This is a genomic window from Duganella sp. CT11-25, from assembly GCF_047302815.1.
GTDB lineage: Bacteria > Pseudomonadota > Gammaproteobacteria > Burkholderiales > Burkholderiaceae_D > Rugamonas.
The window spans coordinates 2,115,505-2,343,393 of the sequence record NZ_JBKBFD010000001.1 but is presented as its reverse complement, the minus strand read 5'-3'; the positions used below and the strand labels follow the sequence as shown (position 1 = coordinate 2,343,393).

Sequence of the window (227,889 nt, the reverse complement as noted above, 5' to 3'; positions counted from 1 at the left end):
CGGCACGGGCACGCAGCAGGGCGACATCGCCGAATCGCAGGCGACGCTGGCGGTGTTCGGCGGCGGCACGCCGATCAGCTCCTTGAAGAGCTACATGGGCCACACGCTGGGCGCATGCGGCGCGCTGGAAGCCTGGATCAGCATCGAGATGATGCGCGAAGGCTGGTTTGCACCGACCATTAATCTGGAACAAGTGGATTCCGAGTGCGCTCCGCTAGACTACATCGCTGGCGAAGGCCGGCAGCTGCAATGCGAGTATGTGATGTCGAATAACTTCGCCTTCGGCGGCATCAACACTTCACTGATTTTCAAACGGTACGTTAAATAAGGAAGACTAAAAATGAAGAAAATGATTTCTGTCGCTGCATTGCTGGCTGTTTCGCTGACTTCGTTCTCCGCATCGGCGGCCGATAAAATGATAAAGTTCCCGATCGCCGGCGCCATGGCCGCCAACGATGCGCAGGCGCGCCTGGGCGATTCCGTCAGCTTCTATTTCGCCGACCAGCCTACGCCTAAAGTGCTGAGCAAGATCACCAGCGACAAGACCAGCCAGCGCACCAACGGCTTCGGCAAATCGGCAGAGAAGGCATGCAACTACGTGTTCCTGTCCGCCATGCTGGCGCTGCAAAAGCGCGCGACCGATGTCGGCGCCAACGCGGTGATCAACATCGTCAGCAATTTCAAGGACATCGAGATGGCGAGCCAGACCGAGTTCGAATGTGCGGACGGCGCCATCATGGCCGGCGTCGCGCTCAAAGGCGACTTCGTCAAGATCGCCAAGTGATATGAGCGCCGCCGCTTCGCTGTGGATGGTGGACGCGGATGCCGTGACAGACGCGGATCTGGTGCGCTATCGCGGCTGGTTGTCTGCGGGCGAGACGGCGCGCTACCAGCGCTTTGTGCGGGCGCAGCGCCAGCGCCAGTTCGTGGTCGGTCGCGTGCTGCTGCGCATGGCGCTGGGCCGCTTGCTGAACGTGGCGCCGCAGGATGTGCGCCTGGAAGAGCAGGTCGGCAAGGCCCCACGCCTTCTGGCACCGGTGCTGAAAGGCTCCACGCCCGGCTTCAGCATCGCGCACAGCGGGCGCTGGGTGGCCTGCGCCACCAGTGCGCAGACCGCGCTGGGACTGGATATCGAGATGCGCGACCCGGGCCGCGACCTGGCGGCGTTGGCGGCGCAAGCCTTCGATGTCGACGAGATGGCGCAATGGGCGCGCATCCAGAAGCTGCCCGACGACGAGCGCGTCGACGGCTTCTATCGCTTGTGGAGCGAGAAGGAGGCGCGTTTCAAACTGAGCGAGACGGCCAGCGGCCATTGCATCGCCTTGCCGCACCCGGAGTTGTCGGTGGTGGTGTGCAGCGAGCTGCCGCTGGTGCGGGCGCCGCAGATCGAGATCGTGACGCTGCCGTGATTACTGCCACAGCCAGTTCCACAGGCCGGGCAGTTGCGGCTTGGCGTCCGGGCTGCTGACGGTGCTGGCCAGCGCGGCGCGCTCCAGCTCATCGCGGTCGTCGTAGAAAGGCTTGGCGGCGAGCGGCACGTTCAGTTCGCGCGCGACGTCGAGCAGGATGCCCATGTATTCCTCGATGTGGCGCGAGGTGTAGGTGTTCACGTCGTGAAAGGTGACGACGATCGGCGTGCTGCCGTCGACCACCGGCATGCTGCCGGCGGCCCAGCGCTTGCGCGTCTCGGCCAGGTGGGTCAGCATGTTGGAGCGCTTGTGCCAGCTGAAGTTGATGCCGTAGATTTTGCCGTCGTTGGCATTCAGGTCGGTCAGCAGCATCTGCATGCCGTGCTGGTGATACGACGCCAGCGTGTCGGCGTCGTAGGCCCAGAAGGGCGGCCGCACCAGTTTGGGCGCGACGCCGGTTTCGGCGATCAGGTCGTCGACGCCGCGCTGCATGGTTTCATCCAGCTTCGCGCGGCTCATGAAGCGGTGGTTGGAGTGGAACCAGGTGGCCGAGTGCAGCGCGACCACGTGGCCCTCCGCATGCTCGCGCCGGATCAGCGCGCGGCCGGTGTCGGTGCCGCCGCCGTGCCAGGCGCGGGTCTGGGTGAAGAAGACGGCCTTGATGTTGTCCTGATACGGATTATGGGCCAGCGTCTCGAGTATGTGCACGGTCGGGTTGTTGCTGTCGGCGGTGGCCGGGCCGTCGTCGAAGGTCAGCAGGAAGCGCACCGGCGCCGGCGTTGGCGCGGACTCGGTCTGGCCTGCGGCGCTCGCGCTCAACAGCAGTGACAAGGTGACAAGTAGCAGGCGGGAACGTAGGACTGACACGGGCTGAAACGGGTAGGGAAGGTCCGATATTGTACGTGATTTGGCCGAATCGCCGCGCGCCAGTCATATTTATTCAACTTGAACAGACGAAGGGCTTATGAGCGCCAATTTAGATTTAATGCAGCCTTCCACCGATCCCCATGTGCCGGAGACGGCGTTCGGAAAATGGTTTTTGCGGACCGAGACCTGGACCGTGCATGTGCTGGAACGCGCGCTGGCCGATTTGCAGCGCCTGATGCCGGCCGGCCAGCCGCAGAGTTTCGGCGTGGTGGCGGACGTGGGCTGCGGCTTTGGCCGTTCGCTGGGCAAGCTGCACCAGCGCTTCGCACCGCAGCGCTTGATCGGCATGGACATCGATCCGGAGATGCTGCAGGAATCGGCGAAAGAGGTCGCGGCGCTGAACATCAAGGCGGAATTCATCTGCTGCTCCAGTTCCAACATCAAGCTGGAGGATAACTCGGTGGACCTGCTGTTCTGCCACCAGACCTTCCACCACCTGATCGACCAGGAGCGCGCGATCGCGGAGTTCTACCGCGTGCTGAAGCCGGGCGGCGTGCTGCTGTTCGCCGAATCGACCAAGCGCTACATCCACTCTTGGATCATCCGCCTGCTGTTCCGCCATCCGATGGATGTGCAGAAGACCGCGCCGGAATACCTGGCCATGGTGCGCGACGCCGGCTTCTCGGTGCCGGACAGCGCGGTCTCCTATCCCTTCCTGTGGTGGAGCCGCGAGGACCTGGGCCTGATGGAAACCGCGCTGCGCATCAAGCCGCGCGCCGTGCGCGAAGAGACGCTGATCAACCTGGTCGCCGTCAAGCCAGTGCCGCGCTAGTCGTCCAGGCTCCATACATACTGCATCTTGGTCCAGGACTGGTAGGGCGCGCCGTCCAGCGTGCCCGGCCTGAATTTGCATAAGCCCAGTCCGACCTGCGCGGCGCGATCCAACTCGCGAAATCCGCTCGACTTCTCTACCTTCGAATCGGCCACCCGGCCATCGGTCCCGATCAGCAGGGCCAGTGTCACCACGCCTGTATCACCGTTGCGCAGGGCTGTCTTCGGATATTCCGGCTTGACGCAGGCCTTGGCATCCACCACCGCCGCGACATGCACCGGCGCCGCCTTTACCTGGGTTTTCGCGCCATTGTCTACTGTGCCATCCGCGCCCGTGCCTGTCCTGGCCGTCGGCGTTTCGTCCGTCACCGTGTGCCCGGTCGGCTTGGGATCGTCGTTCGCAGCGATGGGGATGGGGGGCATAGGCACCTCTATGACTGGGTCTTTCGGCACCGGCGCCGGCGGCTCAGGCTCGCGGGTCTTGGGTTTGGGCGGTTCTACATAGGGTATCAGGTCGACTTCCGTTTCCGTCTTTTTGAACACCGTCAGTTTTGAACCGTTCAGGAAGGCGGCCAGCAACGCCACGTGCAGTACCGCGACTACGGTAACGCCGGTGAGATTCTTGTTTTTACCTTGTTGGAAGTTCATGAGTTCCCCTTGGTGGTGGTGAGTGTTGCTACTAACTGGAATTATATTATTCCATTTGATGGCAAAATAAAAGGAGATCGGTGGAATATTTTTCCATTCAATGGTGTGATATGCTTCCAGCATCTGGTAGTTAATATTCTTAGAGGTGGTAAATGAAAATTCGCGTCATGCTGGCTGACGACCATCCGATCGTCATGACCGGGTTTGCTATGTCGCTGCAAGGGCAGGGGCTGGACGTGGTGGCGCAGGCGCGCACGCCTGAGGAGGCGTTGGCGGAGTTCTTGCGGCTGCAGCCGGACGTGATCGTGCTCGATATCCGCTTTGGCGACCAGCTGACCGGCCTTGATGTGGCCAAGCAGATCCTGGCGCAGACGCCGTCGGCCGCCATCGTCTTCCTTAGCCAGTTCGACCAGGATAGCCTGATCAAGGAAACTTACCGGCTGGGCGGCCGCGCCTTCATGACCAAGGATTGCGACCCTGCCGACCTGGCGGCGGCAGTGCGGCGCGCACACGAAGGGGAACTGTACTTCCTGCCGCATATCGCCGAGCGCCTGGCCAACCTGTCGGTGCGCGGCGACGCCTCACCGCAGTCGCAGCTGGATGAACGCGCGCTGGAGATCTTCACGCTGATGGCCGAAGGGCTGACCAACGCGGAGATCGCGGAGAAGCTGGACGTCTCGACCAAGACCATCAGCAATATCAGCCAGGCCGTGAAGGAAAAACTCGGCGTGCACAGGCCGGCCTACATCACGCGCCTAGCCGTCAAGCATGGCCTGATAGAACCCTGATGCAGCTCGATTTTTGGCGGCAGTGGAGTGTGCGTTCGCGCCTGATGGCGATGACGGCCATCCCGCTCGCCTATATGTTCTGCACTTTCGTCTGGTACGCCTATCAATCGCGCCTGTCCGAAGTGCGCGAGGAGATGGCCGAGCGCGGCCCGCTGGTGGCCAAGGTGCTGGCCGACAGCAGTGAATTCAGCCTGTTGTCGCATCGTTATGACGACTTGAAGTTGACCATCAATGGCATGTTGCGGTCCGATGCCAGCATCTACCGCATCGAAGTGCTGGATGCGCATCGGCGTGAGCTGGTGCACGCGGCCGCGCGCACCTCGGGCGAGCCGGAGCCGCGCTCCTACGAAGCGCCCATCCTCAAGCGCCTGATGTGGGTGACCATGCTGGGCGCCGACGGCAGGCCATATGTGAAAGACCGGCCGGTCGGCGCCAGCAGCGGCGTCACGGTGGAGACCATGGGCTATGTGCGGGTGACGATGTCGCCGTCGGCCATGCTGCTCAAGCAGACCAGGCGTTTTTACGTGGAGTTGATGGTCGGCAGTATCGGTTTGCTGGCCTGCGCGCTACTGGCGTGGCAGCTGGCCAAGGGCCTGAATGCCTCGCTGCAGTCGTCGATGCGGGCGCTGCGCGAGGCAGATGCGGAAAAGCGCCGCCTGATCCGCAAGGTCAACTCCGTGGTGGAGGATGAGCGCAAGAGCATCGCACTGGAGATCCATGATGAGCTGAACGCGACGCTGATCGCCGCGCGGCTGGAGGCGCAACGCATCACCGAGTTGGCCGGCGAGGGTGAGATCCGCGACAAGGCGCAAGCCATCATCAAGCTCACGCTGGGCTTGTACAACAGCGGCCGCGCGCTGGTGCGGCGCCTGCGTCCGGAGGTGCTGGACATGCTGGGACTAGACGGCGCGGTGGAGGAGATCGTGCGCCACTACGACAGCGCGCGCTCCGGCTGCCGCTTCACGCTGCAGGCCAGCGGCGACTTCTCGCGGCTGGAAAGCGCCGTCGGCATCTCCGCCTACCGCATCGTGCAGGAGGCTCTATCCAACATCGTCAAGCACGCGCGCGCCACGCACGCCTCAGTGAGCCTGACGCTGGACGAAGCGGGGCTGCACATGCATATCGCCGACAACGGCAGCGGCTTCGATCCGGCGCTGGCGTCGTCCGGCATCGGCATCGTTGGCATGCGCGAGCGTGTGTACGCCTTCAACGGCGACATCGAGATCGATACCGGCATCGCCGCCGGCACCCGCATCGCCATCTTGATGCCTCCTGCTGACGAAAAAAAAGCCGGCGCGTAGCCGGCTTTTCCATTCTCGCGACAGCGAAGAAGCTTAGAACTTGTAGCGCACGCCGACGGACAGCAGGTCCGCCTTGACGTTGGCGTCGCCGTCTTTGGCGATCTTGCCGAAGTATTCGTATTCAGCGACGAAGGCGATGTTCTTGTTCAGCGCGAACGATGCGCCCACGCCGACGAACGGCGAGGTCTGGTTGTCCGACGCGTTGGCGTAGTAGCCAGGCGCCGATGCGGTGAACTTGACGTGGGTGGCGGCGATGCCGGCCTTGCCGAACAGCGCGAACTGCTCGTTCAGCGGCAGGGTGCCGGTGGCGGCGAAGTAGGTCGACACAGGCTTGGAGGCGATGCGCGCGCGGTTTTCGCTGACTTCCGCTAGGGGCGGGGGAGCAGACCGCGTAAACCGGTGTATAGTAAAACCACCACGTCATCGGAGAACTTCTCCATGGAAACCGCTGTCACAACAACGCGAGATCTGGACCAGTTGCTGGCCGCTTATTCAGAAGGAAGGACGAGCCGCCGCGAACCGGAGCAAGCCACCGGATTGTGGTTTGGCGAGATACTGTCCGAGCTGGCCCGCTGTGCGCTTTGAAGTGACGCGGCGTGCGGACAAGCCCGGCGCCCGGGAGTTTATTGCCTGGCTGGATTGATCTGCGCCAGGCTTGCTGCTTTTCTGCATGTCATTGCATGCGGTTATAATCCGCTCAATCTTTCCGGAAATTCCACATGCAAGGGATCCGCACGACATGAGCAAGCCCAATCAGTTTTCCCTGTTGACGCAGCGCCGCTTCGCGCCTTTCTTCTGGACCCAGTTTCTCGGCGCCTTCAACGACAACCTGTTCAAGACCGCGCTGATCGTCATCCTGACCTTCGATGCGCTCAGCTGGACCACGCTGTCGCCGTCGCTGGTCACCAACCTGATCCCCGGCCTGTTCATCCTGCCTTACGTGGTGTTCTCCGCCACCGCCGGCCAGCTGGCCGACAAGTTCGAGAAGGCCGGCCTGACGCGCTTCATCAAGTGGCTGGAAGTGGCCATCATGCTGGTGGCCGGCCTCGGCTGGATGACGCACACCTTGTGGCTGCTGGTGCTGGGCGTGGTCGGCATGGGCGTGCACTCGACGCTGTTCGGCCCCGTCAAATACGCCTACCTGCCGCAGCAGCTCAAGCCGGAGGAACTCATCGGCGGCAACGGCGTGACCGAGATGGGCACTTTTGTCGGCATCCTGCTGGGCGAGATCCTCGGCGCCATCCTGGTGGTGCAGCGTCCCAACGGCATCATGCTGGAAGCGGCGGCCACCATCTTCGTGGCGGTGCTGGGGCTGCTCGCGGCCTACCGCATTCCGCATTCGCCGGCGCCGGCGCCGGACCTGAAGATCAGCTGGAACTTCGTCGGCGAATCGATCCGCAATATCAGCTACTCGGCCAAGAACCGCACCGTGTTCCTGTCGATGCTGGGCAACTCGTGGTTCTGGTTCTACGGCGCGCTGGTGCTGTCGCAATTCCCGGTCTACGCCAAGGATTACCTGCACGGTGACCACAGCGCCTTCGTGCTGCTGCTGACCGTGTTCTCGCTGGGCGTGGGCAGCGGCTCGCTGCTGTGCGAGCGCCTGTCCGGGCGCAAGGTGGAAATCGGCCTGGTGCCGTTCGGCTCGATCGGCCTGACCGTCTTCGGCATTGATTTGTATTTCGCCAGCCTCGGCTACGGCCACGGCGTGGCGGCGCTGACCGCCGGCCCGCACCTGGACGCGCTGGCGCTGCTGGCGCAGCACGGCATGTGGCGCATCCTGTTCGACGTGCTGATGATCGGCATGTTCGGCGGCTTCTTCATCGTGCCGTTGTTCGCGCTGATCCAGATCCGCTGCGACCCGGCGCACATCTCGCGCACCATCGCCGGCATGAACATCCTCAACGCGCTGTTCATGGTGGCGGCGGCCGGCCTGGCCATCGTGCTGCTGGGGCAGGGCTTCACCATCCCGCAGCTGTTCCTGGTGACGGCGCTGCTGAACGCGGTGGTGGCGATCTACATCTTCTCGCTGGTGCCGGAGTTCCTGATGCGCTTCCTGGCGTGGCTGCTGATCCACACCGTGCACCGGGTGCATACGGTCGACGCCGAACGCATTCCGGACGAGGGCCCGGCGGTGCTGGTATGTAACCACGTCAGCTATGTCGACGCCATCGTCATCGGCGCGGCCAGCCCGCGGCCGATCCGCTTCGTGATGGACCACCGCATCTTCAAGCTGCCGCTGCTGGGCTGGATCTTCCGCACCGCGCGCGCGATTCCGATCGCGCCGGCCAAGGAAGACCCGTGGCTGATGGAGAAGGCCTACGTCGATATCGCGCAGGCGCTGCACGAGGGCGACCTGGTGTGCATCTTCCCCGAAGGGCGATTGACCAGCACCGGCGAGATCAACGAATTCAAGGGCGGCATCGCCAAGATCATCGCCCGCAGCCAGGTGCCGGTGATCCCGATGGCGCTGCGCGGCCTGTGGGGGCATCTGCTGAGCCGCAGCGGCGACAACCTGTTCGAGCGCGCCTTCCGCACCGGCCTGCGTTCGCGGCTGGCGCTGGCGGTCGGCGTGCCGGTGGCGCCGCAGGACGTGACGCCGGAGGCCTTGCAGCAGCAGGTGGCGGCGCTGCGCGGGGATTGGAAGTAGGGCGGGAAACAGTGCCGCTTTTACCAGAAGTCGAGCCACCGAAAAGTTATAAATTGTAACTTACAAGTGGTTGCAAATTACTTATTCTTCTTTACAAGTTTTCTTTAGACTGCACTGCGGCGCTCCACAAGGGCGCCGCAACCACAACTAGGGAAAACAAATGCAAAAACACACACTCATTTTTTCCGCGCTCGCCCTGGCGGGCCTGCTGGCCGCCTGCGGCGGTTCCGACAGCCCGGCCGCGCAGACGCCGCCGCCGGCAAGCGCGCCGGTAGCGCCGCCGGTGCCGGTCGCATCCACCATCACGGTTGACTTCACCAAGGGCGTCGAAGGCTGGACCGCCGGCGTCGCCGATTACCACGACGGTTCGGAGCCGAGCGAGGCGGCGTCGGGCTGGTCCAAGCTGCCGCCGCCGGTCAGCGGCATGGGTTATTACATCGTCTCGCATAACAACAGCGACGACGTGTTCACCTTCACCAAGCGCCAGTTCGGCGGCTTCGTGGCGGGCGCGAAATACAAGCTGACCTTCGAGATGAGCTACGCCACCAGCGCGGCGACCGGCTGCTTCGGCGTCGGCGGCGCGCGCGGCGACAGCATCTATATGGTCGGCGCGGCCAACACCGATGAACCGAAGGTGGTCAAGCAGAGCGACGGCCGTTACCGCCTGAACTTCGATCACGGCGACCAGGCCAATTCGGGCGCGCAGGGCAAGGTGCTGGGCACGCTGGGCATCGAAGGCCTGAGCTGCGACGGCAACGATTTCGCCCAGGCCTCGCGCAAGTCGGACGAGGCGGTGACCGTGCAGGCGGACAAGGACGGCAAGTTCTGGATCGTGCTGGGCACCGATTCGGCGTTTGAGGGCACCAACGCGCTGTACCTGCTGGGCGCCAAGGTCGACGTCAAGCCGCTGTAATTCAGCGCGCCGCCTGGACCTGTTCGCGGTTATGCCGCGCGCCGGCCAGGCGGATGATCTGCTCCAGCTCCACCGGCTTGACCAGGTGATGGTCGAAGCCCGCTTCCAGCGTGCGCCGGCGCGCGTCGCTCTGGCCCCAGCCGGTCAGGGCCAGCATCAGGATGCGCTCGGCGCCGGGGCGCTGGCGGATCGCGCGCGCGGTCTCGTAGCCGTCCATGCCGGGCATGCCCAGGTCCATCACGATCATGTCCGGCTGCGACTGCGCCACCGCCGCGATGGCCGCCGAGCCGTCGTACACGGCGCGCACGTCGAAGCCGTCGATCTCGAGCAGCGCCGCCAGCGAATCGGCGGCGTCCTGGTTGTCGTCCACCACCAGCACCTTCATCTTGCGGCCGTCGGCGCCGGCCGCCGGCGACAGCGGCACGGCGTTGCGCACGCCGTCGCGGTTGACCACCGGCAGCCGTATCAGGAATTCGCAGCCCAGGCCCGGACCGTCGCTGCGCGCCTCCACCGTGCCGCCGTGCATTTCGGCGAACTGGCGCGACAGGCTCAGGCCGATCCCCAGGCCGCTGGAGAACTGGCCGCTGACGGTCTTGCTTTGCTCGAACATGCGGAAGATGCGCGGGATGGTGTCGGCGTCCAGGCCGATGCCGCTGTCGCGCACGCTCACCAGCAGCGTGCGGGCGTCGTCGTCGACGCCGGCGCGCACCACCACGTTGCCGCCCTGCGGCGTGAACTTGACGGCGTTGGAGAGGATGTTGGCGTAGATCTGCACCGCGCGCGCATAGTCGATGTCGAGCATCAGCTCGCTGGGCGGCAGCTGCCAGGCGATGTGGATGCGCTTGGCGTCGGCGGCGCTCTGGCATAGTTCGCTGACGTGGCTCATCACGGCGGCCAGCGTCACCAGCTGGCGCTGCAGCGTGATCTTGCCGCTGGTGATGCGGGCGACGTCGAGCAGGTCGTCGACCAGCCGCGTCAGCAGCCGCACCTGGCGCTCGACCATGTCGCGGATGCGCGCCACCGGCGCCGCGTCCGGATACAGATGGGTCAGCAGCGACACCGAGGTGCGGATCGGCGCCAGCGGGTTGCGCAGCTCGTGCCCCAGGCTGGCGAGGAATTCATCCTTGCGCCGGGCCGCCTCGCGCACCTGGTATTGCTTGTTGCGGGCCCGCAGCGTCGAATGCAGGGCGGTGATCAAGGTCAGCGTGCGCACCGGCCGCTCGATCAGGCTCAGGTTGCCCAGCCCGGCCACCGCGTGGCGCACCGTCGGCGAATCGGCGCCGTGGTGGGTCAGCAGGATGATGGGCAGGTCCGACCAGTCGGGCTGGCGCGCCACGCAGTCCTGCAGCAGCTGGTAGCCGCCCGGCGCCAGCGCTTCCTCCACCGTCAGCACGGCGCCGGCGCCCAGCTCCAGCTGCCGCGCCAGCTCGGCCAGCGTGGCGCAGACGTGGCTGTCGATCTGCGCCATCGCCAGCACCTTGGCCGCCAGCGGCGCGTCCTGGCCGGTGGGGGCGTAGATCAGGATGCGTGTTTCCATCTGCCTTATAGATCCGCGTTGGTATCGAAGGTCGGCACGCCGGTCAGGATGCCGTGGAAGTCCTTCAGCACCGGGCCGACGCGGATGCCGTCGCTGCTCAGGTAGAAGCGGCGGATGGTGCGTTCGTGCGCGCTGCCGCGCTTCTTGAACACGGAGATCGCCTGCCGCACCTCGCCCAGCGCCTCGAAGTAGCGCAGCATGATGACGTTGTCGGCCAGGTAGCTGGCGTCGACCGCGCTGGTCATCGCGCCCAGCACGCCGGACTGCACGCCGACCAGGATGCTGACCACGCCGCGCTGGCCCAGGTAGGTCAGCAGTTCGTGCAGGTAGATGGTCAGGAAGCGCTCGTCCGGCACCGCGTTCAGGTAGCCGTTCAGGCTGTCGATCACGACCACCCGCACGCCACGGTCGACGGCCTGCATCACTGCGTGCGTGAATTCGCCCGGCGACAGCTCGGCCGGGTCGATCTGCTGTATCGTCAGCAGGCCGCCATCGATGGCGCTGTTCAGGTCCATGCCCAGGCTGGTGCAGCGGTTGAGCAGGTTGTGGCGCGCCTCCTCGAACAGGAACATGGCGCTGGCCTCGCCGCGCTGCGCCGCCGCGTGGATGAACTGCGCCGCCAGCGACGACTTGCCGGTGCCCGACGGCCCGGAGATCAGCGTGCTGCTGCCTTCCTCCAGGCCGCCGCCCATCAGCGAGTCCAGCTCGGCCAGGCCGCTGGAGAGCTGGCGCCGCCGGTTGGCCTGGCGCGAGTCGGCCGCCACCAGGCGCGGATAGACGCGCAAGCCGCCGTTCAGGATCTTGTAGTCGTGGGCGCCGCCGCGGAAGGCGATGCCGCGGTACTTGACCACGCGCAGCCGGCGCCGCTCGGCGCCGTAGGCCTGGTCGGCCAGTTCCAGCGTCAGCACCGCGTGCGCCACGCTGCGCACCTGCAGGTCGGTGCTGAGCGCGGTGCGGTCGTCGAGCAGGATGGTGGTGCAGGAGCGGCTGGTCAGGTACTGTTTCAGCGCCAGCACCTGGCGCCGGTAGCGCAGCGGGCTTTCGGCCAGCAGCTGCAGCTCGGACAGCGAATCGAGCACCACGCGGCGCGGCTTGTGGCGGTCGATCGCCGCCACGATGCGCTGGGTGGTGTTGCCCAGCTCGATCTCCGACGGGTGGAAGATGGTGTACTGCTGGTCCGGATCGAGCGCCGTTTCGTCGGGGACGATTTCCTCGATATGGATGCCCTCCATGCTCCAGCCGTGCGACTGGGCCACGCTGCGCAGCTCGACCGCGCTTTCGGCCAGCGTGATGTACAGCGTGGATTCGCCGCGGCGCCGGCCCTCGGCCAGGAACTGCAGCGCCAGCGTGGTCTTGCCGGTGCCGGGCTCGCCCTCGACCAGGTACAGGCGGTCGCTGGTCAGGCCGCCGTTGAGCACGTCGTCCAGCCCGGGCACGCCGGTGGACAGGAAATCGGTGGTGATGCTGTTCTGGGCTTCCATGGGCAAAGGTCCGAAACGAAGGTTCGAATGATATTACCCGAAACAATAAAAATTGGATTTTCGATATGAATCGTGTCAGCGGCGGGCGCGCTGCTGCATGCCTTGCTGCTTGTTGAGGTACATGGCGCGGTCGGCGCGGCCCAGCAGCATCTCGATGTCCTGCGGGTCGTCCGGGTGGTGGACGGCGATGCCGATGCTGGCGCTGAGCGTCACGGTGGCGGTCTTCAGCACGAAGGGCTGCTGCAGCACCGGATACAGTTTGTCGGCGGTTTCCTGGGCGTCCTCGTCGCTGTGCTGCATCTCCAGGATGACGATGAATTCGTCGCCGGCCAGGCGGCCGACGGTGTCGGTCTTGCGCACCGTCTGCTGCACGCGGGCGGCGAACTGGCGCAGCAGCTCGTCGCCTTCCTCGTGGCCGTAGCGGTCGTTGACCTGCTTGAAGCGGTCGAGGTCGAGGAAGAACACGGCGCAGCTCTGGCGCGTGCGGTTGGCGCGCTGCAGCGCCTCGGCCAGCGTCTGCATCAGCGCGCGGCGGTTGGGCAGGCCGGTCAGGGTGTCGCGCAGCGCCATCGCCTCCATCGAGGCGAACAGCGACCGGCGCTCGCTGATGTCGTGCAGGAAGGCGATGAACAGGTGGCCGCTGCTGCGCGGCACGTAGGCCAGCGAGATTTCCACCGGCAGCTCCTGGCCGTCGCGGTTGTGCAGGGTCAGTTCGATGCGCCGGTTCAGCACGGGGGCGGGACCGGCGCCGGCGCAGCTCTCCGCCAGCTGGCGCATGTCGCGCTCGTAGGCGCGGCGCAGCAGCGGCGGCAGCACCATCGCCCCCAGCGGCTGGCCGATCACTTCGGCGCGCGTCCAGCCCAGCAGTTTTTCAGCCTGCAGGTTCCAGTCCAGCACCACGCCGCCGGGATCGAGCGCGATGAAGGCGTCGTGCGCGTTGTCGAGAATGGCGCGCAGCTCGGCCGCGCGCTCCTGCAGCAGCAGCTGGGTGCTTTGCTCCTGGCCCAGCGCGCGCTCCAGCTGCAGCGCCTTGCGGGCGATCTCGCGGGTGCGCTCGGCCACCGCCGATTCCAGTTTTTCATTCAGGCTGCGCAAGGTGCCCAGGTGGTCCTGTTCATTGCGCACCAGCTCGGCCAGCGCGCGCGACAGCACCTGTACCTCGTGGTAGCTGTCGACCGGCGCGATGCCTTGCAGGGCGGGGGCGCCGGACGGCGCCGCCAGGCGCTGCTCGATGGTCTTGCTGAGCGCATTCAGCGGCCGGGTCAGGCGGCGCGCCGCCACCGCCGCGGCCAGCGCCAGCGCCACGCCCAGCACCGCGCCCAGCAGCAGGATCTGGCGTTCCAGCGCGCGCGCGCCGGCCAGCGCCACGTCTTCCGGCTGGCGCACCAGGATCGACCAGGACAAGGTGGCCGGATCGCCCGGCTGGCCGCTGCGCGAATAGCCGGTCAGGTAGCGGCGGCCGTCGCTCCAGGTTTCCTTGAGCGCGCCGGAGGCGCCCGATTGCGATTGCGCCAGGCTGGCGGTAATGATCTTTTGTTCCTCCGTGCCTTTCGGACCCAGCATCACGGTGCCGTCGCCGCGCACCACGAAGATGTCGGCCGAATACTGGCGGTCGGCCGGCGCCAGGATGGTCTGCGCCAGCCGCCGCGCCCAGCCCCAGCTCATGTGCACGCACAGCACGCCGCGGTAGCTGCCGTCGGCGCGCAGCACCGGGCCGGCGGCGTCGACGAAGCGCCACGGGTCGGCCGAGTAGGGCAGCTTCTTGCCGAGCAGGACGGCGGGATGGAAGTCGCCGGCGTACAGCTTGTCCTGGCCGCCCTTGAACCATTCGCGGGCGCTGACGTCGGCGCCTTCCAGCAAGCCCTGGGTGGCGGCGTAGACGGTGCCGTCCGGATTGGCCATGCCGATCCAGGCGTAGTCGGGGAAGGTGTTTTGCAGGCTTTCCAGCACCTGGCGGACCTCGGCCGGAGAACTGCCGTCGCGGATCTGCGGCAGCGCGGTCAGCAGGGCGACGTCGCCGGTGGCCTTTTGTATCACGCGGTTGAGGGCGTCGCGCATCTGCCAGGACAGCTGCTGCAGGCGCTGCTCGGCCTCGCGCTCGGCATAGTTAATGGCAAAGTGATCGACCAGCACCAGCAGCGACAGCACGGTCAGCAGCACGATGGCGCTGACGCCGGCCGTCATCAGAGTGGCGAGCCGGGGGCGGGCGGTGCGGGCGGCGGTCGGCATGGGCGGGCCAGAATGATGTCAGAAAGAAAGTAATTAATTGTAGCACCGGCCGCACCCCATACTCCGCTGTCATAGACAAAATCGGGGTTGGGCGCCACGGTTTTGCTCACTTAAGCGACGCTTAAGCGCATTGCAGTGCAACAGGAAGTTGCTTGACTTAATTAGAATGATCGTTCATTCTATAGTTTGTGCTCATTATTTCTACAGAAAGTTTCATATATGGAAGCCTTTTTCTGCAAGCCGTCCCTGCGGACGGCCGGGGCCGCAGCCCTGATCACTGCAACCGCCCTGGTGGCCGGTTGTTCCAAATCCACGACCGGAGCACCTCAAGCGCAGGTGGCGGAAGTGGGCGTTTTTAAGGTGGCGCCGGAAGCGCTGCAGATCACCACCGAACTGCCGGGCCGCACCGCTGCTTATCAAGTAGCCGAAGTGCGCCCGCAGGTCAGCGGCCTGATCCAGAAACGCCTGTTTGTCGAAGGCGCCGACGTCAAGGCCGGCGTCGCGCTGTACCAGATCGATGCGGCCACCTACCAGGCCACCTACAACTCGGCCAAGGCGGCGCTGGCCAAGGCCAAGGCCAACCTGATGACCAGCGGCCCGAAAGTGGCGCGCTACAAGGACCTGGTGGCGATCGAAGGCGTGAGCCGCCAGGACTACGACGACGCCGTCGCCGCCAACGAGCAGGCCAAGGCCGATGTCGAATCGGCCGCCGCCGCGCTGGAGCAGGCCGCGATCAACCTGAAATACACCCATGTCGACGCGCCGATCAGCGGCCGCATCAGCCGTTCGTCGGTGACGCCGGGCGCGCTGGTGACGGCCAACCAGACCACCGCGCTGACCACCGTGCAGCAGCTCGACCCGATCTATGTCGACGTCACCCAGTCCAGCGAAGACATGTTGCGCCTGAAGCGCGAAGTCGAAAGCGGCGGCCTGAAAAAATCCGGCGCCCAGGCCAAGGTGACGCTGCTGCTGTCGGACGGCAGCAAGTACGCCGAAGCGGGCAAGCTGCAGTTCTCCGATGTGACGGTCGATCCGGGCACCGGCAACGTGACGCTGCGCGCGCTGTTCCCGAATCCCAAGCATGATCTGCTGCCGGGCATGTTCGTACGCGCCGTGGTGGAGTCGGGCACCGACGAAGCGGCCATCGCCGTGCCGCAGCAGGGCGTGACCCGCAATGCCAAGGGCCAGGCCACCGCGCTGGTGCTGAACAAGGAAGGCAAAGTCGAGCAGCGCACGCTGGTCACCGGCGGCACGCTGGGCGACAAGTGGCTGGTCAAGTCTGGCCTGAACGCGGGCGACCTGCTGATCGTCGAAGGCGTGCAGAAAGTTAAACCGGGCGCGCCGGCCAACGCCGCCAAGCCTGCGGCCGCCGTTGCCGGCACCGGCGCCGCGCCCGCCGGCGGCGCGATGTCTCCGAACGCCAAGAGCGCTCACTAATCCAGGAGATATCTTATGTCCCGTTTCTTTATTGACCGCCCGATTTTTGCATGGGTGGTCGCGATAGTGATCATGCTCGCGGGCGTGATCGCGATTCTCGGCTTGCCGATATCGCAGTATCCAAGCATTGCGCCGCCCTCGATCTCGATCAGCGGCTCGTATCCGGGCGCCTCCGCCAAGACGGTGGAAGACTCCGTCACCCAGGTCATCGAGCAAAAGATGAAGGGGATCGACGGCCTGCGCTACATGTCGTCGTCGAGCGATTCGACCGGCGGCATCAACATCACGCTGACCTTCAAGAGCGGCACCAATCCCGACATCGCCCAGGTGCAGGTGCAGAACAAGCTGCAACTGGCGACGCCGCTGCTGCCGACCGCCGTGACCCAGCAAGGCCTGGTCGTCGCCAAGGCCACCAAGAACTTCCTGATGGTGCTGGGCTTCGTGTCCGAAGACGGCAGCATGAAGCAGGCCGACATCGGCGACTACGTCACCGCCAGCGTGATCGATCCGATCAGCCGCGTCGAAGGCGTGGGCGATGTCACCAACTTCGGCTCGCAGTACGCGATGCGGATCTGGCTGGACGCCGCCAAGCTGCAAAGCTACCAGTTGACGCCGGCCGACGTGACCACCGCCATCACCGCGCAGAACACCGAGGTATCGGCCGGTGAACTGGGCGGCCTGCCGGCCATTCCGGGCCAGCAGCTGAACGCGACCGTGACCGCGCAAAGCCGTCTGCAAACCGTCGAACAATTCGGCGCCATCCTGCTGAAGACGTCCACCAGCGGCGCCACCGTGCACCTGCGCGACGTCGCCCGCATGGAGCTGGGCAGCGAAAGCTACAGCATCCTGGCGCGCTACAACGGCAAGGCCGCCAGCGGCCTGGCGATCAAGCTGGCCACCGGCGCCAATGCGCTGGAGACGGCCAACGCCGTCAAGGCCAAGGTCGCGCTGATGGAAAAGCAGTTCCCGGCCGGACTGAAGGCCGTGGTGGCGTTCGACACCACGCCGTTCGTCAAGCTGTCGATCGAGGAAGTCGTCAAGACCCTGGTTGAAGCGGTGATCCTGGTGTTCCTGGTGATGTACCTGTTCCTGCAAAACTTCCGCGCCACGCTGATCCCGACGATGGCGGTGCCGGTGGTGCTGCTGGGGACCTTCGCGATCCTGTCGGCGCTGGGCTACTCGATCAACACGCTGACCATGTTCGCCGTGGTGCTGGCGATCGGCCTGCTGGTCGACGATGCGATCGTGGTGGTGGAAAACGTCGAGCGCGTGATGACCGAGGAAGGCCTGTCGCCGCTGGAAGCGACCCGCAAGTCGATGAGCCAGATCAGCGGCGCGCTGGTGGGTATCGCCATGGTGCTGTCGGCGGTGTTCGTGCCGATGGCCTTCTTCAGCGGTTCGACCGGCGTGATCTACCGTCAGTTCTCGATCACGATCGTCTCGGCGATGGTGCTGTCGGTGCTGGTGGCGATGGTCTTCACCCCGGCGCTGTGCGCGACCATCCTGAAACCGGTGGCCAAGGGCCATCACATGACCAACACCGGCTTCTTCGGCTGGTTCAACCGCACCTTCGATCGCGGCACCAATAAGTACCAGGGCATCGTCGGCAGCCTGCTGAACCGCAGCGGCCGCGCGCTGGTGATGTACGCCGTCCTGCTGGCGGTGCTGGCCTTCGTCTTCATGCGCCTGCCGACTTCCTTCCTGCCGGAAGAAGACCAGGGCGTGCTGTTCTCGCAGATCCAACTGCCGACCGGCGCCACCCAGCAGCGCACGCTGAAAGTGATTGAAAAAGTCGAGGACCACTTCCTCACCGCCGAGAAGGATTCCGTGGCATCCGTGTTCGCGGTGGCCGGCTTCAGCTTCAGCGGCAATGGCCAGAACAGCGGCATCGCCTTCGTCCGCATGAAGGACTGGTCCGAGCGCAAGGGCGCCGAACATCGCGTCAACGCGATCGTCGGCCGCGCCATGGGCAAGTTCTCTCAGATCAAGGATGCGATGGTGTTCGCCTTCGCCCCGCCTGCGGTGCTGGAGCTGGGTAACGCCAGCGGCTTCGACCTGCAACTGCAGGATATCGGCGGCGTCGGCCACGAAGCGCTGATGGCCGCGCGCAACCAGATGCTGGGCATGGCTTCCAAGAGCCCGATCCTGGTCGGCGTGCGTCCCAACGGCCAGGAAGATACGCCGCAGTACAAGATCACCGTCGACCAGCAGAAAGCCACCGCGCTGGGCCTGGCCGTGGCCGATGTGAACAAGGTGCTGAGCACCGCCTGGGGTAGCGCCTACGTCAACGACTTCGTCGACCGCGGCCGCGTCAAGAAGGTGTACATGCAGGGCGCAGCCGAATCGCGCATGACGCCGGAAGACCTGGGCAAGTGGTTCGTGCGCAACGCCGACGGCCAGATGGTGCCTTTCTCGGCCTTCTCGACCGGCCAGTGGATCTACGCTTCGCCGCGCCTGGAACGCTACAACGGCCTGCCGTCGACCGAGATCCTGGGCGCACCGGCGCCGGGCCAAAGCTCGGGCGCCGCCATGGCGGAAATCGAGAAGCTGGCGGCGCAACTGCCGCCGGGGATCGGTTTCGAATGGACCGGCCTGTCGACCGAAGAGCGCGACTCCGGCTCGCAGACCACGCAGCTGTATGCGATCTCGATCCTGATCGTGTTCCTGTGCCTGGCCGCGCTGTATGAAAGCTGGTCGATTCCGTTCTCGGTGCTGCTGGTCGTGCCGCTGGGCGTGATCGGCACCGTGCTGGCGACGTTTGTGTTCAAATTGTCGAACGACGTCTACTTCCAGGTCGGCCTGCTGACCGTGATCGGCCTGGCGGCGAAGAATGCGATCCTGATCGTCGAATTCGCCAAAGAGTTGCAGGAGCAGGGCGTCGAGCTGAAACAGGCGACGCTGCAGGCGGTCAAGCTGCGCCTGCGTCCGATCCTGATGACGTCGATCGCCTTCGGCCTCGGCGTGCTGCCGCTGGCGATCAGCAGCGGCGCCGGCTCCGGCAGCCAGAACGCGATCGGCGTCGGTGTGCTGGGCGGGATGCTGTCGGCGACCTTCCTGGGCATCTTCTTCGTGCCGGTATTCTTTGTGCTGGTGCGCGGCTACTTCGCGCCCAAGCCCGGCCCGGCCGCCGCCAAGACTGTAGAGGTACATTAATCATGATAGTCATGAAAAAATCTTTCATCACGATGGCGGCGCTGGCGATGTTGGCCGGCTGCAGCCTGGCACCGGTCTATGAACGGCCGGATCAACCAGTATCCCAGGCCTGGCCTGCGGGCGACGCCTACAAAGGCGTGCCTGCGGCCGCGGCCGACGCCAAGCCGGTGTCGCAGATCCAGTGGCGTGATTACTTTGCCGACGACAAGCTGCGCAAGGTGATCGAGCTGGCGCTGGTCAACAACCGCGACCTGCGCGTCTCGGTGCTCAACATCGAGAAGGCCAAGGCGCAGTACAACATCGACACGGCGGCGCTGCTGCCGAAGCTGTCGGCCAACGTCGGCCAGACCGCGTCGCGCACGCCGTCCACCATGACCGGCACCGGCGAATCGGCCATCAGCCGCCAGTACACCGGCGGTCTGGCGATGGCCTCGTATGAGCTGGACTTCTTCGGCAAGGTGCGCAACCTGTCGGAAGCCGGCCTGCAGACCTACCTCGGCACCGAGGAAGCGCGCCGCGCGCAGCAGATCACGCTGGTGTCGGAAGTGGCCAACGCCTACCTGACGCTGATCGCCGACCAGCAGCGCCTGAAACTGGCGGCGGAAACGCTGCAAAGCCAGCAGACCACGTATGACCTGAGCAAAAAGCGTTTCGATTCCGGCGTGACGTCGGGTGTCGATATGTACGATGCGCAGACCAGCGTGGAAGCTGCGCGCAACGATATGGCCGTCTACACCGCGCAAGTGGCGCTGGACCAGAACGCGCTGACCTTGCTGGTCGGCGGCGACGTGCCGGCCGAGCTGCTGCCGAGCGGCGACCTGGAAACCGTCACGCAACTGGCGGCGATTCCGGCCGGCCTGCCGTCGGACCTGCTGCAATCGCGTCCCGACGTGCAGCAGGCCGAACGCGCGCTGCGCGCCGCCAACGCCAACATCGGCGTGGCGCGCGCCGCCTTCTTCCCGAGCATCTCGCTGACGGCGTCGGGCGGCAGCGCCAGCAACACCTTGTCCGGCTTGTTCAAGGCCGGCTCGTCGACCTGGAGCTTCATTCCGCAGCTCAGCCTGCCGATCTTCGACGGTGGCGTCAACCGCGCCAACCTGAACATCGCCAAGGCCGACCGCGACATCTCGGTGGCGCAGTATGAGAAGGCGATCCAGGTCGCGTTCCGCGAAGTAGCCGATGCGCTGGCCACGCGCGGCACGCTGGACCAGCGCGTAGCCTCGCAGCAGGCGCTGGTGCAAGCTGCCGAGAAGAGCTTCACGATCAACGAAGCGCGCTACCGCAAGGGCGCCGATACGTACCTGAACGCGCTGGTATCGCAGCGCGCGCTGTACGCGGCCCAGCAAGGGCTGATCACCACGCGCCTCGCCAAGACCAGCAACGCCGTCACCCTGTACAAGGTGCTCGGCGGCGGCTGGCAGCCGGAGCTCGCGCAGCCGCGCGGCTAAGGCCTCCCACGGCGGACGCCTTTGCGCGTCCGCCGCTTTGTTATACTCCTGTATCGCCCCAGGCAAAGACCTACCCAAGGAAGAGCGCATGACCACCACCACCGCAAAACGACGAACTGACCCGGAGCGGGCGCAGAACCGGCGCAACCAGGTGCTGCAGGCGGCTGCCGTGTGCTTTGCCCGCAGCGGCTTTCATGGCGCCAGCATGTCGGAGATCTCGAAAGAGGCTGGCATGAGCGCGGGCCACATCTACAATTATTTCGACGGCAAGGACGCCATCATCATGGCCTTCGTCGACCTGCAGTCCGAGCACGTGATGACGCAGTTGCGCGAACTGGACAGCCACGCGGACCCCTTGCAATCGATGATCGACGACGCACCGCGCCATATCGACGAGAACCTGGATCCGCACTTCTTCGAGCTGCCGATGGAGATGTGCGCCGAAGCCGCGCGCAATCCAAAGATCGCCGAGGCGCTGCGCGCCGCCGACGTGGCGGCGATGGAGAAATTCCGGCCCATCATCAAGCGCGAGCGTGAGCGGCGCAACCTGTCGGTGGACGACGAACTGCTCGACGGCCGTATCGACACCATGGTGTCCTTGTTCCACGGCCTGCCGATCCGCGCCCTGCATCGGCCGCAACTGGACCGCGCCAGCCTCGTGGAAGGCTACCGCGTCGCCCTCAAGGCCCTGCTGCTGACCTGATTTGTCTCGTAATGTTTCCGGCCGCTGCAAGCCGGAAGCGCCTGTTGTACCATGTCTGATCTCCCATTCCTGCCCTCGGAGCATCATGACTTCCTACGTTATCCCCGCCCATGACATCGTCGGCCTGCCGGTTGCCGGCACCAACGACCTGTTCCCGGTACGCCGCGTCTACTGCGTCGGCCGCAACTACGCCGCCCATGCGCGCGAAATGGGCTACGACCCGGATCGCGAACCGCCATTCTTCTTCTGCAAGCCGAACGACGCCCAGGCCGTGATCGCCGTCGCGCCGGGCCAGGTGCTGGAGCTGCCGTATCCGCAGGTGACCAACAACCTGCACTACGAGTGCGAACTGGTGGTCGCCATCGGCAAGGGCGGCAGCAATATCGCCGTGGAAGACGCCGCGCAGCACATCTTCGGCTATGCGGTGGGTCTGGACATGACGCGCCGCGACCTGCAATTCAAGATGCGCGACGCCGGCCGCCCGTGGGAAATCGGCAAGGCCTTCGACTACTCGGCGCCGGTCGGCGTGATCCATCGCGCGGCCGAAGCGGGCGAGATCAACAAGGCCGCGATCCAGCTGGACGTGGACGGCGTGACCAAGCAGTCGGCCACCATCGACCATTTGATCTGGTCGATCAGCGAAACCATCGCCAACCTGTCGACATTGTTCGCGCTGGCGCCGGGCGACCTGATTTTCAGCGGCACTCCGGAAGGCGTCGGCGCGGTGGTGCGCGGCCAGACGCTGACCGGCAAGGTCGAGGGGCTGTCCGGAATCGCCGTCAAATTGGTATAAACGATTTATAGCCGGGCATCAATGGCCGCCAGCGCGGCCAGGGAGCCCATCGCCAGGCCGATATCGCGCGGGCTGGCGACCTGCGGCTCGCGCGGATTGATCCGGATCATGCGGCCGTTGTGATGCTGGATCACCTGCTGGCCGAAGTGGCGCACCGACGGTATCGCGGTGCCCGCGCCCAACTCGATCACCAAAGGCCGGCGGGTCTTATGCAGCAGCGCGTGCAGACGTGACTCCTGCATCTGCGCGCGCCGCTCGTTCCAGCCCCAATCGCCGAACATCAGGATATTCGGCCGCGCCATCGCGCCGCAGTGCGGGCAGCTTGGCGCCGCGTTGAGCAGGCGGAAGGCATCGGCGTCCACTAGCGGCATGTAGCCGTCGGCGCTCCAGATGTCCGGGCCGCAGGGTTCCAGGCATTGCAGGTGGTGGATCGAGCCGTGGCATTCGTAGATGCGCTGCGGGTCGAAGCCGGCGCGCTGGAACTGGCCGTCGACATTGCTGGTGAAGACGCCATAGCCATGGTCCATGCGCTCGCCCCAGTTCTTGAGCAGGCCGAAGCCGGCATGCGGCTGTGTGTCGCGGTAGAGTTGCAGGCGGTGGCCGTAGAAACCCCAGGCCAGCGCCGGATCGGCGCGGAAGGTGGCGGGCGAGGCGACGCTGGTGAACGCCATCTTCGCGCGGCCGAGGGCAGGGTAGGCTTTCCAGAAACCATCGTCGCCGCGAAAGTCGGGAAAGCCGGAATCGACGCCCATGCCGGCGCCGGCGGCGACGATCAGAAAGTCAGCCTGGGCGACCAGATCGGCCGCTTGGGTTATCAGTGCGGTGGAGTCGGACATAAGGTTTTCATCTTACGGCTATCAAGACGAAAAGCAAACATGACAAATACTTAAAGCCGCTGCTATAATTCCAAATTCGTCGGGGCGTAGCGCAGCCTGGTAGCGTACTTGCATGGGGTGCAAGGGGTCGGAAGTTCGAATCTTCTCGCCCCGACCAATAGAATCAACAGCTTAGGCCAGTCTTCGGACTGGCCTTTGTTGTTTTTGCAAGTCTGTACCCCAACAAATACCCCAACAAACTTCATTTAGCGGTCAAACCCAGTCTCACGATTTTCTGCGGGTGTTGGGGGACAACGGCGACTGGCGTGGATACGGCTTTCTACCCAGGCCAGCACCTCTTCCCGAACCCATGCCGAAGCGTGCCTGGTTATCTTAACCCGTGCAGGGAATTCGCCGCGCTTGGTGTAGGCGTACACGGTGCTGCGTGATAGCCCGCAGATCGCCACTACTTCCTGCTGGGAGTAAGCGCGGTGCGGGACTGAAAAATAGCGTTGCGAACTGTCTATGCAAGGTGAACGAACTAATTTTCTTCGTTCTAAATTGGATCTCCAGCGAGCTTGGAATTCCTTACCTGTGCCGCGAGGCCGTACCGCTTCACAGCTTTCTTCACTAAGGTATCGAACCAAGCTGGAGCTTCTGGTGCGACTACGACGCTGCGCAGGAGGGTAACAACCAAGCGCTATCTGGGCTCCGCCACGGGTTTCTCAGTGACGCAGGCCAGTGACCGCGAACCTACCGCTATCAGCGCAGCAGAATGCTGCTTGCCAACCTTGCCCCTCGTGGGCCGACAACGTGTGCGAGGCACATCCCATGGACCTTGGGTAATTGGTCCCACCGCGATCAGGCTTCTACAAGGAGCGGATCGCGGCGCCATACGCGCATGCGGCGCGGGCAAGCAGTGAACATACCGCATACACGGGCGTGGTGTCCCGGGGCCTTTACAAACCGTCCTTGCTGCGGCAAGCACGGCGGCCAGAAATACTTACCTGACTCGATCACACCAAGTTTGATTTTAGGAGCATGCAATGCGCGATTTGAACTAGCAACTCAAGCAGCTGTGCGACCGCAATCGCGATGGCAGCTATGCAACCGCGATGGGGCTAGCGCCCCAGCACTCATCGGCCTGATTCGGACCAAAGAGCCAGAGCTGGCGCAGCTACTGCTCCAGCCCGGCCTTCTTGCCGTCTGTCTGGAACAAGCTGCCGCTGCCGGCGGTGTCCCAGTTGGTAATCACCAGTTTCTTGCTGACCTGCTGCGGGCCGTCGGTGTTGGCCACCCAGTATTTGATGTCCAGTCCGTCCATGTGCAGCCCGTTAAACGCTTCACGGATGGCGGGGTGGTCATTGATCGACACCATAACCTTGCCCTTACAGGAGCGCATGAAGTCGGCCATCTGCACGTATTCGTCGAACGCGAAGTCCACGTCGTAGAGGACGAGACCGCAGGGCTGTGATATGCTCCATTTCCGGCCATCCAAGCCAATTGGGTAACTATTTTTGCAGATTTACCCATAATCGCTTTCGGTCTTCGATGTAATCCAAAGTCAGCTGGATCTCGTGCGTCAACCGATTGTGTATGGCCGATGATGGCAGAGTCCAAGTGGCTTTGAGGGCGGTGAGAATCCGAAACGAAATCGGAAAATACGGCCTGAATTTTCGTAGCTCGAAAATCGCGGCAATTTGGCGATCAACTTTCGGGACGCCATTAGTACCGCCATTGTCCACAATATCGTTGATCAGCCTGTGATAGGTCTCGAACTGCCTCGCCGCGTTCTCCTGCTTCTTGATCGAAATCCAGCCAAATGTTGCCCAAGCTAGCGGTATGAGGGCTAATACCACGCTTGCTAGGCCAGAGTAGGTATTGGCTGCGTCAAAAATATCTTTAAAAGTCATCTGCGCGTCCTTAGTTAAGCGGATGCGTATTGTAACAAGGCAGCGGTGCCCATAGAGCTCCAGCGGGCGGGCTTGTGAAAGCGGGCGCAGTGGCCGACGCAACATGCCCGAGTGGGGCCGGCGCAGGTCATCGCGGTTCCAGCTCGGAACGGGCGGCCACACCAAGGAATCACATGAACAAGCACCAGCATCCATCCAACAGCGACTTGCTGGGCGCGCCAAAGGGCTGGGGCCAGGGCGCGCTGCCATGCTCCGCGCTGCCGATCACCCGTGTGACCTACGATGGCGTCGCCGCCGTGGTGTTGTACTGGAAACCGACCGCCGACGAGCTGGCCCTACTCAACGCAGGCGGATTCATCGAGCTGAGCGTGTTGGGCGAGACGATGCCGCCGGTCATGCTGGCAGTAGTCAGTTTTACTACTAGCGCTTGGCGTTGCTGCGCAAGTTCGCAAGATCTTCCGCGACAACATTGGCGTCGATTTGCTGAATTCCTTTGTTAATCGCCTTGGCAAGAAGTTGGCTCGCTTTTGGAGTGGATGGCTCCGTATTGGTGAATGTGTTGTATTGTCGAGTATCCAATCGCTTGTTGCTATCTTTATCAACTAGTCCAACAACAGCCCAGCCGATCGAAATACCGTTTAGCACCTGTGAGTCTCCAAGAACTTCAATCGACAGTCGATTTTTGTTCAGGAAGGCGCAAAGCTGATCCGATACCATCCACCCTCCATTGTTATTTAGCGCTTCATTCACGCCATTGTTCGCGAGGTGGTTAAAGGTGCACGCGTTCGCGGATGCCGAGAAAGCCGAAAGCACCAAGGCTGCAGTTATAAAATATTTTCTCACTGGTGTCCTTCTTAAATAGTGGTGGAATGGCAATGATGTACTATGTATTGCATTATGGCAAGTTATTGGGGCTATAGCGATGTCCCAGGAAAAAAGGGGGGCGTGGTAGGCAAGGGAAAGCTGGGCCGTCGAACGCGCCCGACGCCACCGGTATCCTTCGCTGACCCGCTGACCGCCCGCTACGCTCCCGCATCCGAAGTGCTCAAGTGGATGCGCGCCGAGATACTCCTCCATTGTCTGTAGCTGAGTAGATTGGCATGAGAGGATTTAGATGGCGCGGCTTCAGACGCTCAAAACCCGCATCGGGTCGGTAGCGGTAGTAGAAGGGGATAGAGAGCGTATTGTCGCCTCCGTCTACAATATCGTCACCTTGACGATGTCCAGGAAATTTTCCTCCACCGATTGCCATCTCATGCTTCCTTGTTAATATTGTTTTGCAATGTCGTCGCAGGGGCGTTGTCGAAAAACTCGGTGTATCCTCACCAATACTAGATGGAACATGCAGCCTTGGCGGCTACTTCCACTCGTGTTTGACGCAAATCAAGCGGCAATGACTTTCATTTGGATATCATTTCCAAATGGAAAAGCCACCCGCAAATATCGATCACACCTGGTGCCGGCGTCGCGACCGCCTGACGGCGCAGCGTATCGATGTCAGCCTTGTATTCCTGGAGATGCTGGGCGCGGCAGATGCTTCCGAATATCTGGCGCGCTGTGAGGTTCCCGCCGGGATCTCCAGCCGCGTCCTGGTCGACGGGCGAGGACGGCGCCGCGATGGCGATTGCTGGCTGCAAAACGGCTAAGTCCATCGCGTTGTAGCGTGGGCTGACCTGTGGTCAGCTTGGGAGAAAGAGTTTCAGTATCGCCGGTAGTAGTTGGGCGAAGAAGATCGCCGACACGACCCACAAGATGATCGTGGACTTGGCCTCGGCGACATCAGCCTTCGTGGCGCTGTTTGCTTTCAAGATCGCCACATCGAACTTGATGGCCGCGACGTCGGTCTCCAGTTTTTCGATCCGTTTTTCCATGTTCCCATCATACTCGCTCAAGGACATGGCGCACTCCCCGGCGCGAAGCCGAGCGACTCCGCTTTGGCGATGGTGGTCGAGGCCGGGAGTGCGTAGCCCAGCGTGACCAGCGGCAGCATCGGCTGGTAGGGCACCGGGTCGCAGTCGCCGCCGCCCGGCGCGCACACACGGGCGCGCACGAAGCGGATGCAGTTGGCTCCGTTCGGATTGGCCGCGCAGTTGATGCGCGCGCGCGCCGGACAGGCGGGCAGGTCGGCCGTCGCGATCGGCACCAGCGTCATGCTGCCGTTGGCTGCGCGCGACAGCGAGAGGTAGTCGATGCGGATGTGGGCGTCGGTCACCGGTTCGCCCAGCAGCAGCGTGCCCGGCGAGTCGCGCAGCACCGCGTCCTGCCGCACGGCGTTCATGACGGCGGCGTCGCTAAAGTCGCTCACGGCGGCGGCGTAGGCGGCGCGGCGCGTGGCTTCCTGCAGCGTGTTCGACAGGTACAGCGCGCGCGCCAGTTCGATCACGAAGAACAGTACGCCGAAAAAGACCACCACGCTGAGCGCGAATTCGGCCGTGGTCGCGCCGCGCCGCGCGGACCCCGACCGGCATGATGGCGGCCTAGTTGCCCACATAGCGCATGGTGCTGCCGGCCTGCAGCAAGCTGCTGCCCAGGTACGGCACGTAGTAGCCGAAGATGTCGTTCTGGACCACGATCTGGATGTCGACCCTGACCAGGTTCGGCAGCGCCAAACCCAGGCACGGCAGGCCGTCGCACCGGATGAAGACGAACGGTCCGTTGCCCGGTCCCGGATTCAATCCCGCCAGCTCGGCGTTCGCGATGGCCTGCGCGACGGCGACTTCGTTGGCGGCCTGCGCGGTGCTGCGCATGTTGACGGCGGCCGCGCTGGACAGGTAGCGGACGGCGTCGCGCGCGGCTTTTTGCGCCACTTCGTAGTTGTACAGTACGCGTCCGTAAAACATGATGTAGGCCAGCAGCATCAACAGCACCGGCAGCGTCAGCGCCAGCTCGACGGCGGCGGCGCCGCGCTGCCGGCGGCCTTGTGCCTGCGGCCTCATCGCAGCAACTCCACCGCGCCGCCCAGCGCCGCCGGCGCTGCCGTGCCGGCGAATTCGGCGCTGATGCTGCTGTTGGTGGCCGCCACCGTCATGAAGAATCTGCCGACCGCGAGCACCGTGGCGCTGGCCATGCCGCCGGCCGCGACCGGACACGACAGCAGTGCGACGTTGAGTACGCGGCGGCCCGCCAGCCCGGGCTGGCGGGCCGCCGCCGGCGCCTGGAAATGAATGCCGTTCAGCGCCAGATATGGGGTCGAGGTCGGCAGCGCCGACGGGTAGTTGTTGGCGGTCGGCGGCCCCGGCGTGTACAGGCTGGACCAGGCGGTGGCGGCGAACGGTGCGTAGCCGGCCGCCGGTTCCACCGGCGCCGCCGCGTATGCGGCAAACGGCACGGCGCGCGCATAGGCCCACAGCGGGCCGTACAGCGTCGCCGTGTTGCCGGCGTCGCCGGGTAGCGGGTCGGCGCGCGTCCATAGCCTGGTGTTGCCGCTGGTCCATGGGGCGGCCGTCTGCGCGCCGGGCGTGGCCAGCATCCAGGCGATCGCCGTGTGGACATAGGGCTTGACGTTGCTGTCCGGCGGCGCGCCTTCCGGCGTGCAGGCGTTGCCGTCGTAGAGGTCCAGGCGCGAATTGAGGTGCTTGTACAGCGCGCCGATCGGAAAGCCGCGCTGCACCGTGATCTGGCCGCCCAGCACGCTGGCCATCGGCATGTTGCCGCTGCAGACGAACGGGCCGGTGACGGCGATGCTCATGTTGGCCGCCGAGCCGGCCACGCCGGGCGGCGACAGCGGGTCGATGAGGAAGTTTTCCGGCGTCGTGCCGCCGGGATTGAGCTGCATCAGGTCGTAGGCCACGCCGCGCCGGAAGCCGTACTCGACCAGTTCGTTGAAGGCGGCGTTGCCGCTGACGTTGGCGCGCGACGCAGCCGGCGTGGCCGACTGCGCGCAGATCGCCAGCGGCAGCACATTGGTCGAGGCGCGTCCGGCCACCGCGCGCGCCGCCGTGCCGACGCTGGCCAGCGTGCTCGATACCACGCGGATGAACGCGGTACCGACGTTGCCGATGTCGCCCAGCGCCCTGGTGTCGACCTTGGCGAACAGCACGCCGGCCGGCGCCGCCTGCGCCGCCGCCGCGTCCAGCCAGGCGGCGTCGGGCGCGCCGGCCGTGGTGCTGAAGCGCAGCGCGCTATTGGACCAGGCGACCGGCAGGTTGTTGTACTGGTAGGCGTGGTTGTTGGCCGTGAGGTTGGCCTGGGTCAGCGCGCTGGCGACGCCGGCGGCGGTGCCGTTGAGCGTGCGCGCGGCGGCCAGCGCGGTGGCGTCCGCCAAAGCCTGCAACTCGGCCTTGCGGTTGTACACCAGCGTCAGGTCGAGCGCGAACCCGATCAAGCCCATGATGCCCAGCACCATCAGCCCGAACATGATGGCGATGGCGCCGCGCTGCCGGCGGCAGGGTAGGGCGGTGTTGCGCATGGCGCCTCCTGAATGTGACTAGGGCAGATTTTATCCAGCAGGAAATATTGACGGTTGATGCGGCACAAGAAGCAGGCTACTGACAGAAACTGTCGCAGCCCGGCGTTAGCATTACTGCATTGCCAACCTTTACGGAGAAACACGATGAATCCGAACTATGTGCTGCTGTACGTCGACAACCCCGCGCTCAGCGCCGCCTTCTATGCCGACCTGCTGGCATTGCAGCCGGTCGAGTCCTCCGCCACGTTCGCGCTGTTCGTGCTGCCGTCGGGACTGAAGCTGGGGCTGTGGTCGCGCCACACGGTGGAACCCAAGGCGCTGGCCTCCGGCGGCGGCAGCGAGCTGGCCTTCAGCGTCGGCGACCGCAGCGTGGTCAACGATATGTATGCCGACTGGTCGGCGCGCGGCCTGGCCATCGCCCAGCGCCCGGTGGCGATGGACTTCGGCTACACCTTTGTCGCGTTCGACCGCGACGGCCACCGGCTGCGGGTGTTTGTGCCGGAATAGGGAGGCTTGCCCTGCCGGTCATTTGACGGCATACTCGGCGGATATTGTTCAATGAATAACATTGCAAGTAACTAGTCACTCCTCTTTCATAGGTGAACTCAATGTCCGCAACCGCCCTCCGTTTCAAGCAAGTGGTCGAATATCCCTTGCCCGCCTCCAGCCAGACGCACGAGGTGGCGCAGATCGCGCCGGATCTGCTGCTGGTGTCGCAGCAGCCGTCCGGCGCGCTGGTGAAGGTCAGGCTGGACCTGCTGTCGGGGCGGCCGCTGCAGTCCACCGCCCATGTCATCGACAGCCCCTTTTCCGGCCTGCACGGCTTGACCGTGTCGCAACGCCATCCTGGTTGCCTGTGGGTCACGCAGCAGTTCTCGTCCGAACTGCTGTTGATCGATCCGGTGGCCGAGGACTTGGCCGCCGCGCCGGTGGTGCTCAAGCGCATCGCCTTGCCGCAGCCGGCGCGCGGTCCGCATGTGGTGGTGGAGGATGGCGATACCTTGTGGGCGTCGTGCAAGGACAGCCACCATGTGATCCAGATCAGCGTCGAGGCGCCGGCCAACTACCGGCTGATCCCGTGCCCGCCGCGGCCGATCTTTGTGCAGGTCCATCCGCAAAGCAAGGCGGTGTACGCGACGCTGGACCAGTCCAGCGCGATCTTCTGCATTCCCGCCGACACGGCGGCTCAGCCGCACCCGATCGCGATTCCGGCGCAATACGGCTCGACGCCGGTGGGCATGGTGCCGGGACCGGACGGCAACCTGTGGTTCGCGCTGCTGGGCAACAGCACCGGCGGCGCCGGCAGCTTCGGGCGCATCCTGGCCAGCGGCGACATCGAATGGTTCCAGCTGAGCGGCGCGCCGGCCCAGGGCGCGGGCTTCATCCACCTCGGATTCGCCCCGGCGGACCAGGGGCAGCTCATCTATCTGCTGGCCTCGTCGATGGCCTCGATGTCGGCGCTGAACGCCGTGGTCGAGCTCAGGATGAGCCAGGATTACGGCAGGGTCGAGTCGCAGCAGACCATCGCCTTCCCGTCCCCGCACAGCATGACGCACCGGGTGCTGTGGACGCCGCAAGGCATCTATGCGACGGAGCTGGGCACGTGCAGCCTGGTGCATCTGCGGCCGGCGCGTTCGCCGTACGGCGAGGGCATCAACGAGCTGGCCGATCCGTATTCGCTGTGGGGCTGCGGCGTGCCCGCGACGACGGTCCGCTATGCCGCGCCGGACGACGAACGGTAACTAGCAAAACAGCGGCCATCGGCCGCTGTTCCGATCGCCGGCGAATTCCCGTTGACACTGAAAATCATTGGATGCTATATTCGCTGGCAAGGATTGGTAACGTTTCCAATCCGGCTGTCGCTCACCCTCGTCTCTTCGCCCCGCGAAGTTGCCGGCGCCTTGGGCGGCGCCGGTTTTTTTACCGGCAAGTTTGCTACAAGGCGGAGCAAGACGGTAGTATCGAGCATCGAATTCAAGTACTGAACCATACGCACGCGCCGGGGATACATCGGCGGGCAAGGAGACTGGATGTACAAGCAAAGTACGGGCGCTTCGCGCATCGCATGGACCTTGCTGGCGATGGCCGCGTTCACCGTGGCGGGCAAGAGCGAGGCGGCGGCAGCGGCGGCGCCCAAGGCGGAAGTGATGCACTGGTGGACCTCCAGCAGCGAATCGGCCGCCGTGCGCAAGTTTGCCGACGCCTACCGCGCGGCCGGCGGCACCTGGGGCGATACCGCGATCGCCGGCGCCGACCAGGCCAAGGCGGTGGCGATCAACCGCATCGTCGGCGGCAATCCGCCGACCGCCGCCCAGTTCAACACCACCAAGCAATTCCGCGACCTGATCGACCAGGGCGTACTGAACAACGTCGACGACATCGCCGTGCGCGACCGCTGGGAGCAGCTGATGCCGGCCCCGGTGCTGGACGTGATCAAGGTCAAGGGCCACTTCTACGCGGTGCCGGTCGACATCCATATGTCGACCTGGATCTGGTATTCCAAGGCCGCGTTCAAGAAGGCTGGCATCGTCAAGGAGCCGGTCACGCCGGACGAACTGTTCGCCGCGCTGGACAAGCTGAAGGCCGCCGGCCTGGTCGGCCTGGCGCACGGCGGCCAGCCGTGGCAGGAAAACATCCTGTTCCAGGCCATGCTGGCCAATGTCGGCGGCAAGGAGCTGTACCTGCAGATTTTGCGCGACCGCTCGCCCAAGGCCATCAATTCGGAAGCGTTCAAGAAAGTGCTGCTGGCCTTCAAGCGGCTGCAGGCCTATGTCGACGCCGGCTCGCCCAACCGCAACTGGAACGACGCCACCGCCATGCTGATCAGCGGCAAGGCCGGGGTGCAGATCATGGGCGACTGGGCCAAGGGCGAGTTCGCCGCCGCCAGGCAGTCGGCCGGCAAGGACTTCGGCTGCATCGCCGGCCTCGGCCCGAACGTGCCCTACCTGATCCAGGGCGACGCCTTCGTGTTCCCGAAGACCAGCAACCCGGACGCGGTGCGCGCGCAGAAACTGCTGGCCACCACCATGCTGGCGCCGGCCGCGCAGCTGGAATTCAACAAGCTCAAGGGCTCGCTGCCGATCCTGAGCAACGTCGACGCCTCGAGCATGGACGTGTGCGCGCAGGCGGGCATGGCGATCATGAAGGACAAGACGCGCGCGGTCGGCATGATCGAAGTGTTCCTGACGCCCGACCAGAACGGCGCGCTGCAGGACGTGCTGACCACCTATTGGAATACGCGCATGCCGGTGGAGAAAGTGCAGAAGGGGATCGTGTCGGCCTTGCAGGATTGAACGGCGCGCGCAGCCGGCTTGTCATGTTCAGGCGCGATGGGGTATGCTTGCCGCCGCACAGGATGAACGGATAAAGGAACTCGTGGCAACTATCAAAGACGTAGCCCGGCTGGCGGGCGTAGGCCTGGGGACCGCGTCGCGCGTGATCAGCGGCAAGGGTTCGGTGTCGCAGGCGACGATAGACAAGGTCAGGAAGGCGATCGAGGAACTGGAGTTCCGCCCGTCGCACGCGGCGCGTTCCCTGTTGTCCGGCAGTTCGCAGATGATCGGTGTCTACATCCCTTATCTGAGCGGCACGTTCTACACCCCGATTTTGCAGTCGATTTACACGGCGCTGCGGGCCTCCGGCCTGAACATGGTGGTGGCCTTCGGCATCGGCGACGGCGATGCGCGCAACCAGGCGATCGAAGGCGTGAACTTTTTGATCGAGCGCGGCAGCGACGGCCTGATCGTCATGAGCAACGCGCTGGAGGACGAGGATTTTGTGACGCTGGGACCGTTCCAGTCCAAGGTGGTGGTGATCAACCATGCATTCCCCAGCATTGCCGAGCAGTGCTTCACGGTCGATCACGATGCCGGCGGGCGGTTGGCGGCGCGTACCTTGCTGGAGCAGGGGCACCGCAAGATCGCCGTGATCGCCGGCCGCGCCGCCGCGCAGGATAACCTGGACCGTATCGCCGGCTTCATGGCGGAACTGGAAGCGGCGGGCGTCGAGAGCGCTAAAGTGTGGATGGAGGACGGCGAGTTCACGCCGGAAGGCGGCCGGGCCTGCGCCGAGCGCTTGCTGAAGTCGGGCTACGAATTTACGGCGCTGTTTTGCGCCAACGATGAAATGGCGGTAGGCGCCTTGTCGTGCTTCCAGCAGGCCAGGGTGGCGGTGCCGGAGCAGGTCTCGGTGCTGGGGTATGACGACACGCACAGCGCGGAATTCACCGCGCCATGCCTGACCAGCGTGCATATCCCGTGGAGCGAGATGACCTTGAACGGCCTGAATTTCCTGCTCAACCAGTGCTATGAGCTGGGCCGGCCGGTGGAGCGCGAGTACAAATTGCACGTGACGGAACGGGCTTCGCTGGCGCCCGCGCCGGCAGGTAAAGCGGCGTAAAAATCAGGGTATGCGCTGGTCGCATGCTCTTTTTTTGTAGTATATTGGAAACGATTCCATTGAACGGAGGCAGGATGCTCACAACTCGATTGCTCGGAATAGCCAGCCTCGCCGCAGCCATGCTGTCCGGCGCCGCCCCGGCGCAGGCGCAAGCGGCTTTGCCGATGCTGCATACCGAAGGCACCAAATGGCTGGCGGCGGACGGTTCGCAGCCGGCGCTGCGCGGCGTCAACCTGGGCAACTACCTGATCCAGGAATTCTGGATGATGGGGCAGGGCGGCGCCGGCATCGACGACCAGTGCAAGCTGGAGGTGGTGCTGGACCGGCGCTTCGGCTACGCCGAGCGCGAGCGCCTGTACGCGCTGTACCGCGACAACTGGATCAAGCCGCGCGACTGGGACATGCTGACCAGGCTGAACCTGAACCTGGTGCGCCTGCCCTTCATCTACAGCGTGGTGGAAGACGAAAAGCATCCGCGCCACCTGCGCGCCGACGCCTGGAAGTACCTGGACAACGCCATCGCCGAAGCCGAGAAGCGCGGCATCTACGTGATCCTCGACCTGCACGGCGCCGTCGGCAGCCAGGGCTGGGAGCACCACAGCGGCTGCGCCGGCAAGAACAAATACTGGGACACGCCGGAATACCAGGAGCGCACCATCTGGCTGTGGCGGCAGATCGCCGCGCGCTACAAGGACCGCGGCGCCGTCGCCGGCTACAGCATCCTCAATGAACCGTGGGGCACCACGCCGGAAAACCTGGCCGTGGTGATGGCGACGCTGTACCAGGAAATCCGCGCCGTCGATCCGAATCACGTCATCATCCTGCCCGGCCATAGCAAGGGCATCGACGCCTACGGCAAGCCGTCCGAACAGGGCATGCGGAACGTCGCCTTCGAGATGCACCCATACCCCGGTCACTTCGGCTGGGGCAAGCCGGGCGTCGATGTGCACCGCGACTGGCTGACCTGCTCGGGCAGCGGTGACAACGTTTGCAAGTGGAAGACCAAGCTGGAAGGACTGGACACCGCCTTCTTCGTCGGCGAGTTCCAGCCGTGGGCCTTCATGGGCCCGGAGCTGGGCGGCCAGGTCACGCGCGTCACCTACGACACCTATGTCGCCAACGGTTGGGCCACCACCGCGTGGGCCTATAAGCTGGTCAGCAACAAGGGCGGCCAGGGCAAGGGCACCTGGGGCCTGGTGACCAACGCCCCCGGCGCAAAGATTCCCAAGCTCGATTTCAACACGGCCTCGCTGGCCGACATCGAGAAACTGTTCCGCCTGTTCGGCAGCGTGCCGTATCAACCGCAGCAAACCGCCATCAAGTGGATGAACGCCCCCGTACCGCCTACTCCCTTCGCTAAATAACTATGACAATGATTCTTACCGACCTGCCTACGGCGATCAAGCGCTCCGATTTTTCCAGCGACTTCCTGTGGGGCGTTTCCACCTCGGCCTACCAGATCGAAGGCGCGGCCGCCGTTGACGGCCGCGTGCCGTCGATCTGGGACACCTTCAGCGAAACCCCGGGCAAGATCCGCGACGGCGCCACCGGCGCGGTCGCCTGCGATCACTATCATCGCTGGGAGGAGGACCTGGACCTGGCGCAGTCGATGGGCATGAACTCCTACCGCTTCTCGATCGCGTGGACGCGCATCTTCAACGGCGTGGACAACGAGCCGAACGCCAAGGGCCTGGCGTTCTATTCGAAGCTGGTGGACGGCATGCTGGCGCGCGGCCTGCAGCCGTGGTGCACGCTGTACCACTGGGACCTGCCGCAGTACCTGGAAGACCAGGGTGGCTGGGCCAACCGCGCCACCATCGACGCCTACCTGCACTACGTCGACGTGATGACCAAGCACCTGGGCGACCGCATCAAGCACTGGATCACGCACAACGAACCGTGGTGCACGGCGATGCACGGCAACTGGGACGGCATGCACGCCCCGGGCAACAAGAGCCTGCCGCTGGCGCTGCAGGTCTGCCACAACGTGCTGGTGTCGCACGGCCGCGCCGTGCCGCGTATCCGCGCCAATGTGCCGGGCGCGAAGGTCGGCATCGCATTGAGCCTGCATCCGGTCAAGGCGGCCAGCGACAGCGCCGCCGACAAGGAAGCGGTGGTGCGCCACGACGTGCTGCGCAACCGCTGGTTCCTCGATACGCTGTATGGCCGAGGCTATCCTGAACTCGCGCTGCAACTGGTCGGCAAGGACGCGCCGACGGTGGAGGCGGGCGACATGGCGGCGATCGCCGTGCCGTGCGATTTCCTCGGCGTGAACTACTACTTCCCGGAAGAGGTCATCGATGCGCCGGATGAGTACCCGCTGCGCACCCGCATCGTCTATCCGCAGGACCGCCAGCGCACCGACTTCGGTTGGGAGGTGTCGCCGGAAGGACTGATCGAGCTGCTGGAGCGCGTGGCGCGCGACTACCCGACCGGCGACCTGTACGTGACCGAGAACGGTTCCTCCTACGACGACCACCTCGACGCCGACGGCGCCGTCAACGATACCGCGCGCCGCGACTACCTGATCCGCCACCTGGCGGCGATGCGCGACGCCATCGCGGCCGGCGGCAAGATCAAGGGCTACTTCGCCTGGAGCCTGCTGGACAATTTCGAATGGGCGGAGGGCTATCTGCGCCGCTTCGGCCTGACCTACATCGACTACCCGACGCAGCGCCGCATCCTCAAGCAAAGCGGCCAGTGGTACAGCGCCTTCGCGCGCGGATTATAAGCTGTCGCTCCCGCTTGCGCGGGAATGACGAGTTCACATTAAAGACGGAGACAAGTACCTGATGAAAAACACGCACAACCACATCCTGCGCCGCGCCGTGCTGGCCGCCACGCTGGCCATCGGCGCCAGCGCCATCGCCGCCGCACCGGCAAGCAAGCCGCTGGCCGACTGGCCGCACATCACCAGCGCCGTCAAGCAGGACAAGGCCATGGAAGCGCGCATCGCGCAGATCGTGGCGGGTATGTCGCTGGCGCAGAAGGTCGGCCAGATGACGCAGCCGGAGATCAAATTCATCACGCCGGAGCAGGTCCGCGAGTACAACATCGGCTCCGTGCTGAACGGCGGCGGCAGCTGGCCGCAAGGGAACAAGTACGCCACGGCGGCGGACTGGGTCAAGCTGGCCGACGCTTACTACGACGCGTCGATGAGCACCGACATGAAGATCAAGGTCCCCGTCATCTGGGGTATCGACGCCATGCACGGCAACAGCAATATGTACGGCGCCACGCTGTTCCCGCACAACATCGGCCTGGGCGCCGCGCGCGATCCGAAGCTGATCGGCGAGATGGCTAAATCGGTCGCCAAGGCGGTGCGCGCCACCGGCATCGACTGGGTGTTCGCGCCGACGCTGGCCGTGGTGCGCGATGACCGCTGGGGCCGCACCTATGAGAGCTTCTCGGAAGATCCTGCGATCGTCAAGGACTACGCCGGCGTCTACGTCAAGGGCCTGCAGGGCAATCTGAAGGGCGACAACACGGTGGTCGCCACCGCCAAGCACTTCGTCGGCGATGGCGGCACGGCCGAAGGCAAGGACCGCGGCGAGAACCAGTCCACCATGTCGGAGATGATCAACATCCACGCGCAGGGCTACTATCCGGCGCTGAAGGAAGGCGTGCAGACGGTGATGGCGTCCTTCAACAGCTGGAACGACGTCAAGGGCGGCTCCGACCACGGCAAGATGCACGGCAGTAAAGAGCTGCTGACCGACGCCCTGAAAACCAAGATGGGCTTCGACGGCCTGGTGGTCAGCGACTGGAACGCGATCGCCGAAGTGCCGGGCTGCTCCAACGACAGCTGCGCCGCCTCGATCAACGCCGGCGTCGACATGGTGATGGTGCCGGAACACTGGAAGACCTTCATCGCCAACACCATCGCGCAGGTGGAGAAGGGCGAGATCCCGATGTCGCGCATCGACGACGCCGTGACCCGCATCCTGCGCGTCAAGCTGCGCGCCGGCCTGTTCGACGGCAAGAAGCCGTCGCAGAACGCCTACGCCGGCAAGCAGGAAGCGCTGCAGTACCGCGACCTGGCGCGCCAGGCGGTACGCGAATCGCTGGTGCTGCTGAAGAATAACGGCGGCGTGCTGCCGCTGGCGCGCGGCAAGAAGATCCTCGTGGTCGGCAAGAGCGCGGACAACATGGCCAACCAGTCGGGCGGCTGGTCGCTGACCTGGCAGGGCACCGACAACAAGAATAGCGACTATCCGGTCAGCGACACCATCCTGGCCGGTATCCAGGACGCCGCCGGCAAGGATAACGTGACCTTCAGCGAAAACGCCGAAGGCATCGACATCGGCAAGTTCGACGCGGTGATCGCCGTCATCGGCGAGACGCCTTACGCGGAAGGCGACGGCGACATCGGCCCATCGGGCACGCTGCGCCTGTCGGGCCGCCATCCGGAAGACCTGGCCGTGCTGAAGGCCGTGGCGGGCAAGGGCAAGCCGGTGGTGACGGTGCTGGTCGCCGGCCGTCCGCTGTACGCCAACGATATCCTCAACCTGTCGGACAGCTTCGTCTCGGCATGGCTGCCGGGCACCGAGGGCAAGGGCGTGTCCGATGTCCTGTTCCGCAAGGCGAACGGCAAGGTCAACGTGGACTTCCACGGCAAGCTGTCGTTCTCGTGGCCGAAGTCCGCGTGCCAGTCGCCTTTGAACGTCGGCGACGCCGGCTACGATCCGCTGTTCAAATACGGCTACGGTCTGACCTATGCCAGCAAGGCCAGCGTGCCGGTGCTGGACGCCGGCTTCCCGGCCGGCGGCTGCGGCAAGACCACCTCGATGCCGGTGTATAACCCGTCCGACCGTTCGACCTACGCGTTGTCCGTCAACAGCGGCGGCAAGGACGTGGCGCTGGGCGCGGACCTGAACGCCGTGTTCAACCTGCCGACCGTCAAAGTGGAAACCGCGCAGATCAACACCCAGCAGGACGCCAAGCGCCTGACCTGGAGCGGCGCGGCAAAACTGTCGGCGACGTCGGCCCAGGCGCTGCGCCTGCCGGCCTTCGCCGGCACTGACGGCGCGCTGCAATTTGATGTTATTGTGTCGGCTGCGCCGCAGGGCAAGGCCAGCGTCGGCATGGAAACCGTGGAACTCGACGCCAGCGCTGTATTCCAGCGTTTGGCGGGCAAAGGCAAGCAGACGGTCAAGATCCCTCTGTCGTGCTTTAGCGCGAAGGGCCTGCCGCTGGCCGCCCTCAGCACGCCGTTCAGCGTCTCGGCCGATGCGCCGTTCGCAGCCACGTTCGCCAACATCCAGATCGTTGGCGGCGCCGCCAAGGACAAGGACGCGCTGGCATGCGGCGACTTTAAATAAAACCAGGAGAAAATAAAAGCATGGAACACTATTCGCAAGCTGCCCCGATCTCGGGCAGCCCGGCGCAGACCGGCAACAACACCGGTCCGCTGATCATCGTCACCATCCTGTTCTTCATGTGGGGCCTGCTGACGTCCCTGAACGACGTCCTGATCCCGCACCTGAAGGCGGTCTACACGCTGACCTATGTACAGGCCATGCTGGTGCAGTTCTGCTTCTTCGGCGCGTACTTCATCGTCTCGCTGCCGGCCGGTATGCTGATCAAGAAGATCGGCTACCAGAACGGCGCCGTCGCCGGCCTGACCATCGCGGCCGGCGGTTGCGCGCTGTTCTACCCGGCGGCCACCAGCGGCTACGCGCTGTTCCTGATCGCCTTCTTCGTGCTGGCGGGCGGCATCACCATCCTGCAGGTGGCGGCCAATCCCTACGTGACGGTGCTGGGCGATCCGCAGACGGCATCGAGCCGCCTGACGCTGACCCAGGCCTTCAACTCGCTGGGCACCACGGTGGCGCCCACGCTGGGCGGCATGCTGATCCTGTCCGGCGTCGTTCTGAGTTCGGCCGACCTGGCCAAGCTGCCGGCGGTCGAGCAGGCGGCGTACCACGCCCAGGAAGCGGCCAGCGTGCAAGGTCCTTACCTGGTGCTGGCCGGCGCCTTGCTGGCGCTGGCGGTCCTGTTCGCGATCGCGCGCCTGCCGAAGATCGTCGACGCCGAGCAGCCCGGCGGCGAAAGCGCCGGCTGGTCGGCGGTGCTCAAGCACCGTCACCTGGTGCTGGGCGCGGTGGCGATCTTCCTCTACGTGGGCGGTGAAGTCAGCATCGGCAGCTTCCTGATCAACTTCCTGGGCGAAGGCCACGTGGCCGGCCTGTCGGCGGCCGATGCCGCGCCTTACGTCAGCTACTACTGGGGCGGCGCGATGGTGGGCCGCTTCATCGGCTTCGCCGTGATGCGCAAGGTCAGCCCGGGCAAGGCGCTGGCGTTCAATTCGGCGGCGGTGATCGCGCTGGTGCTGCTGGCGATCTTCGGCAGCGGCCACCTGGCGATGTGGTCCATCCTGGCGGTGGGCCTGTTCAACTCGATCATGTTCCCGACCATCTTCTCGATGGCGCTGAACAAGCTGGGTCCTTTGACCGGCCAGGGTTCGGGCGTGTTGTGCATGGCGATTGTCGGCGGCGCGCTGGTGCCGTTCGCGCAGGGCCTGCTGGCCGATACCATCAGCCTGCAGATGTCCTTCCTGGTGCCGGCCGCGTGCTACACCTTCATCCTGTACTTCGGCCTGAAATACGCCGGCATGTATTCGGAAAAATAAGCGGCGCCGCCGCCACGAAAAAGCTCCCTGCGGGGAGCTTTTTTTATGCCAGCGCCCCCATCAGCTTTTGCATCGGCGTCAGTTTGATGAGCGCATCCGGTTCGTCGATTTCAAGCACGACGTCGTTGTACGCGACCGCGCGCAAGGGCTCGATTTCAGCGGCATCGGATTGCTGCGCTTCGTGAAACTGTTGCTGTAAAGTCTTTGCATCCAACATCGGAACCTTGGCAAGCACGGCGCCATATTTTCGGATGTCGGCTTCGTTGGCGGCGATCTTGTCGGCTGGCCGTATTGCCAGGTTGATGCAGCCGGAAACCGCGAACGCCCCCAGTAGCCAAGCCGATGGTATCGGCATCTGCGCAGCGAGCGTCGCCACCGCGCCGCTGCCTGCTAGTAAGCTGATAAACGTAAATATGGTCTGTATGCGTCGGTAAAAGCGAGCGGTTCGCTGGCACAGGCGTTGTGCATAGCGCAGATTGAACTGCACTTCTTCGAGATCTTCATCCATTGCTGGGCTCCTTCTTTTCCGGTGGCGGAGCCGGCGGCTTGGCGGGCGCTGGCCGCTTACGTTTGCGCTTGCGTTTCGGCGCCGGACGAACTGGGAAGTGTGATTTCGGCTCTGTCATTTTCATTGTAGGCCTTTCCGCTGCTGCGTGATCGCGTGCGGATTCAATCATGCTGGCCTTTTTTAGGGCGCACACTGCGGTAAGCCAACGGGGAGAGGGCGTGTTGCCATGGGACCGTATCCGAAGAACGGCCCCTGGCGCTGGCCGGCTGGTTGCGCCGCCGGCCGCACTAGATCACAGGAAGCGGTCGAGGATTTTCTTGCTGTGCTTGTCCAGTTCGCGGACGTCGCGGATCAGGTAGTGGATGCCGTGGATGTCGGAGATCAGCAGCGTGTCCACCGTCAGGCGGCGGATGTCTTCTTCGCCGCGCAGCACGAACTCGGTGTCGCCGCGATCCGTCGCCACCGACCAGGTGCACGGCGTGGCGAAGCTGGTCACGCTGTTGATGCGCGAGATCTCCGGCATGAACTCGCGCCCGCCCAGCTCTTCCCGCACCAGCGCGCCGATGGCCGCCGGCAGGTCTTCGATGCGGTCGATCCAGCCGACTTCCTTGCCGTCGGTGCTGACCAGCGCGATGCCGTCGTCCGGCGCCTGCACCGGGAAGGCGCGCACCGGCGCCACGCCCTCGTGGACTTCGCCTTCGGCGCTGGTCAGCACCAGCCGGCCGAAGGGATTGCGTACCAATTCAAATTTACTCGTCGTCATGTGCGTTTCTCTTCTTATTCCTTGCTGCCGCTGTCATCGAGGTCGGTATCGACGTTGCGGGCCTGCGCCTGGTACAGGCGGTAGTAGGCGCCTTCGCGCGACATCAGCTCGTCGTGGCCGCCTTCTTCCACCACCACGCCGCGATCCAGCACCACCAGGCGGTCGGCCTTCTGCAGAGTCGACAGGCGGTGGGCGATGGCGATCGTGGTGCGGCCCTTGACCAGGTTTTCCAGCGCGCGCTGGATTTCCTTCTCGGTCTCGGAGTCGACCGAGGACGTGGCTTCGTCGAGGATCAGGATCTTCGGATCGATCAGCAGCGCGCGCGCGATCGAGATGCGCTGGCGCTCGCCGCCGGACAGGCCCTGTCCGCGCTCGCCCACCATCGAGTCGTAGCCCTGCGGCAGGCGCAGGATGAATTCGTGCGCGTGCGCGGCGCGGGCTGCGGCGATGATTTCCTCGCGCGTCGCCTCCGGTTTGCCGTAGGCCAGGTTCTCGGCGATGGTGCCGAAGAACAGGAACGGCTCCTGCAGCACCAGGCCGATGTTGCGGCGGTAGTCGGATACGGCGAACGCGCGGATGTCGACGCCGTCCAGCATGATCGCGCCTTCCGATACATCGTAGAAGCGGCAGATCAGGTTGACCAGCGTCGATTTGCCGGAACCGGAGTGGCCCACCAGGCCGATCATCTCGCCGGCCTTGATATCCAGGCTGATGCCGCGGTTGACCGCGCGGTTGCCGTAGCGGAAGCCCACTTCGCGCAAGGTGATGTTGCCTTCGACCTTGGCCAGCTTGACCGGATTCGAGGGCTCGGGCACCGACGATACGTGGTCGAGGATGTCGAAGATGCGCTTGGCGGCCGAGGCCGATTTCTGCGTCACCGAGACGATGCGGCTCATCGAATCCAGGCGGCCGTAGAAGCGGCTCGAATATGCGATGAAGGCCGACAGCACGCCGACCGTGATGTGGCCCTTGGAGACCTGGTAGATGCCGAACACCCAGATCACCAGCAGGCCCAGCTCCGTCAGGAAGGACACGGTCGGCGAGAACAGCGACCATACTTTATTCAGCTTGTCGTTGACGGCCAGGTTATGCTTGTTGGCGGTGCGGAAGCGCGACGCTTCGCGCGACTCCTGTGCGAAGGCTTTCACCACGCGGATGCCGGGGATGGTATCGGCCAGCACGTTGGTCACTTCGCCCCATACGCGGTCGATCTTCTCGAAGCCGGTGCGCAGGCGGTCGCGCACGATGTGGATCAGCCAGGCGATGAACGGCAGCGGCAGCAGCGTGAACAGCGCCAGCCACGGATCGATGGAAAACAGGATCACGCCGGTCATGATGATCATCAGGCAGTCCGACGCGAAGTCGAGCAGGTGCAGCGACAGGAACACGCAGATGCGGTCGCTCTCGGAGCCGATGCGCGACATCAGGTCGCCGGTGCGCTTGCCGCCGAAATATTCCAGCGACAGGCGCAGCAAATGGTCGTAGGTTTCGGTGCGCAGGTCGGCGCCGATGCGTTCCGACACCAGCGCCAGTACATAGGTCTTGCCCCAGCCGAGCACCCACGCCAGCACCGCCGACGCCACCAGGCCGGACATATACAGCGTCACCAGCGACGAATCGACCGGCTTGCCGCTTTGGTAAGGGATCAGCACATTGTCCATCAGCGGGATGGTCAGGTAGGGCGGGATCATGTGGGCGCCGGTGCTGAGCAGCATCAGCGCGAAGCCGAAGCCCAGTTGCAGCTTGTACGGGCCGGCGAAGCGCCACAGGCGGAACAGCGTCCAGGTCGACGGCGGCGTGTAGACCACCTTGGTGCAGATCGGACACTCTTCCTGGTCCGGCTCCAGCGGCGCCTTGCAGCTCGGGCAGACGTTTTTATCGTCGCGCACCACCGGCTGGCCGGTGGCGTGGCTGTCGAGGTGGGCGTCGAACTGTTCGACCAGGCGGATCGCCGCCAGATTCTGGCCCAGCGTGAAGCGCCATGCACCCAGGCGGCCGTTGGCGCCGACCAGTTCCAGATGGCCGACGCCGGCGTGATCGTGGTGTTTTAACGTCAAATCCTTGGCGAAAGGCCAGGCGTGCCAGTGCGATTCGCCCGGCGCGCGCGCCAGCAAACGGCCTTCGGTGACTAAAATTATGCCCTTCGAGAAACGAAGTTGCTGATCCAGGTCAACCTCCAGGGCACTTACAACGTTTTCCCCTTGGGAAAGTTGTGCCTGTATCTCGGAACGCCAGCGTTCAGGTAGCTCGCCAAGGTTGGATACGGTGGAAAGTTGTTCGGTTGTCATCGTGCGGCATACTCCGGAGGGAAAAAAGGGCAGAACTAACACCAGGACTCTAAAATAAACGCTTTGCCAGTATGGTGTTGCGGCTGATATAAGTGCTTATTTACGGTATTCTGTCAGTTATTAAACATTTGACAGAAATCAAGAAAAAACAGGTGTTTTGTGCTGGCGGCAAGTATAACGCACAGCAGCATGCAGTAGTACAGGGTTTAAAATACGGCGCGGGATGGCTAAGGCCGATAACAAAGTTATAAGAATAGATACATGATCAAGAAGAAAGACATTGAAGTTCTCCGCGTAACCCATTTGCGTGGACCCAACATCTGGACGTATCGCCCGGTGATCGAGGCGTGGCTGGATATCGGCGAACTGGAGAGCTTCCCCTCGAATTTGTTGCCTGGTTTGTATGAGCGCCTGACGGCGATCCTGCCGGGCTTGATCGTGCACCGCTGCGGTGTGGGCGAACACGGCGGCTTCCTTGAGCGCCTGCGCGACGGCACCTATGCCGGCCACATCCTGGAACACGTGGTCCTCGAACTGCAAAACCTGGCCGGCATGAAAACCGGTTTCGGCAAGACCCGCCAGATCGGCGAAAACACCGGCTTGTACAAGATGGCGTTCCGCACCCGCCAGGAGCAGGTCGGCCGCGCCGCGCTGGCCCATGGCCGCGACCTGCTGATGGCGACCATCGAGGATCGTCCCTACGACCTGGCCGCCGCCGTGGCCGAGCTGACCGACATGGTCGAGTCGCTGTGCCTGGGGCCGAGCACCGCCAACATCGTCGATGCCGCCGGCGTGCGCCAGATCCCGTTCATCCGCCTGACCGAGGGCAACCTGGTGCAGCTGGGCCACGGCGCCGCCCAGCGCCGCATCTGGACCGCGGAAACCGAAGAGACCAGCGCCATCGCCGAAGGCATCGCCAGCGACAAGGACCTGACCAAGAGCCTGCTGTCCTCGTGCGGCGTGCCGGTGCCGGAAGGCGAACTGGTCACCAGCGCCGCAGCGGCGTGGGAAGCGGCGCAGGACATCGGCGTGCCGGTGGTGGTCAAGCCGTACGACGGCAACCACGGCCGCGGCGTGTCGCTGAACCTGATGACCGAAGCCGACGTGACGGCGGCCTATGTGCTGGCCGCGCGCAAGGGCGAGAGCCAGAGCGTGATCGTCGAGCGCTTCATTCCGGGCGACGAGCACCGCCTGCTGGTGGTCGGCAAGCGCCTGATCGCGGCGGCGGCCGGCGAATCGCTGTGGGTGACCGGCGACGGCAAAACCAACATCATCGAGCTGTGCAACATTCAGATCAACATCGACCCGCGCCGCGGCGACACCGAGGACTTCCCGCTGGGCCGGGTCAAGCCGCACGAGTCGGCCGAGATCATCCTGGAACTGCAGCGCCAGAACATGAGCGCCGAATCGGTCCCGCTGGACGGCCAGAAAGTGCTGATCCAGCCGAATGGCAATGTCGCCATCGACGTCACCGACAAGGTGCACCCGCAAGTGGCCGCGATGGCGACGCTGGCGGCGCGCGTGGTCGGCCTGGACATCGCCGGCATCGACCTGGTGACCTCCGACATCAGCCGTCCGCTGGAAGCGCAGGGCGGCGCCATCATCGAAGTCAACGCCAGCCCCGGCTTGCTGGCGCACCTGAAACCGGCCAGCGGCGAGCCGCGCAACGTCGGCGAGGCGATCGTCGACCACCTGTTCGCGGAAGACAAGAGCGGCCGCATGCCGATCGTCGGCATCACCGGCAAGCACGGCACCACGATGGCGTCGCGCCTGATCGCCTGGCTGCTGCAAATCAGCGGCAGGAAGGTCGGCCTGACCTGCGCCGACGGCCTGTTCGTCAACGGCCGCCTGCTGCCCAAGGATGGCTTCAGCGACTGGGAAACCGGCGAGCGCCTGCTGCTCAACAAGAACGTCGAAGCCGGCGTGTTCGAAGCCAGCGCCCGCATGATCCTGACCGAAGGCCTGGCCTACGACAAGTGCGCGGTCGGCGTGGTCACCGACGTCAGCGACTTTGAAGAATTGGGCGAGTTCTATATCGACAGCGCCGACAAGCTGTATGGCGTGCTGCGCACCCAGGTCGACGTCATCCTGCCGAGCGGCGTGGCGGTGCTCAATGCAGCCGACCCGCAAGTGGTGGACATGGCCGACCTGTGCGACGGCGAAGTTATTTTCTATGGCGTCGACGAGCACCTGGCCGCCGTCGCCCAGCACCGCCAGGATGGCAAGCGCGTGGTGTTCCAGCGCACCGACGGGCAGTCCAGCCGCATCGTGCTGGCGATCGGCCACGACCAGGTGGCCAACCTGCCGCTGTCGCCGCTGGTGCCGCCGGAAGCCGTGCTGGCCGCGATCGCCGCCGGCTGGGCGCTGGGCCTGACGCCGGACCTGATCGGCGCCGGCCTGCGCACGTTCGATGCGAACCCGAAGAAAACACATCACTGAAAGAACAAGCAGATTTATGGAAGTTATCCGCACCCGCGCCCTTCGCGGCCCGAATCTTTGGAGCCACCACACAGCGGTGGAGGTCATCGTATCGTGCCCGCCCGAGGAACAGTCGATCGCGACGCTGCCCGGCTTCGAGCAGCGCCTGCATGCGCGCTTCCCCGCCATCGGCGCCCTGCACCCGACCGGCACCGACGACGCCGTGCCGCTGGCGCGCGTACTGGAAGTGGCCACCCTGAGCCTGCAGGCGCAAGCCGGCTGCCCGGTCACCTTCAGCCGCACCACGGCCACGCTGGAAGACGGCATCTATCAAACCGTCGTCGAATACAGCGAAGAAGCGGTCGGCCGGCTGGCCGTGACGCTGGCGGAAAACCTGATCAACGCCGCGCTGGCCGACACCCCGTTCGACCTGAACGCCGCGCTGGACCAGCTGCGCGACCTGGATGAGGACGTGCGCCTGGGCCCGAGCACCGGCGCCATCGTCAGCGCCGCCATCGCGCGCGACATCCCGATCCGCCGCCTGACCGAAGGCAGCATGGTGATGTTCGGCTGGGGCTCGCGCCAGCGCCGCATCCAGGCCGCCGAAATGGACACCACCAGCGCCATCGGCGAAGCGGTGGCGCAGGACAAGGAACTGACCAAGAAACTGCTGCACGCGGCCGGCGTGCCGGTGCCTATCGGGCGCACGGCCGAAGACGCGGACGACGCCTGGGCGGCGGCGCTGGAAATCGGCTTGCCGGTGGTGGTCAAGCCGAAGGACGGCAACCAGGGCAAGGGCGTCACCGTCAACGTGACGTCCAAGGAGCACATGGCGAAGGCCTTCCACGCGGCCAAGGAATTCCGCGACAACATCATGGTCGAGCGCTACCTGCCGGGCCACGATTTCCGCCTGCTCGTCATCGGCAACAAGCTGGTGGCGGCCGCACGCCGCGATCCGCCGCAAGTGGTGGGCGACGGCGTGCACACGGTGCGTGAGCTGGTCAACATCGTCAACGCCGATCCGCGCCGCGGCAGCGGCCATTCGACCTCGCTGACCAAGATCCGTTTCGACGACATCGCGATCGCGCGCCTGGCGCTGCAGGACCTGGAGGCGGACTCCGTGCCCGGCAAGGGCCAGCGCGTCATCCTGCGCAACAACGCCAACCTGTCGACCGGCGGCACCGCCACCGACGTCACCGACGACGTGCACCCTGAAGTGGCGGCGCGCGCGGTGGAAGCGGCGCAGATGATCGGCCTCGATATCTGCGGCGTCGACGTGGTCTGCGACAACGTGCTGACGCCGATCGAGAACCAGCGCGGCGGCGTGGTCGAAGTCAACGCGGCTCCGGGCCTGCGCATGCACCTGGCGCCGTCGTACGGCAAGGGCCGCGCGGTGGGTGAAGCGATCGTCAACACCATGTTCGCGCCTGGCGACGACGGCCGCATTCCGGTGGTCGCGGTCACCGGCACCAACGGCAAGACCACCACCGTGCGCCTGATCGCGCACCTGCTGACCGCCAGCGGCCTGCGCACCGGCATGACCAACACCGACGGCGTCTACATCGAAGGCCGCCAGACCGACAGCGGCGACTGCAGCGGCCCGCGCAGCGCGCGCAACGTGCTGCTGCATCCGGACGTCGACGCGGCCGTGTTCGAAACCGCGCGCGGCGGCGTGCTGCGCGAAGGCCTGGCCTTCGACCGCTGCAAGGTCGCCGTGGTGACCAATATCGGCAGCGGCGACCACCTGGGCCTGAACTACATCACCACGGTGGAAGACCTGGCCGTGCTGAAGCGCGTCATCGTGCAGAACGTGTCCGAGAGCGGCTTCGCCGTGCTGAACGCGATCGATCCTATCGTCGCCGGCATGGCGGCCAACTGCCGCGGCAAGGTGATCTTCTTCGGCGCCGAGCGCGGCCACCCGGTGATCGCCACGCACCTGGCGCAGGGCTGCCGCACCGTGTACGTGGAGGACGGCCATGTGGTCGCCGCCGAAGGGCGCGAATTGAACAAGATCGCGCTGTCGCAAGTGCCGATCACCCGCAACGGCGCCATCGGCTTCCAGGTCGATAACGTCATGGCGGCGGTGGCTGCGGCATGGGGCGTGGGCATCAACTGGGATGCGATCCGTCTCGGCCTGAAGACCTTCGCCAACGATTCGGACAATGCGCCGGGCCGTTTCAACGTGTTCGACTACAAGGGCGCGACGCTGATCGCCGACTACGGCCACAATCCGGACGCCATCCTGGCGCTGGTGCAGGCGGTGGAAACCATGCCGGCCAAGCGCCGCGTGGTGGTGATCTCGGGCGCCGGCGACCGCCGCGACCAGGACATCACGCAGCAGACCGAGATCCTCGGCCGCGCGTTCGACGACGTGCTGCTGTACGAGGACGCCTGCCAGCGCGGCCGCGTCGACGGCGAAGTGGTCGGGCTGCTGCGTTCGGGCCTGAACGGCGCGCCGCGCACCACGCACATCCAGGAAATCTACGGCGAGTTCCTCGCCATCGACACGGCCCTGGCGCGCCTGCAGGAAGGGGACTTGTGCCTGATCCTGATCGACCAGGTCGAAGACGCCTTGGCCCACATCGCCAAGCGCATCAAGGAAGTTTAAAACCGGTAAAACCGGGGTCTAAAACCCCGGTTTTATTTTAGTTTTTGGCTATTGAATCTATAGAAATATATAGATTTTATTTATGGCGTTGTCTCGGTAGAATAGTTTCACCCTATCGAACAACACGGAGTTATAGCCATGAGCCAGCCACCGATTACCACCGCCTCCGGCATCCCAGTCGCCGACAACCAGAATTCCGCCAGCGCCGGCCCGCGCGGTCCCTTGCTGCTGCAGGACTTTCACCTGATCGAGAAACTCCAGCATTTCAACCGCGAGCGCATTCCCGAGCGCGTCGTTCACGCCAAGGGTTCCGGCGCCTACGGTACCTTCACCGTCACCCACGACATCACCCAATACACCAAGGCCAGGCTGTTCTCCGAGATCGGCAAGAAGACCGAGACCTTCGTGCGCTTCTCCACCGTCGGCGGCGAAAAAGGCAGCGCCGATACCGAACGCGATCCGCGCGGCTTCGCCATGCGCTTCTATACGGAAGAGGGCAACTGGGACCTGGTCGGCAATAACACGCCGATGTTCTTCATCAAGGACGGCATCAAGTTCCCTGACTTCATCCACACCCAGAAACGCGATCCGCAAACCAACCTGAAGTCGCCGACCATGATGTTCGACTTCTGGAGCAAGACCCCGGAAAGCCTGCACCAGGTGACGATGCTGTTCTCGGACCGCGGCACGCCGGACGGCTATCGCCACATGGACGGTTTCGGCAGCCACACCTTCAGCCTGATTAACGCGGCCGGCGAGCGTGTCTACGTCAAGTGGCACCTGAAGACCAAACAGGGCATCAGGAACCTGCCCGCCGCCGAGGCGACCCGCATCGCCGGCGAAGATCCCGACTACGCGCAGCGCGACCTGTTCGGCGCCATCGCGTCGGGCGACTTCCCGCAGTGGGACGTCAAGCTGCAGATCGCGACCGAGGCCGAACTGGCCGCATGGGAAGCGCGCACCGGCTGGAATCCGTTCGACCTGACCAAGGTCTGGCCGCACAAGGATTTCCCGCTGATCCCGGTCGGCGTGTTTGAGCTGAACCGCAATCCGCTGAACTACCACGCGGAAGTCGAGCAGGCCGCGCTGTCGCCGTCGAACATCGTACCGGGCCTGGGCTACTCGCCGGACAAGATGCTGCAGGCGCGCCTGTTCGCCTATCACGACGCCCAGCTGTACCGCGTCGGCACCAACCACCAGCATCTGCCGGTGAACGCGCCGCGCTGCCCGGTGCACAACCAGCAGCGCGACGGCGCGATGGCCATCGCCAACGGCGGCCCGGCGCAGAACTACCAGCCGGTCGATGCCGGCGGCAGTCATCCGCAAGGCCTGGGCAATGGCGAACCGGCGCTGGCGCTGCAAGGCGGCGCGGCCCGTTACGACGGTCGCGGCCAGGAAGACGATTACACGCAGGCCGGTAATCTGTTCCGCCTGATGCCGGCGCAGGAACAGCAAAACCTGTTCAACAATATCGCCGGTCCGTTGAGCCAGGTGAGCGCCGAGATCATCGCGCGCCAGCTGGGCCACTTCGACCAGGCCGATCCAGCCTACGGCGCCGGCGTGCGCGCCGCGCTGAGCGCACGCGGCGTGAACGTGGGCTAAGGAGAGGCAGCGGGCGGCCGGGAACTGCACTACAATCTCCATGTTGCAGTGCATCGTGGAGACCTTAGTGAACAGCACACCGGCTTGTCCCCCATCGCCGTCCCTGCCTGGCCAGGTGGTCCTGGTCCTGCAGGGCGGCGGCGCCTTGGGCGCCTACCAGTTGGGCGTCTACCAGGCCATGCACGAAGCCGGCGTCGAGCCGGACTGGGTGATCGGTACCTCGATCGGCGCCATCAACGGCGCCATCATCGCCGGCAACGAGCCGCGCTACCGGCTGGAGCGGCTGCGCCAGTTCTGGCACCGCATGGAGCAGAACGCGCTGGGTTTCTCGGCCATGCCGCGCGCGATCGCCAACGCGGTCACGGTGGGGCAGGGCATCCCCGCTTTCTTCGAGCCGAATCCGGCGTCGTGGTGGAATCCCGATGCGCGCGTCGGCGTCGAGCACGCGTCCTTCTATCAAACCACGCCTTTGCGCGGCACGCTCGATGCGCTGGTCGACTTCGACTACATCAACCGACAGCACACGCGGCTGACGGTTGGCGCGGTCAGCGCGCGCAGCGGCGCCATGCGCTATTTCGACAGCAGCAAGGAGCCGCTGGCGGCCGATCATGTGATGGCCTCCGGCGCGTTGCCGCCGGCGTTTCCCGCCGTGCGCATCGACGGCGAGCCATACTGGGACGGCGGCATCTATTCCAACACGCCGATCGAGGCGGTGCTGGACGATGAGCCGCGCCGCAGCTCGGTGATCTTCTCGGTGCAGGTATGGAATCCCGATGGCAGCGAGCCGCAAAGCATGCTGGGTGTGCTGGACAAGCACAAGGAGATCCAGTACGCCAGCCGCGCCAGCAATATCGAGCAGCAGCGCAGGCTGCACCGGCTGCGCCACGTGATCCGCCAGCTGACTTTGCACTTGCCCGAGGAGACCGCGATGTCGCCGGAGGTGCGCGAGCTGACCGCCTGGGGTTGCGGCACCAATATGCATGTGGTCTCGCTCAAGGCGCCGCGCATCGGCAACGAGGACCACACCAAGGATATCGACTTCAGCGCGGCCGGCATCCGCGCGCGCTGGCAGGCCGGCTACGAGGACGCCAGGCGCATCATCGCCTTGCGCCCGTGGGACAAGGAGATCGACCCTATCGAGGGGATCGCGATCCACGAACTGCCGGAGCGCTAGGCCCCAGCATTTCCTCGCACACTTCCAGCCACGCGCGCGCCGCGTGCGACAGGTAGCTGCCGCGCCACACGTGCGCGGCCTGCCATTGCAGGTTCGGCTCCACCAGCCGCACCGCGTCCAGCTGGCCGATCGCCAGCCGGTGGACGAAGGGCTCGGGCAGCAGCGCCACGCCCATGCCGGCCGAGGCCATCGCCACCAGCCAGTCCCATTGGCCGCTTTGCGCGGCGATCCGCGGCTCGAAGCCGGCTTCGCCGAAGGCCTGGCGCAGGCTGCGCGTCATGGCGAAATCGTCCTTCAGCAGCACCAGCGGCATCTCGGCCAGCGCCTTGAGCTTGAGCGTGCTGCGGTTCTTCTGGAAGGTGCCGTGCGCCGCCAGCGCCCAGATCGGGTAGCTGGCGATGGGCGCCGTGCGCAGTCCCAGTAGCGGATCGGCCGGCAGCACCGTCATGCCGATTTCCAGCTCGCCCATCGCCACCTGGCGTTCGATGGCCTGGCCCGCGTCTTCCCGCAAGGTCAGCGCGATGTTGGGATGGCGCTGGCGGAACGCCTTCAGCACCGGCGTGAACAGCAGGTTGATCATCGGCGGGATGCCGACCGTGAGCCGGCCGCGCTCCACGGTCTGCGTGTCGCGCACTTCCACCGTCAGCTGGCGCATGGTCGCCAGCATTTCCACGCCGCGCGCGTAGACCACGCTGCCGGTGTCGGTCAGCGTCAGCTTGCGGCCCTCGCGCAGCAGCAGCTGGGCGCCGACTTCGTGTTCCAGCTGGCGCACCATCTTGCTGATGGTCGATTGCGTGACGTGCAGCGATTCCGCCGCCTGGGTAAAACTGTTCAGGCGGACGGTCTCGACAAAGTAGCGGAGCGAGCGCAGGTCCATGAATAAAACGACTGGAAGGTGAGAATTTAAGTCATACAGCGACTGTTTTTCCAATTCTATACTGAATCAAAGAATGAGGAGATCGCCATGTATGAAGACCGTATCCGCCGCCCGGCGCTGATGGACAAGGTAATGAGCGCGGAGCAGGCCGCGAAGCTGTTCAAGGACGGCATGACCGTCGGCATGAGCGGTTTCACCCGCGCCGGCGACGCCAAGGCGCTGCCGCTGGCGCTGGTCGAACGCGCGCGCAAGGCGCCGCTGAACCTGACCCTGCTGACCGGCGCCTCGCTCGGCAACGACAGCGACGGCCTGATGGCCAACGCCGGCGTGGTCGCGCGCCGCATGCCGTTCCAGGCCGACGCCGCGCTGCGCCGCAAGATCAATGCCGGCGAGGTGATGTTCATCGACCAGCACCTGTCCGAGACCGCCGAGCAGCTGCGCTCCGGCGATCTGAAGCCGGTCGATATCGCCGTCATCGAGGCGGTGGCGATCACGCCGGACGGCGGCATCATTCCCACCATGTCGGTCGGGAACACCGCCAACTTCGTGCAGCAGGCGCGGCACGTGATCGTCGAGATCAACCTGAGCGCGCCGCTGGCGCTGGAGGGCTTCCACGATATCTACATTCCCGCCGCGCGCCCGCACCGCGGGGCGATTCCCCTGCTGGCGCCGTGGCAGCGCATGGGCTGGACCGCGATCCCCGTGCATCCGGACCGCATCGCCGCCGTCGTCATCACCGACAGTCCGGACAGCCCGTCCAACGCGCTGCCGCCGGACGCGGAGACGGACGCCATCGCGCGCCACGTGGTGGCCTTCCTGGAGGGCGAGGTGAAAGCCGGGCGCATGGGGCCGGAGCTGCGGCCGCTGCAGGCTGGCATCGGCACCATCGCCAACGCGGTGCTGCATGGCCTGATCGATTCGCCGTTCCGCAACATGACCATGTATTCGGAAGTGCTGCAGGATAGCGCGATCGAGCTGCTGGACTCCGGCCAGCTGTCGATGGCGTCGGCGTCGTCGATCACGCTGTCGGCGCGGATGCATGAGAAGTTCGTCCGCGACATCGAGAAGTACCGCGAGCGCATCGTGCTGCGGCCGCAGGAGATCAGCAACCATCCGGAGGTGGTGCGCCGGCTCGGCATCATCGCGCTGAACACGGCGCTGGAATTCGACATCTACGGCAACGTCAATTCCACCCATGTCGGCGGCACCCATATGATGAACGGCATCGGCGGCTCGGGCGACTTCGCGCGCAACGGCCAGATCTCGATGTTCGTCAGTAAGTCGGTGGCCAAGGACGGCGCGATCTCCAGCGTGGTGCCGTTCGCCGCCCACGTCGACCACACCGAGCACGATGTCGATGTGCTGGTGACCGAGTGGGGCCTGGCCGACCTGCGCGGCCTGGCGCCGCGCGAGCGGGCGCCGCTGATCATCGGGAACTGCGCCCACCCCGACTACCGCCCGCAGTTGCGCGCCTATCTGGAGGAGGCGCTGCGGGGCGGGGGGCAGACGCCGCACGTGCTGGAGCAGGCCCTGTCCTGGCACGCACGCTACAAACGCGAAGGAAGCATGCTGGTAAAATGACGGTCATCGGCATTCACTTATTATTGGATCAACATGACCATCAAAATCAGCCAGAACTTCGACTCGGGCGCCATTGAAGTGCTGCGCGCCGACAGCGCAGCCACGATTGAACTGAACCTGCGCAAGGATTCGCACGCCGACATCCATCAGTGGTTCCACTTCCGCCTGCAGGGCGCGCGCGGCGAGCAGGTCAAGATGCGTTTCCTGAACGCCGGCCAGGCGACCTACGCCAAGGGCTACGAGGACTACCAGGCCGTGGCGAGCTACGATGGCGAGAACTGGTTCCGCGTGCCGACCGTGTTCGATGGCCAGGTCATGACGATCAAGCACACGCCGGATACCGATAGCGTGTACTACGCTTACTTCGAGCCGTATTCGTTCGAGCGCCACCTGCGCCTGCTGGGGGAAGTCGGCGAGCATCCGCTGGCGCGCGTGCACGACCTGGGTAGCACGGTCGATGGCCGCGACATGAACCTGGTGGTGATCGGCAAGCCGGAAGCGGAAAAGAAAATCTGGTTCATCGCGCGCCAGCATCCGGGCGAGTCGATGGCCGAGTGGTTCATCGAAGGCCTGATCGATTCGCTGCTGGACGACGCAAATCCGATCGCCCGCAAGCTGCTGCAGCGCTGCGTGTTCTACATCGTGCCGAACATGAACCCGGACGGCTCGGTGCGCGGCAACCTGCGCACCAACGCGGCCGGCGCGAACCTGAACCGCGAGTGGATGACGCCGACCGTCGAGCGCAGCCCGGAAGTGCTGTACGTGAAGCAGAAGATGCACGAAACCGGCATCGACATGTTCTTCGATATCCACGGCGACGAGGCGTTGCCGTACAACTTCGTGGCCGGTAACGAGATGCTGGAGAACTTCAGCGACGAGCGCCGCGTCAAGCAGCAGGCCTTCATCGACCGCTACAAGAACGCCACGCCTGACTTCCAGGACAAGGTCGGCTACGCGGCCAGCAAGTATAAGGAAGACATGCTGACGCTGGCGTCCAAGTACGTCGGCCATCACTTCGGTTGCCTGGCGCTGACGCTGGAGATGCCGTTCAAGGACAACGCCGACCTGCCGGATCCGCACGTGGGCTGGAACGGCGCGCGCAGCGCGGCGCTGGGCGCGTCCATCCTGCAGCCTATCCTGCTGTCGCTGGACGACTACTGATCGTGGGCGTCGAGATCGAGCGCAAGTTCCTGGTGCGCGGCGACGATTGGATGCGCCTTGGCGAGCCGGTGTTTTTTCGCCAGGGCTATCTGTCCTCGCACAAGGACCGCGTGGTGCGCGTGCGCATCGAGGGCGATCGCGCGGTGATGACCATCAAGGGCCGCAATGTCGGCGCGGTGCGGGGGGAGTGGGAGTACCCGATTCCGATGGACGACGCGGCCGAGCTGCTGGACCGCTTGTGCGAGCAGCCGCTGATCGAGAAGTACCGCCGCCGCATCGCGTTCGCAGGCAATGTGTGGGAAGTGGACGAGTTCCTCGGCGCCAACGCAGGGCTGGTCGTGGCCGAGATCGAATTGCAGTCGGAAGAGCAGCAGTTCGACAAGCCTGACTGGATAGCCGAGGAAGTCACCGACGACCTGCGCTACCTCAACTCCAGCCTGATCAAGCACCCGTTTTCCGCTTGGTAAAGACGTGGTTCTGTCCTAAGCTATAGGGATGGACATGGAACGACTCGCTGCGCTGGAAGCCAACTACGCCGCCATGGCGGCGACCTTTGCCACCAAGGCGGATGTGGAGTCCTTGCGCGCCGACATGCACAAGATGTCGGCCGACACCCATAAGTGGATGGTGGCCAGCCTCATTGGTCTGTTTATCGGCTTTGGCGGACTGGGTATCACCCTCGGCCAGATTTTGAAGCCGCAGCAGATGCCGGCGCCGATTGCGGTGGCCACGCCGGCGCAGCCGACTCAGCCGACTCAGCCGATCGTCATCTATCTGTCTCCGCCGCCACAAAAATAAAAGCCCCGTCAGGGGCTTTGGTCTTAGTGGAAGTGCTCGGTGCCGGTGGGCGCGTCCTCGGGCATTTCCGCGTGCGCCAGCTCGCCGACCGGGTCGGCAAACAGCGGCGCGCCGCAATCGTCGCAGAACTCGGCGACATAGCGCTCGGCATGCTTCTTGATCTGCGTGATGCCGGCCTCGTTCAGGTGGGTGACGATCTCTTCCACCGGCGTCACCGGCTTCTGCTGCACGCCGCCCGGGCCGCCTTGCAGCGGGCCTTCCGGCGGCGTGCCTTCCTCGTCTTCCTGCCCGTACAGCGGCCACACCACGCCGTAGATCACGTCGGTCGACGAGCGCTGCGTGAAGGCCACGCGGTATTCGTCGATTTGGCCGTCGGCGTTTTCCTCGCCGAAGCCGGCGATCACCGCGCGCAGTTCCGACGGCTCGATCGCCAGCGTATGCGTCAGGTAATGCACGGCGGCGCGGATCGACACCGGACGGATCAGCTTGTCCGCCTCGCGGCAAGCCATGTAATAGGCTTCAGGCAGCAGCAGTTCGACGCCGCAGCCCGGCAACAGGCGGTTGACGGTCGGCGTCACCTGGGCGCGCCATTGCTCCAGCGCTGTGGCGCGCTCGTTGGCGAACTGCGACTGGTTGGCCGGCATCTGCCAGCGGAACAGCGGGGCGCCGGTCGGCGCCACCACGGCCACCAGCAGATAGCGCGTGTCGGCCAGGAACGGCGCCGTCTCCGGCACCTTGGTGTCGGCCTTCAGCACCGTGCCCTTGACCGCTGCCAGCGCCAGCTTGTGCACCTTGCCGTAGGTCTCGACGTGGCTGCGCGGCAGCTGGTCGATCGAGAACAGCGTCGGCGACATCGCCATGTGCGTGCCGTCGGCCAGCAGGTGCGCGGCGAAATGCGCCGACAGCGTCTGCAGGATGTCGGCCGGGATCGCGCCGGAGGCGATCGCGAAGCGGGTCCACGCCAGGATCGGCGCGGCCACCAGCAGCACGTCGTAGGTCTTGGCCTCGCCGTCGGTCTCGATGGTGACGCTGCTCGATTCGCTGGCCGCTTCCACGCCGTCCATCAGGACGTCGTAGGCGTTCAAGTCTTCCTTGAACAGCGCGTTGAGGGTGGCGTCGATGGTGTCCTGGTGACCGGTCTTGAGGAGTTTCTGGAGCTGCGCATCGAGGCTGTGTTCCCAGGCCCGCTCTTCGATACGGCTGGCCGCCTGCCCGACTGCCTGGGCGTAGGTGACGAGGCGCTGGCTCTCGGCAGACAATTTATGGGATGAATCTTTAGATGGACGACGCATAGCTAAATAAGAGTCTCATAAAAGTGAAAAAAATGGATCAGTCATGCAGATCATAACCCTTATGAGCCGTATTGTAGTTGATTCAGCCAAGGGATCGCGAACTTCAGCCTTTGCGGCGCCGCGCATGGGGGCGGACCTGCTGTCCGGCATCATCCTGCCGGGCAACTAACCGCGAAAAAAAACTCCCCGTGGCCGTCGCGGCACACGGGGAGTTTTTGGAGACGCTTAAGTAATTAAGCGGCCAGCAGTTGACGCAGCACGAACGGCAGGATACCGCCGTGCTTGTAGTAGTCGACTTCGATCGGGGTGTCGATACGCAGCAGGACCTTGACGTCCTGGCTGGTGCCGTCGGCGCGGTGGATCACCAGGGTCGCCAGTTGCTGCGGCTTGATCTCGCCTTCCAGGCCCTTCAGGTCGTAGGTTTCCTTGCCGGTGATGCCCAGGGTCTCGACGCTGTCGTTGCCGATGAATTGCAGCGGCAGCACGCCCATGCCGACCAGGTTCGAGCGGTGGATGCGTTCGAACGAACGCACGATCACGGCCTTCACGCCCAGCAGCTGGGTGCCCTTGGCTGCCCAGTCGCGCGACGAGCCGGTGCCGTACTCTTCACCGCCGAACACCATGGTCGGGGTGCCGGCCGCGACGTACTTCATGGCCGCGTCGTAGATCGACAGCTGTTCGCCCGACGGCTGGTGGAGCGTGATGCCGCCTTCGACCGCGGAACCGTCGGCCTTGGGTGGGATCATGCGGTTCTTGATGCGCACGTTGGCGAAGGTGCCGCGCATCATGATCTCGTGGTTGCCGCGGCGCGAGCCGTAGGAGTTGAAGTCGGCCTTCATCACGCCGTTGGCCAGCAGCCATTTGCCCGCCGGACCGTCTTCCTTGATCGAACCGGCAGGGGAGATGTGGTCGGTGGTGATCGAATCGCCGAACACGCCCAGCGCGCGCGCGCCGCTGATGTTGGCTTCCGAAACCGCCGGGGTCATCTCGAAGCCGTCGAAGAACGGTGGTTCGGCGATGTAGGTCGAGGCCGGCCAGTTGTACACCTGGCCTTCGGTGGTCGACACGTGTTCCCACAGCTTGCCCGGGTTGCCCTTGACGTCGGCGTAGTTCGATTTGAACACTTTCGAGTTCATCGCGAACTTCATCAGCTTGCCGATTTCCTTCGAGGTCGGCCAGATGTCGCCCAGGTACACGTCCTTGCCGTTCTTGCCCTTGCCGACCGGCTGGGTCATCAGGTCGACGGTCATGTTGCCGGCGATGGCGTAGGCCACGACCAGCGGTGGCGATGCCAGGAAGTTCGAGCGGATGTTCGGGTGAATACGCGCTTCGAAGTTACGGTTACCCGACAGCACGGCCGAAGCGACGATGTCGTTGGTCGAGATGGCGGCGTTCAGTTCCGGGGTCAGGTCGCCGGCGTTGCCGATGCAGGTGGTGCAGCCGTAGGCGGTGACGCCGAAGCCCAGCTGTTCCAGGTAGCCCAGCAGGCCGGCCGCTTCCAGGTACTCGGTCACGACGCGCGAGCCGGGGGCCAGCGAGGTCTTGATGTGCGGCGCGACGGTCAGGCCGGCTTCGACAGCCTTCTTGGCCAGCAGGCCGGCGGCCAGCAGCACGCTCGGGTTCGAGGTGTTGGTGCAGGAGGTGATCGCGGCGATCAGCACGTCGCCGTTCTTCACGTTCACGCCGTTGGTGGTGGTGTAGGTCTTCTGCAGGTCGTCGGCTTTTTTGTTGAAGCCGTTTTCGGTGGTCGGTTTCGAGAACAGCTCGGTGAAGTTGTTCTTGACGTTGCCGATTTCGATACGGTCCTGTGGACGCTTGGGGCCGGCCAGCGATGGCGTGACCGAGGTCAGGTTCAGTTCCACCACGCGGGTGTAGTCGATGTCGCCGGCCTTCGGCACGCCGTACAGGCCCTGGGCCTTGAAGTAGGCGGCGAACGCGGCGATTTCGTCCTTGGTGCGGCCGGTGCCTTCGAAGTATTCGATAGTGGCGTCGTCGACCGGGAAGAAGCCCATGGTCGCGCCGTATTCAGGCGCCATGTTGGCGATGGTGGCGCGGTCGGTCAGCGACAGCGTCTCGGTGCCTTCGCCGAAGAATTCGACGAACTTGCCGACGACTTTTTCCTTGCGCAGCAGCTCGGTGATGGTCAGCACCAGGTCGGTCGCGGTGCAGCCTTCGCGCAGGATGCCGGTCAGGTTGACGCCGATCACGTCCGGGGTCAGGAAGTAGACCGGCTGGCCCAGCATGCCGGCTTCCGCCTCGATGCCGCCCACGCCCCAGCCGACCACGCCGATGCCGTTGATCATGGTGGTGTGCGAGTCGGTGCCGACCAGGGTGTCCGGGTAGTAGACGCCGTCAGTGGTCTTGTGCACGCCGCGCGCCAGGTATTCCAGGTTGACCTGGTGGACGATGCCGAAGCCCGGCGGCACGACGCCGAAGGTGTCGAAGGCTTGCATGCCCCATTTCATGAACTGGTAGCGCTCGTTGTTGCGCGAGAATTCCAGCTTCATGTTCAGGTCCAGCGCGCCTTTTTCGCGGAAGTGATCGATGGTGACCGAGTGGTCGACCACCAGGTCCACCGGCACCAGCGGCTCGATTTTCTTGGCGTTGACGCCCATCTTGTAGGCGACGTTGCGCATCGCGGCCAGGTCGGCCAGCAGCGGCACGCCGGTGAAGTCTTGCAGCACGACGCGGGCGACGACGAAAGGAATCTCGTCGGTGCGCTCGGCGGTCGCGCCCCAGTTGGCCAGCTGCTTGATGTGCTCTTCGGTGACTTTCTTGCCGTCGCAGTTACGCAGCACGGATTCCAGCACAAGACGGATCGATACCGGCAGGCGGGAGATTTTGGCGCCCAGGCTCTTTTCCAGTGCAGGCAGCGAGTAGAACTTGCCCTTCTTGCCCGAAATGTTGAAATCCTTAAGCGTGTTCAGAGTGTTGCGGGACATGACCTCTCCTTCAGTGGGTATCGTCTATTATTGAAGTAAAACCGTAATGTTCAGGCGCCCTTGGAGGCGCGCCGTCTTGGAACCGTGAAAACTGTTACTGGATGCTGATCTTGGTGCTGGACGGCTCCGCCGCGCCGGCCGCGATCGGCTTGAGCTGCTCGGCGTTGCGGCATTCGTTGGCCAGTTGGCGGTTCTGCTTGGAATCGAGCAGCATGCCCTTGGCGGGGATGCCGATCCAGATCAGGCCGTACAACTTGTTCTCGAAGCGGTTGGCGCCGGTGGTGGTGCCGACGCGGGTCAGGCGGTGCAGGCGCTTCTTCCAGCGCAACGCGATGTGCGCTTCGTCGGCGTCGTTCTTGTAGATGGTGATCTTGTTGCCCAGTTCACAGTCGAACTCGATCACGTTGGTATCGGTGATCGCCGGCTCGTCGGCTTCCTCGTCCGGCGCTTTCGGCTCGACCGCTTTGGCGGCGGTCTTGGCCTTCGGCTTGGCGGCGGCTTTCTTGACGGTTTTTTTGGCTGGCGCGTCGGTTTGGGCCTGGGCGCCGGCGGCCAGGGTCAGCGAGGCGAACGCCAGGCTGCAGGCCATGAATAATTTGGAGATGGACATCAGTGTGCTTCCAGTGGGTGATCGGTGGGGCTGCCGTTGAACAGCGCGGCCACCGACTCGGGCAAGCTCAGCCCGGCCAGTTTGGCGCGCTGTAAAACGGTCCAATAATATCGGTAGCTGGCGCGGTCGTGCAAGCGGCCGTTCTGGGCGATCGGCCCCCATTGAACGGCGGCCGCCTCCTGCAGGATGGCGGCGGCTTCGCTGACCTCGGACAGGCGCGGCGTAAACGTCTTGACGATCGGCTTGATCTGGTTCGGGTGGATGCTCCACATGCGCGTGTAGCCGAATTCGGCGGCGGCGCGCTGGGCATCGTTGGCGGCGACCGCCGTGTCCTTGATCTCGGTGGTCACGTTGTGCGACGGCACCTTGCCGTGCGCGTGGCAGGCGGCGGCGATTTCCAGCTTGGCGCGCACCACCAGCGGGTGCGTGAACTGGCCCGGCGTGCGCATGGCGGCGCCCGGAATCGCGCCGTAGTGGGCCGAGACGAAGTCCATGATGCCGAACGACAGGCACTGGACCTGGGGCAGGGCGGCGATGTCGTGCACTTCGCGCAGGGCGCCGTGGGTTTCGATCAGCACGTGCACCGGCAAGTCCTTGCGGCCGGCCTTGGCGGCGTGGGTTTCGATCAGCTTGACGGCGCGCTTGACTTCGGCGGCGCCGTGCGCCTTCGGCACCACGATGTAGGCCAGGCGCCGGGCGGCAACGCAGATGATCTCGACGTCGCGCGCGAAGTGCGGGCTGTCGACATCGTGCACGCGGGCGCCGATGCGGTTGAATTTGTTGTCGTCGGAATCGACCAGCGACGCCACCAGGCGGGCGTGCGCTTCCTCGTTGCCGGCGCTGGCGCCGTCTTCGCAATCGAGGGTGATGTCGAACAAGGGGCCAAGTTCTTGTTGCAGGGCGATCGATTTACGCATCAGCTTTTCGGAGCCGGCGTAGTGATCGCAAGCTGGCAGGAGCAGCGGCTGGCGATTGCCCTGGAATAAAACCTCGGATGGATGCATGCGTGAGTGGTCGGGGGGAGTAACGGCCGCCGCGCTGCTCTCGGCAGCGCGGCGGGTGCGGCGGATCGGTGCTTTAACCGGTTCCACGTGCGGACATCAAGCTTACGGCAGCAGGTGCTTGACGCCTTCGCGCTCTTCGGTCAGTTCCTTCAGGGTCAGGTTGATGCGCTCTTGCGAGAATGCATCGATTTCCAGGCCCTGGACGATTTTGTATTCGCCGTTTTCGGTGGTGACAGGGAAGCCGAACACGGTGCCTTCAGGGATGCCGTACGAACCATCCGAAGGAACGCCCATGGTGGTCCACTTGCCGGCCGTGCCCAGCATCCAGTCGTGGACGTGGTCGATGGCGGCGTTGGCCGCCGACGCCGCCGACGACAGGCCGCGCGCTTCGATGATGGCCGCGCCGCGCTTGCCGACGGTTGGCAGGAACACGTTGGCGTTCCATTCCTGGTCGTTGATCAGGTCCTTGACGTTCTTGCCGCCGACGGTAGCGAAACGGTAGTCGGCGTACATGGTTGGCGAGTGGTTGCCCCACACGGTCAGCTTCTCGATGTCCTTCACGGCGGTGCCGGTCTTGGCGGCCACTTGCGACAGCGCGCGGTTGTGGTCCAGGCGCAGCATGGCGGTGAAGTTCTTGGCCGGCAGCGACGGCGCCGATTTCATGGCGATGTAGGCGTTGGTGTTGGCCGGGTTGCCGACCACCAGTACCTTGACGTTGCGCGATGCGACGGCATCCAGCGCCTTGCCTTGCACGGTGAAGATCTGGGCATTGGCTTCCAGCAGGTCCTTGCGCTCCATGCCCGGGCCGCGTGGACGGGCGCCGACCAGCACGGCGACGTCGACATCCTTGAAGGCGGTCAGCGGGTCGGAGTGGGCGGTCATCTCGGCCAGCAGCGGGAAGGCGCAGTCGTCGATTTCCATCATCACGCCCTTCAGGGCTTTCTGTGCTTTTTCGTCAGCGATTTCCAGCAGTTGCAGAATGACTGGTTGGTCTTTGCCGAGCATGTCGCCGTTGGCGATGCGGAACAGCAGAGCGTAACCGATTTGACCGGCGGCGCCGGTGACAGCAACACGCATTGGGGTTTTAGCCATGATGAATCTCCAAAGTGGGAAGTAAAACGTTCTTGAAGCTGGACCGGTGCCGGTCCGGGAAACCGTAATCATACTGCAAAATGGACGCTTATAATCGTCTGGTAAAGCGTCTCGCCGGGGAGTGTAGGCGCGTCGCAGGCATCTGTCAATCCTATCTTATGTCTTATATAAGACAGATAAGTTATTGCTTGTTTTTGCTGGACGGCAGGGTGCTTTTGTGGTGAAATCTTGGCCTATGAATCCCGTGCCGCCTAATTCGAACAGCAACGCCACCGCCGCCAATGCCGGCGGTGCGGCCGGAGCGTCGACCGCTTCGCCCGCTGGGAGCGCGGCGGGAACGTCGCCGACCTTCTCCCCACTGTACCAGCAAATCAAGGCCCTGATCACGCAAAGCCTGCAGTCCGGCGAGTGGAAACCGGGCGAATTGATCCCCAGCGAGGTCGAGCTGGCCAACCGCTTCAAGGTCAGCCAGGGCACCGTGCGCAAGGCGATCGACGAGCTGGCCGCCGAGAACCTGGTGATGCGCAAGCAGGGCAAGGGCACCTTCGTGTCGACCCACCATGAGGCGCGCGCCCACTTCCGCTTCCTGCGCCTGATGCCCGACGAGGGCGTGCCGCACTACCCCGAAAGCAAGTTCATCGAAGTCAAGCGCATGCGCGCGCCCGCCGACGTGGCGCGCCTGCTCGACCTCAAGTCCGGCGACGCCGTCATCTTCATCAAGCGCGTGCAGTCGTTCGACGGCGTGCCGACCATCGTCGAGGAACTCTGGCTGCCGGGCGTGACCTTCAAGGGCTTGACCGCCGAGCGGCTGGAGGAATACAAGGGGCCGATGTACGGCCTGTTCGAATCCGAATTCGGCACCCGCATGATACGCGCGACCGAGAAGATCCGCGCCGTCTGCGCCGCCGATGGCGACGCCGCGCTGCTGCGCATCGCCGCCAACACGCCGCTGCTGGCGTCGGAGCGGGTGTCGTTCACGTACGGCGACAAGCCGGTCGAGCTGCGCCGCGGCCTGTATTCGACCGAGCGCCATCACTACCACAACGAATTGAATTGAGAGCCGGATTGCAGGAGACCCTGGAGCACCAAAAACCGCTTCAGGCCGCGTAAACAGGCGCTGTCACACGCCGGTAGCATTGTTGCGCTGATAATACGTTGAGCTACAGAAAGTAGCCGAACCCTGGTGTTGTCAAACACTATTTTAGTTATATGTAACAATAGATATTGGTCGTGAGTGCGAAAATCGGCGAAAATCGCAGTCTTTACCAAATTTTTGTTTAGCCTGAGGAGGTCTTGTTATGTCAGAAGCCGTAAGGGAAGTCCCTAAAAAAGAACGGCCGGAGTTCCGTAACATTCATGTTACCGAATTGTCCAACTACCGCTTGCCATTGGCCGGTATCGTCTCCATCCTGCACCGCATCAGCGGCTTCCTGATGTTTGCGCTGCTGCCTTTCGTGCTCTATCTGCTGGAGCAGAGCCTGCGCTCCGAGATCTCCTTCGCGTACTACCAAGGATTTGTCACCTACCCGCTGGTCAAGCTGATCATCCTGGCGCTGGTATGGGGTTATATGCAGCACTTCTGCGCCGGCGTGCGCCACCTGGTGATGGATACCCACATCGGCCTGGACAAGGATTCGGCCCGCAAGTCGGCCGCCGCCGTGCTGGTCGTCAGCCTGACCCTGACTTTCATCGTCGCCCTCAAACTGTTCGGAGTCTTCTGAGATGGCTAAAAATAACATCGGACCTAAGCGCCTGGTCGTCGGCGCCCACTACGGCCTGCGCGACTGGCTGGCCCAGCGCGTCACCGCCGTCATGATGGTGCTGTACACCGCGATCCTGCTGATCGCTTTCCTGACCGGCAAGAACTTCACCTACGAAGGCTGGGCTGGCCTGTTCGCCCAGCAGTGGTTCAAGCTGATTTCCGCCGTCACCCTGTTCGGCCTGTTCTATCACGCCTGGGTCGGCATGCGCGACATCTGGATGGACTACGTTAAAGCCGTCGGCCTGCGCCTGACCCTGCAAATCGCCACCATGCTGTGGCTGATCGCTTGTGCCGTATGGTCGGTACAGATACTCTGGAGTGTGTAATCGTGGCAGCTATTAAAACTGGAATTCCAACCCGCCGCTTCGACGCGGTAATCGTCGGCGCCGGCGGCTCCGGCATGCGCGCATCCCTGCAGCTGGCTGAAGCCGGCCTGAACGTGGCGGTGCTGTCGAAAGTGTTCCCGACCCGCTCGCACACCGTGGCGGCGCAGGGCGGCATCGGCGCGTCCCTCGGCAACATGGCCGAAGACAACTGGTTCTGGCATATGTTCGACACCGTCAAGGGCGGCGACTACCTGGGCGACCAGGATGCGATCGAATTCATGTGCCGCGAAGCACCGAAGGTGGTCTACGAGCTGGAACACTTCGGCATGCCGTTCGACCGCAATCCCGACGGCACCATCTACCAGCGTCCGTTCGGCGGCCACACCGCCAACTTCGGTGAGAAAGCCGTGCAGCGCGCCTGCGCCGCGGCCGACCGCACCGGCCACGCGCTGCTGCACACGCTGTACCAGCGCAACGTCCGCGCCCGCACCCACTTCTTCGTCGAATGGATGGCGCTGGACGTGATCCGCGACGCCGAAGGCGACGTGGTCGGCGTGGTGGCACTGGAAATGGAAACCGGCGAAACGATGATCCTGGAAGCGAAGACCACCATCTTCGCCACCGGCGGCGCCGGCCGCATCTTCGCCGCTTCGACCAACGCCTTCATCAACACCGGCGACGGCATGGGCATGGCGGCACGCGCCGGCCTGCCGCTGCAGGACATGGAGTTCTGGCAGTTCCACCCGACCGGCGTGGCCGGCGCGGGCGTGCTGATCACCGAAGGCGTGCGCGGCGAGGGCGGTATCCTGATCAACTCCGAAGGCGAACGCTTCATGGAGCGCTACGCGCCGACGCTGAAGGATCTGGCGCCGCGCGACTTCGTGTCGCGCTCGATGGACCAGGAGATCAAGGAAGGCCGCGGCTGCGGTCCGAACAAGGACCACGTGATGCTGGACCTGCGCCACATCGGCGCCGAGACCATCGCCAAGCGTCTGCCGTCGATCCTGGAAATCGGCCACAAGTTCGCCAACGTCGACGCCACCAAGGAACCGATCCCGGTCGTGCCGACCATCCACTACCAGATGGGCGGCATCCCGACCAACATCCACGGCCAGGTCGTCACGCCGAACGGCGACGGCACGCAGAAGATCGTCAACGGCCTGTACGCGATCGGCGAATGCGCCTGCGTCTCGGTGCACGGCGCCAACCGCCTGGGCACCAACTCGCTGCTGGACCTGGTGGTGTTCGGCCGCGCGGCCGGCAACCACGTGGTGGCGTCGAACCTGAAGCAGAAGGAAAACAAGCCGCTGCCGAAGGACGCCTCCGATTTCGCGATGGACCGCCTGAACAAGCTGGAAACCTCGACCGGCTCGGAAAAAGTGCAGGGCGTCGCCAACGACATCCGCGCCACGATGCAGAAGTACTGCGGCGTGTTCCGTACCGAAGAGATGATGGCCCAGGGCGCCAAGGAAATCATGGTGCTGGACGAGCGCCGCAAGCACGTCTCGTTCAAGGACAAGTCCAAGGTGTTCAACACCGCGCGCGTCGAAGCGCTGGAGCTGGACAACCTGATCGAAACCGCGAAAGCGACGATCACGTCGGCCGTGGCCCGCAAGGAATCGCGCGGCGCCCACGCCCACAACGATTTCCCGCAGCGCGACGACGACAACTGGATGAAGCACACCCTGTGGTACTCGGAAGGCAACCGACTGGAATACAAAGCGGTCGTTACCAAGCCATTGACGGTCGACACCTTCAAACCGAAACCACGTACTTTCTAAGGCTAGAACATGGCACGCACTCTCAAACTGAAAATTTATCGTTACGATCCGGACCAGGACGCCAAGCCGTACATGCAGGACGTGACGGTCGAGCTGAAAGACACCGACAAGATGCTGCTGGACGCGCTGCAGCGCATCAAGTCCGACGTCGATGACTCGCTGGCCCTGCGCCGCTCGTGCCGCGAAGGCGTCTGCGGTTCGGACGCGATGAACATCAACGGCAAGAACGGCCTGGCCTGCACCACCAACCTGAACGAGCTGACCGAGCCTATCGTGCTGCGTCCGCTGCCAGGCCTGCCGGTGATCCGCGACCTGATCGTCGACATGACCCAGTTCTTCAAGCAGTACGATTCGATCAAGCCTTACCTGATCAACGATTCGATCCGTCCTGAAAAAGAACGCCTGCAAACCCCGACCGAGCGCGAAGAGCTCGACGGCCTGTACGAGTGCATCCTGTGCGCGTGCTGCTCGACGTCGTGCCCGTCGTTCTGGTGGAATCCGGACAAGTTCGTCGGTCCCGCAGGCCTGCTGCAAGCCTACCGCTTCATCGCCGACTCGCGCGACGAAGCCACCGGCGCGCGCCTGGACAACCTGGAAGACCCATATCGTCTGTTCCGCTGCCACTCGATCATGAATTGCGTCGATGTTTGCCCCAAGGGTTTGAACCCGAACAAGGCGATCGGCAAGATCAAGGAACTGATGGTACGTCGCGCTATCTAAGGCGCCATTCGCGGGCGGCGCCAGCGTCGCCCGCGTTTTCGTATATTTGGTATAAAGTAGCAATCCATGACTGAACAGAACAGCTCTGCGCATCAGTCCGACCCAGCCAACAGAGCGCGCCTGCGCTGGCGCTCCCGCCGGGGTCTGCTGGAAAACGACATCATCCTGACGCGTTTTCTCGATGCGCATGAAACCGAATTGACCGACGAAGAAGTGGACGCATTTACGCGGCTCCTCGATTTGTCGGACAATGCCCTGATGGATCTGGTACTGGCTCGTAAAGAGCCGGAGGGCGAGGTTGACCTGCCGCACGTGCACGCACTGTTGCAGCGACTGCGCCTTGCATAAAGACACACCCAGAAAAGTTTCGTTTTTTTACTTTTGTCGCATCTCTCCAAGAAGGAAGAGTCCATGAACACCTCTGATAACAAAGCCACACTGTCGTTCTCCGATGGCAGCCCATCGGTCGAATTCCCGATCTACAAAGGCACCGTCGGTCCAGACGTCATCGACATCCGCAAGCTGTACGCCGGCACCGGCAAGTTCACCTACGATCCAGGCTTCATGTCGACCGCGGCATGCAACTCGTCGATCACCTACATCGACGGCGACAAGGGCGAGCTGCTGTATCGCGGCTACCCGATCGAGCAGCTGGCCGTGAACGCCGACTTCATGGAATCGTGCTACCTGCTGCTGAACGGCGAACTGCCGAACGGCGTGCAGAAGGCCGAATTCGTCGAGACCGTGACCAAGCACACCATGGTGCACGAGCAGATGCAATTCTTCTTCCGCGGCTTCCGCCGCGACGCGCACCCGATGTCGGTGCTGGTCGGCACCGTCGGCGCGCTGGCGTCGTTCTACCACGACTCGCTGGACATCAACGATGCCAAGCACCGTGAAGTGTCGGCCATCCGCCTGATCGCCAAGATGCCTACGCTGGTGGCGATGGCCTACAAATACTCGATCGGCCAGCCGTTCGTGTACCCACGCAACGACCTGTCGTACAGCGCCAACTTCATGCGCATGATGTTCGGCAATCCGTGCGAAGAATACAAAGTCAACGACGTGCTGGTGCGCGCGCTGGACCGCATCCTGATCCTGCACGCGGACCACGAGCAAAACGCATCGACCTCGACCGTCCGTCTGGCCGGTTCGTCGGGCGCCAACCCGTTCGCCTGTATCGCTGCCGGTATCGCCTGCCTGTGGGGCCCTGCCCACGGCGGCGCCAACGAAGCGGCACTGAACATGCTGAAGGAAATCGGCACCGTCGACAAGATCCCCGAGTTCATCGCGCAAGTGAAGGACAAGAACTCCGGCGTCAAGCTGATGGGCTTCGGTCACCGCGTGTACAAGAACTTCGACCCGCGCGCCAAACTGATGCGCGAAACCTGCTACGAAGTGCTGAACGAACTGGGCCTGCAAGACGACCCATTGTTCAAGCTGGCGATGGAACTGGAAAAGATCGCGCTGAACGACGAATACTTCGTGTCGCGCAAACTGTACCCGAACGTCGACTTCTACTCGGGCATCGTGCAATCGGCGCTGGGCATCCCAGTGTCGCTGTTCACCGGTATCTTCGCCATGGCCCGCACCATCGGCTGGATCGCCCAGTGGAACGAAATGATCGCCGATCCGGAACAGAAAATCGGCCGTCCGCGCCAGCTGTTCGTCGGTTCGACCACCCGCGAAGTCAAGCCGCTGGCACAGCGTTAATCCAGGGCTTTACTGCTGCACAAAAAAACGGGCTTCGGCCCGTTTTTTTTATGTGTTTTGCTCTTGCAGCAGTTGGTTGAAGACGGCCACGCTGTCATTGTCGATGCGGAGAAACTGCACGCCGGTCTTGTAGCCCAGTTCGGCGTCGGGATCGCTGTAGACCACCTGTCCCATCGCCAGCACGTTGTGGCTGGTGTCGCCCAGCTGCACCTGGAACGAGACGGCGCAGTATTGCGCCAGCCTGATCTGGCTGCCGGTCTGCAGGCTGATGCCGCCATGCGACAGGTCCAGCGTGTGGACCGCGTGACGGCTTTCGTCGGTCATGGTCAGCGTGGCGGGGTGGCGGACCGCATGACGGCGGGTGGTGCGGGCTTTCTGAGTCATGGCGCTACCCAAATAGTGAGATTGCGAAAAGGTTATCACAATCGCGCCCCGGCCACTACGGCCGGTTGCGGCGGTCGGGGCGCAGCACCAGCAGCCACCAGCCCAGCACGCCCAGCGTCATCTGCGGCAGGTTGAACAGGAATTTGGCGACGGTGGCGTCGCGCCGCTGCGGCCAGGCGCTGTCGGCGGTTTCGGCGATGATGTTGGTGTGGTAGAAGCACATCGCCAGCAGGGCCAGCGCGGCGATCGCCCAGATCGACGGCAGGCTGGTGACGCGGTGGCGCAGCACGGCGGCGCAGGGATACAGCAGCACGCAGCAGAAGACGTAGGCGAACAGGTTGGCCGGCAGGTTGGCCAGGCTGGCGTGCGGCAGCAGGATGGGCACGGCGCAGATCGCCACCGCGAGCATGACGGCGATGACGGGGTGGGAATGTTCAGGCCAGGAGTCGAAGCGCATAAGAAGGTGGCAGTTGGAATGGGGCTCCATTGTAGTGCCTGCCGGAAGATTGTTTACTTCTCCTGATCCAGCAAGGCCTGGATTTCTTCGCGTTCTTTTTTGCTGACGTGGCCGCCACGCAGCGCGGCCAGCACCAGGGCCTTGCCGGAGCCGGAGAAGGCTTTCTGGATCAGCTCTTTCAGCAGGTTGGTCTGCAGCGAGTCCTGCTCCTGCGCCGGGGCGTAGATGTGGGCGCGCTGGCTTTCGTCGCGCTTGAGCAGGCCCTTGGTGTGCATTACTTGCAGCAGGCGCAGCACGGTGGCGTAGTTCATGTCCGGCCGGGTTTCCAGCGCGGCGGCGTGCACTTGCTTGGCCGTCGACGGGCCCAGCGCGAACAGCAGGCGCAGCATCTCCAGTTCGGAGGCGGTCGGCTTGGGTGGGGTGATAGTGCTCATGGATGTAGAATAAAATATCTAGAATGAATTGTCTAGCGCTTCGTGAGCTGTTGCGCGATGGCGGCGAACAGCGGGCGCGCGGCGCTGTCCGCATGCACGCAGGCGGCTTGCAGTTGCACCAGGTGCGCCGGCGCGGCGTCGCAGCGCCCGATCAGCTCTTCCAGCAGGAAGCCGAAGGCGCGGACTTCGAGCCGTTGCAGCGGCAGCGCTTGCGGCCCGGCCGGATCGTAGAACGAGGCCGCGCCGAAGTCGCCCAATAGCGTGCGGCCTTGCTCGCAGTGCAGGATGTTGTGGCCATAGAGGTCGCCGTGCATGATGCCGCGCTGGTGCAGCCGGCCGGCGGCCGAGGCGATGCCGTGGGCGATCGCCAGCATGGCGTCGAGCTCGAAACGCTTGCCGTCGGCATAGATGTCGCGCGTGCAGCTGGCCAGGCTGGGCGGACCGGCCAGGTTGCCGAATTCCGGATCGATCAAGGACATCACGAGTCCGTGCGCGCCTTCGGGATGATGCGCCACCTGGCCCAGCACCGGTATCAGGTTCGGATGCGCGCCGGCGCCGATGCAGGCCGCCATCTCGCACAGCGGCGAGCCGTCGCTGGTCATCGCGCCCTTGAACAGTTTGACGGCGACATGCCGGCCGCGATAAGCGGCGCGGTAGATCACGCCGGAGGCGCCTTCGCCCAGCTTTTGTTCCAGCGCCAAATCGCTCCAGGCGATGGCGGCGGTGGGCGTGCCTTCCATGGCCAGCTCGCGCCCGGCGCAGAAAGGATTGCCGGCGTAGGCCAGCCACGTCAGGCGCGGCAATGCCGTCAGCCATTCCGGCAGCGAGGTCAGCTGGTTGGCGGCGATGCGCAGCAGTTCCAGCCGGTGCAGGTTGGCCATCCCGGCGGGCAGGGCGCGCAGGCGGTTCCCGGCCAGCATCAGCTTTTGCAGCAGCGGACGGCGGCCCAGTTCGTCCGGCAGTTCTTCGATGTCGTTATCGGTCAGCACCAGCCAGCGCAGCTGCGCCGGCAGCGACGCGGGCGGCACCGTGCGGATGCGGTTGGCCTTGAAGCCGACCATCGTCAGCGCCGGGCAGGCGCCCAGCGCCGCCGGCAGTTCGGTGAACTGGTTGTCCGAGCAGAAGATGATGCGCAGCTTGGCCAGGCGCGCCAGATCGTCCGGCAGCGACGACAGCGCGTTGCCGGACAGGTCGAGGATTTCCAGGGAATCGGCCAGCGCGAATATCTCGCGCGGGAATTCGGTCAGGCCGCAGGCCAGTTGCAGGCGCTGGACGCCTTTCAGGGCGCCAGCGCGCAGTTGCTCCAGGGTGTGCATGTGTGGGACGGTCGAGGATAACCGCCGCAGTGTATCACCCCATCGCCGAGTTGATTACCACTTCATCTCGCCCTTGGCGACTTTGGCGCTGGTGTCCAGCGCGGCGTTCAGGCCGGCGCCTGGATACAGCGCCTTCATGCGGGCGATCAGCGCCGCCGAATCGGCTGCCTTGGCCGTCTCGTCTTCAAATGTCACCAGGTAGTCGCGGGTGAAGGCGATGCTGTCCGGCGTCAGCGCGGCACCCGGCGCGAAGTGGCCCGGCACCACGGTGACCGGCTTCAGCGCCGCGACGCCCTTGAGCGTGGCCAGCCATTGCCGGCGCGATTCGGCGGTTTGCGTGTCGGCGGTCCAGACGTGCAGCTGATTGAATACGATGACGCCGCCGGCCACCGCCTTGATCGACGGGATCCAGACATAGCTGCGCTCCGGCGTCGCGCCTTTCAGGCCTTCGATCTTCAGGGCCTGGCCCTCCAGCGTGATGGTGTCGCCCTTGAGCGGCTGCGGCACGATGATGCCTTGCGGCGCGTTGTCCTTCAGGATGGGGCCCCAGAACGCCACCTTGGCGTCCTTTTTCTTTTCGATGCCGGCGATGGTTTGCGGCGTGGCGAGGATCTTCGCGTCCGGGAAGGCGACGTGGATCACATCCAGGCCGAAGTAGAAATCCGGATCGCTGTGGCTGACGTAGACCGTGGTCAGGCGCTTGCCGCTGGCGCGGATCCGCTCGACCAGCTTGAGCGCTTCGCCGCGCGAGAACTGGGCGTCGATCAGCACCGCGTCCCTGGCGCCGCTGACGATCACCGAGGCGACCGGGAAGATCGCGGCTTCGCCCGGATTGAATACGTCCAGCGTGAGCGGCGCGGCGCTGGCGGCGGCGGAAGCGGCGAGGGCGGCGGACAGCAGGGTTTGCTTGATCATGATCGTCTTTCAAGTGAGGTTGGAATGACGCCATCTTAAATTGACCGAATCGATAGAAAAATAGGGTAATCTGCACCTGTCAATTGCATAAATCGGACGAATCACATGGACCGCATCACCGCAGCACAGGTTTTCGTCAGCATCGCCGAGCGCGGCAGCATGATCGCCGCCGCCGATGCGCTGGATATGTCGCGCGCGATGGTGACGCGCTACCTGGCCGAGATGGAGCAGTGGGCCGGCGCCCGCCTGCTGCACCGGAGCACGCGCCGCCTCAGCCTGACCGACGCCGGCGACGTCACGCTGGCGCGCTGCCGCGCCATGCTGGCGCTGGCCGGGACGATGGAAGTGGCGGCCGACGACCCCGGCACGCCGCAAGGCCTGCTGCGCATCACCAGTTCGCAGTCGCTGGCGCAGGCGCATCTGGCCGGCGCGGTGACGGCCTACCTGGCGCGCTATCCGCGCATCTCGGTCGACCTGCAGATGAACAACCGCGCCGTCAACCTGATCGAAGAGCGCATCGACCTGGCGCTGCGCATCACCAACGCCTTGGAGCCGAACCTGATCGCCCGCCAGCTGGGCCTGTGCGACTCGGTGGTCTGCGCCGCGCCGTCCTACCTGGCGGCGCGCGGCACGCCGCAGCGGCCGGAGGACCTGGCGTCCCACAACTGCCTGACCTACACCTATTTCGGCAAGAGCCTGTGGCAGTTCACGCGCGCCGGCGGCGAGGCGGTGTCGGTGCCGGTCGGCGGCAACCTGTCCGCCAACGAAGACCTGGTCCTGCTGAAGGCGGCGGAGCAGGGCGCCGGCATTGCATTGCAGCCACTATACAGCGCCGCGCCGCTGATCGCCGAGGGCCGGCTGGTGGCGCTGCTGCCCGATTGCGCGCCGCAGCGCATGGGCATTTATGGTATTTATACCTCTCGTCAGCATATGTCACCCGGGTTGCGGACGATGTTGGATTTTTTGGTGGACTGGTTCGGTAATACCAGTCTCAAGGCATTGAAAATATGAAAACATTATGTGTAGACCAAGCAACCATGCGGCTTAAGTGAAAATTAATGGCAAAAGATTTACCGTGATTTTGTCGCACAAATGGTTGTTGCGATACAATACCGGTGCTATGCTGAATGACCGTTTTTTTTGTACCTGAAGAAATATAGCCCTTCCCCACAACTTGATGTGCAATCCGCTAACCGGTCAGGCCGTGTCGCGGAAGGTTAGATTAACCCGCTAATTCCTCGCGAAGCGCGAAGAAAGGTGAGCAATATGATGCAACAATACACGTCCAACTCCTACCTGTTTGGTGGGAACGCGCCGTACGTCGAAGAACTGTACGAAGCGTATCTCAACAATCCAGGCTCCGTGCCAGATAACTGGCGCGCCTACTTCGACGCCATGCAGCACGTGCCTGCAGTCGATGGCTCCAACAAACCAGACGTCGCCCACGCTTCGGTCATCGCCTCCTTCGCCGAACGCGCGAAAGCCGGCCCGATCCGCACCGTAGTCGCCTCCGCCGACGCTGAAATGGGCCGCAAGCGCGTCGCCGCGACCCAGCTGATCGCCGCTTACCGCTACCTGGGTTCCCGCTGGGCCAACCTGGACCCGCTGCAGCGCCAGGAACGTCCGTCGATCAATGAGCTGGAGCCGAGCTTCTACGGCTTCACCGATGCGGACATGGACACCGTGTTCAACATCAGCAATACCTACTTCGGCCCAGAGACCGCGACCCTTCGCGACCTGCTGAACTTCCTGCGCGATACCTACACCCGCTCGATCGGCGCGGAGTATATGTACATCTCCGATCCGGCCGAAAAACGCTGGCTGCAAGAGCGCCTGGAGTCGATCCGCTCGACCCCGAACTTCACCGCCGAGAAGAAAAAACACATCCTGGAGCGTCTGACCGCTGCCGAAGGCCTGGAGCGCTACCTCCACACCAAATACGTCGGCCAGAAGCGCTTCTCGCTGGAAGGCGGCGAAACCTTCATCGCCTCGATCGACGAGATCATCCAGCGCGCCGGTGAAAAGGGCGTGCAGGAAATCGTTATCGGCATGGCCCACCGCGGCCGCCTGAACGTGCTGGTCAACACCCTGGGCAAGGCGCCCAAGGAACTGTTCGAGGAATTCGAAGGCAAGCACGGCGACGACCTGCCGGCCGGCGACGTCAAATACCACCAGGGCTTCTCGTCGGACATCTCGACCCAGGGCGGTCCGGTTCACCTGTCGCTGGCGTTCAACCCGTCGCACCTGGAAATCGTCAACCCGGTGGTTGAAGGTTCGGTCAAGGCGCGTATGGACCGCCGCGGCGACCACCTGGGCAAGCAAGTGCTGCCTATCCTGGTGCACGGCGACGCCGCATTCGCGGGCCAGGGCGTTGTGATGGAAACCCTGAACCTGGCGCAGACCCGTGGCTACGGCACGGGCGGCACGGTGCACATCGTCATCAACAACCAGATCGGTTTCACCACCTCCGACCCGCGCGACGCGCGTTCGACCATCTACTGCTCCGACGTCGTCAAGATGATCGAAGCACCGGTGCTGCACGTGAACGCCGACGATCCTGAAGCCGTGGTACTGGCTTCGCAGATCGCCATGGATTACCGTCTGCAGTTCCAGAAGGATATCGTTGTCGACATCATCTGCTACCGCAAACTGGGCCACAACGAGCAGGACACCCCGGCGCTGACCCAGCCGCTGATGTACAAGAAAATCGGCCAGCACCCAGGCACCCGCAAGCTGTACGCGGACAAGCTGGTGGCGCAGACCGTGATCCCGGCCGACGGCGGCGAGCAGATGGTTGCCGCCTACCGCGACGCCATGGACGCCGGCAAGCACACCGTCGATCCAGTGATCTCCAACTTCAAGAACAAGTACGCGGTCGACTGGCTGCCGTTCCTGAACCGCAAGTGGACCGACTCGGCCGACACCGCCGTGCCGATGACCGAGCTGAAACGCCTGGCCACCCGCATCACCACCGTGCCGGAAGGCTTCAAGGTCCACTCGCTGGTCGAGAAGGTCCTGGGCGACCGCGCCACCATGGGCCGCGGCGAACTGAACCTGGACTGGGGCATGGGCGAACACCTGGCCTACGCCTCGCTGGTCGCTTCGGGCTACGCGGTGCGCCTGACCGGCCAGGACGCCGGCCGCGGCACCTTCGTGCACCGCCACGCCGTGCTGCACGACCAGAACCGCGAACGCTGGGATGCGGGCACCTATGTGCCGCTGGAAAACATCGCCGAAGGCCAGGCGCCGTTCACCGTGATCGACTCCGTGCTGTCCGAAGAGGCGGTACTGGGCTTCGAATACGGCTACTCGACCGCCGAGCCGAACACGCTGACGATCTGGGAAGCCCAGTTCGGCGACTTCGTCAACGGCGCGCAAGTGGTGATCGACCAGTTCATCAGCTCCGGCGAAGTGAAGTGGGGCCGCGCTTCGGGCCTGGTCATGATGCTGCCGCACGGTTACGAAGGCCAGGGTCCTGAGCACTCGTCCGCGCGTCCGGAACGTTTCCTGCAGCTGTGCGCGGACAACAATATGCAAGTGGTGCAGCCGACCACCGCGTCGCAGATCTTCCACGTGCTGCGCCGCCAGATGGTGCGCCAGTTCCGCAAGCCGCTGGTGATCCTGACCCCGAAATCGCTGCTGCGCAACAAGGAAGCCGGTTCCTCGCTGAACGACCTGGCCAAGGGCGCGTTCCAGACCGTGATCGGCGAAGTCGACGAGAAAATCGACGCCAAGAAGGTCAAGCGCGTGGTCGCCTGCTCGGGCAAGGTTTACTACGACCTGGTCAACGCACGCAAGACCCGCGGCCAGACCGACACCGCCATCATCCGTGTCGAACAGCTGTATCCGTTCCCGCACAAGTCCTTCGCTGCCGAACTGAAGAAGTTCCCAGCGCTGACCGAAGTGGTGTGGGCGCAGGACGAGCCGCAGAATCAGGGCCCATGGTTCCAGATTCAGCACAACATCTTCGAGAGCATGGACGCTGGCCAACGCCTGGCATACGCCGGCCGCCCAGCATCGGCATCGCCGGCTGTCGGTTACTACGACAAGCACTACGCCCAGCAAAAAGACCTGCTGGAAACGGCGTTCTCGAAGCTCAAAGGTTTCATCCTGACCAAATAAATCATCACGCTACTTACTGAACGGAGCGCCCTGCTGCTACGCGGCGGGGCGCCGCAATAACAAAATATACGGAGTTTTACATGGCACAAATCGAAGTCAAAGTTCCCCAGCTGTCGGAATCGGTAGCAGAAGCAACCATGCTGACCTGGCATAAAAAAGTCGGCGAGGCAGTCGCCCGCGACGAAAACCTGATTGACATCGAGACTGATAAAGTTGTTCTGGAACTGCCGGCACCAGCCGCCGGCGTCCTGGTAAAAATCATCAAGGGCGACGGCACCACCGTGGTTGCCGACGAACTGATCGCGATCATCGACACCGACGGCGTCGCCGCAGCAGCCGCTCCAGCCGCCGCCGCCGCCGCACCAGCCGCCGCCGCACCTGCTGCAGCGCCAGCCGCCGCTACCGGTGGTTCGAAGGGCGACGTGGCCATGCCTGCCGCCGCCAAGATCCTGTCGGAAAAAGGCCTGAGCGCTGGCGATGTCGCCGGTTCGGGCAAAGACGGCCGCGTGACCAAGGGCGACGCCCTGGCCGCCGGCGCCAAAGCACCTGCGGTCGCGCCGCTGGCGCCAGCCGCCGCCAAGCCGGCACTGCAGCAAGTGGCCGCGCCGGCAGCGGGCAACCTGGGCGACCGTCCGGAAGAGCGCGTGCCGATGAGCCGCCTGCGCGCACGTATCGCCGAGCGCCTGGTGCAATCGCAATCGACCAACGCCATCCTGACCACGTTCAACGAAGTGAACATGGCTCCGGTCATGGACCTGCGCAACAAGTACAAAGACAAGTTCGAAAAAGAGCACGGCGTCAAGCTGGGCTTCATGTCCTTCTTCGTCAAAGCCGCCGTTGCAGCGCTGAAGAAATACCCGATCATCAACGCCTCGGTCGACGGCAACGACATCGTCTACCACGGCTACTTCGACATCGGTATCGCGGTCGGTTCGCCGCGCGGCCTGGTGGTGCCTATCCTGCGCAACGCCGACCAGATGTCGATCGCCGACATCGAGAAGAAAATCGGTGAATTCGGCCAGAAAGCCAAGGAAGGCAAGCTGACCCTGGACGACCTGACCGGCGGCACCTTCTCGATCTCGAACGGCGGCACCTTCGGCTCCATGCTGTCGACCCCGATCATCAACCCGCCACAATCGGCCATCCTGGGCGTGCACGCGACCAAGGACCGCGCCGTGGTTGAAAACGGCCAGATCGTTGTCCGTCCAATGAACTACCTGGCAATGTCCTACGACCACCGCATCATCGACGGCCGCGAAGCCGTGCTGGGCCTGGTCGCGATGAAAGAAGCGCTGGAAGATCCTGCACGCCTGCTGCTGGACCTGTAATTCCTGCTTTGCCCCGGGCTCGTCCGAGCCCGGGGATTTCTCTGAGGGTCATGAATGAGCGTCGCAGAAGAAATCAAGCGTTTACACGAATTGCACCAGGCGGGAGCCTTGTCGGACGAGGAATTCGCCCAAGCCAAGGCCCGTTTGCTGAACCAGGAAGCCTACGTCCCAGGGGAGAACGTCTCCAACGACATCAGCCGCTTGCGCCGCTCCCAGAGCGACCGCTGGCTCGGTGGCGTGTGCGGCGGGCTGGGCAAGGTCACCGGGATCGAATCCTGGATCTGGCGCCTGTTGTTCGTATTGTTCGTGCTGACCTTCGGTTTCGGCCTCGCGATCTACATTCTGTTATGGATTTTCGTTCCAGACGAAGAACTGATTGGAAAATAAAAAATGAGTAAGCAATTTGACGTAGTAGTCATCGGCGCCGGTCCTGGCGGTTACATCGCTGCCATCCGCGCGGCACAACTGGGTTTCTCGGTCGCTTGCGTCGACGCGTGGGAAAATGAAAAGGGCGGCCCCGCACCGGGCGGCACCTGCACCAACGTCGGCTGCATTCCATCGAAAGCGCTGCTGCAATCGTCGGAGCACTACGAGCACGCCGGCCATGCGTTCAAGGACCACGGCATCGATGTCACGGGCCTGTCGCTGAACCTGCCGCAAATGCTGAAGCGCAAGGAAACCGTCGTCAAGCAAAACAACGACGGCATCCTGTTCCTGTTCAAGAAAAACAAGGTCACCTTCTTCCACGGTCGCGCCGCGTTCGCCGGCGCCGCCACCGCCGAAGGCTACCCGCTGACCATCACCGGTCCAGGCGCGGACACCATCACCGGCAAGCACGTCATCGTCGCCACCGGTTCCAACGCGCGCGCGCTGCCGGGTGCTCCGTTCGACGAGAAACTGATCCTGTCGAACACCGGCGCACTGGCCACCGACGCCGTGCCTAAGAAACTGGGCGTGATCGGCGCCGGCGTGATCGGCCTGGAAATGGGTTCCGTATGGCGCCGCCTGGGTTCGGAAGTGACCGTGCTGGAAGGCCTGCCGGTGTTCCTGGGCGCGGTCGACGAGCAAGTCGCCAAGGAAGCGCTGAAGCAGTTCACCAAGCAAGGCCTGTCGATCAACCTCGGCTGCAAGATCGGCAAGATCACCCCGGGCAAGAACGACGTCACCGTCGAGTACGAGAACGCCAAGGGCGAAGCCACCACCACCGTGTTCGACCGCCTGATCGTCTCGATCGGCCGCACCCCGAACACCGACGGCCTGGCCGCCGACAAAGCGGGCCTGGCGCTGGACGAGCGCGGCTTCATCGCCGTCGACGACCACTGCAAGACCAACCTGCCGAACGTCTGGGCGATCGGCGACGTGGTACGCGGCCCGATGCTGGCGCACAAGGCTGAAGAAGAAGGCGTGGCGGTTGCCGAGACCATCGCCGGCCAGCACGGCCACACCAACTTCAACACGATTCCCTGGGTGATCTACACCTCGCCGGAAATCGCCTGGGTCGGCCGCACCGAGCAGCAGCTGAAAGCCGACGGCGTCGCCTACAAGGCGGGCAGCTTCCCGTTCCTGGCCAACGGCCGCGCGCGCGCGCTGGGCGACACCACCGGTTTCGTCAAGTTCCTGGCGGATGCCGCCACCGACGAAATCCTGGGCGTGCACATCATCGGACCGATGGCTTCCGAGCTGATCTCCGAAGCGGTGGTGGCGATGGAGTTCAAGGCTTCGGCCGAAGACATCGCGCGCATCTGCCATGCGCACCCATCGCTGTCGGAAGCGACCAAGGAAGCCGCGCTGGCCATCGACAAGCGCACCTTGAACTTCTAAGCAGCACACTACGGTAGCAAGAACGTAGGGCGGGCCGCTTGGCCCGCCATTTTTATTTGCGCCCGCCACACAGAATCGAACACATGAACGTCGAAGAGTTTTATCAGCACGCGCTGGAAGAGCGCAATTTCAAGGCCGACGCCGCCCAGCGCCGCGCCGTCGACCGCCTGCAGCAGTGCTATGAGGAATGGGTGGCCTACAAGGGCCAGCGTTCCAGCACCTTCAAGCGCCTGATCAACCGTCCGGACGTGCCGAAGGGCGTGTACATGTGGGGCGGGGTGGGGCGCGGCAAGTCGTTCCTGATGGACAGCTTCTATTCGGTGGTGCCGCTGGTGCGCAAGACCCGCCTGCACTTCCACGAATTCATGCGCGGCGTGCACCGCCAGCTCGACGAGCTGACCGGCGTCGCCAATCCGCTCGATGAGGTGGCCAAGCGCATCGCCAAGAAATACCGCCTGATCTGCTTCGATGAATTCCACATCTCCGATGTGGCCGACGCGATGATCATGTACAACCTGATGAAGGCGCTGTTCGACAACGGCGTGTCCTTCATCATGACCTCGAACTACGATCCGAAACTGCTGTACCCGGACGGCCTGCACCGCGACCGCATCCTGCCGACCATCGCCCTGCTGTACGACAAGCTGGACGTGATGAACATCGACGCCGGCGTCGACTACCGCAGCCGCGCGCTGGAGCAGGTCGATTCCTACTATACGCCGCTGAACGCAACCACCGACCAGGCGCTGCGCGACGCCTACACCCGCATCGCCGAGACCGCCGACGAGGATCCGGTGGTGCGCATCGAGGCGCGCGAAATCCGCGCGCTGCGCCGCGCCGGCACCATCATCTGGTTCGATTTCAACACCCTGTGCGGCGGCCCGCGCTCACAGAACGATTACCTGGAAATCGCCAGCCGCTTCCATACCGTGATATTGTCCGGGATTCCCATGATGTCGGCGGCGATGTCGTCGGAGGCGCGCCGCTTTACGTGGCTGATCGACGTCTTCTACGACCAGGGCGTTAAACTGTTGATGTCGGCGGAAGTCGAGCCGGAAGAGCTGTACACCAACGGCACGCTGGCCAACGAATTTCACCGCACGGTATCGCGCATCGTCGAGATGCAATCGCGCGAGTACATGGATAAGGAACAGCGCGTCGCAGCGGCAGCGCTGGCGTGACGTTACACAGGAAAATACATATGAGAGCAGGTTTGAAACCGCTGGGCGAGATGATCGCCGCCGCCGCGCTGGCCGCCCTGGCGGCGCTGGCCGCGCCGGCGCAGGCCCAGACCACGTCGGTCGAGCAGGCCAACGCCACGCTGGCGCAGGTCGCCAAGGACCGCGCCGCCGTCAACGACGAATTCTCCGCCAGCGAGCGCGTCTGCACCACCAGGTTCTTCGTCAACAATTGCCTGGACAAGGCCAAGGAAAAACGCCGCGCCGCGCTGGCCGGGCTGCGCGCGCTTGAAGTCGAGGCGCAGCACTTCAAGCGCGCCGATTCGGTCGCGAAGCGCGACGCCGACCTGGCCGAGCGCGCCCGCAAGGATGCGGAAGACCAGGCGCAGCGCGCCGCGCACGTCCCCAAGGAGCCCAAGGTGGCGGACGACAAGCCGCCGCCGGCGCCGCCATCCGGCCGCCGGGTCGCGGACCGCGAAGCCGAGCATGCGGCCAAGCTGAAACGCGAACAGGCGCAGGACGCGGCCGACGCCGGCAAGCGCGCCGCCAATGTCGAAGCCTTCGAGCGGAAGAAACTGGAGTCCCAGCACCGCCAGGCGGAAGTGGCGAAGAAGAAGGCGGAAAACGCTGCCAAGGCGGCCGCCAAGGAAGCTGCCGATAAAAAGCGGGCCGAGGCCGAAGCGGCCGCAGCCGCCGCGGCGGCCGCCAAGGCGGCGTCGAAGTAAGACCGCGCCGCGCCTCAGACCGCGCGGCGCATCTTTTGCACGGTATAGCCGGGCGCTTCCTTGGGCGGCGCCACCAGCTTGATGATCGCCATCGAGCAGTTGTCGCCCTTGCCCTGGGCCCGCTCGGCGGCCTTGGAGATCAGGCGCTCGGCCGCCTGGCGCGGCGTGTTGCGCGCCACGGCCGCCGCCAGTTCGGCGTCCTTGAACAGCATCCACAGCCCGTCCGAACACAGCATGAAGGCGTCGCCGGCCCGCGCGCCTTCGTGCCAGCCCAGCGTCACGAACGGCGCCTTGAAGCTGTTGCCCAGCACATTGCTGAGCAGGCGGGAACTGCGGTGCTTCTTTGCCGCCTCCGGCGGCAGCTTGTCCTCGGTCACCAGGTGCTGGACATAGGCGTCGTCGTTGCTGCGCGCCGCGCAGGTCTCGCCGGCAAAACGGTATACCCTGGCATCGCCCACATGGGCCCACACGGCCTGACCCTGCGGCGTCAGGATCAGCAGGGCCAGCGCGCTTTGCGGCTCGGCGGTGGCGGCGATCGGGTTCATCTTGATGACCTCGTGCGCCTCCAGCGCGATGGCGCGCAGCAGTTCCTGCAGGCGGGGCAGGCTGGCGGCGTCGCCGGCGCGGAATTCGTCGAACAAGTGTTTGCTGGTCAATAACACCTGGTCGGCGCCGATGGCACCGGTGTTGCCGTCGGCCAGCACGGCCAGCACGTAGCCAGGCGCCTGGGCAGCGGTGAACAGGGCCACCCGGTCATTTTGCTGGGGCCGGTTACCGATGTGCTGGGCGGTCCCCGCTTCTATTTTGTATGCGCTCATATGTGACACTGTATCCTAGACTGCTGGTGAGCGATCAATCTGTTGGCGGCAAGCGCGCCGTAGATTAAACTATGCACCGTGTCGCAGTTTGTTTGCAATGTGTTTGCTGTACCCTTGTTGTTCCGGTGAAACTATTTGGCTGAGAAATATGACTGATGTACAAGATATCCAGCGTCGATTGATAGAACTCGACGTCGAACACCGCGATCTGGACGCGGTCATCGATATGCTGACGCTGGACGGCCACCACGATCAGCTGCAGTTGCGCCGCCTCAAAAAGCGCAAGCTGCAGCTGAAAGACCATATCACTCTGCTGAAAATGCAACTGGTTCCCGATGTTCCGGCCTGAGTCCGTCTCGGCGCCACTACTAAGTTTATTTTGACCGAACACCTTCCATCGCCCGCCGACGCCATCCCCGCCGTAGTCGGCGCCACGCCAGACCAGCCCCCCGGGAAGCACGATGCCGAGGTTGAGCGCCTGTTCGGCGCCGGTGGACCGCTGGGGCCGGCTGTGGGCGAGTACCGCCCGCGCAAGTCGCAGACCGAGATGGCCAAGGCCGTCGCCGACGCCATCGCCAACCAGACCACGCTGATCGCCGAGGCCGGCACCGGCACGGGCAAGACCTTCGCCTACCTGGTGCCGGCGCTGTTATGGGGCGGCAAGACCATCGTCTCCACCGGCACCAAGAACTTGCAGGACCAGCTGTTCCTGCGCGACATCCCGACCGTGCGCGCCGCCCTGCAGGCGCCGGTCTCGGTGGCGCTGCTGAAGGGACGCTCGAACTACGTCTGCCACTACCATCTGGAGCGCACGCTGCAGAACGGCCGCATGACCTCGCGCGACGATGTCGGCCATTTGCGCGAGATCTCGCGCTTCCTGAAAATGACCAGTTCCGGCGACAAGGCCGAGCTGGCCCGCGTGCCGGAAAACGCGCTGATCTGGAATTTGGTGACGTCGACCCGCGACAACTGCATGGGCGCGGAATGCCAGTATTACCAGGATTGCTTCGTGATGAAGGCGCGCAAGGAGGCGCAGCAGGCGGACGTGGTGGTGGTCAACCACCATTTGTTCTTTGCCGACGTGGCGCTGAAGGATTCCGGCGTCGCCGAGCTGTTGCCGTCCGCCAATACCATCATCTTCGATGAGGCGCACCAGCTGCCCGACACCGCCACCCTGTTCTTCGGCGATACGTTCTCGACCTCGCAAGTGCTGGAGCTGTGCCGCGACGTGCTGGCCGAGGGCTTGTCGAACGCCCGCGACGGCGCCGACTGGGGCAAGGTGGTCACCGTGGTGGAGAAGGCCGCGCGCGACCTGCGCCTGACGTTCCCGCAGGACATCGTGCGGCTGTCGCTGCCGCAGATCGCGCCGTCGAGCGACTTCTTCCCGGCGCTGCAGACGCTGAAAGACGCGCTGGACGGCATGCTGGCCGTGCTGGAAACCCAGGCCATGCGCGCGGAAACGCTGGAACAGTGCCGCCAGCGCGGCATCGAGCTGGGGCAAAAGTTGGCTTCCTGGAAATTCGATCCGAAGGCGCGGGTGGAGAAGGGCGAGGAAGCGGTGTTCTGGGTCGAGGCGTATGCGTCGTCGCTGCAGCTGCACAAGACGCCGCTGTCGATCGCGCCCATCTTCAACGGCCAGCGCGAAGGTGTGCCGCGCAGCTGGATCTTCACCTCGGCGACCCTGGCGGTGAAGAACGATTTCAGCCATTTCTCCGAGCAGATGGGCCTGGGCGACGAGCCGTCGAAGACCTGGCCGAGCCCGTTTAATTACGAGCAGCAGGGCATTTTGTACGTGCCGCAGGGCTTGCCGGACCCGAATTCGATGGGCTACACGGACGCCGTGCTGGACCATGCCTTGCCGATCATCGAGGCGGCGGGCGGAAAAACTTTCCTTTTATGCACGACTTTGCGCGCCGTGAAGCGCGCGGCCGAGCGTTTGCGCGACGAATTCGAGAAGCGCGGCCTGCCTTATCCGCTGTTTGTGCAGGGCGACAAGGGCCGCACCGAGTTGCTGGACCAGTTCCGCAAGGCGGGAAATGGCGTACTGATCGGTTCGCAGAGCTTCTGGGAAGGCGTCGACGTGCGCGGCGATGCGCTGTCTTTGGTGATCATCGACAAGTTGCCGTTCGCTCCGCCGGACGATCCGGTGCTGGCGGCGCGCATCGAGGTGATGGAAAAGCAGGGCAAAAACGGCTTCATGCACCACACTTTGCCGGAAGCGATCATCAATCTGAAGCAGGGCGCCGGACGCCTGATCCGCGACGAGGGCGATCGCGGCGTGCTGATGTTGTGCGATCCGCGGGTGATTTCCAAGCCTTACGGCAAGCGGATCTGGCAGAGTTTGCCGTCCTTCAAGCGCACCCGCGAGCAGGCTGAAGTGATCGAATTCTTCAAGAACAAGAATTCGGATCAGTAACTTTTGGTAGCGATGGCGTCACTCCCGCGCAGGCGGGAGTCCATGCCGGGCATGCTTTCCGTCCGCGCGGGAATGATGCCTAAATAGAAATCATGGCAATATCACCACCTTGCCCGTGACCTTGCGCGCCGCCATATCGTTGAGCGCCTGCGCCGTCTCCTCCAGCTTGTACCGTCCCGAAATATGCGGCCGGATCTTGCCCTCTTGCAACCATCCGATCAACTGCCGCATGCCGGCCAGGTTGGCTTTCGGCTCGCGTTTTGCAAACTCGCCCCAGAACACGCCGATCAATGAAGCACCTTTGAGCAAGGTTAAATTGAGCGGCAATTTCGGAATTTCGCCGTTGGCGAATCCGACCACCAGATACCGCCCGCGCCACGCGATCGAGCGGAACGCCGGCTCTGCATATTCGCCGCCGACCGGGTCGTAAATCACGTCCGGACCCTTGCCGCCGGTCGCCGCCTTGATCGCCTCGCGCAAATCCTGGCTGCTGTAGTTGATCAGCACGTCCGCGCCATGCTGTTTGCACACCTCCAGCTTCTCATCGGTCGAAGCGCAAGCAATAATGCGGGCGCCAAGGGCTTTGCCTATCTCGATCGCGGCCAGCCCCACACCCCCGGCCGCGCCAAGTATTAGCATGGTCTCGCCAGCTTTTAGCGCGGCCCGGTCCACCACCGCATGGTGCGAGGTGCCGTAGGTGAGGGTGATGGCCGCCGCCGTGTCGAAATCCATGCCGGGCGGCATGGGCATCAGGGCTTGCACGGGCGCCACTAATTGTTGCCCGAAACCACCGGTTGAAGTGAAGGCGATGACCTTGTCGCCGGCCTTGAAAGTTGTCACATCGTCGGCGACCGAGCGGATCACGCCGGCCACTTCGCTGCCTGGAATAAAGGGCAATTCCGGCTTGAATTGATACTTGCCTTGCACAATCAGTACGTCCGGAAAATTGACGCCGGCGGCCTTGACGTCGATCACCACCTGGCCTGAGGCGGCTTGCGGATCCGGCAATTCCTGGACGGTCAGGGTATCCGGCAAACCCCAGGCCTGGCATACGACAGCTTTCATTTCGGTCTCCTTGGTTTTTAAAATAGAACGGTCGTTATATTTTTATGATACCTGAAAGCGCCACCCGTTTGCGCAAAGTTCGGTCTGCCGCACGTTTGTGCTGGCGCAAAGTGGCTGCTGAGATGATTGTTAGAGTTGGTTAAGGGCCGCCCCGCTTGGGCGCGGCAGGGAGGACGCCATGACTATCCGCCACGGCTGCTTTTTTAGTTATGCACATGGCCAGCATGCGTACATGAGCAAGTTCAAGGACGATCTGGTCGACGCACTCAAATGCTACCTGGAGCCTCACTTCGACAACGAGGACGAGTTGTTTGTCGATAGCGAGCAGCTCGGCGGCGGCGACGACCTGGATCAGAAGATCGCGAGGGCGCTGTGCGAGAGCGTCTGCATGATTGTCATTTATACACCCAAATACGAAGCACACGCCTACACCCGCCGCGAGTTTGCAGCAATGCAACTTATCGAAAGCGAACGCAAGCAATGGTATCCGCTGCCCAGCCACCTGATCATTCCCGTGATCATGACCCGCCATCCGATCGGCCTGCCGCCGCAGATCGCCGGGCCGGGCATGTATGTGGACTTTTCCCGCTACACGCTGGCCAGCGGCGACCTGAAGACCAATCCCGATTTCATCCCGGACATTGAAAAAATCGTCCTGCGCATTGCCGAGCACTATCACTTCCTAAAACGATGCACGCCGCCGGGGCATGACTGTGGCCGTTTTGTCATGCCGGACATCCCGCCCGAATGGCGCGCCATTCCTCCTCCAAACTTCCCACGCTAAAGGTCTGTCATGGAACCCACTTCCCTGTCCCTGCCGCCGCTGAACGCCAGCGGCGAAGTCGTCACCTTCTATTCTTACAAGGGTGGGACGGGGCGCACGATGGCCCTGTCGAATATCGCCGTGCTGCTGGCCCGCCAGCAAAACGCCACCACGCCGGTATTGATGATCGATTGGGACCTGGAGGCGCCGGGCCTGCACCATTATTTCGACCACCACGAGGAGCGGCCGGGCGTGCTGGAGCTGTTCGAGGCGTGCCGCGAGCAGCTGCTGCGCCGGCGCAAGGGGGCGGCCGCGCTGGACGATGAAGAGCTGGCGCGCGACGTGCTGGCCGCCGTCGGCTGGGAACACTATGTCAGCCGGGTCGACCAGAGCAGCCAGCTGTACCTGATGCGCGCCGGCCGCTTCGACGACAGCTATGGCGAGCGGCTGGCCGCCATGCACTGGGACGACCTGTTCGACAGCTGCCCGGCGCTGTTCCGTTGCTTCGCTGATAATCTTGCGCGCCATTTCCGGCACGTGCTGGTCGATTCCCGCACCGGCCGCACGGACAGCGCCGGCATCTGCACGACCTTGCTGCCACGCAAGCTGGTGGTGGTGTTCACGCCCAACCGGCAAAGCCTGGAGGGCGTGCAGGCGCTGGTCACCCGCGCCACCGCCTACCGCCGCAGCCACGAGGACGAGCAGCGGCCGCTGCTGGTCTATCCCTTGCCGTCGCGCATAGAAATGGGCGACAGCACCCAGCGCGCGCAATGGCGGCGCGGCGACCTGACGCTGCATATCCTCGGCTACCAGCCCATCTTCGAGCGGCTGATGCGCGAGTGCTACGGCATGCAGCAAATCTCGCTGGACAGCTATTTCGACGAAGTCCAGCTGCAGCAGACCCGCACCTTCGCCTACGGCGAGCAGCTGGCGGTGCGCATGGATCAGGGCGGCGACCGCTTTTCGCTGACGCGCACCTTCGAGGCCCTGCTGGACTGGCTGGGCCCCGGCTATTTCCCATGGCAATCGAGCCGCGAAATCCACCTGCTGGCGGCGATCGGCGAGGCGCGCCATGCGCTGGACGAGGGCGGGGGCAGGGCGCTGTCGCAGCCGCTGGCGCGCGACCTCAACCTGCTGGGCGAGATGTACCGGCGCGAGAACAAGCTGCGGCAGGCGCTGGCCTGTTTCGAGGAAAGCATGGTGTTGCGCCAGCGCGCCATGGGCGAGGACCATGCCGACACCTTGATCAGCAAGAGCAATCTGGCCGCCGTGCTGCGCCAGCAGGGGCAGGTGGACGAGGCGCAGTTCCTCGAGGAGTGCATCGTCGAGTCGCGCGAGCGGCTGCTGGGGGCGGAACACCTCGATACGCTGGCGGCGCGCGCCAACCTGGCGGCCACGCTGGCGCGGCAGGGCCGCACCGCCGAGGCGCTGGGCATGCAGGACAATGTGCTGGACGCCTACCTGCGCATGCTGGGCTCCGAGCATCAGCTGACCTTGTCCTGCAAGGCGGCCCGCGCCGACCTGCTGTTCCAGCGCGGCGACACCGAACACGCCCGCATCGCGCAGGAGCAGGTGCTGGCGGCCCGCAAGCGGCTGCTGGGCGCCGAGCACGTCGACACCCTGCGCAGCAAGACCGCGCTGGCCAGCACGCTGGTCCGGCTGCAGGAGCTGGACGCCGCCCGCAGCCTGCTGGACGCCGTGCTGCAGGCGCAAATCCGCCGGCTCGGCCCGGACCACCCCGATACCCGCTTGGCCCGCGAGCATCTGGCCGATGTCCAGGTGCAACTCGGCGGCCAGCTGGGCGAAGGTCCGCTGGTGCCGGAACTGCATCAGGACGCGGCGATGGACGACTACGGCGACGCCTTGCTGCGGGCCGCGGGGCCGCGCGGCGTGTCCGGCGCGGGCAGCCTGTGGTCGCGCACCAGCGATGAATTGCTGGCGCTCGACACCCGGCTGGCCGGTGCGCGGCCGGCGCAACGTTAGCGCGGCACGACACCGGCAAATTTATCTGGGTTGGAGGCCGCCGCCGCGCGCAGCCGGGCCGTTGCTTCAGGTAAAATCTCCGTATGAGAATCCTGATCAGTAATGACGACGGCTACCTGGCGCCAGGCATCAACGCGCTGGCCCAGGCGCTTGCGCCCATCGCCGATATCGTGGTGGTGGCGCCCGACAGCAACCGCTCCGGCGCGTCCAATTCCCTATCGCTGGACCGGCCGCTGTCGGTGCAGCAGGCCGCCAATGGTTTCTATTTTGTTAACGGAACGCCGACCGACTGCGTGCACGTGGCGCTGACCGGCATGCTCGACTACCGGCCCGACCTGGTCGTCTCCGGCATCAACAACGGCCCCAACATGGGCGACGACACGCTGTACTCCGGCACCGTCGCCGCCGCCACCGAGGGCTATCTGTTCGGCATCCCGGCCATCGCCTTCTCGCAGGGCGCCTACGGCTGGGAGCACATCGACGACGCCGCCCGCCACGCGCGCGACATCGTCCAGCGCTATTATGAAACGCTGCCGCGCCCGTATCTGCTGAACGTCAACATCCCCAACCGGCCCTACGAGCAGCTGACCAGCGTGGTGGCCACCCGGCTCGGCCGCCGCCACCAGGCCGAGCCGGTGATCAAGGCCAAGGACCCGCGCGGCAAGGATATTTTCTGGATCGGCCCGCCGGGGGCGACCAAGGACGCGGGCGAGGGCACCGATTTCTATGCCTGTGCCCAGGGCTGGACGTCGATGACCCCGCTGCAGATCGACCTGACCCACAAAACCCAACTCGATGCACTGGCAAAGGCCCTGGCATGAACGATAAAAACCGTACCTTTCCCTTGCCGCTGTCCTCGGTAGTCGACAACCAGGGCGCCAGGAAGGCGACGGTGTTCGCGCCGGTGGCGACGCCGCAAACGGCGACCCAGAACGCGGCGCGCCATGCGCCGCCGCCTTTCCCCGGCGCGCGGCCGGTGGCCACGCCGTCCAAGTCGCACAGCTACGCGATGGAACGGGCGCAGCCGGTGCCGGTGCAGTCCCCGCGCCAGAATCCGCTGGTATCGGACGCGGTGCGGCGCGCCATGGTGCAGCGAGTCGCCAGGCAGGGCGTCAAGGATACGGTGGTGCTGGGCGCGCTGGAGAGCGTGCCGCGCCATATGTTCATGGAGGAGGCGCTGGCCTCGCAGGCGTATATCGACGCCTCGCTGCCGATCGGCCACCACCAGACCATTTCCCAGCCCTACATCGTGGCGCGCATGATCGAGGTGATGCGCAACGGCGGCCAGTTGAAGAAAGTGCTGGAGATCGGCACCGGCTGCGGCTACCAGGCGGCGGTGCTGGCCTGCGTGGCGCAGGAGGTGTATTCGATCGAGCGCATCAAGCCGCTGCACGAGCTGGCCAAGGCCAATCTGCGGCCGCTGCGCGTGCCGAACCTGCGCTTGCATTACGGAGATGGTATGCTTGGCCTGCCGCAAGCGGCGCCGTTCGACGGCATCATCCTGGCCGCGGCCGGGCTGGAAGTGCCGCAAGCCCTGCTGGAACAGCTGGCCATCGGCGGCCGGCTGGTGGCGCCGGTAGGCGCCCGCTCGCAGCATCTGGAATTGATTACGCGCATAGGCAAGGCGGAATGGACCAGCGAAACGCTGGAGGACTGCCATTTCGTGCCCTTGCGTCCGGGCACGGTGTAGTTACCTTAACCTTGCCCGCACCACACAGACATTAAGATGAGAATGACAAATAAAAGCAATCTGCTCGCACTGAGCTTCACGCTGGTTTTCCTGAGCGCCTGTAATACCACTCCGAATCAAGCACCGGTTGTCGACCGCACGATCCCGCCTGCCGTCAAACCGGCCACGCCGAGCGAAACGGCGCAGATCGCCCGCGACGAGCGCGGCCTGTACACCGTCAAGAAGGGCGACACCCTGATCCGCATCGCGCTGGAATACGGCCAGAACTACCGCGACCTGGTGACCTGGAACAACCTGGCCAACCCGAACGACATCAAGGTCGACCAGGTGCTGCGCGTGCTGCCGCCGGACAGCGCCAATTCCGGCGTGGAAACCGCCGCCGTCATCATGCCGCCGTCCGACAAGACGCCGCCGCCGGCGCCGGTGGTCAAGCTGAGCGGGCCCAAGGGCGAGAAGAAGCCGTATTCCGACGCCACGCTGGCCGAACTGCAGCGCGGCGACAACGGCAAGGCCATCGCCGCCGCCCCGGCCGCTGCCCCGGCGACGACGCCGGTGGTCGCCCGTCCCTCGGTGACGCCGCCGATCGCCGCGCCGAGCGTGCCGGCGCCGGCCGCCGACGAGGAAAAGCTGAGCTGGATCTGGCCTTCCGAGGGCAAGGTGATCGCCACTTTCGACGAGGGCAAGAACAAGGGCGTGGACATCGCCGGCAAGGCGGGCCAGCAAGTCGTGGCTGCCGGAGCAGGAAAAGTCATGTATGCAGGCAGCGGCATCCGCGGATATGGTAATCTCGTTATTGTGAAGCACAGTAATAGCTTGTTGTCGGCCTACGCGCACAATCGCACGATTGTGGTCAAGGAAGGCCAGAGCGTGACCAAGGGACAAATGATTGCGGAAATGGGTGATTCCGATACCGATTCCGTCAAGCTGCACTTTGAAATCAGGCAGCAGGGCAAACCGGTGGACCCGTCCAGATTCCTGCCTAACCGCTAGCTGAGCCATGACACATATGCCGCACGACCAGATGGATGACGACTCGGCCCCGGAAGATTTCCAGGACGAGGCGGGCGATGATGTAGTCATCGATTCCATCGACGGTGCGGACGGCGCGGGCGATCCCGACGGCGCGCCCGCCACCGGCGCGGTGCTGGAAAGTGTCGACGAACTGAAGAAGGTGCTGGCGGCCGAGCTGTCGACCGACACCACCCAGCACTACCTGAACCAGATCGGCACCCGGCCGCTGCTGACCGCGCAGCAGGAGGTGCACTACGCCACCTTGGCCAAGAGCGGCGACTTCAGCGCCCGCCAGACCATGATCGAGCACAACCTGCGGCTGGTGGTCTCGATCGCTAAGCACTACATCAACCGCGGCGTGGTGCTGCTCGACATGATCGAAGAGGGCAACATCGGCCTGATGCGCGCCATCGACAAGTTCGAACCCGAGCGCGGCTTCCGCTTTTCCACCTACGCGACCTGGTGGATACGCCAGAGCATAGAACGCGCCATCATGAACCAGGCCCGCACGGTGCGCCTGCCGGTGCACATGGTGCGCGAGCTGAACCAGATCCTGCGCGGCAAATACCACCTCGAAGCCCAGCACCACAACGGCAAGGACGCCACCGCCGAGGACATCGCCGAGCTGGTCGGGCGGCCGGTGGAGGAGGTGCAGGACATCCTGGCGCTGTCCGAGCACGCCACCTCGCTGGACGCGCCGCTGGACAACGATCCGCAATCGTCGCTGATGGACATGCTGCCCGGCGACAGCGACGACAGCCCCGACGCCCGCGCCGAACACCATGAAATGACGGTGCTGGTGCGCGACTGGCTGACCAAGCTGCCGGACAAGCAGCGCATCGTCATCATGCGCCGCTTCGGCCTGGACAACGACGACCCGGCCACGCTGGAAACCCTGGCCGAGGAAATGGGCGTGACCCGCGAGCGGGTGCGCCAGATCCAGCAGGAAGCGCTGGTCAAGCTGAAACGGGCGATGGCCGCGCGCGGCGTGGTCCGCGATTCCCTGCTTTAACACTTCCCATTCTGCTATCATGTCGGCCCCGGCGCCTGCGCGCCGGCGCCGGCCATTCCCCATTCAATATTGAACGTTATGCAAGAAAATACAATCTTCATCAAGTCGCTCGACATGGACGCCCGCGGCGTCGGCCATCTGGAAAATGAAGACGGCTCCCAAGGAAAAGTGGTGTTTGTCGAAGGCGCACTGCCTGGCGAGACGGTCAGCTTCACCACGTTCAAGAAGAAGAAAAACTGGGAAATGGCGCGCATGGACGCGCTGCACCACGAGTCGCACATGCGCGTCAAGCCGAAGTGCGTGCACTTCGAGATGTGCGGCGGCTGCTCGATGCAGCACCTGGAGCCGACCGCGCAGGTGGCGATCAAGCAGCGCGTGCTGGAGGACAACCTGCAGCACATCGGCAAGGTCCGCCCGCTGACGGTGATGCGGCCGATGTACGGCCCGACCTGGGGCTACCGCTACCGCGCGCGCCTGTCGGTGCGCCACGTGGCCAAGAAGGACACGGTGCTGGTCGGCTTCCATGAAAAGAAATCGGTCTTCGTGGCCGATATCAAGAGCTGCGAAATCCTGCCCAGGCATGTGTCGGACCTGCTGCTGCCGCTGCGCGGGCTGATCGGCTCGCTGACCCTGTTCGCGCAGATTCCGCAGATCGAAGTGGCGATCGGCGAGGGCGTCACCGCGCTGGTGCTGCGCATCATGGGGCCGCTGACGCCGGCCGACGAGGTCAAGCTGAAGGCCTTCGCCGACCAGCACCAGATCCAGTTCTGGCTGCAGACCAAGGGCCCGGAAACCGCCGCGCCCTACTATCCGCTGGACCAGGACCTGCATTACCTGCTGCCGGAATTCGGCATCAAGATGCCGTTCAAGCCGGTCGACTTCACGCAGGTCAACCACTACATCAACCGCGTGCTGGTCGGCAAGGCGCTGCGCCTGCTGGACGTGCAGCCGGAAGACCGCGTGGCCGACCTGTTCTGCGGCCTGGGCAACTTCACGCTGCCGCTGGCGACGCAGGGCCGCGAAGTGGTCGGCATCGAGGGCAGCACCACGCTGTCCGAGCGCGCGCTGGACAACGCCAAGGCCAACGGCCTGTCGGACAAGACCACCTTCTACACCCGCAACCTGTTCGAGGTCACGGCCGACGACCTGGTCGCGCTGGGCAAATTCGACCGCATGCTGATCGACCCGCCGCGCGACGGCGCGATGGCGCTGAGCGAAGCGCTGGTGGCCTTGAGCCAGAGCCGCGCCGACCTGCTGCCGAAGCGCATCGTCTACGTCTCGTGCAGCCCGTCGACGCTGGCGCGCGACGCCGGCATCCTGGTCAACGCCGGCTATGTGCTGGATAAGGCCGGCGTGGTCAATATGTTCCCGCACACCTCGCACGTGGAATCGATGGCAGTGTTCAATCTGGCTTGATGTTTTTCTTGTAAGTTTGTTGACTTTGCCGGAGGCGTTTGCAACACTGGCTTGATTCCTAATCAGCGCCCGGAGTTGGCATGCGCCTCCTGTCCCGTCTCATCGTCATGGCCGCATTTTGCGGCCTGCCGCTCGCCGTCCTGGCCCAAACCACCGTCACCTCGTTTTCGCCGGAAGGCGCCGTCAAGGCGGTGCGCCAGGTCACCGCGCGCTTCAGCGGTCAGATGGTCCCGCTGGGCGACATGCGCCTCGCCGATCCGTTCACCGTCGATTGCCCGGAGGAGGGCAAGGGCCGCTGGATAGACGGCAAGAACTGGAGCTACGATTTCGTGCGCGACCTGCCGGGCGGCGTGGCGTGCAGCTTCACGCTCAAGGCCGACGCCAGGGACCTGGACGGCAAGCCGCTGGCCGGCGAGCGCAAGTTCGCCTTCAACACCGGCGGCCCGGCGGTGGTGGAGATGGTGCCGCGCGAAGGTTCCAGCTACATCGACGAGCAGCAGATCTTCATCCTCGGCCTCGATGCGCCGGCCAGCGAGCGGACGGTGGCCGCGCATGCATGGTGCCGCGCCGACGGCGTCAATGAAAAGATCGGCGTGCGCATCCTCGGCGGCGCCGAGCGCCAGCAGATACTGGACCAGCGCAAGGCCTTCACCGACCGCTACCTGTCGTTGTACTTCAAGGCGCGCGGCGTGATATGGCGCGCCGGCGCGGCCGTGCGCAGCGACCGTATCGAGAAGCTGCCCATCGTGGTGCTGCAATGCCAGCGCCGCCTGCCTGCCGGCGCCGATGTGTCGCTGGTGTGGGGCGCGGGCATCGCGGCCGGCAGCGGCATCGCCACCGTCCAGGACCAGGCGCTGGCTTTCCGCACGCGGCCGGACTTCACCGCGAAGTTCAGCTGCGACAGGCTGTCCGCCAAGGGCGGCTGCATCCCCTTCCTGCCCGTGCGGGTGGAGTTCTCGGCGCCGGTGCGCATGGCCGATGCACTGGCCGTCAAGCTGGCGGGGCCTGGCGGCAAGGTCTTCAAGGCCGGCGTCGACAAGGAGGAGGCCAGGGCGGAATACGTCAGCTGGGTGACCATCAAGGGACCGTTTCCGGAAAAATCGAAACTGATGCTGACCTTGCCGGCCAACCTGAAGGACGATGCCGGCCGCACCTTGCTGAATCAGGCGCGCTTCCCGATGGCGGTGCAGACCGATGTGCAGCCGGCGCTGGTCAAGTTCCCGGCGCGCTTCGGCATCATCGAGGCCAGGGGCGACAAGCTGCTGCCGGTCACGGTGCGCAATATCGAGTCCACGCTGAGCGGCGGCAAGGCCAAGGTCGACGGCGCATCGCTGCGCGTGAACGACGCCGCCGCCACGCCGGAACAGCAGGACCAGCAAATCATCCATTGGATGAAGCGCATGAGTTACGGCGGCGGCTGGGAACCTTCGGAGTTGTATGGCGAGAACCTGCTGAAGCCTGTTCTGGCGGACGTCAAGGGAGGCTCGATCGAACGCTTCGCCATGCCCAAGCCGGGCGGTGCGCGGGCGTTCGAGGTGGTCGGCATCCCGCTGCGCAAGCCGGGATTCTACGTGGTCGAACTGGCCAGCCCCAAGCTGGGCCAGGCGCTGACCGACAAGCGCAATACTGCCTATGTCAGCACGGCGGCGCTGGTCACCAATATGGTGGCGCACTTCAAGCACGGCGCGCAGTCATCGCTGGTGTGGATCACCTCGCTGGACAAGGGCAAGCCGGTGGCACAGGCGCAGGTGGCGGTACGCGATTGCGCCGGCGCCTTGCTGTGGCAGGGCGCGACCGACAGCACCGGCGTGGCACGCATCGGCAAGGAACTGCCGGTACCGGCCTGTCGGCCGGAGGGTAGTTACTTCATCAGCGCCCGCAGCGGCGGCGACATGACCTTCACGCTGTCCAACTGGGACCGGGGCATCGAGAGCTGGCGCTTCAACCTGCCGACCGACGACTACAGCGCCGACAACGTGATCGCCGCCACCGTGTTCGACCGCACCTTGCTGCGCGCCGGCGAGACGGTGCACATGAAGCACTTCCTGCGCCGCCATGTGGAGCAGGGCATCGCGCTGGTCAGCGACGCCGATGCGCCGCGCAAGGACACGCGCAACTGGCGCGCCAGGCAGCTGACGGCCGAGGAGCGCAAGGCGCAGCCGGGCAAGATCATCATCCTGCACGAGGGCAGCGAGCAGCAGTACGAACTGCCGGTCGGCTGGAGCGCGAACGGCAGCGCCGCCAACGACTGGGCGATACCGGCCGACGCCAGGCAGGGCTGGTACCAGGTGATGCTGGGAGGACGCGAGTCGGGCCGCTTCCGCGTCGAGCAATTCCGCGTGCCGACCATGAAGGCGATTTTGCAGGGGCCGAAGACGCCGGCGATCCAGGCCGCGTCGGTCGAGCTGGATGTGCAGCTCAGCTACCTCTCCGGCGGCGGCGCCGGCGACGCGCCGGTGCAGCTGCGCACCGTGGTCCAGGATAAATCCGTCAGCTTCGACGACTATGCCGACTTCACGTTCAGCACCGGCGACGTCAAGGTCGGCGCCGAGCGCAGCGCCGGCGCTTTCGATGAGGACGAGGGCATGTTCGACGACGGCGGCGCCGATGCGCCGGCGGCGCTGTCGGGCCTCAAGACGCGCAGCCTGGCGCTGGACAAGGCCGGAGGCGCGCGCGTGACCATCGACCAGCTGTCCACCGCGCCTGTCCCGCGCGAGCTGACGGCGGAGATGACCTACCAGGACGCCAACGGCGAGACGCTGTCCGCCGCCACCCGCATTCCACTGTGGCCGTCGAGCTATGTGATCGGCATCCAGCCCGACGGCTGGGTACTGAGCAAGGATGCGCTCAAGTTCACGGTCGCGGTGCTGGATCTGCGCGGCCAGCCTGTGGCCGAGGCGCCGGTGACGGTGGACTTCTTCCAGCGCCAGTCCTACTCGCACCGGCGGCGCCTGATCGGCGGCTTCTACGCCTATGAGAACAGCAGCGAGATCAAGGCGCTGGGCGCGGCCTGCGAGGGCCGGACCGACAACAAGGGCCTGCTGATCTGCCAAGTCACGGCGCCGGCGTCGGGCAACCTGATCCTGCGCGCCAAGACCCAGGACGGCGAACAGCGCGTGGCGATGACGAATCGCGAAACCTGGGTGGCCGACGGCGCCGACTGGTGGTTCAGCGCCACCGACAACGACCGCATCGACCTGCTGCCGGAGAAGAAGCGCTACGAGCCGGGCGACAGCGCCAGCTTCCAGGTGCGCATGCCGTTCCGCGAGGCCACCGCTTTGGTGACGGTCGAGCGCGAAGGCATCATCGATACCTATGTGCGCCCGCTCAGCGGCAGCGCGCCGGTGTTCACGATACCGGTCAAGCAGCAGTACGCGCCCAACGTCTACGTGTCGGTGCTGGTGGTGCGCGGCCGCGTGGCCAGCGTGGCGCCGACCGCGCTGGTCGACCTGGGCAAGCCCGCCTACAAGCTGGGCATCGCGCCGTTGAAGGTGGGCTGGTCGGCCAATGAACTCAAGGTGCAGGTCACGACGGACAAGCCGGTGTACAAGGTGCGCGACAACGCCGCCGTCAAGGTCAAGGTCACGCGCGCCGACGGCTCGCCTGTTCCGGCCGGGGCGGAAGTGGCGCTGGCGGCGGTCGATGCCGGCCTGCTGGAGCTGATGCCGAATACCAGCTGGGAGCTGCTGGAAGCCATGATGCAGCAGCGCAGCCTGCAGGTGCAGACCGCGACCGCGCAGATGCAGGTGGTCGGCAAGCGCCACTTCGGCCGCAAGGCGGTGCCGGCCGGTGGTGGCGGCGGCAAGGGCGCCGGCCGCGAACTGTTCGACACGCTGCTGTTCTGGAAGGCGCGCGTGAGCTTGGATGCCAACGGCGAGGCTTCGGTGCAGGTGCCGATCAACGATTCGCTGACGGCGTTCCGCATCGTCGCCATCGCCAGCGCGGAGGCGGATTTGTTCGGCACCGGCCGCACCGAGGTGCGCAGCTCGCAGGATTTGATCCTGCTGTCAGGCTTGCCCGCGCTGGTGCGCGAGGGCGACCGCTTCCGCGCCGGCTTCACGCTGCGCAATACCACCGATGCCGCCGTCAAGGTGGCGCTGACCGCCAGCGCGGGCGGCAAGGCGCTGGCGCCGCAGCAGGTATCGCTGGCTGCCGGCCAGGCGCAGGAAATCGGCTGGGATTACCAGGTGCCGCCGTCGGTGACGTCGCTGGCCTGGGATGTCGGTGCCAGCGTGGCCGGCGCCGGCGATGCGCCCGCCTCGCGCGACCGCCTGAAGGTCAGGCAGAAAGTGGTGGCGGCCGTGCCGGTGCGCGTCACGCAGGCGACCTTGCTGCAGCTGGACCGCAAGCTGAACATGCAAGTCAAGCTGCCCGACGATGCGCTGCCGGGGCGCGGCGGTGTGCAGGCGCAGTTCAGCACCCGCCTGGGCGGCGATCTGCCGGGCGTGCGCGACTACATGCAAGCCTATCCTTACCGCTGCTTCGAACAGGTCAGCTCGCGCGCCATCGCGCTGCACGACAAGGCGCTGTGGCAGTCGGCGATCGACACGCTGCCCGCGCACCTGGACGGCGACGGCCTGGTCAAGTACTTCGCCTTGATGACGCAGGGCAGCGACACGCTGACCGCCTACGTGCTGTCGGCCTCCCGGGAAGCGGGTTACGAGATCCCGCCGGAACTGAAGGCGCGCATGGAGTCCGGCCTGCTGGCCTTCGTGCAGGGCCGCGTCACGCGCTACTCGTCGCTGCCGACGGCCGACCTGGCGGTGCGCAAGGTGGCGGCGCTGGAGGCGCTGTCGCGTTCCAATGAGGTCGCGGCCGCACAGCTGGAATCGTTCGCGGTCGAGCCCAATCTGTGGCCGACGTCCGCCGTCATCGACTGGTATCTGATCCTCAAGCGCTCGCCCAAGCTGCCGCAGCACGCGCAGCGGCTGGCGCAGGCGGGGCAGATACTGCATTCGCGCCTGAACCTGCAGGGCACGACGATGGGCTTCTCGACCGAGCGCACCGACGACTGGTGGTGGCTGATGTCGTCCGCCGACGTCAACGCCAACCGCCTGCTGCTGGCGATGCTGGACAACCCGGCGTGGCAGGACGACATGGGCCGGCTGGCACGCGGTACGCTGGGCCGCCAGCGCCACGGCCGCTGGGATACCACCGTGGCCAACGCCTGGGGCGTGCTGGCGATCGACAAGTTCTCGCAGAAGTTCGAGCGCGACAAGGTGACTGGCACCGCCATCGCCACGCTGGCGCAGGCCAGCAAGAGCATCGCCTTCGGCGGCGACGCCACCGGCGGCGCGGTGTCGCTGCCATGGCCGCGCCGAGGCGGCAAACTGCAGCTGGAGCATGCCGGCGCCGGCAAGCCGTGGGTGACGGTGCAGACCACGGCGGCCCTGCCGTTGAAGGCGCCGCTGTCCAGCGGCTACAAGATCGCCAAGACCGTCACGCCAATCGAGCAGAAGGTCAAGGGCGAGTGGTCGCGTGGCGATGTCTATCGCGTGCATCTGGACCTGGAGGCGCAGTCGGACATGACCTGGGTGGTGGTCGACGACCCGATCCCGGCCAGCGCCACCGTGCTCGGTTCGGGGCTGGGCCGCGATTCGCAGTTGCTCGACAGCGGCAAGCAGCGCAGCGGCTGGACCTGGCCGACCTTCGAGGAACGCACTTTCGAGGGCTTCCACGCTTTCTACCAGTTCGTCCCGAAAGGGAAATGGAGCCTGGAATACACGGTGCGCCTGAATAATCCGGGCCAGTTCAACCTGCCACCGACACGGGTCGAGGCGATGTATAGTCCGGAGATGTTTGGCGAGGCGCCGAATGCGCCGTTGGGTGTGAAATGAAACTGATCGCTTTCAGCTTGCTGGCGCTGGCGGGTGCCGCCAGCGCCGCCGTGCCGACCCACGAGGAGGTCAAGGCGGCGTATCGCTCGTCCGAGGCGCAGCTGCTGGACCGGCACGGCGAGCCGGTGCAATCGCTGCGCATCGACATGCAAGTGCGCCGCCTGCCATGGGTGGCGCTGGCCGACATCTCGCCCAGCCTGCCGGCCGCCGTGCTGCAGGCGGAAGACCAGCGCTTCTACCAGCATGGCGGCGTTGACTGGAGCGCGGCCACCAAGGCCGCGTGGGACAACCTGTTCCGCAGCCGCCCGCGCGGCGCCTCGACCATCACCATGCAACTGGCGGCGCAGCTCGACCCGCAACTGCTGCCGTCGGCCAAGGGCCGCAACTGGAGCCAGAAGTGGGACCAGGTCAAGGCCGCGCGCGAGATCGACGCCTCGTGGACCAAGCCCCAGATCATGGAAGCGTACCTGAACCTGGTGTCGTTCCGCGGCGAGCTGCAGGGCGTGGGCGCGGCGGCGCGAGGCTTGTTCGGCAAGGCGCCGTCCGGGCTGGACTTGAGCGAATCGGCGATCCTGGCCAGCCTGCTGCGCGGACCGTCGGCCGCGCCCAAGCTGGTGTCGCAGCGGGCCTGCGCACTGGCGCAGGAGTTGCGGATGCCGTCCACCTGCAGCGAGATCCAGCTGCGCGTGGTGGTGGCGATGGGCCGCCCGCAACTGGCGGTTGAGCTGCCGCCGGCGCCGCAGGTGGCGCAGCAGTTGCTGGTCAGCGGCGGCCAGGCGGTGCGCAGCACGCTGGACGGCGGCCTGCAGCGCTTTGCGCAGACCGCTCTGCGCCAGCAGTTGATGGCGCTGCGGGCGCGCAATGTCAACGATGGCGCGGTGGTGGTGCTGGATAACGCCAGCGGCGAGATCCTGGCCTATGTCGGCAATGCGGGCGGCGGCGAGGTCGATGGCGTGGCGGCGCTGCGCCAGGCCGGATCGACGTTGAAGCCTTTCCTATACGAGCTGGCGCTGGAGCGCAAACAGCTGACGGCGGCCTCGCTGATGGACGATACGGCGATCGATATCTCGACGCCCTCCGGCCTGTATATCCCGCAGAACTACGACCGCGATTTCAAGGGCTACGTCAGCGTGCGCAACAGCCTGGCCAGCTCGCTGAACGTGCCGGCGGTGCGCACGCTGGTGATGACGGGGCTGGACCGGTTTCACCAGCACCTGCGAGACGTGGGCCTGGGCAGCCTGACCGAATCGCCGGACTACTACGGCTATTCGCTGGCGCTGGGATCGGCGGAAGTGTCGCTGCTGGAACTGAGCAATGCCTACCGCACGCTGGCCAACGGCGGCGTGTACGGCGCCGTCACGCTGCGGCCCGGGCCGGCAACGCCCACGCGCCGCGTGCTGGACGCCGGCGCCGCTTTCATCATCGGCGACATCCTGGCCGACCGCGCCGCGCGCAGCATCACCTTCGGCCTGAAGAACGAACTGGCGACCACCTTCTGGGCGGCCGTCAAGACCGGTACGAGCAAGGACATGCGCGACAACTGGTGCCTCGGCTATACGGGACGCTACACGGTCGGCGTCTGGGTCGGCAATTTCGACGGCCAGCCGATGTGGGACGTGTCCGGCGTCAGCGGCGCGGCGCCGGTGTGGCGCGATGTGATGGATTACCTGCATCGGGGTCAGCCCAGCCGCGCGCCGGCGGCGCCGGCCGGCGTGGTGCGCCAGCAGATCGCCTACCAGCCGGCGCTGGAGGCGGCGCGCGGCGAGTGGTTCCTCGCCGGCACGCAAAGCCCGGTGATCGCGCTGGTGCAGGATGGCCATCGCGCGCCCAAGATCTTGTATCCGGGCGAAGCCAGCATCATCGCCATCGACCCGGACATTCCGGACGCGATCCAGCGCGTATTTTTCCAGGCGCAAGGCGGGCAGGGGCTGCGCTGGCGGCTGGACGGCGCCGACCTCGGCCGCGCCGAAGACTATGCCTGGCGGCCGACCCCCGGCGCCCACCAGCTGGCGCTGGTCGACGCCGAAGCGCGCACCGTCGCCGCCACCCGCTTCCAGGTGCGCGGCGGCACGCAATAAAAAAAGCCGGCGCGAGGCCAGCTTTTTGGGGCGTGCTGAATGCTCTTAGTCGCGGTCGCCGCCGAAGATGCCCAGCAGCGACAGCAGGTTGGTGAAGATGTTGTACACGTCCAGGTACAGGCTCAGCGTGGCGCTGATGTAGTTGGTCTCGCCGCCGTTGATGATCTGCTGCACGTCATACAGGATGTACGCCGAGAAGATACCGATCGCGACCACCGAAATCACAATCGCCAGCGCCGGAATGTGCAGGAAGATGTTGGCGATCGAGGCCAGGATCAGGATCACGAGACCGGCGAACAGCCAGGTGCCCATGCCCGAGAAGTCACGCTTGGACACCGTCGCGACCGACGCCAGCACCGCGAACACCGATGCCGTACCGCCGAACGCGGCCATGATCAGGAAACCGCCGTTGGCGAAGCCCAGGATGCGCGACAGCAGCGGCGTCAGCATCAGACCCATGAAGAAGGTAAAGCCCAGCAGCAGGGCCACGCCCAGGCCGGAATCCTTGTTCTTCTGGATTCCCCAGATGAAGCCGAAGGCCACCGCCAGGAATACCAGCATCATCAGGCCGCCGCCCAGCGGCAGGTGCAGGGACACGCCCAGCGCCGCGCCAAACACGGTCGGCACCATCGACAGCGCCAGCAGCCAGTAGGTGTTGCGCAGCACGTTGTGCTGCACCGACCGGCGGCTTTCCGCCAGGTCGTAGGTTTTTTGCATGTTGATCATAGTGCCTCCATTACATAGGATTCGGTTTCCCGCTTGCCAAAAGCATAGCACGTCGGGGTAAAAAAACGCAAAATCATGCTCAAAATGCACTTAGAGCTGGCTTAAACCGGCAGTATGGCCATTTTCGATGCCGCGTTGCAAGCTTATCTATTGCCGTTTTTCTGTATATGGGGTGTTCTATGGTAAAATCAAAGGTTGATTGAGTTATCAATTTTGTTTTAAACCTTTCTTTTTATTGGAGTTTTTCAAATGGCAATCGAACGCACCCTGTCGATCATCAAACCAGACGCAGTTGCAAAAAACGTTATCGGCCAAATCTACAGCCGTTTCGAAGGCGCTGGCCTGAAGATCGTTGCTGCGCAAATGAAGCAGCTGTCGCGTGAAGAGGCTGAAGGTTTCTACGCTGCGCACAAAGAGCGCGGTTTCTTCAAGGATCTGGTTGACTTCATGGTCTCCGGTCCAGTCATGATCCAAGCTCTGGAAGGCGAGAACGCCGTCCTGAAAAACCGCGAACTGATGGGCGCTACCGATCCTAAGAAGGCCGACAAAGGCACCATCCGTGCTGACTTCGCCGATTCGATCGACGCTAACGCTGTTCACGGTTCCGACGCTGTCGAAGCCGCCGCAGTTGAAATCGCTTACTTCTTCGGTAAGTAATACGCAGTAGTCCTGTTTTTGTAATGCCCCGTTTCCGCCTCGCCCCCGCGGACGGAAACGGAGTTCTTTAGAATTGTTTTGAAACTGAATATGAACGCACCTCTGACCAACTTGCTGGACTTCGATCCCGCGCAGCTCATCGCTTATTGCGCCGAGTTGGGGGAGAAACCGTTCCGCGCCAAGCAACTGCAGCGCTGGATCCACCAATTCGGCGCGTCGGACTTCGACAGCATGACGGATCTGGCCAAGTCGCTGCGCGATAAACTGAAAACCCGCGCCCACGTCACGGCGCCGGCCATCATCAGCGACCACACGTCCACCGACGGCACCCGCAAATGGCTGGTCGACGTCGGCAACGGCAACGCGGTCGAAACCGTGTTCATCCCGGAAGAGAACCGCGGCACGCTATGCATCTCGACCCAGGCCGGCTGCGCCGTCAACTGCCGCTTCTGCTCGACCGGCAAGCAAGGCTTCTCGCGCAACCTCAGCGTCGGCGAAATCATCGGCCAGCTGTGGATGGCGGAATTCGAACTGCGCCGCACCAAGGGCATCGAGCCCGGCCCGAAGGGCGAGCGCCAGATCACCAACGTGGTGATGATGGGCATGGGCGAGCCGCTGCTGAACTTCGAGCCGACCGCCACCGCGCTGAAGCTGATGCTGGACGATAACGCCTACGGCCTGTCGCGCCGCCGCGTGACCCTGTCCACCTCCGGCGTGGTGCCGATGATGGACAAGCTGTCGCAGGAAGTGCCGGTGGCGCTGGCCGTCTCGCTGCACGCCTCGAACGACCAGCTGCGCGACAGCCTGATCCCGCTGAACAAGAAATACCCGCTCAAGGAGCTGATGGCCGCCTGCAAGCGCTACCTGGAATTTGCGCCGCGCGACTTCATCACCTTCGAGTACTGCATGCTCGACGGCGTCAACGACTCCGACGAGAACGCGCGCGAATTGCTGGCCCTGGTGCAGGACCGCGAATTCGGCGTCAACTGCAAATTCAACCTGATTCCGTTCAATCCGTTCCCGGAATCGGGCCTGCTGCGCTCCAAGAATCCCCGCATCAAGGCCTTCGCGCAGATCCTGGTCGACGGCGGCATCGTCACCACCATCCGCAAGACGCGCGGCGACGACATCGACGCCGCCTGCGGCCAGTTGGCCGGCGAAGTCCAGGACCGCACCAAGGTCGCCCAGCGCATGGAGAAAATGGCCGAGTACCAGCAAAAGTTCGGCGCTAATTTCGGCAAGATCGTGGAGATCCGTTCCTGATGATCTTCCTGGCGCAGCGTAGCCGGCTCAGTCTCGTCGCGGTGCTCGCGGCCGGGGCGCTGGCCGGCTGTGCCTCGCGGGCGCCTGAACGGGGCAATAGCGGCCAGGCCGAACTGGTGACCGAATCGGACCAGACCTCGGCCCAGCGCAAGGTCGAGATCCGCATGCAGCTGGCGGTCGGCTATTTCGAGCAGCGCCAGTATGCGTTCGCGCTGGACCAGGTCAAGCTGGCGCTGGTGGCCGATCCGGACCACGCCGACGCCTACGGCATGCGCGGCCTGATCTACCAGCAGATGGGCGAGGCGGGCCTGGCCGAGGACAATTTCGTGCGCGCCCGCAAGCTGGCGCCGGGCAACCCGGACTTGGCCAACAACTACGGCTCTTTCCTGTGCCAGGCCGGCCGCATCGCCGAAGCGTTGCCGCTGTTCGATGCGGCCCTGGCCAACCGCGCCTACCGTTCGCCGGCCAACGCCGCCAACAACGCCGGTTCCTGCGCATTGAAGATCAAGGATTACGCCAGCGCGGAGCGTTATCTGCTGCAAGCCTTGCAGTTGACGCCCGACCTGCCGGCCACCAACGCCAATCTGGCGCGGGTATATTTTGAAAAGCGCGATTATGTGCGCGCCAATTTCTTTATTACCCGCCTGAACAAGGTGGCAAAGATGGAGAGCCTGACGGCCGACGTGCTGTGGCTCGCGATTAAGGTGCAGCATAAGCTGGGCGATACGGGAGCGGAATCCGGTTGGGCGACGCAATTGCGCCGCCACCACCCCGGCTCGACCGAGTATGCTGCTTATCAACGTGGGGCGTTTGATGAGTGAAACAGGGATACCAATGAATTCAGAGTGGGCAGAACCGCCAAAAGACCAGGGCAGCAGCAGCCTGGCCACGCCCGGAGCACAACTGGCAGCCCAGCGCGAGGCGATGGGCTGGACGGTGGAACAGATCGCCGATCAACTGAAGCTGGCGCCGCGCCAGGTCAAGGCACTGGAAGCGGGCGACTACGCCGCGCTGCCCAACATGGCCGTGGTGCGCGGTTTCGTGCGCGCCTACGCCAAGGTCGTCAAGATCGATGCCACCCCGCTGGTGGCGATGATTGAAGTCGTGTCGCCGACCAGCCATGAGGCTGCGCCGCCGCGCAAGGAGATCGCCGCCTCGTTTTCCGAGTCGCGCTTCCCGTCGATGACGGGACGTTCCTCCGGTCCGGCCGGCTGGCTGGTCGGCGTCGCCGCCGTGGTGGCGGTGGCCGCCGCCGGCGCGTACGCCTGGCAGACCGGCTTGATTCCGGCCACGCTGTTCCAGCGCTCGGACAAGGATGCCTCGGCCAGCGCCGTGGCGGAAGCGGCCAAGCCGGCGGAAACCGCGGCGCCGATCGAAACCACGCTGCTCAAGCCGGGCGAGGACGCCGCGCCGGTGCCGTCGACCAACGTGCCGCTGATTTCGGTGCCGCCGCAAAACGCGCCGGCCGCCGCCGATACGGCGCCTGCCGCGCCAGCGCCGGTGGCGACGCCGCCGGTGGCCGCCGCGCCGGCGCCTGTCGTGGCCGCGCCTGTCGCCGCGGTCGCTGCGCCAGCCGCCACCGGCCACCAGCTGGTGCTGAAGGTGACGGAAGATTCGTGGGTGGAAATCCGCCGCCCCGGCACGACGCCGCTGATTTCGCGGCTGGTGAAAGCCGGCAGCACCGAGACCTTCGATATCAAGGATCCGGCGCTGTTGATCGTCGGCAAGCCGGGCGGCGTGGAAGCCACGCTGGGCGGTGCGCCGCTGGCGTTGCCGCCGGTGACCGGCGGCACGATTTCGCGCGTCAATATCAAGTAAAAAATTAAGTCAATTCGAGCAGAACCATCATGTCTTCAACGCAAACAGCCATTCCTTCGGGACCATCGAACCGCCGCGCCAGCCGCAGCGTGCTGGTCGCGCACGGCCAGCGCAAGATCTGGGTCGGCGGCGACGCGCCCGTGGTCGTGCAGTCGATGACCAATACCGATACCGCCAACGCCATCGAGACCGCGATCCAGATCCGCGACCTGGCGCGCGCCGGTTCGGAGCTGGTGCGCCTGACGGTGGACCGGCCGGAAGCCGCCGAAGCGGTGCCGTACATCCGCGAGCAGCTGGACAAGATGGAGGTCGACGTGCCGCTGGTCGGCGACTTCCACTACAACGGCCATACGCTGCTGAACGATTATCCCGAGTGCGCGAAAGCGTTGTCGAAGTACCGCATCAATCCGGGCAACGTCGGCAAGGGCGCCAAGCGCGACACGCAGTTCGCGCAGATGATCGAAGTGGCCGCGCGCTACGACAAGCCGGTGCGCATCGGCGTCAACTGGGGCAGCCTGGACCAGGCGCTGCTGGCGCGCATCATGGACGAAAACGCCGGCCGCGCCGAGCCGTGGTCGGCGCAGGCCGTCATGTACGAGGCGCTGATCACCTCGGCCATCGAGAACGCCGTGCGGGCCGAGGAACTGGGCCTGGGCCGCGACAAGATCATCCTGTCGTGCAAGGTCTCGGGCGTGCAGGACCTGATCGCCGTGTACCGCGAGCTGGCCAGGCGCTGCGACTATCCGCTGCACCTGGGCCTGACCGAGGCCGGCATGGGCAGCAAGGGCATCGTCGCCTCGACGGCGGCGCTGTCGGTGCTGCTGCAGGAGGGCATCGGCGACACCATCCGCATCTCGCTGACGCCGGAGCCGGGCGGCGACCGCACCAAGGAAGTGATCGTCGGCCAGGAAATCCTGCAGACCATGGGCCTGCGCAAGTTCACGCCGATGGTGATCGCCTGCCCGGGTTGCGGCCGCACCACCTCGACCACCTTCCAGGAACTGGCCGACAACATCCAGACCTATCTGCGCGAGCAGATGCCGGAGTGGAAAAAGACCTACCCGGGCGTGGAGGCGATGAACGTGGCCGTGATGGGCTGCATCGTCAACGGCCCCGGCGAATCGAAGCACGCCAACATCGGCATCAGCCTGCCGGGCACCGGCGAATCGCCGGCCGCGCCGGTGTTTGTCGACGGCGCCAAGTTTGCCACGCTGCGCGGCGAGCGCATCGTCGAAGAATTCCAGGACATCGTCCTGAACTACGTGAAAACGAACTACAGCAAACAAGCTGCATAAGAACATGTCCAAAACTGAAAAAATCGTCGCCGTCAAAGGCATGAACGACATCCTGCCGACCGATGCGCATCTGTGGCAGCTGTTCGAGAACACCGCGCAGTCCGTGGTGCAGAGCTACGGCTTCCAGCAGATCCGCACGCCGATCGTGGAAAACACCTCGCTGTTCGCGCGCGCCATCGGCGCCGTGACCGACATCGTGGAAAAGGAGATGTACTCGTTCGAGGATGCGATGAACGGCGACAAGCTGACCCTGCGCCCTGAAGGCACGGCCGGCGCGGTGCGCGCGGTCATCGAGCACAACCTGGTCTACGAAGGTCCGAAGCGCCTGTGGTACACCGGCCCGATGTTCCGTCACGAGCGTCCGCAGCGCGGCCGCTATCGCCAGTTCTACCAGTTCGGCTGCGAGGCCGTCGGCTTCAGCGGCCCGGACGTGGACGCGGAAATGATCATGCTGTGCCGCCGCCTGTGGGACGACCTGGGCCTGGAAAACATCCGCCTGGAACTGAACTCGATCGGCGACGCCGAAGAGCGCGCGCGCCACCGCGTCGACCTGATCGCTTACCTGGAAAAACACGAGGAGATCCTCGACGCCGAAGCCAAGCGCCGCCTGCACAGCAACCCGCTGCGCATCCTGGACACCAAGAACCCGGCGATGCAGGAGATGGTCAACGGCGCGCCGAAGCTGCTGGACTACCTGGGCGAGGAATCGCTGGGGCACTTCAACGGCGTGCGCAAGATCCTCGACCACAACAACATTCCGTACGTGATCAACCCGCGCCTGGTGCGCGGCCTGGACTACTACAACCGCACCGTGTTCGAGTGGGTGACGGACGCGCTGGGTTCGCAGGGCACCGTGTGCGCCGGCGGCCGCTACGATCCGCTGATCGCTTCCTTCGGCGGCAAGCCGACGCCCGCCGTCGGTTTCGCCATGGGCATCGAGCGCCTGCTGGAACTGATGAAGGAAGCCGGCGAGCCGGAAGCGCCCAACCAGTGCGACGTCTACCTGGTGCACCAGGGCGAGGCGGCGCAGCTGCAAGCCTTCGTGCTGGGCGAGCGCTTGCGCGACGCCGGCCTGGACGTCATCATGCACGGCTCGACCGCGGCGGGTGCCGGCAGCTTCAAGACGCAGATGAAAAAAGCCGATGGCAGCGGCGCCTCGTTCGCCGTCATCATCGGCGAAGACGAAGTCGCCAACCACACCGCCAGCGTCAAGGCGATGCGCGCGGTGGAGGGCGAACAGCAGCAATCGACGGTGCCGTTCGACGACGTCGTCGATTTCGTGGTCGACCAGATCACCGACAGCGGCGATCACCATCACCACGTGCATGACGAGCATTGCAATCACTAAGCATTCCATTTAACTATAACGGCAGACGAATACCATGGCATACGATCTCGAAGAACAAGAGCAACTCGCGTCCCTCAAAGCTTGGTGGGAAAAGTACGGCAACCTGACCTCGTGGGTGCTGATCGCCGTCCTCGCCGGCTACTCCGGCTGGCAGGGCTGGAACTACTACCAGCGCAGCCAGGCCAGCCAGGCCTCGGCCCTGTATGACGAACTGCAAAGCGCGGTCGAAGCCAAGGACAACGTCAAGGTGCTGCGCGCCGCCGGCGACATGGAATCCAAGTTCGGCAGCACGGCCTATGCGTCGATGGCCGCGCTGACCGCCGCCAAGACTTCGTTCGAAGCCAACGACCTGAAATCGGCCAAGGCCCAGCTGCAATGGGCGGCGGACCACGGCGGCGAGGAATTCAAGGCGCTCGCCAAGATCCGCCTGGCCGGCGTGCTGCTGGATGAAAAAGCCTACGACGAGGCGCTGAAAGCGCTGGGCGGCGATGTGCCCGCGCAGTTTGCCGGCGCCGTGGCCGACCGCAAGGGCGACATCCTGGTCGCCCAGAACAAGCTGGCCGAAGCCCGCGCCGCCTACCAGGCCGCGCTGGACGCCACCGACAAGAAGAACCCGGGCCGCCAGCTGATCCAGCTGAAGTTTGAGGCGATCGGCGGCTCCGTGCCGGCCGAAAAAGCCGCCGCTTAACCGACGTCGTTCCCGCGCAGGCGGGAATCCATGCTGAGTATGGGCCCACGCGTGCGCGAGGGCGACGCGCCACGTAACGAACAAGGTTGAAAATTTATGCGTATTACCGAAAAAGTTATTGCTGCAAGCGTGTTTGCGATGTTGGCCGGTTGTTCCTTGTTCGGCTCTAAGGATGCCAAGAACCAGCCGGCGCCGCTGGTCGAGCTGAAGGGCGCGATGACGCCCAAGACGGTGTGGAAGTATTCGCTGGGCAAGGCCGGCACCGCGGTGTTCACGCCTGCGCTGTCGGGCGAGAACCTGTACGTGGCCGACGCCGACGGCGCGCTGGCGCGCATCAGCGCCGCCACCGGCAAGGAGCAATGGCGCGTCAAGACCGGCTCCGACCTGACGGCCGGCGTCGGCACCGACGGCGACGTGGTGGTGGTCGGCGGCGTCAAGGGCGCGATCCTGGCGTTCGACGCCAACGGCAAGCAGCTGTGGAAAGGCCAGGCGTCGAGCGAAGTGCTGTCGTCGCCGGTGGTCGGCGGCGGCGTGGTCGTGGTGCGCAGCGTCGACAACATCATCACCGCGTATGACGCCAAGACCGGCGAGAAACGCTGGAACGTCACCCGCGCCACGCCGGCGCTGACCCTGCGCAATGCGCCGGGCATGGTGATCAGCGGCCTCAACGTGTATATCGCCCAGCCGGGCGGCAAGCTGCTGGCGCTGGTCCTGGCGACCGGCCTGCAGCGCTTTGAAGTGGTGGTCGGCGAGCCGCGCGGCGCCACCGAGCTGGAACGTGTGACCGACATCGCCGGCACCCCGGTGATCTTCGAAAAAGATGTCTGCGCCGTGTCCTACCAGGGCCGCGTGGCCTGCTTCGACGCCATCACCGGCGCGCCGCACTGGAGCAAGCCGACCTCGTCCGACAAGGGCGTGGCGGTGGACCAGCGTTTTGTATTCGTCTCCGACGATAAAGGTGAAGTTGCAGCCTACAGCCGTGAAAACGGCAGCAACGCCTGGAAGAACGACAAACTGTCCTATCGCAACCTGTCGACCCCCGTGTCGTATGGCCGCGCCGTGGCAGTCGGCGACTACCAGGGTTACGTCCACTTCCTGTCGCGGGAAGATGGCGCATTTATAGGTCGCGCCGCGACCGACGGCAGTGCTATCCAAGCGGATCCTGTCATCTCCGGCTCGAATTTGATTTTCCAAACCCAATCAGGGACAGTGACCGCTCTCGCGGTCGAGTAATAAAATGAAGCCGGTAATCGCACTAGTGGGTCGACCCAATGTAGGGAAATCGACCTTGTTCAATCGTCTGACCCGCTCGCGCGATGCGCTGGTGGCGGACTTGCCTGGGTTGACGCGAGATCGTCACTATGGCGAGGGCCGTGTCGGCGAACGTCCCTTCCTCGTCATCGACACGGGCGGCTTCGAGCCGGTCGCCAAGGAAGGCATCATGCATGAGATGGCCAAGCAGACCAAGCAGGCCGTCGCCGAGGCCGACATCGTCGTGTTCCTGGTCGACGGCCGCCAGGGCCTGACGCCGCATGATAAAACCATTACCGACTTCCTGCGTAAAAGCGGCCGTCCGGTCATGCTGGTCGTCAACAAGTCGGAAGGCATGCGCTACACCGCCGTGGTCGCCGACTTCTACGAACTGGGGATGGGCGAGCCTTACTCGATCTCGTCGGCGCACGGCGACGGCGTCGCCGACCTGGTGGAGGAGGCGCTCGACCTGGCCTTCGCCCAGCGTCCGGAAGATGCCGAGGAACTGGACAAGACCGACCACGGCATCAAGATCGCGCTGGTCGGCCGTCCGAACGTCGGCAAGTCCACCCTGATCAACACCCTGGTCGGCGAAGAGCGCGTGATCGCCTTCGACATGCCGGGCACCACCCGCGACTCGATCGAGATTCCGTTCGAGCGCGAAGGCAAGCAATACACGCTGATCGACACGGCCGGCATCCGCCGCCGCGGCAAGGTGTTCGAGGCGATCGAGAAGTTCTCGGTGGTCAAGACGCTGCAATCGATCTCGGAAGCCAACGTCGTCGTGCTGATGCTCGACGCCCAGCAGGACATCTCGGAGCAGGACGCCCACATCGCCGGCTTCGTGCTGGAGACGGGCCGCGCGCTGGTGATCGCCGTCAACAAGTGGGACGGCCTGCGCAGCGACGAGCGCGACGAGATCAAGATCGACATCGACCGCAAGCTCGATTTCCTGTCCTTCGCCAAGATGCACTTCATCTCGGCGCTGAAGTCGCAGGGCATCGGCCCACTGATGAAGTCGCTTGACGCGGCCTACGCCGCCGCCATGTGCAACCTGTCGACGCCGAAGCTGACCCGCGCGCTGATCGAGGCGGTGGAGAAGCAGGAGCCGCGCCGCAAGGGCTCGATCCGGCCGAAGCTGCGCTATGCGCACCAGGGCGGCATGAACCCGCCGGTGATCGTGATCCACGGCAATGCCCTGGACGCGGTCGGCGAGCCGTACAAACGTTACCTGGAAAAACATTTCCGCGACACGTTCCAACTGGTCGGCACGCCGCTGCGCATCGAACTGCGCACCGGTAAAAATCCGTTCGCCAAAGGTTCGGCGAAATAAGGCTGTTTTTTTGCAGGAACGCCCTGCAAAAAAAGCCAAAACAGGTTACAGTGGCTTAGAAGCACCATTCCCGACGTGGCGAGCGGTGTTTCAGCGAAAATCGTTTGACTTTTTGCTGAGCCACGTACTTGAAATTAAGCGTTTCGCCTCCAAATCCAACACAACAACATAAAATGGAGCTGTTATGAGCAACAAAGGGCAACTGTTACAAGACCCATTCCTCAATGCCTTGCGCAAAGAGCATGTTCCTGTCTCGATCTATCTGGTCAACGGCATCAAGCTGCAGGGCCATATCGAATCGTTCGACCAATACGTCGTACTGCTGCGTAACACCGTGACCCAGATGGTCTACAAGCACGCCATCTCCACCGTGGTACCGGCACGCGCCGTCAACCTCAACATCGAATCCGAAGCGGAATAAGCGCTTGCATCATCGCTTCTTCCCAACTCGCTTGATCGCCGTATGCGCGCAGCCTTAGTCGGTATCGATTTCGGTCAAGGCGACTTTGCCGCCAGCGTCGAAGAACTGCAACTGCTGGCCCGTTCAGCAGGTGCGGAACCGGTGACGACGATCACGGCCAAGCGTTCGGCGCCGGACGCGGCTTATTTCGTCGGCAGCGGCAAGGCCGACGAGATCGGCCTTGCCGTGCTCGATCACAAGATCGAGATCGTCATCTTCAACCACGCGCTGTCGCCCGCCCAGCAACGCAACCTGGAAAAGCGCCTGCAGATCCGGGTGCTGGACCGTACCAGCCTGATCCTTGATATCTTCGCCCAGCGCGCCGCCTCCCACGAGGGCAAGCTGCAGGTGGAACTTGCTCAGTTGCAGCATCTGGCCACGCGCCTGATCCGCGGCTGGACCCACCTGGAACGGCAAAAGGGCGGTATCGGCCTGCGCGGTCCCGGCGAAACGCAGCTGGAAACCGACCGCCGCCTGATCGGCGAGCGGGTCAAGGCCCTGCGCGCGCGTCTCGACAAGCTGCGCAAGCAGCACGAGACGCAGCGCCGTTCGCGCGGACGCAGCCAGACCTTCTCGGTGTCGCTGGTCGGCTATACCAATGCCGGCAAGTCGACCCTGTTCAACGCCGTCACCAAGGCCGGCGTGTATGTCGCCGACCAGTTGTTCGCCACCCTGGATACGACCTCGCGCCGCGTCTACATGGGACAGGAAGTGGGCAATGTGGTGATCTCGGATACGGTCGGTTTCGTGCGGGAACTACCGCACCAGCTGGTGGCGGCGTTCCGCGCCACGCTGGAGGAGACCATCCATGCCGACCTGCTGCTGCACGTCGTCGACGCCTCGTCGCCGGTGCGCATGGAGCAGATCGAACAGGTCAACCTGGTGCTCAAGGAAATCGGCGCCGATCACATTCCGCAGATACTGGTGTGGAACAAGATCGACGCCGCCGGGCTGGAGCCGTCGGTGGAGCGAGATGAATATGATAAGATTTCCCGCGTCTTCCTCAGCGCGCGCACCGGCCAGGGACTGGACCTGCTGCGCGGCGCCATGGTCGAGTGGGCCAAGGCCGCACCGGGCGCCCGCCTGAACCAGGCGTACGACACCGGGGAAGCACTAGAAGAAGAACCAGAAGCAATAGAGAGCAGTCCCACCCTCACTGACGTTGGATCACACTAATGCGTGTCTCCTCACTTATGAAACGACTCGGCTTGAAGCTGTCGCTGAACGATCCCCGCTGGGGCTCGGACAAGAAAGACGACAGCAAGCCGCAAGCCAATGAAGGCAAGAAGCCCGGCGAGGGCCCGCCCGACATGGAACAGCTGTGGCGCGATTTCAATCAGCGCCTGAACAGCTTCTTCGGCCAGAAAAACCGTCCCGGCAACAATGGCGGCGACAACAACGGTGGCGGCGGCGGTGGCCGTCCCGACCTGGCCGGCGTGCGCGCCACGGCCGGCGCCATCGGCGTGGTGGTGGCGCTGATCTGGCTCGCCAGCGGCTCCTTCATCGTGCAAGAGGGCCAGACCGGCGTGGTCTACACGTTCGGCAAGGTCAGCCATACGACCGGTTCCGGTTTCAACTGGCGCTGGCCGTATCCGTTCCAGACCGACGAAACGGTCAAGGTTTCGCAGATGCGGGTGGTCGAGATCGGCTATCGCGGCAATATCAAGAACAAGCAGGCGCGCGAATCGCTGATGCTGACCGATGACGAAAACATCATCGACATCCAGTTCGCCGTGCAGTTCAAGCTGAAGGATCCGGTCGCCTGGCTGATGAACAACCGCGACGAGGAGGACACCGTGCGCCAGGTGGCCGAGACCTCGATCCGCGAAATCGTCGGCAAGAACAAGATGGACTTCGTGCTGTACGAGGGCCGCGACAAGGTCGCCTTCGAAACCCAGCAGCTGATGCAGCAGATCCTCGACCGCTACGCCTCGGGCGTGCTGATCTCGAACGTCACGCTGCAGGCCGTGCAGCCGCCGGAGCAGGTGCAGGTCGCCTTCGACGATGCGGTGAAAGCAGGGCAGGACCGCGAGCGCCAGAAAAACGAAGGCCAGGCCTACGCCAACGACGTGATTCCCAAGGCGCACGGCTATGCCTCGCGCCTGATGCAGGAAGCCGAAGCCTACCGTTCGATGGTCACCGAGAACGCCACCGGTAACGCCTCGCGCTTCAAGCAGGTGCTGGCCGAGTACCAGAAGGCCCCGGGCGTGACCCGCGACCGCATGTACCTGGAAACCATGCAGCAGATCTTCTCCAGTTCCAGCAAGGTGATGATGGATGCCAAGACCGGCAGCAACCTGCTGTACCTGCCGCTGGACAAGCTGATCGCCCAGGCGGCGGCGACCGACGCGCAAGCGGCGGCCAACCGCGCCGCGGCGCAAGCGGCCGCGGCATCGCCGCCATCGTCCGCCTCGCTGCCTGCGGATGTCATTCCGTCGGTGGAAGTAAGCCGCCAGCGCGATTCGCGCGTGCGCGACGCCCAACGTGAACGGGAGAGCCGTTAATGAATCGCATAGCTAGTTCCCTTATTGCGGCTTTCGTCGTGCTGTTGCTGCTGTCGTCGACCGTGTTCGTGGTCGACCAGCGCAAGTACGCGATCGTCTTCGCGCTGGGCCAGATCAAGGAAGTGATACGCGAGCCGGGCCTGCATTTCAAGCTGCCGCCGCCGTTCCAGAACGTGGTCTACCTGGATAACCGCATGCTGACCATCGAGTCGGCGGACGCCGAGCGCTTCATCACGGCCGAGAAGATGAACATCCTGGTCGACAGCTTCGTCAAGTGGCGCATCGGCCGCAGCGAGAGCGCGCCCAAGCTGTACTACGTCACCTTCGGCGGCGACGAGGGCCGCGCGCGCGACCGCATGTCGCAGATCGTCAAGGCGGCGCTGAACGAGGAAATCACCAAGCGCACCGTGGGCGAAGTGATCTCCGGCCAGCGCGGCAAGGTCATGGAAGGCATCCGTACCAAGGTGGTGCGTGAAGCGGCCCAGATCGGCGTCGAGATCATCGACGTGCGCCTCAAGCGCGTGGAATACGTGGAGCAGATCAACAACTCGGTGTATGACCGCATGAAGGCCGAGCGCCTGCGCGTGGCCAACGAGCTGCGCTCGACCGGTTCGGCCGATTCGGAAAAGATCCGCGCCGACGCCGACCGCCAGCGTTCCGTGATCCTGGCCGAGGCCTATCGCGACGCCGAGCAGATCCGCGGCGAGGGCGACGCCAAGGCGTCGGCGATCTACGCCGAAGCGTTTGGCCGCAATCCCGAGTTCTACAAGTTCTACCGCAGCCTGGAAGCCTACCGCGCGACCTTCAAGAATCACGGCGACGTGATGGTGCTGGATTCGAGCTCGGACTTCTTCAAGTACTTCAAGAGCTCCGGCGCGGCCGGTTCCGCAGCGCCCGCTCCAGCTAAAAAGTAAGTTGTATAGTCATTCCCGCCCTTGGCGGGAATGACTTCTCCAGCATCTTTTTCCCCTCCCGAAACGCATTTTCGCGTAAAATATCAGGTTCGGCCTTCCGCTTGACGGCCACGGTGCGTGCGCCGCCTTGTTCACCGCATTGTTTATTTATAACTGCCTTCCCATGCCGAATTGGCTTTTGCCCGAGAATATCGCCGACGTTTTGCCGTCGGAAGCACGCAAGATCGAAGAACTGCGTCGTTTGATGCTGGATAATTTCCGTCTCTACGGATATGAACTGGTGATGCCGCCGCTGCTGGAGTACCTGGAGTCGCTGCTGACCGGCGCCGGCGAGGATACCGACCTGCGCACCTTCAAGCTGGTGGACCAGCTGTCGGGCCGCATGCTGGGCCTGCGCGCCGACATGACGACCCAGGTGGCGCGCATCGACGCCCACTTGCTGAACCGCACGTCGGTGACGCGCCTGTGCTACGCCGGCAGCGTGCTGCATACCCGTCCGTCGGGCCTGCACGCCACCCGCGAGCCGCTGCAGATCGGCGCCGAGATGTACGGCCATGCCGGCCTCGAAGCCGACGCCGAGATCCAGGAACTGGCGCTGGCCTCGCTGGCCCTGGCCGGCTTCACCGAGGTGCGCCTGGATTTGACGCATGTCGGCGTGCTGCGCGCTATCATTGAGGGCGACGCGGCGGCCGCGAAAGACGAGGCGAAACTGTACCTGCTGCTGCGCGCCAAAGACGTGCCCGGCCTGCAGGAACTGACGCAAGATTACACGCCGCTGGTGCGCGACGCGCTGCTGGCGCTGCCGAACCTGTACGGCGACATCGAAGTGCTGAAACGGGCGCGCGAGGTGCTGCCTGACCTGCCGGGCATCGGCAAGGCGCTGGCCGAGCTGGCCGCGTTGGCGGCCTCGGCCATTGGCCGCGCCGAAGTGGCGATCGACCTGGCCGACCTGCGCGGCTATCAGTATGAAAGCGGCGCGATGTTTGCGCTGTATGTGCCGGGCCTGCCGAACGCGGTGGTGCGCGGCGGCCGTTACGATCACGTAGGCGAGGCTTTTGGCCGGGCGCGTCCCGCCACCGGCTTCTCGCTCGACCTGCGCGAACTGGCGCGCCTGCTGCCGACCGCGGAGCGCAAGCATTCGATCCGCGCGCCGTGGGGCAATGCGCCGGAATTGAAGGAAAAAATCGCCGAGCTGCGCAAGTCCGGCGAAGTGGTGATCCAGAGTATGCCGGGTCACGACAGCGAGCTGGACGAGTTCGAGTGCGATCGCGCGCTGGTCCTCGACGATAATGGTAGCAACTGGATTCTTAAAAACTTAGGTTAGTGTGATGTCAAAGAAAAACGCAAAGAACGTCGTCGTCATCGGTACCCAATGGGGCGATGAAGGTAAAGGCAAGATCGTCGACTGGTTGACCGATCATGCACAAGGTGTGGTCCGCTTCCAGGGCGGCCACAACGCCGGCCATACGCTGGTCATCGGCGGCGTCAAGACCGCGCTGCAGCTGATCCCGTCGGGCATCATGCGTCCGGGCGTGGCCTGCTACATCGGTAACGGTGTGGTGGTGTCGGTGCCGGACGTGCTGCGCGAAATCGACAAGCTGGAAGCGGTCGGCGTCGAAGTCGCTTCGCGCCTGAAAGTGTCGGACGCGGCCCCTGTGATCCTGCCTTACCACTCGGCGCTGGATCTGGCCCGTGAAGCCGCCCGCGGCGAAGCCAAGATCGGCACCACCGGCAAGGGCATCGGCCCGGCCTACGAAGACAAAGTGGCGCGCCGCGCGATCCGTATCGCCGACCTGCTGAACGAGAAGCGCTTCGCCGAGAAACTGGCCGAGAACCTCGATTACCACAACTTCGTGCTGGAACATTACCTGAAGGCGCCGAAGATCGAATACCAGAAGACCCTGGACGACGCGCTGGCCTATGTGCCGCGCCTGCGCCCGATGGTCACCGACGTCTCGAGCGCGCTGTACGCCGCGCACAAGGCCGGCGCCAACCTGCTGTTCGAAGGCGCGCAAGGCTCGCTGCTGGACGTCGACCACGGCACCTATCCGTTCGTCACCTCGTCGAACTGCGTGGCCGGTAACGCCGCCGCCGGCGCCGGCGTCGGTCCGAACATGCTGCACTACATCATGGGCATCACCAAGGCCTACACCACCCGCGTCGGCTCCGGCCCGTTCCCTTCGGAACTGCCTACCGATGCAGGCGTCGGCCACCACCTGGCGCAAGTCGGTCACGAGTTCGGCACCGTCACGGGCCGCGCCCGCCGCTGCGGCTGGTTCGATGCCGCGCTGCTGCGCCGCTCGGTCCAGATCAACGGCGTCACCGGCATGTGCCTGACCAAGCTGGACGTGCTGGACGGCCTGGAAACGCTGAAGCTGTGCACCGGCTACACCATCGACGGCGTGGCCGTGGACATCTTCCCGTCCGGCGCTGAAGAAGCCGCCCGCTGCGTGCCGGTGTACGAAGAAATGCCGGGTTGGACCGACAGCACCGTCGGCGCCAAGTCGCTGGCGGCGCTGCCGGCCACCGCCCGCGCCTACATCAAACGTATCGAAGAGTTGGTCGGCGTGCCGGTTGACATGGTATCGACCGGTCCGGATCGCGAAGAAACGATCGTGCTGCGTCATCCGTTCGAGTAATCAAGGAATTTTTATGACGACCCCACAATCCAACGAAAAACATCTCTGGGTATCCTGGGACGAGTACCATCGCCTGATCGAGCGCCTGGCGCTCAAGGTGCATGAATCGGGCTGGAAGTTCGACATGGTGCTGTGCCTGGCGCGCGGCGGCGTGCGTCCGGGCGACGTGTTCTCGCGCATCTTCGACGTGCCGCTGGCGATCCTGTCGACCAGCTCGTACCGCGAAGACAAGGGCACCACGCAGGGCGACCTGGACATCGCCAAATACATGACGATGACCAAGGGCCCGCTGAGCGGCAAGATCCTGCTGGTCGACGACCTGGCCGACTCCGGCGTCACCCTGATCAAGGTGATGCAGCACTTGAAGGACAACTTCGAAGGCGTGACCGAAGTCAAATCGGCGGTGATCTGGACCAAGGGCAGCTCGGCCTTCAAGCCGGACTACCAGATGGAAGAACTGCCGCACAACCCATGGATCCACCAGCCGTTCGAAGACTACGACGGCCTGCGCCCGCACCAGCTGGCGGCGTGGATCAAAAAAGGCGAGACGGCGCAGTAAGCTGTTCGACCAAAGGGAGCTTCGGCTCCCTTTTTTTTCGATAATAAAAAGAGCGCGTCCATGACCCAAGACTTCTTCCAGACCTTCATCCTGCTGCTGTTGGTCACCGACCCGTTCGGCAACGTGCCGCTGTTCGCCAGCGTCCTGAATCCGGTGCCGCCGGCGCGCCGTTCGCGCATCGTGGTGCGCGAGTGCGCGATCGCCTTCGTGCTGCTGCTGATCTTCATGTTCTTCGGCCGTCACTTCCTGTCGGCGCTGCACCTGTCGGAAGTGGCGCTGCGCATCGGCGGCGCGGTGATCCTGCTGTTGATCTCGATCCGCATGATCTTCCCGCATCCCGATGGCGTGCTGGGCCGCACCGACGGCGGCGAGCCCTTCATCGTGCCGCTGGCGATACCGGCGCTGGCCGGACCGTCCGCGCTGGCGACGGTGCTGCTGTTCTCGCGCGAGAGCACGGGCGAAGTGCTGGTGCACGTGGCCGCGCTGGCGGCGGTCGGTGTGGTGTGGCTGGCGGTATTCCTCAGCGCCGAGAAGCTGCAGAAGGTCCTGGGCCCGCAAGTGATGACCGCCTTCGAGCGCCTGATGGGCCTGATCCTGACCGCGATGTCGGTCGAAATGCTGCTCGGCGGCATACGCGAGTTCGTCAAAACCCTGTAGACGAAAGGGCGGTTCAGCGCCGCCGAGATTGATGCAAACGTAGTTGCTGAAACAGCGTCGCCGTACACTGGCTCCTTCAGTTTAGACCGCTGGGCGCGCAATTGACTGAAGCGGAACTCACTCACTACGCATCGTGGGCATCAATAGCGTCGCTATTCATGTCCATCATTTCCTTGCTCTACGTGCGTAGCATCAAGAGCAATATTATTAAATTCCGGCGCAAGCAGCGCATCCGGCAGTTATTGGAAAGCACGCTTTTCATTTCTAAATACCATCTCTCAGCCAGCAGAGAATTGGCCGAGAAATTCGTAGCGCTGCAACGCAACTTGCCAATCCGCGCTTGGTCGCGCTTCACTCTGCGTGGCCGCATTACCATTGAACTGCATAGGCACATTGAGGATGGCGACATTGCCGCTGTCAGAGAGGTAATCTACGACTGGCTTTCCTATTCGGAGGACATATGAATAGATACGACGTTTTGTTCAATGAAATCTTTGCGAAGACAAAGTCCGGTCAGCTGCAGTGGAAGCATATAGGCAGGGAGGAGAATGCAGCCCTCATACTCAATGCACATCTTGTATTCCGTCAGTTTTCGGCGGAGCTACCGCGCGGCAGGGATGTTTTTACGCTGTTGCTGGTTGAGAAGCGGCATCTCTACAACGACGAAGATTTTTTCATTGAGCGCTTTGAAACCTATCGCGCCGAGTTGTTGGTTGTTCAGGACGGAGAGTTGGTTGCGACGCTCGGTGACGCGGTGAAATTATCGGCCATGATGGAACTGGCCCGCATGGTTGAAACCGATAGTGACCGGATTCGAAAGCTCTTCGATACCCAGATCTGAAAAGTGTTTGACCTGCGCCTTGATGCGGCCTATAGTTAGATAACTATCTAATTAGATGCTTGCCGAATGAACGCCACCAACAACGCCTTCAAAGCCATCGCCGACCCGGGGCGCAGGGAGATCCTGCGGCTGCTGCGGCAGGGCGAGATGACGGCCGGCGATCTGGCGGGGCATTTCGATATGAGCAAGCCGACCATGTCGCATCACTTCGCGGTGCTGGTCGAGGCCGACCTGATCACCCGCCGCCGCGACGGCCAGACCATCTGGTACGGCTTGAATACCACCGTGCTTCAGGACGTGCTGGCCTGGATGATGGACCTGACCGATACCGACACCAAGGGGAAGAAGAAATGAGAACACGCTATCTCGCTGTTTGTTTCTTGCTGATCGCCGCCATGTGCGCGGCAACGCTGTATTGCTGGCCGTCGCTGCCCGAGCGGGTGCCCGTGCACTGGAATGTCGAAGGCGTGGCGGACGGCTACGGTCCCCGCGCGGTCTTGTGGCTGCTGGGCCCCGGCTTGATGGCGCTGGCCGCGTTGAGCGGTGCACTGCTGCCGCGCATCGCGCCGCGCCGCTTCGATGTCGGCACCTTCGAATCGACCTACTACTACGTATGCGGCGTCACCGTCGGCATGCTCGCTTATGTCAACGCGCTGGTGCTGCTCGCCGTGCTGCAGGGCGGCGTGACGATGCAGCACGCCATCCCGGCGGGCATCTTTATCTTGCTGGTCCTGGTCGGCAACCAGCTGGGCAAGGTGCGCCGCAACTTCTTCATGGGTATCCGCACGCCGTGGACGCTGGCCAGCGAATCCGTCTGGTACGCCACGCACCGGCTGGCGGCGCGCTTGATGGTGGCCAGTGGCTTGCTGGGCCTGTTCTCCTTGTGGCTGGGGGCTTCGCATTGGGTCCTGCTGCCGCTGATGCTGGCCTGGGCGCCACTGGCCGCCGGCTATTCGCTGCTGCTCTACAAACGTCTTCCTCACTGAATCGGAGAAAAGTATGCGCTTCAAGTTAATGCTGTCGTTGTTGATGCTGTCGCTGTCGGCCGCCGCTGCCCAGCGCCCGGTGTCGCTGGAAGTGGGTGGCGGCGCCGTGTACGGAACCGAGCTGACGCCCGATGGCGTCACCGGCAAGGTGCCGGTCGTGCTGCTGCACTCCGGCTCCGGCCCGACCGATCGCGACGGCAACAACCCGCTGCTGCCGGGACCTAACGATTCGCTGCGCATGGTCGCCGAAGCGCTGGCCAGGCGCGGCATCGCGTCGGTACGCTACGACAAGCGCGGCATCGGCTCCAGCGCCCTGCCGGTGTGGAAGGAGAAAGACATCCGCCTGGACGACTACATCGACGACGCCAGCGCATGGCTGCGCAAGCTGCGCGCCGATCCGCGCTTCTCGCGCGTGGTGATGGCGGGGCATAGCGAAGGCGCGCAGATCGCGGCCGAGGCGTGCAAGCAGGGCGGGGCGGATGCCTGCGTGCTGATCGCCGGCGCAGGCCATCCGCTCGACGATATCCTGCGCGACCAGCTGAAGTCCAAGATGCCGCCGGCGCTGTTCGATCAAAGCGAGCGCATACTGGCCGAGCTGAAGCAGGGCAAGCCGGTCGCGAATGTGCCGCCCGACCTGATGATGCTGTACCACCCGTCGGTGCAGCCGTATCTGATCTCGTCGCTGCGGCACGATCCGCGCACCGCGATCGCGGCGCTGGCCGTGCCGGTGCTGATCCTGCAAGGCACGTCCGATATCCAGGTGCAGGAATCGGAGGCGCAGGCATTGGCCGCCGCCGCGCCGCGTGCGAAGCTGGTCGTCGTGGACGGCATGAACCATCTGCTGAAAATGGTCGGCAAGGATGAGGCCTTGCAGCGGAAATCCTACGGCAGCCCCGAGCTGCCGGTATCGCCGCAATTGATCGACGCGTTGAGCGGTTTCGTCAACGCGCCGTAATCGATCAAGCGATATTGTCCGCGCCGGGCGCGCCGAACAGCTGCTGCTTGAGGTGATGCAGCTGGTCGCGCACCTGCGCGGCTTTTTCGAACTCCAGGTTCTTGGCGTGATCGAGCATGGCCTTCTCCAGGCGCTTGATCTCCTTGCTGATCTGCTTCTCGCTCATCGATTCGTACTTGGCCGTCTCCTGCGCCACCTGCAGCTCCTGGCGCGCATCCTGCGGGCTGTAGACGCCATCGATCATGTCCTTGATGATCTTGTGCACGCCGCGCGGAATGATGCCGTTGGCTTCATTGAAGGCGATCTGCTTGGCGCGGCGGCGCTCGGTCTCGCCGATCGCCCGTTCCATCGAATCGGTCATGCGGTCCGCGTACAGCAGCGCCACGCCGTTCAGGTTCCGCGCGGCGCGGCCGATGGTCTGGATCAGCGAGCGCTCGGAGCGCAGGAAGCCTTCCTTGTCGGCGTCCAGGATCGCCACCAGCGACACCTCGGGCAAGTCCAGGCCCTCGCGCAGCAGGTTGATCCCGACCAGCACGTCGAAGGTGCCGATGCGCAGGTCGCGCAGCAGCTCGACGCGCTCCACGGTTTCGATATCGCTGTGCAGGTAGCGCACCTTGATGCCGTGGTCGCTCAGGTATTCGGTCAGCTGCTCGGACATGCGCTTGGTCAGCGTGGTCACCAGCACGCGCTCGTTCTTGGCCACGCGCAGCGTGATCTCCGACATCAGGTCGTCCACCTGCGAGCTGGCCGGGCGCACGATGATCAGCGGATCGACCAGGCCGGTCGGGCGCACCACTTGCTCGACCACCTGGTCGGCGTGGGTCCGTTCGTATTCGGCCGGCGTGGCCGAGACGAATACCGTCTGCCGCATCTTCTGCTCGAATTCCTCGAACTTCAGCGGACGGTTGTCCAGCGCCGACGGCAGTCGGAAACCGTAATCCACCAGATTGGTCTTGCGCGAACGGTCGCCGTTGTACATGGCGCTCAACTGGCCGACCAGCACGTGCGACTCGTCGAGGAACATCAGCGCATCCTTGGGCAGGTAGTCGACCAGCGTCGGCGGCGGTTCGCCGGCCTGGGCGCCGCTCAGGTGGCGCGAGTAGTTCTCGATGCCCTTGGTGAAGCCGATCTCGGTCATCATCTCCAGGTCGAAGCGGGTACGCTGCTCCAGGCGCTGCTCTTCGATCAGCTTGTTCTCCTTGCGGAAGAACTCCAGCCGCTCGCGCAGTTCCAGCTTGATGGTCTCGATCGCGCGCAGCACGGTCGAACGCGGCGTCACGTAGTGCGAGCCCGGATAGACGGTGAAGCGCGGGATCTTCTGCTTGACGCGGCCGGTCAGCGGATCGAACAGCTGGATCGATTCCAGCTCGTCGTCGAACAGGTCGAGGCGCACCGCCAGCTCCGCATTCTCGGCCGGGAAGATGTCGAGCGTATCGCCGCGCACGCGGAAGGTGCCGCGGCCGAAGTCCACCTCATTGCGGGTGTACTGCATCTGGATCAAGCGGGCGATGATGTCGCGCTGCGACACGCGGTCCTTGGCGCGCAGCGTCAAAATCATCTGGTGGTATTCGCTGGGGTTACCGATACCGTAGATCGCCGACACGGTGGCGACGATGATGACGTCGCGCCGCTCCATCAGCGACTTGGTGCACGACAGGCGCATCTGCTCGATGTGCTCATTGATGGACGAATCCTTTTCAATGAACAGGTCGCGCTGCGGCACGTAGGCTTCCGGCTGGTAGTAATCGTAGTAGGAGACGAAGTACTCGACCGCGTTCTCCGGGAAGAATTCGCGGAACTCCGAATACAACTGCGCGGCCAGCGTCTTGTTGGGCGCGAAGACGATGGCGGGACGGCCCTTGCGGGCGATCACGTTGGCCATCGTGTAGGTCTTGCCCGAACCGGTCACGCCCAGCAGGGTCTGGAAGAACAGGCCGTCGTCGATGCCTTCGCACAGCTGGTCGATCGCGGTCGGCTGGTCGCCGGCGGGCGGGAAGGGCTGGTGCAGCTTGAACGGCGAGTCCGGAAAGGTAACCACGGTTGCCGTTGAGGTGTCTACTACTGGTAAATCCGCCATCTTGTTCAGACCTTTGTTAGAATAATGGCCTGCCAGCGGCCTGAAGTGAGTTATCGAGGGGCGCTGTCTGACATCATCCGCTGCGAACCGCTTCCAATCGAATCCAATCTTATCATGACGAATCCTAGCTTGTTCAGCGCCATCGAGATGGCACCACGCGACCCTATCCTGGGCATCACCGAAGCATTTAACGCCGACCAGAACCCGGCCAAAATCAACCTGGGCGTCGGCGTTTATTATGACGACAACGGCAAGGTGCCGCTGTTAGCGTGCGTACAGAAAGCGGAAGAGATCCTGATCGCCGCGCCTGCCCCGCGCACCTACCTGCCGATCGAAGGCCTGGCTGCCTACGACAAGGCGGTGCAAGAGCTGGTATTTGGCGCCGACAGCGCCGTCATTCAAGAGAAGCGCGCGATCACCGTGCAAGCCATCGGCGGCACCGGCGCCCTGAAGATCGGCGCCGACTTCCTGAAGCGCTTCGCGCCGGATGCGCAGGTCTATATCAGCGACCCAAGCTGGGAAAACCACCGCGCGCTGTTCGAAAGCGCCGGTTTCGTTGTCAACAACTACGCTTACTACGATGCCGCTACCCACGGCGTGAACTTCGCCGGCATGCTGGCCGGGCTGAAGGCCATGCCGCGCGGTTCGATCGTGCTGCTGCACGCCTGCTGCCACAACCCGACCGGCGCCGACCTGACCTCGGCCCAGTGGGATGACGTCATCGCCGCTGTTACCTCGGGCGGCCTGGTGCCGTTCCTGGACATGGCATACCAGGGCTTCGGCGCCGGTATCGCCGAAGACGGCGCCGTGGTGCGCCGCTTCGCTGCCGCCGGCGGTCCGCTGCTGGTATCGAACTCGTTCTCCAAGTCGTTCTCGCTGTACGGTGAGCGCGTCGGCGCGCTGAGCGTGGTCGCCGCCACCGGCGAAGAGGCGAGCCGTCTGATGTCGCAGCTGAAGCGCGTGGTGCGCACCAACTACTCGAACCCACCGGTCCACGGCGGCAAAGTGGTCGCCACCGTGCTGACAACCCCGGAACTGCGCCAGGTGTGGGAAGACGAACTGGCCGGCATGCGCGTGCGCATCAAGGAAATGCGCGAAGCCTTCGTGGCCAAGCTCAAAGCCAAGGCGCCAGGCCACGATTTCGCCTTCGTGCGCGACCAGGTCGGCATGTTCTCGTACTCGGGCCTGACCAAGGCACAAGTCGAGCAACTGCGCGAACAGTCGATCTACGCGGTGGACACCGGCCGCATCTGCGTCGCCGCGTTGAATTCGCGCAATATCGACATCGTCATTGACGCCATCGCCAAAGTGCTCTAAAATCTTGTTTCTTCGGGTTGAGCTGCTAAGCTTGATTCGATAGGGCAGCATGAAATACCGAAGAAACTTGCATCTTGCTGGTGCGAAAGAAACAGTATAAAATGTTGCCTCTAATCCCTGATAGCTCAGTTGGTAGAGCGACGGACTGTTAATCCGCAGGTCCCTGGTTCGAGTCCAGGTCGGGGAGCCAGAATTTTGAAGGGCTTGCGAGAAATCGCAAGCCCTTTTTGTTTTGTTCCGCAATATCTCGCTCCCGCTTTTCATCCCCGTGCGCAGCCTGATTCATTGACTATGTCATTGCGATAACGTATAACTTTTGATCAGACAACACTCAGCAAGGTCTTCACATGAAGCTGCATGCACCTTCACAAGAAAATCTGGCGCGGCCATTCCGGCAAGCGGCGGTCGCGCCGAGTTCGGTGGCGGGCGGAGCGTCGTTGCGCTCGATCCAGGCCATGGCGGACGGCAGTCCGCGTTGCGCATCTTTGCACTCCATCCAGGCGATGATGGGCGGCAGCGCGCGCGTCGCGCAAATGCGGGCATTGCTCGGCGGCGGCGCGGTCATGCAGCTGCGGCGGGTATTCCGCGGTCCGGGCGAGGTGAATGATGATGTCGTTGCGGACGGCATCGGTCCCAACGGCGATTGGTACGCCTATCAAGTTGACGAGGGGCTGATTTATGTTCATGTTGATAACATAGTTCCGTTCATGACGGCTTATCCCGATGCGGAGATAGCCAGTCCAGCTGATTTGGAGGAGGCGGTCGCGGCCGAGGAGCCGGCGGAGCAGGGCGAGCACGTTGGCGGCGAGGGTGGTTTGGAGGATGCCGACGCGGTCGAGGATGTTTCCAAAGTCTTGCACTTCACTGATATGCGCGATCCCGACAACGTCATCAAGCGTCATGCCGATCCTGAGCAGATCGGGCGTGATGATCTGGTGGAGGCGCTGACGCCGCACCCGTTAGCGGGGATGATCACGGAAGTGCGCTTCATGCAGCCGCAAAATCCCGCCGACCATTTTGAAGTAATGTGCCTGGTTGCGCCGGCACAGCAGGGCGGCGACCCGGTTGGCTTGAAATTCGATTTCAACAGGAACGGATACCGGATGATTTATGGCGCCGATCCGGATCAGAACGGAAATCGTTTTGTTGTTGGGGAAACCCAGCCTGCGCAACCGATAGCGGTTGCTGAAGCCACCGGCACCTTCGCGGCGACCTCGTTCGATGGCGGCGAATACCGCGAAGGCGCCAACGAATGCGGCACCTTCGCGCGCAACTTCTATCAGGCCCTGATGCATCATGCGCCGGACGATGTCGCCGGCGAGGATGATGTCGTTGCGGAGGTGCATCCGGATGTTCCCGTCTCAAATCCGTTCGGCGTACTCGCATCCTTGGGCGACGAGGACTTTTAGCGCTTAGGTACTGCAAAATATAATTTCAATGTTTGATTGTTATTGTTGATGGCTGACCTGCCTCTAGCGGGCCGGAGAAAATAGTTGCTTTTTGGGCTGGGCAAATCAAAACTGAGCAGCTATAATTCTGGCCTCAATTCCCTGATAGCTCAGTTGGTAGAGCGACGGACTGTTAATCCGCAGGTCCCTGGTTCGAGTCCAGGTCGGGGAGCCAGAATTCGGTAGTATGCCAAGAACCCAGCCCTAACCCGGTTGGGTTTTTGCGTTTTAGGGTCCGTTTATTTGCGCATAGTGGTCCACGGTGAGGCCGTTTGCGTGCGCGGAACAGCTACCCCTTTGGGTTAGCCTCGTGCTGCACAGGCAAGCACTCTGCGGGGCGGTTGATGGTGGACTGGGATGCCAGTGCAGGGCGACCGAACTCACAAAGCTTTTCGTTTTCTGGCAAATAGCTGAATTTTCTGGCCTGCCTCTAGCTTTATTTGCAATATTTCTTTCCATGTGCCATTATTGTGGAATGGATAATTGCAAATCGTGTTCTGCTGCATTTGGGATTAAATTCGATTCTTTAAAATGCATCTCTTGCCAAGAGGTCTTCTGTAAGGCTCATTTGATTCCAAGCCAAGATATGACCATTCATCAAAGTCTTATGCAGTCATGGACTGGTGGTCACGGCCTCTGTTTCAAGTGTATTTTTAAGGTTTGGCAATGCGATAGTGATGCGCTTGAGCCGCCACGGGGCATCCTGGGACGGGTTAAGAAGATTGCTACCGGAACTATTGGTGCGGCGGCTAAGCTGACAAAACTTCAGAGGGACCCTAAGTCTCTTGTAACGATTAATTCTGACAAGTTTTCCGATTTCAGTCGATCCCGTGCGTTTGTAGTACTGCGGCATCAGCGGGTTCCGACTAACGAAGAAATTATGCGGGACCTGGCGGAGTGGGCTCGCCTCTTTGCGGTCACACAGGGACGATCTACGGAGCGGGAACTCTGTCTTAATGACTTGTTCCACGTGGTTGACTGGTTGCGTGAGAGGCCACCGTTCCCCAAAATCTTGCTGGGGTTGAATTGGTCAACGCTGGAGCGTAGCCCGCAATATATGGCGCTTGCAACGGACGTGTTTCATGTTACCCGAGGGGCGATCGCTATCATGTCTGGGGGCGCTGCGGAGGTGACTTATCGCGTGACAGATCGCGCCATAGAGCATCTCACAGGGAAAAGCTCTACCGAATTTGCCTACGATAAGCTCAAGCATAAATTTGGCGTGAATGTAAATATTCGCGCGTTCATTTTGTATTGGTTGGCTGGGCAGATCATCCTGCAGTTGCTGGCACGGCGCGACAATTAGGATATCAGGTCGGTCTTTGAAGTGCACGGCGGCAGGTGCTGGAAAACTCGTTGTATTTCTTCGACTTGGTGCCCATCAGCTCGATTGCGCTAGAACTGTTGAATATACAGAGCTCTGTATATTCCCCATTTTTGAGTGCACAGAAGGAACTTTTAATTCTCTCTGCGAATTTCCGCTGCCGAGAATAATTTTTCGCTGCTGACACTACCATTAATGATGTCTCGAACGACCAGCTGATCACCGGTAACTTGATATTCCAATTTGCTGTCCCTGAGATCGGATCCATACCACCGGGCGCCAGCAATAGAATCGTCCCACGTAAGAATTAGGCCCTGATGGAGTTTGCAGCGGTAGCTCATGGCCTTGCCGTCGGTCTGGCGGGTGTATTTCACTTGCACTTGGTCGCCGTTCACTGTCGCGGACATGATGCCAGTATCCCGGCTATAAACCAAGGATAGGCCTGCTTTACAAATCTGGCTGAGGCTGAATTGGCCCGTTTCAGGTAATGCGGAATTGGATGATGTTGGCGGGGATTTCGGCTGAGTGGCGACGCACATGGCTAGGGAATGCTTCTCACCAGCTGCTGAATCAATAAGCTGTGCCGATGCAATGGCAATCCCAGTTTCTCGTAGCCGTGCTTGGAGTGCATCCGTGCAATACATCTGCTGCCACTTTTCCGTGATCGCGAGGTTCTTTTCATAGAGAGACTTGTCGCCATCGTTGCTGGTGGCCGTTAACATCGCGGGGGTGTTCGTGAAGAACTGTGTCACATACGACAGCGGAGTCTCCAGTGTTTGAATTGGCGCGGAATGGCCCTGAATTTCGGACTTATGCTGTTTTACCAACTCGGTAGCGAAGCGTTCAAGCACAGCCGAAGGTGTGATCTTCTTGGCCGGAGCAGCCTCTTCTCCGCATGCAGTCAGGGCGGTAACGAGGCAGAGAAGCGTAATCAGATTGTGGTAATTTCTCATCGGTGCGTAGTCCGTAGTCCTTAATTTGCAAACTTAGTAAGAGTGGAAATGAGTTCTAAGGCCGCTGATTTTTAGAAAGTGAATAAATCAGTACTTCCCTAGCTCGTATGGGAAATCCGGACAATATCAGGTACCAATTTATTTTCGGTGGGAATTTGTGAGATTTGGTCAAGTTCCGTTCGGCTATGATAATGCTATCTGTCCACACTCAGTTGTAGGTTTTCCGCGAAGGACGCGCTTATGAAATTTCTTGCACAGCTGGCGCTATTTGGCATAGGTGCGTATTTCCTTATTTCTGCAATAGGTTTTGGATGGCTGCTTTTTGGGCTGTTGATTCTTGTGCTGGTCGGTTTGGCGAAGTAACCATAATGTTGAGGAAAGCAATATCCTGTGCGCGACGCGTCGCTTGGCGTAGTAGTCATGGTATGGCTAGTCATCTCCGCACTAGCCGATTGCCCTTAGCATAAACAAGAAAATTACTTTATGTTCTCTGCGGTAAAACTACGACCTGCTCATTAAAACTGCGAGGGGAATCTTAAAGAAATCGGAAACAGCTTCGCCGAACGATTTAGACGGGAAATCGACAATTTCCTTCCCTCGTTTTTGTCGAATTTTGTTGGCTAACTCATGAATATCACTAACTTCTTTTCCATGCAGTAGCTTGCCATTCATTCCACCCATCATTCCGGCAGAATCAATCGCGTCCAAGTCAATGAAGTAAGCCTTTTTTTGATCAAAATTCATGTAAAGTATCTGTTTTTGTATTGAAGCTTTCACAGTGTACTCATTTTCGGCATTCCAATCGAAGTCGATGAAAGCCATAAAAGAGCAAAAAATAAAATAAATAAAGAAGGCTGTGAATATTTTTTTCATAATTTATTTTAAAAAAATTTAGGCGTCATCTGAAAATAAAGAATGGCTCGACACTTTATGATCAGATACCGCTCTCTTAGCGACATTTATCAACGATAGCAAATTTTCCCATGAGGAAAAATCACACATTGTCACATGGCATCTCATTGGCTCCTGCACCGTCATCGGTAACTATTGTTTGCGTTGTTGGCAGAATAGCAGGTTGCTCAAATGGAATATGCGTAAATTGTCACCGCCCGATGCTCACGGTCCCTGTTAGGATACTGCCGCGAGGCTGACGTTCGGCGGCAATACTTCCCGGAGTTCCAAAAACAAGGCCTGAGCTGCGCACTCTGAAGCATCCACGGCGGTGGCATCACCGGCTGCGGTGGGTGAGGGGCTGTTTATTTGCGCATAGTGGCCCGAGGTGAGGCTGCTGGGCGGTGGGGATGCCGAGGGGTAGGGGCTGGGGCTTCGGTGGCACCCGGAGGCACTGAGGAGGCTGGGCGACCCTCCTAGGCGACCCATTCAATCTCACGCAGCACGAAGGCAAGCGTATGCACGGCGAACGTTGCATCGTTCTCGTCCACTGTCCTCAGTGCCATCTTGTTTCGCTCGTTGTCTTTGCCTCTGGGATGAAGCTTATTGATGATCTCTAGGGCAGATCGTAGCGCTAGCATCTGGTTGTCACCGAAATGGTTTTTGATCGCCTTGAGCCAATTGCCAAGATCCTGCTGGATAGGGGCGTCGGAACTGGTCACGCTTTGCATCCACACAGAGACAAAGACAACTGCGGCATTTCTGCATTGGTCAACAACAGATGTCGGTAACTCCCGGTAAGCCGCGTTCAAGACTCGGTCATAGGCGGATTTCACACTTCCCAAGCTAGCAGGGCTGATCCGGCTAGTATCAAGCTCGGGGAGTATTCCTAGGGCTGATTCTGAACGCAGAGTAATCACAATGTCTGATCCGATTGAGCGTTCCACTTGCACAATTCTCCAGGTGGATGCCGCGTCGGCCTGTCCCAGCATCATTCGTAGTCCTTCGCCGCTATTCGGACGGCTGAGCAATTGACTACATTCGATATAAACGGTTAAGTTCTTTGAGACCCGCCATGTGCCGTTTGCAGCTTTAATCAGATCAGAGTGAATAGCGGGGTGGGCCTCGACCTGAACTATCTCACGGCTCACGCTCCCGAAGTTTTGATATAGCCTACCACGGCGGATCCGGGCGCTGAAATCGAAGGAAGTCTCAACGAAGATCCAGCTGAACGGATTACTGGTAAAGCTTTGGGGAATCTTCTGTACATCGCTTGGTACTTCAATCAGAGTCGCGTTGCAGACCGGTGGTGTTGGCCAGACTGGGTGCGTAGGTCCTTCGCGTCCTTCGTAGGCCATTCCTGTTTCGATATCTATACCTAAACGTGACATGCCGCTCCTTACCGATTAAGGGTTTCTTATTTTGCTAGAATAGCATGCTGTGAAAGAGCGATCATCAAGGAGATGAAATGCTGAACGTCCGGAATATTGATGACCTGTACGCCAGCCTACCAAGCATTAATGTGATAGCGCCAGCCCGTTCGAATGGTCGTACAAAGGACCAGGTAGAGATCTATTCGATTGTTCGTCTTCTCGGAACTTTGCCCATAGGCCCCGGCGACTTCCCATTGCAGTTGGATAAGTCAGAGAGGCCGGATTTTATTCTCCAATGCGGCGAGCGTCAGGTCGGTGTAGAACATACCGAAGCGATCCCCCCAAATGCTGCTAAAGAAGCAGCAATCCGATCCCAAGGAGCTGGCGAAGAGTTGCATTTTTTGCGGCGAGCGTCAGTGGATGAACCTCGGAAATCTAGCAAACTGTTAGCTGCCGAGATTGACGCGAATTCCTATGGGTCTAGCTGGGGTGGCGACTCTGTCGAGCGAGAGTGGTCCGGTGCAATGGCGTACTTTATCAAAAAGAAGCTTTCCGTCGCCGAGAAGCAGGGCTTCAAACTGCTCGATGCGACCTGGCTTTTGATTTATGACAATTGGCCTGCCCCGGCACTGGATCCTAAAAAAGGAATCGAATTCTTGCGTGCACATTTGTCGGAAATAGCTCCTTGGACGACTTTTGAGCACGTCTTCATACTTGACGAAAAAGTTCTCCTCGATCTCTCGGAGGTGGGCGCTGTGTCTTACCAGGTGAATCATTGCCTGCCTACGTAGGCTTGCTTTGGTTAGCGTCAATTCAGGTCAATAACTCGCGTACGGCCTGCGTGACTCGTTCGCGGTCGCTAGCTGACATTCGATGGAATACTACCTGCAACCATGCTGCCTCATCGTCCTTGGCGTAGAAATAAGACTCCGGCACATTCAGGACTTTGGCGATCCGTTCGACCATCGTGAAGTCTGGTTCATGCTTACCGCGTTCATATTGATTCATCCTAGCACTAGACGACATTTCATCGATCCCCGCCAGCACACCTAGTCGCTCTTGGGATAGGCCGGCATGCGTGCGTGCCTCTTTCATCCGTTTTCCGAGTACTCGCATTCTTAGCCCCCCAAAGGCTAAGATATTCTTAGTATTCTGTTGACCTTACACTAAGGATTCCTTAGTATTTGGCTCGATCAATTTAATGCCTTTAACTACTAAAGGAGGCTGAACAGCTAGGAATCTTCAACCCAAGTGGCGCAACTTCACCAATAACCTAGCCCTGTTAACCGGGACACTAACTCGAAGGACCCTATGAAAAGATTGGCAAGCATACTGATGGTGGTGGGAGCATTGATCGCAGTCATTGCATTTAACCTTGATGTGACGGCGGGAGAGACGGGTATCGTCAACATGAACATGATGGCCCAGCGTCAGAATTTGCTCATCATTGGTTGCGTAGCATTCCTGGCTGGCATCGTGTTGCTCGTTGGCATACAGCGGCAAGGCGAGCCTAAAGACGGTCTGAGGCCCAAGCCGCAGGACGCAATGCACATTCGGCCAGCGCCGAATTCCAAGGAGAAAATAGTCGCAATTAGGGAGCGTTGGGATGCACTACTGAAGCATTTACTGAAAGATACTACCTTTACTGAATTCGTCGTTCGATTAATCTGTGCGACCGCTTCCGCCGTCATAGGGGCGCATCTCATTGCTGCGTTTTGGGACGTAGATATTTGGATGTATTCGCTTCTAGTAATACTGTTCTGGTTTGCTATGAAGAAGGGGCATCCCATCTTAACCCTCATCTTCGGCGTGGAAATAGTGGCCTGCTTAGCCATCCCGATCATCTATATAGCATTCTATGAGGGTTCGTGGTCTTCGTTCGGCTACCTGGCTCCAGAGCTTTTCTGTTGTATCGTTGGAGTGGTGGTGGCAACTAAATTCAAGCGAAAAGCAGCTCCCTCTATTCAATAATTAGCTTTTGCATTTTCACAAGTTGGCCTTCTCATCGTTTGGTGGGAGGGCCATTTTTTTTGGGTCCCCTGAAAGGAGCGGTATGAGCATACCCAACACCACGCACACCAATTTCACGATCATCGTCAACTGGAAGGAGAGGGGATTCGGATGTGCCAAGGCCTGTACATACTGCAACTGGCGCGGTTCCCCGATGCTGCCACAAGGAGCTCAGTCCGCAGCAGAGGTTACGGCATTCATACGGCAGTGCAGGAAGTCGTTTATCACGATCAGTGGTGGCGGCGATCCCCTGTACCGATTCGATGAAAACTTCCCGGCATTGCTGTCGATGTCGGACACCATTAAGGCCGAGGGTTATAAGGTCCGTGTCATCACCAGGGAAGTGCAGCATGTGGTGAAGCTGAAGGGCATTGTCGACCATGTATCGATCTCTCTCGATGACGATGTGCTGCAGCTGCTCGACGACCACCGGCATCTTTGGGATAGCGCCGGCCAGCCACTTGATATTGAGTTTTCCTTGGTGCTGCCGCCCTTGCCGATGGCTGACCTGCTGGAGTTGAAGCCTCAGTACGCGGCATTGCACAAGCGGCTCAAGCGTCGGCTAGTATTGCGCGAGAACTTCAACAGCATCTTCCCGGTTGATGCTGCAAGTATGTCCTTCGGTCACAGCGGGATCGTATTTGTGCCTAAGTCGTTGTGCCTCAGCAGCCGGTATCTTTCGACCATCGATTGCACAGGGCATGAGATCATGCAGGACAATGCTGCGCTTGCTGGCGTCCTTCTTGCACATCCTGACGCTTATCTGTTCGGCGGCTTCGTCAAGCATCTGATAGACCCTGCTGTGCACCTTGAGTACAACGATATCGACGTGATCGCGCTCAACGCTGGCGTGATGGAAGCCTTGGCCGAGCAGTTCGGCTTTGCGTTCAAGGAGGTATCGCCGGAAGGTGTATATCCTCGATACTTCGTCGGCAAGTCAGTCAGGGCCGGGAAGTCGATCCAGCTAATACTGATGCACTCGTCGGCCGATGCCAAGAGGTTCATCTTCAATGCGCAGTACGGCGTCGATCGCGTCGGGTTCAACAAGGGTTTCTTCTTCGATCCCCTGATCGGTGAGGATGCGATACACGAAGCGATTCACCGCAAGGTCGCCCAGGCAATCCCCGGCACGCGCAGCATGGAGCTATTCCAGCCGGATCGCTTGCAGGTCGAGCAGCGGCACAAGTCCAAGTTAATCAAGAAAGGATTCCTAATCGCCAGCCAGCAGTAGCAGTAAGCAGCGCTAGCAGCACATCACCAATCCTCGCCTCATCCCCTCCTAGTTTCAACTTTCCACACCACCAGCAGTTCAGCAGTTCAGGATTTCAGAGTTCCCACAGCACCCGTCGCACCTGTCGTACCCGACGCCGATACAGGCAGGGCTCGTCGCGTCGTCGCGTGCGTCGCTTCCATCCACCCAAAATTTTCCCAGAAGGAGTACCCATGCCAGCAACCATTTACGTCACCGCCGAAGCCTATCAGACGGCACAGGCCATCAAGGATTTAGACTACTACGATCGACTCAACCTGAGCGACGACATACCTGGCTTCGACAAGCAGCCTGGCTACCACTTGAAGAACGCCAACGCACTCAAGCTGGCGGTACTGCCTGTTGGTGCCGTAGTCATTGATCCTAGTGCTATCGGCCGTCCGCTCTCGATATCGGCTCCGCCCAACCTTCGGGGCTGCATCTTCGATGGCGCTCCCAATCTCCCCGAGAAGTATGCAGACATCATCGCGTACTGGTCCGGCGCGAGCATCAATCTCAGTTCGTCAGGAGCTGCATATTTTCAGTGCCCACTCAACGAGTACATGGTGGATCTTGGAACAGATCCTGTTAGTGATCCTGTCGTCAATGATCGGCTGCTTTCGGAGGGTATTGTCATTTTTATCTCGGACGTATCGAAGCTGGTCGAAGGGCTGTCTGCCGATTCCTATGTCGAGATCAAGTTCCCGGTTGATCCTGCAATGCTCGGCGTGGAGCTTGATGATTTCCGCTCAATCAAGGACTACTCAACAGAGAACGCCAAAGGTCATGACTACGACAAGGTGTTCTTGAAGGTTTGAATCGCCACGACCATTGTAGACACTCCTGAGCCAGAATCTAACAAGATCAAAAAGCTTTGCCTTCACCGGTTGGTTTTTTTGCCTCTCAGAGGATATCCGGTGGCTCTAAGCCGTTGACCTGATTCATTTTTGGGCCGTCGTAGAACAGGCCGATGCTATACTGCTTTGATAATTTTTTCCCGTTCTATTAATCCCCAGGTCCCTGGTTCTAGTCGAGGCCGGAGAGCCAAAAACTTAAAGTGGCTGGATTGTCCAAGAGCTCCATTCTCAACGTCACCGACGTCATCTTGCCGTTCGAACCACGTATAGTGGATCTCGGCCGTCAGACTGCGCTCAGCGAGCGCTACCTGCTACCTGCGTTGCCCGAGCTTGAAGCTTTTTTTCTGGCAATCCGAGCGCATGTGGATCTGGCGCTGGAACCCGCGCAGCCGGTCAAGCTGGGGAAACCTTACCCGCTCGGCCAATGTCTTGAAATTTCGCTGGCGGTGATGCGGCTGCTGGAGCAGCCCGCCGTCCAGCTTTCGGGCGCCGCCGTTGCCGGCCATGCCGCATTTACCGCCTTTCGCAAGGCGGGCGGCGCACTCCGCCTGGTGTGGGGTGATCTGCGCGGCGAATTTTTCCAGAACGCTTTTCAGCTGGGCACCTTGTATCTAGACGTTTCCAACGATACGGTGACCCCTACCAAGCCCAAGGTGGAGATCCTGCCGTTCGAGCAGGCGCGCCTGATACCGGTCGCCGATTACCGTCATTTCGCGCGGATTTCGTCGCGTTACTGGAAGCATCGCGTCTACCCGAACCATGTGTTGCCCGAGTTGGCGCCGTATTGTCCGCTGATCCATCTCACGCCGGATGGCGTGTTGTCGATCAAGGATTGCACGGAATATATGGTGGGCATGACGCGGGCAGGGCGCTTCGCGCCCAGCGAGGACGTGCTGTCCGACGAGCCGATGCCGGCCGCCTTGTTTCAGTACATTGTGCAGGCATTGGGCGACGTCAAATTGAAATTGCCGCGCACGGCGGAAGAAGGCCGCGTCATGGCGCTGCGCGCTTGCCGCGAATATCGCAGCAAGCGCTGGTACGCCGCGCAGCATCACGGTATAAAACTCGTCAATGCGACCCATGAACTCGACCTCAGGCTGCAGCGGGCGAGCACGGCCCAGCCTTACATCGCCCCATCCGAACTACCCCCTACACCAGTAAAAAGCGAACCTGCCATGAACGCACCCGGGAAAATTACGATTAACGGCACGGAGTTCAGTAGTGCCAACATGTCCGAAGAAGCGCGTCGCAATTTCGAGATGGTGCGCGCCATCGATAACAAGCTGGCGGACTTGCAGCGCGACATGGAGATCCATCAGGCTGCCCGCAACGCGTATATCGATGCCTTGGTGAAGTCGCTGTCTGCGGCGCCGGGGCACCAATGATCCCAAGGCCGCGTCCATACGCGGCCCTTTTTGCATTTTGGCACCAAAAATTCACACAAATACACGATTCCGGTGGACGAGCATCTTGCACCTCGGTATTCTGAATATTATTTCCTGCCCGAAGGGGGAGCGATGGGCAGCAGCGTTGAGCCGTTAGAGAGCGTGCAGCGGGTGCGCGACCTGGAGCGTGAGGTCGCGGTTTTGCGTGCGACCTTGACCAGCATGCCGGCGGGTTCGCTCGACGAGCAGGAATGGAAGGATGAGGTTGTCCGCTTATTGAGCGAGGTGGTCTTGTTTCGTCTCGCACTGGATCAAGAAACAGTGCTTTCAAAAAATAAGTAGAGGTTGATCATGAGCGCTGAAAAGAAAACGGCTGTGGTGTACGGCACGGAAGACCTGTTGATGAGTCTGTGTAACTCGGTGACCCGGGTCCTGAACGTCGCCACCCAAAGCAAGGTGAATTACTCCGGCATGGTGCAGCGTATCACCAAGATCGGGTTGAAGCCGGACATCGGCTGCTTCGTGCTGTTCGACGGCGGCTTTACCGGCCTGGTGGTGCTGAACTTCGCCGCCGATACGGCGATGGAAATCTATGAGCGCTACATGCTGCACATGGGCATGCCGAAGTCGGAGCTGGCCGGTTCGCATACGTCCGACGAAGTGTCCAACATCATGGGTGAGCTGATGAACCAGATCGTCGGCGATTTCACCGGCAAGGTGCGGCGCGAGCTGCAAACCAATATCACGCAGAACCAGCCGAAGATGCTGGTGCTGAACAAGCAGGTGATGCTCAGCGTCGATACGCCGCTGGACCGCCCGGAAATGCGCCGCGTCACCTTCTACACGGAAAAGAGCAACATCTTCTACCTGGAGCTGGCGATCGACCGTACCGAGTTCATCCAGCTGCATGAGTTCGATTCCAGCGAGGTCGCCGATCCGGATGCGCTGATGGACCAGGAGCGCGACAATCAGAATCAGGGCGCGGCTTCCTCGGCCGCCAGCGCCGAGGACGAAGCCAACGACGAGCTGCTCAAGTCGCTGGGCATGTAAGCGGGCGCCGGCATCGTCAGGTAGGCCAGGCGTTTGATTTCGCGCCGGCCGTGCGTGACGGTGTCGAGTATCAGCCCGCAGGTCAGGCTGAGGAAGGCCAGCAGCATGATGGTGGACGCCAGCACCGCGGTCGGCAGGCGCGGCACCAGGCCGGTGGCGAGGTAGGTCTCGATCACCGGCGCGGCGGTCAGCAGCGAGGCCAGCGCCAGCAGCGCGCCGATCAGGCTGAAGAACTGCAGCGGCCGCTCGTCCTTGAACAGCCGCAGTATCATCATCAGGATTTTATACCCGTCGCCGAAGGTCGACAGCTTGCTCTGCGACCCGGCCGCGCGCGCGCCATACGGCGTATTCACCTCGGCGATCGGCATGCGCAGTTCCAGCGCGTGCACCGTCAATTCCGTTTCGATCTCGAAGCCCTTGGCCAGCGCAGGGAAGGACTTGACATAGCGCCGCGAAAACACCCGGTAGCCCGACAGGATGTCCGTGAAGCGGTTGCCGAACAGGCGCGCGACGAAACCGGTGAACAGGGCGTTGCCGAAGCGGTGGCCGGCGCGGTAGGCGGCCTCCTGCGTGTCGACGCGGCAGCCGACCACCATGTCCAGCTGCTCGGTCACTAGTTTGGCGATCATCGCCGGCGCGCTGGCGACGTCGTAGGTGACGTCCCCATCGCACAGCACGTAGACATCGGCCTCGACGTCGGAGAACATGCGCCGCACCACATTCCCCTTGCCCTGCAGCGATTCGCGCCGCACCACCGCCCCGGCGGCGCGGGCGTGCGCGATGGTGTGGTCGCTGGAGTTGTTGTCGTAGACGTAGACCGTGGCTTGCGGCAGCGTGGCGCGGAAATCGTGGACCACCCGGGCGATGGCGGCCTCTTCGTTGTAGCACGGCAGGATCACGGCGATGGTGGCTGGGGACATGGCGGCTCACTGGCGGGTTGACTGGGACAGGGCTGCGCCTTTGGCGGGGATGCCCAACTGGCGGACAGCGCTGATGTTGGCCTCGGCAGCGCCAGAAAATGCATAGACCTCGGTGACGCCCGCCCGGTAGCGGTGCGGCAGCGTCATCACGCGGCGGAACGGCGAGGCCGGCAGTTGCAGCGCGGCGGACAGTTGCGTGCTGTGCGGGAACGGCGCGGCATGGTCCAGCCGCACCAGCACGACGTAGCGCGCACCCAGCCGCAGCAGCTCGTCCAGCACCTGTTGCGGATCGTGGTATTTGAGCGCGTAGCGCGTGCCCATGAAGTCGGACGCGGCCAGCAGCTTGGAGGCGCGCACCGCGTAATGCCGCAGCGCCGGATCGCGCACCGCCAGCTCGGCGATCAGCGCGCCTTCCGCGCCGCTGCTGCCGTCGATGATCCAGACGGATGGCGCCTGGTCCGGCGGCAGCGCCGGCAGGTCGGCGGTGCGCATGTCGACCTTGGGGCCGCGCAGCGCCAGATGCGCGACGCCCGGCGCCAGCAGGGTCATCATCAGCAGGACGCCCGCCGTCCGCGCCGTCAGGCCGCGCATCGTGGCGCCGATGTGGAAGACGCCCAGTGCCGCCAGCGCAACGTAGGCCGGCAGCGCCGGCGCCAGGTAGCGGTCGTCGATGGCGGCCGGCACCAGCGATTGCAGTGTCAGCGTCGCCAGGATCAGGCTGATGGCGATGCTGACCACCGACCAGCGCAAGGGCGCTGTCCGGCGCTGCCGGTACTCGGCGACGACCGCGATCAGTGCCAGCGGCGCGCCGGCATAGCCGAGATTACGCAGCAGCGTGTGCAGGTTGGACTTGAGCGCCAGCCAGGCGTAGGGCAGGCCGGCCTGGTGGTTGAAGCCGTCCGCCGCAATCGAGGAGGTCAGCCAGTACCACGGCACGATGACCAGCCCGGCCGCCAGCGCCGCCACATACAGGTGCGGCAACGCCAGCAGCCGCCAGCCGCGCGTGAGCAGCATGTGGAACAGCGGCAGCAGTACGATCAGCCAGCCATTGCCCTTGATGAGCACGGCTCCCGCGCACAGCGCGGCGAACACGCCCGCGCGCGTCCAGCCGGGGCGCTGCGTGTAGGCCAGCCAGGCGACGGCGGCGGCGGTGCAACAGGCGGTCAGCGCCTGGTCGAGCATGAAGAACGCCTGACCTTCCACCGCCAGCGGTGTCAACACATAGACGGCGCAGCCGGCCAGGGCGACGCGGCGGCCCGCCAGCCAGGCCAGCGCAGCCCCCAGCGCGGCGGCGGGCAGGGCGCTGACCAGCAGGTTGATGAGGAAGGCCGCTTGCGGCGTCGCCGGCAGCGCCAGCAGCAGCACGCCGAGCAAGCCGTAGTAGGCGGGCGGCCAGTGTCCGATCGAGATCTTGGGATAGTGCAGGTAATACTCGACCGCATACGCCATCGGGTTGGCGCCCGCGTGGCCGTGCAGGTAGCTGCTGACGAAGACGCCGTTGAGGAAGTGGGCAGGCTCGTCCGCGCCGGAAAAGCCCGCTTGGTAGGCGTGCAGCAAGGCCAGCACCAGCGCGCCCGCCAGCAGGGCGAGCGCGTAGCCGCCCAGCGCCGACCACGCCATGCTGCGATGCTGGGGCTGGATCATCATTGCCGTCCGTTTGCGAACAAGCCTCCGTTATAGCATCGCGGGCAAACCGGGCAATGAGGCGGCGCAAGGAAAACCGGAGCACGTGAAATGTGGATTTTTTCATACACTTGCCAGGAAAAATAACCATGCCCGGCCGCCTGCGATAGCCGAACAGCAAGATTGCCGTTCTGATCAAAGGGCGGCCCTATGCGGGGCGTCCAGCCTTCTATTATTCAGTTCGCGCATATCCTTAGCCGAATTTCTAACAGTTAATGCCGTTTCAGATATATTCAGCTTGCAATACATGGTATGCATGAAAGAAAATACCGCCTTTCTTAAAGACGGTGCATTCTAGACATCCTTCAGGGTGCGGATAGCTAGCCCGCTTGCCGCCACGGTCACGTCAGATGACCGGGCGCGCTACAAAAAAGAGAGAACAGGAGACACTGTTTTTAACTCTTTGCATTACATTTAAATCGGGAAATTGAATGATCAAACTGTCGAAGATGCACAAGCGCCTGCTGGCGCTGAGCGCCGTCATGCCTATCGGTTCCGCCTTTGCGCAAACCGCCGCTACTGAACCGCAACTGGAAACCGTCGTCGTGACCGCCCAGCGCCGCGCCGAGAACATCAAGGACGTGCCGGTTTCGGTCTCCCTGCTGAAAGATGAAAAACTGGACGTGCTGCTGTCCGGCGGCCAGGACATCCGCGTGCTGGCCGGCAAAGTGCCGTCGCTGAACGTGGAATCGTCGAACGGCCGTACCTTCCCGCGCTTCTACATCCGCGGCTACGGCAACACCGACTTCAGCACCTTCGCTTCGCAGCCGGTCTCGCTGGTGTATGACGACGTGGTGCAGGAAAACGGCATCCTGAAAGGTTTCCCGATCTTTGACGTGGCAGGCGTGGAAGTGCTGCGCGGCCCGCAGGGCACGCTGTTCGGCCGCAACACCCCGGCCGGCGTGGTCAAGTTTGAATCGGCCAAGCCGAACACCGACAAGATCGAGGGTTATTACAACCTGTCGTGGGCCACCCACAACACCATCAATGCCGAAGGCGCCGCCAACATTCCGCTGTCGAGCGAATGGGCGATGCGCGTGTCGACCCTGCGTCAGCACCGCGACAACTTCGTCGACAACACCTTCACCAAGCAGAACGACGTGCTGGAAGGTTACAACGAGCACGCCGAGCGCGTGCAGTTCCTGTACAAGCCGAGCACCACCTTCAACGCCTTGTTCAATGTGCACTCGCGCACCACCGACGGCAGCGCACGCCTGTTCCGCGCCAACCTGATCAAGCGCGGCACCAATGACTTCGCCGACGGCTACGACTTCACCAAGATCAACACCAACGGCCAGAACGACCAGAACCTGAGCACCAACGGCGCCAACGCCCGCCTGACCTGGGACCTGGGTTCGGTCAAGCTGTTCTCGATCACCGGCTACGAAGCCGTGGACAACTACTACAGCCGTGGCGACATCGACGGCGGCGCGCCGGGCCAGGTGCCATTCCAGGTTGAGACCGGTGGCGGCCTCGACGGCTTGAAGCAGTACAGCCAGGAATTCCGCGTCGAATCGAAAAACGCAGGTCCGTTGAACTGGCAGACCGGCGTCTACTACTTCAAGGAAAGCGCCGACGGCTACAGCAACAACTACAACAGCGACACCGGCGCGCAGACCTCGCACCTGGCCAGCCATCAGAACAACACCGCGTACGCGGCGTTCGGCTCGGTCACCTACGACCTGAGCAGCGACCTGATCCTGCGTGGCGGCCTGCGTTACACGCACGACCAGAAAGACTTCCGCACCACCGAGGCCGTCAACGTCACGCAGATCGGCCCGAAATCGGTTGAAGAGAGCAAGAACAAAGCCAACTGGGACCTGAGCGCGACCTACAAGATCAACAAGGACGTCAACGCCTACGCCCGCGTAGCGACGGGCTTCCGCGCGCCGAGTATCGCCGCCGCATCGGCATCGGTGCCGATCACCGTGGCCGACGCCGAGACCATCACCTCGTACGAAGCCGGCATCAAGGCCGACCTGTTCAACCGCCGCGCCCGCGCGACGGTCAGCGTCTACAACTACGATGTGAAGAACCAGCAGCTGACCGTGGTCGGCGGCACCTCGAACGTCACCAAGCTGATCAACGCCGCCAAGACTGTCGGCCGCGGCGTGGAAGCCGATTTCGAAGCCTTCATCACGCCGGAGTTCAAAGTGACCGCAGGCGGTTCGTACAACTTCACCGAGATCAAGGATCCTAACCTGTACGTCAACCAGTGCGCCACGTCGAAGTGCACGATCACCGATCCGATCGCGTCCAACGGCCTGGTGTCGATCAACGGCAACCCGCTGCCACAGGCGCCGAAGTACATCCTGAACGCCACCGCGCGCTACAACTGGGCGCTGGCCAACGGCAACCTGTTCGTGCTGACCGACTGGGCGTATCGCAGCAAGATCAACTTCTTCCTGTACGAAGCCAAGGAATTCACCGGCAAGCCGATGGTTGAAGGCGGCCTGCGCGTGGGTTACAACTGGGATGGCGGCAAGTATGAGGTTGCCGGTTTCGCCCGCAACATCACCAACACCCAGCGCATCATCGGCGCGATCGACTTCAACAACCTGACCGGCTTCGTCAACGAGCCGCGCCAGTTTGGCGTGCAGTTCAAGGGCGGCTTTTAATTAGTCGTCCTCCAGCCTAGACAGCTGGAAATTGGCCGTATATAATGCGGCCTCTTTTCCCTGATAGCTCAGTTGGTAGAGCGACGGACTGTTAATCCGCAGGTCCCTGGTTCGAGTCCAGGTCGGGGAGCCAGAATACAGTAGCATGCCAAGAACCCAGCCCTAACCCGGTTGGGTTTTTGCGTTTCAGGGGCAGTTTATTTGCGCGTAGTGGCCCGAGGTGAGGCCGTTGGGCGGCGGGGATGAGTTGCCCCTTGGGGCTGCATCGCGTTGCACAGGAGGGCACTCTGGCTGGCCGGGACGAGAGGGTAGGGCGACCGAACCGATGCGGCGGGCGGTTGGTGTCGTCGTCACAGCGGTGAGTGCGGTTATATGCGCATAGTAGGGCTTGTTATCAAGTAATTGCGAGATCAAGGACGTATCAGCTTGCTGCGAGAAAACGCCGATTACCTGAAAATAGACCGCCGGAGTCACTAAGCTATACTTTTAGAGCACTGCCCCGAATAGGTTATCGGGTTCATGTCGATGTCGAAAAAATGGTTGTGAGAGATGTCACCACTCTCATCCCTCAAGCGATACGTTGCCGTCACGCGGACACCGCTTCGATCATTCGTCGGGTACGCGCCGTCGATGCTTTCAACGTTCGGGTGAGCGCTGAGCTCTTTGCACTTTCGCTCAAGGGCCTCGTAGTTCTTGCCAAGGATAGCACGCAGTTCATGTTCGGAGTTTAATGCTTTGCTAGGGTCAAAGTTCCCCGCTCCGGTTCGTTCGCACTTGTGCCAAGGTGTACTCTCCTTTATACAGCAAAACTCAACTTCGTATCCGCGCACGGATCCTTCGTATATCTCCACAGGACGATGCCTCATCGCATCAACGATTGCCACCTTTTCTTCCGATTTAATACGAGGCCCAAGATAGATGCGTTTCAGCGCAGGATCTGTGTATAGCTTGCGCCCTTCCCTTCCGGCTAAATATCTCCACTCCTTTTCGTGCTTCCATTCAGCCCGTTTCTGGATTAATCGACTAGTAACTATCTCCATCGGATCAGAGAGAGCTAGCCGTTCGAAGGTTATAGGAGTAGGAGCACTGGAGTCGTATATTACCGGTACCGGTAAAAAAGAGTCTCTGGGCAGATCGGAGATCACTTGTTCGTTTGCTGGCAGGATTGACCCGGTCAGATTGACCCGCCCTCCATACCCTCGCGAACGCCGCGACCCTATCGTAAGACCCCTCGAACCCCAGTTCCTTTAGGTCCTCATGAATCTGTTTTAGCGTGCGCCGTTGCTTGCGTGTCCGCGCTGCTTCAGTCTTGAGTAGCGCGGAAAGCTGAAACGCGTATTTGTCGATGGCGCGGGTGGAACGCCGTTCGGCGTAGGCCGGCTCTATGGTTTCTGAGCGCAGATAGCGTCGGACGGTGTTTCTGGAGATGCCCAAACGCCTGGCGATCTCTCTCAATGGGACCTGGTCACGAATGTGCCAGCGTCGAATAATGCCTAGTAGTGCCACGTCGATCACTCCAATTCCCCACTCAATGTCGTGAGTAGGATTGTGTCTTATACGTGGGTCAGTTCGGTTTGCAAATTATGCGGTGAAATGGGTCAGATTTCGCTGCAAATCAACACGATGAGTACCAAGATACCAAGCAGATACAGTACGCGATCCTTGCGGAGATACTGCGTGCCGGTGCGGGCGAGGTTCGCTCATTTATTGTGGGTGACCCTAATCAAGCGATCTATGGGTCTCTTGGCGGGTACTCGATTGCACCTCAAGATTTTTCCCAGTTAACTGGACTACAGCTAGACCTAAGAGCGTTGTCCGGAAACTATAGAAGTTCAGAGCGTATCGTAGGCTATTTTGAAAACTATAACTTGCATCAAACTGTCATTTCTGCTGTTGGCGTGGATCGCAACTTCCCGAGCATCATTACCTATGATTCGCAGACCACAAAGGCAGATCTATTGGAGGAGGTTACGCGGCTAGTGACGCACAGTGTCGAAGTCGCTGGCATTGCAACAAGGGAGATTTGTATTCTCGCACCGCAATGGATGCCTTTGGCTTCGCTCACACGCCGTCTCATCGCTGCCATGCCACAGTATGAGTTCGACGGGCCTGGAATGGTACCTTTCGCATGGGATATGGAAAACTTCTGGTACAAACTTTCACGCATTGGCTTAACTCAGGCGTCGCCGAGAATGTATATTAAGCGGGTGCGTTGGGCGAATGAAGTAATCCGCGACCTTGAAATTGCAGGTGCGCCGGTATCTGGAATTACCGGCAAGGCGTTGTTACGGGCATCGAATGCTTTTAGGTCGGCAGAAAACGACGGATTGACGTACTTGTCAGATTATTTTGACACGATGTTCGCGTGGTTGGATATCGATTACCGTCAATTTCAGACGCTTTCCGAGCATCATCTAGCATTCTTTGAGAGCTCTTCGGCGCGAATAGAAAAGATTGCACAGCAAGGCGCGGAGTCGATCAGAGATATAGGCACCTTCAGGAAAGTGTTTGCCGAGCGGAGCGGGATTACAATTTCAACTATTCACGGCGTCAAAGGTGGTGAATTTGATGTAGTGATCGCCTATGGCCTGTTGCAAGGTATGGTTCCCCATTTTAGCGATCCTCAACCGCATGAGAGCGCTGCTAAACTGTTGTATGTCACATGCTCCCGCGCACGCAAGCATCTGCATCTCATCTCGGAAAGTGAACGGCCACGTGGGCGCTACAATTCATATTCCCCAACGGAGCTATTGGCCGCAACGCAGTTTAACTACGATCACATTTAGAGAAGTGCTGTAGCCGTTGAATTTGCGCGAGGCCGGGCCTCTCGGTCCCGGTTCGGCGTTCGGCAGCGCTAAGCCCTTGTCTTGCATCAACTTTTCGGCAGTGATGCCACGGTGGCAGCCATACGGTCTCGGTATTAGGTCGGTTCTTGAGGGCCACGGCGGCAGAGGCTGAAAAACCCGTCGCGTTTCTTCGACTTGGTGCTCATAGGCTTCCGGGAGCCTCGTTCTGTTAATCCGCAGGTCCCTGGTTCGAGTCCAGGTCGGGGAGCCAGAATTTAGCAAGATTAAAAAGCCCAGCCTTCACAGGTTGGGCTTTTTGCGTTTCAGAAGTGGCTTATTCGCGCATAGTGGGCAGTGGTATGCGGCTATATTGTTTCCTAGCGTCCTGCGTCAGGCTACACTCAGCAAATTTCGGCGCGGCCATCGTGCGCCGCGAGACACTAGCTCAACCGTAACCTGAGGGAAATAACCAATGCCGAATGACGATCGCGTCAAGACAATCCGCAGCAGGACGCCGGAATCAGCGGCCATGGTGGCGAATACAAAACGAGCGATGGCGCTCACCGCCACACTGAACCGCTTAACGTTCAATGATGCGGACGAAGTCAGGGCCTTGTTCAGCGAACTGATAGGCAAAAAGGTGGACGAGAGTTTTTTGCTGATTCCTCCCTTTTACACTGCCGGCGGTAGCGAAATCCGCGTTGGACAGAATGTCTTCGTCAATCAGAACTGCACTTTCTATGACATGGGCGGTCTCGACATCGGGGACAATGTGATGATCGGGCCGAACGTGAGTATCATCACGACCGGCCATCCGCTCGAACCCTCACAGCGACGCAGCGTCACGATCGGCAAGCCCATCGTGATTGAACAAAACGTGTGGATCGCAGCCGGTGCAACGATTATCGGTGGTGTCACGGTGGGCGAGAATTCGGTCGTCGCGGCGGGTTCGGTCGTCACCAAAGACGTTCCTCCGAATACGCTTGTCGCAGGAAATCCTGCAAAGATTATTCGTTCGATTGACGAGTAGGAGGGGCGGCCTCGATGCCGTCCAGCACGCTTGCCCGCTTGCCTTTCAGCTTGGTGAGCTCAGCGCCGATGGCGGGAATGAGCGCCGCATTTTTTTGGTTCAGGTAGTGATAGGCCGGCAGGGTCATGACCGTCCTGAGCTTGAATGCATCGTCAGGCAGGTTGTGTGTCCGCATGGACGCCAGGGTGGCTTCGGTGGGCGCCACCAGCACATCGAAACGCTTGGCCCGCAGCATCTTCAATGCGGTCTCGACGTTGTTCGCCACGGTCAGGTTGTCCCAGCCCCTGACGGTTATTTCAGTCGCCTTCAAACCACGCACCACGCCGACGCGGCGCATCGTCTTTGCCTCTTCCAGGCTTGGGGCGATGGCTCCGGCTTCGTTGCGGACCAGGGTGCTGATGCTGAAGAAATACAAGGGAACGGGAACACGCAGCAGTTGCGGATAGTCTTGCTCGACCAGGGCGGTGCGCACGATTTCCCCATCCATGGCGCCGCGCGTGCTTTCTATCAGGGCGCGCTCTCCCGGCATATTCACCAGGACGACCTCAATGCCAATGGCGGCATAGGCTTGCTCCAGCACGACGCGGGCCTTGGTGGCGCTCACTCCGCTCACCACGACAGGCAGTTTGATGGTGCGCTTTTCCACAGGTGGGGCGGCCCTTGCCGGCGTGCCGGCGCATAGCGCCGCAGCGACGACAAGCGCATTCCAGGATCGTAGACGATTTTTCATTGAGGAACAGGAGGATGGTTCATTGTATCAGTCTTGATCCGCGCCACCGGCGGTCGCCGGCATGGAGCGGTTGCGTCCGGCGGCCTTCGCGCGATACAAGGCCTGGTCCGCCGCCCGCAGCATCGCGCTGGCGGATTGCGGATCGGCCGGCATCGCGGATGCGACGCCGATGCTGACGGTGACGATGCCATGCGTCGATTTTTCATGCACGATGGCCAGCGCCGCCACCGCGCAACGCACCTTCTCGGCGATGAGCATGGCGTCCTCCGCCGTGGCGCCGGGCAGGACAAAGACAAACTCTTCCCCGCCGTAGCGCGCCGCCAGGTCGGTGGACCGCTGCAGCGACAAGGTCATGGCGGCGGCAACCTGTTTCAGGCATTCGTCGCCGGCCTGGTGCCCGTAGAAATCGTTGTACAACTTGAAGCTATCGACATCCAGCATGGCGAGCGCGAGCGGTTTTTTGTCGCGCCTGGCGTGCGCCCATTCGCGCTCCAGCAGTTCGTCGAATCCGCGCCGGTTGACGAGCCCGGTCAGCCCGTCGGAAACGGAGAGCGCCATCAGCTTGATATTCGACTGTTCCAGTTCCCGCGTGCGGCTGGCGACCAGAGCTTCAAGATGGCCGGTGCGGCGCGTCAGGCGGCGCACCCGCACCTTGTAGGCCCATGCGACGGCCAAGACCGCCAGCAGCGCGGCGCCGCCACGGAACCACCAGGTTTGCCAGTACGGCGGCAGAATCGCGATCGGCAGCACGATGGTCGGGCTGTCGATGCCGTCGCTGCTGGTGGCGCGCAGATAAAACGTGTAGCTGCCCGGGGACAGATTGGTGTAGGTGGCGTTGGGATGGGCGCCATCCGCCTTCACCCACCGGCTGTCGAAGCCGGCCAGCATGAAGGTATAGCTGTTGCGAGCCGGCGCGGCATAGTGCAGGGCGGCGAACTCGATCGACAGCGCCGTCGCGCTCGACGGCAGCGTGAGCGAGGTCGGTGCGGTGATCGCGCCGGCCAGTTGTACGAGCGGTGGCCTCGGCATCTGGCCGAGCGAGCGGCCAAAGAGGCGGATGTCGGTGATCGAGACCTGCGGCGGGCTGGGCGCGCGCATCGCCTGCGCGGGATAGACGGCGGTGATGCCGGTGGTGCTGCCAAAGTACAGGTCGCCGTTGCCGGTTTGCGCCGAGGATTGCAGGAAAAAGCCATGGCTCAGTCCATCGTCGGCGGAGTAGTGGGCGAAGGTGTCCGTTGCCGGGTCCAGGCGCGAAATGCCCTTGGCGGTGCTGATCCACAGCTTGCCGGCGTCGTCGCCCCGGATCGCTTCGATCGGTACCGGGCCGGGCTGGTTCGGACCCAGGTAGCGCTGGAACTCCGGCGTGCCGTCGGCGGCGAATACCAGGCGGTGCAGGCCGCGTACCGTGCCGATCCACACGGTGCCCGCCTTGTCTTCGTACAGGCACGTTACTTTATCGCTGTTCAGGCTGCGCGGCGCCGTATCGCTGTGATGGAAATGCCGGAACCGGCCGCTGCGCTGGTCGAGCAGCGCCAGTCCGCCGCCACGGAACACGTCGCCCACCCAGAGCCGCCCCTGGCTGTCTTCCAACACCGCGCTGGCGTCGTTGACATTGCGGCTGGCCGGATTGCCTGCCTCATGGAGGTAGGACTTGCTGGTACCGGAGGCCGGATCGTAGCGGATCAGGCTGCCGGCGGTACCCAGCCAAAGTATGCCGCCGCGTCCCGGCGCGATGGTGTTGATGAAATCGTTTGCGGGCGTGCCGAAGTGGCGGACCGAGAAGCGCCCGTCCAGCGGATCGAGGCGGTTCAGTCCCTTGGTCGTGCCGACCCATAGCGGGCCGCCCGGTTGCTGGTAGAGGCTGTACACGGAGCTGTGGCTCAGGTCTCCCGGCCGAGCGCCCGCCGTGTACTTCCTGACGATGCGCCTGGTGGCCGGATCGAACAGGGCCAGGCCTTCTTCCATCCCCATCCAGAGCCGGCCTTCAGGCGCCGTTTCCAGGCTGCGGACGAAATTCCCGGTCGGGAATCCATCCTGTGCGATATCGCGCGGCACGATGCGGGAAAACGGCGCGTTGTTCACGTTAGCCCGGCGCACACCATCGGTAAAGGTGGCAATCCACAGCGTGCCGCTGCGGTCCGCCATGACGGCGCTGATCGAATTGCTGGGCAGGCTGCGCGTGTCCTCGGGCCGATGCAGATAGGCTTCCAGGCGCTGCGCCTGTTCGTTCCAGCGTTGCAGGCCCTCGGTGCGGGTGCTGATCCAGATGCCGCCGCCGGCATCCGCATCGATGCTGTTGATCCGGCGGCGCGGACCGTCCAGCCTGACGCGGGTGGACCAGGGCTGCCCGGCTTGCCAGCGCACCACACCGGCGTCGGTGCCGATCCAGAGATAGCCCTTGGTGTCGAAGTGCAGGGCACGTACGTCGTTGAGCCTGGGCTCGGGCCGGTCCTCGCTGTCCAGGCGCAGGCGCTGGAACGATGTCGCGCCGGGGGCGAGATAGTCGATGCCCGCAGGCCAGGTCGCGGCATAGACGCCGCCGTTGCGGTCCAGCGCCACGGCGTTGACGTCGTTGTAGCGGAGTGCGCCTGGCTGCGACGGATCGGCGCGGTACGCCTGGAAGCGGCCGCTCGGCACATCAAAATGCTGTAGTCCGCCCCAGGTTGCCAGCCACATGCCTTGCTTGCCGTCGGAGACGATGCGGCGGACGATGCGCATGCTGTCCTCGCCGCCCGGTGGCGCATAGCGCGTGAAGCCGTTGGTGGCGGGATCGAAGCGGGCCAGGCCCTCGTCGGTGCCGATCCAGAGATCGCCGGCGGCGTCGGCGTGCAGCGCCGCCACCCGTCCCCCAGGCAGGCTGGCGGGATTGTCCGGATCGTTGACATACTTGACCAGCGCGTGGCCGTCATAGCGGAACAGGCCGCTCTCGATGGTGCCGATCCAGATGAATCCCTTGCTGTCCTGCGCGATCGACAGGATGGACTGGCCGTCGGAGCCCAGCGATTGCAGCGCTTCGAAGGTGAGCGGCATCGCAGGGCGCGCCGCCAACGCCATCCCCATAGGCGTGAGAGCCAGGAGTGCGACGACGATCCATGTACTGCGCAGCCAGCTTGGCGCCATCCTTTAATCCTCAAAATTTTGAGGGTAAAGGCGCGGCGGCGCGCTGTCGCCATACTTTAGGGTGGTCGGATCGCGCCGGAATTAAAAAAGGCCTTGTGCGTGAACACAAGGCCTTTGGGGTCAGTTGCCGCGGCGCTCCGCCGCCAGCCTTCTGACGACCGCGATCAGCCGGTCGATCTCGTCGAAGGTGTTGTAGAACGCCAGCGACGGCCTTACCGTGGTTTCCACACCGAAGCGGCGCAGGATCGGTTGCGCACAATGGTGGCCGGTGCGCACGGCGATGCCTTCCTCGTTGAGCGCCTTGCCTACCTCCTCGGTGCTGTAGCCGGCCAGCACGAAGGACATCACGCTGGCCTTGTCGGCCGCCGTGCCGATCAGGCGCACACCCTTGATCTCCCGCAGCTTTTGCATGCCGTAGACCAGCAGCTCGTGCTCGTAGCGGGCGATGTTTTCGATGCCGATCTTGTTGATGTAGTCGATCGCCGCGCCGAGCCCGACCGCATCGGCGATGTTGCCCGTGCCGGCCTCGAACTTGTTGGGGATCGGCTGGTACACGGTCTTCTCGAACGTGACGTCGGCGATCATGTTGCCGCCGCCTTGCCATGGCGGCATGTCTTCCAGCACGTCGCGTTTGCCCCACAGCACACCGATGCCGGTCGGGCCGAACAGCTTGTGGCCCGAGAACACGAAGAAGTCCGCGCCGATGTCCTGCACGTCGATGCGCATGTGCGAGACCGACTGCGCGCCATCGACCAGCGCCTTGGCGCCGGCGCGATGCGCCAGTTCGACGATTTCCTTGACCGGCGTGACGGTGCCGAGCGCGTTCGATACCTGCGTGACGGCGACGATTTTGGTGCGGTCGTTGAGCAGCTTGCGGTACTCGTCGAGCAGCACCTGGCCGCTGTCGTCGACCGGTATCACGCGCAGCCTGGCGCCCTTGGCGGCGGCCAGCTGCTGCCACGGCACGATGTTGGCGTGGTGCTCCAGGTTGGAGACGATGATCTCGTCGCCTTCGCCCACATGCTGCCCGCCCCAGCTCTTGGCCACCAGGTTGATGGCCTCGGTGGTGCCGCGCACGAAGATGACTTCGTTGACGTCCGGCGCATTGAGGAAGCGCCGCACCCGCTCGCGCGCGCCTTCGTAGGCGTCGGTGGCGCGCGCCGCCAGCGCATGCGCGGCACGGTGGATGTTGGAGTTCTCGTGCTCGTAGAAGTAGCTGATGCGGTCGATCACCGACTGCGGCTTGTGCGTGGTGGCGGCGTTGTCGAACCACACCAGCTGGCGGCCGTTGACGCGCTCCTGCAGGATGGGGAAGTCGCGCCGTACCGCGTTGACGTCAAACGGCGGATGGCGGTCGCTGCCGGCCAGCGGCACGGTGTCGTGCGGCGCGGCCTTGGCTGGCGTGACGTAGCCGCTCGGCAGCGTGACCGCGTCGACGAAGTAATACTGCGGCGCCGACGATGGCGCGGCCGGCTCCGGCAGATCGCCGCCCGGCTGGCCGTGCGCGTGGCCGAGGAAGTAGTACGGCGCGCCGTCGGTGGACGGCGGCGCCGCGTTCGGCACTTCCGGTACGCCGAGCAGGGCACCGCCGCTGCGCGGGTCGTAGGCCGGGATCGCGCCGATGGCTTTGTCCGGCACACCGTTGCCGGCCTGCGCGCTCGGCAGCAGCGCCGGGATGCGGTTGGCCAGCGACAGCACCTGGGTCGGCGACGCCGGGATCAGATTGGTGCCGGGGATCTGCCCTTGCGGGATCGGCGTGCCGGGCACGCTCGGGCCGAAGCCGGCAGGACTGGCCAGCGGCGAGCCGGCCGGCGCGATATTGCCGGGCGCCTGCACGCCGTGCGGCGCGAACGGCGGTGCCGAGAATGGCTTGGCGGCAAACATCTCGGTCGCCAGCCGCGCCAGCACGGCCGGGTCGAACGGCGCGCCCGACGGTTCGGGTATGCCGGCGGGTGGACTCGCCGGGACGGAGGAGGGAGGCGTCAGGATACTCACGGCGCGGCTTATTTATAAGTGTCGGGATAGTCGTGGTATTTGCCGATTTCGACATCGTCGAGCACCGCCAGCGCGTCGGTGGTCAGCACCGCCAGCGAGCAGTACAGCGAGATCAGATAGGACGAGATCGCATGGTTGTTGATGCCCATGAAGCGCACCGACAGGCCGGGGCTTTGCTCGCCCGGCAGGCCCGGCTGGAACAGGCCGACCACGCCCTGGCGCTTGTCGCCCACGCGCAGCAGTAGGATCTTGCTCTTGCCGTCGGCCACCGGCACCTTGTCCGACGGGATCAGCGGGATGCCGCGCCAGGTGATGAATTGCGAACCGAACAGGCTGATGGTCGGCGGCGGGGTGCCGCGGCGGGTGGCTTCGCGGCCGAAGGCGGCAATCGCCAGCGGGTGCGTCAGGAAGAAGGCCGGCTCTTTCCAGACCTTGGTCAGCAGTTCGTCGAGGTCGTCCGGGGTCGGCGCGCCGGTCAGCGGGAAGATGCGCTGCTCGTCGGTGACTTGCGCCAGCAGGCCGTAGTCCGGATTGTTGATCAGTTCGCTTTCCTGGTTTTCCTTGATGGTCTCGATGGTCAGGCGCAGCTGTTCCTTGATCTGGTCGTGCGGGCTGCTGTACAGGTCGGAGACGCGGGTGTGCACGTCGAGGATGGTCGAGACGGCGTTGAGGAAGTACTCGCGCGGATTTTCCTCGTAGTCGACGTAGGTGCGCGGCAGTTGGTTCTCCGTTTCGCGCGCGGTGCAGGTGACCTTGATCGCTTCCGGATTCTTGACCTTGTTGAGGCGGTAGATGCCTGCCTCCACCGGAACCCATTGCAGCAGATGCGTCAGCCAACGGGGGCTGATGGTCTCTAGCTGGGGTGCGGTTTTGGTTGCATTTGCTAATTGCCGTGCTGCGTTATCGCCCAGCGCCGTGGTGCCGCCTACTGTTGCCGTCATCGTTATTCCTTTTACAGATAAGTAAAGTTGAAAAATAAACTAAGCTGTGCGTAGTGTGCGGCACTGCACAAAACCGCTCAACATGCTATAGCCACCAAATCGATAGCGACTTCATGCGCCGTGCAGGCGGCCGATGCTTTCGCCCCGCGTCAGCAGCGCGGACGGCGTCAGTTGCAGGGCCGCCGCCAGCTTCTCCACCGTCACCAGCGAGGCGATGACGCAGCCGCGTTCGATCTCGCCGATATACGAGCGGTTGAGGTTGGAGTTTTCCGCCAGGCGTTCCTGCGACCAGCCGCGCTCCTTGCGCAGCTGTCGTACGCCGACGCCAAAGTGCTGCACCAGCGTGGTGGGCAAGCTGTCGTCGCTCATGTGGCACCTATGCTGTTGGCGAAGGCGCCGGAGCGCGATTCGGCCTGCGCGATGCGGCCGCCGGGCGGCACATCGTGCGTCAGCCAGACATTGCCGCCGATGACCGCGCCCTTGCCCAGCGTGATGCGGCCGAGGATGGTGGCGCCGGCGTAGATGACGACGTCGTCCTCGACCACCGGATGGCGCGGCAAGCCTTTTTGCAGGTTGCCCTCGGCGTCGGTGGGGAAGCGCTTGGCGCCCAGCGTCACCGCCTGGTAGACCCGCACGCGCTCGCCGATCACCGCGGTCTCGCCGATGACGACGCCGGTGCCGTGGTCGATGAAGAAGCCGGCGCCGATCTGCGCACCGGGGTGGATGTCGATGCCGGTGGCGCCGTGCGCCAGTTCGGCGACGATGCGCGCCAGCAGCGGCAGGCCGAGGTTGTACAGCTGGTGAGCGAGGCGGTAATGGATCATCGCCAGCACGCCGGGGTAGCACAGCAACACTTCATCGACGCTGCGCGCCGCCGGATCGCCTTGGTAGGCGGCCAGCACGTCGCTGTCGAGCAGGGTGCGGATGCCGGGCAGGGCGGCGGCGAAGGTGCGCACGGCGGCCAGCGCCTGCTCGTCGATGTCGCGGCCAGGCTCGTCGTTCAAGCCGGCGTTATAGGCCAGCTCGCGCCGTACCTGTTTCAACAACGCGTGCAGGGCGGCGTCCAATGCATGGGCGACGTGGAAATTCTCGCTTTCCTGGCGCAGGTCCGGCGGGCCGAGGCGCATCGGGAACAGCACGCCTTTCAGGCTGTCGAGTATGCCCGACAGCGCATTGCGTGACGGGAATTCGCGGTTGCCCGCCTCGCTGTTGCGGCTTTGCGTCTGGCGCCAATTGTGGCGCGCGTCATGCAGCGATTGCACGATGCCGATGATGTTGAAGGTCGCCATGGCTTAGTCCTGTACCCATGGCAGGTTGTGGAAGCGCCAGCCGTCGGCCTTGCCGCGCTGTTGTTGGTCGTCGATCTCGCCTTCGAAGCCTTCGAGGATATTGAACACGTTGCTGAAGCCGGCCTTGGTGGCCGCCTCCGCCGCCAGCGCGGAGCGCTTGCCGCTGCGGCACAGCAGCAGCACCACGACCTCCTTGCCGCCGATCTTGCTTTCCAGCTCGCGCACGAAGCGCGGATTGCGTGTCAGCGCGGTGCCGGTGGCCCAGGCCACATGCAGGGTGTCGGGAATGTGGCCGACGAACTTGCGTTCTTCGCCGGAGCGTACATCGACCAGCAGCGCACGGCCGCTGGAAAACAACCGCCACGCGGTGGCCGGTGCGACGCCGCCGGCGAACGGCAATGCGGAGGATTCGGCCGTGGCCTTGATCGAAGCGAGTTCTTCAGGCAAGGCGGTGAAGGGGACATCAACTAGCATAGTGGGACCTCGGTGGATTGGTGGCGATAGGCAGCCGTTGAGGTGAATATACGATCGGCAGAAATAAAGTAAAACGAATAAAAACAAGGACGCAAAGTTGAAAAACAAATAAGGTGGGGCGTTCCAACGCACTTGATGTGCGTCAAACGCGGAGGAAGGGCGCTTCTTATGATGGAAGACCTAGTGCTGAAAAGGAGGCTGTCATGGCTAATAGTTTGATGCGGCTGGACCCGTTCCGCGATATTGCTCGCTTCGATCCATTCCGCGATATCGATGAGATGTTTCGTGATTTTTCGCCGTCGATCTGGCGCAATGCCGAGAATGCGCCGCGCATGCGCATGGATGTGACCGAGAACGAGAAGGCGTATGTGGTCAAGGCCGAGATTCCGGGCGTGCAGAAGGAAGATATCAAGGTCGCCATCAACGGCAACCAGGTGTCGCTGACGGCGGAGATCAAGGAAGAGAAGAGCACCGGCGATGCCGGCAAGTCCGGGGCGCTGCGCAGCGAGCGCTACTATGGCCAGGTGCATCGCAGCTTCACGCTGCCGCAGGAAGTGGATGACGACCAGGCCGAGGCCCGCTATGAAAACGGCGTGCTGCACCTGCTGCTGCCGAAAAAGGTGGGCACCGGCGGCAAGCAGCTGGCGATCCAGTAATCAGTGCGCCGGCGCCCGGCACGCCGCATCGGCGTCCCAGCGGCCGGAGCAGATGCGCGAGCGGCACAGCATGCCTTCGATCAGGCCCAGTTGCTGGCATCGCGCCAGTAGTTCGGCCGTGCTGTCGCCGTGCTGACGCTCCACCACGTCGCGGCTGAGTTCGGCCACGATGACGGTGGGCTTGTTGGCGTGCGCGACCAGTGCGGTCAGCAGCGCGACGTCGGTGTCGGGGGCGGCCGGCGAGCCGGTGGCCTCGCCGGCGGCGTTGCGTGCCGGTGCCGCCTTTGCGGCCGCCGCTGCTTGGGGTGGGCGTGTTGCTGCGCTTGAATTGGCCTGCTCGGGTTGTGCGCCATGCGGCTGTGCGCCATGCGGCTGTGCGGCGTGTGCAGGCAGGCGCTGTACGTCAAGCGTCGCTTGATTCGTCACGCCAATCTGCGACGCCGAGGCGGCCGAGGTAGGTTCATTCACGATGGCGGCAGACTGGCCTGCGGCGGCCATCACCGCTATCTCCACGCGTGGCGTCTCCGCAGTCTGCCGGCTGCGGCTTTCACTGTATTTGAACGTTGACGGCGTAATTTTCTTCTCGTGCATCATCCAGGCGATGCCGCACATCAGCAGCAACAGCACGCCCAATCCCACCGTCCAGCCGTCGATCGCCCAACCGCTGGCGCGTGCCGGCTTGGCAGCCGGCCTGGCGCCGTGTTCCAGATGCGCCAGGATGCGCTTGCCGCCACCCGAAGTAGAAGACGCGGCCATCATGTCCGGTTTCGGTTTTGACGTATCCACAATATCCCTCCCGAATTTGATCTGGCCGGTTATGTGAAACCGTCAACGGCCTACGATGAAACATTGTTGCCAGTGTCCATTCAGCGGACCGAACCTGCTTTGACGGAGCGCACCATGTTTCTCTTTTCAGTGCTGATGTTTTTCCTGCTGACGTGTTTTTGCGCATGGCTGCTGCTGTTTCCCGCCGGCCGCGACATGGTGGCGCAATCGATGCGCGCCATTGGCCACCGTCTCGAACAGCAGTTGCGCGACGGCTGTCGGCAAGGCGCACGGCAGGCGCTGGGACTGGGGCGTGGGGCTCGCGATTCCGTGCAGTTCAGCCTGGAGTTCCTGCGCCGCCGCTGTCTGTTGATCCTGTCCGCCGCCGTGCTGATGATCGTGCCGACCACGCTGGCGCTGATACTCAGCGGCCGTGGCATGCTGGGCGCTTATGACGGCGACAGCCACGCCGTCAACGACCAGGTCGCCGATCTGCTCAAGGGCGAGCAGCTGGCGATGCCGGCGCCATTGCCGCCGCTGGTCTTTAGCACCGCCGAAGTCACGCTGGCGCGGCCGATGCTCGACAGCGCCAACCGCAACTGGCAGTTGCTCGACCCCGTCTTCGCGCAGCGCCTGCTGACGGTGTTCAGGATCATGAAGGATCGCCACGGCTACGACATGGCGATCCTGGAGGGCTACCGCAGTCCCGAACGGCAGAACACGCTGGCGCTGGCGGGTTCCAGCGTGACCAACGCCAAGGCCTTCCAGAGCTATCACCAGTTCGGCCTGGCGGCGGACTGCGCCTTCCTGCGCGACGGCAAGCTGCTGATCTCGGAGAAGGATCCGTGGGCGATGCGCGGCTACCGCCTGTACGGCGAGGCTGCCGAGGCGGCCGGACTGCATTGGGGCGGGCGCTGGACCATGATGGACTTCGGCCATGCCGAGTTGCGAGTGGCGGGCACGGTCGGGAAATAGGTCGGGGCATTCATTGTTTTTGCGCAATAAATTTTTGCATTGTGGTGGCACCATTGATCGGTCCGCTTGCAGCCTGGGCGTCCCGTCACCACCGGACCCGACCTATGATGCGCAGAATCTGGCATTTTCTGACCGATACCCGCCGCCTCACCATCATCGGCCTGACGGCGATGGCGGCCTTGTTCTACCTGGGGGCGCAAGTGCTGGAGCTGGCGCTGATCTGGGCGCTGGCGGCGACCGCGCTGATGCTGCTGTTCGCCGGCATGGTGTGGCTGTGGCGCCGCTGGCGCGCCAGGCGCGAGTCGGACAGGCTGGGTGAAGCGATCGGCCAGCAGGCCGCCGCTCCCACGGATCAATCCGGCGCCGAGGTCAAGGCCATCCGCGAGAGCATGCTCAAGGCCATCGACACCATCAAGGGCTCGAAGATGGGCATCGTGTCTGGACGAAGGGCACTCTACGAATTACCGTGGTATATGTTGATCGGCAATCCCGCCGCCGGCAAGAGCACGGCGGTCACCAACTCCGGCCTGCAGTTCCCCTTCGCCGACGGCAAGATCGTGCAAGGCGTCGGCGGCACCCGCAACTGCGACTGGTTCTTTACCGCCGACGGCATCCTGCTCGATACGGCGGGCCGCTATTCGGTACTTGAAGAGCATCGCACCGAGTGGTTCGGCTTTCTCGATTTGCTGAAGAAATACCGCCGCCGCGCGCCGATCAACGGCATCCTGATCGCCGTCAGCATCGCCGAGCTGCGCGGCGACGATCCCGAAGCCGGCATCAAGCTGGCGCGCAGCCTGCGCATGCGCGTGCAGGACTTGATCGAGCGGCTGGAAGTGTTCGCGCCGGTGTACGTGGTGTTCACCAAGACCGACCTGATCGCCGGCTTCGGCGAGTTCTTCGCGCAGGCCGAACGCACCGAGCGCGAGCGCGTATGGGGCGCGACCATGCCGTACAAGCGCGAGGTCAGCAGCCAGCAGCTGGCTGCCTTCTTCGATCAGGGTTTCGACGAGCTGTGCGACGGCCTGCGGGAACTCAGCCTGGCCAATATGGGCCAGCAGCGGCGTGACCGCATGGAGCCCGGCGTGTTCACCTTCCCGCTGGAGTTCGCGACGATACGGGCGCCGCTGCGTTCCTTCCTGCTGACGTTATTCGAAGAGAATCCGTTCCAGTTCAAGCCGGTGTTTCGCGGCTTTTACTTCACCAGCGCGCTGCAGGAGGGCGCGCCGGTCAGCGAACAATCGCAGCGCGTCGCCAAGCGCTTTGCGCTGTCGGTGCCGGATGCACCGGCCGTCGCCGGGACAGGGCAGTCCGGTTTCTTCTTGCTGAACCTGTTCCGCAAGGTGATCTTTGCCGACAAGGACCTGGTATCGCAGTACGCCAGCAAGAACAAGGTGCGGCTGACGTATGCGGCGTTCTTCATGGCGGCCGTGCTGCTGGGCGTGTCGCTGGGAGGCTGGAGCTGGTCCTACATAGGCAACCGCCAACTGGTCGGCAATGTGCAGGCGGACCTGGACAAGGTGATCAAGCTGCAGGAAAAACGGCTGGACTTGCAGTCGCGGCTGGAGGCGCTGGAGATACTCCAGGACCGCATTGAGCAGCTGGAGAAGTACCGCACCGGCCGCCCGTGGTCGCTGCGCATGGGCCTCTATCAGGGCGAACTGCTGGAGCGCAAGCTGCGCGAGGAGTACTTCTCCGGCGTCAAGGAGGTGATGCTGAAACCGGTGGTGGCCAATCTGGAGACGCTGCTGTCGGAGATGAACGCGCATGCCGATCAACTGCAAACGCCGGGCGCCACGGCCGCCGCCGCCGTGGTGCCGGGTCGCCAGTTCCAGGAAGCCTCCGCAACCAATGTCGACGATGCCTACAACGCGCTGAAGAGCTACCTGATGCTGGCTGATAAATCGCACGCCGAGCCCAGTCACCTCAACGACCAGCTGACGCGTTATTGGCGCGGCTGGCTTGAGAACAATCGCGGCGCCATGCAGCGCGAACAGCTGATCCACAGCGCCGAGCGGCTGATGACCTTCCACCTCGCGCAGATGGCGGATCCATCGTGGCCGCGCATCGACCTGAAGCTGGCGCTGGTCGACCAGTCGCGCGAAAACCTGCGGCGCGTGGTGCGCGGCATGCCGGCGCGCGAGCGGGTGTACGCCGATATCCGGGCCCGTGCCAACACGCGGTTCCCGGCCATGACGGTGGCGCGCATGGTCGGCGAGCAGGATCAGTCGCTGGTCGCCGGCAGCTACGCGGTTCCCGGCGCCTACACGCGCGAGGCGTGGGAGAAGTTCGTACAGAGCGCCTTCAGCGATGCCGCCACGCGCGAACTGCAAAGCGCCGACTGGGTGTTGAAGACCGCCGCCCGCGACGACCTGACGCTGGAAGGCAGCCCGGAACAAATCCAGAAAGGCTTGACCGATTTGTACAAGGCCGACTACGCCCGCGAGTGGCAAAAATTCGTCCAGGGCGTCGGCATCGCCAATCTGAACGGCTTCGACGCCGCCGTCACCGCGATGAACCGCTTGGGCGACCCGCAATCGTCGCCGCTGTCCAAGCTGCTGACCACCATCTACCAGCAGACCTCCTGGGATAATCCCGCGCTGATGAGCGCCGAACTGAAAGAGGCGCAATCGGGCTTCGTCAACTGGATCAAGAACAGCCTGTTGCGGCGCGGGCCGTCGCAGATCAATGTGCAGGTGCGGATGGACCAGCCGCGCGACAAGCCGATGGGGGCCATCGGCCGCGAATTTGCAGGCGTCGGCAAACTGGTCGCCGCCAAGGACAAGGATGCGTCGCTGATGCGCGGCTACCTGGAGACGCTGTCCAGGCTGCGCACCCGTTTGAACCAGCTGAAGAACCAGGGTGATCCGGGCCCCGGCGCGCGCCAGTTCATGCAGCAGACGCTGGAAGGCAGCGGCTCCGAGCTGGCCGATGCGTTGCGCTATGTCGACGAGCAAATGCTCACCGGGATGAGCGACACGCAGAAACAGGCGATCCGTCCGATCCTGGTGCGGCCGCTGATGCAGACCTTCTCCGTGCTGATCGCGCCGGCGGAATCGGAAATCAACAAGACCTGGCTGGCGCAGGTGTACGAACCGTTCCAGCAATCGCTGGCCAACAAATATCCGTTTTCGCCCACCGCGCGTATCGAGGCGGCCGGCACCGAAATCGCCCGGTTCTTCGGGCCGGACGGCTTGATCGCCAAGTTCGCCGGCACCGCGATGGGGCCATTGGTGCTGCGTCGTGGCGATGTGCTGGCGGCACGCACCTGGGCCGACATGGGCATCGCGCTGGCGCCGCAAACGGTGGCGCGCTTCCCCGGCTGGATCGCACCCATCGGCGCGGGCGGCGTCGCCGCATCGCCGGCCGCCGCGCAGACAGTGTTCCAGATCCAGCCGATGCCGGCCCCCGGCACGCTGGAATACACGGTCGACATCGACGGCCAGCAAGTCCGCTACCGCAATACACCGGCGCAGTGGACCAACATGATCCATCCTAGTCCCCAGGGCGCACCGGGCGCGCGCATCACAGCGGTGGGCTTCGATGGCCGCAGTGTGGAAGTGTTCAACGAACCGGGCCAGTTCGGCTTGAAACGCTTGATCGACGCGGCGGCCAAGCAGAAGCGCGACGGTGGCGTGTTCGAGCTGCGTTGGACCAGCGGCGCTGTCACTGTGGCGATGGGCCTGAAGATCATCAGCAGCCCGGAAAGCAGCGGCGGCGCGGCGGCGCCGCAGGAACAAGGCTTCAAGGGCATGCGGCTGCCGGAGACCATCGTCGGTGCGCCGGTCGCGGTGGCCGGCGGCGTGGCGATGGGAGCGGCGCAATGAAGCGTGGTCCGCAATCGGTACGCATCGGCTACTTCGGCAAGCTGCCGGCGCGTAGCGACTTTATCAAGGCCGCCGATAACCCGGCGCTGGCCAGCCTGCTGGACGACTGGTTGGCGGAGGTGATGCATGTGCTCAGCGCGGACCCACGCTGGAAACTCAACTACGACGCCATGCCGCCGCTGCATTTTGCCTTCGTCGGCACGCGCAGCCGGCGCGCCATCGCCGGCCATCTGGCGGCCAGCAGCGACATCTCGCAGCGGCGCTATCCCTTCCTCAGCATGAGCGCCATCGAGGTCGACGATCCGCGCGCCTTCCTGTCACGCAGCCCGGTGGTGCTGGCGCCGCTGTGGCAGGCACTGGGGCAGCTGGCGGGGGATGTGCTGGCGGCCTGCGATCCCGAGCCGCCGCTGCAGGTGCTGGCGGCGGCGCGCGTGGTGATCGAGCCCGCTGCGGCCGAACATGAGCAAGGCTTCCTGGATTTCCTCGATCGCCACAACGTCGCCGGCCTGGAGGGCATGCTGGCCAGCGCCTCGGTGCGCCGCATGATACTGGCGATCGGCTTGCTGCTGCAGCCGGTGCGCCGCAGCGGCGCAGAGCGGCTGGATAAAAGCCTGGCGCTGCCATTGCCGCATGCGCCGCGCCAGCGCTACCTGGTGGCCGCTTTCTGGCTGGACCTGATCGCGCCATTTCTGCTGCAGGCGGATTTTGAACTGAGCCTGTTCTTTGCCGAACTGCGCGGGCAGCCGTCGCTGGTGATCGGCTTCAGCGGCGCGGCACCGGAGACGCTGGCCGCCATCATCGATCCGCGGTGCGCGGCCGAGCACCAGATCGGCTTCGACTACGCGGGTTGGGTCGATGAGCTGATCGCGGGCGACGCCGGCGTGCAAAAACTGTCCGCCTACCTGGAGCAAGGCCAGTTGTCGCTGCGCTCCGCCCATGCGCTGTTCCACGAAACCTTTGTGTGAGGAGTACGACGATGCGCCAACGGATCCTCTGGCCGGCAGTGATGCCGGCATTGCTGCTGACCGCCATCCACGGCGCGGCACAGGCGCCGGTGCCCGCCACGCCGATGCCGGGCCAGGTGCTGGTCACCGGCGCCGTGCCGGATGAAGCCAGCAAGGCCGCCATGCTGATCCAGCTGCGCGCGCTGTATGGGGCCGAGCGGGTGGTTGATCAACTATCGATTGCGCCGGTGTCGCTGCCGCCCAACTGGAACGGCTATGTACAGAAGCTGATCAATCCGAACCTGAAACTGATCAGCAAGGGTGAGATCAAGATCGACGGCACCACCGTCAGCCTGCGCGGCGAGGTGGCCAACGAGGCGCAGCGCCAGCAGATCGCCAGCGATGTCGCCACCAGTCTCAATCCCAGCTACACCGTCAACAATGGCTTGCGCGTCGGCGCCGCCGAGCAGAACCTGCTGGACGCCACGCTGGCCAGGCGCATCATCGAATTCGAGAGCGGCAAGGCGACCTTGACGCCATCCGGCAAGGGCATCCTTGACGAGATGGCGGCGGCGCTGCAAAAGGTCAAAGGCAAGAGGGTGGAGGTGATTGGTCACACCGACAATACCGGTCTGCGCGAGAGCAACCTGGCGCTGAGCCAGTCCCGCGCGGAGGCGGTGCGCACCTACCTGGCCGACAAGGGGATCAGCCAGGACATGGTGATGGTGTCCGGCCAGGGGCCGGACCGGCCCGTGGCCGAGAACACCAGCGCCGACGGTCGCGCGCGCAATCGCCGCATCGAGTTCCGCATCGCGCAGTAAAGGTCACGGCAGCGTAATCGTCACATACGCCGGCCGTGGCGCCAGCTTCACCAGGTCCGAATAGCCGGCCAGCGTATTCTGCGTGACGTTCGACAGCGACGACTGCAGCCCGATGTAGGCGCCCAGCGCGACCACGCCGAAGACGGCCGACATCGCCCACAACGGCGTATTGCTGCGCAGTTTATTCACGATCTGGTCCGGCCGTTCGGCTTGCGGGGCGAAACCCTTGCTCTTGCCCTGGATGTGCGCGATCTCGTCGCCCAGGCGCGCCGTCAGGTAGGCCAGCTTGTCGCCCGCATCGAGCGCGTACTTGCCCCTGAAGCCGATCAGCAAGCACATATGGAATACCTGCAGCGCCGGCAGGCGCGCGCCGCCGGTGCTGCGCAGCGCCTCCAGCCGGTCGAAGAAGTGTTCTCCCGCCAGCTGGTCGCCGAAGATCACCAGCTGCAGCGGACGGCGCTCCCATGCGAAGCGCATCGGAAACTGCGACGACAGGATGATCTCGTCCAGCGCCGCGCAGAAGGCGTATTTGGCGGCGTCGATGTCCTCGCCCTGCGCACGCAGCTTGCGCGCCTCGCGGTCGAATTCCGCCAGGTAGGCGGTGATGTTGTCGAGGAAGGGCGCTTCACCCGGCGGCGTACTGCCGTTCTTCAGCATGAACAGCAGGTAGAAACCTTCCTGCAGCAGATCGAGCAGGGTTTGCACGTGGCCGTAGCCAGGCTGGATCTGGCGGCGCTGGCCGCCCATCAGCGTCGGAATGGCGCGGCGTTCGACCGGGGGCGTCATGCCGTCACCGCGATCAGGTTGAGGCGCAGGTCGCGTATGCCGGATGGCACGTAGATCGAGATCGATTGCGCCTTCAGCATCTGCTCATACAGCATGCCTTTGCCTTCCAGCGCGAAGTAGTAGGTGTCCGGCTGCACGGGAATCGCCGCCGGCACTTGCGGCGCATGGGTGATCTTCACGCCCGGCATGGCGGACAGCACGCATTTTTCCACATCGTCCGGTGCGCCGACCTTGACGCGCAGCGGCACCACCTCCACCAGTTCCAGCGCGGGCAATGCGGCGCTGACGGCCAGGTAGAGCGTGGTGCGCTGGTCGATCTTCCCGGAATCGAGCTTGCCGAGATGGTAGCTGGGCTTTTCCTCGACCAGCGCGATAGAGAAGTACTTGGTGGAGATCACCGTGTCCAGCAGGTCGCGGATGATGCGGTCCAGGGCTGTGAAGCATTGCGCGGGATCGTCGTGCCGGTAGCCCGGCAGGTGGATTAGCGCGTACTGCTTGGAGTAGGTCATCATGGCGCCGGCCAGCGCGAGCAGCGCTTCGAACAGGCGCTCAGGATGCAGCTCCGGGTTGCGCACGTAGTGCATCAGCGCCGCCGCCGAGGTGCTGACCGTGTGCAGCAGCCAGAACGAGGAGACGTCGCCGGAGCGGAATTCGATCACGTTGCGGCTAGGCTCACGCATGTGACCCTGCAGCGATTGAACCTTGGCCTGCAGCGCATCCAGCAGGCGGTCCAGCATGGCTTTCAATGCTGGCGCGCCGGCGATCGACAGGCCAGGCGGGATGAACGACGGATCGGGCTCGAAGCCGCCGGTAACCAGGCGCCGCAGCCGTATCACCGGTACGCAGTCGAAGGCGCCCAGCGGTTCCTGGTCCGAGACCAGCCGCACGGCGCTCTTCAAAAAGCTGACGTCGGCGCCGGCCGCCTGCGTGTACAGGTCCGACGTTTCACGCGTGGACTGGCTGTAGCGCGCGCCGCCGGCCGTCGATGCATTGCCACCGCCCGGCGCCAGCGAGGGCAGGGCGGCATGCCAGGTGACCTCCAGCACGCTGGGCGGAATGGTGGACAGGTCGACGGCGACCGGCAGCGGATCGCTGGACGGCGCATCGACGATTTCTCCATCGCGGAAGATGAGCGACAGCGATTGCAGCCGCAGGCGGTTCGCCTTCAGCGCATCGTAGTCCCATTCGATGCTGCGCACTCCCCAGAGATAGGGATGGAGCGCTTGCGCGGTGTGGTGCAGGCGCGCTTCGTGATAGCGGTCCTGCTGCTGGAAGTGCTGCGGCCGCAGGAACAATCCTTCTCCCCACAGGACTTTGGATGGAATACTCATGCTGTCTCCTTGGTCTATTTGCAGCGCAAGGCCGCCAGCGGCTTGCCTGCATCGATGGTGGCGATGGTGGCGGCGCCCGCGCCCGTGCTGAGCGCGCAGGCATGCAGGCCGACGGTGATGCCGTATTTTTCGGCGTCGCCGGCGGCGAAGGCCAGCCGCCAGCGCTTCTCGGCCGGCGCGCGGAACAGCGCCACGACGCCGATGTAGTCAGCCTCGCGCGTGATTTTTTCGACGATCTCGTAGCGCTGGCCGGGGATTAGCATCACTTCCTTGACCTCCTGCAGATCGTTACCCAGCAGTTCGCGCTCGCCGTGCGGGCTGAGAAAACCGTCGAACGGCATTTGCTGGAATGCCTCCGGCTGGCGCAGCTTGTAGATGCGCACGGCCAGCGCCAAGGGCTGGCCGCCCGCACCCGCATTCAGGTTCGGACCCGCGTGCAGGCGGATCGCCACATTGCGTGCCGGTTTCTGCGCGTCCGGCAGTTCGGGCGCTTTGCGCATGCCCGCGCAGCCTTGCAGCGCCAGTAATCCCGCGATCACGATCATTTTCGTTCCCATCATGTTTTCTCCAAGCGATTCATGCATTAGAACGAAACGCGCGGCAGCAGAATTTGCGCTTACGCAAGCAAAATAGAAGCGAGGTAACTCTTGCGTAAACGCAATTGCGGGGCTGCCCGTTCATGAATAATGGGCTCCTTCCTGTCCGGTTACGCAAAAGGAGAAACTGATGATCACACCAAGAACCTGGTTGCCGTGCGTGGCCAGCCTGCTGCTGTTATCGGGTTGCGCGACGGACGGCGGAACCGTCCGCGTCGAAAAGCCGCAAGCCTCGACGCTGGAACGCTCGCTGGCCGATGCCGACACCGCGCTGGCCTCGGGCCAGAACGACAGGGCGCAAGGCATCCTCAAGACCGCCGCCGCCAACTACCCCGCCGAGAAGTCGCCCTGGCTGCATATGGCGCAAATCAAATTCGACCGCGCCAGCTACGGCGAGGCGATCATGAATGCACTGGAAGCGCTGCAGCGCGACCCCGCCGATAAACTCGGTAACAGCATCGTCGCCGTCAGCGGCTTGCGCCTGTCGACCAAGGCGCTGGCGGACCTGAGCCAGCAGAACAACCTGAACGGATCGCTGCGCTCCGAAGCGCAGGACTTGGCCAAGCTGCTGCGCACCAGCCTCGGTGAAGACGTGCTGGTGCCGGCGGCGAATCCGGCGGTGCGCAAGCCGGCACCGGCGCCGGCGAAAAAAGCGGCGGCCACGCCCACAAAAAACCAGACCAACAGCAGCGATCCTTTCGGCGGCTTGAAGTAACCCTCTTCTACAACGGAGCTCGTATGGCTAACGGTGACAGTGTTCAGAAGCGCCTGACCAAGGTGCGTCCGCCACGGGTGCAGATGACCTATGACGTGGAAATCGGCGACGCGATGGAAAACAAGGAGCTGCCCTTTGTGGTCGGCGTGGTCGGCGATTTCGGCGGCAATTCGGATCTCGAGAAAAAGCGTCTCAAGGACCGCAAGTTCGTCAACATCGACAGCGACAATTTCGACGAGGTGCTGGGCGGCGTCGAGCCGGTGGCGCGCTTCCAGGTGCCGAACCAGTTGAGCGGCGATGACAGCAGCTTCAACGTGGAGCTGCGCTTCAAGGCGATGTCCGATTTTCGGCCGGAGTCGGTGGTGCGGCAGGTCGAGCCGCTCAGCAAGCTGCTGGAAGCGCGCGGCAAGCTGGCCGACCTGCGCAACAAGCTGGCCGGTAACGACAAGCTGGAGGACATCCTGAGCGATGTGCTGAATAACACCGACAAGCTGGCCACCCTCAAATCCGTCAAGCCAACCACGGAGAACTGATATGCCATCGCAAGCGAATCAAGCATTGGAAGCAGCGGCGCCGGTGGCGGACGGCGACAGCCTGCTGGACCAGATCGTCGAACAGAGCAAGGTCGCCAAGTCCAGCGTGGAGCACGAACGCGCCAAGGACATCATCGCGGAACTGGTCAGCCAGGTGCTGGAAGGGACGGTGGTGGTGTCGAACAATCTGTCGGCCACGCTGGATGCGCGCCTGGCGGAGCTGGATCGGCTGATCTCCATCCAGTTGAGCGCCATCATGCACGCGCCAGCCTTCCAGAAGCTGGAACAGAGCTGGACCGGACTGCATTACCTGGTGAAGAATTCCGCTACCGGCCAGGGCCTGAAGATCCGCATGCTCAACGCCACCAAGCGCGAGCTGGTGAAGGACTTCCAGTCCGCGCTGGAGTTCGACCAGAGCACCATGTTCAAGAAGGTCTACGAAGAGGAATTCGGCACCTTCGGCGGCGCGCCTTACGCGGCGCTGCTGGGGGACTTCGAAATCTCGCGCCAGCCGGAGGACATGTACTTCATCGAGCAGATGTCGCACGTGGCGGCGGCTTCGCACGCGCCATTCGTCGCCTCGGCATCGCCGGAGCTGTTCGGACTGGAGACCTACGGCGACCTGGGCAAGCCGCGCGACCTGTCCAAGGTGTTCGATACCGTGGAATACGCCAAATGGAAGGCCTTCCGCGAGTCCGAGGATTCGCGCTACGTCGGCCTGGCGCTGCCGCGCTTCCTCGGCCGCCTGCCATTCAACCCGGTCGACGGCACCACGGTGGAAGGTTTCAACTTCGTCGAGGAAGTCGACGGCACCGACCACCAGAAGTACCTGTGGTGTAACGCCGCCTACGCCTTCGGCGCCAAGCTGACCAAGGCCTTCGACGATTTCGGGTGGTGCGCGGCGATCCGCGGCGTCGAGGGCGGCGGGCTGGTGGATGACCTGCCCACGCACACCTTCAAGACCGACGAGGGCGAAGTCGCGCTCAAATGCCCGACCGAAGTGGCGATCACCGACCGCCGCGAGAAGGAACTCAGCGACCTTGGCTTCATCTCGCTGGTCCACTGCAAGAACACCGCCTACGCGGCCTTCTTCGGCGCGCAGTCGGCGCAGAAGGCCAGGAAGTACAACTCGGAGGCGGCCAACGCCAACGCCGTGCTGTCGTCGCAACTGCAATACATTTTCGCCGTCTCGCGTATCGCCCACTATATGAAGGCCATGATGCGCGACAAGATCGGCAGCTTCGCCGCCGCCTCCAATGTCGAGGACTTCCTCAACCGCTGGCTGATGAAATACGTTCTGCTCGACGACAACGCCAGCCAGGAGCAGAAGGCGCAGTTTCCGCTGCGCGAAGCGTCGGTGCAGGTGCATGAAGTGGCGGGGAGGCCCGGCGTGTTCCGTGCCGTGTCTTTCCTGCGGCCGCATTTCCAGCTCGACGAACTGTCCGTTTCCCTCCGTCTGGTCGCGGAGCTGCCGCAGTCGACCAACTACTGATCTTCCACTATAACCTGAGACAGGAGCATGCAATGGCAATCGACGTCTATCTGTACATTGATGGCATCAAGGGCGAGTCCAATGATGACCGCCACAAGGACTGGATCGAGTGCAAATCGGTCAGCTTCGGTGTCGCGCAGCCGAAATCCGCCACTGCCTCCACCGGCGGCGGCCACACGGCGGAACGCTGCGAACATCGCGATATCGTGATCTCCAAGCTGGCCGATTTGTCTTCGCCCATTCTGCTGCAAACCTGCTCGGCCGGCCGCACCATCCCCAAGGCCAAGTTCGAGTTCATGCGCGCCGACGCCCAGGGCGAGCGCGTCAAGTACTTCGAGATCGAAGTCGAGAATGTGCTGATCGGCGCGGTCTCGCCGGCCGTGGAAGAGGGCGACATCCTGACCGAGGATGTGGCGTTCAAGTTCTCCAAGATCAAGTGGAAGTACACGCAGCAAAAGATAACCGGTGGCGCGGGCGGCAATACCTCCGGCGGCTGGGACTTGTCCAGCAACCGTATTGTCTGATCGTTCACCCCCGGGCGCCGGCGGTGTGTACCGCGGCGCTCTTTTGGCCAGGCAGGTTTGGCCTGGCCTTTTTTTGAGGGCATGCGATGAATGGCTTGACACCCGGCCTGCTCGACCGCCTGCTCGGCGAGTATGGCGCCTCCAACCGGGCTGGCCAAGGCCTGACGCTGGAGCAGTTCAAGGACTCCGTGGCGCGCGACCTGGAAGACCTGCTCAACACGCGCTGCGCGCTGCCGGAAGAGATGCTGCGCGCCTATCCGGAATGCGCGCGCTCCATCGTCAACTACGGCCTGCTCGACTTTGCCGGCATGTGCCTGAGCAGCAGTGAGGACCGAACTCGCATCTGTGCCGCGCTGAAGACGGCGATCGAGCGCCACGAACCGCGTTTGCGCAACGTGCAGGCCCGGTTGGAACGCGAGGCCGGCGCGATCAACCGCGTCAGCTTCGCCATCAGCGGCACGCTGGCCGGGTTGCCGTTCACCGAAGCGGTCAGCTTCGACGCGGTATTGCAGCCATCCTCCTTGCACTATTCGATCAACCGCAGCGGACGCGGAGCCTGAATATGAATCTCAATCTGAAAACCCTGATTGGCAAGCTGAATGACACCAGTCGCCTGGCCGCCACCCGCGCCGCCAGCATCTGCGTGGCGCTGGGGCAGTACGAGGTGGAGGTCGAACACCTGTTCCTGGCGTTGCTGGAGCAGGAACGCTGCGATGCGGCGCTGATCGTGCGCGCCTGCGGTATCAGCGTCGATGCGCTGGAGGCGGACCTGCACCGGGAGGTTAGCCAATTCAAGACGGGCAGCACGCGCACGCCGGTGTTCTCGCGCCATCTGCCGCTGCTGCTGGAGCATGCATGGCTGATTGCCTCGCTGGCGACGCTCCAGCCCGACCGCATCCGCAGCGGCCATCTGCTGGTGGCGCTGTTGACGGCTCCGGATCTGGCCCAGCTGGCGCAGCGCGCGTCGCTGCTGTTTGCGCAGATTCCGATCGATGAAGTCAAACACAAACTGGAGAAATACACGCATGGCTCGCAGGAAGAAACGGCCGCAGCCTCCGCAACCACCGCCGCACCGCTTGCCGACATGGCGCAGCAGGGCGGCGCGCGCACGCCGGCGCTGGATCAATACACCACCAGCCTGACGAAGCTTGCGAGAGAGGGCAAGCTCGATCCCGTGATCGGCCGCGAGGTGGAGATCCGCCAGCTGATCGACATCCTGCTGCGGCGCCGGCAGAACAACCCCATCCTCACAGGAGAGGCGGGCGTGGGCAAGACGGCGGTGGTGGAAGGGCTGGCCATCCGCATCGCTGCGGAAGACGTTCCGGAAGTGCTGCGCGGCGTGGAGATACGCTCGCTGGACATGGGCCTGCTGCAGGCTGGGGCCAGCGTCAAGGGCGAGTTCGAGAATCGCCTGAAGAACGTCATCGACGAGGTCAAGCAAAGCCCGCACGGCATCGTCCTGTTTATCGACGAGGCGCACACGATGATAGGCGCGGGCGGTACGGTGGGTCAGAACGACGCCGCCAACTTGCTCAAGCCGGCGCTGGCGCGCGGCGAGTTGCGTACCATCGCGGCCACCACCTGGAGCGAATACAAGAAGTACTTCGAGAAGGATGCCGCGCTGGCGCGGCGCTTCCAGGTGGTCAAGGTGGAAGAACCCAGCGAGGATATCGCCAGCGCCATGCTGCGCGCGATGGCGCCGCTGATGGAGCGCCACTTCGGCATCCGCATCCGCGACGAGGCGCTGACGGAAGCCGTACGGCTGTCGCACCGCTATATCAGCGGACGCCAACTCCCGGACAAGGCGGTCAGCGTGCTCGATACGGCCTGCGCCCGCGTGGCGCTGGCGCAAAGCGGCACGCCGGCGTTGATCGAATTCTCTGCCAGGGAGATGGAACGCATGGATGCCGAGATCGCGGCACTCAGGCGCGAGGAGGAAGCCGATGGCGTGTCATCGGCCCGAAACCGTCGGCTGCTTCAGCTCGCCGAAGTGCGCGCGGACCTGCAAGCCGGCCACACGGCGCACAGCGAAACGTGGCGACGCGAACAGTCCATCGTCGCCGCAATTGCGCGCCTGCGCGCGGAGAACAGCGGCGCTGCCGGGATCCGCGCGCTCAAGGAGGAGCTGGCGGCGCTACAGGGCGACATGCCGATGGTGCCGGTGGAAGTCGATGCCGCAACGGTGGCGGCCATCGTCTCCGGCTGGACCGGCATCCCCTTGGGGAGGATGGTCAAGGACGAGATCCGTACCATCCTCAATCTGCAGGACGCTTTGCAGACCCGCATACTCGGCCAGCCGCACGCCATCGCCGCCGTGGCGCAGCGCGTGCGTACTGCGCGCGCCAACCTGGACGACCCGAACAAACCCCAAGGCGTATTCCTGTTCGTCGGCCCGTCCGGCGTCGGCAAGACCGAGACCGCGCTGGCGCTGGCCGATTTGCTGTACGGCGGCGAGCGCAAGCTCCTGACCATCAATATGAGCGAATACCAGGAGGCGCATAGTGTCTCGGGCCTGAAAGGCTCGCCGCCGGGTTACGTCGGGTATGGCCAGGGCGGCGTGCTGACCGAAGCGGTGCGCCGCAATCCCTACAGCGTGGTGCTGCTCGACGAGATCGAGAAGGCCCACCCTGACGTGACAGAGTTGTTCTTCCAGGTCTTCGACAAGGGCATGATGGACGATGCCGAAGGGCGCGAAATCGACTTCCGCAATACCATCATCATCGCCACCTCGAACGCCGGATCGGCCGCCATCATGCAGGCCTGCCTGAACCGGGAACCGCCGCCGGCCGAGGAGCTGGAGCCGCTGCTGCGCCCTCAACTGATCAAGCACTTCAAGCCGGCCTTCCTCGGCCGATTGAAAGTAGTGCCGTACTACCCGATACCGGATGACGTGCTGGCGCAGATCATCGTCCTTAAGCTGGCGCGTATCGGCCAGCGCATCCGCGACCACCATCATGCGGAATTTGCCTGGGACGATGCGCTGGTCGACGCGGTGCTGGCGCGTTGCACCGAGGTCGATTCCGGTGCCCGCAATGTCGACCACATCCTCAATGGCACGCTGCTGCCGGAAATCGCGGCGGCTGTGCTGGAGAAGATGGCGCACGGGGCGGCGATCGCCCGGATCAAGGTCGGCGCGAACGCCAGGGGCCAGTTCAAATATACGATCAAATAGGAGGCCGCCATGCTCAGCATCGCGCAACTGCTGCTCCCCATCAGCGCCGGACTACCCTGCGGCGAAGACCTGTCCTTCAGCAGCGAGGTAGACCAGATCGCGCAGGCGCGCCTGTACGACGATCCCACGCTGGACCAGGGCGCATGGGTGGCCACGCTGAAGGAGGCGGACTGGAACTTCGTCGCCGGCCGCTGTGCAGCCATGATCGAATCGCGCAGCAAGGACTTGCGGCTGGCGGTGTGGCTGGCCGAAGCCGAGGCCAGGACGCGCGGCTTGCGCGGCCTTGGCGACGGCTACGCGGTGTTGGCCGGCCTGTGCGAGCACTATTGGGACGGCCTGTATCCGCTGGCCGATGAAGGCGACTATGATCAGCGTACCGGCAACTTGTCGTGGCTGCTGTTATCTCGCACGCCGGCGCTGGTCCAGGAAGTGCGGGATGCGCAACTGGCCGATGCGGAATACTGCCTGGCCATGCTTTCGGAGCTGGAGTGCGTGGTAGATAAACAACTAGGCGCCGACGGCCCGGGATTCAGCGCGGCCAGGGATGCCGTGCAATCCGTGGTCCGCAGCCTGACCCCATCGGGCGGCGCAGCCGTCTTGGCTCCTGTCGCCGATGCGGCCGTTGGCAACGTTACCATCGCGTTCGGCGGCGCGCCGCAAAATCGCGCCCAAGCCCTGCTTCAGCTACGGCTGGTAGCGGATTTCTTCCGTCGCACCGAACCGCACAGTCCAGTTGCCTACCTGGCCGACAAAGCCGCGAGTTGGGGCGACATGCCTTTGCATGTCTGGCTGCGTGCGGTCATCAAGGATCCGGCGGCCATCGCCGGCGTCGAAGAGCTGCTCGGGGCGCACGCCGCAGGCGGCTGATTGCTGCATTGCAGCGCGGAATCTTTCTTTTCAAGCTATAGATTGTGGACAAATAGTGCTAGCATGAACTGGACAAAACAGACTTTTAAGCTAGGGGTCCGCCATGAATAATCTGAAGATCGGTACGCGTCTGGGTTTCGGCTTCTCCCTCATCTTGCTGCTGCTGACGGCGATGACGGTGATCGGCATCCTGCGTCTCAGCAGTGCCAGCGCGATGACCGATGAAATGATCAACGTGAAAATCCGCGACGAGCGCCTGACTGCGGAGTGGGGCAAGATCATCGAGGTCAACGCGGCGCGCACCACCGGCGCATGGATGGTCGGCGATGCGGCCGACCAGAAAAAGCTCGAAGGGCTGATGGCCGAATCGTCCGGCCGCGCCACGCAGATCCAGGACCAGATCGGCGCCTCCATCGACAACGAAGAACTCAAGCCCTTGTTCAAGCAGGTGCTGGACACGCGCAAAACCTACACCGAGTTCCGTAAGGCGGTCTTCGCGGCCAAGAATGCCGGCGACCTGGACACCGGCCGCAAGATCTATGAAGGCGACATGACCCAGAGCCGCATCCGCTACCTGGCCGCGCTCAAAGCCTTCACCGAGAAACAGGAAGCGTTGCTGGACGCTGCCGCCGTCGACATTCAACAGCAATACAAGAGCGGTCGCATGCTGCTGATCATGCTGGGCGTGGCGGCGATCGTGATGGGCATCGGCGCGGCCTGGTGGATCACGCGCACCATCACGCAGCCGATCAACGAAGCGGTGAAAGTGGCGGAGACGGTATCGTCGGGCGACTTGACCAGCGACATACAGGTCAACAGCAACGACGAAACCGGCAAGTTGATGCACGCGCTCAAGACCATGAACGCCAACCTGGTCAACATCGTCGGCCAGGTACGCAACGGCACCGATCTGATGGCCACCGCGTCGACCGAGATCGCCGCCGGCAACCAGGACCTGTCGTCGCGCACCGAGCAGCAAGCCAGTTCGCTGGAGGAGACCGCGTCGTCGATGGAAGAGCTGACATCGACCGTGCGCTTCAACGCCGAGAATGCGCGCCAGGCCAACGAGCTGGCAATCAATGCATCGGAGATCGCCAGCCGTGGCGGTTCGGTGGTGGGCGAGGTGGTCAATACAATGGGATCGATCAACGAATCGTCGCGCAAGATCGTCGACATTATTTCGGTCATCGACGGTATCGCCTTCCAGACCAATATCCTGGCCCTGAATGCGGCGGTGGAAGCTGCGCGCGCCGGCGAGCAGGGGCGCGGCTTCGCGGTTGTGGCATCCGAGGTGCGCAATCTGGCGCAGCGTTCGGCATCCGCCGCGAAGGACATCAAGGGCTTGATCAACGACTCCGTGGAGAAAGTGGCGTTGGGTTCGGAACTGGTCGGCAAGGCCGGCCAAACGATGGATGAAATCGTGCAAAGCATCAGCCGCGTCACGCAGATCATGACCCAGATCAGCAACGCCAGCGAAGAACAAAGCATCGGCATCGCGCAAGTCAACGACGCGATCACGCAGATGGACCAGGTCACGCAGCAGAATGCGGCGCTGGTCGAGCAGGCCGCTGCGGCGGCGGAATCGATGCAGGAGCAGTCGGCCAAGCTGGCGGATGTCGTCAGCGTATTCAAGATCGACGAAGCCAGCTTGCCGCCGAAGCCGCCCGCCTTGTCGCGTGCACCGGTGCGTACCGCGGCGTTGCCGCGTCGTCCGGCTGCGGTCGCGGTCGCGGCACCTGCCGCCAGAATCGCCAGCAAGCCAGCCGCCAAGCGCGAGACCGCCGCCACCACTGCGGACGGAGACTGGGAAGAGTTCTAAGCACGGAGGCGCTTCGGTACAATGGCGTCCATGACGACCAGCACCGACAGCGCCGACGCCGCGCCGACCCATCCACGACCCACCCGGCCGCAATGCGCCGCGTGCCTGCGCCCGCAGCAGACCTGCATCTGCCGCTGGGTGACGGCGTTGTCCAATCAAGTGGAAGTATTGATCCTGCAGCATCCCATGGAAGTCAGCAACGCCAAGGGCAGCGCGCGGTTGCTGCATCTCAGCCTGGCTTGCAGCCGACTGGAAGTGGGAGAGGCGTTCGGCGCCGAACGCCTGCAGGAACTGTTATCGCCTGATCGCCGCAGCGTGCTGCTCTACCCGGATACGGCGGCCGACAAATCGCTGGGCTTGGTCACGCCTCAGCCTTTCGATTCAGCATGGCTGAGCGATCCGCAGGGTTTGCGATTGGTGGTGTTGGACGGCACATGGCGCAAGAGCCGCAAGATGCTGTATTTGAATCCGATGCTGCAAGCCTTACCGCGCCTGCCGCTGCGCGACACGCCGCCATCGCACTACCTGATCCGCAAAGCGCACCTGCCGGACCAGCTCTCGACGCTGGAAGCCACGGTCTACGCGCTCGCGCAATTGGAAAACGACGAACACAGATTCAACCCGCTGATCGAAGCCTTCGACGGCTTTGTCGCCCAGCAGGCGAGCTACACCCCCGGTGTCAGTGCCGACATTCGGACACGAGCTCCTCAGTAATATGGCTCTGTCCGTGTCCGAATGTCGGCACTGACACCGATGTTTTAAGCGATCAGTTTGAGGCCGGGGGGGAGGGCGTCGCCTAGCATGCGCTTTTCGTCGGCTTGATCGAGCTGCACGACTTCGCGTACCATCTCGCTCCAGTTGGCGGGGGCGCCGACGGCGGACAGGCGGCGCAGCACTTCTGCGCGTAGCGTTTCGTTGATGTCGCGCGAGCGGTCGCCGGTCATCCGCGCCAGGTGGGATGCGGCGAAGCCGGCCGGCTCGACCTTCTTCCAGTCCAGCGCCAGTATCGCGTCCAGCCATTGTTCGACGACGGCCGTCTCCACCACATCATGCGCGCTGCCGTGGAAGGGCTGGCGCGCGCCGACGCGGCTCAGGCCCCACAAGAAGCGGCCTTGCGCGGCTTCGGCCCTGGCGGCATCGGTGGCGCCGGTGCGGGTCTTGTTGGCAGCGGCTTTGCCGGCCGCCTTGTTGGCCACTTCCAATTGACTCAGCATCCACGCGCCGATTTCGGCTTTGTAGTTGCCAGGGATGCGTTCCAGCGATGCACCCAGGCGCAGCATGTCTTCGTCGCTGCCGTTGACCAGCGTGACGGGACGGCGTCCGCGTTCCTGCGCGTCGGCCTGTACATTGAAGGCGAAATCGTCCAGCACGCGCAGCTGCGCTTCGACGTTCAAGCCTCCGGCCACGCGGCGCCACAGCGTCCACCATTCGGCGCACACCTGACCGTCCTTGTGATGCTGGACGCCGGTTTCATACATCGCCCATAGCTGTTCGATGCGCCATTCGTCCAGCGTGTGGCCGAAACCGGGACGCAGACAGTAGCCGCTCAGGTTGAACCATGCGCGTTCGTGCTCCGACGAGCGCCGGCGGCCCTTGGCGCGTTCCATCAGCGCGTCAAACAACCGGCGCAGCAGCGGCGTGTGCCAGCTTTCGCGGCTGCCCAGCAGATGTTCGAGTTGTGCACGCAGCTGCTTGACTTCTTTCAGTTCAACTTGCTGTGCGCGGCTGCCGAAGATGCGGTCGATCTTTTCGATGGCGGCGGCCAGGCCCGCCGGCATCGCCGCATCGTCGTTGTCCGGAGGCGCCGCGTCGCCGCGCAGCTGGAACTCCAGCAGCCAGCGCTGCGCGTCTTCGCTGGATACACAATGGACTTCCAGCGTGCCGACTTCGCTGAGCGAAGCAGCCAGCTGTACCGGTATTTCCTTGCGTGCGCCGGCGGCGCCGCTGTCTCGCAGGACGGTGGCGATGGGGGGCAGCTGGACATAGTCGCCCGGCTGCAGGTCGATCAGTTCTCCGGCCTGCGGCGCTGCCACGTCGGAGATCGAGGATGCCAGGTGGAAGCGTACCGGCCGGCCGAGACGCAATGCGAAGCTGCGGTCGGCCAGCAGGATCTCGCGATTTTCCAGGCTGCCGCGCGGCAGGATGCAGACGGCGCGGCGCGGCTTGTCCGCGCGGGCTTCGTCGTCCAGCAGCAGGAAGTAGCTGCGTGCCGAGCCGCCGCCGATCACCGGCGCCAGTCCGGACTGGCCCAGCGCGTAAGCGGCGCCGCCGCGCGCGACCGCGACATCGGGATTGTCGTTGTGCAGAACGCGCAGTGCCTGGCCGCGCCATTGCGCCAGCACAGTCTCCAGCCTGCGCGCTAGCGCATCGGCGCGGAATACACCGCCGTTGAGCAGCAGCGTATCCGGCACCGGAATGCCGGCATGGTCCGCAGGCAGGCCAAGCGCTTCACGCGCGGCGGATGCGTGCTGTTGCAGGAAGCTGGCCAGATGGCGCGTGATGGCGGCGTCGCTGGCATACGGCAGGCCGAACTCCACGATGGCGCCACGTCCGCGTTTTGCCGGCTCCCGCGTTTCATTGAGAGGGAAGAAGCCATCGACCACGAGGGCGGAGACTTCGTCGCGCGTCAGGTCTGTCGAGCGGGAGCCGCCGATCAGACGCGAGCCTGAGCCGAGCAGCGTGACGGTGGTGCGCTCCGGCGCATCCGCCGCGAGCAACTGTTCCTTCGCCGCGCGGCAGCGCTCCGCCAGCTGCGATAGACGACTGGACGACAAACGCTCCGCCGCGCCGCCCGCCGTTGCGGCCATGCGCGACTCGACCAGATGCGCAAGCGCGAGGTCCATATTGTCGCCACCGAGGATCAGGTGATTGCCGACGCCGATGCGGCTGATCCGCGGCTGGCCGTCGATCATCTCCACTTTGATCAAACTGAAATCGGTGGTGCCGCCGCCGACGTCGCACACCAGCACCAGACGTGTCTCGGCCAGATCGGCCACCAGCGTCGCGCGTTGGCGGAACAGCCAGTCATAGAATGCCGCTTGCGGCTCTTCCAGCAGACGCAGGCCGGGCAGGCCTGCCATGCGCGCAGCCTCCAGCGTCAGTGCGCGCGCTCCTTCGTCAAACGAAGCGGGAATAGTTAAAACGATTTGCTGCTGTTCGAGAGGATGCGCGGGGAAGCGCGCATTCCAGGCACCGCGCAAATGCGCCAGGTACGAGGCGCTGGCCGCGACCGGCGATACCTTGGACACATCGGCCTCCGCGCCCCAAGGCAGTATCGGCGCCATGCGGTCGACCTGTGGGTGCGACAGCCAGCTCTTGGCGCTGGCCACTACACGGCCAGGCACTTGCGCGCCCAGTTTGCGGGCCAGGCGGCCCACGACCACCTGCGACAGCCCGGCCACATCGCCCTGCCGCCACGGCAGCTGCAAGTCGCCGTCCGCCAGTTCGCCCTGCGCCGGGTGATAGCGCAAGGAGGGCAGCAACGCCGCCGCACCGATCTCGCCGGGCGCCGTCAACTGCTCGATGTCGAACAGCTGGATCTCGGCGCTGCCGGCTTCCGCGTAGGCCATCACCGTGTTGGTGGTGCCCAGGTCGATGCTGACAACGTATTTACTCATGCTGTGCGGACGTCGAACTCCACCTTCCAGCGCTGGCCGTCGTTGGCCACGGCTTGCAGTTCCAGCGTGCCGGACTCGGTCGCCATCGCATGCAGGCGCACCTGAACGACATCACCGGCCACGCGGCCTTCCGGCGACAGGTTGGCTTCGATCTCGTTCATTTCGATCAGCTCATCGGCGCCCCAGAAGTCCAGCAGGTCGCCGATCTGGTCCTGGCGGCGTACCGACGAACCGAAGAAGCGGAACTGCACCGGCTCGCCGACCACCAGGCCGAATTCCTGGTTCGGCAATTCGATCTCGCTGCCTTCCTCCATGCCGAACGGCGCCACACACAGCGCCTGGATCGGTGGCTCCATGCCAGGAATCGCCGGCATCGACGACTCGATCGCCACGTAGTACGAACGCGCCGTGCCGCCGCGAATACGCACGCCGCTGCCGCGACGCACGTAGCTGTAGTAAGCCGCGCCGCGCGCCACGGCCAGGTCCAGGTCGGCGCCGGCCAGCATGCGCGCAGCTTCCGAGCCCTCCATGTACAGCCAGTCGTTGAGGGTGCTCATGATGCGTTGTGCCAGCAGGTCCGACTTGAACACGCCGCCGTTGAACAGCACCGCCGTCGGATGCAGGAAAGTCGCATCGGCGCTTTGCTTGCCGGCGTAACCTTCCAGGTCGCTGGTGGCGCCGACCTGGCGCGCCAGGAAAGCCGCCAGATGGCGCGTGACCGCCGCGTCCTGCGCATACGGCAGGCCAAGCTGCGTCAGGCCTGCGCGCGTGCGCACCGCCGGACGCGCAGCCGCGTCCACCGCAGGGAAGAAGCCGTCGAGGATAAACGTCGTCACTTCATCGCGCGTCAGTTCGGTGCGGATCGAACCGCCGATCAGCTTCGAACCACGGCTCGGCACGACGATAGGCCAGGTCTCGACGGTGGCGTCGGCCAGCAGTTTTTCCTTGGCGCTGCGGCAGCCATAGGTCAGCGCGCGCATCTGCCATGCGTCCAGCTGCGTGCCGTTGGCGGCCAGCTTGCGCGCGACCAGGTGGGCCAGCGCCAGGTCCATATTGTCGCCGCCGAGCAGGATGTGGTCGCCGACCGCGATGCGGTGCGGCTCCAGCACGCCGTCGCGTTCCAGTACGGCGATCAGCGAGAAGTCGCTGGTGCCGCCGCCGACGTCCACCACGAGGATGATGTCGCCCGGCTTGACGTCCTTGCGCCAGCGGCCTTCGCTGCCCTGGATCCAGCTGTACAAGGCCGCTTGCGGCTCTTCCAGCAAGGTCAGGTTGGTGTAGCCGGCGGCGCGCGCCGCATCGGCGGTCAGTTCGCGCGCGCCCGGATCGAAGGATGCGGGTATCGTCACGGTGACCGCCTGTTCGCCGAACGGCGCGTCGGGGTACGCCTGCTCCCACGCTTGGCGCAGGTGCGACAGGTAGCGGGTCGATGCCGCCAGCGGCGAGACGCGGGTGACTTCTTCCGGCGCGTCGTTCGGCAGCAGCGCACCGCGGCGGTCGACGCCCGGGTGGCTCAGCCAGCTCTTGGCGCTGGAGACCAGGCGGATCGGTGTGGTGGCGCCACGGCTGCGCGCCATCTCGCCGGCCGCGCTGCCCTGTTCTTCGTCGGACTGCTGCCATGGCAGGCTCAAATCGCCCGGCGCCAGTTCGTCCGCGTGCGGCAGGTACAGGAAGGACGGCAGCAGCGGCAGCTCTTCCACCGTGCCCGGCGCGGTCAGTTGCGGGATCGCCAGCACGCCGTGACGGGTTTTCTCGCCGTCGCTGGCTTGCAGGTCTACATAGGACAGCGCGCTGTGCGTGGTGCCCAGGTCGATGCCGATGGCGTAGCGTGGGTCGCTCATAATTCCACCTCCGCCGGGGCCAGGATGGCGGCGTCGTGCGCTTCGGCCAGCTTAGGCAGGCGCACGCTGGACGAGCGCCAGCCGCGATGGCTCAGCGCGCCGCGGAACGGCGCCTTGCCGACCACGTTGCCGGTCAGGCGCACGGCGGCGGCGTCGAAGCCTTCCGCCAGTTCGATGCGGCTGCCTTCGGCTTCGCTGCGTACCGGTTCGATGGTGAAGTGTTCGCGCAGCACCTTGCTGCAGCCTTCATGCACCACGCGCGCGGCGGCGCCGATGTCGGCGTCGGAATAGGCGCTCAGGTTTTCTTGCGTGAAGTCGATCAGGCGGGCTTCGCGCTGGAACAGGCTCAGCAGTTGCAGGGCGGCATCCGGCGTGGCTTCGCGCAGGATGACCGGCGCTGGCGCGGGAGCCGGGGCCGGAGCGGGCGCAGGTGCAGGTGCAGGTGCAGGTGCAGGTGCAGGAACCGGCGCTGCGGCAGGCTGCGGCACAGTATCGTCGATGCGGGCCAGGCGTGCGGCGTATTCCGCATCGGACAGGGCGCGGAAGAACGCGCCGATGGCGATCGAAATCCGGCTGAAAAAAGACGGCAATGGTTGAGTCGAATTGTTCATGTTTTACTCGCGTAGGTGTGCCGGGCCGCTGCCGTCGGGCAGCATCCTGGCGATATGGGGTGGGGGCGCGCATGGCGCGGGGAGTGTCGGTCCCCCGGAAGCCCTGCATGATACCAGCTACACCCTGCGGCTCCCAAGGCGGGCGGACCGCTCCATTGATATTTCGCTTGATATGCGCGTTTTGAAAGCCTAATATACTGGATATATATACAGTATTTTGGTCCGCGCCATGTCTTATGACGAAAACAATCAAGAACAAGTAATGCTGCCGCCCCAGTCGCTGAAGGCGCAAAAGGGGCGCGGCGCGGTATCGAACCTGCAAGGCCGGTTCGAGGTCAACGCGCGCGAAGCCTACGACGACGGCTGGGAGCGCGAAGAGGACGATCCCGCGCCGTGGAAGACCCAGGTCACCGATGAATACTGCAAATCCATCCTCAGCCGCAACGCTTCGCCGGATTTGCCGTTCAGCGTCTCGCTCAATCCGTACAGGGGATGCGAGCACGGCTGCATCTATTGCTTCGCGCGGCCCACGCACAGCTATCTCGGCCTGTCGCCCGGCATGGATTTCGAGAGCAAGATCTTCGCCAAGGTCAACGCACCGGAAGTGCTGCGGCGCGAACTGGCCAAGCCCGGCTACGATCCGCAATCGATCGCGCTCGGCGTCAACACGGACGCCTACCAGCCCTGCGAGCGCGAGCGCAAGCTGACGCGCCGCGTGCTGGAGGTGCTGCAGGAATGCCAGCATCCGGTCGGCCTGATCACCAAGTCCTCGCTGATCGAGCGCGACATCGACATCCTGTCCGCGATGGCGGCGAAGCAGCAGGCCGGCGTCGCCATCACGCTGACCACGCTCGACCCGTCCATCTCGCGCACGCTGGAGCCGCGCGCCGCCGCGCCCGCCCGTCGATTGCGCACGATACGCACGCTGACCGACGCCGGCATTCCGGTGGCGGTCAGCATCGCGCCCATCATCCCCTTCATCACCGAGCCGGACATCGAAAAGATACTGGAAGCGGTCAGGGAGGCCGGCGCCGTCAGCGCCCACTACACCGTGCTGCGGCTGCCATGGGAAGTGGCGCCGCTGTTCCATCAATGGCTGGAGGCGCACTTCCCGGAGCGGGCGCAGCGCGTGATGAACCGCATCCGCGAAATGCGCGGCGGCAAAGACTACGACAGCAACTTCGCCACCCGCATGAAAGGCGAGGGCGTGTGGGCGGAGCTGATACGCCAGCGCGTCAAGATCGCCAGCGAACGCCTCGGCCTGACCGGCCACGGCAGCCGCTTCCACAACATGGATGCGTCGCAGTTCACGCGGCCGCTGGTGGTGCCGCCGCTGGGCGCGCGCGCCAAGGCGGCGGACGCCGGGCAACTGGATTTATTCTAGCGCCGCCACCACGCCGGCGCGGCGCGCCTGCAGCGTCAGGCCCAAGCCGAGGGACTTCAATTGTCAGCCCAGCTTGATCGACAGCTCGACGTCGTCGGCGAACGGCACGGACATGAACTCCGCCGATGGCGCGCGCACGATGGCCAGATAGTCGGGGCTGTAGTCGGCGTTGTCGGCGACGATCAGTGCGCCCGGCCGCAGCCGGCTTCGTACCAGACCGAGGATTTCGGGATAGAGCGCTTTGGCGCCGTCGAGCAGTAGCAAGTCGATCTGCTCCGGCAGATCCGAACGCAGCGTTTCCAGCGCGTCGCCGACACGGATTTCCACCAGGTCGAGCAGGCCACCGGCCGCCAGGTTCTCGCGCGCCCGCGCCACCTTGCTCGGCTCGAACTCGCTGGTGATCAGGCGGCCGCCGCCGTTGTCGCGCAAGGCTGCTGCAAGGTGCAGGGTCGAGATGCCGAACGAGGTGCCGAATTCGACGATGTTTCGCGCGCCGCAACCGCGCGCCAGCATGTAGAGCAGGGCGCCGGTCTGGCGCGAGACCGGCAGCGGTACGTCCTTCAGGCGGTGGTAGAGATTGAGGTACTCGGTCTTGCTGCGCATCAGGCGCTCTTGCTCGTCCTTGGACAGCTCGGCAAGCGCCGGGATCTCGGCGATCCGCACCGCGTCGGCGTCCTCAAACAGGCGTTCCAGCAGCGATGCAACGGGATTGGTGGTCAGGGTTGTCATGGTGATTCCTTCAGAATTAAGAAGGGATATAATATGAAGAATCCTTCACGTTTCATATTCGCATTCCTGACCGCACCGATGACAGACCGTCCAAACGCCCCGATTACCTCGCGCAGAAAGCCCAAGCAGGCGCGCTCGGCGGACCTCGTTTCCGCGATACTCGAAGCGGCTATTCAGGTTTTGGCGAAGGAGGGCGTGCGGCGTTTCACCACGACGCGGGTGGCGGAACGTGCCGGCGTGAGCGTGGGATCGGTGTACCAGTACTTCCCGAACAAGGCATCCATCCTGTTCCGGCTGCAGGCGGATGAATGGCGCCAGACCACGGAGATGCTGATCAATATCCTGCAGGATGCGCAGAAACCGCCGCCGGACCGGCTCCGCAAGCTGGTGCATGCTTTTCTTCAATCAGAATGTGAAGAGGCGGAAATCCGGACGGCGCTCAACGACGCCGCGCCGTTCTACCGCGATACGCCCGAAGCCCACGAGGCGCGCTCGGCGATCGACCAGATCATCCAGGTATTCATGCGGGAAGCCTTGCCATCGTCTTCCGAAGGCGTGCGCGCATTGGCCGGCGACTTGATCGTGACCACCTTCGGCGCGGTCGGCAAACAATTTTCGGAGAGCCCCCGCACGCCGGCGGAGACGCACGCTTATTCCGAAGCGCTGGCGGACATGCTGTGCGCCTATCTCGCCAGCCTGGAAGCTTAGGCGCTGTCTTTCAGTCCGGCCAGGTGGCGCTCGATCTCGAACACATGCTGGTCGTGCCGGCCCAGCTCGCGCAGCGCGGTGGCCAGATGGTTGAGGTAGTCGCTGTTCGGTCCGCTAGGACCGGCGGAGCGGGCGATATGCCGGGCGATCTCCTGCTCGGAGGCGGCGCCGAGGAAGGCGGTGTTGTCCGGCGTGGCGATGTAGACCAGGCCTTCGACCTGGTCGCCGTCTTCAAACGCGATGGCGATGGCCAGCCGCAGGTAGCCGTTCTTTTCGCGGTGATCCAGGTGCGCGAAGACTTCCGGCGTGATCAGGTAAGCCATGCCGTGGCAGATGGCGCCGGTTTCTTCGATGATGGTCACCACGCGGCCCGGTGCGTCCGGCGTGCCGCGATGGTCGTGCGAGCCTTGCCAGAAACGCCGCGTCCAGCCGGCGATGCTGGCTGGACGACGTTGCAGGTAGGGGAAGTCCGCCTTGTAGATCAAGGAGCCGTAGCCGAACAGCCAAACGCTGTGGTGGCCGTCGAACTGGTCCATCATTTGATTGATGGTGATGGTGTCTGCGGTCATGATGCTCAATTATAAAACATCGTTAGCGCTAACATCATGCGGCGGCTTTTATCTCCCCTGTTTGCAGCAGGTCGGCGTTGTTGCGCACCACATCCAGCCGGGTGATGCCGAGGGTCTTGAAGGCGGCCTTCAGTTGCGTTTCGTGATTGGCCAACAGGTCGTCCATCGGCGTTTCGGTGCAACCCGAGGTCACCAGTATCACGTGCATGCTGCCGCCGCGAGCGCTGGTCGCCTGCAATTCCAGCAAGCGGTCCATCCACGCCTTCAGCGTCGATGGGATGGAGAAGTTGTGCAAGGGCGCACCAATGACGACGATATCGGCGTCATGGAATTCTTGCAGCAGCGAGGCGCTCTGCAAGGCTTCGGCGCGCAGTTCCGCGCTCATGGGAATGGTGGCGTCCCAGCGCTGGCTTAGCACTTGCAGCAGCGGGCCGCTGGCATGCGACAAGGGCGCCGCGGCCAGGTCGCGATAGAAAAAGGTGGCTTGCGGGTGCTCGGCCGTCAGTTGCGTGATGACGGCGGCGGTGTACTGGCGCGAGGCGCTATGGTCGCCGAGGGCGCAGGAATCGATGTGCAGGATATTCATAGCCGCACAGCATACACATGCAACATTCTCTACGACAATAGATTAAGTGCAACAAATTTTTACAAGTGGCAAGAATATCATGTTGCCGGCACATTCCATTCGTGGGCAGCGACAAACTCTTGCAAGAAAGCCACGAAACTCTCGGCCGCCGGCGACAGCGCCCGCGCATTGCGGGTGTAGACGAAGAAGCGCCGGGTCAGCGCCGGCGCTTCCAGCGGCCGCATCTGCAAGCCATACAGCTGCACCATTTTTTCCGCATAGGGCAGGCAGACGGTGATGCCCAGCCGCGCGTGCACCATCGCCAGCGCGGTGGTCATGAAGGTCACCTCGTTGTGCGGGCTGAGCGACAGTTCGCGGAACGACACGTGCATGTCGCGCAGCAGGCGCTCGGTGAACTGCCCCTGCAAGGCGATGAACGGAAACGCGCTGACGTCGGTCCAGGTGATGCGCTCGCGCTGGTCCAGCGCATGCCCCGGCGGGTAGACCACCACAAACGGCATCTCGAACAGCGGCTGCGCCTCGATCTCGGCGGTGGCGTCGCGCTCCGGTCCGATGCCGAAGTCGGCCTCGCCGCTGAAGACCCGCGCCGATACCTGCTCGACCGGGCTGTCGGCCAGCCGCACCTGCACGTCCGGATATTGCGCGTGATAGGCCGCGATCGCCTCCGGCAACAGGGTGCAGGACAGCATCTGCGGCGCCGCCACCCGCACCGATCCCTGCTTGAGCGCCTTGCGGCTGGCGATGTCGGCCATGGCGCGGTCCAGGTCCTGCAGCATCTTATCGAACAGCGGATACAGTTCGCGCCCGAGCTCCGACAGCTGCGTCTTGCGCGTGGTACGCTCGACGACACGCACGCCCAGCATCTGCTCCAGCTCCTTGATCTGGCCGCTGAGCGCGGATTGCGTCACATTAAGATGGTCGGCCGCCAGCGTAAAGCTGCCGGTCTTGGCCAGCGCCACCAAGGCGCGCATTTGCCGCAAACTAGGATTCATGAGGAAATCTGATAAATCGGAAGAAAAATACTGTTTGTATGATATCTGAAACTGTCATCTAATGCTGGAATCGAGTTGGAGACATCTATGAAAATCAAGCAAATTCACCATGTGGCCTACCGCTGCAAGGACGCCAAAGAAACCGTCGAGTGGTACGTCAAACACTTGAACATGGACTTCGTGTTGGCCATCGCCGAGGACGAAGTGCCATCCACCAAGGCCCCGGACCCGTACATGCACGTGTTCCTGGACGCCGGCCACGGCAACGTGCTGGCCTTCTTCGAGCTGCCGACGCAGGCGCCGATGGACCGCGACCACAACACGCCGGCCTGGGTGCAGCACCTGGCGATGGAAGTCGATACGATGGACGAGCTGCTGGCGGCCAAAGAGCGCCTGGTCGCCGCCGGCATCAACGTCATCGGCCCGATCAACCACACCATCTTCAAATCGATCTATTTCTTCGATCCGAACGGCCATCGCCTGGAACTGGCGGTCAACACCGGCACGCCGGAGATGATGCGGAAGCTGGACACCGTCAAATGGGAGATGCTGGAAGAGTGGTCCAGGACCCGCAAGGCGCCCAAGCACGCGGCCTGGATGCACGAAGCGGCGGTGGAGGTGAAGGCATGAAGCTCGCGACCCTGAAAGACGGCAGCCGCGACGGCCGCCTGGTCGTGGTCAGCCGCGACCTGTCGCTGTACCAGCACGTACCGAAGATCTCCGCGACGCTGCAGCATGCACTGGACCACTGGGAACTGGTGGCGGAACGCCTGGAACAGGTCTACGCCACGCTGAACAGCGGCGATGCGGTCGACGCCAAGCCGTTCGACCAGCAGTACTGCCATTCGCCGCTGCCGCGCGCCTATCAATGGGCGGATGGTTCGGCCTACATCAACCACGTCGAGCTGGTGCGCAAGGCGCGCAACGCCGACGTGCCGGCGTCCTTCTACACCGATCCGCTGATGTACCAGGGCGGCTCGGACAGTTTCATCGGCCCGCGCGACGCCATCTACGCTATGTCGGAAGACTGGGGCATCGACCTCGAAGCGGAAGTCGCCGTCATTACCGGCGACGTGCGCATGGGCGTGTCGGCCGATGACGCCGCCAAGGCCATCCGCCTGGTCATGCTGGTCAACGACGTCTCGCTGCGCAACCTGATTCCGAATGAACTGGCGAAAGGCTTCGGCTTCTTCCAGTCGAAGGCCGCCAGCGCCTTCTCGCCGGTGGCCGTCACGCCGGATGAACTGGGCGCGCACTGGGCGGACACCAAGCTGCACCTGCCGCTGCTGGTGGACCTGAACCGGCAGCCGTTCGGCAAGCCGAACGCCGGTGAAGACATGACCTTCAACTTCGCCCAACTGGTGGCGCACGCCGCCGCCACGCGCGAACTGGCGGCCGGCACCATCATCGGCTCGGGCACGGTGTCGAACAAGCAGGGCAGCCTGCACGGATCGAGCATCGCCAACGGCGGCGTGGGCTACTGCTGCCTGGCCGAAGTGCGCATGTACGAGACCATCGAAGGCGGCAAGCCGCAAACCGGCTTCCTGAAGTTCGGCGACAGCGTGCGCATCGAGATGAAGGACGAGCAGGGCGCCAGCATCTTCGGCGCCATCGAGCAAACGGTGGCGCACTACCGGGAGCGCATTTGATGAAGCTGTACACCTACTTCCGCAGCTCGGCCGCGTACCGGGTGCGCATCGCACTCAACCTCAAGGAACTGGCGTATGACGCGCTGCCGGTGCACCTGCTGCGCAACGGCGGCGAACAGCTGACCGACGCCTACCGCGCCGTCAATCCGGCGATGCTGCTGCCGACGCTGGAAGACGACGGCAACGTCATCGGCCAGTCGCTGGCCATCATCGAATACCTGGAAGAGACGCGCCCGCAGACGCCGCTGCTGCCGTCCGATGCCGCTGGCCGCGCCCGCGTGCGCGCGCTGGCGCTGACCGTCGCGGCGGACACGCACCCGCTGGGCAACCTGCGGGTGTTGAAGTACCTGAAGGGCGAGATGGCCGTATCGGAAGAGGTCAAGCTGGAATGGCAGCAGCACTGGCTGCGCGCCGGCATGTCGACGCTGGAAGCCTATCTGGCCAACGATACGCACACCGGCCGTTTCTGCCATGGCGACACGCCGACGCTGGCGGACTGCTGCCTCGTGCCGCAAGTGTTCAGCGCGCAGCGTTTCGGCGTCGACCTGGCGCCTTATCCGACCGTCATGCGCATCCATGCCAACTGCGCCGCGCTGCCGGCCTTTCAGCAGGCGCACCCTTCGCAGCAACCCGACGCCGAGTAATCAGCAGCAAACCACGCGGTCGCGGCCTTCGTGCTTGGCCTGGTACAGCGCCTTGTCCGCGCGCGACAGCAGCGACGAAGCGCTGTCCGGCGCGTCGCTCTCGGGATGGGAGGCCGCCACGCCGATGCTGATGGTGAGCGTGATCCGTTCACCCTTGTCGCCGGCGATGCACAGCGCGGCAACGTCGGCGCGCAGCCGCTCGGCCGCGCTGCCGGCGACATTGATGTCGGTCTCCGGCATCAGCAGCACAAATTCCTCGCCGCCGAAGCGCGACGCCATGTCGATGCTGCGCATGCCGCCGGCCAGCGCGCGCGACACCGCGACGATCGCGCGATCACCCGCCTCATGGCCATAGATGTCGTTGACGTTCTTGAAGTGGTCGATATCGACCATCAGCAGCGACAGCGGATGCCGGAAGCGGCGGCTGCGCTCCAGCTCCTTGTTGATCTGCTCCGTCATGCGGCGGCGGTTGCCGATGCCGGTCAGCGGATCGGTGGTGGCCAGCTGTTCCAGCTTGGTGTTGGCGACCATCAGCTCCAGCGTGCGCTGCAGCACGCGCGCCTCCAGCTGATTGCGTTCGTCGTGCAGCGCGCGCAGCGTCTGGCGCCGGCTGCGCAGCGACACGATCAGCGCCGAGATCAATATCCCTTCCAGTACGATCAGCGTGACGCCGGCCAGTATCTGCCACAAATACTGTTCCAGGATGCTCTGCGGACGATTGAGGAACTGCGCCGTCGGCGGGATGTTCTGCAACTGGAAGCGCTGCACGGCGCCGTAGTCGAACAGGTAGCCCGGTATGCTGGTTATGTCGGGAGCACGCTGCAGCAGGATGTCCGCGATGGCGCGGCCGATGCGTTCGGCGCTGACCACGTAGCCGCCCGCCACGCCGGGCACCACGATGGCTTCCCAGTTGGTGAAGATCGGTACCTGCGTTGTGGTCGCCAGCTTGCGCGCGATGTCCACCGGGCGGCGACGTTCGCCGGTGCGGTCGTGGTAAGTGGGCAGCAGGAAGATCGCGCTGCCAGGCTGCAGTTGCGCGGCCTGGCGATACATCTCGTCGTAGCTTAGCTTGTCCCAGTATTCGAAGGACAGCTGGTGCTGGTAGTGCGCCGCCACCTTGCGCATCGCCCGCACCGATTCCTGTATGCGTTCGGTGCTGTCGCCGATAATCACCAGGTGCCGCACCTGCGGCGCCACGCGCGGGATGATGCCGATGGTGTGCACGAAGTCGGCCTGCACCTGGTAGCCCTTGCCGTCGCTTGGCGTCCAACCTATGCGGCCGTGGTTGACGTAGTGGCGCGGCACGCCGCGGAACAGGTCGGGGCGTTCGCTCAGGAAGCGCGCGGCCACATAGTTTTCGGTGATGATGGCGTCGAATTGGATGCCCGCGTATTTGGCGCGCAGGTAGGGCTCCATGCTGGTCAGGGCCTGCTCGTCGCCGACGCGCACGGCGTCGAAGCGCTCTTCAAAAATGCCCAGCGCGGAGGTCATGCCCTGGCGCGCCAGCTCGTCGGTCAAGCCTTTCTGGACCAGGCTTTGCCAGGCGGACGCCGAGTCGGCACCCAGCGAGTACAGCACCAGTACCTTGCGGTCCTGCGCCGCCCGCGAAGGCACGGCTGACGCCATCAGCGCGGCGCACAGCAGCAGCCCGCGCCAGACGTGGCGCAGCGCGATTCCCTGCATGACAAGTCGGTGATCCCTGGGCAGCATGGTGGGCAGCATGGGCAGCAAAGAAAGCGGTTGGCGAAATTTGCATTAAGGCAAGTCTAGCACGCTTCATTTTAACTTTTGTTGCCGCTTCGATACAGCTGAGACTGGCTGGGCTCGGGTCAGGCGGCGCGCAGGGCGTCGACGATTTTCATGCGCGCCGCGCGCAGCGCCGGCAGGAAACCGCCGATCACGCCCATGATCAATGAAAATATGAGCGTTTTGACCACGATCGCCGGCGTCAATCGGAAGCCGAAGGCCAATTCGGAGAAGGACTGGAAATTGGTGGTGGAGAAGGACAGGAACTGCATCAGCGATGCGCACGCCAGCCCCAGCGCGCCGCCGGCCACCGCTAGCAGCATCGCTTCCGCCAGGAAGGCGGCCAGGATGCTGCGCCGCTGGAAGCCCAGCGCGCGCAGGGTGCCGATCTCGCCGACGCGGTTGGCGACTGAGGCGTACATGGTGATGGTGGCGCCGATGATCGCGCCGATCGAGAAGATCACTGACAGGATCAGTCCCAGCACGCTGATGAAGGTGGACAGCGCTTTCGACTGGTCGGAGTAGAAGGTCTGTTCGCGCTTGGCGTCGAGCGTCAGGCGCGGATCGGACTCGATATCTTTTTTAAAGCCGTCGAACAGCGCGGTATCGGCCAGCCGCAGCACCATCGCCGAGTAGGCGTTGCGGCGGAAGGCCGGCATCAGCTGGTCGGCGTCGCCCCAGATTTCTGAATCGAAGCCGCTGTTGCCGGCGTCGAACAGGCCGACCACTGTCCATTCGCGCTGGCCGAAACGCAGCGTCTCGCCGATGCCGGCGCCGGCGAAGCGGCGCGCGATGCTGGCGCCGGCGATCACTTCCGACGCGCCGGGGCGGAACATGCGGCCCGCCGTCAGCTTGACCTGTGGCCGCAGCACCAGCCCGCGCGGCGCGATGCCGCGAATGATGACGTTGGACGGCTTGTTCGAGCCGCGCTTGATCAGGGAGATCAGCACCACGGTTTCCTTGGACACCATCGGCTGGCCGTCGGCGCCGAGCGCGATGGCCGGATGGCTGGACACCGTATTGGCTTGCGCGCGATCGACGCCGCTCTGTACCTCGGTCTCGGCCGAGCGGCGGATGACGATCACGTTGTCGTACTCGCCGGTGGTGACCATGGTGTTGCGCAAGCCTTCGTCCAGCATCAGCACCGTGGCGAATACGAACACCACCAACGCCAGGCCGGCGCCGGTCAGCGCGGTGGTCAGGCGGCGCGCCCACAGGTTGCGGGCCACGTAGGAAAGCGGGATCTTCATGATGGACTCGTCATCCTATGCTCCGCAAACCTTCGACGATGTTGACGCGGATCGCGCGCACCGTCGGCGCGATGGCGGCGATGGTACCGATGACCAGCGCCGCCAGCACCTGCTGCAGCACGGTCAGTTGCGTCACTTCAAATACCGGGAACATGGTGCCCATCACCTTGCCGAGGAAGGCGGCGAACGGGAACAGGACCATGATGCCCAATGCCGCGCCGAAGGCCGACAGCAGCAGCGATTCGCCGAAGATCATCAGCGCCAGGAAGCCGGGACCGAAGCCGAGCGCCTTCAGCGTCGCATATTCGCCCAGCCGCTCGCGCGCGCTCATCGCCATGGTGTTGGCCATCACCGCCGCGATGATGATGATCACGACGAAGGACACAACGCGGATCGCCACCACGATGGCTTCGGACATCGACACGAAGCTCAGTTGGAAGGCCTTCTCGGTCTCGGTCAGCGTCTCGGCCAGCGAGTTTTCGAATTCGTGATCGACGGCGGCGGAGATGGCGGCGGCGTTCTCCGGCTGGTTGATCTGCACGACGTACACGCCGATCTGGTTGGCGCGGCGCGGCGACACCTTCTTGATCGTTTCGTTGACGTAGTCCCAGTGGAAGAACAGCGTGGCGGTATTGGTGCTGGTTTGCTTGCCGTCGAAGATGCCGCGCACCACCAGCTCCCAGTTGCCGGGATAGATCGTGCCTTTCAGCGGGATCACGTCGCCGACCTTGAAGCCGTATTGGTCCGCCAGCTTGCGGCCGACGATGGCGCCCTTGCGGTCGCGCAGGAAGGCGGCGCGGTCTTCGGGCGGCAGCAGGTAGTCGGGATAGATGTCCAGGTAGCTCTCGCCGGAAATCGCGAACTGCGCGAAGAAGTTCTTGGGATCCTTGTACACGCCCTGGAACCAGTTGGCGTAGCCTACGCCTGTCACGCCGGGCACGGCGCGGATGCGGGCCTGGTAGGACAGCGGCAGCGGGAACACCAGCGAGGTCTTGTTGCGCGTGACCAGCGTGGTGTTGGACGCGCCTTCCGCGCCGGCATACCAGGCGTTGATCACCGTCTGCAGCAGGCCGAAGGAAAAGATCGCCACCACCAGGCCGAGTATCGTCAGCGACGTGCGCAGCTTGTGGCGCATGGTGTTCTTGACGATCAGGCGCAGCGTGTACATGGCCTACACCGCCTCGCCTACGAGCAGTTCGCCTTTTTCAAGGTGAATCATGGTGCGCGCCTGTGCCGCCGCGTTGGCGTCGTGCGTGACCATGATGATGGTTTTGCCCAGTTGCTGGTTCAATTGCTGGAGCAGGGCCAGGATCTCGGCGGCGGAGTTGCGGTCAAGATCGCCGGTCGGTTCGTCGGCGACGATCAGCGTCGGATCGGTGACGATGGCGCGGGCGATGGCCACGCGCTGCTGCTGGCCGCCGGACAGCTCGTTCGGCGTGTGGTCCATGCGGTCGGCCAGGTTGACCATCTCCAGCGTCAGCTCGACGCGCTCGCGCCGTTCGCGGCGCGACAAGGGCGTCAGCAGCAGCGGCAGTTCGACGTTTTCAAACGCCGACAGCACCGGCATCAGGTTATAGAACTGGAAGATGAAGCCGACGTTGGCGGCGCGCCAGTGCGCCAGGTCGGTCTCGCCCATGCCGGCGATATCCAGGCCGTCGATGCGCAGCACGCCGTGGTCCGGTTTGTCGATGCCGGCGATCAGGTTGAGCAGCGTGCTCTTGCCCGAGCCGGAAGGCCCCATCAGCGCCGTGAAGTCGCCCGCCGGGATGTGCAGGCTGATATCGCGCAGCACCTCCACCACCTGGTCCCCGCGGCGATAGGACTTGGCCAGGTGCTCGATCAGTACCAGCGGCTCGCTCATTTCTTCGCCATGCCGACGGCCTGGCCGTCCTGCAGCTTGGCGTCCGGCGCCAGCACCACTTTCTGGCCGGGCTTCACGCCGCGCACCTCGACCAGTTCGCCGATCTTGCGGCCCTGGGTGACAGGTACCTGCTTGACCCTGTCGGCGTCGAACACGAACACCACCGGCTTGCCGTCGCGCGTGACGATGGCGGCCGGCTGCACGGCGGTGACGGGTTGCCGTTCCTCCGGCGGCACGGCCTTGGACAGGAAGGCCACCTTGGCGCTCATGTCGGGCAGCACGCGCGGATCTCGGTCGACGAAGCGTACCTTCACCAGCAAGGTCGCCTTGCTGCGGTCGACGGTCGGCACCATGCGCGAGACGGTGCCGGCCAGGCGCAGTTCGGGGAAGGCGTCCAGCTGGATCTCGGCCGGCTGGTCGACGCGGATCTTGCTCAGGCTCGACTCGGAGACGTCGGCCTCCACTTCCAGCGTATCCATGTCGGCGATGGTGACCACGGCGCCCTTGCTGTCGGCGGCCGAGGAGAAGGGCGTGATGTTGTCGCCGACGTTGGCGTTCTTGGTCAGGATCACGCCGTCGAACGGCGCGCGGATCACGGTCTGGTCGAGCGCCACCTGTGCCGCTTGCGCGTTGGCGCGGGCGGCTGCGATGGCGGCGGTGTAGCCGGAGATGTTCGCCTTGGCCTTGGTCAGGCGCGCCTGCGCGGTGTCGTAGGTGGCGGCGGCGATGAATTTCTGGTTCAGCAGGTCGGCGCTGCGCTTGAAGTTGGCCTGGGCGTCGAGCAGCTCGGCCTGGCCCTGTTCCAGATTGGCTTGCGCGACTTTGACGTTGGCCTGCGCCTGGCCCAGCGTGGCGCCGACGTCGCGGTTCTCGATGCGGGCGACCACCTCGTCCTTCTTCACGCGGCTGCCTTCGAGCACTCCGAGCCACTCCAGCCGGCCGGTGGCCTTGGACGACAGCGCCGCCTTGCGCTGCGCGACCACGTAGCCGGTGGCGTTGAGCAGGGTATAGTTCTGCGCCGGATAAGCCTGCGCCACGGTGACGGTGTCGACGCTGGCCTTGCCGCCGAAGCGGCCGGCAACGATGGCCGCGACGACCGCCAGCACGGCGGCCACCAGCGCAATCTTGACCCAGCGGCGCCGGCGCGAGCGCTGCCCCGGAGCCTGCGGTTTGGCGCCGCGTTCTATCTTCAGCCTGGAGATGTCGGGAGTTGCCACTATGGACCTCAATAAGCCATTATCAATCCGCTAATAGTGCTGCAAAAGGCTGAGAATCGCAAGTGTGTCCGCATAGTCGGTGCGTTCAGGCACATACCGGTGCCAACTGCTGTGCCAGTATGAAAACTTTCGCACTCCGCCTCTCACACTATGATTTCCACGGACGCGCAGGCCCTGCTGCACACTTTGCAGAAGGACTCCTTCGATTATTTCGTCAACGAGGTCAACCCTGCCAACGGCCTTGTCAAGGATAAGACCGCCGACGATTGGCCGGCCAGCATCGCCGCGGTCGGCATGGCGCTGACGGCTTATGCCATCGGCGTGGAGCGCGACTGCATGGCGCGCGCAGACGCGGTGGCGCGCACGCTGGTCACGCTGCGCTTCTTCGCCGGCAGCGAGCAAAGCGACTCGTCGACCGCCACCGGCTACAAGGGTTTCTACTACCACTTCCTCGACATGGACAGCGGCGCGCGCGTGTGGAACTGCGAGCTGTCCAGTATCGATACCGCCCTGCTGATCGCCGGCATGTTGACGGCCGCCGGCTACTTCACCGCCGACACGCCGGAAGAGCGCGAGATCCGCGCGCTGGCCGATATGCTGTACCGCCGCGTGGACTGGCAATGGATGCGCGGCCGCAAGCGCTTGATCTGCCACGGCTGGAAGCCGGAGAAGGGCTTCCTGCGCTGGTACTGGGAAGGGTATGACGAGGCGCTGATCCTGTACATCCTCGCGCTCGGCTCGCCGACCTTTCCGGTCGAGCGCGACAGCTACGACGCCTGGGCCAGCACCTATGAATGGAAATCCATCTACGGCATCGACTACCTGTACGCGGGGCCGCTGTTCATCCACCAGATGTCGCACATCTGGCTCGACCTGCGCGGCATCCGCGACGACTTCATGCGCGCGCATGACCTTGATTATTTCGAGAACAGCCGCCGCGCCGCGTACGTGCAGCAGCGCTACGCGATCGAGAATCCGCTCGGCTTCCCCGACTACGGCGCGCTATGCTGGGGCATCACCGCCAGCGATGGCCCGGGTCCGGCGACGCGCAAGATCGACGGCGTGCAGCGCAGGTTCTACGACTATGTGGGGCGGGGCGCGCCTTACGGGCCGGACGACGGCACGCTGGCGCCGTGGGCGGTGGCCGCCTCGCTGCCGTTCGCACCGGAGATCGTGCTGCCCAGCATCGAGCACTACCAAGGGCTGCACTTGTGCGAAGAGAATCCATACGGCTTCAAGGCCTCGTTCTCGACCATCTTCCATCGTTGCAAAGGTGGCGGCCGGCGCTGGGTATCTCCTTATCACTTCGGCATCAACGAAGGGCCGACGGTCATCATGGTGGAAAACCACCTGCACGATTTCCCCTGGAGCCTGATGCGCCAGAACACCTACCTACAGGATGGCCTGCGCCGCGCCGGATTCATGGGCGGCTGGCTGGATCGGCCCGCCAATTCTTGACCTATATCTAAATCACGGCTGGCCTGCCGGAGTTTGACGCGGCGCCCTACCTGACTAGCTTATGGGTTTGGCTCAGATTTGATAGTCATCTTGGCTGACATATCAGGGATGCGTAAACGTTCACCAGAAAAACCGGCACGATGGCTTCCATAAATAGCTTTGCCAATGGCCTCGTAATATTTGGAATTGTTTGATTCGATAGAAATGGTCACATCTGGATTGTCGCTGCGAATTTTTTCAAGCGCTTGCGCGACTTCAGCTGTCGAGCCCAGTTTTATGCCGTTCAAGTCCACATGAACCTCATCTAAAATCCTCAGAACAAGTATTTCGCTCATAAAAATTAGCCCAAAGTTTCGAATGTCAGGCGCTGTAGTGCCTGGCGCAATGAACGGCAGCTCGTGACCGGTTGCTGCAGGGTGAAGCTAATCAGCTTTGGCCGCCTCATGGGCATCAATCCAAGCCTCAATGCCATCAACGGTAGCGTGGCCATCTTCGCCGCCAAGTTGATTTGCTTGAACAGTCGCCAATAGTCGACCATCTGCGTCGAGCAGCGCAAATGCAGGAAACGCCTGCACGTCGAGCTGGTCAAATAGCAGTGCACGCGCATTGGCAGCTATCGGCCAGTTTAGCCCATACTTTTTTACGTAAGCCGCTGCCGTGGCGGCAGAATCGGAAGTGATTGCCAAGACATTGATATCGTCGCGACGATTTTTTATTTGATTAAGCTTGGGAACCTCTTTGATACATGGTGCGCAATAAATCGTGTAGAAGTTGATGAGCAGGCGCTTGCCCAAAAGCTGCTTTTTCTGCAGCTGATTGCCTGTGGGATCAACCAAATTATCGAGCGGGAAGGTTGCCCCAACCGGCACACCGAACTCTGGCAACAGTTGGTAATTCACGCCTTCTGCGGAGGCAGAGGTTGGCGCTCCGGTCAAATAGACTGCGGCGGCGAATATCACCCAAAGCCTTCTAATTCCAACACCTTTACAGTCGATTTTGAAGCAAGCCACACGTTTCCTTCTGGTGTACAGATTGCGCAATAGCATAGCAGGCAATGGGGGAGCAAAAATACGCAATTTGTCACGTCAAGCATTTCCCTGGCTGGCCATCGCCCAAGGGAATCGGCTGCCCTTGTTTTTCCACTTGATAGTACAGGGACAAGATCTTCCATTCCGCACCGGCTTTATAGAGTTGGATGCTATTGCTGCCAACAAGCGTCGGATGGATCGCGGCTTTGTCCCTGCGGGATTCGACAACGCTGTAGACCACGGCAAAGCGATCGTAGACCTTCACTTCACGCGCCACCTCGCATTCATAAAAACCCTTGTCTGAAGCCGGCTCCTGGCTACTCAGGAAATCCGCAATGGCCGTGCGCCGGATGCTGGCAACCTCGTCCTTGTAGCGAACGCCAAAGACGACTGCATCGGGATGAAAGAGTCGCTTCAGCGCCGCTACGTTGGCGCTGGCGCCAGGGTCATTTGAGAGCGCGCGCCAAAGTTCGGAGACCGTTTCGTCAGGCGTGTTTTGCGCGGCTGATGCCAAGACAGGTAGTAGCAGGAGAGCGGCCAGGAGGCGATGCATGTTGTCGTCCTTTGTTTATTTGGAGTTCGTCTTCGCCTTGATTTTCTCGGTCGCCAGCCGGAGTGCTTCGTTCAACGCGTTCGCCGGCGCCACCATGCGGTCCGGCTGCACGCCGGTGCCTTCCCAGTTGCTGCGGGAGATATTGTTGACGGCGCGCGTGACGGCGATCGACGCCAGCAGGTGGCGCGAGATCGGCGAGGAGGCGCGGATCTGCGCATCACCCAGCGTCGGCGCGCCAACCACGACGGCGCGCTTGTATTGCTGCAGATCGTAGGCGAATCCCTCCGCCGCCGCGCTGGTGCGCTCGTTGACCAGCACGTACAGCGGCTTCTTGCCGCCGAAGCGCTGGCCGGGCACTTCGGGGCGGGTCCAGTACTCGGCGACGGCCCGGCCGCTGCGGTCGACCTGGTCGTGCAGGCGGAGCTGCTTGTCGGCGAAGAAGTAGCTGCGCGTATCGGTCAGCACATAGCTGGCCAGCATCGCGGCCATGTCCTGGCTGTCGCCGCCGGTGCCGCGCAGGTCGATGATGAGCGCGGCGTTGTCGGCCGCTTGCGACATGAAGCGGCCCGCTGCCTCATACGCCGGGCGGTCGAAGTAGGCAAAGCGGCTGATCTGCACGTAACCGATATTGTCCGGCATCGATTCATACTTGCGCATGCCGAAGTTGTCCGAAGGCTGAGGCGCCGGAGGCGGACGCTGCCGGCTGTCGGTCTGGTCGTAGGGAATGTATTCCAGGTAGGTCTGGCGATCGCGGACGATCGCCGCCACATCCTGGGAAATGCGGGCGGCGAAAGTCCGGGCGCTGGTCAGGTGGTCGTACTCGCCGAGGGCAAGCCGCTTGCGCAGCTCGTCGGCCGCCTGCTTGCCTTTGCCCGGATTGACATGCTGCTCCGTCAACTGGTGCGCATAGTCGTTGATGATGCGGGCGCGGTAGGGCGCATCCAGCGTCTCGTCCAGCGCCGGAGCCGGGGCTGGCGCCTGTGCGCGGGCGTTCGTCATCGTCAACAGCAAAGCAGCGGCAATCCACCGGAAACGGCCCAAGATACACCCCATTCATCTTAGTTTATTCGAAATTTATCTTAACACTTTCCCGTCAGAAAATACCGCTGCCAGCCCCGCCGCGCTACAATCTCGCCTTTCCCCGAAAGCTTTTTCTCCCATGACGATCCCGACCTCTATCCTGGATGCGCTCGCTCGCGCCGATATTTCCTGGCGCCCGCTGCTGATCAAGGGCCTGGAAGCCATGATGAAGGCGTATCCGGACTACCTGCCGCAACTGGCGCAGGACCAATACCTGCCGACCGGGCAGCGCCTGTTCGCCGCCTTCGCGCTGCCGCTGGACGAGGTGCGTTATGTATTAGTCGGCGAAGGGCCGTACCCGCGCGAAGCCAGCGCGACCGGCGTCTGCTTCATGGACGGCGCCGTCGGCAGCCTGTGGTCGAACGAGGAGGGCGGCGGCCTGTCCAAACCGGTCAACAAGGCCACCTCGCTGCGCAACTTCATGAAGATGCTGCTGGTAGCCGATGGCCAACTGGCGCTGGAAAACACCGCCGGCGAGGCGATGGCGGCCGTCTCGGCCCGCGCCCGCAGCGGCGCCGGCAGCCACATCCAGACGCTGGCCGACATGCACCGGAAACTGACGGAACAGGGCTTTTTGCTGCTGAACGCCTCGCTGGTGTTCCGCAGCCACGTCGCCCCGGCCAAGGATGCCAAAGCCTGGCTGCCGTTCTTCGAGACCGTGATGGCCGGCCTGGCAGCGCAAGCGCCAAGCACGCCGACGATGATTCTGTGGGGCAAGATCGCTGAATTGCTGAGTAAGTTGCCTGTAATGAAAGATTTCCCGCAGATCGCTGCGGAGCACCCGTACAACCTGAGTTTCATTGGCAACGAGGACATGCACCGCCTGTTCCGGCCGATGCAACTTTTGAACGGCAAGTAATCCCGGGCCGGCGCAAGGGGCTCCCGGCAAACTTTGTTAAAGTTTGGTATACTTGACTAAATCGATCAACTAATCAGCCTTTGTGATTAGCTGTAAAGGTCGATATTTTAACCCAGTTGAACCGAGGTAGTGATGCGTCTGACCACCAAAGGCCGTTTTGCTGTGACTGCGATGATCGATCTGGCTTTGCGCCAAGGCAAAGGCCCGGTCACGCTCTCCGGCATCAGCCAGCGTCAGGCGATTTCGCTGTCCTACCTGGAGCAGTTGTTCGGCAAGCTGCGCCGCCATGAGATCGTCGAGTCGATCCGTGGCCCGGGCGGCGGCTACAGTCTGGCGCGCCGCGCCGACAAGGTCACCGTGGCCGACATCATCATCGCCGTCGATGAGCCGCTCGATGCGACCCAGTGCGGCGGCAAGGAAAATTGTCACGGCGCCGACGCCGCCAGCGGCGCGCGCTGCATGACCCACGAGCTGTGGGCCACGCTGAACGAAAAGATGGTTGATTACCTGGATTCGGTGTCGCTGCAGGACCTGGTCGATCAACAGAAGCAAAAGAATGCTGAACAAAACGTGGTCGTGATGCACCGTAACCACGCCGCGCTTGGTTAAGAGATAACTGTAAACGGAGTTACCAGATGAACGCACCAGAAAAAAACATCGCGCCTGTCAAGTTCCAGACCGCCCCGCATTTCCCGATCTATATGGACTACTCGGCCACCACGCCGATCGATCCGCGCGTCGCCGACATGATGATTCCTTACCTGCGCGAGCAGTTCGGCAATCCGGCATCGCGCAGCCATATGTACGGCTGGACCGCGGAAAAGGCCGTCGAGGAGGCGCGCGGCCATGTGGCGGCACTGGTCAACGCCGACCCGCGCGAAATCATCTGGACCTCCGGCGCCACCGAGTCGAACAACCTGGCCATCAAGGGCGCGGCGCAGTTCTACAAGACCAAGGGCAAGCACATCATCACCGTCAAGACCGAGCACAAGGCGGTGCTGGACACGGTGCGCGAACTGGAACGCGTCGGCTTCGAGGCGACCTACCTGGAACCGCAGGACAACGGCCTGATCACCATCGAGCAGCTGACCGCCGCGATCCGTCCCGACACCATCCTGGTCTCCGTCATGCTGGTCAATAACGAGATCGGCGTGATTCAGCCGATCGACGAAATCGGCGCACTGTGCCGCTCGAAGGGCATCATCTTCCACTGCGACGCCGCGCAAGCGACCGGCAAGGTGGTGATCGACCTGCAAAAGACCAAGGTCGACCTGATGACCTTTACCGCGCACAAGACCTATGGTCCTAAAGGCATCGGCGCGCTGTACGTCTGCCGCAAGCCGCGCGTGCGCATCGAAGCGCAAATGCACGGCGGCGGCCACGAGCGCGGCCTGCGCTCCGGCACCCTGCCTACCCACCAGATCGTCGGCATGGGCGAAGCCTTCCGCCTGGCGAAAGTGGAAATGGACAGCGAGATCACCCGCATCAAGGGCCTGCGCGACCGCCTGGCCAAGGGCCTGCAAGAGATCGAGGAGACCTACATCAACGGCGACATGGAACACCGCGTGCCGCACAACCTGAACGTCAGCTTCAACTACGTCGAGGGCGAATCGCTGATCATGGCCGTGAAAGACCTGGCCGTGTCGTCCGGTTCCGCTTGTACTTCGGCCTCGCTGGAACCATCTTATGTGTTGCGCGCCCTGGGCCGCAGCGACGAGCTGGCGCACAGCTCGATCCGTTTCACCATCGGCCGTTTCACGACCGAAGAGGACATCGACTTCGCCATCGACCTGATGAAGTCCAAGGTGCATAAACTGCGTGAACTGTCGCCGCTGTGGGACATGTTCAAAGAAGGTATCGACATCAGCTCGATCCAATGGGCAGCCCACTAATTTTTAAGATACAGGAGCATCAAAATGGCTTACTCGGAAAAAGTACTCGACCACTACGAAAATCCACGCAACGTCGGCGCCTTTGAAAAAGGCGATGAGTCCGTTGGTACCGGCATGGTTGGCGCGCCTGCTTGCGGCGACGTCATGAAACTGCAAATCAAGGTCGGCGCCGATGGCCTGATCGAAGATGCGAAGTTCAAGACCTACGGTTGCGGTTCGGCCATCGCTTCGAGCTCGCTGGTGACCGAATGGGTCAAGGGCAAGACGCTGGATCAGGCGCTGGCGATCAAGAACACCCAGATCGCTGAAGAACTGGCGCTGCCGCCGGTGAAGATCCACTGCTCGATCCTGGCGGAAGACGCCATCAAGGCAGCGGTGCTGGACTACCAGAACAAGCATCCAGTCGCAGCGTAAACAACACGCCGTCCCCGCGTAACCGGGGGCGGCGCGGGAGAATCAAATGGCAATCACCCTGACCGAAAAAGCAGCTAAACACATCAACCGCTACATCGAGCGCCGCGGCAAGGGCGTCGGTCTGCGTTTTGGCGTGCGCACCACCGGCTGCTCGGGCCTGGCCTACAAGCTGGAATACGTGGACGAGATGGACGCCGAGGACAGCGTCTTCGAATCGCACGGCGTGAAGGTCTTCGTCGATCCGAAAAGCCTGCCGTACATCGACGGCACCGAGCTCGATTTCGCGCGCGAGGGCTTGAACGAAGGCTTCAAGTTCAATAACCCGAACGAGAAAGACGCTTGCGGTTGCGGCGAAAGCTTCCGCATCTGATAAGCCGCCATGCAAAATCACTTTGAGCTGTTCAATTTGCCGCAGCAGTTTGCCGTGGACGCGGGAGCGCTGGATAGCGCCTACCGCGACGTGCAAAGCCGCGTGCATCCCGACAAATTCGTGAATGCCACCGACGCCGAAAAGCGCGTCGCCATGCAGTGGGCCACCCGCGCCAACGAAGCCTATCAGACCCTGAAAAATCCGCAGAAGCGCGCGCAGTACCTGTGCGAGCTGAATGGCGTCGATTTGCAGACCGAGTCGAATACGTCGATGCCGATGGCCTTCCTGATGCAGCAGATGGAGTGGCGCGAAGAGCTGGGCGACGCCCGCGCCGGCAAGGACAGCGACGCGCTGGAAGCGCTGGACAAGCAGCTGCGCGGCGCGCGCAAGGAACAGCTGGCGCAGATCGAACAGCAGATCAATGCTGACGATTTCCACGCCGCCGCGCAAGGCGTGCGCGCGCTGATGTTCCTCGAAAAATTCGGCGAAGAAGTCCGCTTCGCATTTGAAGCAATCGAAGCCTGATCGCACGCGCCGGCCGCGCGTGCTTGGGCAATACAAAAAATACAGGTCTCATCCATGGCACTTCTGCAAATCTCCGAACCAGGCATGTCCACCGCGCCGCACCAGCATCGGCTGGCGGTAGGTATCGACCTGGGCACCACCAATTCGCTGGTCGCCACCGTGCGCAACAGCATTCCAGAAGTGCTGAACGATGAAGACGGCCGCCCGCTGCTGCCGTCCGTGGTGCGCTACCTGCCGAACGGCCATGCCAATATCGGCTACAAGGCGCAGGCCGCGCAGACCACCGACCCGAAGAACACCATCGTCTCCGTCAAGCGCTTCATGGGTCGCGGCCTGGCCGATATCGCCTACGCGGAAAACCTGCCTTACGATTTCCAGGACACCCCTGGCATGGTGCAGCTGAAAACCATCGCCGGCGTCAAGAGCCCGGTGGAAGTGTCGGCGCAGATCCTGGCCACGCTGCGCCAGCGCGCGGAAGATTCGCTGGGCGACGACCTGGTCGGCGCGGTGATCACCGTGCCCGCCTACTTCGACGACGCCCAGCGCCAGGCCACCAAGGATGCGGCCCAGCTGGCGGGCATCAACGTGCTGCGCCTGCTGAGCGAGCCTACCGCCGCCGCCATCGCTTACGGCCTGGATAACGGTTCGGAAGGCTTGTTCGCGGTCTATGACCTGGGCGGCGGCACCTTCGATATCTCCATCCTCAAGCTGAGCAAGGGCGTGTTCGAAGTACTGTCCACCGGCGGCGACTCCGCGCTGGGCGGCGACGATTTCGATCACCGCCTGTTCTGCTACATCCACCAGCAGGAAAAACTGGCGCCGCTGTCGGACGAAGACACCGCCGTGCTGATGGTCAAGGCGCGCGAGGCAAAGGAGCTGCTGTCCACCAAGGCTGAAGTGACCGTGGACGCGATGTTGGGCTCAGGCGAGGAAGTGCACCTGAAGATCACCGCGGAGATCTTCCAGGAGATCACCAGGCACCTGATCGACAAGACCATGAAGGCCATCAAGAAGGCGCTGCGCGACGCGAGTGTCGATGCGGACGACATCGATGGCGTGGTCATGGTCGGCGGCGCGACCCGCATGCCGCACGTGCAGCGCGCGGTCAGCGAGTACTTCCACACGATCCCGCACGCGAACATCGATCCGGACAAAGTGGTGGCGCTGGGCGCCGCCGTGCAGGCCAACCTGCTGGCCGGTAACCGCGCGGCGGGCGACGACTGGCTGCTGCTGGACGTGATCCCGCTGTCGCTGGGCATCGAGACCATGGGCGGCCTGGTCGAGAAGATCATTCCGCGCAACTCGACCATTCCTTGCGCCCGCGCGCAGGAGTTCACCACCTTCAAGGATGGCCAGACCGCGCTGGCGGTGCACGTGCTGCAGGGCGAGCGCGAGCTGGTGTCCGATTGCCGTTCGCTGGCGCGCTTCGAACTGCGCGGCATCCCGCCGATGGCTGCGGGCGCGGCACGCATCCGCATCACCTACCAGGTCGATGCCGATGGCTTGCTGTCCGTCTCGGCGCGCGAGCTGCGCTCCGGCGTGGAGGCGTCGATCAGCGTCAAGCCGGCCTATGGCCTGGGCGACGACGATGTCGCGCGCATGCTGCAGGACTCGTACAAGTCGGCCGACGTCGACATGATCGCCCGCGCGCTGCGCGAAGAGCAGGTCGAGGCTGAACGCATCCTGCTGGCCACGCAGTCGGCGCTGGATGAAGACGCCGCGCTGCTGTCGAACGACGAGCGCGTGGAAGTCGATGCGCTGATGAACAAGGTGCGCGACGTGGTCGCGCAATCGCAGTCCGGCGTAGTCGATCACTCGGCGGTGAAATCCGCCGTGGAAGCGCTGGCGCACGGCACCGAGGAATTCGCATCGCGCCGCATGGATCGCAGCGTGCGCAGCGCACTGGCCGGCAAGACGCTGGACCAGGTGGTTTGATGCGTCGCTCCCGCGAACGCGGGAGCCCATGCTGAAGTAACTGAATCGCATCCCTATGGATCCCCGCTTTCGCGAGGATGACGGCGGGGCCCATTAAATGTAGAGGTATCAAGTGCCACAAATCGTATTCCTGCCCCACGCAAAACTGTGCCCGGACGGCGCCGTCGTCGAAGCCGAAGTCGGCAAGACCCTGTGCGACGTCATGCTCGAAAATGACATCCACATCGAGCACGCTTGCGAAAAGTCCTGCGCCTGCACCACCTGCCACGTGCTGGTGCGCGAAGGCTTCAACTCGCTGAGCGAAGCCAGCGAAACCGAAGAAGACCTGCTGGACAAGGCCTGGGGCCTGGAAGCCGTGTCGCGCCTGTCGTGCCAGGCGGTGATCGCGGACGAAGACCTGGTCGTCGAGATCCCTAAATACACCATCAACCACGCAAGCGAAGGCGGACACTGATATGAAGTGGACGGACATCACCGCGATTGCGGAAGCGCTTTACGATAAGTACCCGGACATCGATCCGCTGACTATCCGCTTCACCGATCTGCACAACTGGATCGTCGATCTCGAAGAATTCGACGACGACCACACGCGCGGCGGTGAAAAGGTCCTCGAAGCGGTACAGCAGGCCTGGATCGATGAAGCCCAATAAGCCAGCAGCGAAAGCTGCCAGGATCGGCGCTACCGTCACCGGTGCGGACAACATGCCGGAAATCCGTGAAGGCCAGACTGTGGCGCTTCTGCAGGAGCTGCACATCCTGACCCGCGACGGCAAGATGAACCAGGACAGCCGCCGCAAGCTGAAGCAGGTCTACCACCTGTACCAGTTCATCGAGCCGCTGCTGAAGGAAGTGCTGGCCGCGAAGGACAGCGTATCGCTGGTCGACCACGGCGCCGGCAAGTCCTACCTCGGCTTCATCATCTACGACCTGTTCTTCAAGGCGCTGGCGGACAACTCGCACATCTACGGCATCGAGACGCGCGAAGAGCTGGTCGCGCGCTCGCAGGAACTGGCGCAGAAGTTCAAGTTCCCCGGCATGTCCTTCCTGCCGCTGTCGGTGGCCGAGTCCACCGAATCGAAGCTGCTGCCGGAACAGATCGACATCGTCACCGCGCTCCACGCCTGCAACACGGCGACCGACGATGCCATCCAGTTCGCGCTGAAGAAGAAGGCCAAGCACATGGTGCTGGTGCCTTGCTGCCAGGCCGAAGTGGCCTCCGTGCTGAAGAAGAACAAGGGCCAGTCGCTGGGCAAGTCCGCGTTGACCGAGATCTGGCGCCATCCGATCCACACGCGTGAATTCGGCAGCCAGATCACCAACGTGCTGCGTTGCCTGCAGCTGGAGGCGCACGGCTACGACGTCACGGTGACGGAGCTGGTGGGCTGGGAGCATTCGATGAAAAATGAACTCATCATCGCGACCTACAAGAACCTGCCGCGCAAGCGTCCGGCCGAGCGCCTGAAAGAGGTGCTGGAAACCGTGGGCCTGGAAGAAATGAACAACCGCTTCTTTACCGAAGAGACCATGTAATGAACCAGGAAAACTGGCTGGATCTGCGCAGCGACACCGTCACCCGGCCAAGCGCCGCCATGCGCGCCGCGATGAACGCGGCGGAAGTCGGCGACGACGTCTATGGCGACGACCCGACCGTCAACCGCCTGCAGGAATACGCGGCCGACTTGTTCGGCTACGAAGACGCCTTGTTCGCGCCGTCCGGCACGCAGAGCAATCTGCTGGCGCTGCTGGCCCATTGCGGCCGCGGCGACGAATACCTGGTCGGCCAGGAAGCGCACACCTATCGCTACGAAGGCGGTGGCGCGGCGGTGCTGGGCAGTATCCAGCCGCAGCCGATCATCAACCAGCCCGACGGCGGCATCGCGCTGGCCGATATCGCGTCCTACATCAAGCCGGATGATTTCCATTTCGCGCGCACCAAGCTGCTGGCGCTGGAAAACACCATCGGCGGCCGCGTGCTGCCGCTCGACTACCTGAAGCAGGCGACCGCGCTGGCGCACGAGCGCGGCCTGGCCACGCACCTGGACGGCGCGCGCGTCTGCAATGCCGCCGTCAAGCTGGGCGTGAGCCCGCGCGCGGCGGTGGCGGGGTTCGATTCGGTTTCCGTCTGCCTGTCCAAGGGCCTGGGCGCGCCGGTCGGCTCCGTCCTGTGCGGCAGCAAGCCATTGATCGCCGAGGCCAAGCGCTGGCGCAAGATGCTGGGCGGCGGCATGCGCCAGGCCGGCATGATCGCCGCCGGCGGCCTGTACGCGCTGGAGCACAACATCGCGCGCCTGGCGCAAGATCACGACAACGCGGCCTACTTCGCCGGCGAACTGGCCAAGCTCAAAGGCCTCACCGTCAGCACGCCGCAGACCAACATCTTCTATGTCGATATTCCGGCCGACGCCTGCCGTGGCCTGAACGACGTGCTGCAGTTGACGCGCATCCGCGTCTCGATGTCGCCGCGCTTGCGCATCGTTACGCACATGGACGCCTCGCGCGAGGATATCGACCGCGCCATCACCGTATTTGGGGACTTCTTCGGATGACCGACAGCACTAACGACAGCAGCAATGACAATACCGTCCGCCTGGCCAAGCGCCTTGCGGATGAACGCCCATGCTCGCGCCGCGAAGCCGAGCTCTATATCGAGGGCGGTTTCGTCAGCGTCGACGGCGTATTGGTCGAAGAGGCGGGCGCGCGCGTCACCATGGAGCAGGAAATCACGGTCGCCGACGACGCCACGCTGCTGGAAATCGTGCCGGTCACGATCCTGCTGAACAAGCCGGCCGGCGCGGCGCAACCGCTGCATCTGCTGAACGCCGGGAGCCTGACGCGCACCGCACAGGGCCAACGCTTTCTCAAGCGCCACGTCACGGGACAGGAACAGTATCTGCCGCTGGACGCCAAGACCAGCGGCCTGACCGTGTTCACGCAGGACTTCCGCGTCAAGCGCAAGCTGGCCGACGAAGCGGCCAAGATGGAGCAGGAAATTATCGTCGAGGTGTCTGGCACGATTAACGAGAACGGCCTGCAGCAGCTGAACACGATCAACGGCAAAGTCAGCTGGCAGAACGAAACGCGGCTGCGCTTCGCCATCAAGAATCCCAAGCCGGGCCTGATCGAAAAACTGTGCAAGGAAGTCGGCCTGACCGTGGTGGCCATGAAGCGCATCCGCATCGGGCGCATCGCGATGGCGAGCCTGCCGGTAGGCGAGTGGCGCTACTTGCAGGATCACGAACGCTTCTAAACGGCGGGGTCAGTTCCGGCAATCGGACACTGACCCCGACTTTGTGCTGCTTACTTCGCGGCGGCGCCCGCCGTCTGCGACAGGATGAAGGCATAGGTATCCGCCGATTCTGCATCCTGCTGCGCGCGGGTCGAACCCATGCCGTGGCCCGCATCGAAATCAACCCGTAAAATCACCGGCTTGCCGCTGGCCGTGGCCTGCTGCAAGCGCGCCGCCATCTTCGCCGGATGGAACGGCGCCACGCGCGGATCGGTCACGCCGGTGGTCAGCATGATGGCCGGATAGCGCATGCCGTCCACCACCTGCTGGTAGCTGTCGATGCTCTTCAGCGCCTTGAAGCCGGCGGGATCGGCGATCGCGCCCCATTCAGGTTCTTCGCCATAGCCGTTCTGCTCCGCCACGTAGCGCAGTGGATTGTGCCAGCCCACGCCCGACACCACGGCCGCAAACAGGTCGGGGCGTTCTTCCAGCGCGCGGCCCATCGTGATACCGCCGGCGGAGCGGCCGCCGATGGCCTGGTAGGCCGGCGAGGTATAGCCCCTGGCTTGCAGGTCCTCGCACACGGCGATCAGGTCGCGCCAGGTATTCGGTTTGTTTTCCAGCTGGCCGGCGCGATGCCATTCGCGGCCAAACTCGCCGCCGCCACGCACATTCGCATAGCCGACGATGCCGCCTTGATCCACGAAGGCCAGCGAGCGGCCCGCGAACGCCGGCGTGTAGGCCGCCGCGCCGTAGCTGCCGTAGGCTGAAATGAAGGCCGGGTTCTTGCCGTCCATCTTCAAGCCTTTTTTGTAGATCACGCTGTACGGAATCTTGGTGCCGTCCTTGGCGGTGGCGTAGCGGCGTTCCGTCGTGTAGGCGCTGACGTCGATGGCCGGCTTGGGCGTGATGCCGGTGTCGGCCAGCGCGCCGTCGGCGCTGACGGACCAGATGCCGGTCGGCTGCAGCCAGCCGGACAGGATGGCCAGCGCGCCCGGCGCATCGGCGTCGGCGGCGATGGAGCCCAGCGTGCCGTCGAAGGGCAGGGCGATGCCGGCGAGCTTGCCGTCGGCGCCGAGGCGCTGCAGCTTGCCCAGGCCGCCGTCCATCGCGCGGATGTACAGGCCATCCTTGGCGCGCGCCATGCCTTGCAGGACCAGTGCCGATTCCGGCACCACTTCCGCCGCCGTCGCCAGCGCCGGGGCCTTGGCCGAGGTTTTCAGCAGGCGGCCGCGCGGATGCTTGTGCGTGGACAGCAGGTACAGTTCGTCGCCATGCAGATCGAGGTCGGTGACTTCGTCGGCAAAGTCGGCGACTTGCTGCCATTTCGCCTTGCCTTTCAGGACCTCGGTCAGCGGCGCGGTGTAGATGCGCTTTTCTTCGCGCACGTCGGCCAGTATCAGCACGGCGCTGTCGGACTTGCCGGAGACGCCGATGTAGGGCGACTGGATTTTTTCATACTTGACCGCCGCATCGAGACCGCGCTTCATCAGCACCGTATCCTTGGCGGCATCGGCGCCGACCTTGTGGAAGCGCACCTGCGAATCCAGGTAGCGCTCCGGCGTGTTGACCTTGCCGGTCAGCTGGTTGTAGAAGAAACCGGAGCTGTCGGGCAGCCAGCTTGGATTGGCGCCCTGGGTGTCGACGATGCGTTCCTTCAGGACCGCGCCGGTGCGCACGTCCATGATGTGCAGCACCGAATCCTCGCTGCCATCCTTGGACAGGCCGTAGGCCAGCTTGCTGCCGTCCGGCGAGGCCTCCCACCAGTCCAGCGAGACGTGGCTGGTCTTGGTGTCGAGCTTGGTCGGGTCGACCAGCACGCGGTCCTTGCCTTTGCCGTTGCCGACATCGCGCACGAACAGCTTGAAGTTGTTGGCGCCGGCCGGACGCTGTTGATAGAACAGCCGCGCGCCGGCCTTCTGCACGCGCGCTGGCGCGGCGATATCGCCGGACAGTTGCTGGATGCGCTTGAGCAGCAGGTCGCGTTTCGGCAGGCCGTCGAGCACGCCGCGGGCGTGGCCGTTCTGCTGCTGGAGGAAGGGCAGCCAGTCCGGGTCCTTGTCGTTCTCCATCCAGCGATAGCGGTCGGTGATGGTTTCGCCGAAGTAGGTGTCGGTGACCGGTTCGATGCGGGCGACAGGGGCGGGCGGGATGGGTTTTTCCGCCAGTGCGGCGGAGGCGTTCAGGGCAAGCGTCGCCCCGATCATGAAGTTGCTCAGCTTGGTCATCGCTATCCTTTGTTGCAAAAATCCCATTTTGCCACAAAGAATTGCAAATTTTATACTGTTTTCTCAGCCTTCTTTTTCTTTTCCGGCGGCGGCAACTGGATCAAACGGGTGCCTGCCAGCTTGTCGTGCAGGAACTGGCGGTCCTTGTCGAGGAAGGCGGTCAGCGACCACAGCAGGATACCGGCGCCGAGCGCGCCCATCATGCGCCAATGCTCCAGGCCGAAGATCGCGCCGACCACGGCTGCCGGCAGCACCCACATCCAGCTCAGCAGGTAGCGCGCGGCGGCGGCCCGCGGCGACACGTGCTGGTGGCCGGGACGGACCACCTTGAGGCGCCAGGTTTGCATGGCCAGCGTCTGGCCATTGCGGCTCCACTGGTGGATGAAGTAGGCGCCCAGCACCAGGAACACCAGCGCCTGGCGCGCGTGCCAGGCGGTCTTGCCGATGCTGCCGCCCATGGCGACTTCCAGGATCAGCAAGGGCAGGAACAGCACCGCCAGGCCCAGCAGGGATTCGTACACCATCGAAATCAGACGGCGCTTCACGGTAGGGATGGTCACGCTGGGATTATTTGACATTGGCGGGGGCGGGCGGGGCCGGTACCGGAGGCACGGGCGTCACGTTGGAGGCGTTCGGTATGGTCGCGTTCGGATCGGCTGCGACGGGCTGCGGCGCAGGTGCGGGGGCGGGCACAGGCGCCAGCGCCGTGCCGCTGGTGCCGGCCGGCACCGCCGGCTTGATCGGCGCCACGGTCTTGACCTTGCTTTGCGCCGCGGTCGGCAGGTTGGCGACCTGTTTCTTGATGGCGGCCTTGGCGGCCAGCTCTTTCTTCTGTTCTTCCGAAAGCTGCTGGTAGGATTCCCACGAGGTCGATTTCTGCGACGGATCGAGCTTCTGCGCGCGGGCGAAGTTCTGGCGCACCTGGCGGCGCTCCTCCGGCGTCATGCGCACCCACTCGCGCATGCGTTCCTGCACGCGCATCTGCTCATCCGGCTTCATCGACGCATAACGCTTGACGATGCCCAGCCATTTCTGCTTGCGGATCGGCTCGATCTGGTCCCACTCGGCGGCCAGCGGCTCCAGCGCCTGCTGCTGCGCCGGGGACAGGTCTTTCCACATGGTTTTTTCAGGCGGCTTGGGCTTGTTCTTGCCGCCTTTGGCGGGGGCTGCGGACTGCAGGGCCGCCACCGGGGCGGCAATGATTTCCGGTGCGTCGGCCCGGCTGGCGACCCAGCCCGCGCCCGCAACTGCTACCGCTAACACCGCCGCTGTTCCGGCGCCCCATTTTGCCCGACCGCTCCATGCCATGACTTATTGCTCGCTTTGGTTCAGGTAGGCGTTGAAACCATGGTCCAGGTAGGCCGACAGCGGCAGCTCGTCCGACAGCACGGCCGCGTCGATCTCGGCCAGGTCGGCGATGCGCTCCTGCTGTTCGTACTGGTAGATGCCGGCCAGGCCGATGACCAGGGCCAGCAGCGGCAAGGCCACACCCATGCGGCCCAGCCAGGCGAACGGCTGCGGCAGCAGGCTGCCGCCGGCCGTGGCCATTTCCGTTTTGGCAACGCGCACGCTCAGCGGCACATCCACATGCGCTTTCTTGCGGGCGAGCGCCATCTTGCGCGCTTGCGCCAGGCGGTCCGTCGTCGAGGCAGGCAGATCGTCCAGCTTCTCATTGAGCGCGTGGCGCACCTTGTAAGCAAAGTTCAGATCGTCGGTGTTCATAGTGTTATTCCCTTGGCTTTCAGCGCTTCGGCGAGCGTATGTGTTGCACGTGAGCAATGCGTTTTCACGCTCCCCTCGGAACATCCCATCGCTTCGGCGGTCTCAGCCACGTCCATATCCTGCCAATAACGCATAAGGAAGGCTTCTCGTTGACGTGCCGGAAGCTTTTGTACTTCGGCATCGATGAGGTCGAGCATTTGCTGGCGTTCGACCTTGTCCGCGCTCGATTCGCCGGCCTCGGTGCCTTCTTCGGCGGCATAGGATTCGAGTATATCAAAGTCCTCATGCTCGCCGCCCGAGGGCGCCATGCCGGAAAACAGGCTGACCCAGGTGTTGCGGACCTTTTCCCGGCGGAAGTAATCGAGGATGGTGGTTTGCAGGATGCGCTGGAACAGCATCGGCAGCTCGGCGGCCGGCTTGTCGCCGTATTTTTCGGCGAGCTTGATCATCGCGTCCTGCACGATGTCCAAGGCGGACTCGTCCTTGCGCACCGCGTAGACGGCTTGTTTGAAGGCACGCCGCTCGACGTTTTCGAGGAAGTCGGATAATTCTTTGTCTGTGGCCATGCGTCGGGTGAGGGTGCGGCCGGGGAACCGGCGAGGAAGCGCCTGGCGGCGTTTTTTGAACTGAGCGCATGCTAGCAAAAATCCATGGCTTTTGCATGGTTTTACGTCAAAACACATGCGTTTTGCACCAGTAACGGGCTATTTTCCATTTTTCCCTTGCTCAAAATGATGCGCGGGTGTACCGTATGGGACGCTTTGAACACCCCGAAGCTCTATGGTCTGGTCGCAGCAGGCACACAACGCCGCATTCGATCCGACGCGCTTTCATATGTCAGCAGTTTGCTCTAACCCGTGCCACAAGCGCGAGAAGTACGCACAACCGCTACAGACAGATCCAGCTGAACGAGAGTTTGCGTTGAGCGCCGCTTTGCACGTCACTACGGTTGGCGGAAGAGGCAGGCGTGACCGCAGAAAAAAAGGGACGCAGGGCAAAGCTGTAGAGGCAGGCCTACTTCGTTAGGAAAGAGCATCCGATCAATCTCCTATGGACCTTGAAAGGAATGTTTCATGAATACCGAAGCATCATCACAAATCACAGGCGCGGAAATACTGGTGCGCTGCCTGGCGGAAGAAGGCGTGGAACACGTCTTTGGCTATCCGGGCGGAGCCGTACTGTACATCTACGACGCCATCTTCAAGCAAGACAAATTCCAACACGTCCTCGTGCGTCACGAACAGGCCGCAGTGCATGCCGCCGATGCGTACTCGCGCAGCTCGAATAAAGTTGGTGTCGCGCTGGTCACGTCCGGTCCGGGCGTCACCAATGCCGTGACAGGTCTTTCCACCGCTTACATGGATTCCATCCCCATGGTCGTGATCTCGGGCCAGGTGCCCAGCCACGCCATCGGCCAGGATGCCTTCCAGGAATGCGACACGGTCGGCATCACCCGCCCCGTGGTCAAGCACAATTTCCTCGTCAAAGACGTCAAGGATTTGGCGGAAACCGTCAAGAAAGCCTTCTTCATCGCCCGCACCGGCCGTCCAGGCCCCGTGCTGGTCGACATCCCGAAGGATATCTCGATGCACAAGACGACGTACTCGTACCCGAAAGAGGTCGAGATGCGTTCGTACAAACCGGTCGACAAGGGCCACTCCGGCCAGATCCGCAAGGCGGTCCAGCTGCTGCTGCAAGCCGAACGTCCGATGATCTACACCGGCGGCGGCGTGATCCTGGCCAATGCCTCGCCGGAACTGAACAAGCTGGTCGACAAGCTTGGCTTCCCGGTCACCAACACGCTGATGGGCCTGGGCGCCTACCGCGCCAGCGACGACAAGTTCGTCGGCATGCCGGGCATGCACGGCACCTACGAAGCGAACATGGCGATGCAGCACTGCGACGTCCTGATCGCCATCGGCGCCCGCTTCGACGACCGCGTGATCGGCAACCCGAAACACTTCGCCTCCAATCCGCGCAAGATCATCCACGTGGACATCGATCCATCGTCGATCTCCAAGCGCGTGAAAGTGGACATCCCGATCGTCGGCAACGTCAAGGACGTGCTGATCGAATTCCTGGCCCAGCTCGACGCTGCGGACGCCAAGCCGAACGCGCCCGCGCTCAAGGACTGGTGGAAGCAGATCGGCGAATGGCGCGGCCGCGATTGCCTGAAGTATCCGACCTCGGACCTGGTGATCAAGCCGCAAGCCGTGGTGCAGAAGCTGTGGGAAGTGACCAAGGGCGACGCCTTCATCACCTCCGACGTCGGCCAGCACCAGATGTGGGCCGCGCAGTACTACCCGTTCGACAAGCCTAAGCGCTGGGTCAACTCGGGCGGCCTGGGCACGATGGGCGTGGGCTTGCCGTACGCCATGGGCGTGCAGATGGCCAATCCCGACGCGACCGTCGCCTGCATCACCGGCGAAGGCTCGATCCAGATGTGCATCCAGGAACTCGCGACCTGCAAGCAATACCATCTGACGCCGAAGATCATCATGCTCAACAACCGCTTCCTGGGCATGGTCCGCCAGTGGCAGCAGATCGACTACGGTTCGCGCTACTCCGAGTCCTACATGGATTCGCTGCCGAACTTCGAGAAGCTGGCCGAGGCCTATGGCCACGTCGGCATGCGCATCGAGAAACCGGGCGACGTCGACGGCGCGCTGCGCGACGCCTTCGGCATGAAAGACAAGCTGGTCTTCATGAACTTCATTACCGATCAATCGGAAAACGTCTGGCCGATGGTGAAAGCGGGCAAAGGGCTCTCTGAAATGCTGTTGGGTTCGGAGGACTTATAAGATGCGACACATTATCTCTGTCTTGCTGGAAAACGAAGCCGGCGCGCTGTCCCGCGTGGTCGGTCTGTTCTCGGCCCGTGGCTACAACATTGAAACGCTGACCGTGGCGCCGACCGAAGATCCGACGCTGTCGCGGATGACGATCGTCACCTCCGGTTCGGACGACATCATCGAGCAGATCACCAAGCACCTGAACCGCCTGATCGAGGTGGTGAAGGTGGTGGACCTGACCGAAGGCCAGCACATCGAGCGCGAACTGATGCTGATCAAGGTGCGCGCGGTGGGCAAGGAACGTGAAGAGATGAAGCGCACCGCGGACATCTTCCGCGGCCGCATCATCGACGTCACCGAGAAGACCTACACGATCGAACTGACCGGCGCCAAGAGCAAGCTCGACGCGTTTATCGACTCGATCGACCGCACCTCCATCCTGGAAACGGTACGTACCGGCGGATCCGGCATCGGACGCGGCGAACGCATCCTCAAAGTTTAAGCACGGCTTACCCAGCCAGTGCCTTTAGTACCTCACACTCAAAATATATAGGAATTATCATGAAAGTTTTCTACGACAAAGACGCTGACCTCTCCCTGATCAAGGGCAAAAACGTCGCCATCATCGGCTACGGTTCGCAGGGCCACGCCCACGCGCAAAACCTGAGCGACTCCGGCGTCAACGTCACCGTTGGCCTGCGCAAGGGCGGTTCGTCCTGGAACAAGGTCGAGAAAGCCGGCCTGAAAGTGGCGGAAGTCAACGACGCGGTCAAGGCCGCCGACGTCATCATGATCCTGCTGCCGGACGAGAACATCGCCCAGGTCTACAACGAAAACGTCGCGCCGCACGCCAAGCAAGGCGCGGTCCTGGCCTTCGCCCACGGCTTCAACGTGCACTACGGCCAAGTCGTGCCGCGCGCCGACCTGGACGTCATCATGGTTGCACCGAAGGCCCCGGGCCACACCGTGCGCGCCACCTACACCCAGGGTGGCGGCGTGCCGCACCTGATCGCCGTGTACCAGGACAAGTCCGGCATCGCCCGCGACATCGCCCTGTCGTACGCCTCGGCCAACGGCGGCGGCCGTGCCGGCATCATCGAGACCAACTTCCGCGAAGAAACCGAGACCGACCTGTTCGGCGAACAAGCGGTGCTGTGCGGCGGCGCGGTCGAGCTGATCAAGGCCGGCTTCGAAACCCTGACCGAAGCTGGCTATGCTCCGGAAATGGCGTACTTCGAGTGCCTGCACGAACTGAAGCTGATCGTCGACCTGATCTACGAAGGCGGCATCGCCAACATGAACTACTCGATCTCGAACAACGCCGAATACGGCGAATACGTGACCGGTCCTAAGGTTGTGACGTCGGCGACCAAGGATGCGATGCGTCAGTGCCTGAAAGACATCCAGACCGGCGAATACGCCAAGTCCTTCATCCTGGAAAACAAGGCAGGCGCACCGACCCTGATCTCGCGCCGTCGCCTGACCGCCGAGCACCAGATCGAAGAAGTCGGCGCAAAACTGCGCGCCATGATGCCTTGGATCGCCAAGAACAAGATGGTCGACCAGTCGAAGAACTAAGCTGTAGCTTCGCAACGAAAAAGCCGGCGTATGCCGGCTTTTTTGCGTTGAGACTTGCGCCAAAGCCGAGTGTCGCGGCAGAGCCTGTGTCCGAATGTCGGCACTGACACCATGTAAATGTTACAAACGCTAACCATGTCTTACAGGTGCATTGTGTAAATTCGGGTAAAGTTTGCCTTGCCGTAATTTCAACTTTGGAGCCCGCAATGACCGTCATGAAAAATATCGCAGCAGCCGCTGCTGTCTCCTTCGCTTTGGCCGCGCAAGCCGCGCCGGCCGACGCCGTACCAACCACCGGCACGCTGGTCGTGGTCCCGGCCTTCGGTGAGGTCACCCGTGCCAACGACCAGGCCGTCGCCACCCTGGCCATCGAAGAGCAGGACAAGGACAAGGCCGCCGCAGCCTCGCGCGTCAACCTGAAAATGAAACAGGGCCAGGACATCGTCAAGAAAGCCGATCCGCAAGCCAAGCTGAAAACCCAGGGCTACTACACTTATCCGGTCTACCCGGAAGACCGTCCCGTGCCGAACGGCCAGCAGCCGAAGCCGCGCGTGCCGACCGCTTGGCGCGTGGGCCAGTACCTGCAAGTGACCACCACCGACCTGGCCAACCTGCCGAAGACCGTGGCCGCCGCGCAGAAGGTGCTGACGCTGAACAGCCTGCAGTTCGGCCTGACGCCGGAAACCACCAGGCAGCTGGATGACCAGCGCATCGCCGCCACCTACAAGAACCTGAACGAGCGCATCAGCTCGATCGCCAATGCGATGGGCCGCAAGGTCGGCGACGCGGTGGTCGACACGATCGACTTTGAAGGCTCCGGCAACTACGCCCAGCGTGAAAGCTTTGCCGCGCCGGCGCCGATGGCTATGCGCATGAAGAGCATGGACTCGGCCGAAGTCGCCGAACCAAGCTTCGAGCCGGGCGAAACCACGTTGCAGATGCAACTGGTCGGCAAGGTTCGCTTCAAGTAACAAGGCTGCGCGGCGGCCAGGTTTCGGGTAGAGTGTATTTGCTTTTATATCAACTCCGGAGATCCAGATGATGAAAAACCTCGCCGCCGCCGCACTCGCCACTCTCGCGCTTGCCTCGCAAGCCGCTCCGCTGGAACCATTGCCGACCGCCGGCACACTGGTCGTGGTGCCGGCCTTCGGCGAAGTCAAACACGTCAACGACCAGGCGGTCATCACGCTGACCGCCGAAGAAGTCGACAAGGACAAGGCGGCCGCCGCCTCCCGCGTCAACCTGAAAATGAAACAGGGCCTGGAGATCGTCAAGAAGGAAGATCCGCAGGCCAGCCTGAAAACCCAGGGCTACTTCACCTACCCGGTCTACCCGGACGAGGTGGTGGCGCCGCCCGGCCAGCCGCGCAAGCCGCGCGTGCCGACCGCCTGGCGCGTCGGTCAGTCCCTGCAAGTCACCACCACCAACATCGCGGGCCTGCCGAAAACCGTGGCCGCCGCCCAGCGCCTGCTGGCGCTGAACAACCTGCGCTTCGGCCTGACGCCGGAAACCACCCGCAAGCTCGACGACCAGCGCATCGCCGCCACCTATCTGAACCTGAACGAACGCATCAACTCCATCGCCAACGCCATGGGCCGCAAGGTCGGCGACGCCGTGCTCGATACGGTCGATTTCGAGGGCTCCGGCAACTACGCCGACCGCGTGAACGTGAGCGGGGGCGCCCGCGCGCCATCGGCGATGATGGCGAAAGGCAGCGATGCCGTCGAGGAGCCCAGCTTCGAGCCGGGCGAGACCACGCTGCAGATGCGGCTGGTGGGCAAGGTGCGCTTCAAATAAGCAAATATGGGCAGAATAGGGGGATGGCTCGCCATCCCCTTTTTTGTTGTCGGCTCCTCTATAATGATGGAGCAACATGACCAGATAAATCAGAAATGGAACCCTATGGCCAAATTCCCCCGTCGCCGCGCTAAAAATGGCGTAGTTCAAGCCAAATTGCCGAAGACCTCGCGTTTCAGCCGCTTTGCCCGCCGGGCCAGGGGCGAGGATCTCGACCGGCCGCGCCACCGCGGGATTTATCTGCTGCCGAACGCTTTCACCACCGCCGCGCTGTTCTGCGGCTTCTACGCCATCGTCATGGCGATGAACCAGAAATTCGAACACTCGGCCTGGGCGATCTTCATCGCCATGGTGCTCGACGGCCTGGACGGCCGCGTCGCCCGCCTGACCAATACCCAGAGCGAGTTCGGCGCCCAGTACGACTCGCTGTCGGACATGGTGTCCTTCGGCGCCGCGCCGGCGCTGGTGATCTATGAATGGTCGCTGCGCGGCCTGGGCAAGCTGGGCTGGATCGCCGCCTTCGTCTACTGCGCCGGCGCCGCCTTGCGCCTGGCCCGCTTCAACACCAATATCGAAGTGGTCGACAAGCGCTTCTTCCAGGGCCTGCCTTCGCCGTCGGCCGCCGCGCTGGTGGCCGGCTTTATCCTGCTGATGGTGGACCAGGAAGTGTCCGGCCTGGAGTTGCGCTGGGTCTCGTGGAGCATCGCCGTATTCGCCGGCTTGACGATGGTGACCAACGTGCCGTTCTACAGCTTCAAGGATGTCAACTTCCGCAAGTCGGTGCCGTTCATCGCGGTGTTCCTGATCGCGCTGGTGTTCGCGCTGGTGTCCATCGATCCGCCGAAAGTACTGTTCCCGATCTTTATCGCCTACGGCCTGTCGGGCTATGCGGTGTCGGTGTGGCGGTTGGCCAAGGGCAAGAAGGTCAGCCTGATCCAGGTCGACGAGGAAACCACCGACCCGAGTGAACGCCGCTAAACCAAAAGGGCGGTAGGCCCTGAGAATTCAAGCAACGAAGCATCTGCCACGGAGCTATCATGAGCAACTCACCCAACCGTCTGATCATCTTCGACACCACCCTGCGCGACGGCGAGCAATCGCCTGGCGCATCGATGACCAAGGATGAAAAAGTCCGCATCGCCAAGCAGCTGGAGCGCTTGCGCGTCGACGTCATCGAGGCCGGCTTTGCCGCCGCCTCGCAAGGCGACTTCGAATCCATCAAAGCCATCGCCTCGGCGGTGCGCGAATCGACCATCTGCTCGCTGTCGCGCGCCAACGACCGCGACATCGCGCGCGCCGCCGAAGCGCTGGCGCCGGCCGAGCGCAAACGCATCCACACCTTCATCGCCACTTCCAAGCTGCATATGGAGATGAAGCTGCGCATGCTGCCCGACCAGGTGTTGCTGCAGGCGAAGAACGCGGTGCGCTTCGCCCGCCAGTTCACCGACGATATCGAGTTCAGCCCCGAAGACGGCAGCCGCTCGGACGAGGACTTCCTGTGCCGTGTGCTGGAGGGCGTGATCGACGAGGGCGCGACCACCATCAATTTCCCCGACACGGTCGGCTATGCGGTGCCGGAGATTTTCGGCGAGACCATCCGCCGCCTGCGCGAGCGCATCCCCAATTCCGACAAGGCCATCTGGTCGGTGCACTGCCATAACGACCTCGGTCTGGCGGTGGCCAATTCGCTGGCCGGCGTGATGATAGGCGGCGCGCGCCAGATCGAATGCACCATCAACGGCCTGGGCGAACGCGCCGGCAACACCGCGCTGGAAGAAGTGGTGATGGCGCTGCGCACGCGCGGTGGCTACTACAACCTGGAGGTCGGCATCGACACGACGCAGATCGTCGCCGCTTCGAAAATGGTATCGCAGATCACCGGCTTCGCGGTGCAGCCGAACAAGGCGGTGGTGGGCGCGAACGCCTTTGCGCACGCCTCCGGCATCCACCAGGACGGCATGCTGAAATCGCGCGAGACCTACGAGATCATGCGCGCCGAGGATGTCGGCTGGACCGCGACCAAGATCGTGCTGGGCAAGCTGTCCGGCCGCAACGCCTTCAAGCAGCGCCTGCTGGAGCTGGGCATCGACATGGAGTCGGAAGCCGACATCAACGCCGCCTTCGTCCGCTTCAAGGAGCTGGCCGACCGCAAGTCCGACATCTTCGACGAGGACATCCTGGCGCTGGTCTCGGACGAGCAGCATTCGCAGGAGGGCGAGTACTACCGCTTCGTCTCGCTTTCGCAGCGCTCGGAGACGGGCGAGACGCCGAACGCGAAGGTGGTGTTCAACATCGACGGCGAGGAGCACGTCTCCGAAGGCAAGGGCGACGGCCCGGTCGACGCCACCGTCAACGCCATCGAATCGGAAGTCGGCAGCGGCGCCGAGCTGGTGCTGTTCTCGGTCAACGCCATCAGCACCGGCACGCAATCGCAGGGCGAGGTGACGATGCGCTTGTCGAAAGAGGGCCGCATCGTCAACGGCGTCGGCGCCGATCCGGATATTATCGTTGCGTCGGCCAAGGCCTACCTGTCGGCGCTGAACAAACTGCACTCGAAGATCGAGCGCGTCAACCCGCAACCTTGAAATGAGCAAACAATTTGACGTAGTGGCGCTGGGCGAAGCCATGGTGGAATTCAACCAGGGCACGCCCGGTGAACCGATGTACCGCCAGGGCTTCGGCGGCGATACCTCCAACGCCGTGATCGCGGCATCGCGCCAGGGCGCGCGCACCGCCTACCTGAGCCGCGTCGGCGACGACCATTTCGGCCGCATGCTGCTGGACCTGTGGCAAGCAGAGGGCGTCGATGTCGGCGCCGTCGCGCGCGATCCGCAAGCACCCACCGGCCTGTATTTCGTCAACCACGGTCCTGAAGGCCACGCCTTCAGCTACCTGCGCGCCGGCTCCGCAGCCAGCCGCATGCAGCCGCAGACGATGGACCTGCGCGCCATCGGCGATACGCAGTGGTTGCACGTCTCGGGCATCTCGCAAGCCATTTCCGCCGGCGCCTGCGACACCGTGCTGGCAGCGATCGACGCCGCGCGCCTGGCCGGCGCCAAGGTCAGCTTCGACCCCAACCTGCGCCTGTCGCTGTGGCCCTTGGCGCGTGCGCGCGCCGTCATCTGCGCCACCATCGCCATGACCGACCTGTTCCTGCCCAGCATGGACGAAGCGGTCGCGCTGGCCGGCACCGAAGATATTCCGGCGGTGTTCGCATGGTGCCGTGCCCACGGCGCCCACACGGTGGTGCTCAAGTGCGGTAAAGCCGGCGCCTGGTATGCGCTGCCGGGCGCGGAGCCCCAACTGGCGGCCGCCAACGTCGTGCAAGCCGTGGACGCCACCGGCGCCGGCGACTGCTTCGACGGCAGCCTGCTGGCGCGCCTGGCCGCCGGCGATGCGCTGGCCGACGCCGTTCGCTACGCCAACGTCAGCGCCGCGCTGTCGACGCAGGGACATGGCGCGGTGGCGCCGATCCCGACCGCCGCCCAGGTGCGCGCCGCGCTGGCGTGAGTCGCATGCTTCGGTCCACGCCGAAGCATGCGCGGTTTTTAAAAGCTATCTTGTCAGCTCATACACCGACCAAGGGGCTTTCATGACCACCATCACCTGTTTCATCCGCTACGAGATCGATCCGTTCCAGCGCGACGCTTTCCGGCGCTACGCCGAGAACTGGGGCCGCATCATTCCCCGCCTGGGCGGCCATCTGCTGGGCTACTTCCTGCCGCACGAGGGCAGCAACTACGAGGCCTGGGGGCTGGTTGGCTTCGACTCGCTGGCAGCGTATGAATCCTACCGCGCGCGGCTGCGCAGCGATCCGCAAGCGCAGGAAAATTTCGCCAGCGCCCAGCAGCAGCGCTTCATCCTGCGCGAAGAGCGCAGGTTTGCCGAGACGGTGGAAGGCACCTTCTGCAAGCCACCGGTGAGCGTGCCATGAACGCGGCGGCGCAACCGCGCTTCGCCCGCGTCGCGGCCGCCATCGGCGATCCGACGCGGGCGCTGATGCTATCGCGCCTGCTGGACGGCCGCTTCTACACCGCCACCGACCTGGCGCAGCACGCTGGCGTGTCCGCGCCGACCGCGTCGCAGCACCTCAAACTGCTGGTGGACGAGGGCCTGGCCCGGGTGCGCGCGCAAGGCCGCCATCGCTACTACATGCTCGCGGACGGCAATGTCGCGCACGCGCTGGAAGCGCTGCTGCGCGTGGCGGATGGCGCGTTGCCGGAGACCGTGCGCTGGCAAGCGCCGGCCATGCGCGGCTTGCGCCACGCGCGCAGCTGCTACGGCCATCTGGCCGGCGTGCTGGGCGTGGACCTGTGCCGCTGCTTTGTTGAAAACGGCTGGGTCCAGCCTGGCGAGGGCGACGGCCATGACTATCCGCTGACGCCAGCCGGCGTCGAGCAACTGCGACAGCTCGGCATCACCCCGCGCGAGGGCGCGCGCCAGCTATATGGCTGCGTGGACTGGTCCGAGCGGCGCGATCATTTCGCCGGTCCGCTGGCCGTCGCGCTGTTGGATAATTTCGTCGACAAGGGCTGGTTGCGCCGCAGCGACGACACGCGCGCACTGGAAGTCTCCGCCAGCGGCAAGGCCGGACTGGCCGCCTTGTTTAAAAGCGGAACTTGATGTAGGCCGCAGGGCCGTTCAGCCGCACGTTCAGATCCTGCGCGTCGCGCTCGCGGCTCAAGCTGATCTTGGTTGCGCTGTATTCCGCCACCACGCCGATGGCCGGCGTCGGGTACCACTCCACGCCAACCGCGCCGCCATAGATATGGCCGGTGAGGTTGCCGCCGTTTTTCTTGATGCCGGAAGCGTCGACAAACATGCGCAGGTTCGGCGCGAACGAATGGCGCCAGCCCAGTTCCAGCAAGGGCGCGTAAGCGCTTTCGCTTTCCGAATACGCCGCGTTGCCGCTGACGCCATTCAGTATGCCGCTGGCCGTGCCGTCGACGCGCGCGCGGTAGTAGGCCGCGCCGACGCCGACGCCGAAGACGTCGTTGCCGCTGCCCAGCCACCATTTGTAGGCCATGTTGGCCAGGTCCAGTTTGAGATTGGCATCCAGCTTGCCGTTGCCGGTCAGCGGAATGCCGTCGCGGTTGGTGGTGCCGCTCAGCGATGGATTGTAGGTCTTGTCGTAGCGGTAGTAGTCGAAGTCCAGGCCCTGCGTATCGCCCAGCAGCACTTGCGCCTTCACGCGCGGCAGCGTCACATGATCCGCCTTGTAGGTGCCGCTGTCGATGTGGCCGTAGTTGGTGTCGGCTACATAGTTGATGCGCGGGTCGGCGTAGAACGCGCCGACCGACAAGCTGGCGCGGTCCAGCGCCGGCGACGGCTCGGCCCAGGCGAGGGCGGTGATGGTGCTCAAAGCGAGCAGGGTGGCGGTGTAAATGGCGTGATGGGCGGATGGCGTGCGTAAGGACATGAGTTCTCCGGTGGTTGCAGTTGCGATAAGAAAATCATAGCAACCGCATTCCGGAAATCCCGTCGGCGCACGCCCGCCTTGAGCGTGGGACTGATCCTACTTCGATTCCTGTATGCGCAGCGACAGCGCCGCCGCAAACAGCATCGATACGCCGCCCAGCATCAGCATCATCACGGCGCTGCCGTTGAAGAAGTGCGTCAGGAAGAAGCCCAGGCACACGCCCGACACCACCTGCGGGATCACGATCGACATATTGAACATGCCCATGTACATGCCCATTTTCTTCGCCGGAATCTTGCCGGCGAGGATGGCGTATGGCATCGACAAGGTGCTGGCCCACGCCAGGCCGACGCCGACAAACGGCAGCAACAGCAAGGCCGGCGAGCTGACGAAGTAGATCGAGATGAAGCTCAGGCCGCCCACCAGCAGCGCGATCGCGTGGGCGGTCTTGCGGCTGGTGCGCGCGGCGATCACCGGCAGCACGAAGGCGAACGCGATCGAGGCGGCGTTGTAGACCGCGCCGCACACGCCCCACCAGCTGGCGCCCTCGTTGTACAACGCGGAGCTGGTGTCGCTGGCGTGGTAGATGTGCTGGGTCAGCGTGGCGGTGCCGTAGGTCCACATCGAGAACCAGGTGAACCACGTGAAGAACTGCACCAGCGACAACTGCACCATGATCTTCGGCATGTTCATGTAGTCCCTGACGAAGCCGCGCAGGCTCGTCGAAGCCTCGTCCGCCTGCTCCGGCTCGGGATGATACTGCTGCAGTTGTTCGGGAGAATATTCCTTGGTGCGGATGACGGTCCACAGCACGGCCGCCAGGTAGACCGCGCCGCCGATGTAGAAGGCGTAGACCACCGAGTCCGGCGTCTTGCCCGGCGCGGCGGTGTTGGCGACGTTGAACCAGTGCTGCAGCACATAGGGCAGGGCCGACGCGGCCACCGCGCCGACGCCGATGAAGAAGGTCTGCACCGCGTAGCCGGTGGTCAGCTGTTCCTTGGGCAGCAGGTCGCCGACAAACGCGCGGAACGGCTCCATCGAAATATTGATCGCCACGTCGAGCACCAGCAGCATCGCGGCGGCGACCCACAGCACGGTGGCGTTCGGCATGCCGAACATCGCCAGCGTGGCGAGGATGGCGCCGATCAGGAAGTAGGGGCGGCGGCGGCCGAAGCGGCCCCAGGTGCGGTCGCTCATGTAGCCGATGACGGGCTGCACCAGCAGGCCGGCCAGCGGCGCGGCGGTCATCAGGAAGCCGATCTTGTCGAGTTCGGCGCCCATGGTTTCGAAGATGCGCGGAACATTGGATTGCTGCAGCGCGAACCCGGCCTGGATGCCGAGGAAGCCGAAGCTCATGTTCCAGATCGCCCAGAACGAAAGCCGGGGCTTGGCGGGCGCCTGGCCTGGCGCCGCTGCTTGTACTTTTGCGTGCATGCTGTCTCCATCCATTTCTTGTTGGCTTATTATCTACTTGAAAAAGTAGTTTGGCTACAAATTTGGATGTTTTCTGCTTTTTTACGCAATGTGACGTGTATTTTTGTTACATTCTAAAATCGAAACCGGTTTTCCCGCTCCTCGTCCGGGCCGTTGACCATGGCCTGCACCACGCCGGCGCGGTTGAATTCCACCGACATCATCGAGTTCCAGACGTCCTGTTCCTTGTAGCGGTACAGCCAGACGTCGCCGTCCACGCTGGCATAGTGCACCACTTGCGTCGGCCGGCCGAAGGTGCGCAGGATGGTTTCCTTGGTATCCTTGCCCAGCTTGACGGTGGCGAATTTTTCGCTGCTCAGCACCTGCTCGTACGACACCAGCCTGCCGTCGGGGCCGATGCGCGCCATCCAGGTATATTGGCCGGACGGGCCGTAGGCATACTCCAGCATGGTGTCGGCGCCGTTGGGATAGCTGCCGGTGGGACGGCCCAGCCTGGCCATGACGTTGGCGACCGGCTCGCCGGGGAGCGGTGGCGGCCCGGCGCAGGCGGCCAATAAAATGGGCAAGATTGCCACTAAGATCAGTTTTTTCATCGCAAACCCCTGAAAATCTGCCGGAAGTAGTGAGAATTGTAGCCAACACAGGGTACACACGGCGCTTTTTCCGCTATACTTCCGGGTCTGGTCTTTGGATCAGTTTTTTTTGAAGTTCACGATGTGCAGGGTTACGACTCCGCGCACCGCATGTTAAAGGTAAATATCATGACCGTAGAAAACATCAACAAAGCCGCGATCATCGCGGACAACGCCCGTGGTCAAAAAGACACCGGCTCCCCAGAAGTGCAAGTTGCACTGCTGACCGCACGCATCAACGAACTGAACGGCCACTTCAAGGCGCACAGCAAGGATCACCACTCCCGTCGTGGTCTGATCATGATGGTTAACCGTCGTAAGAGCCTGCTGTCCTACCTGAAGGGCAAAGATGCAACCCGTTATCGCGATCTGATCGCTAAACTGGGTCTGCGTAAGTAATTTTTGCGTCATCCGGCTTAATCGAAATGCCTGCGCCAGTTTGCTGACGCGGGCATTTTGTCATTTGGTCGGCAAGAAACTTGCCAAGCGGAACTCGGTCTTGGCAGGGGCAGCATGGAATTCCTGTTTTTACGGTTTGTAGTAAAGGTGGCCGCATGGCTGCCTGTGGTGAGGTGAACGACAGCCCCTGAAAATCTGTCGGCAAATAGAAAGGGATTACCCATGTTTAATAAAGTTACGAAAACCTTCCAGTACGGTCAACACACCGTGACGCTGGAAACTGGCGAAATCGCCCGCCAGGCCTCCGGCGCAGTGCTGGTATCGATCGAAGATACCGTTGTTCTGGCAACCGTGGTTGCGCGTAAAGACGCGAAGCCAGGCCAGGACTTCTTCCCACTGACCGTCGACTACGTTGAAAAAACCTATGCTGCCGGTAAAATCCCGGGCGGTTTCTTCAAACGTGAAGGCCGTCCTTCGGAAAAAGAAACACTGACCTCCCGCCTGATCGACCGTCCTATCCGTCCTCTGTTCCCAGAGGGCTACCTGAATGAAGTGCAAGTCATCATTCACGTGTTGTCGGTCAACCCGGAAATCGATCCAGACATCGCCGCCATGATCGGCGCATCGGCCGCCCTGTGCGTGTCGGGCGTGCCATTCAATGGCCCGGTCGGCGCAGCGCGCGTCGGCTACGCCAACGGCCAGTACATCCTGAACCCGACCGTGCAGCAACTGAAGACCTCGCAGATGGATCTGGTTGTCGCCGGTACCGAA

The 227,889-nt window shown here is 63.4% G+C and carries 212 protein-coding genes, 4 tRNA genes and 2 pseudogenes (2 of these 218 cut by a window edge); 142 read left to right on the top strand and 76 right to left on the bottom strand.

Annotation, left to right across the window (positions count from 1 at the left end; genetic code table 11):
* The 3 genes in view from ACEN9F_RS09905 to ACEN9F_RS09895 are tightly spaced (at most 12 nt apart) and all read left to right on the top strand, a layout consistent with a single transcriptional unit that may run on beyond the window.
* Positions 1–328 carry the 3' portion of a beta-ketoacyl-ACP synthase gene (locus tag ACEN9F_RS09905; protein WP_413419856.1) on the top strand. 905 nt of this gene lie to the left of the window's left edge, so the window shows 328 of its 1,233 coding nt (coding positions 906–1,233); its start codon lies beyond the left edge, outside the window; its stop codon occupies positions 326–328.
* A gap of 12 nt (positions 329–340) precedes the next feature.
* Positions 341–784: an excinuclease ATPase subunit gene (locus tag ACEN9F_RS09900; protein WP_413419855.1), complete on the top strand. Its 444-nt coding sequence runs from the start codon at positions 341–343 to the stop codon at positions 782–784.
* Between the two features lies 1 nt (position 785).
* Complete coding sequence (locus tag ACEN9F_RS09895; RefSeq protein ID WP_413419854.1) at positions 786–1,409, top strand: 4'-phosphopantetheinyl transferase family protein; 624 nt, start codon at positions 786–788, stop codon at positions 1,407–1,409.
* On the opposite strand, the gene ACEN9F_RS09890 is transcribed toward ACEN9F_RS09895, so the two are convergent.
* Positions 1,410–2,228 carry a polysaccharide deacetylase family protein gene (locus ACEN9F_RS09890; protein WP_413419853.1) on the bottom strand — a complete coding sequence of 273 codons (819 nt, stop codon included), beginning with the start codon at positions 2,226–2,228 and terminating at the stop codon, positions 1,410–1,412.
* Between the two features lie 145 nt (positions 2,229–2,373).
* On the opposite strand from ACEN9F_RS09890, the gene ACEN9F_RS09885 reads away from it, so the two are divergent.
* Positions 2,374–3,108 (top strand): class I SAM-dependent methyltransferase, encoded by a 735-nt coding sequence (locus ACEN9F_RS09885; protein ID WP_413419852.1) that lies wholly within the window; start codon positions 2,374–2,376, stop codon positions 3,106–3,108.
* Here ACEN9F_RS09885 and ACEN9F_RS09880 read toward each other — a convergent pair.
* Positions 3,105–3,755, bottom strand: coding sequence for a TonB family protein (locus ACEN9F_RS09880; RefSeq protein WP_413419851.1), 651 nt, complete (start codon positions 3,753–3,755; stop codon positions 3,105–3,107). The genes ACEN9F_RS09885 and ACEN9F_RS09880 overlap by 4 nt on opposite strands.
* Before the next feature lie 152 nt (positions 3,756–3,907).
* Here ACEN9F_RS09880 and ACEN9F_RS09875 point away from each other — a divergent pair, with 152 nt between their 5' ends.
* Positions 3,908–4,543 (top strand): response regulator transcription factor, encoded by a 636-nt coding sequence (locus tag ACEN9F_RS09875; RefSeq protein WP_413419850.1) that lies wholly within the window; start codon positions 3,908–3,910, stop codon positions 4,541–4,543.
* Entirely contained in the window at positions 4,543–5,844 is a 1,302-nt protein-coding gene (locus ACEN9F_RS09870; RefSeq protein WP_413419849.1) for an ATP-binding protein, read from the top strand. The genes ACEN9F_RS09875 and ACEN9F_RS09870 overlap by 1 nt, the downstream gene beginning before the upstream one ends.
* Before the next feature lie 33 nt (positions 5,845–5,877).
* On the opposite strand, the gene ACEN9F_RS09865 is transcribed toward ACEN9F_RS09870, so the two are convergent.
* Entirely contained in the window at positions 5,878–6,186 is a 309-nt protein-coding gene (locus ACEN9F_RS09865; protein WP_413427018.1) for an outer membrane protein, read from the bottom strand.
* 96 nt (positions 6,187–6,282) lie between these two features.
* On the opposite strand from ACEN9F_RS09865, the gene ACEN9F_RS09860 reads away from it, so the two are divergent.
* The 3 genes from ACEN9F_RS09860 (at position 6,283) to ACEN9F_RS09850 (ending at position 9,404) form a co-directional block, all read left to right on the top strand.
* Positions 6,283–6,429: a hypothetical protein gene (locus ACEN9F_RS09860; RefSeq protein ID WP_413419848.1), complete on the top strand. Its 147-nt coding sequence runs from the start codon at positions 6,283–6,285 to the stop codon at positions 6,427–6,429.
* A 154-nt stretch (positions 6,430–6,583) separates the two neighbouring features.
* Complete coding sequence (locus ACEN9F_RS09855) at positions 6,584–8,491, top strand: MFS transporter (protein WP_413419847.1); 1,908 nt, start codon at positions 6,584–6,586, stop codon at positions 8,489–8,491.
* 160 nt (positions 8,492–8,651) lie between these two features.
* Positions 8,652–9,404: a hypothetical protein gene (locus ACEN9F_RS09850; RefSeq protein ID WP_413419846.1), complete on the top strand. Its 753-nt coding sequence runs from the start codon at positions 8,652–8,654 to the stop codon at positions 9,402–9,404.
* A gap of 1 nt (position 9,405) precedes the next feature.
* Here ACEN9F_RS09850 and ACEN9F_RS09845 read toward each other — a convergent pair whose 3' ends face one another.
* The 3 genes from ACEN9F_RS09845 to ACEN9F_RS09835 all read right to left on the bottom strand — a co-directional run bounded on the left by ACEN9F_RS09845 (position 9,406) and on the right by ACEN9F_RS09835 (position 14,651).
* On the bottom strand, positions 9,406–10,941 hold the full coding sequence (locus ACEN9F_RS09845) for a response regulator (protein WP_413419845.1): 1,536 nt from the start codon (positions 10,939–10,941) through the stop codon (positions 9,406–9,408).
* Between the two features lie 5 nt (positions 10,942–10,946).
* Positions 10,947–12,422, bottom strand: a complete 1,476-nt coding sequence (locus tag ACEN9F_RS09840) for an ATPase domain-containing protein (RefSeq protein WP_413419844.1) — start codon at positions 12,420–12,422, stop codon at positions 10,947–10,949.
* Between the two features lie 75 nt (positions 12,423–12,497).
* Positions 12,498–14,651 (bottom strand): diguanylate cyclase domain-containing protein, encoded by a 2,154-nt coding sequence (locus tag ACEN9F_RS09835; protein ID WP_413419843.1) that lies wholly within the window; start codon positions 14,649–14,651, stop codon positions 12,498–12,500.
* 219 nt (positions 14,652–14,870) lie between these two features.
* On the opposite strand from ACEN9F_RS09835, the gene ACEN9F_RS09830 reads away from it, so the two are divergent.
* From ACEN9F_RS09830 to ACEN9F_RS09810, 5 genes are all read left to right on the top strand, one after another.
* Positions 14,871–16,088 (top strand): efflux RND transporter periplasmic adaptor subunit, encoded by a 1,218-nt coding sequence (locus ACEN9F_RS09830; protein ID WP_413419842.1) that lies wholly within the window; start codon positions 14,871–14,873, stop codon positions 16,086–16,088.
* A gap of 15 nt (positions 16,089–16,103) precedes the next feature.
* Entirely contained in the window at positions 16,104–19,241 is a 3,138-nt protein-coding gene (locus ACEN9F_RS09825) for an efflux RND transporter permease subunit (RefSeq protein WP_413419841.1), read from the top strand.
* Between the two features lie 11 nt (positions 19,242–19,252).
* Positions 19,253–20,689 (top strand): AdeC/AdeK/OprM family multidrug efflux complex outer membrane factor, encoded by a 1,437-nt coding sequence (gene adeC / locus ACEN9F_RS09820; protein ID WP_413419840.1) that lies wholly within the window; start codon positions 19,253–19,255, stop codon positions 20,687–20,689.
* A gap of 88 nt (positions 20,690–20,777) precedes the next feature.
* Positions 20,778–21,392, top strand: a complete 615-nt coding sequence (locus ACEN9F_RS09815; RefSeq protein ID WP_413419839.1) for a TetR/AcrR family transcriptional regulator — start codon at positions 20,778–20,780, stop codon at positions 21,390–21,392.
* 85 nt (positions 21,393–21,477) lie between these two features.
* Positions 21,478–22,185 carry a fumarylacetoacetate hydrolase family protein gene (locus ACEN9F_RS09810; protein WP_413419838.1) on the top strand — a complete coding sequence of 236 codons (708 nt, stop codon included), beginning with the start codon at positions 21,478–21,480 and terminating at the stop codon, positions 22,183–22,185.
* A 5-nt stretch (positions 22,186–22,190) separates the two neighbouring features.
* Here ACEN9F_RS09810 and ACEN9F_RS09805 read toward each other — a convergent pair whose 3' ends face one another.
* The gene (locus ACEN9F_RS09805) at positions 22,191–23,021 is read right to left on the bottom strand and encodes an SIR2 family NAD-dependent protein deacylase (RefSeq protein ID WP_413419837.1); all 831 of its coding nucleotides are present in this window, start codon (positions 23,019–23,021) and stop codon (positions 22,191–22,193) included.
* An 80-nt stretch (positions 23,022–23,101) separates the two neighbouring features.
* Here ACEN9F_RS09805 and ACEN9F_RS09800 point away from each other — a divergent pair.
* Positions 23,102–23,178 (top strand) — tRNA-Pro (locus ACEN9F_RS09800).
* Between the two features lie 88 nt (positions 23,179–23,266).
* On the opposite strand, the gene ACEN9F_RS09795 is transcribed toward ACEN9F_RS09800, so the two are convergent.
* The 4 genes from ACEN9F_RS09795 to ACEN9F_RS09780 form a co-directional block, all read right to left on the bottom strand.
* Entirely contained in the window at positions 23,267–23,647 is a 381-nt protein-coding gene (locus tag ACEN9F_RS09795) for a helix-turn-helix transcriptional regulator (RefSeq protein ID WP_413419836.1), read from the bottom strand.
* Between the two features lie 530 nt (positions 23,648–24,177).
* Positions 24,178–24,444 carry an adenine modification methytransferase gene (locus tag ACEN9F_RS09790; RefSeq protein ID WP_413419835.1) on the bottom strand — a complete coding sequence of 89 codons (267 nt, stop codon included), beginning with the start codon at positions 24,442–24,444 and terminating at the stop codon, positions 24,178–24,180.
* Positions 24,445–24,511: 67 nt separating this feature from the next.
* On the bottom strand, positions 24,512–24,913 hold the full coding sequence (locus ACEN9F_RS09785) for a hypothetical protein (protein ID WP_413419834.1): 402 nt from the start codon (positions 24,911–24,913) through the stop codon (positions 24,512–24,514).
* Positions 24,914–25,333: 420 nt separating this feature from the next.
* On the bottom strand, positions 25,334–25,756 hold the full coding sequence (locus tag ACEN9F_RS09780) for a hypothetical protein (protein ID WP_413419833.1): 423 nt from the start codon (positions 25,754–25,756) through the stop codon (positions 25,334–25,336).
* Between the two features lie 578 nt (positions 25,757–26,334).
* On the opposite strand from ACEN9F_RS09780, the gene ACEN9F_RS09775 reads away from it, so the two are divergent.
* Positions 26,335–26,559 carry a hypothetical protein gene (locus tag ACEN9F_RS09775; protein WP_413419832.1) on the top strand — a complete coding sequence of 75 codons (225 nt, stop codon included), beginning with the start codon at positions 26,335–26,337 and terminating at the stop codon, positions 26,557–26,559.
* A gap of 33 nt (positions 26,560–26,592) precedes the next feature.
* On the opposite strand, the gene ACEN9F_RS09770 is transcribed toward ACEN9F_RS09775, so the two are convergent.
* From ACEN9F_RS09770 to ACEN9F_RS09755, 4 genes are read right to left on the bottom strand one after another with little or no spacing between them, the layout of a single operon-like run.
* Entirely contained in the window at positions 26,593–26,811 is a 219-nt protein-coding gene (locus ACEN9F_RS09770) for a hypothetical protein (RefSeq protein ID WP_413419831.1), read from the bottom strand.
* On the bottom strand, positions 26,802–27,404 hold the full coding sequence (locus tag ACEN9F_RS09765) for a TadE/TadG family type IV pilus assembly protein (protein WP_413419830.1): 603 nt from the start codon (positions 27,402–27,404) through the stop codon (positions 26,802–26,804). The genes ACEN9F_RS09770 and ACEN9F_RS09765 overlap by 10 nt, the downstream gene beginning before the upstream one ends.
* A complete protein-coding gene (locus ACEN9F_RS09760; RefSeq protein ID WP_413419829.1) occupies positions 27,391–27,849 on the bottom strand; it encodes a TadE/TadG family type IV pilus assembly protein in 459 nt (152 codons plus the stop codon). Before ACEN9F_RS09760 ends, ACEN9F_RS09765 begins: the two co-directional genes overlap by 14 nt.
* Complete coding sequence (locus ACEN9F_RS09755; RefSeq protein WP_413419828.1) at positions 27,846–29,321, bottom strand: pilus assembly protein TadG-related protein; 1,476 nt, start codon at positions 29,319–29,321, stop codon at positions 27,846–27,848. Before ACEN9F_RS09755 ends, ACEN9F_RS09760 begins: the two co-directional genes overlap by 4 nt.
* 144 nt (positions 29,322–29,465) lie before the next feature.
* Between ACEN9F_RS09755 and ACEN9F_RS09750 the strand changes: the two genes are divergently transcribed.
* The 8 genes from ACEN9F_RS09750 (at position 29,466) to ACEN9F_RS09715 (ending at position 40,350) form a co-directional block, all read left to right on the top strand.
* A complete protein-coding gene (locus ACEN9F_RS09750; protein WP_413419827.1) occupies positions 29,466–29,828 on the top strand; it encodes a VOC family protein in 363 nt (120 codons plus the stop codon).
* A 101-nt stretch (positions 29,829–29,929) separates the two neighbouring features.
* Positions 29,930–31,063 (top strand): hypothetical protein, encoded by a 1,134-nt coding sequence (locus ACEN9F_RS09745; protein WP_413419826.1) that lies wholly within the window; start codon positions 29,930–29,932, stop codon positions 31,061–31,063.
* Positions 31,064–31,351: 288 nt separating this feature from the next.
* Complete coding sequence (locus ACEN9F_RS09740; RefSeq protein WP_413419825.1) at positions 31,352–32,614, top strand: ABC transporter substrate-binding protein; 1,263 nt, start codon at positions 31,352–31,354, stop codon at positions 32,612–32,614.
* 82 nt (positions 32,615–32,696) lie between these two features.
* Positions 32,697–33,719: a LacI family DNA-binding transcriptional regulator gene (locus tag ACEN9F_RS09735; RefSeq protein WP_413419824.1), complete on the top strand. Its 1,023-nt coding sequence runs from the start codon at positions 32,697–32,699 to the stop codon at positions 33,717–33,719.
* A gap of 74 nt (positions 33,720–33,793) precedes the next feature.
* Positions 33,794–35,083: a glycoside hydrolase family 5 protein gene (locus tag ACEN9F_RS09730; protein WP_413419823.1), complete on the top strand. Its 1,290-nt coding sequence runs from the start codon at positions 33,794–33,796 to the stop codon at positions 35,081–35,083.
* Positions 35,084–35,085: 2 nt separating this feature from the next.
* Positions 35,086–36,450, top strand: a complete 1,365-nt coding sequence (locus ACEN9F_RS09725; protein WP_413419822.1) for a GH1 family beta-glucosidase — start codon at positions 35,086–35,088, stop codon at positions 36,448–36,450.
* 61 nt (positions 36,451–36,511) lie between these two features.
* On the top strand, positions 36,512–39,040 hold the full coding sequence (locus ACEN9F_RS09720) for a glycoside hydrolase family 3 N-terminal domain-containing protein (RefSeq protein WP_413419821.1): 2,529 nt from the start codon (positions 36,512–36,514) through the stop codon (positions 39,038–39,040).
* Between the two features lie 20 nt (positions 39,041–39,060).
* Entirely contained in the window at positions 39,061–40,350 is a 1,290-nt protein-coding gene (locus ACEN9F_RS09715) for a sugar MFS transporter (RefSeq protein ID WP_413419820.1), read from the top strand.
* A 43-nt stretch (positions 40,351–40,393) separates the two neighbouring features.
* Here the strand turns inward: ACEN9F_RS09715 and ACEN9F_RS09710 are convergent, their stop codons facing one another.
* From ACEN9F_RS09710 to ACEN9F_RS09700, 3 genes are all read right to left on the bottom strand, one after another.
* Positions 40,394–40,858, bottom strand: coding sequence for a hypothetical protein (locus ACEN9F_RS09710; protein WP_413419819.1), 465 nt, complete (start codon positions 40,856–40,858; stop codon positions 40,394–40,396).
* Positions 40,859–41,150: 292 nt separating this feature from the next.
* The gene (locus ACEN9F_RS09705) at positions 41,151–41,621 is read right to left on the bottom strand and encodes a DUF1854 domain-containing protein (protein ID WP_413419818.1); all 471 of its coding nucleotides are present in this window, start codon (positions 41,619–41,621) and stop codon (positions 41,151–41,153) included.
* A 14-nt stretch (positions 41,622–41,635) separates the two neighbouring features.
* Complete coding sequence (locus tag ACEN9F_RS09700) at positions 41,636–43,909, bottom strand: ABC transporter ATP-binding protein (protein WP_413419817.1); 2,274 nt, start codon at positions 43,907–43,909, stop codon at positions 41,636–41,638.
* A gap of 261 nt (positions 43,910–44,170) precedes the next feature.
* Between ACEN9F_RS09700 and cphA (ACEN9F_RS09695) the strand changes: the two genes are divergently transcribed.
* The 4 genes from cphA (ACEN9F_RS09695) (at position 44,171) to ACEN9F_RS09680 (ending at position 51,711) form a co-directional block, all read left to right on the top strand.
* Positions 44,171–46,348 (top strand): cyanophycin synthetase, encoded by a 2,178-nt coding sequence (gene cphA / locus ACEN9F_RS09695; protein WP_413419816.1) that lies wholly within the window; start codon positions 44,171–44,173, stop codon positions 46,346–46,348.
* A 16-nt stretch (positions 46,349–46,364) separates the two neighbouring features.
* The gene (cphA, locus tag ACEN9F_RS09690; RefSeq protein ID WP_413419815.1) at positions 46,365–48,935 is read left to right on the top strand and encodes a cyanophycin synthetase; all 2,571 of its coding nucleotides are present in this window, start codon (positions 46,365–46,367) and stop codon (positions 48,933–48,935) included.
* Positions 48,936–49,073: 138 nt separating this feature from the next.
* Positions 49,074–50,537, top strand: a complete 1,464-nt coding sequence (locus ACEN9F_RS09685; RefSeq protein WP_413419814.1) for a catalase — start codon at positions 49,074–49,076, stop codon at positions 50,535–50,537.
* Positions 50,538–50,604: 67 nt separating this feature from the next.
* Entirely contained in the window at positions 50,605–51,711 is a 1,107-nt protein-coding gene (locus tag ACEN9F_RS09680; protein WP_413419813.1) for a patatin-like phospholipase family protein, read from the top strand.
* On the opposite strand, the gene ACEN9F_RS09675 is transcribed toward ACEN9F_RS09680, so the two are convergent.
* Entirely contained in the window at positions 51,671–52,588 is a 918-nt protein-coding gene (locus ACEN9F_RS09675) for a LysR substrate-binding domain-containing protein (protein ID WP_413419812.1), read from the bottom strand. The genes ACEN9F_RS09680 and ACEN9F_RS09675 overlap by 41 nt on opposite strands.
* Before the next feature lie 87 nt (positions 52,589–52,675).
* Between ACEN9F_RS09675 and ACEN9F_RS09670 the strand changes: the two genes are divergently transcribed.
* The 4 genes from ACEN9F_RS09670 to ACEN9F_RS09655 are packed head-to-tail and all read left to right on the top strand — an operon-like array spanning position 52,676 to position 56,128.
* Complete coding sequence (locus ACEN9F_RS09670) at positions 52,676–54,169, top strand: acetyl-CoA hydrolase/transferase family protein (RefSeq protein WP_413419811.1); 1,494 nt, start codon at positions 52,676–52,678, stop codon at positions 54,167–54,169.
* Between the two features lie 33 nt (positions 54,170–54,202).
* Positions 54,203–55,330: a M14-type cytosolic carboxypeptidase gene (locus ACEN9F_RS09665; RefSeq protein ID WP_413419810.1), complete on the top strand. Its 1,128-nt coding sequence runs from the start codon at positions 54,203–54,205 to the stop codon at positions 55,328–55,330.
* A gap of 2 nt (positions 55,331–55,332) precedes the next feature.
* Positions 55,333–55,797 carry a CYTH domain-containing protein gene (locus tag ACEN9F_RS09660; RefSeq protein ID WP_413419809.1) on the top strand — a complete coding sequence of 155 codons (465 nt, stop codon included), beginning with the start codon at positions 55,333–55,335 and terminating at the stop codon, positions 55,795–55,797.
* A gap of 34 nt (positions 55,798–55,831) precedes the next feature.
* Complete coding sequence (locus ACEN9F_RS09655) at positions 55,832–56,128, top strand: hypothetical protein (protein ID WP_413419808.1); 297 nt, start codon at positions 55,832–55,834, stop codon at positions 56,126–56,128.
* A gap of 23 nt (positions 56,129–56,151) precedes the next feature.
* On the opposite strand, the gene ACEN9F_RS09650 is transcribed toward ACEN9F_RS09655, so the two are convergent.
* Entirely contained in the window at positions 56,152–57,420 is a 1,269-nt protein-coding gene (locus tag ACEN9F_RS09650) for a DUF2863 family protein (RefSeq protein WP_413419807.1), read from the bottom strand.
* Positions 57,421–57,463: 43 nt separating this feature from the next.
* Between ACEN9F_RS09650 and ACEN9F_RS09645 the strand changes: the two genes are divergently transcribed.
* Positions 57,464–57,589, top strand: coding sequence for a hypothetical protein (locus ACEN9F_RS09645; RefSeq protein ID WP_413419806.1), 126 nt, complete (start codon positions 57,464–57,466; stop codon positions 57,587–57,589).
* A gap of 64 nt (positions 57,590–57,653) precedes the next feature.
* Here the strand turns inward: ACEN9F_RS09645 and acnA are convergent, their stop codons facing one another.
* The 4 genes from acnA to ACEN9F_RS09625 all read right to left on the bottom strand — a co-directional run bounded on the left by acnA (position 57,654) and on the right by ACEN9F_RS09625 (position 63,068).
* Complete coding sequence (acnA, locus tag ACEN9F_RS09640; RefSeq protein ID WP_413419805.1) at positions 57,654–60,362, bottom strand: aconitate hydratase AcnA; 2,709 nt, start codon at positions 60,360–60,362, stop codon at positions 57,654–57,656.
* A gap of 94 nt (positions 60,363–60,456) precedes the next feature.
* Positions 60,457–60,972, bottom strand: coding sequence for a hypothetical protein (locus ACEN9F_RS09635; protein WP_413419804.1), 516 nt, complete (start codon positions 60,970–60,972; stop codon positions 60,457–60,459).
* On the bottom strand, positions 60,972–61,976 hold the full coding sequence (locus tag ACEN9F_RS09630; protein WP_413427016.1) for an HpcH/HpaI aldolase/citrate lyase family protein: 1,005 nt from the start codon (positions 61,974–61,976) through the stop codon (positions 60,972–60,974). The genes ACEN9F_RS09635 and ACEN9F_RS09630 overlap by 1 nt, the downstream gene beginning before the upstream one ends.
* A 102-nt stretch (positions 61,977–62,078) precedes the next feature.
* Positions 62,079–63,068, bottom strand: a complete 990-nt coding sequence (locus ACEN9F_RS09625; protein ID WP_413419803.1) for a malate dehydrogenase — start codon at positions 63,066–63,068, stop codon at positions 62,079–62,081.
* 235 nt (positions 63,069–63,303) lie between these two features.
* On the opposite strand from ACEN9F_RS09625, the gene ACEN9F_RS09620 reads away from it, so the two are divergent.
* The 7 genes from ACEN9F_RS09620 to gltA all read left to right on the top strand — a co-directional run bounded on the left by ACEN9F_RS09620 (position 63,304) and on the right by gltA (position 69,370).
* Positions 63,304–64,125 (top strand): GntR family transcriptional regulator, encoded by an 822-nt coding sequence (locus tag ACEN9F_RS09620; protein WP_413419802.1) that lies wholly within the window; start codon positions 63,304–63,306, stop codon positions 64,123–64,125.
* A 241-nt stretch (positions 64,126–64,366) separates the two neighbouring features.
* On the top strand, positions 64,367–64,789 hold the full coding sequence (gene sdhC, locus ACEN9F_RS09615; RefSeq protein WP_413419801.1) for a succinate dehydrogenase, cytochrome b556 subunit: 423 nt from the start codon (positions 64,367–64,369) through the stop codon (positions 64,787–64,789).
* 1 nt (position 64,790) lies between these two features.
* A complete protein-coding gene (gene sdhD, locus ACEN9F_RS09610) occupies positions 64,791–65,156 on the top strand; it encodes a succinate dehydrogenase, hydrophobic membrane anchor protein (protein ID WP_413419800.1) in 366 nt (121 codons plus the stop codon).
* Positions 65,157–65,158: 2 nt separating this feature from the next.
* Positions 65,159–66,937: a succinate dehydrogenase flavoprotein subunit gene (gene sdhA, locus ACEN9F_RS09605; RefSeq protein ID WP_413419799.1), complete on the top strand. Its 1,779-nt coding sequence runs from the start codon at positions 65,159–65,161 to the stop codon at positions 66,935–66,937.
* A 9-nt stretch (positions 66,938–66,946) separates the two neighbouring features.
* Positions 66,947–67,657: a succinate dehydrogenase iron-sulfur subunit gene (locus ACEN9F_RS09600; RefSeq protein WP_008450684.1), complete on the top strand. Its 711-nt coding sequence runs from the start codon at positions 66,947–66,949 to the stop codon at positions 67,655–67,657.
* 66 nt (positions 67,658–67,723) lie between these two features.
* On the top strand, positions 67,724–68,005 hold the full coding sequence (locus ACEN9F_RS09595) for a succinate dehydrogenase assembly factor 2 (protein WP_413419798.1): 282 nt from the start codon (positions 67,724–67,726) through the stop codon (positions 68,003–68,005).
* 63 nt (positions 68,006–68,068) lie between these two features.
* Positions 68,069–69,370 (top strand): citrate synthase, encoded by a 1,302-nt coding sequence (gene gltA / locus ACEN9F_RS09590; RefSeq protein WP_413419797.1) that lies wholly within the window; start codon positions 68,069–68,071, stop codon positions 69,368–69,370.
* Between the two features lie 48 nt (positions 69,371–69,418).
* Here the strand turns inward: gltA and ACEN9F_RS09585 are convergent, their stop codons facing one another.
* The 5 genes from ACEN9F_RS09585 to ACEN9F_RS09565 are packed head-to-tail and all read right to left on the bottom strand — an operon-like array spanning position 69,419 to position 72,876.
* Complete coding sequence (locus tag ACEN9F_RS09585) at positions 69,419–69,754, bottom strand: PilZ domain-containing protein (RefSeq protein WP_413419796.1); 336 nt, start codon at positions 69,752–69,754, stop codon at positions 69,419–69,421.
* A gap of 55 nt (positions 69,755–69,809) precedes the next feature.
* The gene (locus ACEN9F_RS09580; RefSeq protein ID WP_413419795.1) at positions 69,810–70,211 is read right to left on the bottom strand and encodes a hypothetical protein; all 402 of its coding nucleotides are present in this window, start codon (positions 70,209–70,211) and stop codon (positions 69,810–69,812) included.
* 53 nt (positions 70,212–70,264) lie between these two features.
* The gene (locus ACEN9F_RS09575; RefSeq protein ID WP_413419794.1) at positions 70,265–70,645 is read right to left on the bottom strand and encodes a BlaI/MecI/CopY family transcriptional regulator; all 381 of its coding nucleotides are present in this window, start codon (positions 70,643–70,645) and stop codon (positions 70,265–70,267) included.
* A gap of 32 nt (positions 70,646–70,677) precedes the next feature.
* The gene (locus ACEN9F_RS09570; protein ID WP_413419793.1) at positions 70,678–71,961 is read right to left on the bottom strand and encodes a leucine-rich repeat-containing protein kinase family protein; all 1,284 of its coding nucleotides are present in this window, start codon (positions 71,959–71,961) and stop codon (positions 70,678–70,680) included.
* Positions 71,962–72,015: 54 nt separating this feature from the next.
* On the bottom strand, positions 72,016–72,876 hold the full coding sequence (locus ACEN9F_RS09565; RefSeq protein WP_413419792.1) for an MBL fold metallo-hydrolase: 861 nt from the start codon (positions 72,874–72,876) through the stop codon (positions 72,016–72,018).
* 105 nt (positions 72,877–72,981) lie between these two features.
* Between ACEN9F_RS09565 and ACEN9F_RS09560 the strand changes: the two genes are divergently transcribed.
* From ACEN9F_RS09560 to ACEN9F_RS09530, 7 genes are all read left to right on the top strand, one after another.
* Positions 72,982–73,887, top strand: a complete 906-nt coding sequence (locus ACEN9F_RS09560) for a LysR family transcriptional regulator (RefSeq protein ID WP_413419791.1) — start codon at positions 72,982–72,984, stop codon at positions 73,885–73,887.
* Positions 73,888–74,142: 255 nt separating this feature from the next.
* Entirely contained in the window at positions 74,143–76,998 is a 2,856-nt protein-coding gene (locus tag ACEN9F_RS09555; protein WP_413419790.1) for a 2-oxoglutarate dehydrogenase E1 component, read from the top strand.
* Positions 76,999–77,078: 80 nt separating this feature from the next.
* Positions 77,079–78,326: a 2-oxoglutarate dehydrogenase complex dihydrolipoyllysine-residue succinyltransferase gene (gene odhB / locus ACEN9F_RS09550; RefSeq protein WP_413419789.1), complete on the top strand. Its 1,248-nt coding sequence runs from the start codon at positions 77,079–77,081 to the stop codon at positions 78,324–78,326.
* 54 nt (positions 78,327–78,380) lie between these two features.
* Positions 78,381–78,713, top strand: coding sequence for a PspC domain-containing protein (locus ACEN9F_RS09545; RefSeq protein ID WP_413419788.1), 333 nt, complete (start codon positions 78,381–78,383; stop codon positions 78,711–78,713).
* 3 nt (positions 78,714–78,716) lie between these two features.
* Positions 78,717–80,147 (top strand): dihydrolipoyl dehydrogenase, encoded by a 1,431-nt coding sequence (lpdA, locus tag ACEN9F_RS09540; RefSeq protein ID WP_413419787.1) that lies wholly within the window; start codon positions 78,717–78,719, stop codon positions 80,145–80,147.
* A gap of 83 nt (positions 80,148–80,230) precedes the next feature.
* Positions 80,231–81,328 (top strand): cell division protein ZapE, encoded by a 1,098-nt coding sequence (gene zapE, locus ACEN9F_RS09535; protein ID WP_413419786.1) that lies wholly within the window; start codon positions 80,231–80,233, stop codon positions 81,326–81,328.
* A gap of 20 nt (positions 81,329–81,348) precedes the next feature.
* On the top strand, positions 81,349–82,050 hold the full coding sequence (locus ACEN9F_RS09530; protein WP_413419785.1) for a hypothetical protein: 702 nt from the start codon (positions 81,349–81,351) through the stop codon (positions 82,048–82,050).
* A 14-nt stretch (positions 82,051–82,064) separates the two neighbouring features.
* On the opposite strand, the gene ACEN9F_RS09525 is transcribed toward ACEN9F_RS09530, so the two are convergent.
* Positions 82,065–82,868 (bottom strand): PP2C family protein-serine/threonine phosphatase, encoded by an 804-nt coding sequence (locus ACEN9F_RS09525; protein WP_413419784.1) that lies wholly within the window; start codon positions 82,866–82,868, stop codon positions 82,065–82,067.
* A 148-nt stretch (positions 82,869–83,016) separates the two neighbouring features.
* Here ACEN9F_RS09525 and ACEN9F_RS09520 point away from each other — a divergent pair, with 148 nt between their 5' ends.
* Together ACEN9F_RS09520 and ACEN9F_RS09515 are read left to right on the top strand one after the other, a co-directional pair.
* On the top strand, positions 83,017–83,217 hold the full coding sequence (locus ACEN9F_RS09520; protein WP_008450659.1) for a YdcH family protein: 201 nt from the start codon (positions 83,017–83,019) through the stop codon (positions 83,215–83,217).
* Between the two features lie 30 nt (positions 83,218–83,247).
* Positions 83,248–85,284, top strand: coding sequence for an ATP-dependent DNA helicase (locus tag ACEN9F_RS09515; RefSeq protein WP_413419783.1), 2,037 nt, complete (start codon positions 83,248–83,250; stop codon positions 85,282–85,284).
* A gap of 90 nt (positions 85,285–85,374) precedes the next feature.
* Here the strand turns inward: ACEN9F_RS09515 and ACEN9F_RS09510 are convergent, their stop codons facing one another.
* Positions 85,375–86,349: an NADPH:quinone oxidoreductase family protein gene (locus ACEN9F_RS09510; protein WP_413419782.1), complete on the bottom strand. Its 975-nt coding sequence runs from the start codon at positions 86,347–86,349 to the stop codon at positions 85,375–85,377.
* A 178-nt stretch (positions 86,350–86,527) separates the two neighbouring features.
* Between ACEN9F_RS09510 and ACEN9F_RS09505 the strand changes: the two genes are divergently transcribed.
* The 9 genes from ACEN9F_RS09505 (at position 86,528) to pbpC (ending at position 102,139) form a co-directional block, all read left to right on the top strand.
* Positions 86,528–87,133, top strand: coding sequence for a toll/interleukin-1 receptor domain-containing protein (locus tag ACEN9F_RS09505; RefSeq protein WP_413419781.1), 606 nt, complete (start codon positions 86,528–86,530; stop codon positions 87,131–87,133).
* Between the two features lie 9 nt (positions 87,134–87,142).
* Positions 87,143–89,095 (top strand): KGGVGR-motif variant AAA ATPase, encoded by a 1,953-nt coding sequence (locus ACEN9F_RS09500; protein ID WP_413419780.1) that lies wholly within the window; start codon positions 87,143–87,145, stop codon positions 89,093–89,095.
* Between the two features lie 83 nt (positions 89,096–89,178).
* Entirely contained in the window at positions 89,179–89,916 is a 738-nt protein-coding gene (gene surE, locus ACEN9F_RS09495; RefSeq protein WP_413419779.1) for a 5'/3'-nucleotidase SurE, read from the top strand.
* Entirely contained in the window at positions 89,913–90,785 is an 873-nt protein-coding gene (locus ACEN9F_RS09490) for a protein-L-isoaspartate(D-aspartate) O-methyltransferase (RefSeq protein ID WP_413419778.1), read from the top strand. Before surE ends, ACEN9F_RS09490 begins: the two co-directional genes overlap by 4 nt.
* Before the next feature lie 42 nt (positions 90,786–90,827).
* Positions 90,828–91,775 carry a peptidoglycan DD-metalloendopeptidase family protein gene (locus ACEN9F_RS09485; protein ID WP_413419777.1) on the top strand — a complete coding sequence of 316 codons (948 nt, stop codon included), beginning with the start codon at positions 90,828–90,830 and terminating at the stop codon, positions 91,773–91,775.
* 7 nt (positions 91,776–91,782) lie between these two features.
* Positions 91,783–92,808 carry an RNA polymerase sigma factor RpoS gene (gene rpoS, locus ACEN9F_RS09480; protein WP_413419776.1) on the top strand — a complete coding sequence of 342 codons (1,026 nt, stop codon included), beginning with the start codon at positions 91,783–91,785 and terminating at the stop codon, positions 92,806–92,808.
* A 78-nt stretch (positions 92,809–92,886) separates the two neighbouring features.
* Positions 92,887–94,224 (top strand): 23S rRNA (uracil(1939)-C(5))-methyltransferase RlmD, encoded by a 1,338-nt coding sequence (gene rlmD, locus ACEN9F_RS09475; RefSeq protein ID WP_413419775.1) that lies wholly within the window; start codon positions 92,887–92,889, stop codon positions 94,222–94,224.
* 80 nt (positions 94,225–94,304) lie between these two features.
* The gene (locus ACEN9F_RS09470) at positions 94,305–100,061 is read left to right on the top strand and encodes an alpha-2-macroglobulin family protein (protein WP_413419774.1); all 5,757 of its coding nucleotides are present in this window, start codon (positions 94,305–94,307) and stop codon (positions 100,059–100,061) included.
* A complete protein-coding gene (gene pbpC, locus ACEN9F_RS09465) occupies positions 100,058–102,139 on the top strand; it encodes a penicillin-binding protein 1C (RefSeq protein WP_413419773.1) in 2,082 nt (693 codons plus the stop codon). Before ACEN9F_RS09470 ends, pbpC begins: the two co-directional genes overlap by 4 nt.
* A 45-nt stretch (positions 102,140–102,184) precedes the next feature.
* Here the strand turns inward: pbpC and ACEN9F_RS09460 are convergent, their stop codons facing one another.
* Positions 102,185–102,865, bottom strand: coding sequence for a Bax inhibitor-1/YccA family protein (locus tag ACEN9F_RS09460; protein WP_413419772.1), 681 nt, complete (start codon positions 102,863–102,865; stop codon positions 102,185–102,187).
* Positions 102,866–103,114: 249 nt separating this feature from the next.
* Between ACEN9F_RS09460 and ndk the strand changes: the two genes are divergently transcribed.
* From ndk to ACEN9F_RS09350, 22 genes are all read left to right on the top strand, one after another.
* On the top strand, positions 103,115–103,522 hold the full coding sequence (gene ndk / locus ACEN9F_RS09455) for a nucleoside-diphosphate kinase (RefSeq protein ID WP_070268627.1): 408 nt from the start codon (positions 103,115–103,117) through the stop codon (positions 103,520–103,522).
* Positions 103,523–103,612: 90 nt separating this feature from the next.
* Positions 103,613–104,785 (top strand): 23S rRNA (adenine(2503)-C(2))-methyltransferase RlmN, encoded by a 1,173-nt coding sequence (gene rlmN / locus ACEN9F_RS09450; protein ID WP_413419771.1) that lies wholly within the window; start codon positions 103,613–103,615, stop codon positions 104,783–104,785.
* On the top strand, positions 104,785–105,606 hold the full coding sequence (gene pilW, locus ACEN9F_RS09445) for a type IV pilus biogenesis/stability protein PilW (RefSeq protein ID WP_413419770.1): 822 nt from the start codon (positions 104,785–104,787) through the stop codon (positions 105,604–105,606). Before rlmN ends, pilW begins: the two co-directional genes overlap by 1 nt.
* Positions 105,607–105,619: 13 nt before the next feature.
* The gene (locus tag ACEN9F_RS09440; protein WP_413419769.1) at positions 105,620–106,603 is read left to right on the top strand and encodes a helix-turn-helix domain-containing protein; all 984 of its coding nucleotides are present in this window, start codon (positions 105,620–105,622) and stop codon (positions 106,601–106,603) included.
* Positions 106,604–106,632: 29 nt separating this feature from the next.
* A complete protein-coding gene (gene ispG / locus ACEN9F_RS09435) occupies positions 106,633–107,898 on the top strand; it encodes a flavodoxin-dependent (E)-4-hydroxy-3-methylbut-2-enyl-diphosphate synthase (protein WP_413419768.1) in 1,266 nt (421 codons plus the stop codon).
* 4 nt (positions 107,899–107,902) lie between these two features.
* Positions 107,903–109,246 carry a histidine--tRNA ligase gene (gene hisS / locus ACEN9F_RS09430; protein WP_413419767.1) on the top strand — a complete coding sequence of 448 codons (1,344 nt, stop codon included), beginning with the start codon at positions 107,903–107,905 and terminating at the stop codon, positions 109,244–109,246.
* 34 nt (positions 109,247–109,280) lie between these two features.
* Positions 109,281–109,934 (top strand): YfgM family protein, encoded by a 654-nt coding sequence (locus ACEN9F_RS09425; protein WP_413419766.1) that lies wholly within the window; start codon positions 109,281–109,283, stop codon positions 109,932–109,934.
* A gap of 96 nt (positions 109,935–110,030) precedes the next feature.
* The gene (gene bamB, locus ACEN9F_RS09420; RefSeq protein ID WP_413419765.1) at positions 110,031–111,167 is read left to right on the top strand and encodes an outer membrane protein assembly factor BamB; all 1,137 of its coding nucleotides are present in this window, start codon (positions 110,031–110,033) and stop codon (positions 111,165–111,167) included.
* A gap of 4 nt (positions 111,168–111,171) precedes the next feature.
* Positions 111,172–112,518, top strand: coding sequence for a ribosome biogenesis GTPase Der (gene der, locus ACEN9F_RS09415; RefSeq protein ID WP_413419764.1), 1,347 nt, complete (start codon positions 111,172–111,174; stop codon positions 112,516–112,518).
* Positions 112,519–112,702: 184 nt separating this feature from the next.
* The gene (hfq, locus tag ACEN9F_RS09410; protein ID WP_008450615.1) at positions 112,703–112,939 is read left to right on the top strand and encodes an RNA chaperone Hfq; all 237 of its coding nucleotides are present in this window, start codon (positions 112,703–112,705) and stop codon (positions 112,937–112,939) included.
* Positions 112,940–112,981: 42 nt separating this feature from the next.
* The gene (gene hflX / locus ACEN9F_RS09405) at positions 112,982–114,154 is read left to right on the top strand and encodes a GTPase HflX (protein ID WP_413419763.1); all 1,173 of its coding nucleotides are present in this window, start codon (positions 112,982–112,984) and stop codon (positions 114,152–114,154) included.
* 17 nt (positions 114,155–114,171) lie between these two features.
* The gene (hflK, locus tag ACEN9F_RS09400; protein WP_413419762.1) at positions 114,172–115,482 is read left to right on the top strand and encodes an FtsH protease activity modulator HflK; all 1,311 of its coding nucleotides are present in this window, start codon (positions 114,172–114,174) and stop codon (positions 115,480–115,482) included.
* Entirely contained in the window at positions 115,482–116,396 is a 915-nt protein-coding gene (gene hflC, locus ACEN9F_RS09395) for a protease modulator HflC (protein WP_413419761.1), read from the top strand. Before hflK ends, hflC begins: the two co-directional genes overlap by 1 nt.
* A 163-nt stretch (positions 116,397–116,559) precedes the next feature.
* Complete coding sequence (locus ACEN9F_RS09390) at positions 116,560–117,720, top strand: ATP phosphoribosyltransferase regulatory subunit (protein ID WP_413419760.1); 1,161 nt, start codon at positions 116,560–116,562, stop codon at positions 117,718–117,720.
* Positions 117,721–117,724: 4 nt separating this feature from the next.
* Entirely contained in the window at positions 117,725–119,035 is a 1,311-nt protein-coding gene (locus tag ACEN9F_RS09385; RefSeq protein WP_413419759.1) for an adenylosuccinate synthase, read from the top strand.
* Between the two features lie 13 nt (positions 119,036–119,048).
* Entirely contained in the window at positions 119,049–119,594 is a 546-nt protein-coding gene (locus ACEN9F_RS09380; protein WP_413419758.1) for a phosphoribosyltransferase, read from the top strand.
* A gap of 60 nt (positions 119,595–119,654) precedes the next feature.
* Positions 119,655–120,251: a MarC family protein gene (locus ACEN9F_RS09375; protein WP_413419757.1), complete on the top strand. Its 597-nt coding sequence runs from the start codon at positions 119,655–119,657 to the stop codon at positions 120,249–120,251.
* Between the two features lie 158 nt (positions 120,252–120,409).
* Positions 120,410–120,715, top strand: coding sequence for a hypothetical protein (locus ACEN9F_RS09370; protein WP_413419756.1), 306 nt, complete (start codon positions 120,410–120,412; stop codon positions 120,713–120,715).
* Entirely contained in the window at positions 120,712–121,092 is a 381-nt protein-coding gene (locus ACEN9F_RS09365) for a hypothetical protein (protein ID WP_413419755.1), read from the top strand. The genes ACEN9F_RS09370 and ACEN9F_RS09365 overlap by 4 nt, the downstream gene beginning before the upstream one ends.
* A gap of 66 nt (positions 121,093–121,158) precedes the next feature.
* Positions 121,159–121,446 carry an autorepressor SdpR family transcription factor gene (locus ACEN9F_RS09360; RefSeq protein ID WP_413419754.1) on the top strand — a complete coding sequence of 96 codons (288 nt, stop codon included), beginning with the start codon at positions 121,159–121,161 and terminating at the stop codon, positions 121,444–121,446.
* On the top strand, positions 121,443–122,078 hold the full coding sequence (locus tag ACEN9F_RS09355; protein WP_413419753.1) for an SdpI family protein: 636 nt from the start codon (positions 121,443–121,445) through the stop codon (positions 122,076–122,078). The genes ACEN9F_RS09360 and ACEN9F_RS09355 overlap by 4 nt, the downstream gene beginning before the upstream one ends.
* A gap of 13 nt (positions 122,079–122,091) precedes the next feature.
* The gene (locus tag ACEN9F_RS09350) at positions 122,092–123,033 is read left to right on the top strand and encodes an alpha/beta hydrolase (protein ID WP_413419752.1); all 942 of its coding nucleotides are present in this window, start codon (positions 122,092–122,094) and stop codon (positions 123,031–123,033) included.
* Between the two features lie 4 nt (positions 123,034–123,037).
* On the opposite strand, the gene uvrB is transcribed toward ACEN9F_RS09350, so the two are convergent.
* Positions 123,038–125,110, bottom strand: coding sequence for an excinuclease ABC subunit UvrB (gene uvrB, locus ACEN9F_RS09345; protein ID WP_413419751.1), 2,073 nt, complete (start codon positions 125,108–125,110; stop codon positions 123,038–123,040).
* Positions 125,111–125,224: 114 nt separating this feature from the next.
* Between uvrB and ACEN9F_RS09340 the strand changes: the two genes are divergently transcribed.
* The 5 genes from ACEN9F_RS09340 to ACEN9F_RS09320 all read left to right on the top strand — a co-directional run bounded on the left by ACEN9F_RS09340 (position 125,225) and on the right by ACEN9F_RS09320 (position 129,181).
* Positions 125,225–126,427: an aromatic amino acid transaminase gene (locus tag ACEN9F_RS09340; RefSeq protein ID WP_413419750.1), complete on the top strand. Its 1,203-nt coding sequence runs from the start codon at positions 125,225–125,227 to the stop codon at positions 126,425–126,427.
* A 114-nt stretch (positions 126,428–126,541) separates the two neighbouring features.
* Positions 126,542–126,617: transfer RNA gene (locus tag ACEN9F_RS09335), tRNA-Asn, on the top strand.
* Between the two features lie 157 nt (positions 126,618–126,774).
* Positions 126,775–127,836, top strand: coding sequence for a hypothetical protein (locus ACEN9F_RS09330; RefSeq protein WP_413419749.1), 1,062 nt, complete (start codon positions 126,775–126,777; stop codon positions 127,834–127,836).
* Between the two features lie 138 nt (positions 127,837–127,974).
* Positions 127,975–128,050: transfer RNA gene (locus ACEN9F_RS09325), tRNA-Asn, on the top strand.
* 411 nt (positions 128,051–128,461) lie between these two features.
* Positions 128,462–129,181, top strand: coding sequence for a hypothetical protein (locus tag ACEN9F_RS09320; RefSeq protein ID WP_413419748.1), 720 nt, complete (start codon positions 128,462–128,464; stop codon positions 129,179–129,181).
* Positions 129,182–129,333: 152 nt separating this feature from the next.
* Here ACEN9F_RS09320 and ACEN9F_RS09315 read toward each other — a convergent pair whose 3' ends face one another.
* On the bottom strand, positions 129,334–130,152 hold the full coding sequence (locus ACEN9F_RS09315) for a hypothetical protein (RefSeq protein WP_413419747.1): 819 nt from the start codon (positions 130,150–130,152) through the stop codon (positions 129,334–129,336).
* A 240-nt stretch (positions 130,153–130,392) separates the two neighbouring features.
* On the opposite strand from ACEN9F_RS09315, the gene ACEN9F_RS09310 reads away from it, so the two are divergent.
* Entirely contained in the window at positions 130,393–130,515 is a 123-nt protein-coding gene (locus ACEN9F_RS09310; protein WP_363504536.1) for a hypothetical protein, read from the top strand.
* A 138-nt stretch (positions 130,516–130,653) separates the two neighbouring features.
* Here the strand turns inward: ACEN9F_RS09310 and ACEN9F_RS09305 are convergent, their stop codons facing one another.
* Positions 130,654–131,025: a hypothetical protein gene (locus ACEN9F_RS09305; RefSeq protein WP_413419746.1), complete on the bottom strand. Its 372-nt coding sequence runs from the start codon at positions 131,023–131,025 to the stop codon at positions 130,654–130,656.
* A gap of 494 nt (positions 131,026–131,519) precedes the next feature.
* A complete protein-coding gene (locus ACEN9F_RS09300; protein ID WP_413419745.1) occupies positions 131,520–132,434 on the bottom strand; it encodes a hypothetical protein in 915 nt (304 codons plus the stop codon).
* A 77-nt stretch (positions 132,435–132,511) separates the two neighbouring features.
* On the opposite strand from ACEN9F_RS09300, the gene ACEN9F_RS09295 reads away from it, so the two are divergent.
* The gene (locus tag ACEN9F_RS09295; protein ID WP_413419744.1) at positions 132,512–133,207 is read left to right on the top strand and encodes a hypothetical protein; all 696 of its coding nucleotides are present in this window, start codon (positions 132,512–132,514) and stop codon (positions 133,205–133,207) included.
* 22 nt (positions 133,208–133,229) lie between these two features.
* Here ACEN9F_RS09295 and ACEN9F_RS09290 read toward each other — a convergent pair whose 3' ends face one another.
* Entirely contained in the window at positions 133,230–133,511 is a 282-nt protein-coding gene (locus ACEN9F_RS09290) for a helix-turn-helix domain-containing protein (protein ID WP_413419743.1), read from the bottom strand.
* Positions 133,512–133,727: 216 nt separating this feature from the next.
* Here ACEN9F_RS09290 and ACEN9F_RS09285 point away from each other — a divergent pair, with 216 nt between their 5' ends.
* The 6 genes from ACEN9F_RS09285 to ACEN9F_RS09260 all read left to right on the top strand — a co-directional run bounded on the left by ACEN9F_RS09285 (position 133,728) and on the right by ACEN9F_RS09260 (position 138,967).
* Positions 133,728–134,387 (top strand): hypothetical protein, encoded by a 660-nt coding sequence (locus ACEN9F_RS09285; RefSeq protein WP_413419742.1) that lies wholly within the window; start codon positions 133,728–133,730, stop codon positions 134,385–134,387.
* Positions 134,388–134,469: 82 nt separating this feature from the next.
* Positions 134,470–135,657 carry a hypothetical protein gene (locus ACEN9F_RS09280; protein ID WP_413419741.1) on the top strand — a complete coding sequence of 396 codons (1,188 nt, stop codon included), beginning with the start codon at positions 134,470–134,472 and terminating at the stop codon, positions 135,655–135,657.
* 212 nt (positions 135,658–135,869) lie between these two features.
* The gene (locus ACEN9F_RS09275; protein ID WP_413419740.1) at positions 135,870–136,493 is read left to right on the top strand and encodes a hypothetical protein; all 624 of its coding nucleotides are present in this window, start codon (positions 135,870–135,872) and stop codon (positions 136,491–136,493) included.
* A gap of 248 nt (positions 136,494–136,741) precedes the next feature.
* Positions 136,742–137,917 carry a hypothetical protein gene (locus ACEN9F_RS09270; protein ID WP_413419739.1) on the top strand — a complete coding sequence of 392 codons (1,176 nt, stop codon included), beginning with the start codon at positions 136,742–136,744 and terminating at the stop codon, positions 137,915–137,917.
* Positions 137,918–137,947: 30 nt separating this feature from the next.
* A complete protein-coding gene (locus ACEN9F_RS09265; RefSeq protein ID WP_413419738.1) occupies positions 137,948–138,259 on the top strand; it encodes a hypothetical protein in 312 nt (103 codons plus the stop codon).
* Positions 138,260–138,268: 9 nt separating this feature from the next.
* Complete coding sequence (locus tag ACEN9F_RS09260) at positions 138,269–138,967, top strand: DUF3334 family protein (protein ID WP_413419737.1); 699 nt, start codon at positions 138,269–138,271, stop codon at positions 138,965–138,967.
* Here ACEN9F_RS09260 and ACEN9F_RS09255 read toward each other — a convergent pair.
* On the bottom strand, positions 138,892–139,887 hold the full coding sequence (locus ACEN9F_RS09255; protein ID WP_413419736.1) for a glycosyltransferase family 2 protein: 996 nt from the start codon (positions 139,885–139,887) through the stop codon (positions 138,892–138,894). The genes ACEN9F_RS09260 and ACEN9F_RS09255 overlap by 76 nt on opposite strands.
* A gap of 6 nt (positions 139,888–139,893) precedes the next feature.
* A complete protein-coding gene (locus ACEN9F_RS09250; RefSeq protein WP_413419735.1) occupies positions 139,894–141,534 on the bottom strand; it encodes an ArnT family glycosyltransferase in 1,641 nt (546 codons plus the stop codon).
* A gap of 467 nt (positions 141,535–142,001) precedes the next feature.
* Here ACEN9F_RS09250 and ACEN9F_RS09245 point away from each other — a divergent pair, with 467 nt between their 5' ends.
* Both ACEN9F_RS09245 and ACEN9F_RS09240 read left to right on the top strand, forming a co-directional pair.
* Positions 142,002–144,188, top strand: coding sequence for a TonB-dependent receptor (locus ACEN9F_RS09245; protein ID WP_413419734.1), 2,187 nt, complete (start codon positions 142,002–142,004; stop codon positions 144,186–144,188).
* A 57-nt stretch (positions 144,189–144,245) separates the two neighbouring features.
* A tRNA-Asn gene (locus tag ACEN9F_RS09240) sits at positions 144,246–144,321 on the top strand.
* 340 nt (positions 144,322–144,661) lie between these two features.
* On the opposite strand, the gene ACEN9F_RS09235 is transcribed toward ACEN9F_RS09240, so the two are convergent.
* Entirely contained in the window at positions 144,662–145,333 is a 672-nt protein-coding gene (locus tag ACEN9F_RS09235; RefSeq protein ID WP_413427247.1) for a hypothetical protein, read from the bottom strand.
* Positions 145,334–145,376: 43 nt separating this feature from the next.
* A pseudogene (locus ACEN9F_RS09230) lies at positions 145,377–145,703 on the bottom strand (helix-turn-helix domain-containing protein); the annotation flags it as partial.
* A gap of 119 nt (positions 145,704–145,822) precedes the next feature.
* Here ACEN9F_RS09230 and ACEN9F_RS09225 point away from each other — a divergent pair.
* The 3 genes and pseudogenes from ACEN9F_RS09225 to ACEN9F_RS09215 form a co-directional block, all read left to right on the top strand.
* A pseudogene (locus tag ACEN9F_RS09225) lies at positions 145,823–145,915 on the top strand (hypothetical protein); the annotation flags it as partial.
* 141 nt (positions 145,916–146,056) lie between these two features.
* A complete protein-coding gene (locus ACEN9F_RS09220) occupies positions 146,057–146,974 on the top strand; it encodes a 3'-5' exonuclease (RefSeq protein WP_413419733.1) in 918 nt (305 codons plus the stop codon).
* Between the two features lie 472 nt (positions 146,975–147,446).
* A complete protein-coding gene (locus tag ACEN9F_RS09215) occupies positions 147,447–148,004 on the top strand; it encodes a sugar O-acetyltransferase (protein ID WP_413419732.1) in 558 nt (185 codons plus the stop codon).
* Here ACEN9F_RS09215 and ACEN9F_RS09210 read toward each other — a convergent pair.
* From ACEN9F_RS09210 to ACEN9F_RS09180, 7 genes are all read right to left on the bottom strand, one after another.
* Positions 147,982–148,650, bottom strand: a complete 669-nt coding sequence (locus tag ACEN9F_RS09210) for a hypothetical protein (protein ID WP_413419731.1) — start codon at positions 148,648–148,650, stop codon at positions 147,982–147,984. The genes ACEN9F_RS09215 and ACEN9F_RS09210 overlap by 23 nt on opposite strands.
* Positions 148,651–148,761: 111 nt before the next feature.
* Complete coding sequence (locus ACEN9F_RS09205; RefSeq protein ID WP_413419730.1) at positions 148,762–151,764, bottom strand: diguanylate cyclase; 3,003 nt, start codon at positions 151,762–151,764, stop codon at positions 148,762–148,764.
* Positions 151,765–151,974: 210 nt separating this feature from the next.
* Positions 151,975–153,849 carry a family 2A encapsulin nanocompartment cargo protein cysteine desulfurase gene (locus tag ACEN9F_RS09200; RefSeq protein WP_413419729.1) on the bottom strand — a complete coding sequence of 625 codons (1,875 nt, stop codon included), beginning with the start codon at positions 153,847–153,849 and terminating at the stop codon, positions 151,975–151,977.
* 8 nt (positions 153,850–153,857) lie between these two features.
* Positions 153,858–154,790 carry a family 2A encapsulin nanocompartment shell protein gene (locus tag ACEN9F_RS09195; protein ID WP_413419728.1) on the bottom strand — a complete coding sequence of 311 codons (933 nt, stop codon included), beginning with the start codon at positions 154,788–154,790 and terminating at the stop codon, positions 153,858–153,860.
* Between the two features lie 111 nt (positions 154,791–154,901).
* Positions 154,902–155,159, bottom strand: a complete 258-nt coding sequence (locus tag ACEN9F_RS09190; protein ID WP_413419727.1) for a helix-turn-helix domain-containing protein — start codon at positions 155,157–155,159, stop codon at positions 154,902–154,904.
* Positions 155,156–156,079, bottom strand: a complete 924-nt coding sequence (epsC, locus tag ACEN9F_RS09185; protein ID WP_413419726.1) for a serine O-acetyltransferase EpsC — start codon at positions 156,077–156,079, stop codon at positions 155,156–155,158. Before epsC ends, ACEN9F_RS09190 begins: the two co-directional genes overlap by 4 nt.
* Before the next feature lie 3 nt (positions 156,080–156,082).
* Positions 156,083–156,553, bottom strand: coding sequence for a rhodanese-like domain-containing protein (locus tag ACEN9F_RS09180; protein WP_413419725.1), 471 nt, complete (start codon positions 156,551–156,553; stop codon positions 156,083–156,085).
* A 203-nt stretch (positions 156,554–156,756) separates the two neighbouring features.
* Here ACEN9F_RS09180 and ACEN9F_RS09175 point away from each other — a divergent pair, with 203 nt between their 5' ends.
* Positions 156,757–157,209 (top strand): Hsp20/alpha crystallin family protein, encoded by a 453-nt coding sequence (locus tag ACEN9F_RS09175; RefSeq protein WP_413419724.1) that lies wholly within the window; start codon positions 156,757–156,759, stop codon positions 157,207–157,209.
* Here ACEN9F_RS09175 and ACEN9F_RS09170 read toward each other — a convergent pair whose 3' ends face one another.
* Positions 157,210–157,995 carry a hypothetical protein gene (locus ACEN9F_RS09170; RefSeq protein ID WP_413419723.1) on the bottom strand — a complete coding sequence of 262 codons (786 nt, stop codon included), beginning with the start codon at positions 157,993–157,995 and terminating at the stop codon, positions 157,210–157,212.
* Positions 157,996–158,109: 114 nt separating this feature from the next.
* Here ACEN9F_RS09170 and ACEN9F_RS09165 point away from each other — a divergent pair, with 114 nt between their 5' ends.
* From ACEN9F_RS09165 to ACEN9F_RS09150, 4 genes are all read left to right on the top strand, one after another.
* The gene (locus tag ACEN9F_RS09165) at positions 158,110–158,949 is read left to right on the top strand and encodes a M15 family metallopeptidase (RefSeq protein ID WP_413419722.1); all 840 of its coding nucleotides are present in this window, start codon (positions 158,110–158,112) and stop codon (positions 158,947–158,949) included.
* Positions 158,950–159,056: 107 nt separating this feature from the next.
* A complete protein-coding gene (gene tssM, locus ACEN9F_RS09160; RefSeq protein ID WP_413427014.1) occupies positions 159,057–162,773 on the top strand; it encodes a type VI secretion system membrane subunit TssM in 3,717 nt (1,238 codons plus the stop codon).
* Complete coding sequence (gene tagF / locus ACEN9F_RS09155) at positions 162,770–163,738, top strand: type VI secretion system-associated protein TagF (protein ID WP_413419721.1); 969 nt, start codon at positions 162,770–162,772, stop codon at positions 163,736–163,738. The genes tssM and tagF overlap by 4 nt, the downstream gene beginning before the upstream one ends.
* An 11-nt stretch (positions 163,739–163,749) precedes the next feature.
* Positions 163,750–164,538, top strand: a complete 789-nt coding sequence (locus ACEN9F_RS09150; RefSeq protein ID WP_413419720.1) for an OmpA family protein — start codon at positions 163,750–163,752, stop codon at positions 164,536–164,538.
* Positions 164,539–164,541: 3 nt separating this feature from the next.
* On the opposite strand, the gene icmH is transcribed toward ACEN9F_RS09150, so the two are convergent.
* Genes icmH through tssJ form a run of 3 tightly spaced genes read right to left on the bottom strand, consistent with a single transcriptional unit; the run spans position 164,542 to position 167,215 of the window.
* Complete coding sequence (gene icmH, locus ACEN9F_RS09145; protein WP_413419719.1) at positions 164,542–165,324, bottom strand: type IVB secretion system protein IcmH/DotU; 783 nt, start codon at positions 165,322–165,324, stop codon at positions 164,542–164,544.
* The gene (tssK, locus tag ACEN9F_RS09140; RefSeq protein ID WP_413419718.1) at positions 165,321–166,655 is read right to left on the bottom strand and encodes a type VI secretion system baseplate subunit TssK; all 1,335 of its coding nucleotides are present in this window, start codon (positions 166,653–166,655) and stop codon (positions 165,321–165,323) included. Before tssK ends, icmH begins: the two co-directional genes overlap by 4 nt.
* A 14-nt stretch (positions 166,656–166,669) precedes the next feature.
* Entirely contained in the window at positions 166,670–167,215 is a 546-nt protein-coding gene (gene tssJ, locus ACEN9F_RS09135) for a type VI secretion system lipoprotein TssJ (protein WP_413419717.1), read from the bottom strand.
* Positions 167,216–167,381: 166 nt separating this feature from the next.
* Here tssJ and ACEN9F_RS09130 point away from each other — a divergent pair, with 166 nt between their 5' ends.
* From ACEN9F_RS09130 to ACEN9F_RS09090, 9 genes are all read left to right on the top strand, one after another.
* Entirely contained in the window at positions 167,382–167,966 is a 585-nt protein-coding gene (locus tag ACEN9F_RS09130; RefSeq protein WP_413419716.1) for a hypothetical protein, read from the top strand.
* A 23-nt stretch (positions 167,967–167,989) separates the two neighbouring features.
* A complete protein-coding gene (tssB, locus tag ACEN9F_RS09125; RefSeq protein WP_413419715.1) occupies positions 167,990–168,499 on the top strand; it encodes a type VI secretion system contractile sheath small subunit in 510 nt (169 codons plus the stop codon).
* A gap of 1 nt (position 168,500) precedes the next feature.
* Complete coding sequence (gene tssC, locus ACEN9F_RS09120) at positions 168,501–169,991, top strand: type VI secretion system contractile sheath large subunit (protein WP_413419714.1); 1,491 nt, start codon at positions 168,501–168,503, stop codon at positions 169,989–169,991.
* Between the two features lie 32 nt (positions 169,992–170,023).
* The gene (locus tag ACEN9F_RS09115; RefSeq protein ID WP_413419713.1) at positions 170,024–170,515 is read left to right on the top strand and encodes an Hcp family type VI secretion system effector; all 492 of its coding nucleotides are present in this window, start codon (positions 170,024–170,026) and stop codon (positions 170,513–170,515) included.
* 86 nt (positions 170,516–170,601) lie between these two features.
* The gene (tssE, locus tag ACEN9F_RS09110) at positions 170,602–171,075 is read left to right on the top strand and encodes a type VI secretion system baseplate subunit TssE (protein WP_413419712.1); all 474 of its coding nucleotides are present in this window, start codon (positions 170,602–170,604) and stop codon (positions 171,073–171,075) included.
* Positions 171,076–171,077: 2 nt separating this feature from the next.
* The gene (gene tssH, locus ACEN9F_RS09105; RefSeq protein ID WP_413419711.1) at positions 171,078–173,687 is read left to right on the top strand and encodes a type VI secretion system ATPase TssH; all 2,610 of its coding nucleotides are present in this window, start codon (positions 171,078–171,080) and stop codon (positions 173,685–173,687) included.
* 9 nt (positions 173,688–173,696) lie between these two features.
* Positions 173,697–174,554 carry a type VI secretion system protein TssA gene (gene tssA / locus ACEN9F_RS09100; protein WP_413419710.1) on the top strand — a complete coding sequence of 286 codons (858 nt, stop codon included), beginning with the start codon at positions 173,697–173,699 and terminating at the stop codon, positions 174,552–174,554.
* Positions 174,555–174,657: 103 nt separating this feature from the next.
* A complete protein-coding gene (locus ACEN9F_RS09095; protein ID WP_413419709.1) occupies positions 174,658–176,373 on the top strand; it encodes a methyl-accepting chemotaxis protein in 1,716 nt (571 codons plus the stop codon).
* A gap of 30 nt (positions 176,374–176,403) precedes the next feature.
* Positions 176,404–177,087 (top strand): tRNA-uridine aminocarboxypropyltransferase, encoded by a 684-nt coding sequence (locus tag ACEN9F_RS09090; protein ID WP_413419708.1) that lies wholly within the window; start codon positions 176,404–176,406, stop codon positions 177,085–177,087.
* Positions 177,088–177,131: 44 nt separating this feature from the next.
* Here ACEN9F_RS09090 and ACEN9F_RS09085 read toward each other — a convergent pair whose 3' ends face one another.
* The 3 genes from ACEN9F_RS09085 to ACEN9F_RS09075 are packed head-to-tail and all read right to left on the bottom strand — an operon-like array spanning position 177,132 to position 182,442.
* Positions 177,132–179,990: an Hsp70 family protein gene (locus ACEN9F_RS09085; protein WP_413419707.1), complete on the bottom strand. Its 2,859-nt coding sequence runs from the start codon at positions 179,988–179,990 to the stop codon at positions 177,132–177,134.
* Positions 179,987–181,831: an Hsp70 family protein gene (locus tag ACEN9F_RS09080; RefSeq protein WP_413419706.1), complete on the bottom strand. Its 1,845-nt coding sequence runs from the start codon at positions 181,829–181,831 to the stop codon at positions 179,987–179,989. Before ACEN9F_RS09080 ends, ACEN9F_RS09085 begins: the two co-directional genes overlap by 4 nt.
* Positions 181,828–182,442, bottom strand: coding sequence for a DUF2760 domain-containing protein (locus ACEN9F_RS09075; protein ID WP_413419705.1), 615 nt, complete (start codon positions 182,440–182,442; stop codon positions 181,828–181,830). The genes ACEN9F_RS09080 and ACEN9F_RS09075 overlap by 4 nt, the downstream gene beginning before the upstream one ends.
* Positions 182,443–182,704: 262 nt before the next feature.
* Here ACEN9F_RS09075 and ACEN9F_RS09070 point away from each other — a divergent pair, with 262 nt between their 5' ends.
* Positions 182,705–183,826 (top strand): PA0069 family radical SAM protein, encoded by a 1,122-nt coding sequence (locus ACEN9F_RS09070; RefSeq protein WP_413419704.1) that lies wholly within the window; start codon positions 182,705–182,707, stop codon positions 183,824–183,826.
* A 63-nt stretch (positions 183,827–183,889) separates the two neighbouring features.
* On the opposite strand, the gene ACEN9F_RS09065 is transcribed toward ACEN9F_RS09070, so the two are convergent.
* Positions 183,890–184,555: an O-methyltransferase gene (locus ACEN9F_RS09065; RefSeq protein WP_413419703.1), complete on the bottom strand. Its 666-nt coding sequence runs from the start codon at positions 184,553–184,555 to the stop codon at positions 183,890–183,892.
* Between the two features lie 33 nt (positions 184,556–184,588).
* Between ACEN9F_RS09065 and ACEN9F_RS09060 the strand changes: the two genes are divergently transcribed.
* Positions 184,589–185,263: a TetR family transcriptional regulator gene (locus tag ACEN9F_RS09060; RefSeq protein ID WP_413419702.1), complete on the top strand. Its 675-nt coding sequence runs from the start codon at positions 184,589–184,591 to the stop codon at positions 185,261–185,263.
* Here ACEN9F_RS09060 and ACEN9F_RS09055 read toward each other — a convergent pair.
* From ACEN9F_RS09055 to ACEN9F_RS09045, 3 genes are all read right to left on the bottom strand, one after another.
* The gene (locus ACEN9F_RS09055; protein ID WP_413419701.1) at positions 185,260–185,832 is read right to left on the bottom strand and encodes a gamma-glutamylcyclotransferase; all 573 of its coding nucleotides are present in this window, start codon (positions 185,830–185,832) and stop codon (positions 185,260–185,262) included. The two genes, ACEN9F_RS09060 and ACEN9F_RS09055, sit on opposite strands and share 4 nt — an antisense overlap.
* A gap of 34 nt (positions 185,833–185,866) precedes the next feature.
* Positions 185,867–186,418 (bottom strand): FMN-dependent NADH-azoreductase, encoded by a 552-nt coding sequence (locus tag ACEN9F_RS09050; RefSeq protein ID WP_413419700.1) that lies wholly within the window; start codon positions 186,416–186,418, stop codon positions 185,867–185,869.
* A 77-nt stretch (positions 186,419–186,495) separates the two neighbouring features.
* Positions 186,496–187,410, bottom strand: a complete 915-nt coding sequence (locus tag ACEN9F_RS09045) for a LysR family transcriptional regulator (protein ID WP_413419699.1) — start codon at positions 187,408–187,410, stop codon at positions 186,496–186,498.
* 87 nt (positions 187,411–187,497) lie between these two features.
* Here ACEN9F_RS09045 and ACEN9F_RS09040 point away from each other — a divergent pair, with 87 nt between their 5' ends.
* Genes ACEN9F_RS09040 through maiA form a run of 3 tightly spaced genes read left to right on the top strand, consistent with a single transcriptional unit; the run spans position 187,498 to position 189,703 of the window.
* Positions 187,498–188,040, top strand: coding sequence for a VOC family protein (locus tag ACEN9F_RS09040; protein WP_413419698.1), 543 nt, complete (start codon positions 187,498–187,500; stop codon positions 188,038–188,040).
* Positions 188,037–189,059: a fumarylacetoacetate hydrolase family protein gene (locus ACEN9F_RS09035; protein ID WP_413419697.1), complete on the top strand. Its 1,023-nt coding sequence runs from the start codon at positions 188,037–188,039 to the stop codon at positions 189,057–189,059. Before ACEN9F_RS09040 ends, ACEN9F_RS09035 begins: the two co-directional genes overlap by 4 nt.
* Positions 189,059–189,703 (top strand): maleylacetoacetate isomerase, encoded by a 645-nt coding sequence (maiA, locus tag ACEN9F_RS09030; RefSeq protein ID WP_413419696.1) that lies wholly within the window; start codon positions 189,059–189,061, stop codon positions 189,701–189,703. The genes ACEN9F_RS09035 and maiA overlap by 1 nt, the downstream gene beginning before the upstream one ends.
* Here the strand turns inward: maiA and ACEN9F_RS09025 are convergent, their stop codons facing one another.
* The 5 genes from ACEN9F_RS09025 to ACEN9F_RS09005 all read right to left on the bottom strand — a co-directional run bounded on the left by ACEN9F_RS09025 (position 189,704) and on the right by ACEN9F_RS09005 (position 195,777).
* Entirely contained in the window at positions 189,704–191,386 is a 1,683-nt protein-coding gene (locus ACEN9F_RS09025) for a diguanylate cyclase (protein WP_413419695.1), read from the bottom strand.
* 146 nt (positions 191,387–191,532) lie between these two features.
* Entirely contained in the window at positions 191,533–192,699 is a 1,167-nt protein-coding gene (locus ACEN9F_RS09020; RefSeq protein ID WP_413419694.1) for an ABC transporter permease, read from the bottom strand.
* A gap of 10 nt (positions 192,700–192,709) precedes the next feature.
* Entirely contained in the window at positions 192,710–193,867 is a 1,158-nt protein-coding gene (locus ACEN9F_RS09015) for an ABC transporter permease (protein ID WP_413419693.1), read from the bottom strand.
* A 3-nt stretch (positions 193,868–193,870) separates the two neighbouring features.
* Positions 193,871–194,560, bottom strand: a complete 690-nt coding sequence (locus tag ACEN9F_RS09010; RefSeq protein ID WP_413419692.1) for an ABC transporter ATP-binding protein — start codon at positions 194,558–194,560, stop codon at positions 193,871–193,873.
* Positions 194,557–195,777: an efflux RND transporter periplasmic adaptor subunit gene (locus ACEN9F_RS09005; RefSeq protein ID WP_413419691.1), complete on the bottom strand. Its 1,221-nt coding sequence runs from the start codon at positions 195,775–195,777 to the stop codon at positions 194,557–194,559. Before ACEN9F_RS09005 ends, ACEN9F_RS09010 begins: the two co-directional genes overlap by 4 nt.
* Before the next feature lie 150 nt (positions 195,778–195,927).
* On the opposite strand from ACEN9F_RS09005, the gene ACEN9F_RS09000 reads away from it, so the two are divergent.
* Complete coding sequence (locus ACEN9F_RS09000) at positions 195,928–197,235, top strand: glucoamylase family protein (protein WP_413419690.1); 1,308 nt, start codon at positions 195,928–195,930, stop codon at positions 197,233–197,235.
* 59 nt (positions 197,236–197,294) lie between these two features.
* Here ACEN9F_RS09000 and ACEN9F_RS08995 read toward each other — a convergent pair whose 3' ends face one another.
* The 4 genes from ACEN9F_RS08995 to ACEN9F_RS08980 form a co-directional block, all read right to left on the bottom strand.
* Positions 197,295–197,570 carry a hypothetical protein gene (locus ACEN9F_RS08995; protein WP_413419689.1) on the bottom strand — a complete coding sequence of 92 codons (276 nt, stop codon included), beginning with the start codon at positions 197,568–197,570 and terminating at the stop codon, positions 197,295–197,297.
* A gap of 87 nt (positions 197,571–197,657) precedes the next feature.
* Positions 197,658–198,134 carry a TlpA family protein disulfide reductase gene (locus ACEN9F_RS08990; protein ID WP_413419688.1) on the bottom strand — a complete coding sequence of 159 codons (477 nt, stop codon included), beginning with the start codon at positions 198,132–198,134 and terminating at the stop codon, positions 197,658–197,660.
* 181 nt (positions 198,135–198,315) lie between these two features.
* Positions 198,316–198,816 carry a nuclear transport factor 2 family protein gene (locus tag ACEN9F_RS08985; RefSeq protein ID WP_413419687.1) on the bottom strand — a complete coding sequence of 167 codons (501 nt, stop codon included), beginning with the start codon at positions 198,814–198,816 and terminating at the stop codon, positions 198,316–198,318.
* Positions 198,817–198,831: 15 nt separating this feature from the next.
* Complete coding sequence (locus tag ACEN9F_RS08980; protein WP_413419686.1) at positions 198,832–199,815, bottom strand: S41 family peptidase; 984 nt, start codon at positions 199,813–199,815, stop codon at positions 198,832–198,834.
* A gap of 160 nt (positions 199,816–199,975) precedes the next feature.
* On the opposite strand from ACEN9F_RS08980, the gene ACEN9F_RS08975 reads away from it, so the two are divergent.
* The 12 genes from ACEN9F_RS08975 to ACEN9F_RS08920 all read left to right on the top strand — a co-directional run bounded on the left by ACEN9F_RS08975 (position 199,976) and on the right by ACEN9F_RS08920 (position 209,138).
* Entirely contained in the window at positions 199,976–200,755 is a 780-nt protein-coding gene (locus ACEN9F_RS08975; protein WP_413419685.1) for a uracil-DNA glycosylase, read from the top strand.
* A 132-nt stretch (positions 200,756–200,887) separates the two neighbouring features.
* Complete coding sequence (gene iscR, locus ACEN9F_RS08970; RefSeq protein ID WP_008450513.1) at positions 200,888–201,364, top strand: Fe-S cluster assembly transcriptional regulator IscR; 477 nt, start codon at positions 200,888–200,890, stop codon at positions 201,362–201,364.
* 26 nt (positions 201,365–201,390) lie between these two features.
* Positions 201,391–202,647 (top strand): IscS subfamily cysteine desulfurase, encoded by a 1,257-nt coding sequence (locus tag ACEN9F_RS08965; protein WP_166104180.1) that lies wholly within the window; start codon positions 201,391–201,393, stop codon positions 202,645–202,647.
* Positions 202,648–202,671: 24 nt separating this feature from the next.
* Positions 202,672–203,061, top strand: a complete 390-nt coding sequence (gene iscU, locus ACEN9F_RS08960) for a Fe-S cluster assembly scaffold IscU (RefSeq protein ID WP_413419684.1) — start codon at positions 202,672–202,674, stop codon at positions 203,059–203,061.
* Positions 203,062–203,107: 46 nt separating this feature from the next.
* Positions 203,108–203,431 carry an iron-sulfur cluster assembly protein IscA gene (gene iscA / locus ACEN9F_RS08955; protein WP_166104185.1) on the top strand — a complete coding sequence of 108 codons (324 nt, stop codon included), beginning with the start codon at positions 203,108–203,110 and terminating at the stop codon, positions 203,429–203,431.
* 9 nt (positions 203,432–203,440) lie between these two features.
* Complete coding sequence (hscB, locus tag ACEN9F_RS08950; RefSeq protein ID WP_413419683.1) at positions 203,441–203,956, top strand: Fe-S protein assembly co-chaperone HscB; 516 nt, start codon at positions 203,441–203,443, stop codon at positions 203,954–203,956.
* Positions 203,957–204,010: 54 nt separating this feature from the next.
* Entirely contained in the window at positions 204,011–205,891 is a 1,881-nt protein-coding gene (gene hscA, locus ACEN9F_RS08945) for a Fe-S protein assembly chaperone HscA (protein WP_413419682.1), read from the top strand.
* A 112-nt stretch (positions 205,892–206,003) separates the two neighbouring features.
* Positions 206,004–206,345 carry an ISC system 2Fe-2S type ferredoxin gene (fdx, locus tag ACEN9F_RS08940; protein WP_413419681.1) on the top strand — a complete coding sequence of 114 codons (342 nt, stop codon included), beginning with the start codon at positions 206,004–206,006 and terminating at the stop codon, positions 206,343–206,345.
* 1 nt (position 206,346) lies between these two features.
* Entirely contained in the window at positions 206,347–206,541 is a 195-nt protein-coding gene (gene iscX, locus ACEN9F_RS08935; protein ID WP_413419680.1) for a Fe-S cluster assembly protein IscX, read from the top strand.
* Positions 206,528–207,421 carry a class I SAM-dependent methyltransferase gene (locus ACEN9F_RS08930; protein ID WP_413419679.1) on the top strand — a complete coding sequence of 298 codons (894 nt, stop codon included), beginning with the start codon at positions 206,528–206,530 and terminating at the stop codon, positions 207,419–207,421. Before iscX ends, ACEN9F_RS08930 begins: the two co-directional genes overlap by 14 nt.
* A complete protein-coding gene (ltaE, locus tag ACEN9F_RS08925) occupies positions 207,421–208,437 on the top strand; it encodes a low-specificity L-threonine aldolase (RefSeq protein WP_413419678.1) in 1,017 nt (338 codons plus the stop codon). Before ACEN9F_RS08930 ends, ltaE begins: the two co-directional genes overlap by 1 nt.
* A complete protein-coding gene (locus ACEN9F_RS08920; protein WP_413419677.1) occupies positions 208,434–209,138 on the top strand; it encodes an RNA pseudouridine synthase in 705 nt (234 codons plus the stop codon). The genes ltaE and ACEN9F_RS08920 overlap by 4 nt, the downstream gene beginning before the upstream one ends.
* A 50-nt stretch (positions 209,139–209,188) precedes the next feature.
* Here the strand turns inward: ACEN9F_RS08920 and ACEN9F_RS08915 are convergent, their stop codons facing one another.
* Genes ACEN9F_RS08915 through ACEN9F_RS08895 form a run of 5 tightly spaced genes read right to left on the bottom strand, consistent with a single transcriptional unit; the run spans position 209,189 to position 213,633 of the window.
* Positions 209,189–211,345 (bottom strand): prolyl oligopeptidase family serine peptidase, encoded by a 2,157-nt coding sequence (locus tag ACEN9F_RS08915; RefSeq protein WP_413419676.1) that lies wholly within the window; start codon positions 211,343–211,345, stop codon positions 209,189–209,191.
* A gap of 50 nt (positions 211,346–211,395) precedes the next feature.
* Positions 211,396–211,905: an RDD family protein gene (locus tag ACEN9F_RS08910; RefSeq protein ID WP_413419675.1), complete on the bottom strand. Its 510-nt coding sequence runs from the start codon at positions 211,903–211,905 to the stop codon at positions 211,396–211,398.
* 7 nt (positions 211,906–211,912) lie between these two features.
* Positions 211,913–212,608 carry a DUF3106 domain-containing protein gene (locus ACEN9F_RS08905; protein ID WP_413419674.1) on the bottom strand — a complete coding sequence of 232 codons (696 nt, stop codon included), beginning with the start codon at positions 212,606–212,608 and terminating at the stop codon, positions 211,913–211,915.
* 48 nt (positions 212,609–212,656) lie between these two features.
* Positions 212,657–213,067 (bottom strand): DUF3619 family protein, encoded by a 411-nt coding sequence (locus tag ACEN9F_RS08900; RefSeq protein ID WP_413419673.1) that lies wholly within the window; start codon positions 213,065–213,067, stop codon positions 212,657–212,659.
* Positions 213,064–213,633: an RNA polymerase sigma factor gene (locus ACEN9F_RS08895; protein ID WP_413427012.1), complete on the bottom strand. Its 570-nt coding sequence runs from the start codon at positions 213,631–213,633 to the stop codon at positions 213,064–213,066. The genes ACEN9F_RS08900 and ACEN9F_RS08895 overlap by 4 nt, the downstream gene beginning before the upstream one ends.
* 507 nt (positions 213,634–214,140) lie before the next feature.
* Here ACEN9F_RS08895 and ACEN9F_RS08890 point away from each other — a divergent pair.
* The 10 genes from ACEN9F_RS08890 to ACEN9F_RS08845 all read left to right on the top strand — a co-directional run bounded on the left by ACEN9F_RS08890 (position 214,141) and on the right by ACEN9F_RS08845 (position 223,857).
* A complete protein-coding gene (locus ACEN9F_RS08890) occupies positions 214,141–215,868 on the top strand; it encodes an acetolactate synthase 3 catalytic subunit (protein WP_413419672.1) in 1,728 nt (575 codons plus the stop codon).
* A 1-nt stretch (position 215,869) separates the two neighbouring features.
* Complete coding sequence (ilvN, locus tag ACEN9F_RS08885; protein WP_413419671.1) at positions 215,870–216,361, top strand: acetolactate synthase small subunit; 492 nt, start codon at positions 215,870–215,872, stop codon at positions 216,359–216,361.
* A gap of 59 nt (positions 216,362–216,420) precedes the next feature.
* The gene (gene ilvC, locus ACEN9F_RS08880; RefSeq protein ID WP_152803115.1) at positions 216,421–217,437 is read left to right on the top strand and encodes a ketol-acid reductoisomerase; all 1,017 of its coding nucleotides are present in this window, start codon (positions 216,421–216,423) and stop codon (positions 217,435–217,437) included.
* Between the two features lie 206 nt (positions 217,438–217,643).
* Complete coding sequence (locus ACEN9F_RS08875) at positions 217,644–218,408, top strand: SIMPL domain-containing protein (protein WP_413419670.1); 765 nt, start codon at positions 217,644–217,646, stop codon at positions 218,406–218,408.
* A 61-nt stretch (positions 218,409–218,469) separates the two neighbouring features.
* Complete coding sequence (locus ACEN9F_RS08870) at positions 218,470–219,234, top strand: SIMPL domain-containing protein (protein ID WP_413427010.1); 765 nt, start codon at positions 218,470–218,472, stop codon at positions 219,232–219,234.
* Positions 219,235–219,339: 105 nt separating this feature from the next.
* Positions 219,340–220,212, top strand: coding sequence for a CDP-diacylglycerol--serine O-phosphatidyltransferase (gene pssA, locus ACEN9F_RS08865; RefSeq protein WP_413419669.1), 873 nt, complete (start codon positions 219,340–219,342; stop codon positions 220,210–220,212).
* A gap of 59 nt (positions 220,213–220,271) precedes the next feature.
* A complete protein-coding gene (locus ACEN9F_RS08860; protein ID WP_413419668.1) occupies positions 220,272–221,819 on the top strand; it encodes a 2-isopropylmalate synthase in 1,548 nt (515 codons plus the stop codon).
* A 1-nt stretch (position 221,820) separates the two neighbouring features.
* On the top strand, positions 221,821–222,744 hold the full coding sequence (locus ACEN9F_RS08855) for a sugar kinase (RefSeq protein ID WP_413419667.1): 924 nt from the start codon (positions 221,821–221,823) through the stop codon (positions 222,742–222,744).
* 82 nt (positions 222,745–222,826) lie between these two features.
* Entirely contained in the window at positions 222,827–223,168 is a 342-nt protein-coding gene (locus tag ACEN9F_RS08850) for an NIPSNAP family protein (protein WP_413419666.1), read from the top strand.
* Positions 223,165–223,857, top strand: coding sequence for an ArsR/SmtB family transcription factor (locus ACEN9F_RS08845; RefSeq protein ID WP_413419665.1), 693 nt, complete (start codon positions 223,165–223,167; stop codon positions 223,855–223,857). Before ACEN9F_RS08850 ends, ACEN9F_RS08845 begins: the two co-directional genes overlap by 4 nt.
* Here ACEN9F_RS08845 and ACEN9F_RS08840 read toward each other — a convergent pair.
* The 3 genes from ACEN9F_RS08840 to ACEN9F_RS08830 form a co-directional block, all read right to left on the bottom strand.
* On the bottom strand, positions 223,841–224,653 hold the full coding sequence (locus tag ACEN9F_RS08840; protein ID WP_413419664.1) for a hypothetical protein: 813 nt from the start codon (positions 224,651–224,653) through the stop codon (positions 223,841–223,843). The genes ACEN9F_RS08845 and ACEN9F_RS08840 overlap by 17 nt on opposite strands.
* Positions 224,654–224,749: 96 nt before the next feature.
* The gene (locus ACEN9F_RS08835) at positions 224,750–226,087 is read right to left on the bottom strand and encodes an MFS transporter (protein ID WP_413419663.1); all 1,338 of its coding nucleotides are present in this window, start codon (positions 226,085–226,087) and stop codon (positions 224,750–224,752) included.
* A gap of 113 nt (positions 226,088–226,200) precedes the next feature.
* The gene (locus ACEN9F_RS08830; protein WP_413427008.1) at positions 226,201–226,662 is read right to left on the bottom strand and encodes a hypothetical protein; all 462 of its coding nucleotides are present in this window, start codon (positions 226,660–226,662) and stop codon (positions 226,201–226,203) included.
* A gap of 186 nt (positions 226,663–226,848) precedes the next feature.
* Here ACEN9F_RS08830 and rpsO point away from each other — a divergent pair, with 186 nt between their 5' ends.
* Together rpsO and pnp are read left to right on the top strand one after the other, a co-directional pair.
* Positions 226,849–227,118: a 30S ribosomal protein S15 gene (rpsO, locus tag ACEN9F_RS08825; protein ID WP_008450438.1), complete on the top strand. Its 270-nt coding sequence runs from the start codon at positions 226,849–226,851 to the stop codon at positions 227,116–227,118.
* A 222-nt stretch (positions 227,119–227,340) separates the two neighbouring features.
* Positions 227,341–227,889, top strand: the beginning of a protein-coding gene (gene pnp / locus ACEN9F_RS08820) for a polyribonucleotide nucleotidyltransferase (RefSeq protein WP_413419662.1). 1,575 nt of this gene lie beyond the right edge of the window; only the first 549 of its 2,124 coding nucleotides appear in the window; the start codon lies at positions 227,341–227,343; its stop codon lies beyond the right edge, outside the window.

Coding starts and splice junctions, on each gene's coding strand:
- ACEN9F_RS09900 (WP_413419855.1), top strand. CDS start 341: ATGAAGAAAATGATTTCTGTCGCTGCATTGCTGGCTGTTTCGCTGACT.
- ACEN9F_RS09895 (WP_413419854.1), top strand. CDS start 786: ATGAGCGCCGCCGCTTCGCTGTGGATGGTGGACGCGGATGCCGTGACA.
- ACEN9F_RS09885 (WP_413419852.1), top strand. CDS start 2,374: ATGAGCGCCAATTTAGATTTAATGCAGCCTTCCACCGATCCCCATGTG.
- ACEN9F_RS09880 (WP_413419851.1), bottom strand. CDS start 3,755: ATGAACTTCCAACAAGGTAAAAACAAGAATCTCACCGGCGTTACCGTA.
- ACEN9F_RS09875 (WP_413419850.1), top strand. CDS start 3,908: ATGAAAATTCGCGTCATGCTGGCTGACGACCATCCGATCGTCATGACC.
- ACEN9F_RS09870 (WP_413419849.1), top strand. CDS start 4,543: ATGCAGCTCGATTTTTGGCGGCAGTGGAGTGTGCGTTCGCGCCTGATG.
- ACEN9F_RS09860 (WP_413419848.1), top strand. CDS start 6,283: ATGGAAACCGCTGTCACAACAACGCGAGATCTGGACCAGTTGCTGGCC.
- ACEN9F_RS09855 (WP_413419847.1), top strand. CDS start 6,584: ATGAGCAAGCCCAATCAGTTTTCCCTGTTGACGCAGCGCCGCTTCGCG.
- ACEN9F_RS09850 (WP_413419846.1), top strand. CDS start 8,652: ATGCAAAAACACACACTCATTTTTTCCGCGCTCGCCCTGGCGGGCCTG.
- ACEN9F_RS09845 (WP_413419845.1), bottom strand. CDS start 10,941: ATGGAAACACGCATCCTGATCTACGCCCCCACCGGCCAGGACGCGCCG.
- ACEN9F_RS09840 (WP_413419844.1), bottom strand. CDS start 12,422: ATGGAAGCCCAGAACAGCATCACCACCGATTTCCTGTCCACCGGCGTG.
- ACEN9F_RS09835 (WP_413419843.1), bottom strand. CDS start 14,651: ATGCCGACCGCCGCCCGCACCGCCCGCCCCCGGCTCGCCACTCTGATG.
- ACEN9F_RS09830 (WP_413419842.1), top strand. CDS start 14,871: ATGGAAGCCTTTTTCTGCAAGCCGTCCCTGCGGACGGCCGGGGCCGCA.
- ACEN9F_RS09825 (WP_413419841.1), top strand. CDS start 16,104: ATGTCCCGTTTCTTTATTGACCGCCCGATTTTTGCATGGGTGGTCGCG.
- adeC (WP_413419840.1), top strand. CDS start 19,253: ATGAAAAAATCTTTCATCACGATGGCGGCGCTGGCGATGTTGGCCGGC.
- ACEN9F_RS09815 (WP_413419839.1), top strand. CDS start 20,778: ATGACCACCACCACCGCAAAACGACGAACTGACCCGGAGCGGGCGCAG.
- ACEN9F_RS09810 (WP_413419838.1), top strand. CDS start 21,478: ATGACTTCCTACGTTATCCCCGCCCATGACATCGTCGGCCTGCCGGTT.
- ACEN9F_RS09805 (WP_413419837.1), bottom strand. CDS start 23,021: ATGTCCGACTCCACCGCACTGATAACCCAAGCGGCCGATCTGGTCGCC.
- ACEN9F_RS09785 (WP_413419834.1), bottom strand. CDS start 24,913: ATGACTTTTAAAGATATTTTTGACGCAGCCAATACCTACTCTGGCCTA.
- ACEN9F_RS09775 (WP_413419832.1), top strand. CDS start 26,335: ATGGAAAAGCCACCCGCAAATATCGATCACACCTGGTGCCGGCGTCGC.
- ACEN9F_RS09770 (WP_413419831.1), bottom strand. CDS start 26,811: ATGTCCTTGAGCGAGTATGATGGGAACATGGAAAAACGGATCGAAAAA.
- ACEN9F_RS09765 (WP_413419830.1), bottom strand. CDS start 27,404: ATGTGGGCAACTAGGCCGCCATCATGCCGGTCGGGGTCCGCGCGGCGC.
- ACEN9F_RS09760 (WP_413419829.1), bottom strand. CDS start 27,849: ATGAGGCCGCAGGCACAAGGCCGCCGGCAGCGCGGCGCCGCCGCCGTC.
- ACEN9F_RS09755 (WP_413419828.1), bottom strand. CDS start 29,321: ATGCGCAACACCGCCCTACCCTGCCGCCGGCAGCGCGGCGCCATCGCC.
- ACEN9F_RS09750 (WP_413419827.1), top strand. CDS start 29,466: ATGAATCCGAACTATGTGCTGCTGTACGTCGACAACCCCGCGCTCAGC.
- ACEN9F_RS09745 (WP_413419826.1), top strand. CDS start 29,930: ATGTCCGCAACCGCCCTCCGTTTCAAGCAAGTGGTCGAATATCCCTTG.
- ACEN9F_RS09740 (WP_413419825.1), top strand. CDS start 31,352: ATGTACAAGCAAAGTACGGGCGCTTCGCGCATCGCATGGACCTTGCTG.
- ACEN9F_RS09730 (WP_413419823.1), top strand. CDS start 33,794: ATGCTCACAACTCGATTGCTCGGAATAGCCAGCCTCGCCGCAGCCATG.
- ACEN9F_RS09725 (WP_413419822.1), top strand. CDS start 35,086: ATGACAATGATTCTTACCGACCTGCCTACGGCGATCAAGCGCTCCGAT.
- ACEN9F_RS09720 (WP_413419821.1), top strand. CDS start 36,512: ATGAAAAACACGCACAACCACATCCTGCGCCGCGCCGTGCTGGCCGCC.
- ACEN9F_RS09715 (WP_413419820.1), top strand. CDS start 39,061: ATGGAACACTATTCGCAAGCTGCCCCGATCTCGGGCAGCCCGGCGCAG.
- ACEN9F_RS09710 (WP_413419819.1), bottom strand. CDS start 40,858: ATGGATGAAGATCTCGAAGAAGTGCAGTTCAATCTGCGCTATGCACAA.
- ACEN9F_RS09705 (WP_413419818.1), bottom strand. CDS start 41,621: ATGACGACGAGTAAATTTGAATTGGTACGCAATCCCTTCGGCCGGCTG.
- ACEN9F_RS09700 (WP_413419817.1), bottom strand. CDS start 43,909: ATGACAACCGAACAACTTTCCACCGTATCCAACCTTGGCGAGCTACCT.
- cphA (WP_413419816.1), top strand. CDS start 44,171: ATGATCAAGAAGAAAGACATTGAAGTTCTCCGCGTAACCCATTTGCGT.
- cphA (WP_413419815.1), top strand. CDS start 46,365: ATGGAAGTTATCCGCACCCGCGCCCTTCGCGGCCCGAATCTTTGGAGC.
- ACEN9F_RS09685 (WP_413419814.1), top strand. CDS start 49,074: ATGAGCCAGCCACCGATTACCACCGCCTCCGGCATCCCAGTCGCCGAC.
- ACEN9F_RS09675 (WP_413419812.1), bottom strand. CDS start 52,588: ATGGACCTGCGCTCGCTCCGCTACTTTGTCGAGACCGTCCGCCTGAAC.
- ACEN9F_RS09670 (WP_413419811.1), top strand. CDS start 52,676: ATGTATGAAGACCGTATCCGCCGCCCGGCGCTGATGGACAAGGTAATG.
- ACEN9F_RS09665 (WP_413419810.1), top strand. CDS start 54,203: ATGACCATCAAAATCAGCCAGAACTTCGACTCGGGCGCCATTGAAGTG.
- ACEN9F_RS09655 (WP_413419808.1), top strand. CDS start 55,832: ATGGAACGACTCGCTGCGCTGGAAGCCAACTACGCCGCCATGGCGGCG.
- ACEN9F_RS09650 (WP_413419807.1), bottom strand. CDS start 57,420: ATGCGTCGTCCATCTAAAGATTCATCCCATAAATTGTCTGCCGAGAGC.
- ACEN9F_RS09645 (WP_413419806.1), top strand. CDS start 57,464: ATGCAGATCATAACCCTTATGAGCCGTATTGTAGTTGATTCAGCCAAG.
- acnA (WP_413419805.1), bottom strand. CDS start 60,362: ATGTCCCGCAACACTCTGAACACGCTTAAGGATTTCAACATTTCGGGC.
- ACEN9F_RS09635 (WP_413419804.1), bottom strand. CDS start 60,972: ATGTCCATCTCCAAATTATTCATGGCCTGCAGCCTGGCGTTCGCCTCG.
- ACEN9F_RS09630 (WP_413427016.1), bottom strand. CDS start 61,976: ATGCATCCATCCGAGGTTTTATTCCAGGGCAATCGCCAGCCGCTGCTC.
- ACEN9F_RS09625 (WP_413419803.1), bottom strand. CDS start 63,068: ATGGCTAAAACCCCAATGCGTGTTGCTGTCACCGGCGCCGCCGGTCAA.
- ACEN9F_RS09620 (WP_413419802.1), top strand. CDS start 63,304: ATGAATCCCGTGCCGCCTAATTCGAACAGCAACGCCACCGCCGCCAAT.
- sdhC (WP_413419801.1), top strand. CDS start 64,367: ATGTCAGAAGCCGTAAGGGAAGTCCCTAAAAAAGAACGGCCGGAGTTC.
- sdhD (WP_413419800.1), top strand. CDS start 64,791: ATGGCTAAAAATAACATCGGACCTAAGCGCCTGGTCGTCGGCGCCCAC.
- ACEN9F_RS09600 (WP_008450684.1), top strand. CDS start 66,947: ATGGCACGCACTCTCAAACTGAAAATTTATCGTTACGATCCGGACCAG.
- ACEN9F_RS09595 (WP_413419798.1), top strand. CDS start 67,724: ATGACTGAACAGAACAGCTCTGCGCATCAGTCCGACCCAGCCAACAGA.
- gltA (WP_413419797.1), top strand. CDS start 68,069: ATGAACACCTCTGATAACAAAGCCACACTGTCGTTCTCCGATGGCAGC.
- ACEN9F_RS09585 (WP_413419796.1), bottom strand. CDS start 69,754: ATGACTCAGAAAGCCCGCACCACCCGCCGTCATGCGGTCCGCCACCCC.
- ACEN9F_RS09580 (WP_413419795.1), bottom strand. CDS start 70,211: ATGCGCTTCGACTCCTGGCCTGAACATTCCCACCCCGTCATCGCCGTC.
- ACEN9F_RS09575 (WP_413419794.1), bottom strand. CDS start 70,645: ATGAGCACTATCACCCCACCCAAGCCGACCGCCTCCGAACTGGAGATG.
- ACEN9F_RS09570 (WP_413419793.1), bottom strand. CDS start 71,961: ATGCACACCCTGGAGCAACTGCGCGCTGGCGCCCTGAAAGGCGTCCAG.
- ACEN9F_RS09565 (WP_413419792.1), bottom strand. CDS start 72,876: ATGATCAAGCAAACCCTGCTGTCCGCCGCCCTCGCCGCTTCCGCCGCC.
- ACEN9F_RS09560 (WP_413419791.1), top strand. CDS start 72,982: ATGGACCGCATCACCGCAGCACAGGTTTTCGTCAGCATCGCCGAGCGC.
- ACEN9F_RS09555 (WP_413419790.1), top strand. CDS start 74,143: ATGATGCAACAATACACGTCCAACTCCTACCTGTTTGGTGGGAACGCG.
- odhB (WP_413419789.1), top strand. CDS start 77,079: ATGGCACAAATCGAAGTCAAAGTTCCCCAGCTGTCGGAATCGGTAGCA.
- ACEN9F_RS09545 (WP_413419788.1), top strand. CDS start 78,381: ATGAGCGTCGCAGAAGAAATCAAGCGTTTACACGAATTGCACCAGGCG.
- lpdA (WP_413419787.1), top strand. CDS start 78,717: ATGAGTAAGCAATTTGACGTAGTAGTCATCGGCGCCGGTCCTGGCGGT.
- zapE (WP_413419786.1), top strand. CDS start 80,231: ATGAACGTCGAAGAGTTTTATCAGCACGCGCTGGAAGAGCGCAATTTC.
- ACEN9F_RS09530 (WP_413419785.1), top strand. CDS start 81,349: ATGAGAGCAGGTTTGAAACCGCTGGGCGAGATGATCGCCGCCGCCGCG.
- ACEN9F_RS09525 (WP_413419784.1), bottom strand. CDS start 82,868: ATGAGCGCATACAAAATAGAAGCGGGGACCGCCCAGCACATCGGTAAC.
- ACEN9F_RS09520 (WP_008450659.1), top strand. CDS start 83,017: ATGACTGATGTACAAGATATCCAGCGTCGATTGATAGAACTCGACGTC.
- ACEN9F_RS09510 (WP_413419782.1), bottom strand. CDS start 86,349: ATGAAAGCTGTCGTATGCCAGGCCTGGGGTTTGCCGGATACCCTGACC.
- ACEN9F_RS09505 (WP_413419781.1), top strand. CDS start 86,528: ATGACTATCCGCCACGGCTGCTTTTTTAGTTATGCACATGGCCAGCAT.
- ACEN9F_RS09500 (WP_413419780.1), top strand. CDS start 87,143: ATGGAACCCACTTCCCTGTCCCTGCCGCCGCTGAACGCCAGCGGCGAA.
- surE (WP_413419779.1), top strand. CDS start 89,179: ATGAGAATCCTGATCAGTAATGACGACGGCTACCTGGCGCCAGGCATC.
- ACEN9F_RS09490 (WP_413419778.1), top strand. CDS start 89,913: ATGAACGATAAAAACCGTACCTTTCCCTTGCCGCTGTCCTCGGTAGTC.
- ACEN9F_RS09485 (WP_413419777.1), top strand. CDS start 90,828: ATGACAAATAAAAGCAATCTGCTCGCACTGAGCTTCACGCTGGTTTTC.
- rpoS (WP_413419776.1), top strand. CDS start 91,783: ATGACACATATGCCGCACGACCAGATGGATGACGACTCGGCCCCGGAA.
- rlmD (WP_413419775.1), top strand. CDS start 92,887: ATGCAAGAAAATACAATCTTCATCAAGTCGCTCGACATGGACGCCCGC.
- ACEN9F_RS09470 (WP_413419774.1), top strand. CDS start 94,305: ATGCGCCTCCTGTCCCGTCTCATCGTCATGGCCGCATTTTGCGGCCTG.
- pbpC (WP_413419773.1), top strand. CDS start 100,058: ATGAAACTGATCGCTTTCAGCTTGCTGGCGCTGGCGGGTGCCGCCAGC.
- ACEN9F_RS09460 (WP_413419772.1), bottom strand. CDS start 102,865: ATGATCAACATGCAAAAAACCTACGACCTGGCGGAAAGCCGCCGGTCG.
- ndk (WP_070268627.1), top strand. CDS start 103,115: ATGGCAATCGAACGCACCCTGTCGATCATCAAACCAGACGCAGTTGCA.
- rlmN (WP_413419771.1), top strand. CDS start 103,613: ATGAACGCACCTCTGACCAACTTGCTGGACTTCGATCCCGCGCAGCTC.
- pilW (WP_413419770.1), top strand. CDS start 104,785: ATGATCTTCCTGGCGCAGCGTAGCCGGCTCAGTCTCGTCGCGGTGCTC.
- ACEN9F_RS09440 (WP_413419769.1), top strand. CDS start 105,620: ATGAATTCAGAGTGGGCAGAACCGCCAAAAGACCAGGGCAGCAGCAGC.
- ispG (WP_413419768.1), top strand. CDS start 106,633: ATGTCTTCAACGCAAACAGCCATTCCTTCGGGACCATCGAACCGCCGC.
- hisS (WP_413419767.1), top strand. CDS start 107,903: ATGTCCAAAACTGAAAAAATCGTCGCCGTCAAAGGCATGAACGACATC.
- ACEN9F_RS09425 (WP_413419766.1), top strand. CDS start 109,281: ATGGCATACGATCTCGAAGAACAAGAGCAACTCGCGTCCCTCAAAGCT.
- bamB (WP_413419765.1), top strand. CDS start 110,031: ATGCGTATTACCGAAAAAGTTATTGCTGCAAGCGTGTTTGCGATGTTG.
- der (WP_413419764.1), top strand. CDS start 111,172: ATGAAGCCGGTAATCGCACTAGTGGGTCGACCCAATGTAGGGAAATCG.
- hfq (WP_008450615.1), top strand. CDS start 112,703: ATGAGCAACAAAGGGCAACTGTTACAAGACCCATTCCTCAATGCCTTG.
- hflX (WP_413419763.1), top strand. CDS start 112,982: ATGCGCGCAGCCTTAGTCGGTATCGATTTCGGTCAAGGCGACTTTGCC.
- hflK (WP_413419762.1), top strand. CDS start 114,172: ATGAAACGACTCGGCTTGAAGCTGTCGCTGAACGATCCCCGCTGGGGC.
- hflC (WP_413419761.1), top strand. CDS start 115,482: ATGAATCGCATAGCTAGTTCCCTTATTGCGGCTTTCGTCGTGCTGTTG.
- ACEN9F_RS09390 (WP_413419760.1), top strand. CDS start 116,560: ATGCCGAATTGGCTTTTGCCCGAGAATATCGCCGACGTTTTGCCGTCG.
- ACEN9F_RS09385 (WP_413419759.1), top strand. CDS start 117,725: ATGTCAAAGAAAAACGCAAAGAACGTCGTCGTCATCGGTACCCAATGG.
- ACEN9F_RS09380 (WP_413419758.1), top strand. CDS start 119,049: ATGACGACCCCACAATCCAACGAAAAACATCTCTGGGTATCCTGGGAC.
- ACEN9F_RS09375 (WP_413419757.1), top strand. CDS start 119,655: ATGACCCAAGACTTCTTCCAGACCTTCATCCTGCTGCTGTTGGTCACC.
- ACEN9F_RS09370 (WP_413419756.1), top strand. CDS start 120,410: ATGTCCATCATTTCCTTGCTCTACGTGCGTAGCATCAAGAGCAATATT.
- ACEN9F_RS09365 (WP_413419755.1), top strand. CDS start 120,712: ATGAATAGATACGACGTTTTGTTCAATGAAATCTTTGCGAAGACAAAG.
- ACEN9F_RS09360 (WP_413419754.1), top strand. CDS start 121,159: ATGAACGCCACCAACAACGCCTTCAAAGCCATCGCCGACCCGGGGCGC.
- ACEN9F_RS09355 (WP_413419753.1), top strand. CDS start 121,443: ATGAGAACACGCTATCTCGCTGTTTGTTTCTTGCTGATCGCCGCCATG.
- ACEN9F_RS09350 (WP_413419752.1), top strand. CDS start 122,092: ATGCGCTTCAAGTTAATGCTGTCGTTGTTGATGCTGTCGCTGTCGGCC.
- uvrB (WP_413419751.1), bottom strand. CDS start 125,110: ATGGCGGATTTACCAGTAGTAGACACCTCAACGGCAACCGTGGTTACC.
- ACEN9F_RS09340 (WP_413419750.1), top strand. CDS start 125,225: ATGACGAATCCTAGCTTGTTCAGCGCCATCGAGATGGCACCACGCGAC.
- ACEN9F_RS09330 (WP_413419749.1), top strand. CDS start 126,775: ATGAAGCTGCATGCACCTTCACAAGAAAATCTGGCGCGGCCATTCCGG.
- ACEN9F_RS09320 (WP_413419748.1), top strand. CDS start 128,462: ATGACCATTCATCAAAGTCTTATGCAGTCATGGACTGGTGGTCACGGC.
- ACEN9F_RS09315 (WP_413419747.1), bottom strand. CDS start 130,152: ATGAGAAATTACCACAATCTGATTACGCTTCTCTGCCTCGTTACCGCC.
- ACEN9F_RS09310 (WP_363504536.1), top strand. CDS start 130,393: ATGAAATTTCTTGCACAGCTGGCGCTATTTGGCATAGGTGCGTATTTC.
- ACEN9F_RS09305 (WP_413419746.1), bottom strand. CDS start 131,025: ATGAAAAAAATATTCACAGCCTTCTTTATTTATTTTATTTTTTGCTCT.
- ACEN9F_RS09300 (WP_413419745.1), bottom strand. CDS start 132,434: ATGTCACGTTTAGGTATAGATATCGAAACAGGAATGGCCTACGAAGGA.
- ACEN9F_RS09295 (WP_413419744.1), top strand. CDS start 132,512: ATGCTGAACGTCCGGAATATTGATGACCTGTACGCCAGCCTACCAAGC.
- ACEN9F_RS09290 (WP_413419743.1), bottom strand. CDS start 133,511: ATGAAAGAGGCACGCACGCATGCCGGCCTATCCCAAGAGCGACTAGGT.
- ACEN9F_RS09285 (WP_413419742.1), top strand. CDS start 133,728: ATGAAAAGATTGGCAAGCATACTGATGGTGGTGGGAGCATTGATCGCA.
- ACEN9F_RS09280 (WP_413419741.1), top strand. CDS start 134,470: ATGAGCATACCCAACACCACGCACACCAATTTCACGATCATCGTCAAC.
- ACEN9F_RS09275 (WP_413419740.1), top strand. CDS start 135,870: ATGCCAGCAACCATTTACGTCACCGCCGAAGCCTATCAGACGGCACAG.
- ACEN9F_RS09260 (WP_413419737.1), top strand. CDS start 138,269: ATGAGCGCTGAAAAGAAAACGGCTGTGGTGTACGGCACGGAAGACCTG.
- ACEN9F_RS09255 (WP_413419736.1), bottom strand. CDS start 139,887: ATGTCCCCAGCCACCATCGCCGTGATCCTGCCGTGCTACAACGAAGAG.
- ACEN9F_RS09250 (WP_413419735.1), bottom strand. CDS start 141,534: ATGATGATCCAGCCCCAGCATCGCAGCATGGCGTGGTCGGCGCTGGGC.
- ACEN9F_RS09245 (WP_413419734.1), top strand. CDS start 142,002: ATGATCAAACTGTCGAAGATGCACAAGCGCCTGCTGGCGCTGAGCGCC.
- ACEN9F_RS09215 (WP_413419732.1), top strand. CDS start 147,447: ATGCCGAATGACGATCGCGTCAAGACAATCCGCAGCAGGACGCCGGAA.
- ACEN9F_RS09205 (WP_413419730.1), bottom strand. CDS start 151,764: ATGCCGCTCACCTTCGAAGCGCTGCAATCGCTGGGCTCCGACGGCCAG.
- ACEN9F_RS09195 (WP_413419728.1), bottom strand. CDS start 154,790: ATGACGGCAACAGTAGGCGGCACCACGGCGCTGGGCGATAACGCAGCA.
- ACEN9F_RS09190 (WP_413419727.1), bottom strand. CDS start 155,159: ATGAGCGACGACAGCTTGCCCACCACGCTGGTGCAGCACTTTGGCGTC.
- epsC (WP_413419726.1), bottom strand. CDS start 156,079: ATGGCGACCTTCAACATCATCGGCATCGTGCAATCGCTGCATGACGCG.
- ACEN9F_RS09180 (WP_413419725.1), bottom strand. CDS start 156,553: ATGCTAGTTGATGTCCCCTTCACCGCCTTGCCTGAAGAACTCGCTTCG.
- ACEN9F_RS09175 (WP_413419724.1), top strand. CDS start 156,757: ATGGCTAATAGTTTGATGCGGCTGGACCCGTTCCGCGATATTGCTCGC.
- ACEN9F_RS09165 (WP_413419722.1), top strand. CDS start 158,110: ATGTTTCTCTTTTCAGTGCTGATGTTTTTCCTGCTGACGTGTTTTTGC.
- tssM (WP_413427014.1), top strand. CDS start 159,057: ATGCGCAGAATCTGGCATTTTCTGACCGATACCCGCCGCCTCACCATC.
- tagF (WP_413419721.1), top strand. CDS start 162,770: ATGAAGCGTGGTCCGCAATCGGTACGCATCGGCTACTTCGGCAAGCTG.
- ACEN9F_RS09150 (WP_413419720.1), top strand. CDS start 163,750: ATGCGCCAACGGATCCTCTGGCCGGCAGTGATGCCGGCATTGCTGCTG.
- icmH (WP_413419719.1), bottom strand. CDS start 165,324: ATGACGCCCCCGGTCGAACGCCGCGCCATTCCGACGCTGATGGGCGGC.
- tssK (WP_413419718.1), bottom strand. CDS start 166,655: ATGAGTATTCCATCCAAAGTCCTGTGGGGAGAAGGATTGTTCCTGCGG.
- tssJ (WP_413419717.1), bottom strand. CDS start 167,215: ATGATGGGAACGAAAATGATCGTGATCGCGGGATTACTGGCGCTGCAA.
- ACEN9F_RS09130 (WP_413419716.1), top strand. CDS start 167,382: ATGATCACACCAAGAACCTGGTTGCCGTGCGTGGCCAGCCTGCTGCTG.
- tssB (WP_413419715.1), top strand. CDS start 167,990: ATGGCTAACGGTGACAGTGTTCAGAAGCGCCTGACCAAGGTGCGTCCG.
- tssC (WP_413419714.1), top strand. CDS start 168,501: ATGCCATCGCAAGCGAATCAAGCATTGGAAGCAGCGGCGCCGGTGGCG.
- ACEN9F_RS09115 (WP_413419713.1), top strand. CDS start 170,024: ATGGCAATCGACGTCTATCTGTACATTGATGGCATCAAGGGCGAGTCC.
- tssE (WP_413419712.1), top strand. CDS start 170,602: ATGAATGGCTTGACACCCGGCCTGCTCGACCGCCTGCTCGGCGAGTAT.
- tssH (WP_413419711.1), top strand. CDS start 171,078: ATGAATCTCAATCTGAAAACCCTGATTGGCAAGCTGAATGACACCAGT.
- tssA (WP_413419710.1), top strand. CDS start 173,697: ATGCTCAGCATCGCGCAACTGCTGCTCCCCATCAGCGCCGGACTACCC.
- ACEN9F_RS09095 (WP_413419709.1), top strand. CDS start 174,658: ATGAATAATCTGAAGATCGGTACGCGTCTGGGTTTCGGCTTCTCCCTC.
- ACEN9F_RS09090 (WP_413419708.1), top strand. CDS start 176,404: ATGACGACCAGCACCGACAGCGCCGACGCCGCGCCGACCCATCCACGA.
- ACEN9F_RS09085 (WP_413419707.1), bottom strand. CDS start 179,990: ATGAGTAAATACGTTGTCAGCATCGACCTGGGCACCACCAACACGGTG.
- ACEN9F_RS09080 (WP_413419706.1), bottom strand. CDS start 181,831: ATGAGCGACCCACGCTACGCCATCGGCATCGACCTGGGCACCACGCAC.
- ACEN9F_RS09075 (WP_413419705.1), bottom strand. CDS start 182,442: ATGAACAATTCGACTCAACCATTGCCGTCTTTTTTCAGCCGGATTTCG.
- ACEN9F_RS09070 (WP_413419704.1), top strand. CDS start 182,705: ATGCTGCCGCCCCAGTCGCTGAAGGCGCAAAAGGGGCGCGGCGCGGTA.
- ACEN9F_RS09065 (WP_413419703.1), bottom strand. CDS start 184,555: ATGACAACCCTGACCACCAATCCCGTTGCATCGCTGCTGGAACGCCTG.
- ACEN9F_RS09060 (WP_413419702.1), top strand. CDS start 184,589: ATGAAGAATCCTTCACGTTTCATATTCGCATTCCTGACCGCACCGATG.
- ACEN9F_RS09055 (WP_413419701.1), bottom strand. CDS start 185,832: ATGACCGCAGACACCATCACCATCAATCAAATGATGGACCAGTTCGAC.
- ACEN9F_RS09050 (WP_413419700.1), bottom strand. CDS start 186,418: ATGAATATCCTGCACATCGATTCCTGCGCCCTCGGCGACCATAGCGCC.
- ACEN9F_RS09045 (WP_413419699.1), bottom strand. CDS start 187,410: ATGAATCCTAGTTTGCGGCAAATGCGCGCCTTGGTGGCGCTGGCCAAG.
- ACEN9F_RS09040 (WP_413419698.1), top strand. CDS start 187,498: ATGAAAATCAAGCAAATTCACCATGTGGCCTACCGCTGCAAGGACGCC.
- ACEN9F_RS09035 (WP_413419697.1), top strand. CDS start 188,037: ATGAAGCTCGCGACCCTGAAAGACGGCAGCCGCGACGGCCGCCTGGTC.
- maiA (WP_413419696.1), top strand. CDS start 189,059: ATGAAGCTGTACACCTACTTCCGCAGCTCGGCCGCGTACCGGGTGCGC.
- ACEN9F_RS09025 (WP_413419695.1), bottom strand. CDS start 191,386: ATGCAGGGAATCGCGCTGCGCCACGTCTGGCGCGGGCTGCTGCTGTGC.
- ACEN9F_RS09020 (WP_413419694.1), bottom strand. CDS start 192,699: ATGAAGATCCCGCTTTCCTACGTGGCCCGCAACCTGTGGGCGCGCCGC.
- ACEN9F_RS09015 (WP_413419693.1), bottom strand. CDS start 193,867: ATGTACACGCTGCGCCTGATCGTCAAGAACACCATGCGCCACAAGCTG.
- ACEN9F_RS09010 (WP_413419692.1), bottom strand. CDS start 194,560: ATGAGCGAGCCGCTGGTACTGATCGAGCACCTGGCCAAGTCCTATCGC.
- ACEN9F_RS09000 (WP_413419690.1), top strand. CDS start 195,928: ATGATTTCCACGGACGCGCAGGCCCTGCTGCACACTTTGCAGAAGGAC.
- ACEN9F_RS08995 (WP_413419689.1), bottom strand. CDS start 197,570: ATGAGCGAAATACTTGTTCTGAGGATTTTAGATGAGGTTCATGTGGAC.
- ACEN9F_RS08985 (WP_413419687.1), bottom strand. CDS start 198,816: ATGCATCGCCTCCTGGCCGCTCTCCTGCTACTACCTGTCTTGGCATCA.
- ACEN9F_RS08980 (WP_413419686.1), bottom strand. CDS start 199,815: ATGACGAACGCCCGCGCACAGGCGCCAGCCCCGGCTCCGGCGCTGGAC.
- ACEN9F_RS08975 (WP_413419685.1), top strand. CDS start 199,976: ATGACGATCCCGACCTCTATCCTGGATGCGCTCGCTCGCGCCGATATT.
- iscR (WP_008450513.1), top strand. CDS start 200,888: ATGCGTCTGACCACCAAAGGCCGTTTTGCTGTGACTGCGATGATCGAT.
- ACEN9F_RS08965 (WP_166104180.1), top strand. CDS start 201,391: ATGAACGCACCAGAAAAAAACATCGCGCCTGTCAAGTTCCAGACCGCC.
- iscU (WP_413419684.1), top strand. CDS start 202,672: ATGGCTTACTCGGAAAAAGTACTCGACCACTACGAAAATCCACGCAAC.
- iscA (WP_166104185.1), top strand. CDS start 203,108: ATGGCAATCACCCTGACCGAAAAAGCAGCTAAACACATCAACCGCTAC.
- hscB (WP_413419683.1), top strand. CDS start 203,441: ATGCAAAATCACTTTGAGCTGTTCAATTTGCCGCAGCAGTTTGCCGTG.
- hscA (WP_413419682.1), top strand. CDS start 204,011: ATGGCACTTCTGCAAATCTCCGAACCAGGCATGTCCACCGCGCCGCAC.
- iscX (WP_413419680.1), top strand. CDS start 206,347: ATGAAGTGGACGGACATCACCGCGATTGCGGAAGCGCTTTACGATAAG.
- ACEN9F_RS08930 (WP_413419679.1), top strand. CDS start 206,528: ATGAAGCCCAATAAGCCAGCAGCGAAAGCTGCCAGGATCGGCGCTACC.
- ltaE (WP_413419678.1), top strand. CDS start 207,421: ATGAACCAGGAAAACTGGCTGGATCTGCGCAGCGACACCGTCACCCGG.
- ACEN9F_RS08920 (WP_413419677.1), top strand. CDS start 208,434: ATGACCGACAGCACTAACGACAGCAGCAATGACAATACCGTCCGCCTG.
- ACEN9F_RS08915 (WP_413419676.1), bottom strand. CDS start 211,345: ATGACCAAGCTGAGCAACTTCATGATCGGGGCGACGCTTGCCCTGAAC.
- ACEN9F_RS08900 (WP_413419673.1), bottom strand. CDS start 213,067: ATGAACACCGACGATCTGAACTTTGCTTACAAGGTGCGCCACGCGCTC.
- ACEN9F_RS08895 (WP_413427012.1), bottom strand. CDS start 213,633: ATGGCCACAGACAAAGAATTATCCGACTTCCTCGAAAACGTCGAGCGG.
- ACEN9F_RS08890 (WP_413419672.1), top strand. CDS start 214,141: ATGAATACCGAAGCATCATCACAAATCACAGGCGCGGAAATACTGGTG.
- ilvN (WP_413419671.1), top strand. CDS start 215,870: ATGCGACACATTATCTCTGTCTTGCTGGAAAACGAAGCCGGCGCGCTG.
- ilvC (WP_152803115.1), top strand. CDS start 216,421: ATGAAAGTTTTCTACGACAAAGACGCTGACCTCTCCCTGATCAAGGGC.
- ACEN9F_RS08875 (WP_413419670.1), top strand. CDS start 217,644: ATGACCGTCATGAAAAATATCGCAGCAGCCGCTGCTGTCTCCTTCGCT.
- pssA (WP_413419669.1), top strand. CDS start 219,340: ATGGCCAAATTCCCCCGTCGCCGCGCTAAAAATGGCGTAGTTCAAGCC.
- ACEN9F_RS08860 (WP_413419668.1), top strand. CDS start 220,272: ATGAGCAACTCACCCAACCGTCTGATCATCTTCGACACCACCCTGCGC.
- ACEN9F_RS08855 (WP_413419667.1), top strand. CDS start 221,821: ATGAGCAAACAATTTGACGTAGTGGCGCTGGGCGAAGCCATGGTGGAA.
- ACEN9F_RS08850 (WP_413419666.1), top strand. CDS start 222,827: ATGACCACCATCACCTGTTTCATCCGCTACGAGATCGATCCGTTCCAG.
- ACEN9F_RS08845 (WP_413419665.1), top strand. CDS start 223,165: ATGAACGCGGCGGCGCAACCGCGCTTCGCCCGCGTCGCGGCCGCCATC.
- ACEN9F_RS08840 (WP_413419664.1), bottom strand. CDS start 224,653: ATGTCCTTACGCACGCCATCCGCCCATCACGCCATTTACACCGCCACC.
- ACEN9F_RS08835 (WP_413419663.1), bottom strand. CDS start 226,087: ATGCACGCAAAAGTACAAGCAGCGGCGCCAGGCCAGGCGCCCGCCAAG.
- rpsO (WP_008450438.1), top strand. CDS start 226,849: ATGACCGTAGAAAACATCAACAAAGCCGCGATCATCGCGGACAACGCC.